The following is a 186,067-nucleotide window of genomic DNA, read 5'->3' on the forward strand; positions in this document are numbered from 1 at the left end:
TATGAACGTGTCTTCTTATTTCTTAATCACTTCCCAAACAACACCTCTCAGCGTTTGTCTCTCAAAGCGGCTGCAAAACTACAACTTCTTTTTAAACCTGCAAGCTTTTTTTAGAAAAAAATTTCTTTCATTTTAAAAACTTTAAACCGGTAAAAACATCAGTGATTTTCACTGTTTCGATCGCTCAAAACAGGAAGGCAAAGGTAATATCTTTTTCCCTTAACCTGCAAATCTTTTTGATTATTTTTTTTCGGTTGTTTTAAGTGATTTTCTTTATTCAATATATCACTCAAATGCCGGTCTCAATTTCTCAATGTACGTCGCTGTATTAGCGGGTGCAAAACTAGTAAAGTTTTTCTTTTCTGCAAATGTTTTCTGAACTTTTTTTTTCGAAGCCTTTTTAAAGCAACTCCCTTTATTTAAAAGGGTTTCAGAATATTTACACTACCAAAGAACCTTGCTGTTATTGCGGGTGCAAAAGTAGCCATCTTTTCCGCTTTCACAAACTTTTAATGCTATTTTTTTAATGTTTTTTTAACCTTATTCTATAACTAACTGAACAAGTGCACTTTGATAACTAAAAAAAATCACTTTTCACAAAGCTATAGTCAACTGATTTTAGAAAATTTTCATCCAGAAATTTTAAAAGGCTCTTTTTTATTAAAAAGAGCCTTTTAAAACACATATAGATTATTAATTTTTCAATCTGTTATTCGTAGCGAAGTACTTTTACCGGAGAAATTTTAGTTATTATATAGGAAGGAACCAGTAATAAAAGTAAACATATTAGTATAGTCCCTGCATTTACCGCTAAAATAAACGGCACGTTTATACTTACCGGCGCTACTGTTACATAATAATTTTCTGGCGGAAGCTTAATTATTCCGAAATATTTTTGAATTAAAAGCAAACCTATACTTATTATGTTACCCCAAATAAGTCCTTTTATCACAAGGTAAGCCGCATTGTACAAAAATATTTTCCTGATTGACCAGTTTGGTGCCCCTACAGCTTTGAGCATCCCTACCATTTGTGTACGCTCTAAAATAAGTACTAATAAAGCAACTATCATATTAATGGTAGAAACCACTATCATAATAGTTATTATAAGAAGAATATTAAAATCGAACAGTTTTAACCATTCGAAAATATTGATATACTTATTTTCTATAGTACGGCTATCAAGTGTGGATGATATAGCCGAAAAGACTTCTTCCCCTTTTTCCTCTATCTTATCAAAGTCATCAATAAAAACTTCAAAAGAGCCTACCTGATCTTTCTTCCATTTATTAATACGCTGTACGTGCCTTATATCACCTATCACTATTGAGGCATCAAATTCCTGGAAACCGGAATTGTAAATCCCTACCAGTTCAAACACCCTAAGGTTTGGGATGCTATTACCGTCTTCTTTCATAAAGTAGGTACTAAACCTATCACCTACTTTAAGCTGAAGTCGGTTAGCCATATATTCGGAAAGTATAACTTCTTCATTAAGCTTCTCTTTAAGGTTTGGAATTCTCCCCTCTTTTAGATACTCTTCCAGGTTATCCCATTTATAGTCCTGCCCTACTCCTTTAAATATTATTCCCTCAAAAGCTTTCTCGGTCCTTATGATACCTGCTTTAGAAGCTACAGCCTGAACATGGTTTATTCCCTGCACGGTTTTAAACTCAGGGTAAAAGTCCTGATTAATACTTATTGGCTCCACACTAACTTCCGACTGGTTGTCGTCAAAGTTGGATATAATTATATGCCCGTTAAAAGCAGATATCTTTTCACGTATTTTATCCTGTAATCCTACACCGGTAGCTATAGATACCACCATCATTATAATACCAATAGCTATTGCAATAATTGCTATTTTTATTATTGGTGCCGAAATACTACTTTTATGGTCTTTTGAAGTAATCAGCCTTTTGGCTATAAAATATTCTAAATTCAATTTGTATGGTATCTTTTTCTTTGCTCAAAAATACATTTTTATTCTCATTTATACTGATTGGTTCCTGCGGAAATTCGGTTTCGGTACAAAAAGCAAAACCGGAAGCCCAAAAGGAACAAACGGAGACATATTATAAGGAGGACCAATTACTAACCAAAATTAAAACCGGAGCAGAAAACTACAAGGCATACTTACCTTTACTTGAAGGAAAGAACATAGGTATTGTAACTAACCAGACAGGCACCATAATTAATAATGGAAACACAGGGCATGTTGTTGATTTTTTATTTGAAAAGAAGGTAGCCCTAAAAAAAATATATGCACCGGAACATGGTTTTCGCGGTACTGCCGATGCTGGCGAACATATTAAGGACGGAAAAGACACTAAAACCGGACTGCCTATTATATCCCTTTACGGAAACAATAAAAAACCCAAAGCAGAGCAACTTGCCGGAATCGATGTTATGCTTTTTGACCTACAGGATGTAGGTGCCCGTTTTTACACCTATATATCAACACTACATTATGTAATGGAGGCCTGTGCCGAAAATAATATACAATTAATAGTACTAGACAGACCTAACCCTAACGGCAGTATTGTTGACGGACCTGTTCTAGAAAAAGAATATAACAGTTTTGTGGGTATGCACCCTATACCTGTATTACACGGAATGACAATTGGCGAGTACGGACAAATGATTAATGGTGAAAAATGGCTAAACAATGGTATTCAATGCAATCTTACTGTAATACCATGTTTAAATTACAACAGAAATATGGAATATCATTTACCGGTAAAACCATCACCTAACCTTCCTAATGACCAATCGATAAGCTTATATCCCAGTCTTTGTTTTTTTGAAGGTACAAATGTGAGTGTAGGTCGTGGCACAAATAAACAATTCCAGATATATGGATCTCCTTACCTGCCAAAAAAAGACTTCAGTTTTACTCCGGCACCAAACGAAGGCGCTAAAGACCCAATGTATAATGGTAAAATTTGTTTTGGTGAAGATTTAACTAAAACAACCAAGCCAAAACAACTGGAGTTAAAATGGCTTATTGAAGCTTACAGCAAAACTGAAGACAAATCAAAATTCTTTATTTCATTTTTTACCAAACTTGCCGGGACTAAAAAGCTACAGGAACAAATCGAGAACGGTACTAGCGAAACTGATATAAGAAAAAGCTGGGAACAGGGACTTGACAGCTTTAAAAAAACAAGAAAAAAATATCTTATTTATAAGTAAGCTATAGCCAATTCTTAATGTTTTTACAAAGTACTTTTACTTACTATAATTGTTTTGTAACTTTCTGCTAAGTATTAACCTAAAAAAATAAGCCATGAATATAGCAGAAACAATAGACAACGTTATACAATACATAGTAGGTATGATTGATAAAGCAAAAGGTTATATAAATGAGGTAATTGAGTTTTTCACGATGTTAAAAGAAAACATAGATGCCCTATTAGAATATATAGATGAAAAAATACAGCACATTCAGGATATTATAAGCGAAATAAAATACCATGAAGAAGTTGCTGCTTAATAAAACAAAAGCCCTCCTATTTACCGGAGGGCTTTTTTATTTTATCTACTTTAATTGATTTTATAATTTTTACTATCAACCATACTATTGCGTGAAGTATTGCAAAAATTATAAAGAGTACCAATGACGCACTTAATACTTCAAACATTTTTGCAGTCCAGCTCGCATCAATCAAATCACTGTTTATAAAAAGCAGTGATAATGATATAAAAAAAGCCAGTACATATAGCAATAAAAGCCTTTGAGGTGTTTTCATACTTAATTAAACGATTTTCTTTTTCATTTCTTCTACAATATTATAAGCTGCAGGGCAAATGGCAACATTTTTAAGGGTAAGGTTGGCTATTTGCTGAAACTTTTTCCTGTCGGTATGCGGAAACTCCCTACAAGCCTTAGGTCTTACATCATATATCATACAATAATTCTCGGCATCCAGAAAAGTACACGGCACACTTTGCAACACATAATCATTATCCTCATCTATTCTTAAATACTTTTCTATAAATTGCTGAGGCTTCATTTTAAAGTGCTTCGCAATCCTTTCAATGTCGGCAGTTGTGAATAATGGCCCTGTAGTTTTACAGCAATTAGCACAGGTAAGGCAATCTGTTCTTTCAAATTCCCTGTCGTGTAAATCCTGCATAATGTAATCCATATTTTTTGGAGATTTCTTTTTCAGCTTATCAAAAAACTTTTTGTTCTCGTTATGCTTATCTTTGGCAAGTTTTGGAAGCTGTTGTAAAAATTTCTCCATCACACAAATCATATTATAGTAAGCAGCAAAAGTATAAAAAAATGAAAGACCTTTTTGGTAAAGCAATACTGGATTATCAAACCAATAATTCTCCTGAGGATATTATTACCGAAACATCAATATCTGAAGAAGATGAAATGAGCGTTGCTTATTTGTTTAGAAGCTATAAGCAAATGCCTAAAACAGAACAAAAGGCACTTTCATTGTGTAAAGGTCGCGTACTTGATGTAGGCTGCGGTGCCGGAAGCCATAGCTTATACCTTCAAAATGAAAAAAAACTTGATGTTACTGCTATTGATATATCTGCTAATGCAATTGAAGCCTGTAAACTTCGTGGCGTAAATGATTGCCGTACTATTAACGTACTTGAACTTGATAATGAAAAGTATGACACAATTATCCTATTAATGAATGGTACAGGTATTTTTGGGAAACTGAAAAATATAACTCAGTATCTTGAGAAGCTTAAGTCGCTACTTAATCCGGGTGGACAAATACTAATCGATTCATCTGACATTATTTATATGTTTGATGAAGATGAGGACGGAGGTAAATGGATCCCAACTGATACCGACTATTATGGAGAACTAACCTTCTCGATAGCATATAAAGGGGAAAAAGAAGAACAGTTTGACTGGCTTTATATTGATTATAATACAATGCAAAACGCAGCCCATGCCAATGGCCTGAACTGCGAACTTATATTAGAAGGAGAATATTTTGATTATTTAGCAAAACTCACCTTATAATACACATTACTCCTTATTCTTCAATTTTATATTTACCTACTCTAACATAATACTGTAAATCGCCCATTTTTTCATAAAAAAGACTTTTAGCCTCATCATAAGCAGTAATATAACTTTTGTTTTCAGCCGAAAACTTTTTACCTAAAGGCGAATTGTAAAACTTAATTATATCTTTTACTTCCTCATGAGTATACTTTTCTAAAAAGTGTTCTTCCACCTTCTTATTGTACACAACAAGCAAAGAGTCAAGTTTTTTAGTAAATTCTGCTTCATTTTCAGGACTAACAGAAAGTATCTTATCCTCACGGGTGTGCTCTGTTTGCTCAACAACTCCCATTAATTTAATCAACTCGTTTACGTCTTTTTTAAAACTATCATCCTGAGCCTTTACAGGTAAAACTGGCAATAACAATAATGCAATATAAAATATTCTTTTCATGGTATACTATTCTTCTTTTTTCTCCTTTTCTTTCTTTTTCATTTTATAGATCTCCATTCCCAAAGGATATTCATCCGGAAAATCATTTTCAACAAGAAGTCTTTTATCTGATAAAAACTTTTTCCCAACAGGTGTTTTATAAAATGCCAGAAGCTGTTGAATTTCATCATGGGTATATTTATCCATGTAATATTTTTCAATATCACTTGTAAACTCAGACACTATTACATCATAATCTTTGTTGAAATTCTCTTTTTCTTTAGCATTAAGTCTTACAGACAAAGCGCGTCTCATAAGTGACATGTCTTTAGTATCAACTGTGATTTCAACGAGTTTACTTACATCTTCTTTAAAAGAAGTATCCTGTGCAGATGTAACATGGTAAGAAAAGAGCAGTATACCGCTTAAAAATATTTTTTTCATTAGGTAAGATGTTATTATTAGTAGGTGCAATATAAAAAAAGTCCGGTAAAACCACCGGACTTTTTTTATATGTATGTTTTAATACAATGTTACTGAGCGTATTTCATTATCATACTTTGTAGCGACATACTCCAATCCTGAATAGACTGTAATGAAGCCTCTGTAAGTGCTCCTGCATTAGCTGTAATTTTTTTACCTACAGGAGTTTCATAAAACTTAATGATTTCCTTTACTTCCTGATGAGTATAGTTTTCAATATAGAAATCTTCCATAGTTTTAAATACAGGTTTTAAAGACTCGTCAAACTCTTTTAAAAACTCTTTTTGTTTATCTGCAGGAATCATACCTACTACTTGTTTTTTAGCCACTTCAATTTGAGAAGTTGACCCTGTCATTTCAATTAGTTTCTTTACATCGTTTCTAAAAGCATCATCCTGAGCAGAAACTAAGTTTGCCGAAAGGATAAAAACAAAAATTAAAAGCAATTTTTTCATTGGTTATTATTTAGTTGTTATAAATTAAGGAATATTCAAATATTTATGCGTTTGTAAAGATACTCTCCATTTAGGGTTGTTCATCACATAGTCTACAATAAGCGGGGTCATTTCCTCTTTCTTACTCCACTCCGGCTGTAAAAACAAAATTGCATCCTTGTTTACCTTTGCAGCCTGTTCTTCGGCAAAAATAAAATCGTGTTTATTGTAGATTATAACTTTAAGCTCCTGAGCTTTATTGTAAACTTCATCAACAGGAAGCTTTGTTTTTTTAGGCGAAAGACATATCCAGTCCCATGTACCTGTTAAGGGGTAAGCCCCCGAAGTTTCAATATGTATTTTTAACCCTTTTTCTTTCAAGCCTGCAGTTAATGGCCCCATGTCCCAAGTTAATGGTTCACCACCGGTTATTACAATAGTCTTAGCATACTTAGCTGCGTTTTCTACTATAGCCTCAATTTGGGTTGGCGGGTGTAAATCAGCATTCCAGCTTTCCTTAACATCACACCAGTGGCATCCCACATCACATCCACCTACACGAATAAAGTAAGCCGCAGTACCTGTATGGTAACCCTCTCCCTGAATGGTATAAAATTCTTCCATAAGCGGAAGCATTACCCCTTTCTCTACTGCTATTTGTATATCTTTCTTAAGCATTTTAATTTAAAATAGTTGGCAAAGATACATATAAAAAAATCAGTGCAATAAAATCCATAAAAAAAGCCGACAGTTAACTGTCGGCTTTTCAATATTAAAAGTTTATTACTTTAGTCTTTCTAATTCTCCTTTAGCATATCCGTCGTTTGGATCAAGCTCTAAAACTTTATTGTAGTACTCAATAGCTTTTTCTTTCTCTGTTACTGCATAGTAAGAAGCAGCGTTAGAGTAAGCCTCAATAAGGTTCGCTTTTTGTTTTGCTACTTCTGCATCACCTTTTTCAGTAACTATCCTGATGTACTCATTATAAGCCTCAACCATTTTTTGGTATGACTCATCTGTTTTTATTCTTTGATTAACTCTTGCTTTGTATAGGAAAGCATCCTGAGCATCCGGAGAAAGTTTAATTACATAATCAAGAGCAACATCAGCTTTTTGAAGTTGTTCTGCATTTTCTGCCTGAGCTTCAGGCGACTTGTTTAAGTGATCAAAATAAATTGAGTAAGCCAGGTAGAAATTATCATAGAACAGGTTTCTGTTATCCGGATTTGTAGTAGCTACTTCAAACACTACAGAAGCAGGACCGTATAATTTTTGTCCGAATAATTTCTTACCAATTGCGTTAAACTGGTTTGTAATCTCGATATCTTTTTCTGCAGAAGCTTTAATATCACTTATCGCTTTATCAAATACAGTTTGATCTGTAATAACTGTATTACCCTGCTCGTCTTCACTGATAACAGAAGCCATTTCAGCTAAACCTAAGTAAAGGTGATCTCTCGCAATAACACGCTTAGGATCTACCTGCGACATAAAATCTGTCATCGCTTTAATACTTTGCTCATAGTTACCATTCTCGTAAGCAGAGTAAGCCAGGTAACGTAAAATTCTAGGGTTAACCTTGTCTAACTGTTGCATTTTCTTAGCCTCCTCTTCAAGAGCTTTATAGTCTCCTGCAAGTACAAGGAAGTCAGCATGTCTCATACGTGAGTTAAGAGAGTAGTCAGTAAGCGTCATATACTTCTCGTAGTACTCTAAAGCTTTCTTTATATTCTCATTATATTTTTTTGGCTCATAAGCACCCCATAGGTAATATGTCTCTGCAAGCTCACGGTAAGCCGGACCATAGTTAGCATCTTTAGCTATCACTTTGTTAAATGCAGCAACTGCTTCAGGGAAAGCAGCTCCGGTATTTTTAGTAATTACACCAAGCTGTATATCTGCTCTTAGAAGATTTGAATCAAGATTAGATGCTGTACGGTAAGCTTTGTAAGCTTCGTTATAGTTTTTATCTCCTACATAAGCATCACCTAAACTAAGGTAAGCCTGTGCTGATTGTGAATCTTTTTCTATTGCCTGGTTTAATACAGCAATTGCTTTTTTATAATCAGGGTTATCAGATTCAATGTAAGCTCTACCTATATAAATAAGTTGCTCAACATCTTTTCTTCTTAACTCATCTTTAACCGCTTTGAATTTAGCTTCTGCAGCCGATGCGTTTCCTTTATTTAAATCAATTTGTCCAAGACCAATTGTATTGTACTCAGGGTCGTGTTTTACCTTAACACCTTTATTGAAGTACATAGCAGCAGAATCCTGCTCTGTTTGTTTAAGATATACGTCTCCTAAAAGAAAGTAGTTTCTACCCTCGTCAGAATCTGATGCAATTAAAGATTTTAAAATTGTTTTGGCCTTCTGATATTGTTCGGCATCGATCGCCTTCAAAGCCTGCTCTGCATCCTGCGCATTAGCTGTACCGAAAACCAATAATGACAAGCCAATGATTTTTAATTCTTTCATTTTAATTCTCCTTTTTAAATATATAATATTACTTTTCTTCTTTATTTATAACTTTTTACGAACAGATATCTCTCTCGTTGGTATATCAATTGGTAAAAGACCGGACTTTAAAATTATCCTTTGTCCTTCACGCGCACTTATATATGTGTCAAAACCCATGCCTAAACCCAAACGTCCCTGATAATTCACCACATAAAGGGTTCTTATTAACGGGTAATCGCCTGTGGCTATATTACTTTGGTTAGGTTTGTAATATTTTTCTTTACCCTTGTCAGCCTCAGCATTATCCACTGCTAAAACTGTAATTTCATTAATATATTGTGTAAGGTGTGGTGGTGCCTGTACAATCCAGTCAATACCAATAACTCCTATGGCACCATCATTATCATGAACATATTTAATAACGTCTTCATTTGTTTTAAACGCATAAATACCTTCTTGTGGTAATTTATCAATTCCGGCAAGTTGCTTCATATATTCAAGCGTACTTGAACCCGGATTATCAAAAACTAAACTTTTAATATTCCCTGTAGGCTTACCCTTAAGTACGTTTAAAACATCCTCAAGTTTAACTACAGTATCATTTCTTTTATTATTAGACAACAAAGCTATGGCATCTTTAGCAAACTCTGTCACTCTTGGTGTAATCTTTCTGTTAGTAAAGTGCTTTTCTTCCTCAGTAGTTAACTTACGGGACAAAACAGCAACCGAAATAGAGTCCTGTAAAAGCGCATTTATAATTTCCTGTTGCGGTTTATTTACCTGTGTAATTTCGGCTCTTGGATAAACGCTGTGAAAAACAGCCAATACATCTTCAATAATAGGGGTAACTGTATTATCTGTAACCAAAGTGGTTTTACCCGATGTAAGAGTTTCTTCAATTATCTCCTCACCATTTTCATTTTTTTCTTTACAGGAATAAACCACTGACACTACAACTAATGCAGCAGCAAAGAAAATGGATGTGTATTTGTTTCTAATTTTCATTGAAGTTCTTTTTTGGTTAACTGTATTTTTGCCTTAGTCTTATAAAACGTATAGCTGAATATACTATAAGTACAACTCCTAAAGCCATCCTTTGGTTATACGATAACGGCAAAGGTAAAGTTTTCCAAAAAATTATCATAAGGCCTAAGCCAAGATACATTAAGAAGAAGAATAAGCCAAAAACAAACAGAAATCGCTTGTGAAGCGATTTCTGTTTTTCTCTTTGAGAGTTTCTACGTTGTGAAAGCATCTCTTATATTTTAATTTATGATCTGATGTTAATTGTAATAGGCAGCGTAAATGAAGCCCTTACATTTTTACCATTCTGAACACCCGGAGACCATTTTTTCTTCATTGACTGAAGTACACGGATAGCTTCTTTACCCATACCGTATCCAGGATCTCTTAAAACTTTGATATTACTCATAGAACCATCTTTTTCAATTACAAAAGAAAGATAGATTTTAGCAGTCATATCTCTGTCAACATCAGGTATTCTGAAGTTGCTGTTTACATAGTCATAAAAAGCTTTCATACCACCAGGGTACTCTGGTTGTACCTGAAGACCGGCTGTACTATATACATTTGTATCTTCCGGTTCAACACCTTTATCAAGATCTCCTGCAGGAGTACCAATTACGATATCACCTGTTGGGCTGGCTTCAGCATTTCTTGAACTTGGATCAGCTTTTTCAAACTGCTCTGTTCTAGGCGGCTCTTCAACAACCTCTTCTTTTTTCTTAACCTCAAGTTCCTTGAATTTCACCTCTTCAACTACCGATTTAGGAGCTTGCTTCACTTCCTCTACCGGTGGCGGTGGCGGTGGTGGCGGTACATCTTCTACCGGTGGTGGTGGTAAATCAATCACCTCAATCACTTTATCGATAGTTTCCGGTTTATCTTTTTTACCAACTAAGTTATCAAAAGCTGCATAAATCTTAGGTAGTGAAATTAAGAAAACAAAAAGGGCTGCACCGATAAAGAAGGCTCTTATCGTTATCTTTGGATTTTCTGACCTTAGTTTGTAAGCACCATATTTTTTGTTACGGCCCTCAAAAACTATGTCAATCCATTCCTGTTTGAATATATTAAGTTTAGACATAATTTATATTTTTTGATTAGCTGAAATCAGGAATTAATACATTCCCTTTTCTTCTAATAATTCCACTTCCGGCTTAGATATATCACCAATAGCATAAAGCTGTACATTGGTAATTGCCATTTCATCAAGAATATCTATAAGATTCTTGTAATGTGTTTTATCACTTGGCTTAATGATTACTATAAGACCTTCACCTTCTTTTGTATAAAGTTTTTTTACTGCAGCAATACGCTGTAATAAAATCTGACGGATACCATCTTTCCCGTATTGGGTTTCAGTTGGAGCTACAAGAGGCTCATCAAACTTACCTAAATACCACAAAAGTGTATTATCCTTACCCATAAGGATTGTTATAGTTCTGTCATCCTGAACCTCGGTAGTACCGTCATCTATATCTTCTTTATTTTTATCTGGCATCGCCAAATTCATAGACTGTGGCTTTGATAACGATGTGGTAAGCATAAAGAAGGTAATCAAAAGGAATGCAAGGTCAACCATCGCTGTAAGGTCTACCCCCGGATTCGATTTCTTACTTCTTACTTTGCCACCCTTGCCGCCATCGCCGCCGGTATTTAATTCTGCCATTTTATATTATATTTTATAATATTAAAAATCTTCATCACGTAAACCTGTTACCAGGAAGAATCTGTTTTTCTTTTGATCCTGCAGGATATCTATAACTCTCTTAATAGTAGTATAGTCTTCATCGGCATCACCTTTAATGGCGATATCAAGATCAACATACTTAACATCTTTCTTACCACTATTAATCTCTTCGTTAAGAAACTCTCTTGAAGCTTCACGTGAAAACTTAATCCAGTCACTTAACTGGTCGTTAATAGTATCAAACGGTATACCTTTTTGATAGCCCGGCTCATTTCTTTTAGCCGGCTCCATAGCCAATAAACCCTTAAGTTGATTTACAGGAACACCAAACCCCTCCATTAAAGAAAAACTAGTATACTCCTCTTCTGTAAAAGGAACATTATATTTTTCTGAAATACGTTCTAGGGTTTTTCTTCTTACTTCTCTACCTAATACGTTAAAGAAAACTTCGTTATCACCTACAGTAATTGTTGCCAGGTTATCTTCAGGCAACTTTGTTTGTACGGTTGAAGCCGGTGCATCCACAGGGTGTGGATCAGGCATTTTTGCCGTAGCTGTAAGGATAAAGAAGGTAAGCAAAAGAAAGGATACATCACACATCGCGGTCATGTCAATCCTTGTACTTTTTCTAGAAACTTTTACTTTAGCCATTCTTAAATTTTTAGCTTACATGTAAAGGGCAAAAAAGTGTGCGCAGTCGCACACTTTTAAACCTTACACTATTATTAAAACTTAACTCTTTTTATCAATTATGCGTTGTTTGCACGCGCTCTAAACCTTCTGTAAGTTTGAACGATTGTGAAACCAGCCTCATCGATAGAGTAAGTTAGCTTGTCAATTTTAGAAGTAAATGAGTTATAAGCGATAATCGCCACTGTAGATGTAGAGATACCTGTTGCAGTGTTGATAAGCGCCTCAGAAATACCGTTTGCCAGCTGAGCTGAATCCGGAGTAGAACCTGCACCAAGAGCAGAGAACGCTTTAATCATACCTGTTACCGTACCTAGAAGACCTACTAACGTACCAATTGACACAAGAGTAGAGATTACAACTAAGTTTTTCTCTAACATTGGCATTTCAAGAGAAGTTGCCTCTTCGATTTCCTGCTGGATAGCAGCCTCAGCTCTTTCGCTGTCAAAACCTTCTCTTTTAACTTCTTCATATTTTAATAAACCTGCTTTTACAACATTTGCAACAGTACCTTGTTGCTTGTCGCACTCAGCCATAGCCTCAGAAATGTTACCATTGCTGATTTGTTTTTGTACTTTTTCAACAAAAGCGCCTACGTTACCTTTACCAGCAGCTTTTGATATTGAAATTAAACGCTCAATTGAGAATACAACTGACATAAGGAAAAGTCCCATAAGTACAGGTACTACATAACCTCCCTTATATACCATTCCAAGATAGTTACCCGGTTTTGGGTGACCAGCCTCAGCACCAAGCTTGATTATTTCTTCTTCATTTTCGAAGTTTGACGGAGCACCCATTATGTATCTCCATACAAGTATACCTATTACGATACACAATACAATTGTTAATGCAGCGAAAACATTTGACCCTTTAGATCCACCTTCTTTTTTTTCCTTCTGAATAGATGCGTTTGCCATTTCTTTTAAAAATTTAGTTTTTTTTGATTTTTAATAATAGTTCTTATTGTTATTTTTTTGCTTTTTAAAATAAGATTGGCAAATTTATATTATTAGGAGATAAAAAAAAATAAAATGATTTTTTTTCTCGTTTCTTAACATTAAATTATCACAATCTTAAAGATTCATAAACACCCAATTTAAGGGCTCAATTTAAACAATTTCTATTTTTTTACTTACAAATCTGTTTTTCATTAGTATTTCCTTTAAATTTATATAGATTACGTATAAATAACATAAATCCCCTGTTTTTATTGTGCACGCATTGTAAAATAGTTTTTTTTCACGAAATTAATGCTCAAACTAACACATTATTACCCTAAACAAAGAACGTTTTGTAGTACTTGTTTTATAAAATTACAACTAAAACGTCAAATCACCTAACAGTGCACTAAATTTTAATTAAAAAATAACTCATTATGAAACAATATTTTACACAAAAAAATCCGTTTATAGTACCTACAAACGATGGCAAACTTATAGAAGAACATTTTGGAAACGTCTCAAACGGAGACAGTAACATATCTATAGCCCACATGATAGCCCCTCCGCAGTGGAGCGAGCCTTTCCAAACTCCTGAGTTTGATGAATACACCTATATAATTAAGGGAAAGAAACAGTTTATTATCAATGACGAGAAAATAATACTGGAAGCAGGCCAGTCAATCAAAATAATGAAGAACACCAGAGTGCAATACTCTAACCCTTTTGATGAGCCCTGCGAATATATAGCCGTTTGTACACCTGCCTTTACAATAGAAGCCGCTAACCGCGAAGCATAAAAAAAGCTGCTTATTTAAGCAGCTCTATTATTTTTTGCTCCACTTCGGGGCTATTCCATTTGTTTTCTATACCATCTATTTGCATCACCTCGTCCATAATGGCTTTTTGCCTATCCCCTATCTCAAGAGCTTCAGAGTACGGCCTGTAACTAAATGTCACTCTACTATATAACGGAAGCCATTTATCAGGATGCCTGTCTGAAAACCATTTTTCTATCTTTTTCTGTAAAAGAAACTTATCATCTATGGTTTTAGAACTCATCTCCATAAAGTTACGGTAAGAAAGCTCAGCTATCGCATCGGCATTTGGTTTACGACTTTCCTGATACTCCTTGAATATAGCATCCCAGTCGTCACCATATTGCTCTATTAACTGACTGAGTATGGTTATATCTTCAAAACCGGCATTCATACCATGACCGTAAAAAGGAACAATTGCGTGGCAGGCATCTCCTATAAGAGCAACCTTATCAGAATACGTCCAGGGATAACATTTCATTGTCACCAGTGTACTGGTAGGATTTTTAAAGAAATCTTCAACCAGTTCCGGTATTACATCAATGGTAGACGGGAAATAATCTGCAAAGAATTTCTCCAGAGTCTCCCTGTCCTTTAACGCCTCAAACGAGTTTTCTCCTTCAAAAGGCATGAAAAGCGTACAGGTAAAACTACCGTCAAGGTTTGGCAATGCAATTAACATAAAATCGTTTCTTGGCCAAATGTGTAGTGAGTTTTTATCAAGCTTATGAGTACCGTCGGCATTTGCAGGTATATTTAGCTCTTTATAACCGGTATTTAAAAACTGCTGAGAGTAATTAAACATACTTTGCCTTTGCATCCTGTGACGGATTCTTGAAAAAGCACCATCGGCACCAAAAACCTTGTCATACTGAAGTTCTTTCCACTCCCCTCTTTCCGTCTCACCGGCATGAAGGGTCGCATCAGCAAGCGTTACATCCCATATTTTTGTTTCAAAGAAGAATTTAACACCTTCTTCCTCTGCCAGGGTAACCATCTTTCTGTTTAGCAGTCCGCGTGAAATAGAGTAAATACTTTCACCGTCTTTCCCGTAGTACTGAAAATTAAGCGGCTCTCCTATTGCATGGATAGCACGTTTTTCCATTGGGATTGCTATTTTCCTTATCTCCTCTCCCAACCCTACATAATCGAGCGCTCTCCATCCTCTGTGCGACATTGCCAGATTAATGGAACGTCCTGAAAACTCTACAGTTCGTATATCCGGGCTCCTGTCATAAACATGTACTGTGTGCCCTGCTCTTTTTAGGTATATTGCTAACAGAGATCCTACGAGTCCGGATCCCACTACAGCAATTTTTAAGGGAGTTTGCATGGAAAATAATCTAAAACACTGCAAAAATACTGATTTAATATCACAAGCCTTTGTTTTTAGGGATTTATTTCATGCTCAGTATTTTATTAAGAAAACTTTTGCACATAAAGGATTCTTAATTAATTAACAGATACGAATCACTATGTGTAATTTTACTTCACTAACTATAAAAAAATACTGTTATGAGAGATTTAATCTGGTTAATTATCGTTATCCTTATCATAGGCTGGTTAATAGGATTCTTTGGATTTGGTGAAGCAGTAGGTAGCCTAATTCACGTTTTGCTTGTACTGGCAATTATAGGAATACTTTACAGACTGGCTGTAGGCCGACGCCCGTAAACAGCTTTACTTAAAATACAAAAGCCCTGCAATTGCAGGGCTTTTTGTTTTGTAAATACAATATATAAGTTAGAACTTAACTTCATTACCTATTTCCATATTGTTGTTTTTTACCAAAACACCACACATATGGAAAAGCATTCTTGCTCCTACGTTACCATCCCAATCATCACCTTCTTCTCCCGGAGCTACCTCCACAAGATCGAAACCAATGATTTCTTTTCCGCTTTTCGCGAGAAGACTAAACAGATAAGCTGCCTGCTCAAAAGAGAAACCTCCCGGTACCGGAGTCCCTGTATTAGGACAATACCACGGATACATACCGTCTATATCAAAACTGATACAAACTTTTTGAGGTAATTGTGCAATAATAGTTTCACACTGCTGTTTCCATGTGACTCCTTCAAAAGTTTCGGCTTTCAGGTCACGGTCTGTAAATACCTTTACGCGTCCGGCTTCAGCCTGTACCACTTCTACTTCTTCTTTACAGAAATCACGAATACCTACCTGAACGATTTTTGATATTTGCGGAAGTTTAAGTGCATTATACATAATAGATGCATGCGAGTAAGTAAAACCTTCGTAAGCAATACGTAAATCCATGTGAGCATCCAGGTGAAGCAGCCCGAAATCGCTATGCTTTTCTGCCAAAGCTTCATAATATCCCAGTGGGGTACTGTGATCACCTCCTAAAAGCACCACTTTTTTACCCTGCTCCATCCAGTACTTAACTCTGGCTTTTACCTCATCTTTAAACTGACCACAAATAACATTAATCTCATCAAGGTTAGCTTTAAGCTCAGGGTTTCCCTCTATTTTCTCTCCGTTTTCAAGAGCCTCAATAATAGGCTGCGCCAGATTTTTGTATTTCCTGCTTTTATCAGACCATTCTTCGGTCTTATCATTCAGGTCAAGAAACATACCCAGTTTCCATAAATCAGGAAACTCCTGATGAAGCAAATCTACCTGAAACGAAGCCTCTAAAATAGCTTCGGGTCCCTGAGACGCACCCGCTCCATAACTCACGGTTACTTCCCACGGGGCAGGAACAATAATAATTTCACTTTCTTCAGCCGTAAACGGAAGTCCGAAAACACTCGCGTCTGCCAGTCCCGGCTGACTTGGATCGAATGTTGCTATTTTTTGCTCTTTTGTCATTTTATTATTTGTGTGACTGTATACCAGCCTTTAAAATCTGACCAAACTCATACATATCTTCAAACGAACAGTATAATGGCACCGGCGCCAGCCTGATTACGTTAGGCTCTCTCCAGTCTGTAATAACACCGTTCTCCATTAAATAGTCAAATAACGACCTTCCTTCACCATGAAGATAAACCGAAATCTGGCTTGCTCTCTCCTTTGGTTCAGAAGGGGTAATAACCTCAAAGTTACCGTTCACTTCCTTATCTATTTCATGAAGCACATATTCCAGGTATGACGTAATCAAATCACGCTTTTGTATAAGTGCCGGCATACCTACCTCATCAAACATCTCTACCGATGCTAAATATGGCGCTAAAGAAAGTACAGGCAAACAACTTACCTGCCATCCGTTTGCCCCACGAATAGGGTCAAACTGCGGCTCCATAAGGAATCTTCTTTCCTTGTTGTGACCCCACCATCCTGCAAAACGAGGAAGATCCATATCGTTGTGATGTCTTTCGTGAACAAATGCTCCCGATGCATTACCCGGACCCGAGTTCATATATTTATAACTACACCATGCTGCAAAGTCAACATCCCACTCGTGCAGTTCCAAATGGATATTACCTGCACCGTGAGCTAAATCCCAACCTACATAAGCACCTGCATCCTGACCGGCTTTTGTGATTGCCTTAATATCAAACACCTGACCTGTATAGTAGTTTACACCTCCCATTAAAACAAGGGCTAGTTCGTCACCTACTTCCTTAATGGTATTAATAACATCTTCATGTCTTATATTATGCTCGCCCGGTCTTCTTTTAATCTCTACAATTGCATCTTCCGGATCATAGCCATGGAATTTAACCTGACTTTTTATCATGTACTGATCGCTTGGAAATGCTTTCTCCTCACAAATTATCTTGAACCTTTTTTGTGTAGGCTGATAAAAAGTAACCATCATAAGATGAAGGTTTACCGTTAGGGTATTCATCACCGTTACCTCACTTGGTAAAGCACCAACTATTTTACTCAACGGAGCTGCAAAACGCTCATGGTAATCCCACCAAGGCTTATCGGCATAAAAGTGACCTTCTACCGCAAGTTTACCCCAGTCGTCCATTACTTCGTCAACATAGGCTTTAGTCCTTTTTGGCTGTAACCCAAGCGAGTTACCCGTAAAGTAAATTACCTGCTTACCGTTTACATGAGGAAAAATAAATTCGTCTCTGTATTTAGCAAGTTTATCGTTGGCATCAAGCTGCCTTGCAAATTCTCTTGTATTTTGAAATTCCATTGTTATTTGTTTGTTGGGCCGTAAAATTACATAATTAATAAAAAAACATGAAACAAAAAATCCTGCCGTTAAAAGCAGGATTAATTTTTTATGATTTTTCTAATTAAAGAATAAGCATTGCATCTCCGTAAGAGTAGAACTTATAACCTTCTTTCACCGCCTCTTCATAGGCTTTCTTCATTAAATCGTGCCCCATAAAAGCACTAATCATCATAAGAAGTGTAGACTTTGGCGTATGGAAATTAGTAATCATACAATCGGCAACACTAAAATCGTATGGAGGGAATATAAACTTGTTAGTCCACCCAACATAAGGATTTAATGTTTTTTGTGAAGAAACAGAACTTTCCATTGCTCTCATAGTAGTTGTACCTACAGCACACACTTTCCTTTTAGCAGCTTTAGCTTTGTTTACAATATCACAGGCATCCTGAGTAATGATTAACTCTTCAGAATCCATTTTATGTTTAGATAAATCTTCAACCTCAACCGGGTTAAAAGTACCTAAACCAACGTGAAGTGTAACCTCTGCAAAGTCGATACCTTTTATCTCAAGCCTTTTTAAAAGGTGCTTAGAGAAGTGAAGACCGGCAGTTGGTGCTGCAACAGCTCCTTCTTCTTTAGCATAAATAGTTTGGTAACGGTCTGCATCTTCAGGAACAACTTCCCTGTTTATGTATTTAGGTATTGGAGTTTCTCCAAGCTCATTAAGTTTAGCTCTGAACTCTTCGTATGAACCATCATATAAAAATCGTAAAGTCCTTCCTCTTGAAGTAGTGTTATCTATAACCTCAGCTACAAGAGAATCGTCATCTCCGAAATAAAGTTTATTACCTATCCTTATTTTTCTTGCAGGATCTACAAGCACATCCCAAAGACGTTGTTCTGAATTCAGTTCACGTAACAGGAAAACCTCAATTCTTGCTCCGGTTTTTTCTTTATTACCATATAAACGGGCAGGAAATACTTTAGTGTTATTAAGCACCATTACATCACCTTCGTCAAAATACTCAAGAATATCTTTAAAAAGCCTGTGCTCAATAGTATTTGTTTTTCTGTTAACCACCATTAAACGGGATTCATCCCTGTTTTCTGCAGGAAATTCAGCCAGCAATTCTTTTGGCAGATTGAAATTGAAGTTTGATAATTTCATCTTTGTATTTTTAATTGAGTGCAAATATACTACCGCAAAACAGGGGTTGTCAAGTATTTTGGGATATATTTATTTTTTAACTGACAAAAGCCTTTAATTTAAAGCGTTTTTACAGCTATACCTACCTGTTGCATATCGTCCCAAAATGACGGGTATGATTTAGAAACCACACCTGCATCATTTATTACAATGGATGTTTTTAATGCAAGCGGAGCAAATGCCATTGCCATACGGTGATCGTTGTAAGTATTTATAGCCACATCACTGTTTATATGTACCGATGGCTCTAATGTTAGAGAATCATTAGTCACGATAACTACAGCCCCCAGTTTGGTAAGTTCTGTTTTAAGAGCTTCAAGCCTGTCGGTCTCCTTAATTTTAAGAGTGTGGAGCCCTGTTAAATGGCATGCAGTTCCTAAACCGAAACAGGTTACAGCAATGGTTTGAGCAATATCGGGTGTATTTACTAAATTTAAACTGAGCTGTTTTTGTGCCTCACCTGTATTTTTTAGTGTGATTGTATTTTCACTAAAAATTGTTTCAACACCCAGTTCTTTATAAATCTCTGAAAGTGCACTATCACCCTGAAGGCTTTTTTGTACATAAGAGGAAAGGCTTACTTCAGTTCCTTTTTGTGCTAATGCTACTAATGAATAAAAATAAGAGGCACTACTCCAGTCACTCTCTACTATTAACTTGATTGGGCTAACCTGCTCTAAAGGCTTAACCCTAATTACATTATTCTCCAAGACTGCCGATATTCCAACCTGATTTAAAAGATTAAGTGTCATTTGCAGGTAAGGCAATGATGTTATTTCTCCGTCGAGAGAAATCTCAAGTCCGTTTTTAAGTTTAGCCGCAACAAGTAATAAAGCTGTTATATACTGGCTGCTTATGTTTGCCTTTAATGTAACCTTATCACAAATTATCTCTGTCCCTGTAATCTTTAACGGCGGATAACCTTCATTCTCTATATATTCTATTTTAGCTCCCAGGCTTTTTAAAGCCTCTACAAGTATACCTATAGGACGCTCCTTCATTCTGGCAGAACCTGTAAGCACTACTTCCTTACCCGGAGTCACAGCAAAATAAGCTGTAAGAAAACGCATGGCGGTACCGGCATGATGAATATCTATCACATTATCATCACTGTTTAATGCTTTAGTCATAACAGATGAATCATCTGAATCGGAAACATTTTCTACAGTGATTTGAGGATACAAAGCCTGCAATAACAAGAGTCTGTTAGACTCTGATTTACTTCCCGTTATCTGTATTGACGAAGAAAGCATCCCGGAGGATGCTTTTAGTAGAATATTCATTAATCTAAATATTTTTATTTTTCTTACTAAACCATTTCCCTTCCCTAATCTTTGACAAGATAAACATTTCGCACAATGTCATAAACAAAGTAAAGCTTGCCATAAAGCGCCATTTGTTCTCAAAGTCATTCCACCCGTCAATAAGGACAAGAATGACAGCAAGTGGAAAATAGATAACTATACCCCCTATAAAATGTGCTATTTTGTTTTTTATACTCATATTAGGTTTGTAACAACTCAAAAATAAGAAATTTTACTTTAGCTTTTCATTATTATGATGACGATCGTGATCGCGTTTGGTTTTAAGGTCCATTTTTTTATCAAAAGCAGCCTGTAGGTCTACTCCTGTTTGGTTTGCAAGGCACAGCACTACAAAAACAACATCGGCCAGCTCTTCACCTAAATCCTTATTTTTATCGCTCTCTTTTTCACTTTGCTCCCCATAACGTCGTGCAATAATCCTTGCTACCTCTCCTACCTCTTCGGTAAGCTGCGCCATATTGGTTAGTTCATTAAAATAACGAACACCGTGTTCCTTTATCCAGTTATCAACTTCCTGCTGTGCGTTTTTAATATCCATTTTATATTTTTTTAAGTACTATTTTTTCTGCCTGTTTACTAACAATATTAGCAGTATATTCTTTAAGGCCATTGTAATATTCTGCACCAACACTAGAATAGTTAATACTATTTACCATAACAACCTGTATTTGATTTTCTTCCTGAGCTATTCTAAAAGCGAAAGAACTAATATTATCTACCATTGTAAAACGGGCCGCTTTTGGCAGCGATTCCACTTGATAGCCTTCGGGAATTGTAAGTACAAAAGTAAACCTTACAGCTTTAGGATATGTAAAATTTACAGGATATAATCTTTTATCTTCCTTGAACGGATTTTCAGTATCAGCATAAAATAATAGCGGCGAAACATAAATCTTATCGCCAATCACCTCAGCATTTTTAGCTGTAAAACCAAAATTAACCTCAGCTTCTTTACCGTCTTTAAACTCAAAATCACTTATCTCAATATCTCCTATCCTTTTTTCTGTCTGTCTTATATGTTGCTCTTCATTAATATCGGCATATTTCTCTCTGTACTTTATTGCATTGTAGTCGTAATACCTAATACTGCTTTTACCTGTCACAGTACCATCTGCATTTATTTGAGCGGTTAGATAAACACTTTCTCTTGAGTTATCTGTAGGATTAAGCCTTACTTCTTTATCCGTCTTATCTTCCCTTAACAACCTACCATAACCATTTAAATCATTAAGAGGCAACAATCCCGGTTCAGCATATTTACTAGTCGCATCCATAAGCACTACTTCATCTCCAAACTCCACCCCTGCAATTACATAATTAAATGCATAAACACTAATATATGAGGCAACACCATTATCCCTCGTACTTATAATTACCGGACTCGCCTTAAGACCTGCATATTTTAACATTGCAGTAAGCATAAGATTAATCTCTCCTGAGTTACCCGAACGTTCATCATAGGCTTTTTTAACACTTTCCCAACTCGTTAAACCATACCTACCAGTCCAGGACATTCTGCTCTTTACATAATTAAAAACAGTTTCCATTTTTTTCCTTTCATCAGTAATGCCTGATATAAGAGCCTCAATATCATCCTTAAAATAAGACGTCTTTCTAAGTTCATCACCAAAATCATCTTCCATATATAACACTTTGGCTACCGACTCCCAATTTGAGGCAAATTTTGTTACCTTATCATTCATGTTTCTACTTTCGGAAAGTTCATGTTTCACAAAAAGCAGATAATTATCAACATTATCTATGTAGGCTTCTGTTTTAAAGGCAGGCAAATCTTTCACCACATACTCCTGGGCAACCTCATGCAAATTAATTTTAGCATGCCTGTCTATTATAGTACGCTTAACAATATCGGTTTTTTCCTCTACAGGATAATACGAATTAATTATACGATTATAGGAAAAAAACTGAGGGATATTTAGATTATATTGAACATAGTTTACCGGAATTCTGTCCTGAAAAAACCAGTCTGCAAGGCTATAAATATAAGGTGACTTAACGATATACCTATATTCAATTACAGAACCCGCCTTTACATCAGGAAGAATTATTTTTTTCTGTCTTCTGGTCTTACTAAGCTCATCTGTAAATTCTTCACCTTTCTTTAAAGATGTTTTTTGTATTTCTCCGTCAACAAGATTGTAAGTCACGGCATCCTTAAAAGTAACCGATTCTCCACTTACTCTTTTGTAATAATAAGGCACAGCAACATTTGCCCAATCGTACCCCTCTTTACTATAAATTTTAACCCTTACCTCTACTTCGGTAAAAACAACCCATTTTTCATTTTCTATATCAAAATAGGTTTTCCCTTTTTTATATAAGACAGCTGCTTCTGCAGAGGGATCCAGAGGATGCTCTTTCTCCATCAGTTCTTCTTTAGATACTTTACCTAACCTAAAATCGCCGGCAAAAACAGTACAGGCAAAACTCACAAACAGCAAGGTGAATATATTTCTCATAACTAATCTTTTATCAATACTATTTTCTCTGTTTGCTTTTTAACCAAATCACCATAAAATGCTTTTAAGTCCTTATAGTATTCAGGGTTAATCCTGGCATACTTAACATCTTCCTGAGCTATAATTTGTATTTGATTATTTTGATTTACAGCCACTACAAACTTATAAGAAACAAAATCGTCTTGTGTGCCTAACGCTATTGATTCGGGCAACGACTCTACTTTATACCCCTCAGGAATGTTTATGGTTATAGCATATCTTTCCTGATGCGGATATAAAATATCAATAGGATAAACCCTTTCTTCCTGTTTAAAAGGATTTTGGGTCATCCCCAGCATAAGCATAGGAGAAAAATACATTTTATCACCTGCTACATCTACGTCACTTGTAAACGACACCTCTTCTACTACTGCCTTATCAACCTCATTAACATTTGACGCACTATATTCTTCAACCCTGATACCATATCTGTTTTCCAGCCCTCTGATTTTATCATCCTCAGAGGTATTACCTTTTTCTTCTCTGTAAATTAAAGCTTCATAGTCAAAATACTGCTTTTTCATGTTACCAGCTATTTGCCCATCAGCATTAAGTGAAGCTATCAGCATAACATTTACTCTGGATTTTTTTTCGGGCATCAAACTGATTTCCTTTGCCTTCAAATCATCAGTAATCATCCTACCAAAAACATTAAGGGTTCTTACCGGAACCACATCAATACCTGCATTTTTACTTGTAGCATCCAGAAGCACTACTTTACCGGGTAATTGTGCCCCTGCAATAACATAGTTAAACTCGTTTCTGTTTACAAAAGCCACGTGCCCGTTATCTCTGGTGCTTAAAAGAATTGGATTAGCATTTACACGGGCATACTTAAGCATGGAAACCAGCATAAGGTTTATATCGGCAGAATTTCCTGTTCTGCTCTCATATGCTCTTTTTAAATTCCCTGTACACAAATACGATTTATCTCCGTTCCATGCCATTTTATTTTTTACATAATCAAAAATAATCTCTACTTTTTTTTCATCGTTAGTTACTCCTTTCAATAGAGCATCAATATCTTCACTGTAGTAAGACTGATTTTCAATTTGTTTTCCAAAACCCTCATCCTCATATATTTTGGCCGCAACAGTATCCCAGTCTGAAGCATATTTCTTTTCAGCTTCTCCAGGCATTTGTGAACTGGATAACTGATGCTTTACAAAAGACCTGTAGTTATTAATATTATCAACAAACACCTCATTCTTTAAAGCAGGAACATTTTCGGCTTTATAGATATACACATTTTCGATAAATGTTAATGATGCCTTTTCTGATTTGTTGGACCCGCTTGATGTTCCATAAACACCTTTCCCTACCGATGTGCTGTATTCTCTATAGGCATTTCTGGTTTTTTTATCCTGTTCTAAAGGAAAGTAAGGACTTAATATCCTGCTGTAAACAAAACATTGTGGCACTCCAAACTCAACCTCTGATTTTTTAACCGGAATATCACTTTGAAAGTACCAGTTTGGCAGACTCGCTATATAAGGTGTTTTTTTAATGTATCTATACTCAATAACACTACCTTCCTTAACATTAGGAAAAGCTACTTTTTTAACTCTCCATTTTTTATTTATCTCTTCGTCAAAAACGCCATCATCCTTAATTTTAGTTTTATCAACCTTTCCGTCTGTCAAATTATAAACAACAAGATCTGAAAATTCAACACTTTCACTGTTTACCCCATCAACATAATAACTCACACCTTCATTAGCATAACCATAGCCGTCTTTACTATAAACTTTGAGTCTCACAAAAACATCGGTTACTATAATCCATTTTCCCTGACTATTAAAATCAAAAGAAATCTCTCCTTTTTCATACAGTATAGCTGCAGGAGCATCAGTATCATAAGGACATGCTTTTTCTTCCAACTCTTTTTCAGACACCTTACCCGGCTTATAGTTTTGAGCAAATAAAGTAGCTGTAGTTAACAACAATAATAAAACACTTATTTGTTTTCCTATTTTCATTTATATCTTTTTTGTAAGTACAATTTTTTCGGCCTGCTTTTCTACCATTTTTTGGTAAAAACCTTTAAGCACAGTATAATATGCTGGTGAAACAGATGCATAATTTATATCAGAAATAGCCATAAGCTGTATTTGATTGTTTTGTGCCTGTATGGTAAATTTAAACGACCCTATATTATCTTCCATAGCCAAAGCAATAGACTCAGGTAATGACTCTACAATATATCCGTCAGGGATTTTTAAATTAATCATATATCTGTATTGTGTAGGAAAAACAAAATCTATTGGATACTCTCTTTTTTCCTGTTTAAAAGGATTTTCGTCATCAGTAAAAAACAGTAATGGGTTAATATAAATTTTATCTCCAATTACATCTGTAACATTATTGTGTGTAAAATTAAATTCTTCTGTTACCGGCTTACTAAATTCATCATACACTACAGTGTAGTCATTAATCTCAATACCGTTATATCTTTCTTCCAGTTTTTCAAGATAACTATCTTCATTTGTACCACTATATGCTTCCCTAAACAAGTAGGCATGATAATCATAATACTGATCTCTTGCTTTACCCGATATGACTCCGTCTTCTGCTATTTCTCCCATTATTGTAATATTCTCCTTGGAGTTAAACTGAGGCAGCATATTTATCGCAACCGAAGTCCCGTCTTTCTTTATCAGCCTTCCCTCCCAGTTAAGCGACCTTATAGGTCTTATATTAGGCAGTGCAGATTTTGAACTCGCATCAAGAAGCACAAAGCCTCCCTGTAGCTCAACAGATGCAATCACATAATTAAAAGCTGACCTGTTAGGGAATAGTGCTATTTTAGATGATCTGGTAGTTACCAATACCGGATTAGCTTCTAAACCGGCATAATTTAGCATTGCTGTAAGCATTAAGTTAATTTCTGCAATGTTACCGGTTTTACTTTTATAAGCCTGCTTAACCCCATCATGACAACTATATCCGTAATAGTCATTCCAGTTCATCCTGTCTCTTACATAAGTAAATATAATAGCTAATTTTTCTTCAGGCAAAGTAACACCTGCTATAAGAGCATCAACATCATCTTCAAAATAATTTGTTTTTTTAAGCTCTCCTCCAAAATTATCATTCTTATAAATAGTTTTAGCCAGGTCTTCCCATGTATGAGAGTATGACTTTACGGTCTCGTTAGGGTATTGTGTCATGGTAAGCTCATGCTCAATACTACTGGTATAATTATCTATATTATTAACAAAACGCTCTCCTTTTAACATTGGAGCATTCTCTATAATATAGGTTACAACATTTTCAAAATAGTTAATTTCATTGTTAGAAAAACCGGTTTTACTAGCGTTAAAACCCTGTCCTCCACTCCTGTTTTTTGATGTGTAAGTAAACTTTTTATTATTCTTTGTCCTGTTAACCTTAGGTACAAGGTACCCCCTAAACACAGGATTAAAAGTATAATATTCTGGTATCCTGGTTGTATATTCAGAATAGTTTACCGGGATAGACTCCTGAAATCTCCACTCAGGAAAAACACTGGTAAAAGGAGATCTTATTTCATAATGATACTCTACAATGCTTCCCTCTTTTACATCGGGCATCATTATTTTTTTCTGTCTGTAAAATTTACTTAGTTCTTCATCAAACTCACCTTCTCTTTTTAACTTCGTTTTTTCAACTTTACCGTCTATCAGGTTATATGTTGCCGCTTTATTAAAATCAACAGACTCATCTCCGTTATCAGAGTGATAATAACTTACAGCTTTATTTGCCCAATCATACCCATCTTTGGTGTAAATCTTTATTTTCATATCAACTTCAGTAACTAAAGTAAAACCTTCATTCTCTGAAAGCTCCATATAGGTTTCCCCTCTTGAAAATAATATTGCTGCCGGCGCTGTAGAGTCTGACGGATGTCTTTTTTGAGCCAGCTCTTCTTTAGTTACTTTTCCAAGCTCATATTTTTGAGCATAGGTACTATGGCCCGCTAAAAGCAGGAACATAAAAAATTTGAAAATCTTCATAGTTGTAAGGTTTGGTTTTGATTTGGTTCGGTTTGTGTTTTTATTGTTTTAGTAGTACTACTTTTGCATTATCATTACGGCTTATTTTTTCCCTAAACTGCCTGTACAGGTCGTAATCTGATTTTTCATACATACCTTTGTTAATTACAAGAGTTCTCTTATATACAAGTTTATTTCCCTCAACAAGATTACACTCTGCCTTGTATTCTCCAAATTTCTCTTTAATATCTACAGCATTAGGCATAGCCTCTATAGTATACCCTTCAGGCAGGGTTATAACAACCTCATCATTGTCACAATAACCACGCAAAATTTCAAAAGGATTATATCTCTTGCGGTAGCGTTGCGGCACATTATCATTTTGATTAAAAGCATTAACCGCAAATATTAACCTTTGCCCGCTAAGGCTTGCATAGCTATTTGCCTCAAGCTCTAACACTTCTGTAAACTCAGCATCATTACGATTATTGGAAAGCTGAATTTTATTGAGTTTAAGATTATTGATATTGCTAAAATAACTGGACTTATAAATTTTATCCAAATCATCCTGTGATTTTCCCTCAAGATGGTACTTATTATTGTATTGTATACCTTTTGAGACTACAGTAAGATTTCCTGTTATTTTTCCGTCATCAGAAAGTATATAGTTTCCTTTTAAAAACTGTGTATTCTCTTCCTTTTCATAGACATGAGTACGCATTAGCTCACCTTTTTCAGGTGTGATAACCAAAGCCATTCTGTCATCGGTAAAATTACCCTGAAACGCAAACGGAACAACCTGACTGGTACATTCCAGCCATATCATTTCGTCATTGTTTGGGATTGCAAGTATCATATGATTACCCTGCATAGAAACAAAATCATCTGTTATATCTTTTTTACCCGGGTCACCATATATAACTGTACAGTAAGACTCAACTCCAACTTCTTTTAATAAAGCTCTGGTATAATTTGAAAGCGCTTTACAATCACCATACCCCAGCCTGTCTACATCTTTAGCCAGCATAGGTCTCCACCCGCCAATACCAAGCTGAATACTAACATAACGGGTTTTATCCTGAACGTACTTATATACTATTCTTGCCTTTTTTAACCTGTCGGTCTCTGTACCAACTAATTCTTTTATTTTCACTTTAGTCTCATCAGGAAGCTCATCAGTCCCTACAAGCAAATTATTATAATACCATGATCCAAAAGAAGCCCAGTCTGAAAACTCACCGTCTACCCCTTCAAGGTGGATACTGGTTAATGAAAACATTACTTTTGGCATAACAGAAGAATATGGAGTATAGGCTTCCGATTTGATTGCAGGAACATTTCCACATGTTAGTTTAAGCAAACCTTCCTGCTCCTCTTTAGTTATTGTAATATCATTAGTGTTATATTCCTTATATCGAAACCCAAGACCGGGATCATAGGCAATACTATACTCTGACTTCTCTACCGAGGTAAAAAGTCCTTCAACAGGAACCCAAGGAGAGATAAAAACTGTATTTATGGTTTCTACTTCACTTTCATAAACCACAGTAAAAGGATATTGCACCGGAGTATAATCAAGATACAGTACTTTATTATCTGTAATCCCTGCACCCTGGGATACCGAAGTCATTTTAAAATCTTTTTTCTTAATTTTCTTTATCTCACTCCCTGCCGAATTATATATTACAGCCTGTAAGGATTTAATTTTTTCAGAATCGGAAAAATATTCATAAAAACCTGCGCTTTCAAATCCTGTTTCGTTTAAAAAAGTAATCGCTTTTTTCTTACTAACTTTCATGGATTTACGTGAAGAAATCTCAACATTTGTAGTGTTTAAACGCACAACGGCGTTTGCATGTTCTTTTAACTCTGAAGGAATAGAAAATGCAGATAGATTTTCCTGAGCTTTAATATTATAACAAAAGAACAGTAGTAGTAAAGGTGTGTAAATTCTTAAAAACATTTTGTTAAAACTTTTATCCAAAAATAACCGTTTTTAACAAAACAGAAAATTATTCTTTGTTTTTTGAATCAATCAAAATAGTTACAGGACCATCATTTACAAGAGCAACTTTCATATCGGCTCCAAATTCACCTGTTTGAATAACCTTACCTGTTTCCTGTTGTAACGTTTTAACAAAGTCTTCATATAGCGGAATTGCCACATCTGGCTTAGCTGCTTTTATATACGACGGACGATTTCCTTTTTTTGTTGCAGCATGTAACGTAAACTGACTTACAACTATAATATCCCCATCAGCTTCGGTAACACTTAGGTTCATCACTCCGTTATCATCGCCAAAAATCCTGAGCTTTGCTATTTTGGCACACAACCAGTTTATATCTTCATTAGTGTCTGCACCCTCAACACCTACAAGTATTAATAGCCCTTTTTGAATATCGGCAGTTATCCTGCCCTCTATGGTTACAGATGCTTCGCTTACTCTTTGTATTACTACTCTCATTATTCCTGATTATCACTGGCACGACCATCGCCATAAATATCGGTTCGGTAATTCTCGTCTTCTCCATCCAGCATTTGCAGATAACTCTTATAACGTGACCAGGATATCTCATCATTTTCCAGAGCATCTTTAACGGCACAATAAGGTTCATCCTTATGCAGGCAGTTGTTAAACTTACATTGATCCTTAAGAGCAAAAAACTCCGGAAAGTAATCACCCAGTTCATCCCTCTCCATGTCTACTATACCAAAACCTCTTATACCCGGAGTATCTATTATTTTGGCATCAAAATCAAGCTCAAACATTTCGGCAAAGGTAGTAGTGTGCTGCCCTTGGCTGTGTTGTTCGGATATTTCTTTTGTTTTAAGGTTTAGAGAAGGCTGTAACTTATTAATAAGTGTTGATTTACCAACTCCCGAATGACCGGAAAACATATTTACATTTCCTTTCATCATTTCCTTAAGTTCATCAATACCTTTATTCTCGGTAGCCGAAACTCTTAAACATTTATAACCTATACTGCTGTATATGTATTGCAGGTAAAGCTGTTCGTCTAACATCTCTTCGGTAAAAGTATCTATCTTATTAAAAACAATTACTGCTTCAATACCATAAGCTTCTGCCGTTACTAAAAAACGATCTATAAAACTGGTTGTGGTAACAGGGTTATTTACGGTTACCAGCAGAAAAAGCTTATCTATATTAGAAGCGATGATATGTACCTGCTTAGAAAGGTTTACCGATTTACGAATGATATAATTTTTTCGTTCGTGGATATTATGAATCAGTCCTGTAGTATCATCTGAAGTTTCATCAAGTTCAAAATCTACCAAATCACCTACTGCCACCGGATTGGTACTTTTAATTCCTTTAATACGGAATTTACCCTTAATACGGCATTCATAAAAGTCGCCGGCTTCCGTTTTAACGGTATACCAGCTTCCGGTAGATTTATAAACAAGTCCTGTCATTCGGCAAAGATAAATATTTTAACTCCATGAGTTTATTAATCCTTTCTATTTATCACATTTTGCTGATGACTAATACTTTCATCATGTATCGCCTTAAATATGCTCATAATAAAATCTTCACTTAATCCCTTCTCATTACCCTGTACAATCATCTTGTCAAGTATCTCTACCCAACGTTTATTTTGAAGTACGGCTACATTCCTGTCTTTTTTAAGCTGACCTATCTCATCGGCTATCTTCATTCTCTTTGCCAGCACATCTATTATTTTAGAATCCAGTTCATCAATATTAAGCCTAAACTTATTCATTTTCACTGTAAACTCATCTTCGGTATCGGTTTCCTTCCTAACTTTTAAATCCTTACATATTTGCTTAAGGGCAGTAGGGGTTACCTGCTGTGCCGCATCACTCCATGCATTATCCGGGTCAATATGAGTTTCAATTATAAGTCCGTCATAGTTAAGATCAAGTGCCTTTTGGGAAACATCCTGTATCATATCCCTTTTACCGGTAATATGTGACGGATCGCAAATAAGCGGCAGGTCGGGAAAACGGTTTTGAAGCTCAATTGCCAGTTGCCATTCGGGTATATTTCTGTATTTTGTTTTTTCGTAAGTAGAGAATCCTCTGTGAATAACACCCAGTTTTTTAATCCCTGCATTATGCAGTCGTTCTACCGCTCCTATCCATAAAGCCAAATCAGGATTTACCGGATTTTTAACCAACACAATCTTATCTGTATTTTTTAATGCATCGGCAATTTCCTGAACTGCAAACGGGTTAACTGTAGTACGTGCCCCAATCCATAGCACATCAATATTATGCTCTAAGGCTAACTGAACATGGGTAGCATTAGCAACCTCTACAGCCATGGGTAGCCCGGTTTCGGCTTTAGCCCTTTGCAGCCATTTAAGTCCTATGGCACCAACACCTTCAAATCCTCCGGGACGGGTTCTGGGTTTCCATATACCTGCCCTGAAAAAACTGGCGTCAGAATCTTTAAGTTCGTGTGCAATTTTAAGCACCTGTTCTTCTGTTTCGGCACTGCAGGGACCTGCTATTAAAAGTGGATGTGACAGGTTTAAATCATCGAGCCACGTTCTCATTAATATATCGTTTTCCATTATTACAACTCTGTACAGCACAAGGCTGTTTTAATATTTTACAAATTTAACTTATTACTTTTACTAAAGGCGCTGTATGGCCTCACTAATTTGGCTTTCGTTTACACACAGTGAGAACCTTATATAGCCTTCTCCAGCCGAGCCGAAAACCGTACCGGGTGTTATAAAGATATCCTTACCGTAAAGTACCTCATCAATATAGGCTTCTGCCGAAGCTACCTCTTCGGGTAATTTAGCCCAAACGAACAATCCTGCAGAATCGGTTTTATAGGTACATCCCAGCTTTTCGGCCATTTCATATATAAGCTCACGTCTTTTACCATAGGTTTCATTAAGCATGGAAAACCAGCCCGAATCACTGTTAAGCGCAGCTACCGCACCCTTTTGTATACCATAAAACATACCGCTATCCATGTTACTTTTAACTTTTAATACCGAGACTATCAAATCAGGATTGCCGGAAATCATTCCTACACGCCATCCGGCCATATTGAATGTTTTACTGAGAGAGTTTAACTCCAGTGCAACATCTTTTGCTCCCTCTACCTGAAAAACTGAAAGCGGACTATCATTAAGCACAAAGCTGTAAGGGTTATCGTTTACTATTAAGAAATCGTGCTTTTTAGCCAGTGCCACCAGTTTTTCAAACATGGTACGACTACCTTTAGCTCCTGTTGGCATATGCGGATAATTGGTCCACATAATTTTTACCCTGCTCCAGTCTGTCTCATCGAGAGCATCAAAGTCGGGTTCCCAATTATTCTGTTCACTTAACGTATAAAATACAGGCTGTGCTCCCACCAAGCGGGTTGCCGAAATATAAGTAGGATACCCCGGGTTTGGTATTAGCACCTTATCTCCTTCATTCAAAAAAGCCATGGAAACATGCATTATTCCTTCCTTCGACCCCATTAACGGTAAAATCTCTGTTGCCGGATTCAGTTCAACATCAAAATGCCTGCTGTAAAATCGCGCCATGCTTTCCCTTAGTTCAGGCAACCCCTGATAGCTTTGATATTCATGTGCAAAACTATCGTTCACTGCATTACTCATCGCTGTAATTACCTGTGGCGATGGCGGTAAATCAGGACTACCAATTCCCATATTAATAACCTTTTTCCCCTGGGCAACCATTTGTCTCACTTCTCTTAATTTGCCGGAAAAGTAATACTCCTGTATATGTTCCAGCCTTTGTGCCTGTGCTATCATACTTTTCCGTTTTTATATTCGCCTAATACTTTAAATTGTATGGTCATTATCTCTAATACCGATTTTGCCTTTTCATAATCTCCGTAATCGTTAAAAACCATATCGGCAAAAAACGAGTACTGAAAAGGCTTCTCGATTATCGGCATTGATTGTATTTTGGTTAGATTGAGTTTACAGTCGTTAATCACATTAAGTACCGTTGCAAGGCTGCCGGGAGTATCGTTTAACTCAAACTTCACCGACACCTTACTAACCTCATCCTTATTTACCGGATTGTATGCCGACTGTAAAACCACAAACCTTGTTTTATTATTTTTTATAGTGTGAATGGACTGTGCCAGTATATCCAAATCAAAAAATTGCGCAGCCATAGACCCCGCTACCGCTGCTATACCTTTTAACTGTTTTTCGTTTATGCGCTGGGCGGTTTCGGCGGTATCAACACTTTCCACCAGTTTTATATGCGGATACCTACTAAAAAAATCAGCACACTGCAGTAAAGCTATAGGGTGTGAATGCACCTCTTTAATATCTTTAATTGTCTGCCCCTTTAATGCCATGAGATTCATGTTAATATCAAGGTAATACTCTCCTGTAATGCATAGGTTATTCCTGTCTATAAGTGCATAGTTTGGAATAATGGAACCTGCTATGGAATTTTCGAGCGCCATTACAGCATGCCGGGACTTTTGGCTTACCACACTGGTAACCAAATCAGGAAACGTCATACACTCATCAAACAAAATATCGTTACCAAAATAAGCCATAGCGACCTGATGATGAAATGACCCTTTAATGCCTTGGATTGCGATTTTTCTTTTCATATATATCCAAAAAAAATCCCGACGGTTAGGTCGGGATCTGTATATCAATTTAAATTCTAAATGATTATTTTAATACAATACAATCCCGCCCCTCTCTGTTAAAGAAGAAATAAAAATAAGCGTTAAAGAAGTTTGTATTGAACATCTTTGGGATTGTTTCCTGCTAAAATAGGAAATTTTTCTTTTCAAAATACACATTAGTAAAAATTAATCATCATAAAATTGGAACCTGCGGCGTTATCATATTGTTTTCTTATTATTTTTGTTCCAAATACAGGTAAATTATGTCTATAGAAGTTAAGGATATCTCTAAGAGCTATGGTGCACAAAAGGCACTTAATAATGTTTCATTTTCTGTAAAGAAGGGAGAGATAGTAGGTTTCCTTGGCCCTAACGGTGCCGGAAAATCTACCCTTATGAAAATCCTTACCACTTTCCTTATTGCCGATGAAGGCACAGCAAGTGTAAACGGACATGATGTTACTGCCGAAGAGAAAGCGGTACAAAAATCGGTAGGTTACCTGCCGGAACATAACCCGCTTTACCTTGACCTGTATGTTAGGGAGTACCTGGCTTTTAATGCCGATGTTTATAAAGTTGCCAAATCCCGTATTGAGGACGTAATACAGCTTACCGGACTTACCCCTGAAGCACACAAAAAAATAGGTTCGCTTTCTAAAGGGTACCGTCAGCGTGTGGGGCTTGCTACCGCATTACTTCACGACCCTGAGGTACTGATACTGGATGAGCCTACTACAGGACTTGACCCTAACCAGCTTGTAGAAATACGCGACCTTATAAAGAATATAGGGAAAGACAAAACCGTTTTCCTATCTACACACATTATGCAGGAAGTGGAAGCTATTTGCGACCGCGTTATCATTATTAATAAGGGAGAGATTGTAACCGACAAAAAACTGAACAACCTTGTACAGGATTCTCAGCAGGTTATTGAAGTGGAATTTGATACTGCTGTAGAAGAAGCAAAGCTAAAAACGCTTGATAATCTTACAATCGCCAAAAACGTACAGGGACACATATGGGAACTTACGTTCTCTACGGATAAAGACATGCGCCCTGTAATTTTTGACTTTGCACAAAATAACGGCATCAAGACGTTACAACTTAATTTAAAGAACAGAAACTTAGAGTCTGTCTTCAGGGAAATGACTAAAAAGTAAGATTAAAAAACTTCCTTACCTATTGCTTTTATATTATCTGATTTACCCATAGAGTAATAATGTAATACAGGTATACCTGCTTTTACCAATTCTTTACTTTGGGCAATACACCATTCAATACCTATTTGTTTAACGGCATCGTTATCTTTTGCTTTTACCACTTCCATGATAAGCTCATCGGGAATATCTACCTTAAAGCGGTGTGGTACTTGGTTAAGCTGTTTTTTTGTAGACAGTGGCTTTAACCCCGGAATGATAGGCACGTTAATACCCTCTTTCCTGCATTTGTTTACAAAATCAAAGAACTTTTTATTATCAAAAAACATTTGGGTTATTATATATGATGCCCCGTTCTTTATTTTTTGCTTTAAGAAATAAATATCACTGTCAAGACTAGGTGCTTCCATGTGTTTTTCAGGATACCCAGCCACCCCGATACAAAAATCGGTCGCTGATGTATTTTGCAAATCATCATCCAAATAAATACCCTTATTAAGATTTACAATTTGTGATACCAGTTCGCTGGCATATTGATTACCTTCTTTTTCCGGCTTAAAATAGATTTCGCTTTTTACCGCATCTCCCCTTAGGGCTACCACATTGTCTATCCCTAAAAAGTCAAGATCGATCAAAAAGTTCTCGGTATCCTCTTTGGTAAACCCACCGCAAAGGATGTGCGGAATAGCATCTACCCCATACTTATTTTGTATGGCCGAACATATACCTACCGTACCGGGACGCTTTTTAACTACCTTTTTTTCCAAAAGTCCGTTTGCTAACTCTTTGTAAGTATACTCTTCCCTGTGGTAGGTAACATCTATAAAAGGCGGATTGAATTCCATTAACGGATCGATGCTGTCAAAAATAGACTGTATGTTTTGTCCCTTTAACGGTGGTAGTATCTCAAAAGAGAACAATGTTTTGCCATTTGCATTTTCTATATGCTCAGTAACTTTCATTTAATCTGCAATATTTGGGTTAAGCCATTTTACGGCTTCATCAATAGTTATATTTCTTCTTTTGGCATAATCCTTAACCTGGTCCAGTTTAATTTTACCAAGACCGAAGTACTTACTTTCAGGATTCCCGAAGTAGTACCCCGATACCGATGAGGCCGGCCACATGGCAAGGCTCTCGGTAAGTGTTACACCTGTATTTTTCTCTACATCCAACAATTCCCAGATGGTTGTTTTCTCTAAGTGATCAGGGCAGGCAGGATATCCCGGTGCCGGGCGTATACCTTTGTAGCTTTCTTTTATAAGCTCTTCGTTAGAAAGCTCTTCGTTTGCGGCATAACCCCAAAACTCCTTCCTTACCTTTTCGTGCAGGTATTCGGCAAAGGCCTCTGCAAAACGGTCACCCAGCGCCTTAACCATTATAGAGTTATAATCGTCATGGTTCTTTTCAAACTCGGTAGCTTTTTCATCCACACCAAAACCGGTAGTTACACAAAACGCACCCATGTAATCTGTTTTACCTGTTTCCTTAGGACAAACAAAATCTGAAAGTGCAATATTTGGTGCTCCTTTAGTTTTTTGTGACTGCTGCCTTAGTGTAAGGAAAGTAACCAGTTCATTTCCGTTTTCATCATATACGGCTACATCATCATCGTTCACCTGGTTTGCCGGAAATATTCCGTACACTCCTTTTGCTACCATCCAGTTTTCCTCAATAATAGAAGCCAACATTTTTTTAGCATCATCAAACAGGGCAACTGCCTGCTCTCCTACTACCTCATCAGTAAGTATATCAGGATATTTACCATGCAAATCCCATGTACGAAAAAATGGGGTCCAGTCTATATAAGGCACCAGTTCCTTTAACGATGGTGAAATGGTATGTATGCCTGTTTTTTTTGGCTTACAGGCAATGTAATTTTCCCAGTCCATCTGAAGCTTATTAGCCCTTGCATCGGCTATGGAAAGGAAATCCTTATCACGCGAACGGTTTAAGTAACCTTCCCTAAGCTTGTCGTATTCTTCCCTTATGGTTTTGGAATATTCGGTTTTTGTACCTGTATTAATAAGATTTCCCGCCACAGTTACCGCTCTCGAAGCATCGTTAACATGCACTACGGTTTCCCTGTATTCAGGTGCTATTTTAACCGCTGTATGTGCCCTTGAGGTTGTAGCTCCCCCTATCATGATAGGAATACTTATATTCAGTTTATCGAGTTCCTTTGCCAGATACACCATCTCATCAAGTGACGGCGTTATCAGTCCGCTCAAACCTATAATATCTACTTCTTCCTTAATAGCGGTTTCAATAATCCTTTCGGGCGGTACCATTACTCCAAGATCTATAATCTCAAAGTTGTTACACCCCAGTACTACCGACACGATATTTTTACCAATGTCGTGCACATCACCTTTTACGGTTGCCATCAAAACCTTACCTGCTGAAGTTCCCTTACCTTTACCTTCCTCAATAAAAGGCAACAGGTAAGCCACCGCTTTTTTCATTACACGTGCCGACTTAACCACCTGTGGCAGGAACATTTTACCACTACCAAACAGGTCGCCCACCACATTCATACCCGCCATTAGGTTTATCTCAATAACCTCAATAGGTTTCACGGCAGAAAGACGTGCTTCTTCCACATCGGCTTCTATAAATTCGTCAACCCCTTTTACAAGGGCATGCGTAATTCTTTCCTGTAACGGGAGTGAGCGCCACTCCTGCACCTGCTTCTCTCCCGACTTTGCATCGCCTTTTACATTTTCGGCAAAAGCCAAAAGACGTTCGGTAGCATCATCCCTGCGGTCAAGCAGTACATCTTCCACATGTTCTAAAAGGGCCGCATCAATCTCATCATATACTTCCAGCATTTCCGGATTTACAATACCCATATCCATACCGTGCTTAATAGCATGGTATAAAAATGCCGAGTGCATTGCTTCCCTTACCTTATCGTTACCCCTAAAAGAGAATGATACATTACTCACTCCTCCACTCACGTGGGCATAAGGCAGGTTTTGCCTTATCCACTGTGCTGCCCGGAAAAAGTCAATCGCATTTTTGCGATGTTCCTCCATACCGGTAGCTACTGGGAAAATGTTCGGGTCAAAAATGATATCTTCCGGAGGGAAGTTCACCTTATTAACCAGTATATCGTACGATCGTTTACAGATATCTATACGCCTTTGGTAATTATCAGCCTGACCTACCTCATCAAATGCCATTACAATTACAGCAGCACCATAGCGTTTTACTTTTTTAGCGTGTTCAATAAACAGTTCTTCACCCTCTTTAAGACTGATGGAGTTTACCACACTTTTACCCTGTACCACTTTAAGCCCTGCCTCTATAATCTCCCACTTGGAGCTGTCTATCATAATAGGCACACGTGCAATATCGGGTTCAGAGGCTATAAGGTTAAGAAATGTTGTCATAGCACTAACGCCGTCTAACATCCCTTCATCCATGTTAATATCTATAATCTGGGCACCACCCTCTACCTGTGCACGGGCAATGTCCAGCGCCTCTTCATATTTTTCTTCCTTTATAAGGCGCAAAAATTTTCGGGATCCCGTAACATTAGTACGTTCCCCTACATTTATAAAATTACTCTCGGGCGTAACGATTAACGGTTCAAGCCCCGACAGCTTTAAATATCTTTGTATATTCTCCTTCATGTTTCCTCTTAGCTAACAACGGGCAACTGTCTTGGCTTATAGTTAGCCGAAACTTCTGCAATTAATCTAATATGCTCTGGTGTTGTACCGCAGCACCCTCCTATAATATTAATCAGATTATCATCCAGATACTCCTTAATAAGCACCTGCATCTCCTCTGCTGTCTGGTCATACTGTCCAAATGCATTTGGCAGTCCCGCATTAGGGTGTGCCGATACATTAAATGATGTGTTATGTGCCAGTCTTTTCAGGTATGGTTTTAACTGATCGGCACCCAGTGCGCAATTGAAACCAACACTCAGCAGCGGTATATGGGAAATGGATATCAAAAAGGCCTCAACCGTTTGTCCTGAAAGTGTTCTGCCCGAAGCATCGGTAATGGTACCGCTTACCATTATAGGTATGTCCAAACCTAGTTCTTCCTTTACCTCCTCTATCGCAAAAAGGGCAGCTTTAGCATTAAGGGTATCAAAAATGGTTTCTACCAAAAGCAGGTCACTACCACCGTCAATAAGGGCACGTACCTGTTCTTTATAAGCGATTAAAAGTTGGTCGAAAGTAATAGCCCTGTATCCCGGATCGTTTACATCGGGCGACATGCTTGCCGTACGGTTTGTAGGACCTAAAGAGCCTGCCACAAAACGTGGTTTATCAGGATTCTTGGCAGTGTATTCATCGGCAACCTCACGGGCAATTTTAGCCGACTCATAGTTAAGTTCATATACTAAATGTTCCATGTGGTAATCGGCCATACCAATGGTAGTACCCGAGAAGGTATTGGTTTCCACGATATCAGCCCCTGCTTCAAAGTATAAGGCATGAATATCCCTTATAGCCTGTGGCTGGGTTAGTGATAAAAGGTCATTATTCCCTTTTAACGGATGCGGAAAATCTGCAAATCGTTCGCTCCTAAAATCTTCTTCCGTAAAATTATACCGCTGTAGCATGGTACCCATAGCACCATCCAGTATAAGTATCCTTTCGTTAAGAGCCTGATGTATTTTTGACATAACAGTTTATATTCGGATTAATGTTCCGTTATAATATCAATATGTCATCAAAAAAGTGGAGAGAGAAAATACGGGAGTATTTTCCTTGTGTTATCTATCCGCGCTTGCGGTAGAATTTAGCACCTTCTTTAAAGATTAAAGGGTTGCTAAGGCTTCATCGGGTCTATTCCCTCTGCCTTTCGTGATAACAAATCAATTTGTATAAGAACAGTGCAAAGTAATGTAATAAATTAATATTATGCAAATAAAAACAGCATACTGAATTACAAGTCTATAATTCTACAATAAATGCAACCTGTAAAAGCACATAGAAAAAGACAGGCCCTTAGACCTGCCCTTTAAACACACATGATAATGAATTATTAGTCCCTGTTTTATTAAGCTGCCAGTTTCTTTTGTTTTTCGGCAATCTCTACCAGAGCTTCAAATAACTTTTGTACTATTTCCCCTCTGCTGTCTTTAGGAGCACCTAAAAAGAGGGCTTCTAACCCGTGTACCGATGCTGCCAGTTTAACCTCATCTTTAAATGATGCAGGTAGTCCTGTTGCATTTTTATTTACCGACACTACATTAAACCCGCTTTTAAGCAACTTTGTATAATCTAACGGAAGACTGTCATCCCCCGAAGCGTCAACTGCAATGAGGTTGCTAATATTATTAGCACGCAGGTATTGTACCACATCTTCCATTTTGAACGGAATGCCAAACTGTATAAAGTTAGCCTCCCACGAGAAGTTTACCCCCTCCTTTTCAAAAAAGGCTACAGATGAGTTGGTAATCACCGGAAACCTCAGGTCTATTTTATTATCCAGCGCAAGGCCTTTTCTTTCTTTTAAAACTTTATTTATGAGTGCGCTCCCCACGTTTCCTATACCGAAGAGCACTATGTTTATCCTGTTATTCATTTTTTTTTACTTTTTTCTTTTTAAGAATGGACTCCCCCCTGTTATGGCGCAGGGGGAGAGACCAGTTCTTCACAAACAAACAAAAAACAACTTAAAATCTTTTTATATAAACCATTACGAAATTAGTAATGGTATTCTTTGTAGAGTATGAGGTCGACGGGGGTAGTATTGACCAGATTATCATACACAGGGCTGCGCGCCTGTATCTCTTTTACCCATCGCTGTAAAGCGGTTAAAGAAGCTTTTGTTGATGGCTTAAGGGTAATTTCCAGTTTACTGAAACCGGCTCTTTCTTTCGTGTTCTTTCCTTCATATTTTGCTGCATTAAAGTTTCCTGTAATTTCTACCTGTAATGAGTTAAGCTCAATACCCTGCTCTCCGGCCACCAGTTGTCCCAATGAATTAATGCATCCGGCAAATCCTGCTAAAATATATTCATAAGGATTAGGTCCCTGTAGTTCCGGAAACTTTTCGTTCTCACTTATCCTTAAATCAGTATTAAGTGTTTTAACTACAAATTGCTTATTGTTACCTGTGTACCCCAGTACGTTAATAGATGTTGTGTTCATAATATTGTTATTTTTAAATGAGAATGATTGAAATAAAAAAAGGTCCTCCTGGAGTTTACCAAAAGGACCTTACACTTGAATTATAAAACTAAATATTAAGTCGTTCGCTTTTGGCAATATACATAGGGCTTCCACATCCAGGTATACGAGATACAGATGAACTTATAAATGATTGCGGTAAACGATGTAAACGAATTAAAAACTTTCATGTCCCTATTACGGTTATTGCCAAATAATAATTTAAAATAAAAAAGCCCCTGCTGTCGGCAGGGGCTCTGTGTTTTATATAATTTTAATTTAAAATTAGTCAACAGTCACCCCTGCGGAAATCTTCCACGTAAAGTATGACATATTGCAAATAATAAATTTCATTTCTCTGATTTTGAATAACAAACATCCGAACAATTCCCGACATAAGCAACACAAAAAGTAAAAATTAACATTTTAAAAATACATAAACAGGTACTTAAATACTACGTATTTAAATAAACAGCGTTAAAAAACACTTTTGAAAATATTAAAATCCTAAGCAGTTTTTTTTATTCCAAATAGGTTTTATACCTTTGCAGGAGAAAAAATTAGAGGAAAGATTTGTACTGATTGCAACCTCAATAAAAAATGCTAAAGCAGGACCACTTCCCTTTAGCACTTGCCGCATTCAGCACTGTTTTTCATTACATAAATTAGTAAACATTTTATGGCATATTTATTTACGTCAGAATCAGTGAGCGAAGGGCACCCTGATAAAATTGCTGACCAGATTTCGGATGCGCTGATTGATAACTTCCTGGCTTTTGACGCCGATTCAAAAGTAGCCTGTGAAACTCTTGTTACAACAGGACAGGTAGTACTTGCAGGAGAAGTAAAATCAAAAACTTACCTTGACGTGCAGCAAATTGCACGCGATGTAATTAAGAAAATAGGCTACACAAAAAGCGAATATATGTTTGAGGCTAACTCATGTGGTGTTTTATCTGCCATACACGAGCAGTCTCAGGATATCAACCAGGGAGTAGACAGGCTTACTAAAGAAGAGCAGGGAGCCGGTGACCAGGGGATGATGTTTGGTTATGCTACAAACGAAACCGAAGATTATATGCCACTGGCACTTAACCTATCGCACAAACTACTACAGGAACTTGCAGCTTTACGTCGTGAGGATAAAGAGATTACTTACCTGCGCCCTGATGCTAAATCTCAGGTTACGCTTGAGTATGATGATGATAACAAGCCTGTAAAAATAAAAACCATAGTTATCTCAACTCAGCATGATGATTTTGCTGATGAGCCTACTATGCTTGCTAAAATTAAACAAGATATACTGGATATCCTTATACCAAGAATACTGGAAAAGAACCCACAGTATGCTTACCTGTTTAACGATGAGATTGAGTATCACATTAACCCTACCGGTAAATTTGTTATTGGCGGACCTCACGGGGATGCCGGACTTACAGGAAGGAAAATTATTGTAGATACTTATGGAGGTAAAGGTGCTCACGGCGGTGGTGCTTTCTCGGGTAAAGACCCTAGTAAAGTAGACCGTAGTGCTGCCTATGCTACACGTCACATTGCTAAAAACCTTGTTGCTGCAGGTGTTGCCGATGAGATTTTAGTACAGGTATCATATGCTATTGGGGTGGCTAAACCAATGGGTATTTACATCAATACTTACGGCACTAAAAAAGTTGACCTTAAGGATGGTGAAATCGCTAAAAAAGTAGAGGAAATTTTTGACATGAGACCTTACTTTATTGAGCAACGCCTTAAACTAAGAAACCCTATATACAGCGAAACAGCTGCATACGGACACATGGGCCGTAAGCCTGAAACGGTAACAAAAACTTTCACCTCTCCAAACGGAGAACAAAAAACACTGGAAGTAGAATTGTTTACATGGGAAAAATTAGACTATGTAGAAAAAGTAAAAGAAGCATTCGGGCTTTAATATCCCGATTGTTATACAAATAAAAAAGGCAGCCAGTTGGCTGCCTTTTTTATATTATATACCATACTTTATAGTAAGCATTAAATATCGTGGTTGAACCCTGTATCGAGATACACTTGTTCTAAACTGGTTAAAGCTGTCATCATTAAGCGAAGTGGTATTAAGCAGGTTGGTTCCGCCCACTTTAAACTCCCATTTGCTTCCCGGTTTCCTGTACATAACATAAGCATCCAGAAAATCGTATTTGTTATCTGATGTCCTTGCGTCATTATAGTAATGGTTAAACTGATAATCAGCAGTAACGGTAAACGAATCCCAGAAATAATAATCAAGTTTAGCAAATGGCCTGTGGTTATAGAATTTGTTATTAGCATAGTCATTAATACTTATGCTGTAACCAAGCTCTAAGTTAGGCATGGTTTTATAATTAGTAGAGAAACTAACCGAATAACTTTGTGTAAACTGTTCGTTGGTTTGCCTGATTGAGTTTTCCAGTGACGGCACTCCCTGTACCCCACTTTGCGGATCGAACCTGAAGTTGTTGTATTTATTCCAGTTTAAATTTGCCCCTACAGAAGCTTTGTAGTAACGCCAAAAACTCCTGTTATAACCTATTACTCCGCTTATAGATTCATCGGCAAAATTAGAGTTTTCCATAGTACTTATGCTGTTAGCCCCGTTATACCCTGCAAGGCTTTTAATAGCATCCATACGGTGATTATAGGTAATTGAACCAAACACCTGTGTAAAGTTGAACATATCAAACTTAAAGTAACGCAGATTATGGCTTTGATAAAGAGCATTTTCAAGATACGGGTTACCCCTGAAAAGCGAGTTATAGTTCGTGAATATAAGTCCCTGTGCAAAGTTGGTCACATCGGTAAACTGGGTAGTCATGTTGTAGGTATAGGTAAGGCTCTCCGATTTTTTAATCTGGTAAAGTGCATATACATCCGGCAATAGCCTGTAAAAATCGTTATTGACTTTCACATCCTTCTGCTCATTATACACATTATAACTATGCAGACTCACACCCGGATTAAAAGTAAACTTACCGGTTATAAATTTATAGTGCAGCCCAAGAAACACATCATTAAAACTGTAGTTCACATCGTTCTTACTGTTATCATCAAGATTGTCCTGAGAACCGTCGTCCAACATTTGGAAAATATCCGAATTAAAACTCTGGTATGAATACGTATCCCCCAGCGTCAGGTTGATGTTACTTCTTGGCGTAACCATATAGTAATAGTCAGCTTTAACATCAAGTTTATTGGTAGTCACAAAGCGTTCCTGCGAAATATCATAACGGGTAGCAGGCGATAAACCTAAGTTAAGAGATGTATCTCCGGTTCCCGAATCAGGAAACGGATTATTACCCAAGTTAGCATTATAAAACGGATCTTCATCCTGATACAGGTGCTGTGCTTCAAAAGCCAGTACATTTTTATCATCTAAAGTATAGTACAGGTTGAAGTTTTGATTGAATGAAAAAGGTTTTTGCTTTTTAACCGAATAGATTTCCTGATCCTGTTCTGTTTCCGGAAAAACCGACGAGAACAAACCGTTATCTTCCTGTTGGCTTGAAGCTTTTACGAAAGCATCATAATCAACATGAAGGTTTTTATTTGGAATATAACTTCCACTTAACTTAAACAGGGCAAAATCACTTTTTTGCAGTGACCTTTCATCTGTTTCCTGTGTGGTTTGTGTTTCTCCTGTTTCAGGGTCTAATATCTGGTTTCGGGTTTGTGTTTCGGTCTCCGTACGGCTGGAGTTATAGATCCCAAAACCGCTAATGGTTAACGATTCGGTTGGATTATAACTGAAGTTAGCTGCTCCAAATTTGGTTTCAATCTCCTTAGCCCTGTTATTTCTTAGCAGCGATATACCCAAATCGTTAGAACCGATATTAAAACTGGTACCACCTTTACGCATCATGTTACGGAAACCTCCCGAGAACTTCATATAATCCTGAATGGTAAGTGGCAGTTCACCGTTATTATTAAGGTTACCTATAACATTAATACTGTATTTAGGACTATAGTAAAACATCTTAGGGTTTACAAGGTAGCGTTCGCCCTCGCCTATACTGGCTCCGGCAGTAACATCTCCAAACCAAAAATTCTTTTTACCGTCCTTCAGTTTAATGTTCATTGCCACATTATCCTGATTGTTTTCAAGCCCTTTTAGCTGGCTAACCTCATTGTAATTACGAAGCACCTCGATCTTATCTAAGGCATCCGCAGGAATATTTTTAACCCCAAGCTTGGTATCTCCGTCAAAAAAATCCTTCCCTTCCACCATAAGCTTGGATACGGTTTTACCCTCTACAGTTACTTCTCCGTCGTCATTTACCTCAACCCCGGGAAGCTTTTTTAGTACATCTTCCAGTTTACGTTCACTACCGTTTGTGAAAGAATCAGAGTTATACACTATCGTATCTCCTTTTATGGTTACCGGCATTTCATAGGTAATTTCAAGTCCTGCCAGCTCTACACCCTGCTGAAGCACAAGGTCTTTCACCATATCATCGGTAGTTGTGGTTATTATCTCTTCTTTTGGTGTATATCCTATATAGCTTGATTTTAAAATATAACTCGTATTGGTTTTCAGGGTAAGTTGGTACTTACCTTTCTCATTGGTAATAGCATACGATTCCATCTCGTTGGTGGTTTTGTTAACCGCCATTATATTGGCCATTTCCAAACCTGTCCCGGTAGAATCTTTAATCGTACCCTGCACGTGAATGCTTTGTGCCTGCACAAAGGCCGAAACCAAAAGTACAACAGCAAATAAAAAATTTCTCATTTGGTTGGTTAGTGTAATTTTATTCTGTTTACCCTGAGTAATAATTAATAGGATTCCCCTCCCCATTATACCTAGGCTTATTATTTTTTCAATCAGGATTATGGTCTGCCCATACCACGATGACCTCCGCCTCTTGGCCCACCACGCATTTCCTGCATTTCCTGTATTTTTTTCATCAGGATTTCGGCAAATTCTTCCTGAGTTACTTTCTCTCCTTTTTTAAGCTCTTTAATCTCGGCCTTATCTTTAGGATTAAGTACTATTTTAGAACAAAGTATCATTGTTTTACCGTCGCTAACTTCCAGTATAAGTCCCGGAAGCCCCCAGTAATTACCCGGCCCCTGGCTAATAGGTATTTCGGGGGTATACCACGCAGTTATCTCAACCGCTTCCGGCATCTCTACCATATCCATAAAATTGGTTTTTCTCAACTCTTCTTCCTTGCCCTCTTCCTGTAATTTTTTGATTTTTTCTTCCGCTCCTTTTTTAGGTCGCATGTTCATCAGGTTGGTTTTATCTACCGGCATATTAGCAGTAGCTTTAAAACAAGTGTAGTTTCCTATTTTTTTGGTTTCGTTTACCATTTTCCATTTAATTGCCGGAAGCGAATCGTCTATTAAAAACTCTTTCCCAAAAATATCTTTCTCCATAAGTATACGCTTATCCTTAATATTTTTGTAGTGTTTTCCGCCGCCGCCCATCATGGATGACATCATTTTAAACATTCCTCCACCCTGTCCCGGTGCATCAAGTTTTTGCTCTTCCTCATAAACAGAAGCTGTTTTATCAAAATGAAGTATAAAGGTCTTTTCAAACATTGGACGCATTCTTTCCTCAATCATTTTCCTCATTTCCGGCGTAATATCCTTATTCCCGTCTAGTTGTTTTGTGGCATCTTCCATACTGGTTTTAGACTCATACACGGCCTCTCCCTGAAATTCCTGAGCGTTAGACACGAACACAGAAAAAAGTAATGTTATAACATAAAAAGTGAAGTTTTTCATATCGATTGGTTTTTGCATTTATTTGTTAGACTATCCAAAAGCCCATTCGTTACATGACTTTTTTAAAAAAAGATTAAGTTTTCTCTCATTCTAATTTTTTGTATTTTGGCTAAGTATGAAAAATCCCCTTGTTATACTCCTGTTTTTTGTTTGTACCTGTATATCAGCACAGGAACTCACCATACCTGTCAAATTTCTTTCTAACAGCAAGGCTGCACCCGAAAGATATATAGGCACCGATGCCTTTGGTTATGAGTATACCATAAGCGATAATGAGTTTAAGAAACAAAAAGACAATAAGGTTCTTAAATACAAAAGCCTTTCACTGGGCGATATTTATCAGGTAGACCTGCAAAACCCGTTACAGGTAGTTTTGTTCTACAAAAACTTCAATACCGTAGTGTTGCTGGACAGCCAACTTACCGAAACTGCCAGAGTAAATTTTTCTGACACTCCCCAAGCCATAATAGCTGAAGCCGTTAGCCTGGCTTCACAAAACCGTTTGTGGATTTATGATATTAACACACAACAGATAGGACTGTATGATATAGCCCAAAATAGCTATAAAACAATTACACCACAATTAAGTGGAGGCATGAAATATTATCAGTCTGACTACAATTACTTTTACTGGGTAAACAGCACCAATACCTGCTATAGGGTAAACCTGTTTGGTAAGGTAAATACACTGGGCACAACAGAGGACTTTGACCAACTGCAGTTTATAGCTCCACAAAAAGTACTGTACAAGAAAGACAATAATATGTACCTTTACGACTTGGAAACCCAGAGCCGTAAACTAATTGAGATAAAGGAAAAAAGCTTTAAGAGTTTTCACTACAAAGAGCAAATTTTATCTATTTTTACAGACAACGACATCATTCAATATAAAATAACAAGTACCTAATAATGCATATAGCAGTAGCCGGAAATATAGGGGCCGGAAAAACTACCCTAACAGAACTACTGGCCAAACATTTTAAATGGGAACCACATTTTGAAGACGTGGTAGACAACCCTTATCTGGACGATTTTTATCATCAGATGGAACGCTGGTCATTCAATCTGCAAATCTACTTTTTAAATACCCGACTAAGACAGGTATTACAGTTTAAGGAAAGCGGAAAGAACATCATTCAGGACAGGACAATATATGAGGATTCGCATATTTTTGCACCTAACCTTCATGCCATGGGCTTAATGAGCAACAGGGACTTTAACAACTACACTTCTCTTTTTGAGCTTATGGAAACTTTTGTGGGCGCTCCTGATTTGCTTATTTACCTAAGAAGTTCCATCCCTAACCTTGTAAAGCAAATACATAAGCGTGGACGCGACTACGAGAACTCCATATCCATAGACTACCTTAGCAGGCTAAACGAACGCTATGAGGCCTGGATTCAAAACTACGATAAAGGCAAACTGCTTATTATAGATGTAGACAAGAATGATTTTGTTGACAGCCCCGAAGATTTGGGTGACATTATAAACCGAATTAACGCTGAGTTAAACGGACTTTTCTAAAAAATAAAAAATGCCCCTGCAATTGTAGGGGCATTTTCTTTAAAGTGGATTAATTTACTTATTATTTTCCCGTAATTCGTTAATCTTTGCATCCACTTCTTCTTCTGTACCTTCAAAGGATTTCTGCTCCATTTTTATATCTTCGTTTGTGGTGTAGGTAGATATTACCACATTAGCAGTAACCTTACCATCTTCACCTCTTTCTTTTTCAACTGTTATTTCTGTACGTTTTTCAACCGCAGTATTTATAGGTTGTTCAATTACTGTAGCCGACTGCACATTCATACTGTGAGCATCATGTCCCCCTAAAATAGGAGCTACAACAAGACCTATAAGACAGGTTAATTTGATAAGGATATTCATAGACGGACCCGATGTATCTTTAAAAGGATCACCCACAGTATCACCTGTTACGGCTGCCTTGTGCGCGTCAGACCCCTTATAGGTCATCTCCCCGTTAATCATAACTCCGGCCTCAAATGATTTCTTTGCATTATCCCAAGCTCCTCCGGCATTATTCTGGAATACCGCCCAAAGTACCCCTGATACGGTTACACCTGCCATGTAGCCACCCAACATTTCGGCCACCAGCTGATGGTTATCAGGATAAACCAGCATCCCTATAAGTACAATTGCAATAGGAAAACCAATAGTTAGTAATCCAGGCAGCATCATTTCGCGTAAAGCGGCCTTTGTAGAGATTTCTACACATTTACCATACTCTGGCTTACCTGTACCTTCCATTATACCTGCAATCTCCTTAAACTGCCTTCTAACCTCATAAACCATATCCATTGCTGCTTTACCTACCGAATTCATAGCTAATGCTGAGAATACAACCGGAATCATACCACCTACAAAAAGCATAGCCAGTACAGGAGCTCTGAATATATTAATACCGTCTATACCCGTAAAGGTTACATAGGCTGCAAAAAGCCCTAACGATGTTAAAGCTGCTGATGCAATTGCAAACCCTTTACCGGTTGCTGCAGTAGTGTTACCTACAGAATCCAGAATATCGGTACGACCCCTTACTTCTTTAGGCAGTTCACTCATTTCGGCTATACCTCCTGCATTATCTGCAATAGGACCGAAAGCATCAATAGCCAACTGCATAGCAGTAGTTGCCATCATTGCCGATGCCGCCAGTGCAACACCATAAAAACCTGCAAAAGCATAAGCCCCCCAAATCGCACCTGCAAAAAGCAGTACTGTTGGGAAGGTAGAAACCATACCTGTTGCCAGTCCGGCTATAATATTGGTTCCTGCGCCTGTACTTGATTTTTGAACAATGGCCAAAACCGGTTTTTTACCAAGCCCTGTATAATATTCGGTCACAGATGATATAACACCTCCCACAAAAAGACCTACCAGTGTTGAGTAGAATACCCGTAGTGAAGAAATCTCTTTTGGCTCTTCTCCATAAAAATTCATCATCATAGTTTCCGGCAATAAATAAGTCACCAGAAAATAACATGAAACAGCCACAAGAGCTATAGAAACCCAGTTACCCACATTAAGTGCTCCCTGAACCTCTGCCTCCTTAGCATCGTTACTTTTTATTTTAACCAATAAAGTACCTATAATAGAAAACAGGATTCCGAATCCGGCGATCGCCATAGGTAACAATATAGGACCAATACCTCCAAAGGCAAGACTAACATCAGGGTTAGCAACCAGTATATCTCTTAAAACATAATTACCCAAAACCATTGCCGCCAAAACTGTTGCTACATACGACCCGAACAAATCGGCTCCCATACCGGCAACGTCTCCTACATTATCCCCTACATTATCGGCAATAGTAGCAGGGTTACGCGGATCGTCTTCCGGTATACCGGCTTCAACTTTACCTACTAAGTCGGCACCTACATCGGCTGCCTTAGTATAAATACCACCTCCTACGCGGGCAAAAAGAGCGATAGATTCGGCTCCAAGAGAAAATCCTGCAAGAGTTTCCAGTACTATAGTCATTAGTTCCTGAGCAGTTTTTGGATCACCTCCTAAGTCTCCCGGTGCCCAAACACCATTCATAAAGTAATGAAAGAAGAAGATAAAGAAACCTGTTAACCCTAATACGGCAAGCCCGGCAACACCAAGTCCCATAACCGTACCTCCGCCAAACGAAACTTTAAGTGCCTGAGGCAGGTTTGACCTTGCGGCCTGTGTAGTTCTAACATTAGATTTGGTAGCTATTTTCATTCCCATATTTCCTGCTAGCGCAGAAAAGAAGGCCCCAAAAATAAAAGCTACCACAATAAGTATATCTGTAGTGGGGACTATATAAGAAATAACCGCCAGGGCTATACTGGCGGCTATAACAAAAAATGCTAATAATTTATATTCTGCTTTTAGGAAAGCTAAAGCTCCTTCATAGATGTGATCTGAGATTTCTTTCATTTTCCCGTCACCGGCATCTTGCTTAAGGACCCATGATCTTTTGACTGCCATAAACAGCAATCCTACAACGGCCATTATTACAGGCACGTAAATCATTATTGATTCCATAAAAAAATTGTTTGGTTTGTTAATACATTAGTAAATGTAACAAAACAAAAACAAATAAAAAAGCAATATTCTATACAGAATATTGCTTTTTTCATATTTTTTTAGGAAATATTATTATCTGATGCTAAATAATTCAGCAGGTTTGTCTTGTAAAGACTCAAAACGATCAACACATTTCTCTATAATTTCACGAGCTTCCTTAACATCTCCCCATCCTTCTACATCAACTTTCTTGTTTTCAAGATCTTTGTATACTTTAAAGAAGTGCTCAATTTCTTTTAGAAGGTGCGGATTCATATCGCTTAGGTCTTCTAACTTATTCCAGATTGGATCTGACATGGGTACACAAACAATTTTCTCATCCGGACCTTTCTCATCTGCCATATGGAATACACCAATCGGCTTAACTTCCATAACACAACCAGGGAAAGTAGGTTCTGTAACAAGTACTAGTACATCAAGAGGATCACCGTCAAGAGCAAGAGTTTCAGGAATGAAACCGTAATCTGCAGGATACATCATAGATGAGAATAACATCCTGTCATAACGTATTTTCTTTAGTTCAAAGTCATACTCATATTTATTTCTGCTTCCTTTTGGTATCTCGATAAGTACATCGAACGAATTTGATTTTGCTGCGCTCATTTTATTTTGTTGTATTTATTTCATTTACAGTTTTTGCGGCTGCAAAATTAATGCAAAAAATACTGTTTACAAAGCAACACCCCTATTAAAAACACTGGTTAGTAGTGTATTTACATAAATTTAATAGGGAAACCATATTATTTTACACCTTGAGCAAAAATAAAAAGTATATGAAATAAAAAAGTCTTCTTAAAAAGAAGACTTTAAACTACTATACGTATTAACTATTAATAAAAACTACTTTCAGTATTTTAATTATTGATTTAAAGGATTACCCTCTTCAAATTGCTCACACCACCAAATAGTACAAGGCCCTTCATCACAATAAGGTATAAGCTGACCTTCATGTTTCAAAAACTTAATATGACATCCGCTTGGACAACCTTCACAAAAAGCAACAAATTGAAACGAATCATCTACAGAAAATTGAGGTGAAGATGGCTCTGACCTTAATATAACATTAGCCGAAAGGTTATCAGCTGTTGAGCCTATAAGAAAAAAACGTTCTATACTAGAATCGTTAGTTGCTACTTTTTTTACGACAGAAACAGATTGAACCTGCTCTACATGACCATTCTCTTTAAAATACTCATTGAAAGCCTGTAACAAATCACTTTCAGGCACTATTAAAACGACTTCACCATTTTGCATTTCAGCAATGGGAGCACTCCATATAGAAGACCTGCTTTTAAGACTCAAAGCTGTATCTCCATTATTCATCTCAACGTTAGATTTGTCATCACTACAGGATACAAAAGCTAGAGAAACAAATAAAAATAAAAGACCTAATAAAGTATTTTTTTTCATAATAAGGCAAGGTTTAATTATTTAAATGACACTATTTCAAACGAAAGTAATCTTTTTCGCTTATCAAAACTCCTAACTAAATGTTAAAAAACTATTGCTTACTCCTCTTAAGCCTGAAAACACCTTCACGCTTAATACAATCAGAACATCCTTCTGAACACGAAAGACTTGCTACCCCTCCATTATAAGCCACAACAACATCACAATCATCCACACACCCCTTACACATTATCATAATCACCATATCCTGCGCAGCATAATAATACAGCTTAGAGTCACGCACGGTAAGTAAAGTTCCGAATTTTGTTTTTTTATCAGCACTGGACGCCAGCACCATATAAAAATTACCATCTCCATCCTGAACATCAGTCTCCTTAATTTCTATGGTCGCTATATCTCCTTCTTTACCGGTAAATAACTTCCATTTCTCAAAAAAAGCATCATAGTCAGTATACTCAATCTCCCCATTTTTAATTACAGCAACAGGGGTATCTGTAAAATATCTTTCGGCTGGAGCTACATTTTGCTGTGACTCAACATGAGTTACTTTATCAATAACTTCCTCAGGTTTACTTTGCTCTTCTTTTTTTTGTTGTTTACACCCCAAAGACACTAAGGCAAACAAAGTAAAAATGCATATAACTATGCTTTTCATATAGTAAAAATTAATGGACAATTAGGTATTCGATACTAAAATACAATTTTTTTTATACCAACGAAGAATATTAAAAATGAAAACCAAAAGTTCCTTTAACAGCAAACGTGTTAATATCGGGTAAATCAAGGTAACTACCCCTCCATGCAAAATCGATACGGAACACTTTAAATATATTCCCCACACCCGCATGATACTCCCAATACACATCTTCAGGAGCACGATAAGTTATACTTGAAGCATTTAAATCGATGTTTCTTTGAGAAACTGTACCATATACCCCTTTAACACCAACTATCTCCCTTAGGTTAAGTTTCCTTAAAAGCGGGATTCTGGCAAAAAGCCTACCATTAAAGTTATGCTCTAAATGTAACGAAACATACTCATCGGCAGCAAACTCGTAGTAATTCATCAGGTTATAAGTGTTCTCTATAATAAAGTACGACTGGTTACCCGGCACAATACCCATTAATCCAAGCGGTACAGCTCCAAATATTTTACCAGCCTCCAGTGTGGTAAACAACCTACCGAATCCACCTATAAGTACAGGTTGCCTATAGTAGAACTGTAATTTTTGATATTCAAAATCACTATCAAACAGCTTTACTCCCTGTGTAAAATTTAAGTACAGTCGGGCATAATTTAAATCTACATCACTACGCTCTACACCATAACCTATTGTTCTTCTTCCGGGAGTATAATCTGCATGTAAACTGTACTCATACTGATTCACTCTACTCCTTACCCCCTGTGACGGATTGTTTGGATCTATATAATAATCCATATTAAAGGTTTGCGGCGAAGCCGACTTTAATGTCCTGTAAGAGAAGCTTGTTCTGAACAACAAATTCTTAACCGGCTCTATTTCTGCCGAAAAAGTAGTTAGTCTAATATTGGTTAGCTTACTGTTATCACCACTGGCAAAAAGAGAAGATGAGGCAAAACTACGACCTAAAACATCGTTAGTAGCGGTAAGGCTTACCCCGGTTTGCTCTATATCCCTGCGGTTACCTCCAGACAGGATAATCCTGTTCTTTTTGTTCACCATCCATTTACCGGAGATTCCATATTTAAACTTATTATCTTTAAAACCATAAGCAGTATAGCCCTCTACTCTCCACGGATCATTTTGACCAAAGTAGGTACGTCCTCCGGTTCTCACCCTTATTCCTTCAACATCATTATAACCGAAGGTGGAGAAAATAGGTCCGTAATCAAAATGATTTATCTGATAATAGCCGGACCCCAGCGTTGCGACGAGATTATACATTTGCTTAAACCTCGGTACGGTTTTAAGAGTATCCAGCATTTTATAAATAGCCTTCTCATCTTTATTGAGTGACTCAAAACGGTTTTCTGACCAGTAATCATCTGATTTGTTATTTACAGTCTCGTCATACTCATTGACTTCCTTATGATAAAAATCGGATGGCTTTTTAATATCAAATTCATAGTTTTGGAAAAGCGTGGTTCTTTTACCGTAAACCCCTTTAGAACCTTCTTTTTTCCTAAGTGCAAAATCAGACATCATATGATCTCGCGTTAACAGGAAGACTGAATCATTCATTACCTCAAACTCCTGCTCAATATAAATATCTTTTACCCAGTTAATGTTAGCACTTTTACTGGCCGACATTACAATTTTCTTTATAGCAAAAGTGGTATCATTTACCCAAAAATTACCTTTAAAGGTAAGTTCGTTTTTACGCCTTGGATAGAATACTATATTATAACACCATTTATTATCTACATACGAGCTGTCGTGCAATACATAATTATACACATTAATACCTGTACGAGATAACGGACTCACAAAGTCCTTATCAAAAAACTTAAGGTAATTATCGTAAATGTCATAATCAGCATACAGGTCTTTAATAAAAGCTATTATTTGCTGATTATCACTAAAGCCTGAGTTTTTATTAGCCTCAGTTATTTCTTTACGACTGTTTGTAGTATTGTCTCCATATACTTTACCAATATTCTCATTAATAAATATTGGCAAATACGTTTTACCGGTAACACTAGAGGTGTCTACATGATCAAATATAAACTCCATACCTTTAAAAAGCTTTCTCTTAGTAAAGGCACTATCTATATTATTCATATCAAACTCCACCTTTTCATACTTATCAAACTGGTACTGGTCAAACATTTTAAGTCCGTTTTTCCTTCTGCGTTCCCAAATTTTACGAAGTATATCTATGGCAGGGTTATTCTTTTTTGAGGTTTTACCCGAATAAAGCACAACCTCATTCAGCATTTGCCCTTCACCCAAAACTACCTTAAGATCGTAGGTAATTTGTTTTTGAAGCTGTATATCTTTTGATTCGTATCCTACAAAAGATATTTGTATTTCCGTGTAGGTATTTTGAGACTCCAGATAAAATTTCCCGTCCTCGTTAGTTATCACACCTTCGGCCGTCCCTTTAAAGTAAACATTAGCATACGGTATAGGCTCATTCACCTCATCCAGCACTATTCCGCTAACTTTAGTTTGTGCTGATAAACAGGCTGTAAACGCAATAAACGCTACCAGTAAAAAAAGTATTTTCTTTTTCATATATGCTATAAACAAAAAACTTCATCATATAGTATGATGAAGTTTCAAATATAATCAGATTTTGGCTGAATTCTTACTTATACATAACTTTCTTAACTGCTTTTACAACATCTTCAGAGTTTGGTAACCACTCTTTAAGCAGTACAGGAGAGTATGGTGCCGGAGTATCGGCAGTTGTAATTCTTTGTACAGGCGCATCAAGATAATCAAACGCTCTTTCCTGGACCATATATGTAATCTCAGAAGCTACACTCGCAAATGGCCAAGCCTCTTCAAGAACTACAAGTCTGTTTGTTTTTTTAACAGAGTTTAAAATTGCATCATAATCCATTGGACGAACTGTTCTAAGATCGATAATCTCACAGCTTATACCTTCTTTCTCTAATTCATCTGCAGCAATGAAAGCCTCTTTGATGATTTTACCGAAAGAAACAATGGTTACATCTTTACCTTCACGCTTAATATCGGCAACACCTAGCGGAATAGTGTACTCACCTTCAGGCACCTCTGCTTTATCACCATACATTTGCTCTGACTCCATGAAGATTACAGGGTCATTATCACGAATAGCCGATTTTAAAAGCCCTTTTGCATCATATGGATTTGAAGGAACTACAACTTTAAGACCCGGAGTATTAGCAAACCAATTCTCAAAAGCCTGTGAGTGAGTCGCAGCAAGCTGACCTGCAGATGCTGTAGGACCGCGGAAAACAATTGGCATAGAAAACTGCCCTGCAGACATCTGTCTCATTTTAGCAGCATTATTTATAATTTGATCAATACCCACTAACGAGAAGTTAAATGTCATGAACTCCACAATAGGGCGGTTACCGTTCATGGCAGAACCTACTGCAATACCGGCAAATCCAAGCTCGGCAATAGGAGTATCGATTACCCTTTTAGGACCAAACTCGTCCAGCATACCTTTAGATGCTTTATAAGCACCGTTGTATTCGGCAACTTCTTCACCCATTAAATATACTGACTCGTCGCGACGCATCTCTTCGCTCATTGCTTCGCAAACGGCCTCTCTAAACTGTATAGTTCTCATGTAATATTGTATTTCTTAATTTTATGATTGGCAAAAATAAAGATTTTATATTTATTTCTGTCTCAAAAAACATCAAATAAATCCCCCTGTTTTTCTTCTGTTTTAAGCAATTAAAATTCCGCAATTATCAAGCTAAAACGTATGCGTTTTTCGCAGTATCTTAAATTTTAACACCATTTATTTAAAAAAAGCATATTTATTATGCATGCATAGTTTTTTATTTAAATAAAATTATTAACTTCGTAACCGGAAAATAATCTTTATAACTTTATAAAAATGAAAATATTAGTTTGCATCAGCCACGTGCCTGATACTACTTCCAAAATCAACTTTACCAACGGGGACTCAGAATTTGATACTAACGGGGTACAGTTTGTTATAAATCCTAACGACGAATTTGGTTTAACCAGAGCAGTTTGGTTTAAAGAGCAACAGGGAGCAAACGTTACTGTTGTGAATGTTGGCGGACCTGACGCAGAGGCTACTCTTAGAAAAGCCCTTGCTATTGGTGCTGACGAAGCTATTCGTATAAACGCTAACCCAACCGACGGATTTTTTGTTGCAAAACAACTTGCTGAAGTTGTGAAAAACGGAAATTACGACCTAGTAATTGCAGGTAAGGAATCTCTTGATTATAACGGAGGAATGGTACCGGGTATGCTTGCAGCAAACTTAGGTTACGACTTTATTAACTCATGCATTGGTTTAGATGTAAACGGAACCGATGCTAAAGCTGTAAGAGAGATTGACGGCGGTAAAGAAACTCTTAGCGCTAAACTTCCTCTTGTAGTAGGCGGACAAAAAGGACTTGTAGAAGAAAAAGACCTTAAAATACCAAACATGAGAGGTATTATGCAGGCAAGACAAAAAACACTTACAGTACTTGAACCTGTAGCTGCTAGCAATGCTACACAGGCAGTGAAGTTTGAAAAACCGGCTCCAAAATCGGCTGTGAAACTTATTAGCCCTGATAACCTTGACGAACTGGTTAACCTACTACACAACGAAGCTAAAGTAATCTAATCAAATTTAAAATTATTACGACTATGTCTATCTTAATATATGCTGAATCAGCAGAAGGTAAATTCAAAAAAACAGCTTTCGAGCTTGCTTCTTACGCTAAGAAAGTAGCAGGCCAAACAGGAAGTACTGTAACCGCAGTAGCTGTTAATGCTGCCGATGCTTCTCAACTTGGAAAATACGGAGTTGATAAAGTATTAAACGTAAAGAACAACAAACTAAATTCTTTTAATGCTAAAGCTTATGCTGATGTAGTTAAGCAGGCAGCACAAAAAGAAGGTGCTAAAATAGTACTTCTTTCCTCTACTACAGACAGCCTTTACCTGGCTCCGCTTGTAGCTGTAGGTCTTGAAGCAGGTTATGCATCAAATGTAGTTGCACTACCGGAAAGCGTTTCACCTTTCCGCGTTAAAAGAAATGCTTTCTCTAACAAAGCTTTCAATGTAACAGAAATAAACACTGACGTAAAAGTATTAGCTATTGCTAAAAACTCTTTCGGACTTATTGAAGCAGCTGCTGCCGCTACAGAAGAAGAGTTTGCTCCGTCATTAAACGATAACGACTTTACTATTAAAGTAGAGTCTACAGAAAAAGTAACAGGAAAAGTAACCATTGCTGATGCTGAAATTGTAGTTTCGGGCGGACGCGGACTTAAAGGCCCTGAAAACTGGGGACTAATTGAAGATCTAGCCACTGCACTTGGTGCTGCAACGGCATGTTCTAAACCGGTATCAGATCTTGGATGGAGACCTCACTCTGAGCACGTAGGACAAACCGGTAAACCGGTAGCTTCTAACCTTTACATAGCAGTAGGTATATCGGGAGCTATACAGCACATTGCAGGTATCAACTCCTCTAAGGTAAAAGTAGTTATAAACACTGACCCGGATGCTCCTTTCTTTAAAGTTGCAGACTATGGTGTTGTAGGCGACGCTTTTGAAGTTGTTCCTAAGTTGACTGAAAAAATAAAAGAGTTTAAGGCTCAAAACTCATAATTTTATTATAAATTGTGCCCATTAAAGGGCTATCTGAAACAGATGGTTTTATATTTGTTCAGATAGCCCTTTTTATTTGAAAAGAGGAACGATTTTTATGAGCTTAGTTAAACTTACTATTAAAGGGATTTCGTACAGTCAAACACAAAACGGCGCGTATGCTCTTATCCTGAATGAGGTGGACGGTGAACGAAAATTACCAATTGTGATTGGTGCGTTTGAGGCCCAGTCTATCGCAATAGCGCTGGAAAAAGAGATTAAACCGCCAAGACCCCTTACCCACGATCTTTTTAAAAACTTTGCAGACCGTTTTGACATCGTAGTAAAGCAGGTAATTATACACAAACTTGTAGACGGTGTTTTCTTTTCGAGCATTATTTGTGAACGCGACCGCATTGAGGAAATTATTGACGCCAGAACTTCTGACGCTATTGCCCTTGCCCTGCGTTTCAATGCTCCTATTTTTACCTATAAAAACATTTTGGACAAAGCCGGGATTTACCTTAAAATAAACCCTGAGCCTGATAATCCTGAAAGTGAAGATGTACTTTCGGAACCACAAACTTTCGGAACCGAAGAGGTTTCGGGAGAAGGCTATTCACAATACTCCATTCAGGAACTGTATGATATGCTGGATGGTGCAGTGCAGAATGAGGACTATGAAAAGGCAGCTAAAATAAGAGACGAAATATCTAAGAGAGAGAGTTAATTTGGCAATTCGTTAATTCGGTTATTTGAGAGTTAAATCAACAAATAGCCACATAAACAAATCCACATAATAAGATGAAGCAGTATTTAGATTTAGTGAAGCATGTAATGGAGAACGGAAACCAAAAAGGTGACCGTACAGGAACGGGTACTAAAAGTGTTTTTGGTTACCAGATGCGTTTTGACCTTAGTGAAGGTTTTCCGCTTGTTACTACAAAAAAGCTACACCTTAAATCTATTATATATGAGCTGCTTTGGTTTTTACAAGGCAACACCAATATTGGTTATCTAAATGATAATGGCGTAAAGATTTGGGACGAATGGGCCGATGAGAATGGCGATTTGGGTCCGGTATACGGTCACCAATGGAGAAATTGGGACAGTCAGGAAATAGACCAGATCAAAGAACTTATAGAGACTCTTAAAAACAACCCTAACAGCCGCAGGATGCTTGTTAGTGCATGGAACCCTAAAGTACTGCCGGACACATCTAAATCATTTGCAGAGAATGTAGCCGAAGGTAAAGTAGCACTACCTCCCTGCCACGCTTTCTTCCAGTTTTATGTAGCCGACGGTAAATTATCATGCCAGTTATACCAAAGGAGTGCCGACATATTTTTAGGTGTTCCGTTTAACATTGCATCATACGCATTACTTACCATGATGATTGCTCAGGTATGCGACCTTAAACCGGGAGACTTTGTACATACTTTTGGCGATGCACATATTTACAACAACCACATGGAACAGCTTGAACTTCAGCTAACCCGTGAACCGAGACCGCTCCCTAAAATGATACTTAACCCTGAGGTTAAAGACATCTTTGACTTTAAATTTGAAGACTTCACATTAACAGACTACGATCCGCACCCACATATTAAAGGAGTTGTGGCCGTGTAATTATTTTTTTCCTATCTTTAAGTTATATAAAATTAACTTATGGAACCAAATCAACAGGAGTTGTATGAATATGCCCGTAAAAGGGTAAAGCAGAAGAAACGTGTTTACTTCCATTTTATACTGTTTTTTGTAGGCAGTATATTTTTATACATTATAAACAAATGGCTTAATGTAACCCCCGAAAAGGACTGGTACCTGTGGGCTATTACCGCATGGGCATTCCTGTTTATAATGCACTTTATAAAAGTATTTGTTACCGAGAGTTTTATAAACAAAAAATGGGAACAGGAACAAATTGACAAACTTGTAGCCAGACAGGAACGTAGGATAAGCCAGCTTGAAAAGAAACTGGAGAAAGACAGCGAAAACACACAAACCGAAACCGATAATACCACTACCCCAACAGAATAATGACTATTACCCTTATAGCTGCTGCAGCAGAAAACAATGCTTTAGGAAAAGACAACCAGATGATATGGCATCTGCCGGATGATTTTAAACGCTTTAAGCAGTTAACCTCCGGACATTATATAATAATGGGACGCAAAACTTTTGACAGCCTACCGGGAATGTTACCTAACCGCACCCATGTTATTATTACAAGACAACAGGACTACACTGCCGAAAACTGTATTATAGCCAACAGCCTTGAAGAAGCTTTAAAAGCCTGCCCGCAGGATGAGGAGGTATTTATAATAGGTGGCGGTGAGATTTACAAACAGTCGCTACCATTTGCTGATAAAATAGAACTTACCCGTGTGCACGGAACCTCTCCCGAAGCAGATGCTTTTTTCCCGGAGATAGACCTCAACAAATGGGAACTTACTGAAAAAGTGTATCATCCAAAAGACGAGAAGCATAAGTTTGACTTTACGTTTGAGACTTTTGTAAAGAACACTGGTGAAAATGAATGACAACTTATTTGAAACAGAAAAGAATCAAAATAGGAATTGGAATTTGTTCCTTTTTAATTTGTCCTTTTCCTTACTTGATAAAAATCAGATTATCCTCATAAATTATTCTGAAAAAAATTGTGGCTCATGGACAATTGAACACACTTTTATAAGAACACTATATGATGGCAGAGATGATATATTCTTAACACAGATAAAAAACAAAGATGAATGGGTTAACACCTATGCTTTTTTCAAAAAAGAATTAACTTATACATTATTAAAGCTAAGTATTAAATAATCAATCCGTATAGCTAATAATTAAAATCTGTTTTCCAAAAAACTATTTTTATCTTTGCGCCGTAAATATTTGTAATGTCACAAAACGTAACCCCTTATAAAGACTCCCAACTGGGAAAAAAAGAACAGGTAGCCCAAATGTTTGATACCATTTCAGGCAAGTATGACGGGCTTAACCGCGTAATCTCTTTTGGTATTGATGTTAAATGGAGAAAAAAAGTATTAAAACTGGTATCGGACACAAAACCCGAAACTGTTCTTGATATTGCCACAGGCACGGGCGACCTTGCCATTTTAATGACACAAACCGGAGCAAAAAAAATTACCGGACTTGACATTTCTGCAGGTATGCTTGAAGTAGGCCGTAAAAAAATAGCCGAAAGAAAGCTTGACAGTAAAATTGATATGGTACTGGGCGACAGTGAAAGCATTCCGTTTAAAGACAATAGCTTTGATGCAATCACCGTAGCTTTTGGGGTTCGTAACTTTGAAAACCTTGAAAAAGGACTTTCCGAAATTTTAAGAGTTCTAAAACCGGGTGGCATTTTTGTAATACTGGAAACATCAGTACCTACAAAAACACCTTTCAAACAGGGATATAAATTCTACACCAAATATATATTACCGTTAATAGGCAAACTGTTTTCTAAAGACAAATCGGCCTATGCCTACCTTAGCGAATCGGCCTCGGTTTTCCCTCATGGCGAAATGTTAAACAATATTTTGAGAAAAATTGGGTTTATAGAGGTGAAGAACAGACCACAAACAATGGGTGTGGCTACAATTTATTCCGCTTCAAAGTAATACAATGAAAAGATATTTAATATACCTTATCCTTATATGTGGTATGCAAGGCCATGCCCAGCTTAAAATATTTGGTAAAGACCCAATTATACACCTTGAGAACTTTGACAAGCAAAGAGTTCACTGGGGGTACTTTTTAGGCTTTAACAGCTATGGCTTTAAAATGGATTATATTGATGATCCGGTAACCGATATTGTAGTAAAACAAACCACCGGATTTAACGTAGGGCTTGTAGGAAACCTAAGGATTATGGAGCATCTGGACCTTCGTTTTGAACCGGGACTGTACTACACTCAAAGGGATCTTACTTATCCTGACATTGAACGCCAGAGCGACGCTTTAAGACAGGCAAAATCGACTTATATTCATTTCCCGTTATTACTTAAATTTTCTGCAAAAAGAACAGGTAACATAAAACCATACCTTGTGGGAGGTTTTTCAAGAACATTAAACCTTTCAAGTAACGCTTCGTCTCTTGACGACAACTACTCAGGAACTTTCAGGATGAAAAAATGGACCACCAACTATGAAGTAGGATTTGGTATTGATTTATACCTGGAGTACTTTAAGTTTTCACCATCCATTAGGGGAGTATTTGGGCTTAACGACGAGCTTATTCGCGACAACAACCCAGACAGCCCATGGACAGGAAACATAAACTCCATGAAAACAAGGGCCATTTTAATCAACTTTACTTTCCACTAAAAGAGCGCCTAAATTCGCTTAGTATTATCGCGGTAGCTGTAGCTACATTAAGGCTTTCGGTTTTTTGTATTGCACCAAAACGCGGTATGGCAATTTTATCGGTTACGGTTTGCTCAACAGCTGTTGATATTCCGTTTGCCTCGTTCCCAAAAACGACAATACCGTTTTCAGGAAGTTGCTGAGTATAAATATTTTCACCATCCATAAAAGTACCATATACCGGCAGTGACGTATTTTTAAGATATTCTTCTAAATCAGTATAAACAACTTTCACCCTGCTTATGGACCCCATTGTAGCCTGCACCACCTTTGGATTGTAGACATCCACACAACCTTTAGAGCATACTAAGTGGGTTACACCAAACCAGTCACACATCCTTATAATGGTACCTAAATTCCCCGGATCACGCACCTCATCTAGTGCAACTATAAGTCCGCCGTCAGGCAATATCTCATTTTCGTCAGGTATTAAAAAAACAGCCAAACAGGTGTTTTGTGTAGTAAGCGCACTAATTTTTTTCAGTTCGGCATCAGTCACCTCTATCCTTTTGGATTGAGGTATTGTATTAAAATCGTTTTGCGTAGTAAACAACTGATGTAATTCAAAATACGAGTTCAATAGCTCTTCCACCACTTTAACACCTTCGGCAATAAACATTTTATGCTCCTTTCGGTATTTTTTTTGCTGTAAACCCGTTATTGTCTTAATTTGGTTTTTACTAACCATAAAAAATGTATTTTTGAATTACGATTTAGAGCCCTGCCCTTGAGAAATAAGATAACAAAAATAGCACTTATTATATTAACCGCTTCTGTTTTATTTTCATGTTCCCTAACTAAAAGGGTTCCTGATGATAAACAGTTATTGCGTGAAACCGATATAACCGTAAACGACAAGAAAGTAAATGATGAGGATGTAACCAATCAGCTATATCAGTTACCCAACAGCGATGTACTTGGACTTAACATCAGGCTGCACATGTATAACTGGGCAACTCCTAACCCCGATTCATCATATCAGGCATGGCTGGACAGGAAACCTAACCGTCGCAAAAGATACACTGCCTTACTTTCAGACAAGCAGGTTCAACGCTTAGGACAGTCATTTTTGGTTGCCGGAATGAGTAGTTTTCTTAAAAATGTTGGTGAACCTCCTGTTATTGTAGATGAAAAACGCACACAAAGATCGGCTTCGAGATTAAGAGCCCACTATTTCAGACAAGGATATTTCCGCACCAAAGTAGATTACAAAATTGACAGCATAGGTGAGAAAAAAGCAAAAGTAAGCTACACAGTAGACACCGGAAAACCTTACATAGTAGACTCTATATCTACCCAAATCGCAACTCCGGTTCTGGACTCACTTTACCAAACCACAAAAGCAAAATCACTTATCAAAAAAGGGAAACAGTACAACCAAAATGATTTTTCGGGAGAACGCGACAGGATTACAAACTATTTCCTTAACCATGGGGTTTATAATTTCCAGCCTAACTATGTTTCCTATAATATAGACACAATCGGGACGGGATATAAAGCAAACGTAGAACTTTTAGTCACCGATGAGCTTATAAGAACACAGGATTCCACCTATACAAGACCATTTAAAATATACACCGTTAAGGAGGTTAATATATACACCGAAAACCCAAATGGTGAAGAAAACCCCGTTATAGATAGCACTACCTATAAAGGGTTTAACATATACAGTAACGGAAAACTTAACTACAGGCCAAAAGCTTTGACCGACCCTGTATTTATTACTCCGGGCAGTACCTATGCCGATTTTAGACGTACGCTTACTTACAGATACCTTTCTAACCTTAGTGTATTTTACTATCCTAAAATAATTTATGAGGTAGACCCAAATGATCCTAAAGGAACATCGCTTATTACAAACATATACCTTAAGCCTAAATCAAAGTTTGACCTTTCTACCAGTGTAGACTTTAATCACTCTAACATTCAGGATTTTGGTATACAGGGTAACATTACCTTATCTGCCAGAAATGTTTTTAGAGGAGCCGAGGTATTAAGTATCAGTACAAGAGGCAACATCGGTTCTTCAAGAGACCAGGCTATTAAAGACCGCTCATTCTTCAACATCCTTGAATATGGTGCCGATTTGAGACTGACCTTCCCGCGTATATTTTTCCCTATCAATACCGACAGGGTAATACGTAAGGAAATGATACCATCTACTACAATGAGTTTTGGTATAAGCAGGCAGCAAAACATCGGTTTAGATAAAGAGAGTTTTACAGGAATATTAAACTACAACTGGACACCTAAAAGAAACGTTACTGCAAAACTGGACCTTCTTAATATTCAATACATTCGTAATGTAAATCCGCAAAATTATTTTAACGTATACCAATCGTCTTACTCACGATTAAATGGTTACGCACTGCAATACCAGTCGCAAGTTGACCCTGATTATTTCACGACCAATCCGGACACAGGAGCAGAAGAGCTAATTATAGAATCTGGAACCAATGGTTTTATAAACGACGTTAAAAATGAAAGTGTAACCGTAAGTGAAGAAGACTACAAAAGCATTAACAGCCTTGAGGAAAGAAGACAAAGACTTACAGAGAACAACCTGATATTTGCTTCAAACTTTACTTATACCACAAGTACAAAAGAGAATCTTTTAGACAATACCTTTTTCATCTTTAAAACCAAACTGGAAACGGCAGGTAACTTCCTTACACTACTTTCCAGATTACAGGGTGATAAAAACATGAATGAAAACGGAAGAAGAACGTTTGTAAATGTGGAATACTCGCAATATGTAAAAACAGAATTCGACTTTATAAAACACTTTGACCTAAGGCGTGGAAAAGTACTTGCCATGAGAGCCTTTTTTGGTATCGCCATTCCTTACGGCAACTCCAACTCAATTCCGTTTACACGAAGTTACTTTGGTGGTGGGTCTAACGATAACAGAGCATGGCAATCCTACAGTCTTGGACCGGGACGAAGCGGAAGCCCTAACGACTTTAACGAAGCTAACTTCAAAATGGCTTACAGTGCCGAGTTGCGCTTTAATATATTCGGGCAGTTAAACGGCGCCGTGTTTGGCGATGTAGGTAACATTTGGAATGTTTTTGATAATGAGGAAGACGAAGACTACACCTTTAACGGTATTCAATCCTTCCGTGACCTGGCTTTTGGTTCGGGTTTTGGATTTAGATATGATTTTAATTTCTTTGTAGTCCGCCTTGACCTAGGTTTCAAAACATACAACCCGGGCAGGGAGGTAAACGACAGGTGGTTTAAAGAATATAATTTCTCCCACTCTGTTCTAAATGTCGGAATTAATTATCCGTTCTAAATTTAAAAATACTATTTTTGTAAATTAATTTTAAAAATCTATAAATAAATGGCTCATAATATTAAACCCGGGGTTGCAACCGGAGATCAGGTTCAGGAGATCTTTCAGTACGCTAAAGAAAAAGGATTTGCTCTACCGGCAGTAAACGTAACGGGATCAAGCACAATAAACGGAGTACTTGAAACAGCTGCAAAATTAAATGCACCGGTAATCATTCAGTTCTCTAACGGCGGTTCGTCTTACAATGCAGGTAAAGGATTATCTAACGACGGTCAGAAATCTGCTATTTTAGGTGCTATTGCAGGAGCAAAACATATACATACACTTGCAGAAGCTTATGGAGCTACTGTTATATTACACACAGACCACTGTGCTAAAAACTTACTACCTTGGATAGACGGTTTACTTGATGCTAGTGAAGAGCACTTCAAAGCTACAGGAAAACCACTTTTCAGCTCTCACATGATTGACTTATCAGAAGAGCCTCTTGAGGAAAACATAGAAATTTCTAAAAAATACCTTGAGAGAATGAGTAAAATGGGCATGACCCTTGAAATCGAATTAGGTATTACAGGAGGTGAAGAAGACGGAGTAGACAACTCTGACGTAGACAGCTCTAAACTATACACTCAGCCGGAAGAAGTAGCTTATGCTTATGAAGAACTAAGCAAAGTTTCTAACAGATTCACTGTAGCGGCTGCTTTTGGTAACGTACACGGTGTATACAAACCGGGCAACGTAAAACTTACACCAAAAATCCTTAAAAACTCTCAGGATTACATTCAGGAGAAATACAACACAGGTGTTAACCCTGTAGATTTTGTTTTCCACGGTGGTTCAGGTTCTACACTTGAAGAAATCAGGGAAGCAATTACTTATGGTGTAATCAAAATGAACATTGACACTGACCTTCAGTTTGCATTTACAGAAGGTATCCGTGATTATGTTTCTAAAAACATTGAATATCTTAAAACTCAAATAGGTAACCCTGAGGGAGCCGACTCTCCAAACAAAAAATACTACGATCCAAGAAAATGGATGCGTGAAGGAGAACTTACCTTTAACGCAAGGCTTGCAAAAGCTTTTGAAGACCTGAACAACGTTAATACCCTATAATAATTAGGGCCGTATAACTAACTAATATTTGTAAAATGGCTTGGTTTAAAAGAACGGAAAAAGGAATACAAACACCAACCGAGAACAAGAAGGATGTACCTAAAGGATTATGGTACAAATCACCAACCGGTAAAATTGTTGATGCCGAAGAACTGGCAAAAAACTTTTATGTAAGCCCTGAAGACGGATACCACGTTAGGATAGGCAGTAAGGAATATTTTGAAATACTGTTTGACAATAACGAGTATGAAGAACTTGATGCCGATATGACATCAAAGGATCCTCTTAAGTTTGTGGACACCAAAAAGTATGGCGATCGTTTAAAAGACGCGCAGGAAAAAACAAAACTTAAAGATGCCGTTAGAACCGGAGTAGGAAAATCTAAAGGAAAAGACATCGTTATAGCATGTATGGATTTCGCTTTCATCGGCGGATCTATGGGAGCTGTGGTAGGTGAAAAAATTGCACGTGCAATCGACCACTCTATCAAAAACAGGATTCCATTCCTTATGATATCTAAATCTGGTGGAGCAAGAATGATGGAGGCTGCTTATTCACTTATGCAGCTTGCTAAAACATCGGCTAAACTTGCTCAGCTTGCAGATGCTAAAATCCCTTACATCTCTCTATGTACTGACCCTACAACAGGTGGTACAACTGCATCATACGCGATGCTTGGAGATGTAAACATTTCAGAACCGGGAGCTCTTATCGGGTTTGCAGGTCCGCGTGTAGTAAAAGACACTACAGGTAAAGACCTACCTGAAGGATTCCAAACTGCAGAGTTTGTATTAGAACACGGTTTCCTTGACTTTATCACCCCTCGTAGAGAGCTTAAAGACAAGATTAACCTGTACCTTGACCTTATTCAAAATCAACCGGTACGATAAATAAACAAATAAAAAAAGCCCCTGCAATGCAGGGGCTTTTTTTATTTGTTTATACTTTAATTACATTCCACTTCTGATAGCCTCTACAGGATCTAACCTTGACGCCGAAACCGCAGGCATTATTCCCGAAACAAGACCAATAGCTACCGATATACCTACACCCCAAATAATATTGGCTGCACTTAAAACAAACTCAAAGTCAAACACCTTGGTTAAAACAGCCGCTATTACCCATACGAGCGCCATACCTACCAGTCCGCCAATTACGCAAAGTATAATAGCTTCAAACAAAAACTGAAGCAATATAAATTTCCTTTTTGCACCAAGCGCTTTTTGAATACCTATAAGATTAGTCCTTTCTTTAACTGAAACAAACATAATATTAGCAATACCAAATCCGCCAACAATAATGGAGAAAAAGGCTATTATACCGCCACCAAGGTTTAGGTTAAACACAATATCATCAATAAAATCAGTAAACCCCGAAAGGATATCAATCATAAAATTATCAATCTCACCAGCTTTTATACCCCTGTAACTTCTTAACTTATAAGCCACCTCTGCCTTTACTTCTTCCCCGGTATAACCAGCCTTTGGTTTTATGATAATTATAGGCGTCATAAAATCATTATGATCACCATATTTGCGACGTAAAAAGTTAACCGGAAGAAATACAGCCGTATCATTATTTTCGCCAAAGCTCCCCTGCCCCTGTTTGTTTAAAACACCTATCACGGTAAATTTCTGACCATACATTCTTATTTTCCTACCTACAGGATCAGCAGCTCCAAACAAAGCATCGGCCACTTCATAACCAATTACGATAACCGGCGTACCGGAAACCGATTCGGCCTCATTATAAAAACGCCCGTTAGATATATCCAGCTTCTGTATATCGGTAAACTCATACGACACCGGAACAACATTTATATCACTAACCGATTTGTCGTTGTATTTCACTACTTCCCTATTGGTAAAAATCTGGTACGCCAGCTTATCAGCCATTGTTACCGATTCTTTCAGGTACTGATACTCGGCATAAGTAACATCAGGAAACTGATCTCTTTTCCACCTTGGCACATTACTGGGCGCAAAAGAAAATCTTTTTAAATACATGGTATTCCTGTCCACACTGCTAAGCTGCTCTTTTATTTGCCTGTCCATAGAATCTACAGCCGCCCAAACAGCAATGATAGAAAATATACCTATAGTAACTCCCAGCAGCGATAAAAAGGTACGCAGCTTATTGTTTCTAAGTGCATTTAGGGCAAATCCGAGGCTTTCTCTAAGCAAACGCAGGTATAACAGCATAACATTTTTTATTGAGTTGTGTAAAATTCAATATTTTTTTCGCAAAATCCTAAAAACTAAAAACATTAAAATAAAAAAAACATAAAATTATATGTTATATCTCTTTGAATGTTAGCCATACAATAACTACTTTTGCACCTTTAGAACACGCATCAAAATGAGCACAGTAAAAAACATTTCATCGGCCCTTATCTCAGTATTCGATAAAGACGGCTTAGAACCTATTGTTAGGAAACTACACGAAAATTCAGTAACCATCTATTCTACCGGAGGAACAGAATCTTTTATCAAAGATTTAGGCATACCGGTTGTAGCTGTTGAAGACGTAACTTCTTACCCTTCAATACTTGGAGGACGAGTAAAAACATTACACCCAAAAGTATTTGGAGGTATTCTTAACCGTCAGGATAACGAGTCGGACGTACAGCAGATGAAAGAATTCGATATCCCGCAAATTGACCTGGTTATCGTTGACCTGTATCCTTTTGAAAAAACTGTAGCATCAGGAGCTCCTGAAGCCGACATTATAGAGAAAATCGATATTGGTGGTATTTCACTTATCCGTGCTGCTGCAAAAAACTTTAAAGACACAGTTATTGTTGCCTCTGTAGATGAGTACAGCCTGTTTTTAGATATGATTACTAAAAACAACTGCGGTACTACAATTGAGGAAAGAAGACTACTTGCTACAAAAGCATTCCATGTTTCTTCAAACTACGATACTGCTATATTTAATTACTTTAATACAGACGATACTTACTACAAAGAGAGTATTGCTAACGGACAGGTACTTCGTTATGGCGAAAACCCTCACCAAAAAGGTTTCTTCTTTGGCGAGTTTAACAAAATGTTCAGCAAACTTCACGGTAAGGAATTATCATACAACAACCTTCTTGATGTAGATGCTGCCGTTAACCTAATGCAGGAATTTAAAAACGACGACCCTACGTTTGCTATACTTAAACACAACAATGCTTGTGGTTTAGCAACAAGAAGCAATGTAAAAGACGCTTATCTTGACGCTCTTGCAGGCGACCCTACTTCTGCCTTTGGAGGTGTACTTATCTCTAATGCAAAAATAGACAAGGCTGCTGCCGATGAGATAAACCAGCTTTTCTGTGAGGTTGTTATCGCTCCGGCTTATGACAACGACGCTCTTGAGGTGCTTCAGGAAAAGAAAAACAGAATTATTTTAATTCAAAACGAAGTGGAACTACCTGCTAAACAGGTTAGAACATGCTTAAACGGATTATTAGTTCAGGATAAAGACAATATTACAGACAATAAAGAGCATTTAAATACCGTTACAGTAACTTCACCTACTGAGCAGGAAGTGGAAGACCTGCTGTTTGCTTCAAAAATCTGTAAGCATACAAAATCCAATACCATCGTTTTTGCTAAAAACAAACAGTTGTTTGCCAGCGGTACCGGACAAACGTCTCGTGTAGATGCTTTAAGACAGGCTGTAGAAAAAGCAAATTCATTTAACTTTGACCTTAACGGAGCTGTAATGGCAAGTGATGCGTTTTTCCCTTTCCCGGATTGCGTTGAACTAGCTAAGCAGGCAGGAATCACCGCTGTAATACAGCCTGGAGGTTCAATTAAAGACGAACTAAGTATAAACTACTGCAATGAAAACAATGTTGCAATGGTATTTACAGGAACACGTCATTTTAAACATTAATTTGTTATTTTTGTTTGTGCATCTAATTTTAAATAAACTAAACCCTGAGGAATTAAAGTATGGGATTTTTTGATTTCATGACCGAGGATATTGCGATTGACCTTGGTACCGCAAACACCCTGATTATACATAATGACAAAGTTGTTATTGACAGCCCGTCGATAGTAGCACGGAACCGTGTTACCGGTAAAATAATAGCCGTTGGTAAGGAAGCCAATATGATGCAGGGTAAAACCCATGAAAATATCAAAACCATACGTCCGCTTAAAGACGGGGTTATTGCAGACTTTGCTGCATCGGAAGAAATGATAAAAATGTTTATCAAAAGTATTCCGGCTTTAAAAAAGAAACTGTTTCAACCGGCCCTTCGCATGGTTATCTGTATCCCTTCGGGTATTACCGAAGTGGAGATGCGTGCAGTAAAAGAATCTGCCGAAAGGGTAAACGGTAAAGAAGTATACCTAATCCACGAACCTATGGCTGCGGCCATAGGTATTGGTGTGGACATCATGCAGCCTAAAGGTAACATGATTGTAGATATAGGTGGTGGTACTACCGAGATTGCTGTTATAGCACTGGGTGGTATTGTATGTGACAAATCGGTTAAGATTGCGGGTGACGTTTTCACTAACGATATTGTTTATTACATGAGAACCCAGCATAACCTTTTTGTTGGTGAGACAACTGCCGAAAAAATTAAAATCCAGATTGGTGCCGCCCTTGAAGACTTAGAGTCTCCACCGGAGGAAATGTCTGTTCAGGGTCGTGACCTTTTAACAGGTAAACCAAAACAGGTTGATGTTTCATACCGTGAAATCGCCAAAGCCCTTGATAAGTCTATTCAACGTATTGAGGACGCTGTTATGGAAACCTTATCACAAACCCCTCCGGAGCTTGCTGCCGATATTTACAATACCGGTATTTACCTTGCAGGTGGTGGTTCGATGTTAAGAGGACTTGACAAGCGTATATCACAAAAAACAGACCTACCGGTTTACATCGCCGAAGACCCTTTAAGAGCGGTTGTACGCGGTACCGGAATGGCACTTAAAAACATCGAGAAATTCAGGAGCATACTTATCAAATAAACAGCAATAGTTCATGCAGCAAATATTTAATTTTATATTTAAAAACAGTATCTTATTACTGTTTTTGCTGCTTTTAGGCATATCGTTATCGCTGGTATTTCAGTCTCACTACTACCACAGGAGCAGAGCTGTTACATCGGCTAACGCTATATCGGGCTATACCTACGAAAAAATAAATGACGTAGAGCAGTATTTTAGCCTTAAAGAACAAAATGATAAGCTTGCTACCGAAAATGCCACATTAAAACAATTGCTGTACAACAGTCAGGACACTATTAATATTCCTGCTGTACAGAAACCACAGGGACTGGATAATTTTACCGTTATACAGTCTAAAGTTATCTCCAACTCTTACAACAATCAAGAAAACTACCTTACGATTAATAGCGGTACTAACGACGGCGTTAAACCGGATATGGGCGTTGTAAGCAGCTTAGGTGTTGTAGGTATAATAGAGAATACATCAAAAAATTACGCTACGGTAATCAGTATACTAAACTTAAAGTTTAAACTGGATGCCAAGATTAAAGGCAGTAACTACTTTGGGACCCTGAAATGGGATGCAAAAAATGCAGGTTACGCCCTACTTACTGAAGTACCAAGACTGGCATCTGTAAAAAAAGGTGACACTATTGTAACCGGAGGACGATCGGTAATATTCCCGGAAAACATTCCGATAGGAAAAATTGAAAATATTTTCAGGGACACCAAAACAAATTATTACACCCTAAATGTTAGACTGTTTAACGACATGACTAACCTTGACCATGTATACATTATAGAAAATAAAGACTTACAGGAAATAAGAGACCTGGAAGCCCGTACCGGAGATGAATAGTACACTTATAGGCAACATATCACGATTTGTTCTTTTAATGGCAGCACAAATTCTTGTTTTTAACAAGATGGAACTGTTTGGCTATACCGCATTTCCGTATATATTATACATCCTTTTATACCCTGTTAACGGCAACAAAGCTTTATTACTTATCACTGCCTTCTTTTTAGGGCTAACTCAGGATATCTTTTTAAACACATCAGGACCACATGCCGCTGCCTGTGTTTGCTTAGCCTATTTCAGGCCTGCTTTTTTCAGATTCTCATTCGGTATCAGTTACGAATATCAAACTATACGGATAAATGACCGCCTTACGCCCGAACGTTTTTCATTTATTCTGATTTCAGTTGTAACACACCATTTAATTTTATATCTTTTGGAGTTATTAAGGTTTTCTCTTATCATAGACACCCTGATAAGAACGGTTGCAACTACTGCATTCACCTTGATTCTTAGTATTACCATAATTTATTTAATTAAGCCGGGCAAACAATGAGAAAGATTTTACTGCCAGCCATAATTATAGCTGCAGCGCTACTGATAACAGTCAGACTTTATTATCTACAAATACTTGACGACTCCTACATTGAGGCATCAGACAACAATGCCGTTAAAATAAAATACGAATACCCTGAGCGCGGTTACATATACGACCGTAACGGAGAGCTACTGGTAGCTAACCAACCTTCATACGACATTATGGTTACACCTAATGAAATGAAGGATACAGATACGCTTGAAATATGCAGTCTTTTAAGTATCACCAAAGAAGAATTTATACGAAAAGTTGAAAAGGCAAAAGTATACAGCCCAAGGCTACCCTCTATCTTTTTAGCTCAGCTGAACAAAAAAGAGTTTGCCGCTTTTCAGGAAAAAATACGTCGCTTTAAAGGTTTTGATATCGTTAAGCGTTCACTAAGAGATTATCAGGTAAACGAAGCAGCCAATGTTTTTGGCTACATCCAGCAGGTTAATGATTATATCATTCAAAAAAATCCATATTACAAGAGCGGTGACCTTATAGGCAGACAGGGAGTTGAAGAAATGTATGAGGATGTACTTAGAGGTGTAAAAGGTGTAAAACGCATACAGAGAGACCGTTTTGGAAGAGAAATAGGTCCTTTTAAGGAAGGCATGTATGACACTATTGCCGTAAAAGGAAAAGACATCACATTAACCCTTGATGCCGAACTACAAAAATATGGCGAATCACTAATGTTTGAAAAGCGGGGCGGTATTGTTGCTATCGAACCAAAAACCGGCGAAATACTGGCATTGGTTACCGCTCCCTCTTACGACCCTGCTATACTTGTAGGACGCAAACGTTCAGAGAACTACACCAAATTATCAAGAGACACAATAGGTGTACCCTTATTTGACCGCGGACTTTTAGCCGAGTATCCTCCCGGATCTCCGTTTAAAATTCTTACCGGACTTATAGGACTACAGGAAGAGGTAATTGACGAGAATACTACCTTTATTTGCCACCATGGTTTCTTTTATGGCCGCGGCGCTTTTATGAAATGTCACGATAGCGGTCCGTCAAAACTGCATAACGGTATATACAACTCCTGTAACACTTACTTTGCCAGCACTTACAAACTGACTATAGATAAATACGACAAACCTAAAGACGGTATGGATGCCTGGAGCAACCATTTAAAGAGTTTTGGGCTTGGTAACTTTTTAGGGTATGACCTGCCACCGGGAAGAAGAGGATTAATACCCGATGGTGATTACTACAACCGTTACTACCCTAATGGCGGTTGGAGAAGCACAACCACGATATCAAATGCTATTGGACAGGGTGAGATTAAAATGACGCCTATCCAGCTGGCAAACATGATGGCTACCGTTGCTAACGAGGGTTATTATTACACTCCTCATATCATCAAAAGCATTCAGGATGGTAAAATTGACGAGAAGTTTACCACCAAGCATGAAACCACTATCAACAAAGAGCATTTTAAACCGGTTATAGATGGGCTATATGATGTGTATAATTTAGGTACAGCAAAAAGCCTTCGTGTTGAAGGCATAGAGATTTGTGGTAAAACAGGTACAGCCGAGAACTATGCCAAAATAAACGGTAAAAGGGTAAAACTACAGGATCACTCGGTATTCGTAGCATTTGCTCCAAGGCATGATCCAAAAATCGCTATTGCCGTATTTATTGAAAACGGATATTGGGGAGCGCGTTGGGCAGGACCTATTGCCAGCCTTATGATAGAAAAATACCTTAAAGGCGAAATAACACGTAAGGATTTAGAAACAAAAATGCTTACACAGGGCCTTAAAGAGGAATATGATAAAGTTATAAACGGATATTATAATAACAAGTAATGAGAAATCAGAGTGTAATTAATAATGTTGACTGGCCTTTAATTTTCCTATATACCGCATTGGTATTACTGGGCTGGATGACTATATACTCTGCTTCCTTACCAACAAACCCGGGTTCTATTTTTGACCTGAGTGAGATTTATGGTAAGCAAATGCTTTTCATAATGATGTGTATCCCTTTGATAAGCGTGATACTTATGCTCGATGCTAAAGTTTACGAGAAGTACTCCCTCATATTTTACATTCTATCACTCATACTACTTGCCGGACTCTTTGTTGCCGGTAAAACCATAAAGGGGCAAACCAACTGGTATGCCTTTGGAGGCTTTAGCATACAACCTTCAGAATTTGCCAAGATAGCCACTTCGCTTATACTTTCTAAATACCTGAGTGATGTACAAATAAACCTAAAGACGACCAACAATCAAATGGTAGCCTTTGGTATCCTTGCAATGCCGGTACTACTTATCATGATGCAGCCAGATGCGGGTAGTGCCATGATATTTTTATCACTAGCTTTTGTACTGCACCGTGAAGGTTTACCGTCGTGGTATTTATGGACAGGCTTTTTTGCAATACTGTTATTCCTTCTAGCATTACTTATAAAACTACAGTTCCTGGTGGTTTATATTATTGCCGGAATTATTATCCACTATGTACTGAACAGAAAAAACAAAAGAAACATATTCATCTACGTTATCACATTAATAGCAATGATAGGTTTTACCTTCTCGGTAGATTATGTTTTTAACAACGTACTGGAAGAACACCAAAAGGATCGTATTAATGTACTTTTTGATAAAAATGTAAATATTCAGGCAGAGGGTTACAACCTAAACCAATCAATGATTGCTATTGGATCGGGTTCGTGGACAGGTAAAGGATACTTAGAAGGAACACAAACAAAAGGTAAGTTTGTACCCGAACAACATACTGATTATATTTTTACTACAGTAGGTGAAGAATGGGGCTTTGCAGGTTCAATGGTTGTAATAGTATTATTCGTAACTCTATTACTACGCATACTATATCTCGCAGAAAGGCAAAAATCGCGCTTTAGCCGAACGTATGGTTATTGTGTGGCAGCATTGCTGTTTACACACTTTTTCGTTAATATAGCGATGCTTATAAAGCTTTTCCCAACTATCGGGGTACCGCTTCCGTTTTTCTCTTATGGAGGATCAAGCCTGTTTGCTTTTACTACCCTGCTTTTTATTTTTATAAAACTGGATGCCAATAAGGTTAATGAGTGGTAGTTATTATTCTACTCTGCTTTAACATCGAGAGCATCCCTTAAGGCATTACCTACCATCATAAAGGCAAGTACCAATAATAACATGGCTATACCCGGCGCTAATGCCAAATAGGGTTTTCCTAAAATAATATAATTGTAGTGATCCTTAATCATACCTCCCCAGCTTGGCACGGGCGGCTGTGCTCCCAGTCCTAAAAAGCTAAGTCCGCTTTCCACCAGAATTGCCGAGGCAAAATTGGCCGCCGATATCACTATAACCGGAGCCATACTATTAGGCAGTATATGATTAAATATTATCCTGATATTGTTATACCCTAAAGCCCTTGCAGCCGTTACAAACTGCATTTGTTTGATACTCATAACCTGCCCCCTAACCACACGGGCAACCTCTACCCACATAGTGAGTCCTACAGCTACAAAAACCTGCCAGAATCCTTTTCCTAAAGCCAAAGTGATAGCTATTACTAAAAGTAGCGTAGGTATAGACCAGATTATATTTACCAGCCACATTACAAAAGCATCTACCTTACCGCCAAAAAACCCGGCAATGGCACCAAAAAATATCCCTACAATAAGTGAGATAAATACGGCTACGAAACCAATAGCAATAGAAACACGTGAGCCAACAATAAGCCTGCTTAATAAATCCCTTCCCTGACTATCAGTCCCCAGTATAAACTTTTGTTCCTTAATAAAGTCTGTCTTAATAGTTTCGGGATCAGTTGTACCAAATACCGTAAGCGGAACTGATTTAGTAACTGCTAAATCAGGGTCGTTAGCATATTCGGTATAAGTAAGGCTGTCACTGTTTATTTCATAACCAAGTATAGGCACTTTAGGCTGAACAAATTCTTTCCCTGTAAAATAATCAGACAGGTGTGTTTCCTCTGTTTTACCCGGCACAGGAAGCGTTAGCATTTCTACTTTAAACCCCGGCGACTTAGAATGAATAGACAAATCCCCCCAGTTAGCATTTTTGGTATTATCGGGCGCAAACACATAGGCAAACACAGCAATAAATACCAAAATCAAAATGAATGATAAACTTAAAACGCCCCAAAAGTTCTTTTTAAACTTTTGGAGCGCTAAGATTGTGAGGGATTGATTATTTCTACTCATTAAAACTATCTTGTTTTAATAGGTTTTTCTTTCTTGTTAAGTGTAACCGCTGTTTTAGCCGATTTATCCTGCATGTCACCAAGTACATTTATTGCTTCTTCAACATAAACATCTTTAGCCAGGCTCTCATACCATATTTCCTTTTTCTCTGCAAAGGCAGGGTCTTTATCAAAAATCGCCTGTTCGTATGGAAGCGGTTTAAATTCAAGTCCGTTTTTGTAATCAGAGATAGCTTTAAACTTCTTGGTAATATCTTCGGTCTTTTTAAGCTCTGCCTTAAACTTATCAATATTCAGGTCAAACTGATTGTCGTCTTTTTTAGCATCAATCCACTTTGCATTTTCGTCAATAAGTTTAAACTGGTCATTTTTAGAAATCCTGTCGTTACTTTTAGCAATAACTAAATCGTAGTTACTTTTAAACGGCTTAAATGAAGCTGCATCTATTTTATCCCAAGGCATAGCCGTTTCACTATCACGCTCACCCATTTGCAGATAAGCATACCTGTCCGGCATTACAATATCACTGTAAACACCTTCTCTTTGGGTAGAACCACCATTAATTCTGTAAAACTTCTGCGTAGTGGTTTTAAGCGCACCAAGATCGCCCATTGAGTTACCTCTTACAAACTGGTTAAGATCTATTACATTTTGTACTGTACCCTTACCATACGTATGTCTGCTACCCAGTATTAATCCGCGGTTATAATCCTGAATTGCTGCTGCAAAAATCTCTGAAGCAGAAGCTGAGAAATTGTTCACTAAAACTACAAGCGGTCCGTCCCACTCTACTTTAGTTCCTTTATCCTCTAATACTTCTTTATTCTTGTTAGATGATTTTACCTGAACAACAGGTCCTTCAGGCACAAATAAACCTGTCATATCTACAACAGTTCTAAGTGAACCTCCACCGTTATTTCTTAAATCGATAACAATACCGTCTACTCCATATTCTCTTAATCTGATAACCTCCTGCTTAACATCTTTAGCAGCATCACGGTTATCTTTATTTTCAAAATCAATGTAGAACTTAGGCAAGTTAATGATACCGTATTTTTTTCCGTCTTTCTCTACAACGCTCGATTTGGCATAGGTCTCTTCAATCTCTACAACCTCTCTCACTATAGGAATAACATCAATACTACCGTCTACTTTTTTAACGGTTAAGCGAACCTCAGTTCCTTTAGGACCTTTAATTTTCTTAACCACATCATCAAGGCGCATACCTGCAATATCAACAGGCTCTTCTTCACCCTGAGCTACTTTCATAATAAGATCACCCTGCTCAAGCTCTTTCCCTCTCCACGCAGGTCCGCCCGGAATAAGTTCAGATATTTCTACATAATCACTTTTCTTTTGCAGCCTGGCACCAATACCTTCAATAGAACCTCTCATACTGGTATCAAACTTCTCCTTATCATCGGGAGCAAAGTAGAATGTGTGCGGATCAAACCTCTCTACAATAGAGTTAAGATATATACTAAACCACTCATCACGGGTAAGATCGTCAATAAACTCAAAGTATTGGTCTAATGATTTACGACTTGATTCGCGCGCCTCTTTTTCCAGCTCTTCAAAAGATTTCATTTCAGGCTTATCAGCTTTCTCTTTTTCTTCAGCCGACTTCTTGTTGTAAGTCTCAAGATTTTTCTCCTGCACTTTTTGCTTATCTGTTATAGATGAAAGTACAGATAGCTTAAGTTGTTTTTCCCAACGTAACTTTAGTTCATCTTTAGATTTAGCATATGGCTTATGCTCATAATCGGCATCAAAAGTTTCATCAATACTGTAATCAAAAGGTTTATCCAATATATCTTTATAAATATCTTCAGACTCTTTTAATCGCTGGATCAATTTAGTGTACGTAAGATCAAAAAAGGTAAGATCCTGAGTATTGATCATATCATCTATCTGAGTTTCATATTTAGCAAACTCATCAATATCTGATTGTAAGAAAAAACGTTTTGAAGGATCAAGTCCTTCAATGTAGTCTTTGTATACTCCTTTAGAGAAATCGTCGTTAATAGCAGCCGGATCATAATGCCCTTTTTCAATAACAAACGTTATAAGTTCCAGTAAAAGTTTGTCCTTATCTGGGTCAGATTCTTTTTTTCCGGGGATAAAACTAAGTAGTGCCACCGCAAGCACGGCAACAAACATCAGTATTTTATAGTTTCTTTTCATAAATTCCAAAATAGCTTTCATTATATAATCTGTATAAAAAAGCGTGCCAAAAATTCAAACGGCATGAGTTAACATCAATAAAAATAAAGGGCACGAAAGCAAAAATGCTTATTTTAGCTAACGTAAAAGTACAATACTTATTTTGATTTTACTAAAGCATGAAGAAAAAACCGCTAATACTGGTTACCAACGATGACGGTATTTCCGCACCCGGAATAAGGGCATTAATATCGGTAATGAAAACCATAGGTGATGTTGTGGTAGTGGCACCCGACAGCCCACAATCTGCCACAGGTCACGCCATAACAATAAACAGCACACTGTCTATCAACAAAATAAACATTGATCCGGATGTTGACAGCGAATACAGCTGCTCTGGCACCCCGGTTGATTGTGTGAAGTTTGCCGTAAACGAAATACTGGACCGAAAACCAGACTTATGTGTATCGGGTATTAACCACGGATCTAATTCATCCATAAACGTAATATATTCAGGAACACTAAGTGCCGCGGTAGAAGCAGGTATTGAAGGCATTCCTGCCATAGGTTTTTCATTACTGGATTACAATTGGAACGCAGACTTTGAACCTGCTAAATCGTTTATTAAAAAAATAACCCTACAGGTACTTGCAAACGGATTACCGGACGGCGTTATTCTTAATGTAAATTTCCCTAAACTAAAGGAAAACGAAATTAAGGGTATCAAAATATGCCGACAGGCAAAAGCCATGTGGATGGAGGAGTTTGACAAAAGACAAAACCCTCAGGGGCGTGATTATTACTGGCTAACCGGAAAATTTGTAAATCTCGACAATGGTGAAGACACTGACGAATGGGCTTTAGAAAAAGGCTACATATCCATAGTACCGGTTCAGTTTGACCTAACTGCACACCATGCCATACAACAATTAAACTCGTGGAAATTAAATGAAAACAAGTAAATACATACAGGCAGCTATAGGTATAATTATTGGCTTTGCTATTGCCTCACTAGGTATATTTTTATACCTGAAATATGTGGAATCTACTACAGGGAGTAACCTAAACGATACTATCACTGCGATTAAGTCGCAGGGCGTAATGGGTAAAGTAATTACCATTGGCGCAATACCTAACCTGCTTATATTTTTCCTCTTGCTACGATTAAAAAGAGATATGATGGCATGGGGCATAATAATTGCTACAGCAATTTTAACTTTAATTACAGTATTTGTATAAAGAAGGCTGATTAAATTAAGTACTTTTGACCTATAAACACTAAGCATGAAATATTACATTATAGCCGGTGAAGCATCGGGAGACCTGCATGGTTCCAACCTTATGAAAGAACTGCACAAACAGGACCCGGAAGCAAACATACGCTTTTGGGGAGGTGACCTTATGCAGCAGGCAGGCGGAACGCTGGTTAAGCATTATCGTGAGCTGGCATTTATGGGGTTTGCAGAAGTTGTAGCCAACCTGCGTACTATTTTAGGTAATATTAAATTTTGCAAGGAAGACATACTGACTTTTAATCCTGATGTAATTATTTTTATAGACTATCCCGGTTTTAACATGCGCATAGCCAAATGGGCAAAAGAACTGGAAATTAAAACACATTATTACATTTCCCCACAAATATGGGCCTGGAAAGAAAACAGGATCAAAGCCATTAAGAGAGATGTAGACCATATGTATATCATACTTCCTTTTGAAAAGGATTTTTATGAAAACAAGCATCAGTTTGCCGTTGAGTTTGTAGGACACCCACTAATTGACGCCATACACAACCGCAAACCAACCGACATCGAAAGTTTTAAAAAAGAGCACAACCTTGATGAGAAACCTGTTATTGCACTTTTACCGGGTAGCCGTAAGCAGGAAATCTCAAAACTGCTTAGTGAAATGCTTTCCATAGTGAAGGATTTCCCCGACTATCAGTTTGTAATTGCCGGAGCTCCGTCTCAGGATTATGAGTTCTACCAGCAATTCCTTAAAAACAGTAATGTTCATTTTATAAGTAACAAAACTTACGATCTGTTAAGCATAGCCTATGCCGCTTTGGTAACATCGGGCACCGCTACACTGGAAACGGCCCTATTTAAAGTACCTGAAGTAGTATGTTATAAAGGCAGTTGGATATCTTACCAGATAGCCAAACGTATTATAACTCTTAAATTCATTTCACTGGTTAATCTTATTATGGATCGTGAGGTAGTCAAGGAGCTTATACAGGGAGAATGCAACCGTAAGAATATCAAAAAAGAGCTACAAAAAATATTAGACCCAAAACACCGAAAGAAAGTACTTGCTGACTACGACTTACTGGAACAGAAGCTGGGCGGTGAAGGTGCTAGCCAAAAAACAGCTCAACGAATAATTAAGCATTTGAACGAAGGAAAATAAAACACATATTTTTATTTTTATATTTGTGTATAGCACAACTGCAATAATAACAAAATAACCGATTTTGAAAAAATTAGTATCCATATCTGTTTTCCTGTTACTAGCGCTTTCCTGGAAAGCTTCGGGACAGATTATAACATCTAAGGAAGAGGCTGTGGAGAAAGGATTATATTCTTACAGTGAAGTACCCGGAAGCCTCGACATTACATCGGGCAACAGCGGAAACCAAAGTAGTGAGACTGAAGAAAAATCAAAGAAAAAGAGAAAGCGCAGGAACAAAAAAAATGAGTCGGCAAACGAACTGGCTACACAACCTGTATCCGTTACTAAAACAGAAATTGAACTGGACGAAAATGATTATGGTTTTGTTTCTGACTTCACCATGGATAATTATACCCAAATCCAGATTGTAAATAATGCCATGGATTTTGAAGGTGTACGTTACAGAACAGGCGGAACTACAAAAGACGGTATGGACTGCTCAGGACTAGTATTCACAACCTTTAAAATTTTTGACATTTCTCTACCCAGAAGCTCTTACGAACAGGCAAAAGTTGGCGAAGAAATTAAAATAACTGAAGTGAAACCAGGTGACCTGCTTTTCTTTAAAACTAACCGCCGTAAAAAAACTATTAATCACGTAGGACTGGTTACATCTGTAGAAAACGGCGAAATCCTGTTTATACATTCAACACTTAGTTTAGGTGTTACTGTTTCTTCCATGAGTGAAGAGTATTACACAAAAAGTTTTGCTCAGGCGAACAGAATACTAAACTAACATCTCCCTTTTACAAAACTAACTTTTACTATCTTTGGACAACACCTTACCTAAAGATATGATAATAGCATTACTAACCCTGTTTTTTGCAGTAGGCATTATTGCCGGCTATTACATAAACCCATATTTAGGTTTAGCATTATCTTTTTCGGCAGTTGCCTTATTACTTTTCCTTCTCATGTACAGGAAAAGTAAAAACAAATTAATACAAAAACCGTACTTTTCAATAAGTACATGGCTGTTAACTTTTAGCCTCGGGATACTTTCTTACACTATACACAACGCTCCCAATCAAAAATCTCATTACTCTCACTATTTAACCGACAATGCAATTATTGAAGGCACTATAACCCATCGATTGAAACCTACCGAATTTTCTGAAAGGTATTATTTTGACGTAAGCAGAGTAAATCACTATAAAACCAAAGGCAGAATATTAATTAGCTCAAAAAATAAAAAATTCAGACCGGGAGATAAACTAATCATTACAGAATCACCAAAACCTATAAACAAACCTCTTAACCCCTATCAGTTTGATTATACCGCTTACATGGAAAAACAGAATGTTTTCCATCAATTAAACCTGAATAAGAATTATATACTCACCGGTCAAATCAAGAGCTTCAATTATTATCTTGACTACACAAGAAACAAACTGACAGAAAGTTTCAACGAAAACACTTTCGCCCCAAAAGAAATTTCTCTACTAAAGGCTTTACTACTGGGACAACGGCAGGACCTGAGTAAAGAAACAACAGAGACATTTGCTTCGGCAGGAGCTATACATATACTGGCTATATCAGGACTACATATTGCAATTTTGTTTTTCCTGCTTAATCTGTTACTAAAACCGTTAGACCGATTATCAAAAAGAGGCAAAACAATAAAGTTGATATTATTACTACTATTACTTTCGGGGTTCGCCATACTTTCGGGTTTATCACCATCGGTAGTAAGGGCTGTCATCATGTTTAGTTTTATAAGTATTGGTCAATATCTAAACCGAAACAGTAGCATGATGAATTCAGTCGCCATATCTATGCTACTTATACTCCTGTTCAGCCCCAAACAGCTTTTTGATGTAGGTTTTCAGTTAAGTTATACAGCAGTTATTGCCATTATTGCCTTAAGACCTGTTTACAAAAACATAAGGCTTTCCAAATACAGAGTTATAAACTATTTTACCGATATAGCCATTATATCAGTCATAGCACAAATAAGCACCCTCCCGCTATGCCTTTATTATTTTAAACAAATCCCATTACTATCTGTCGTTACCAATATTATTGTTGTTCCGCTAACCGGATTACTATTAACCTTTGGGGTACTGACATTACTATTCAACTTTATTAGTCCATACTTAGCGCATGTAACAGGAACAATCTTAAAATGGCTTATACAAATCCTTAATCGTTATACCGAATGGATTGCCGGATTTGAGGTTTTTAATATTAAAGACATTACATTCCCTTTGTTACTTTCAATTACCCTAACATTAGTAATCACTGTATTTGGTATATGGTTAAGAAAGCCAACTTTTAAAACCACAATAGTTGTATTAAGTTGTTTTTCTCTCTTTCAAATTAGCTATTTGAGTTATAAAACCTACATGAATGACAAAAGTGAACTGATTGTATTTAACAACTATAATGAATCGGTTATCACTATAAAAGACCGTAACAGATTAACTATTTACTGTAAAGACACTGTCGCATACCCTACAAAAACAATTAAACCCTACCTAACAGCCACTTTTAACCCCAAACTTACACTTACCCAACTCAACGCATTATTATGGTTTAAAGGGCAAAAAATAGCTGTTTTAGACCCCAACACTATTTATCCCGAAAATCTGAATCCGGATATAATACTATTGAGCCACTCACCTAAAGTAAATCTTGAAAAAATAATTATTGAAATGAAGCCGAAAGTAATAATTGCCGACGGTACCAATTACAGGAATTTAATACAACACTGGAAAGCTACCTGCCATAAACAAAATATCCTTTTCCATGCTACTGCAGAAAAAGGATATTATAAACTTGAATAAATAATTAATCACTAAAAAAATCCCTTTTCACCAAAACGGGAAAGGGGATAATATCTTTAATTTTATTTTTTTTGTGTTTTACCGTGGTCTAATATTGCATTAGCACCTTCAAGCCAAGCTGAAGCTCCGCCTCTAACATAGCCTGTTTTACCAAGCTGTTTCAGCACAGGTTTTTTATCTTCACCCTTTTGCACATCTACAAACCATACGGTAGGATATCCCTGCACAGCAAACGATCTTGCCAGTGAAGCATTTTGTTGCTTCAGTTCGGCAGACTGCGCTGTTCTTTTAGGAAAGTCAAGCTCTACAAGAATAACATTGTCTTTAGCCCATTTTGCAAAATCTTCTGTTTTAAGCACTTCTTTTTGCAAACGCATACACCAACCGCACCAATCACTTCCGGTAAAAAACAACAATAAAGGCTTCTTGTTTTTTTGTGAAAGCTCCATAGCTTTATTCATATCAGTATGCCATTCAAGCTCCTGAGCCTGCATGGTAATTGAACCCAGTACAATAAAAAGCGTTAAGAGTATTTTTTTCATGAGCTATATATTATCCGGTAACAACCGGAGTTAATTATTCTTCTTTTAAAGCAGTAAGCAATTGATCGGGAGTTTGTAAACCAACAATGGTGTTTATAATCTCCCCTTTTTTATCAAAAACCATCATAGTAGGATATGCCCTTATACTTAAAAGCTTTGCGAATTCATGATTGGAATTTCTTCCTTTACGTCCTTCTACAAAACCAGGGTTAGCATATTTTTTACCTTTATAGTTCACCTCAGAGTTACCTTCGGCATTAAACTTAACTGCATAATAATTTTTACTTATGTAATCTACTACTGCAGGGTCATGAAAAGTGTGTTTATCCAGTATTTTACATGGACCGCACCAATCAGTATACACATCCATAAAAATAGGCTTAGCTTCCTTTTTCTGAGCCGCCAGTGCCTCATCCATAGACATCCATTTTATTTCCTGAGCCTGTACAGCTACAGCACTTAAAGCCACAAATAGTATTAAAAGTATTTTTTTCATAAGTATTTATTTTTACGATTGGGTCCCAAAAACAGTGCCGAAGTTATTTAACCCCGTGCATAAGTTTTTTGATAGGCTTATTTAACAAAATTGCCACAACACCTACAATAATAGCAAGTACCATAATTATCATAAAGAATGTACCTATACCTTTTTCATTAGCTATATCAGTAGAGTTTTCACCTATTATACCCGCAACTTTATTTGCAATGGCAATAGCTAAATACCAAACACCAAACATAAAAGCAATCATACGTCCAGGCACTAATTTACTAACATAGGAAAGTCCTACAGGAGAAATACAAAGTTCACCCATAGTATGGAACAAGTACACAAAAACTAACCAGTACATTCCTACTGAAGCAGATGCAGCGCCTGGTTCAATATTCCTACCTCCATATGCAATAAAGCCCATACCAAGACCTAATAAAATCATACCTATACCAAACTTGGCATTAGCAGAAGGATTAAATTTACTTTCCCACCATTTTGAGAATAACGGAGCCAAAGTAATAATAAACAATGAGTTTAATACATTAAACCATGTAGCAGGTATCTCAGTTAATTTTTCGGTTACCTTATCAATTTTTAATGCTTCAAGTGTCCTATCTGAAAGATGAAGATAACCAGCTGAATAGAAATCTTTTGTAAGCATCCATATTGTAATAATCCAAATGATAACAAAACTTAGGCTTAAGAAAATATTTGCTAAAGCATAATTTTTAAATGTTTGTTTAAACAACTTAAACAACACCCAAGTTATGATAGCCAAAGGAACAACCGCAATTAGCGTATTAACAACTAAAAATACAAGACTAGCCCCTCCTGTTAAAATACGATCAGTATAATCTCTTGCAAAAATTGTTAAAGTACCCGGCGCCTGTTCAAAAACCACAAAAAAGCAAAAGGTTAATGCTGCAAAAAACGTTACAGCAAGTAACTTCTGACGGGTAATAGTTGAGTACTGACTTAATCTGTAAGCAAGTAAACCAAAAAACAATAATAAAGCGGTAATAATAGCTATATTAGATAAATCGTGACCCCCTATACTTAAAAAATTAACCGAGCCCTCAGATATTTTAGATGCAGGATCATTTATTACCCACACCAAGCCCAAAATACTACAAATTGCAATTACAGCTAACTGCCACCCTGTAAACGGAACTTTTTTATCCTCATTATTCTTATTTACTTCTTTTTCTTCTAATACCGTTGTATTAATTTCTGAAGCATCAGAGTTAGCAAGAGCAATTTCATCAGCCTTTTTTGGCTTCAGCCCAATATCTCCAAATATTCTTTGAGAAAAATAAAACTGTAAAAGTCCAAAAAGCATAAAAATACCTGCAAGACCAAAACCTATACTCCATCCAACTTTTTCTCCTAAATACCCACACAAAAGGATACCAAAGAAAGCACCAGCATTAACACCCATATAGAAAATAGTGTATGCACCATCTTTTTTCTCAGGCTTATCTTTATACATTTCAGAGATTATAGATGTCATATTAGGTTTAAAAAATCCAGTACCAAAAATAAGTAATGTTAAACCTAAGTAGATAAAAAACGGCGTTTCTATAGCCATACTGGCATGACCCAAAGTCATTAAAAAAGCCCCAACAACTACAGCCCATCTGTAACCTATTAATTTATCAGCAAAATAACCTCCCAACATTGTTGAAAGGTAAACTAGAGCTGTATATGAACCAAACAAAGCATATGCATGCTCCTGTGGCCAACCCCATCCAGGATGAGATCCTGTTATTGAAGCTGTTAAAAACATTACTAATAATGCTCGCATACCGTAATATGAAAAACGTTCCCACATTTCGGTAAAAAACAATACAAATAATCCTGCCGGGTGGCCTAATACATTTGTTTTAAAAAAGTCATTCGTTGTTGTCGTAGACATATTAAATATATTAATTCCTAAATAAATTCTATTTTACATCCTGCATTAGCTTTCTTACAATTGGTGATATTGCGATTAATACCACACCTGCTATTGCTGCATAAATTGCTAACTGTAAATAACCGTCGGTATAAGTTACCAGTTTTTGCTGTAGTGAATCTCCTTCACCAGCCTGAGAAAGACCGGCTCCAAGGATACCTGCCACATATTGACCATATGCACTTGCAAGGAACCACATACCCATCATTACACCCTGTAGCCTTTGTGGAGACAGTTTTGTCATGATAGATAAACCTATAGGCGATAAACAAAGCTCGCCAAAGGTAATTACAAAATAAGCTAAAACAAAAACATCTAAGCTTGCAATTCCTGAGCCTGCAACTACTTCAAAGAATCTTGTAGTATAAAACGTATAAAAACCGCCTGCAAGGAAAAGGAAACCTAAGCCAAACTTAATAACTGTATTAGGCTCTATTTTCTTTTTAGCCATAGCAATCCATACAAGACCTACTATTGGTGCAAATACAATTACAAATATTGAGTTGGCTGCATTATTCACCCCGTTTGGATCAAGGGTAAATAAGCCCAGCACTTCATTATTAAGGTTTTTAGCAGCAAAAATACTTAACGACCCTCCACTCTGCTCAAAAAATGCCCAAAAGACAATAGAGAACAAAATGAATACAAGTGCAGCTATAAGCTTTTTACTCTCTTCCCAAGAGTGTTTTGTCATTTCGTAAATAAGATATACTAATGTACATGGCCCTATTATATACATAAACCAGTCAGTATACTCGGTCTTGGCAACCATAGTCATAATAACAGGGATAAGAGCAAGTGTACCTAAGTACACCACATACTCATACCACGCTTTACCTGATTTAACTGTAGTTTTTACTGTAGTAGCCTCAGGCTGTACTGTACCTACACCATCAATTTCAGGAATATCTTCAATCGTATCATTATTCTTTCTTAAAGGAGAAAGACCGATAGGGCCTAATGTTTTCTGAGTAAAAATAAATGTTACTAAACTAATAGTCATTACAACACCTGCAAGACCAAAAGCCACATTCCAGGTTTTATCGGCAGGAATAAGGCTTGTAAACAATTGCCCTTTACCTATTGCAATACATGCATACCCTCCTAAAAGGGCACCAATGTTAATACCCGAATAAAATAATGAGAAACCAGCATCCCTTCTAGGGTCACCTTTTTTATAAAGCGAACCTACCATAGTAGAAATATTTGGTTTAAAGAAACCGGTACCAATTACAGTAAAACTAATACCTAAAAAGAAGTTCTTCTCCGGAAACGGGTCAAATGCCAAAATAAGGCTACCAATAATCATTAAGATACCACCCCAGAAAAGCGATTTACGAAAACCTAAAATCTTATCGGCAAACAATCCGCCTATAAAGGTAAAGGCGTAAACAAAGGCCTGTGTTGCCCCATACTGAAGGTTAGCCTGACTTTCCTGCATGTGCTCTCCGTTTTCCAGTATAAGATGGGTAATCATAAAGTAGGTTAAAACCCCTCTCATCCCGTAGAAGCAAAAACGCTCCCACATTTCAGAGAAAAATAAGCCCCATAGTTGTTTTGGATATTTCCCTTCAAAACCCTGAATATCTTCCAGAGTTGCCGTTTTAGTAATAGTACTCATTATAGTTTCTCTTTAATAAAGTTGGTCATTTTTGTAAATAACTGAAGGCGGGTTGCGCCTCCGTAAATCCCGTGATTCTTATCAGGATAAATAGCCCAGTCAAACTGTTTGTTAGCCTGAATTAAAGCCTCTACCATAAGCATGGTATTCTGTACATGCACATTATCATCGGCAGTACCATGAATAAGCAGGTAAGAACCTTCCAGCTTGCCTACATGACTTATCGGAGAATTATCATCATACCCAGATGCGTTTTCCTGTGGTGTTTGCATATATCTTTCGGTATATACCGAGTCATAAAGACGCCAGTTTGTTACCGGGGCAACAGCTATTGCCATTTTAAACACATCATTTCCTTTCAAAATACAGTTAGACGACATGAAGCCCCCAAAACTCCAGCCAAATATACCTATTCTTGACGCATCTACATAATCATAGCGCCCTAATACTTTTGCAGCATCAATTTGATCTTCCACTTCATACTTTCCAAGTTCCTTATAAGTTACCTTTTTAAAGTCGGCACCTTTAAAGCCTGTTCCCCTACCATCAACACAAGCTACAATATAACCTTGTTGTGCAAGCATTAAGAACCAATAGTCATTATAACTATTCCATTTGTTAGCCACTTCCTGAGAACCCGGACCGCTATATTGATACATGAACAGCGGATATTTTTTTGAAGAATCAAAGTTTGCCGGTTTAATCATCCAGGCATTAAGCTCATGCCCTTTATCTGTTTTAATGGTAGTAAACTCTTTTGTTGGAAGATTATAATTTACCAATCTGTCCTTAAGCGCATTATTATTAGCTATTTCTTTCACCTCTTTACCATTCTTGGCATTCAATAAAGCATAAGAAGTTGGCTCCTGAGCACTTGAAAAACTATTAATAAAGTATTCGAAATTAGGACTGAATGTAGCATTGTTAGTCCCTGTTTTTTGTGTAAGTCTTGTTTTGTTCTTCCCTGTTAATGCGATTCTGTACACATCACGGTTAACGGAACCGTTTTCTACCGATTGGTAAAAAATATTCCCTGTTTTTTTATCAAAACCATAGTAAGCTGTTACTTCCCAATCACCCTTTGTTACCTGACGGATAAGCTTACCCGATTTATCGTAGTGGTAAATATGATTAAATCCGTCTTTCTCACTGGTCCATATAAAACTGTTATCGTTAAGGAAAGTTAGATTATCAGTAATATCAACATAAGCCTTATCTGTTTCATGAAGCACTGGTGTAACCTTACCCGAATTTCCGTTTACAAAAACAAGGTTAAGGTCATTTTGATGCCTGTTGATTAACTGAACGCTTAGCGTTTGCTCATCATTAGTCCATTTAATTCTTGGAATATAGTAAGCATCTATATTAGTAAAAGCTATTTTTTGTGTAGTATTATTTTTTACATCATAAATATGAAGAGACACTTTAGAGTTGTTCTCCCCTGCTTTAGGATATTTAAATGAATATTGCTGAGGATAAAGTCCGCCCTGGTAAATATCCATCGAGAATTCCGGCACTTCGCTTTCATCAAAACGGATGTAAGCAATTTTATCTCCGGCAGCATTCCAGTCATAAGCTCTTACAAAAGCAAACTCCTCTTCATAAACCCAGTCGGTAATACCGTTTATCACAGCATTTTTTACTCCGTCGGTCGTGATTTGTTTTGTAGCTCCTGTAGCCATATCATAAACATACAGGTTATTATTGTAGCCATAGGCTATTTTAGAATTATCGGCAGAGAAGGTAGGCTCCTGAACTTTATTATCACTAAGCCTTACCAGTTTTTTGGAAGCAATGTCATAAATAAAGTAATCGGCTACAAATGAATGCCTGAAAATTTGTTCTGAATTAACTGCTATCAGCACTTTTTTCTCATCCGGACTAAAAGTATAACTATCTATACCATCAAGCTCACTAAAATCTTTTGAGCTGATAATAGTAGTCACTTTTTCCAGTGTAGCAAAATCATACAAATCGATTTGCCCGCTACCCCAACCACCGTTTAATACAGTATATTGGTTAGTGTTTTTCATGGCTTCCAGCGAATACATTCCCTGTGTTCTGAATGCTCCGCCCCAAATCTCTTCGAGGGTTATTTTTTGCTGACCGAGAACCGGCAGGCTTAACAGTAAAAATAAGTAAAGTGAGTTTTTGATATTTTTCATTTCATACTTGGTAAAAAACTTCCAATTTTAGTAAAATTTTATGAGATAACCCTGCTTTTTTTTGTTAAATGAAATTTTACCGCATATTCACTAACAATATCGCACCTATACTTTTTTAGTATTTACACATGTTAAAACGTATCTTTGCAACCTGTAATTACTTTAAGACACTGAAAATGAGCAAGGCTATAGCTGGTTTTTCAAAACTGACTAAACAAGAAAAAATTAACTGGATTGCAAATGAATATTTTACCAATCCAGCGGTGGCAGTTTCACTATTAAAAAAATACTGGAACAATGACGAAAACCTGCAAAAACTACACGACGAGTTTATAGAAAACACTATTACCAATTTCTATCTTCCGTTAGGGGTTTGCCCAAACTTCAATATCAATGGCAGGGAATATACCATACCAATGGCTATTGAAGAAAGTTCGGTAGTAGCAGCGGCATCAAAGGCTGCAAAATTTTGGGCACAGCGTGGTGGTTTTAAAACCATGATACTGGGTACTGAAAAAATAGGCCAGGTTCATTTTATATATAAAGGAGACAAACAAAAGTTAATAGCCTTTTTCAATACAATAAAACCTAAGTTCTTTAGCGAAACCGAAAGTATTACCAAAAACATGCAAAAGCGTGGCGGCGGTATTACAGATATCGAACTAAGAGATAAAACCGAATCGTTAGACAATTACTACCAGCTTCATGCTACTTTTGAGACTAAAGACAGTATGGGGGCTAACTTTATAAACTCCTGCCTGGAGCAGTTTTCTAAAACACTTAAAAGCGAAGCATTACAGTATACCGATTTTACCGAAGAAGAAAAAAATATCGAAACGGTAATGAGCATACTTTCCAACTATGTTCCTAACTGCGTTGTAAGAGCAGAGGTTTCATGCCCGGTAGCCGATTTAAACGAAGGAAACAATATAGACCCTCAGGAATTTGCCGAAAAATTTGTTACAGCTGTTAAAATAGCCGAGATAGAACCTTTTAGAGCCGTTACCCACAACAAAGGGGTAATGAACGGTATTGACGCTGTAGTTGTAGCAACTGGTAATGACTTTAGAGCTGTTGAAGCAGGAGTTCATGCTTATGCATCAAAAAACGGCACATATAGCAGCCTATCACACGCTAAAATAGAAAACGGTATTTTCACTTTTTGGATGGATGTACCTTTAGCTTTAGGAACCGTAGGCGGACTTACAACACTACACCCGTTGGTTAAGTTTTCACTGGAGATGCTGGGCAACCCAACAGCAAAAGAACTGATGCAAATTGTAGCTGCAGCCGGACTCGCACAAAACTTTGCTGCCCTGCGATCGCTTACAACTACCGGAATTCAGCAGGGTCATATGAAAATGCACCTGATGAACATACTAAACCAACTGGAAGCTAACGAAAGTGAAAAACTACAAACCGTTAAACATTTTGAACAGAACACCGTGACTCATGCCGCAGTGGTAGACTTTATAAAAGATTTACGTAAAGCAACAGCAAGCAACATTGAAACAGACATTTTATAGTAACGGAAAACTTTTAATAACCGGCGAATATACCGTACTTGATGGCGCAGATGCTTTCGCCCTGCCTACCAAATACGGTCAGTACCTCCATGTGAATGAAGCGGAAACCCAATTGGTTAACTGGACAAGTTTTGATGCTGATAAAAGCATATGGTTTGAAGACACTTTATCCTTCAGCGATATAAAAGCAGGTAAAACAGAAAGTATTAATCCTGTTACTCAAACACTGGTAAAAATACTGCACACGGCAAACAGTATGAATCCGGAAATGCTATCGGACTCAAAAGGGTTTAATGTAGTTACAGAATTAACTTTCCCAAGACACTGGGGACTTGGAACGTCATCTACACTTATAAACAACATTGCACAATGGTTTACCATTGACGCTTTTATTTTGCTAAAAAATAGTTTTAGTGGTAGTGGATATGATATTGCCTGCGCTCAAAATAACGCCCCTATAATTTACAACATAGGCAGCCCGACACCAACTGTAAAGAGCGTAAGTTTTAACCCGGAGTTCTCTAACAGTATTTATTTTGTTTACCTAAACCAAAAACAAAACAGCCGTAGTGCTATTGCAGCTTACAATGAAAAGAAAAGCAATATAGCCACCACTACAGTTAGCCAAATAAACAGCATTACACAGGAACTACTAAACACAAACAACATTGAGCGATTTATGGAGCTACTGGACAAACATACAGCCATAATGAGTGATGTACTGGAAACAACTCCTGTTAAAGAAGAATTATTTCCCGACTTTACAGGAAGTGTAAAGAGCCTAGGAGCATGGGGAGGTGACTTTGTATTAGCCGTATCTAAAAACAGCGACACAGCCGCTTATTTTAAACAGAAAGGCTATCCTGTAGTCATACCTTACAAAGACATGATATTATAAATAAAAAATCCCGCTTTAATAGCGGGATTTTTTATTTATATATGTTTGTGAAATTACATTTTCACTCTGTTGTCTTCGATATCAGCATTCTCTTTAAGAGCAGTGCTTATTCTTGAAGCAGCAGCAGTTTTCTCCTGCTTTTCAACCCTTGCTAAATAAGAGTTATAGTTAGGAAGCTCAGCCGCTTTCTCTACAGTTTTTGTAGCAATTTTAAATACACCTGACTTACCTACTATAAGACCTGATGTTTTACCAGCCTCAAGAGCAAAAGCAGAACCTACTATTTTTGGCTCAACTCCAACTGTTGGAACCATAGCAGAACCCATTGTTACATTTTCTGCAGTACTAACCTTAGAACCTGACGCTTGTGAAACGGCCTCAAGAGTATCACCAGTCATTTTTCCTTTTATTTGTTCAGCTTTTTTCTCATTTCTGATTATCGGAGCAATAACAAGTCTAGCCTCTTCAACCGGCATTAACCCAGATTCGTTTACATCTTTAAGTCTTGCAATCACATACCCGTCAGACACATCAAATCTCTTAACAGCTCCAGCTTCAGAATCTTTAGAGAAAGCCCAAAGAACAATACCTCTTTGCGAACCTAATCCCTGAATACTCTCATCACTTGGAAGTAGTTTAGCAACATTAACAACATTTAGATTAGCCGCTTTAGCAACTTCTTCAAATGGTTTTTCTGTTGCATCAAGTTCAAACTGAGAAGCTTTAGCATAAGTTTGGTCTCCTGTTTTATCACTTGGAAGAATCTCTAAAGCTATAGTAGCAACTCTTACAGCCTCATATTTCGCATCTACTTTAATAACGTGGTAACCAAAATCAGTTTCTACAACTGCAGTTTTACCTACAGGATTATTAAAAATGAACTCATCAAAAGCAGGAACCATTTGTCCCGGAGTGATGTTATCATAAGTACCACCGTTATTTTTAGATCCCGGATCATCACTGTTTTGAGCAGCAAGCACTCCGAATTTAGATGCATCAGCATTTATTTGTTTTAATAAATCATCAGCTTTTGCTTTTGCTTCCTCTTTTGTAAGCTCTACAGTTGGGGCAGCTCTCATAGCACCTTTGTATGCAATAAGTATATGGCTTGCTTTAACGCTACCTCCATCTTTCTTATCTAGCATTCTGGTTACTTTATAATAACCACCTTCTACATAAGGACCAAAAACTTCACCTTTAGCTAAGTCAAAAATATCATCTGCATGATCTTTAGGAAGGTTCTTTTTAACTACATAAGTAGAATCATATTTGATATCTGAATTTGCATTAACAAAATCAGGAACCTCTTCAAGTTTCATATCTTTAAAACCTGGAAGGGTATCATTTTTACCGTCTCTGTATTCTACTCTTGAATTTAGAAGAGAGTTTATTCTTTCTCTAATCTCAAGCTCATCTTCAGCAGAAGCTTTATCTTCTATCTTAACATATTCAATAGAACGTGTAGGCTGAGATTTATATTTTTTCTCGTTCTTTTTCATGTAAGCAATGATTTCATCATCTGAGACTGTAATCTCATCATCATTGATACTTGAGAAAGGAACATAAACATAATCAAAAGTAACTTTGTTATTTTCTGCCTCATATCTGGCTTTAGCATCATTGTTTGTTGCTACATAACCCGACTTAACCATGGCAGTATATATTTGCCTCATAGCAGTAGTCTCTGCAACAGGTGTATTAGCCTCCATTAATCCCCACATTTGTGGATCTGTGGTTTTGATGTTCACAAGAAACTCATTGAACTTAGCTTTATCAAACTGACCTGCAGCATTAAGAAACTGAGGGTTTTGAGCAAACTGAGGAGCTTGAGCAAATATGTTAATAACATGATCTTTACCTACTCTTAATCCCGCCTGTTCAAATCTTTCACCAAAAAGGATTCTGTCTACTTCTTCGCTCCAAACCGCATTAGATGCCTGAGTTGGAGATATCCCCGGCTGTCTTCTTTCCAGATTATTTACTTTCTCTAAAAATTCCTGTACAGGTATATCGGTACCATTAACACTACCTATGTTTCTGGTAACTCCAAACCCGCCGCTTTTGATAACATCACCTATCACAAAAGCGAAAAGACAAAAGCCAATAACAAGTATCAGTATAAGCGAACGCTCCCTAATTTTTGATAAAACTGCCATTTTTAATGTTGTTAAATTTTATTTCAGTGGGCGAAAATACAATTATCTATTTAATAATAAAAGTCGTTAAGTTATATTTTCGGATTAAAATGTTAATTTTTTTATTTCTGCTGCAACGGAACAAACTTAATAAGCTCAATCTTCTTATTTGACGCCATTTCTATAAGAATTTCGAAATCATCAAACTTTACACGTTCCCCGGTTTTAGGAATCTCTTTAGTGTTATAAACCACAAAGCCTCCCAGTGTGGAATAGGAATCACTCTCCGGAATTTCCAACCCATACTCTTCATTAACATACTCTACATCAAGCCTTGCCGAGAAAAGATAAACTCCATCCCCCAGTTCTTTTTCTATTAACTCTTCCTCATCATCATGCTCATCCTCTATCTCACCAAAAAGCTCTTCAATAATATCCTCAATGGTAACAATACCCGATGTACCTCCGTACTCATCTATCACCACAGCCAGACTTTTTCTTTTCTTGGTAAGTATATTTAAAAGCTCTTTTATATAAATTGTACCGGGAACATATTCGGCAGCTATCATCATTTGCCCTACAGTTTTCGGCTTCTTAAAAAGCTCAAACGAATGTATATAGCCTATGATATTATCCAAAGACTCACGATATACTATCATTTTAGAATACCCGGTATCTACAAACAGATCTTTAAGTTCCTGCACAGTATCGTTTATCTCTACCGCTACAATTTCGGTTCGTGGCGTCATGATATCCCTGGCTTTGAGATCAGAAAATTCGAGAGCATTTTGGAATATCTGAATTTCAGAATCAACCTCTTCCTGCTCTTCCACACCGTTCATTTGCTCAGTAATATAATGCCCAAGCTCACCACGACTAAAGTACCCCTGCTGTTTATCACCACTTGTACGAAATACTTTTATCAGAATAAAGTCAGACACATGAATAACAAATTTTGAAGCCCACGAAAAGACACAGTAAAAAGCATAGGCAGGTAATGCAAAAAGCTTAATTAGCTTATTGGCATACACCTGAAAAAATACTTTTGGAATAAACTCGGCCGTAAGAAGTATTATAAAAGCCGATATAATGATTTGAAGTAATATAGCCGAAGCCAGTGAAAAGTGCATTGGAGCAAGCCACCCCATTACAACTCCCCCCATGTAGTAACCGTAAACCACAAGACAAATACTGTTACCCACCAACATAGAGGTAATAAAACGTGCCGGTTTTTCGGTAAGTTTGGTAAGTATCCTAGAGAGAAAAGAAGTTTGCTTTCTCTCTACACCAAGGTAAATTTTATTTGACGACACATAGGCTATCTCCATTCCCGAAAAAAAAGCGGAAAGCAATAGGCATACTATGATAATTGTCGCTTCCATAAGCGTTTACTGTTTATCTCCTGTTTTGAAACTTTTTGATTTGGCTTTTCCTGAAGAAAAACATAAAAATACAAACGGCAACAATCGCAAATGACATATATGGCGCCTCACCTGCCTGTATTCTCATAATACCATCATACACAAAAAAAGCGGCCACTACAAGATAAAGATATGCTGTAAACTTAAAAATTCCCATTTGTTATAATTATTCAATATTATCTACATTTCCTTCACCGGAGTTCTGTTGTGCATTAATAATGCTGAAATCCTTATTGAAGTCTATACCCGGACCTTCATAATAACGTCCGTCCTCATCTGTAAATTTAAAATTTTTCTCGGTATAAAACCACTCATTTTTCTGATCGTAGTAAAGCTGCTGTGTTTCCAGCCTTTTCCCGTCATGCGAAGTAATCTTTACATTACCCTGCAAATCTATCAGCTGTGTTTTATTGTAACTAATAGCATAGTCTGACTCAATAAAGGTTTTATTCCCGTTTTCATCCAGCATAGTTACATGAACCCCCTTGGGAAACTCATTGAAACCATAATCAAGATTAGAAAAATCAAGCATTAACGGACTCTCAAGTATTGCCTTAAGCTCTCCTGAATCGGTATATTTTAAATTTATATCTTCAGATTGACCTGCCGGCGAAAAAGCCACAGCATTCATCATCTGAACATCTTTCAGATTACTTTCGCAGGAAGCAAGCACTACCGCTAAAAGACCCATACAAATAAAAGCTTTACTTTTTAAAAGCATCATTATTTCACTTTTGGAATAGTAACTGTTTCATTAATCCAGCAACCATAAACAATTTCGTCGCCTTTTCTTTTTCCGGCTTCTTTCACCTCATCACGAGTAGGCAGTCTTTTCTCATAATTCTCAATCATGGAAGCAACAGTGCCTTTATACTTAACATCAGCCTCTTCAGCCTTCTTTACAGTATCAATAGCAAGCCAAAGCAAAGCTTTCCTTTCAAAATCAGTAATATTACACTCTTTTGTTACCGAAGCATACATCTCAGCAAGGAAAATATAAGCTCGGGCTTTTTTAGGATTAGCCTTAACCGTTTTCAAAATATATTCTTTGGCTCTTGCCTTATCTGAATTTCTTAATATTCCGGCAACTTTATAATACACCTCAGCCTTTTGATCAACATCAGTTTCAAGTTGTGCCGACTTATCAAAGTATTCTGCAGCACCGTCAACGTTATTTTTCCTAAGCTCAATAGTACCCATATTAAAAGCCGATTGAGCAGAAGGTTTTAACTTATATAAAGCTGTAGCGCCTTTTGTTAATACTTCCGACTCATAACATCTGTTTAGAAACATCACATTAACAAGAGCCTCAAGCCAGTCGCTGTTTTCTTTGTTCTTTTCAAAATTAGCAGTGTAATATTCTTCCAGCCCTTTGCAACTAAAATGCTTTGACGATTGCCTGTCTACATTCTCCCCCACAGCGGTAAGCACGTCAATATCTTTATTTGCCCTTCCCAAAAAGTCTTTCTCTTCCTGAGTAAGTGGCTCGGTCTCTTCTTTTAGCTTTAACTGATTTTGCCTATCGGCAATTCTGTTTTTTGCATACATTACCTGAGTGGAAATAGCCCCAAATTTTTCGGTAAAATCAGTTAGCGTAATTTCCTGTCCGGCTTCAAAACGTTTAAGATAAGTATTATAATAAGCCTCTATAGCTTTGTAATCAGTATAATCATGCGGTTGCAATACAAAAGCAGCATCAAGCGCTTTAAAAACCTCCTTCTCATCTGCCAGCCTGTAATCGCTTTGTATTAAAGCCTTATTGATATCATTGCTGTTCTTAGCTTTCGGGAAGTTTTTATTATGCAACTGATACACTCCAAAAATACTATCGGCAAATTGCTGTCTTAACTCTTTAGTTTGAGCCGATTCAATCTTATACACTAAAGCAGTTTCCGCCAGTATGTATAGTTTTTCGTCAACATTAGGGCATTTTTTCACAAGCCCTTTAAACTCCTGCAATGCATCATCATATTTTTCAGCTTTTACAGTTTGCTCAAAAGCAGCAATTTGCTCTTCACATTTTGAAGTTTGCTGCGCTACAGCTGTAAAAACCGAAGCGATAAATAAAAAAGCTGTTAGATTTTTCTTTATCATAAATGACACATTTTTAAGGATTAGTTAAACTTACGCTTAACAAACCATTTTTCGTTAAACGATAACCCAACATGCAGGTTAAAATAATTTTCCTGTATTAGTCCGGCGTTAGTAGTACCACGCTTGCCATACTCAAAACCTATGTTAAGGTTAGACCCGCCAATACCACTTCCAAGCGGCAAACCTAAACCGAAGCTTACACCAAGATCGGTTATATCTTCACCATTTAAAACAAGACCGGTATTTTCATACCTCACACCTGCCCTGTAAGTAACCCTGCTCAAATAACTGGTAAACGAATTGTACTTAGGAATAAAATACCCTCCTAACGACATTCTGTATGAACTTTGGAATGAAGCATCAGATACGTTATCAAACCTATTACCAAGTTCGTTACTTTCCTGAGCAGTATATTCTGCACCTACAAACCATTTTCTCTCTACACCAAATCCTGTACCAATACTATATGCTGAAGGTAATTTTACCTTTTCATCAAAGCTAGATTCATCAAGCGCATCCATAATCGTTTCTGCCCCACTATTAGCATAAGAAACTACCGCTATATTACGTGTTACCGAACTATTTAACGTAGCAGAAGGCGCGTAAGTCGCAGCAGCATACCATGTAAGACCATTTTCAAAACGGGTTTGATATGTAGCACCTAAATTAAATGATGCACCACCATAGTGGGAATCGTTACTCTCTCTTGTAGGATATTGCACATCTGAAACAGCTATTATAGATTTTGTTTCAATATTACCAAAGTTGTACTGGATTTCTGCACCAACACTAAGCTTTGGAGTAATAGCATAAGAAGCCGCTCCATACACACGGTTCAATCCGCCCTTACCGTTAAACCTTCTGTATCTCTCTAAACCATCACCGTCTACAGATGAATTATCCAGCTTATACCCTACCGAAGTAAGCGGCATTAAACCAAAGCCCACCCCAAATTTATTATTTACAGGAACCCCTATTGCAATATAATTAAACGTAGTTCTATTAGCTTTTTCACTAGCTTCATCTGTTTTTAAAGTGGTAGCCGAAGTATTGGCCCCAACTGTAAAAGTGGTGAATTTTAAAGCTGCATAACCCGAAGGGTTTTGAAGATTAACGTGAATACTATCTCTTAGTATCCCTACGCCTCCCATACTTATATTCTCTACAGTACCTTTAAACTTTCTGTCACCCAGGCCGTAGTATGAATATGGTGACGAATTACTCTCTTGTGAAAATATTACCCCCGAAGAAAGAAGGAATATACCTGCGATTATCTTTTTAATCATTGTTGGTTTTATATATATACAAATTGTTCAAACTTTCCAGTAGAAAATTTGAATTGGCAAATATGGTGTTTTTTAATCTTTTAGCCAAAAATTCAGCATCTCCTCCTGTTAATATAACCGTTAAATCTTCATAGTCCCTACTATAGTCTTTTATAAACCCCTCAATTTCATGCAAAAAACCATTCACAGCTCCCGAATGCATTGAGCCCGAAGTAGAGTTTCCAATATAGTTTATCGGCTCTTCAGGATATAACAACGGAAGTTTAGCGGTAAAATTATGCATGGCATCATAGCGCATTTGTAATCCGGGAGCAATAGCACCTCCAAGGTAGTGATTGTTCCTGTCTATAAAATCGTAGGTTATACAGGTTCCGGCATCGAGCACCAGTCTGTTTTTATCAGGATATTGCAGTACGGCACCTGTTGCTAGCACCATCCTGTCTATACCTAAAGTAGCCGGAGTGGCATATTTATTTATAAACGGAAACAAAAAAGTATGATTCACTACCTCAACACGGGTATGTTTTTGAAGTAGGCTTATTACTTCTTTTTCCTTTTCTCCTACCGAAGAGAGGATGGAAACCTCAATTTTTTCATATTGATGAAAAATTTTTTTAATTTTTTTTTCGGCCTCGTTTTTCTCAAAAACAAATTTCTCTTTTAAGGCATTTACCTCAAACACAGCGGCTTTAATTTTTGTATTTCCTATATCTACGGCTAAAAGCATTTTCCTTTTGTTAGTGCAGCAAAGATACAAATTGATTTTTTTTGATTTTTGTTTTGGATAATATAAAAATGGTTCTATATTTGCACCCGCAATGACAACGGTACCTTAGCTCAGTTGGTAGAGCAATGGACTGAAAATCCATGTGTCCCTGGTTCGATTCCTGGAGGTACCACAAACAAAAAAGCCGATTTACAAAATGTAAATCGGCTTTTGTTTTTTATGTAAAACCTGTACTGATTATTTGTATTTCTTGTTAAAAGCATCACTACGCTTTTCATTTTTCACTTCAGGCTGTTTTTGTACCGGTGGTGTAGAGGTTAACTGCCCGTTCTTATCAACATAGACAAACATATCTTCCAGGCTTTTCCCTTTATTGTTGTTTGTTTTCCTGTCCTCCCTCTTTAATTCTTTTTCTTTTTTCTTTTTAATCTTCTTTTTGATATTCTCTTTTTTTGTAAATGAGTCTGGCATAAATGTTATTTAGTTTTTAATTTATATTTACTTGTTTGTATTTGGCTATAAAAGCCAATGTAATATTCTAAGCACGCCTTGAAACAGAAAAACTAAGGATAATACATAAAATGTGCTACCCTTAGTTTTTTTTTAGTCAGGTTAGCTCTAGTAACTTCTTTTATTGAACTTAAAGTTCCCTCCTCCCGAATGGGAAGGCTTTTTACGGGCTTCGTTAACAACTATCGTACTGGATTCAAAAACAGTTGCATTAAGCTCATCAATAGCTTTCTCTCCTTCTTTTTTACTACTCATTTCAACAAAACCAAATCCTTTGGAAAAACCGGTAAGACTGTCTGTTATAATTTTCGCTGTTTCGACCTCGCCATAAGTTGCGAATAGGTCGCGTAATTTGGTTTCTGAAGTCTCCTGACTCAGATTCCCTACATAAATGTTCATGATAAAATTTGTTTAGATTAGAAAAGTGGCAACTGAAACGCCGGGCTGAAGAGAAAGTGTAAACAAATTGCAGATCAGAAAAAGCTCAGGCAGAAAACCAATATCGGTAAAGGTAAGCATAATAATTTCATTTACACCATTTTATTGTAAAAATCACACAAAACAGCACTTATATATCACTACATAAGAGTTAAGAAAAAACATAATAATAAATACTTCATTTTTTAAGACTAAAACCAAAGAAAAAGCCTACAACATTTTTAAACCGATTGCGTTATTCATTACACAATCAAACCAACAGTAATGAATAATTCAAACACCTTATCTCAAGCGCCATGGAATGGCTTCACTAAATTTCTTTTCAGGTTTTTCTTTGCTTATTGCACCTTTTCAATACTACCCATAATAGGGAACACCCTGTTTAACATCACTAACGAATTAATTAGTCCGCTACTGGACATTGAAATTGTTAGACACCTCAGCGGTAGTGGAGACACCCTGTATGACTATTCCAAACTAGCCTTCATACTTATCCTTGCACTAATAGTAGCATTAATTTGGACACTTATTGACCGTAAAAGCAAAGAATACAAACTTACACTTTACTGGCAGGAAACCTACATCCGTTATTACTTAGGTGCTTTTATGCTGGTGTACGGATTCTCTAAAGTTATCAAAACCCAGTTTGGATATCCTTCACTTAGTGCCCTGCTATCACCTTTAGGTAATAAATCACCTATGGGGCTGGCATGGACATTCATGGGATATTCTGACACCTACACTATATTTTCAGGTTTATGTGAAGTAGCAGGCGGCTTACTTTTAATGTACCGTAAAACACGAACACTGGGAGCCGTTGTATGTTTTGGCGTAATGCTAAACGTGTTTCTAATGAACATGTCTTATGATATACCGGTAAAACTATTCTCTTTTGAATTGCTACTCCTTTCCGCTTTCCTTATAGGGCTCGATTATAAAAGACTTGTAAATGTATTTATCCTGAATAAACCCGTAAGTGCACAACTTAACCGAAACCCATTTAAACCAAAATGGGCAAATCTTACTACACAGATATTAAAAGGGATAGCTATTATAGCAGCAGTGTCGCTTATGATTTACAGAGGGGTAGAATCGCAAGTACAATATGGAGATATCGCCCCTAAACCACCCATGTATGGAATTTATGAGGTAGAAAACTTTATCATAAACAACGACACCCTTCCACCTATGCTTACTGACACCATAAGGTGGCGCTATGTTGTTTTAGACAAATGGGATTCAGGTAATATTTTTAAAATGCATACAAAAGGATACAACAGCAGGATATATTTCAGATCAAAAGCCGATACCATTAACAAACATATTTCATTTTTAAGCTATAAAGATTCTATAGAAATAGGTAAGTTTAAATACTACAAAACCGATAGTATTCATTATGCCTTTGAGGGCATTTATAAAAATGACACTATAAAATTAAATACTCTGCGTACAGATGAGAACGACTACCTGCTTATGAACAGAGGGTTCCATTGGATAAACGAATATCCGTATAACAGATAAATAATCATTATCGATATTAAAACACAAAAGCCTCTGAAAATCAGAGGCTTTTTTTTTGTAAATTAGTTATACCCAACTGAAGACCAACCCAATGAACAAAATATTACCTTACCTGCTTTTGCTCCTCCATTTATCGGTATTTTCACAAACCGAGAAAGATTCCTCTTCCGTTGTAAAAGTACATTACGGACACAAAGGTTTTGAACTCACTACAGCAAACGACCGTTTTGAGATGCAGATAAGGGCGCGACTACAATTTAGAGCAGCTACACCGGGTGACCAGAATCCGTTAACCTATGATGATTTTCAAACCGACAACAAAACGGTTTTTAAAATAAACAGGGCGCGACTCAAGGTAGGCGGGCATGCTTATGAATCATGGCTTAAATATTATTTTGAATACGAACTCTCACAAAGCAACCTGCTTGACTTTAGGGTAATGTTAGAAAAGTGGGACTTTTTAAGTTTTAAGGCTGGGCAATGGAAAGTGGAGTTTTCCCGTGAACGATTTATTAGTAGTGGTGAACAGCAAATGGTAGACCGCTCCCTTATAAACCGCGAATTCACAATGGACAGACAGCAGGGTATTGAGGTTTACGGACACCTGAAAGGCAAAGGTATAATTGACTTTAATTACTGGGTCGCTGCACTTACCGGAACAGGGCGCGGTAATACTGCTAACGATGATAATAACCTTATGTATTTCGGGCGATTGCAATGGAATTTTTTAGGGCGTGAGGTAGGATTCGAAAGCAGTGATTTGGAGTTTCATGAAAAACCTGCTGCTATAATCGCTTTTTCAGCAGCCACAAACCGTAGTCCTTACACGCGTTTCTCACAGGCAGGTGGTGGTTACATAACCGGATTTGAAGACGGTCTTGACGGACAGTACAGGGTAAACCAAAACAATTTAGAAACAGCTTTTGTATACCGCGGATTTTCGGGACAGGCCGAATGGCATCATAAAAATATTTTTGACAAACTTAATGGAGACCAAAAAACCCAAATGAGGGGATATTACTTTCAGGGCGGGTACTTTTTTCATTACCTGCTGGACTGGTTTCCTAAAAAAATGGAGATTGCCGCCCGATATGCCGAATATAAACCAAACATTGATTTAGCGCAAAACCTGGAGACAGAAACCTCTATTGCGTGTAACTGGTTTTTCCATGGGCACGCGTGCAAACTCACAGGCGAAGGATCGTATTTCAGTTATCATGACAAAAGTCTTCCTTATGAAGGCGGATGGCGCTTTAGGCTTCAGCTAGATATTTCTTTTTAATATTTCTGTCCGTTTATATTTTCTGTAACTAGGCTATACTTTACTTTTGCAAAGTATCGAGCTAAAAAACAATTATGGATAATTTTGAGTTTAAAGATTTATGGACACAAACCATAAAAGAACATGCAGCACAATCAGAACAAAACGGTAAACTGCATCATGAAATCCTTAACCTCATCCATTCCCAAAACTGGTTTAACATTTATGCACCGAAAGTATATGGCGGACTGGAAAAACCATTACCCGAAATACTGCGACTGGAAGAACAGATTGCAAAAGCCGACGGCAGTACCGGATGGACCGTTACCCTATGCAGCGGAGCAGCATGGTTTGCTGCATTTTTAGACCCTGATTTAGCAAAAGAGGTATTCAGTAACCCAAAAGCCTGCCTGGCAGGAAGCGGTGCTGCAACAGGAACAGCAACCGTTACCCCAAACGGATATAGCATTAACGGTAGCTGGAAACATGCCAGCGGAGCATTGCACGCCACTCATTTCACCATGAACTGCATGATTAAAAACAATGATGGATCTGCAGTTTTTAATAATGATAATGAAGAACTCGTACTTTCCTTCCTTCTTAAAAAAGAAGAAGTGACCATAGTACCTAACTGGCCTTCTATGGGAATGGTAGCATCGGGCAGTCATAGCTTTACGGTAAATAATATTGAAGTCCCTGCAAACCGAAGCTTTACTATAAACGGAAGCCCTAAAACAGCTGCTCCCTACCTCAACTATCCTTTCCTGCAATTAGCCGAAGCCACACTGGCTGTAAACTTTTTAGGAATGGCATCACATTTTATTGAATTGGTTAAAGATTTGTTTTACAACAGGTCGGGTATGGAACGTTTCACCCCTGAACAGAAATCTTATTTTGAAAACGAATTCATAAAAGCAAAATCACAACTTCAAAATGATTCACAGCAATTTTATGAAGTAGTAGACCTATCATGGGAGAACTACATAAAACAAGATACTATCCCTAACGATATACTGAAGCAGGTATCACATTACAGCAGAACTTTAGCACATACTGCCCGAAAAGTAACCGATACCCTTTACCCTTACTGCGGACTGGAAGCTGCCAAAACCGAATCGGAACTTAATCGTGTATGGAGGGACTTACATACGGCAAGTCAGCATTCGTTACTCACTTTCCCGTTTTAAAACCGTCTAAAACCTCATCAATTTAAACATTATATAACACAAACTTAAAATAAATCTCTGGTAGGTTTTACAGGATTGTCATTCATTTGCCTATGCTGTTTTTACCATGAGAGAAAAGCTTACTTCATTACCAGACAATGAATTACAAAACCTTTTAAAACAAGGGAATGAGGCGGCTTTTGGTGTTATTTTTGACCGCTACTGGAAAAAACTCTACAACTACGCCCACAAGATTTATCGTGACGAAGAAATTTGCCAGGATATCGTTCAGGAAATTTTCATCAGTCTTTGGAACAATGCTTCTTCCTCAAACATATTAAATCTTGAAGCCTACCTTATGCGTTCGGTAAAATACAGGGTAGCAAACCATATCAGAGGATTAAAATTCACTCAGGAACATATTGATGTGTTACAGGATATTCCGACTCCGGCAAAAACAACTGCCGATATCGAGTATCAGGAATTTGAAAAAGGCATCCTTACCGAGATTGAAAAACTTTCACCAAAATGTCGTGAAGTTTTCCTTTTAAGCCGTTTTGAAAACTACACCAATAGCGAAATTGCAAAAAAACTTGATTTATCGGTACATACCGTAGAAAAGCACATAAGCAACGCTATTAAACACTTACGCAACAACTTAGACAATTACCAGCTGGCTATAGTTGTTATCTCATTGTTTCTTTAATGTTACGGCTTAGCCTCATTTTTTAAGAAAACATTAAACGTAATTTTCTTACTACTTGTTTGGGTCAAAAAATGTGACTTAAAGGTAAAAGCAAGTATTTTGAAAGAAGAAGATTTTATCGTTTTAACCCAAAAGTATGCATCAGGCAACTGTACTGAAGAAGAAAAGACTGCCGTTGAAGCTTACTTTGAAAAAATGCAAAAAACCACTAATGATATCCCTGAGCATATTCTTGACTCAAAAAGGGATAATATTTACAACTCTATAAGCAAAGCTATAAAACCTGTAAAGGTTATTCCTTTATGGAAAAAGGCCATGAGGGTTGCCGCTGCCCTGTTTATAGTAGCCGGACTTGCTTTTTGCTACACGCTTATTAATAAAGAGATACCTACTGTTACCGAGTTTGCCGCTAAAGGGGAGAAGAAAGAAGTTCTGCTGAATGATGGCAGCGTGGTAGTACTTAACTCCAACAGTAGCATAAGCTACCCTGAAGAATTTGGAAAAACCAGAGAAGTTACTCTGGAAGGTGAAGCTTACTTTAAAGTATTCCGTAACCCGCAACAGCCTTTTATAGTTCAAACTCACAAGGTAGACATAAAAGTACTGGGAACCTCATTCAACATTAATGCTTACGACACCCTAAACACTAAAGTAAGTGTACTTACCGGAAAAGTACAGGTAACCGATGGTGCCGGAAAAAAAGTATTCCTTATTAAAAACGAACAGGCAGAATATACCACCCATAATGAATTTGTGCTTTTTAAAGAGAACAGCAGCGATGGTATTGCCTGGACTAAAAACATAATAATACTTAAAGACAATACGCTTGCCGAAACTGCCAGAATACTTGAAAACTGGTACAATGTGACTATAAAATTTGAAGACAGCAGCCTTGAAAACCTTACCATAACCGGTAAGTATAAAAACGAGAAGCTGGAAAATATACTTGAAAGTATCGCCTTCCTTAAAGAAGTAAAAATCGATTATTTAACTAAAAACCAAATTATTATAAGAAGAAATACTCACCATTAACCAAAACAAAAAAACCCGCGTCTGCTGCAACAGAAACGGGCCACTTACTTAAAACAAAGACTACAAACAAAATCAAATTTATAGCCTATAGTAATGGATACTAAACTACAATTTTTTTTGAATCGAATATCAAACAAATTATTTTATTTGTTTTGCACCATCCTCATGGCTGCAACCACTTTTGCTGCTCCGGTAAAAGGACAGCCAACAGGTAAGCAAATTAACCTAGACCTTAAAAATGCCTCAATTACAGAAGTTTTTTCTGCTATTGAAAACGAAACGGAATTCACTTTCGTTTTTGACGAAAAAATATCTCAAGCTAACCAGCGCCTAACCATCAAAGCAGTTAACGAAAGTGTTGAAGATGTTTTAAATAAAATCACCATTAAAACAGGTTTCCTGTTCAAAAAAATAAACAACACCATCACTGTTACTAAAAACCAGCAGGAAATAATCCGTGGTAAGGTAATAGATGAAGACGGACTTTCATTACCGGGTGCTTCGGTACTGGAAAAAGGAACCAACAACAGTGTAGTAACCGATATGGACGGTAACTTTACCATTACCACTTCGGCAGGTGCTACCCTTGCAGTGTCATTCATCGGTTTTGAAACCGTAGAAGTAAAAGCAAACCCTTCTAAAGAACTTATTATTACACTTTCCCTAAAATCAAACGAGCTTAATGAGGTAGTAGTAACAGCTCTTGGTATTAAAAGGGAAGAAAAACGTTTAGGTTTCGCACAACAAACCATTAAAACAGATCAGCTTGAAACTACAACTCCAAACAACTGGTCATCTGCCTTAAAAGGTAAAGTAGCCGGTTTAAATATAGTATCATCAGGATCAGGACCACTTAACTCACAACAAATTGTATTAAGAGGAAACAGATCGCTTGTTACCGAAAACAACTATGCTCTTATAGTAGTAGACGGTGTGCCGATGAATCAGGAGATGACAACATCTGGATCATCATCAGCCTATATGGGTCAGGACTCCCCTATTGACTATGGTAACGGTATATCTGAACTTAACCTTGACGATATAGAAACCGTAACCGTACTTAAAGGCGCAGGTGCAACAGCACTTTATGGTAGCCGTGCAGCAAACGGTGCATTAATCATTACAACAAAATCGGGTAAAAAGAACAAAGGTTTAGGTATTACTTATACGACAGGCGCTACTTTTGATGTAATACAAAGATGGCCGGACTGGCAGTATAAATACGGCCAGGGCACAGGAAACTCTTTTGGCGCAGACGGAAACCCATATTACTCTTACGGAAGCTCTGAAGACGGAGGTAGTACCGGTGGTACAAGTAGTGCATGGGGACCTGAGTTTAACGGTCAGTTATTTTACCAGTACGACCCAACACTTGAAGGCCAGTCGGCAGAAAGACAATTATGGCAGCCATACAAAGATAACCGTAAAGATTTCTGGAGAACAGGTGTAACGTACAACAACAACCTTTCTATTCAGGGAGGTGACGAGAAAGGTTCTATGCGATTCTCTTTAGGTCACCAAAAAAATGAGTGGATTATGCCTAACACAGGTTTCGAAAGAATATCTGCTGCCGTGAATGCCAATTATCAGGTTTCAGAAAGAATTAAACTGGGAACATCTGTTAACTTTAATAACAGAACCAGTGACAACCTCCCTTCTACAGGGTACAATAACGGATCTATCGCCTACTTCATGATTTTCCAAAACCCTAACGTAGACCTTGACTGGTACCGTAGCATATGGCAACAGGGACAGGAAAATATCCAGCAGGTACACCCTTTCAGTTCGTACATAGACAACCCATATCTTATAGCTTATGAAGCTACTAACTCACTGGATAATGACCAGATAGTAGGTAACATTTTTGCTAACATTAACCTGGCTACTAATCTTGACTTAATGCTTAGATCGGCTATTAATACTTACAGTCAGCACAGGGAGCAAAGAAGACCTTACAGCATTAACCGTTATGCAAAAGGTTTCTTTAAAACACAAAATGTATATAAGCAGGAAGTTAATACTGATTTCTTACTATCATACAAAAACAACATAAGCAGCTCTATTGCTTTCTCAGGTTCTGTAGGTGGTAACCTTAAAAATTATAAATACAGAAATACTGAAGCAGAGGTTGAAGGCCTTGTGGTACCGGATGTTTACAAATTAACTAACGGTATTAATGCCCCTCTAATCAGGGCAAGAGATGCTTTTGAAAAAGTAAATTCACTTTACGGTTTAATGTCTTTTTCTTACAAAGACCAGATATTTATTGACCTTACAGGACGTAACGACTGGTCAAGCACCCTTCCGGCTGCTAACAACTCGTTCTTCTATCCTTCAGCTAACTCGAGCTTTATACTGTCGGAAATGTTCAACATGCCTAAAACTATCGATTACTTAAAATACCGTTTCTCTTTTGCTCAGGTAGGTAACGATACCGGACCTTACAAAACGCAGAAATACTACGACCAGAGTGATTTTGCGAGTTCGGCTGTAGCTCCTGTATTATTATTTAACGACCACTTTAAACCGGAAATTACCACCAGCTTTGAAACCGGTTTTGAGTTGTATATGCTTAAAAAGCGTATTAATCTTGATGCTACTGTTTATGAGAGCAACACCAAAAACCAGATTATTGAAGTACCTATGGATTACAGTACAGGTTACAACAGAGCCGTACTTAATGCAGGTAAAGTAAGAAACCGTGGTATAGAGTTACTATTAGGCGGTAAAATATTTGACAATCCAAAATTCAAATGGGCTGCTAACCTTAACTGGTCCCGCAACTGGAACAAAGTACTTTCGTTAGCCGAAGGCATTCAGGATCAGCAGGTAATTGGTGAAGGTGGTACTGCATCTGTAATTGCTCGTGTAGGCGGTACAACTACTGCAATTTACGGTTATGGTTTTGTACGTTCTGACGACGGACAGATTGTTTATGACAATGCTGGTTTGCCTGCTTACCCGGATGAGATACAATACATAGGCGATGCAAGCCCTAAATGGAAAGCCGGTTTAACAAACGTATTCACTGTTGGTGATTTCACTGCCAGTGTAACGGTTGACGGACAGTATGGTGGTATTATTTACTCTCAAACGCACCACAAGTCTATGGAGCAGGGTAAACTTACCTCAACATATTATGGTAGAGAAGAAGGGTTTATTGTAGGTGACGGTGTTGTTCAAAACGGCGACGGTACTTACTCTCCAAACACTACACAGGTTAAACCTGCCGACTGGTATAAGAGATACTACCGCAGGGCTAATATTGAGTCAAACTCATTTGACGCTTCATACCTGAAACTTCGTGAGGTGAGCCTTGGATATAACTTCCCAAAAACGTGGTTAAAAAATACAGGACTTAACTCAGTTCAGCTTTCAGTATTCGGTAGGGACCTGGCAGTAGTTTCAGACTTCCCAATATATGATCCGGAAACTGCAGCACTTAACGGTAACGTAATGCTACAGGGTATAGAAATGGGGCAAATGCCTTCGCCTGCAACTTATGGTTTTAACTTAAAAGTGAATTTTTAATCTGATTTGAAAATGAAAAAGATAACTTATATAGCCGCCTGCTTATCGCTGTTTATGCTTAACACAGCCTGTACAGGTGATTTTGAAGAAATAAACGAAGATCCAAACCGAATAGCACAAATTAGTCCGGGTACACTTATTAACCCTATCATTTATGGTATGGCAAGTCACAATGCATCACGCAGTGCCAGTACTAATTTTGACCTTATGCAGGTTACCCTGCCTTTCCCAAGTGTATCGGGAGGCTTACATCGTTATGACGTTAGTCCTAATATAGGTAACTCGTCATGGAATACATCCTACAAGTGGCTGGCAAACATACGTGAAATGCGTATGGCTGCCGAAGCTTCGGGAGACAACAACTACCTGGCAGCTGCCTTAACGCTTAATGCATGGGTATACTCAAACCTAACAGACCAGTTTGGACCTGTACCTATGACTGAGGCAGTAAGAGCCGAAGACGGTATACTTTACCCTGCATACGACAGTCAGGAACTTATTTATGAAACCATACTTAGCGACCTGGAAACGGCAAACCAACTATATGATACCGATATGGGTATGATATATGCAAGCGACATCCTTTTTAATAATGATGTTGAGAAATGGAAAAAATTCACCAACTCATTACACATGAGACTTTTATTAAGAATCTCAAACCGTACTGAAACGAATGCTTTCCAAAAGCTTACAACAATGATAAACAACCCTGAAGAATATCCTGTATTTGAAAGCAATGCTGAGTCGGCTATACTACAGGTAACAGGCGTAGGTGCAAACGTATCGCCTTGGGGAAGACCTCAGGATTTTAGGCTTAACGTAAAAATGGCATCATTCTTTATTGACAATCTTAACGACTGGAACGACCCAAGAAGACCGCTTATCGCTACAACAGGTACTGATCTTGACAATAACAACATTGGCTATATAGGTATCCCCAGCGGTTATGACGGACCGGATTCTCAGTTTGAATATAATGCCTCTACCTTACAGATACTACAGGTTACTAACCCAATGCAAATTTTTATTCTTCCTTATTCTGAAGTAGAATTCATTAAGGCAGAAGTTGCGCAAAGAGGATTTACAGGTGATGCCGAAGAGCATTATAACAAAGGTGTTAAAGCAGCTATAGAGCAGGTTAAAGCCACTATGCCCGAAGATTACTTTGATAATACAGCAGTACAGTATGACGGCACACTGGAACAGATAATGCTTCAAAAATACTATGCCCTGTATTTTGTAGACTACCAGCAATGGTTTGAGTTTAGAAGAACCGGCTTACCAGAGCTTCCTACCACTCCTGCAATGCTTAACAACGGTATAATGCCATCAAGGTTCCCTTATCCTTCAGACCAGCAGGTATACAACCTTTCAAACTACCAGGCTGCTGTACAAATGATAGGTGAAGACGACATCAACACCAAAGTTTGGTGGGATAATTAATAGATTCAACTAAAAATGAAAAAACACATTATTACAACAGGTATGCTGCTTTTTGCAGCATACCTTTCTGCCCAAACCGTTACAGGGACAGTATATAACGATATTAACCAAAACGGTAAAAAAGAAAGAAAAGAAAAAGGCGTTGCCAATGTTGCCGTTACTAACGGACGTGATGTAGTACTTACCGATAAAAAGGGTAATTATGAACTTAGCATTAGCGATGATGCTATAATATCGGTAATAAAACCGGCAGGGTATAATGTTCCTGTTAACAATGACAACCTTCCTCAGTTTTTTTACATCCACAAACCACAGGGTTCTCCTAAAGCAAAATTTGATGGTGTTACACCAACAGGAAAACTACCTAAATCGGTAGATTTTGCACTAACGACTGCTAAGGAAACCGAAGATTTCACTGCGCTTGTTTTTGGCGATCCGCAACCATACAATCTTGAAGAGATTGACTTTTATGCAAGAGGTATTGTTGCCGATGTCCAGGACACAAAAGGTGTTGTTTTCGGACTTAGTATGGGTGACCTTGTAGGTAACGACCTTAGCCTTTTTAATCCATACATTCAGGCTACAAAAAAAGTAGGATTACCTTGGTACAATGTACTGGGTAATCACGATTTGAATTTTGACGCCGAAAATGATAACCTTGCCGACGAGACCTATGAGGCTCACTTTGGCCCTGCCAACTATGCATTCAACTATGGTAAGGTTCACTTTATAGTGCTGGATAACGTTATGTACCCTGATCCAAGAGATGCAAAAGGTTACTGGGGTGGTTTTAGGGAAGACCAACTTGAATTCCTTGAAAACGACCTGAAGTTTGTACCTAAAGACCATCTTATTGTACTGGCATTCCATATCCCAATTAGCGAACCGGAAGCAAATGATGATTCTTTCCGCGATGAAGACCGTAACAGGATGTTCCGTGCGTTAAAAGATTATCCTTATACCCTTTCCCTTTCGGCTCACACGCATTTACAGCGTCAGGATTTCTTCAATAAAGAAGACGGATGGTTACAGGACAAACCTCATCACCATTATAATATCGGTACAACTTCGGGCGACTGGTATTCGGGTAAACTGGATGAAAAAGGAATCCCTATTTCTGTAATGAGAGATGGTACACCAAAAGGTTATGCTTTTATCCACTTTAACGGTAACCAATACAGCATTGAATATAAAGCTGCCGGAAAAGCCAAAGAACATCAAATGGAGGTATTTGCCCCTAAGGTTATTGCTAAAGGAAAAAGAACAAAAGCAGGTGTTTTTGTAAACTTCTTTATGGGTGGTAAAAATGACAAAATTGAATACCGTGTAGACAATGGTAAGTGGGAGCAAATGCATCACGTTGAAGCGCAGGATCCGTCGTATGTGGAACTGGTTTACGAATGGGACCTAGCGGAAGAACTCATGGCAGGAAGACGTTCGTCAGATCCGGTTATCAGTACGCACGTATGGAGAGGTAGTCTTCCGGCTAACCTTGAAACCGGTGAGCATAAAATTGAAATAAAAGCTACCGATATGTTTGGTAAGGTACACACAGCCGTAAAAAGCTACCGAATAGAAATGCCTAAATAATTATGAAATATAATAAAGCCTATTTAGTTTTCGCAATGGCAGGAGCAATAATTTCCTGTAAAAACGAAAGCAAGAAAGTACAGGAAACTGTTGAGCAACCTAATATCACTATAGAGGTACAGGGACACAGGGGTGACAGGGGTAATTTCCCCGAAAACACCATACCTGCCTTTTTAAGTGCCGTTAAAAAAGGAGCAGATGTGGTAGAGCTTGATGTGGTAATCTCTAAAGATGGTAAAGTAGTGGTTTCACACGAACCTTTTATGTCGTCATTATATGTTACCACTCCGGCAGGAGATTCTATTGCAAAGGAAACCGAACGCAGTTATAACCTGCATGAAATGACCTACGACAGCATTAAGAAGTTTGACACGGGCTCTAAAGGAAATAAAAACTTTACCCAACAACAAAAAATGCATACCTACAAGCCATTACTTGAAGAAGTGATAGACAGCGTAGAAAACTATGTAAAGGCAAATAATAGTAAACCTGTATATTATAATATCGAAATCAAGTCGGAGGAAAAAGAGTATGGTATCAGTCAACCACATCCAGCTGTTTTTGTAGATATGGTAATGCAGATACTTACTAAAAAAGCGATAATAGGCAAAATGAACATTCAGTCATTTGACCCTGCTATCCTTAATGAAATGCATAAAAAATATCCTCAGGTAACCCTAGCTTACCTTACCGCAAAACCGGGCATAGAGAGCAACCTGTTGCAAATGGATTTTACACCATCTATTTACAGCCCTAACTATAAGTTGGTAAACGAGGCTTTCATAGACTCTTTAAGACAGAAAAACATGCGCGTTATTCCGTGGACGGTGAATAACGATGAAGACATAAACCGCATGATACAGCTTAAAGTAGACGGTATTATTACCGATTATCCTGAGAGAGTACTTAGCAAGTTATAAAAATCGTTTCGTTGTGTTTAATTGAAAAAACCCTCAAAGGCATTGCCGGCGAGGGTTTTTTACTATATATAAAATTAGGTTGATACTTATGGCAAATGGTCCACAATTTCCTCAACACTTGCTCTTTCTCTATAGTTAGGATTAAAGTGTCTATACACTATTTTACCGCCTTTATCAATAACAAACGTTGCCGGAACCGGTAACACAGCCTCACCTGTAGCATTAGTTTCCGCTACCGATGCGCTTAATTTTTCCTTAATCATATCCTGATAGCTGTCGGTTACTTTAAAATCTACATCAAAAGCACGCATTATGCTTCCGTCAGCGTCAGATATGGTAGTGAAATCAGTTTTCGTTTGTTCTTTGGTTTTGGCTACATTCTCATAGGTTTCGGGTGTAATAATAACCAGCTTAGCACCTTTATCTTCAATCTCCTTAGCTCTTTCGGCAAACTCAGTTAAGTGCCTGCTGCATACCGGGCACCAGTAAGCACGGTAAAACAATACCACAACAGGTTGTTTTTCATACAGGCTTTGCAGTGTAACCGTTTTATTATCGGCAGTAGTCATGGCAATTTCCGGAGCCATATCCCCTACTTTAAGCCCTTTTGGCAAATCGGTAGTATCCATTCCAAAATCGGCATAAGCAATAGTGTCTTTTACAGGTTCAGCCTGTTCTGTTGCTACAGTAGGTTCATCAACTGTTTCTTTGTTTTCATTTTTACAGGCAGTTACCGCGCTAAGCAGTAATAAGGATGCCACAATTTTTTTCATAATGTTTTTAGGTTTCTTAATACAGTTTAATAATTATGCCTACTTGCGAAAACAAATTAGATGCAGTTAGACAGATAAAACATTTCACAAAAAATTTGCCACTTTACTCTTCTCATTAAAATCTTTTAACTGAAAGCAAAAAAGTAACTGGTAGAAAAACATATGATTTTACCTCTCAACAAGTGTTTGAGTTTTCTTAAAACACATTGTCTCCCGTTCAAAAATCCTTAATTTTACAGCTTTTACAAGCAGCCTATGAACGAACTTCACTTTGAAACAAGTCCGTATTTACTACAACACGCCAATAACCCTATACATTGGAAAGCATGGAACGACCATGCTCTGGCAAAAGCCCGAGATGAAAATAAGCTCATCATACTAAGTGTAGGATATTCGGCCTGTCACTGGTGCCATGTAATGGAACATGAAAGTTTTGAGGACAGCGAAGTGGCCAAAGTAATGAACAGCCATTTTGTATCGATTAAAGTGGACCGTGAAGAAAGACCAGATGTTGATGCCGTTTACATGAAAGCCGTACAGGTAATGACCGGGCAGGGAGGCTGGCCCATGAATGTGGTTTTACTACCCGATGGCAGGCCGGTTTGGGGAGGTACCTATTTCAAAAAAGAAAACTGGATTGCATCACTGGAGCAACTGCATCAACTCTATGCAACCGATCCTAACAGAGTAACCGAATATGCCGGAAAGCTGATTGAAGGCTTACAGGCTATGAGCCTTATTAATACAAATGAAGAGGAGCACATACCTGAACCCAATGCAATAAGACCACTGGTAGAAAAATGGTCTAAAAGTTTTGATTGGGATTTTGGCGGTTATGCCCGTGCTCCTAAATTTATGATGCCTAACAATTACCTGTTCCTGCAACGCTATGGGTATCAGGCACAATCAGAAGACCTGCTTAATTTTACCGACCTTACCCTTACCCGCATGGCATATGGCGGATTGTTTGACACTATAGGCGGTGGATTTTCAAGATACTCGGTAGACATGAAATGGCATGTACCCCATTTCGAAAAAATGCTTTATGACAACGGACAATTAATGAGCCTGTATGCCGAAGCCTACAAACGTACCAAAAATCCTTTATATAAAGAAGTTATAGAGAAAACCCATCGTTTTATTAGCGACGAACTTACTACAGCAAACGGTGCCTTTTACAGCGCACTGGATGCCGACAGTCCCGATAACGACGGACATAGTGAAGAAGGTGCTTTTTATGTATGGGAACAACAGGAACTTCAGCAATTACTAAAAGATGATTTTACTGCCTTTGCAAAGGTTTTCAATATAAACGATTTCGGGCACTGGGAAGAAGGAAAGTATGTACTTATACAAAAGGAGCCTCTTGAAAAACTGGCAAAAGAACTAGGCTATACCCAAGAAGAGCTTAGCAGTAAAAAGAAGAAATGGGAAAATATATTATTCCACCAGAGGGAGAAAAGAACCAAACCCGGACTTGACGACAAGATACTTACCTCATGGAATGCCATTATGCTAAAAGGATATGCAGATGCTTATAAAGCACTGGGAGAAGAACAATATCTGGATGCCGCACGTAAAAATGCATTATTTATAACCGAGTACCTTTGGGATCCTGACGGATTTTTATGGCGTACTTACAAAGACGGGAAAGCAAAAATTGAAGCCTTTTTAGAAGATTATGCCCATGTGGCAGATGCTTTTATAAGTCTGTACCAGGCTACGCTTGATGAGAAATGGCTGCTTTATGCCAAACAACTAACCGACTATACACTGGAGAATTTTTATGACGAACAGAAAATGTTCTTCGCCTATAATTCACAAAAGGCAGAACAGCTTATAACACCGCATTATGAAACCGAAGATAATGTAATCCCGGCATCAAATTCGGTTATGGCAAATGTGCTGTATAAACTAAGTGTAATTTTCGACAACAATTACTACGAAAAAACAGCACTGCAAATGCTGCACAACATGATCCCTAATATGGATTATCCTTCTGCTTTTTCTAACTGGCTTAACCTGTGGCTGGATCTTTCGGCAGATAATAAGGAACTGGCGGTATGCGGTACAGAGGCAACAACGTCAATTAAAACTATAAACAGTGAATACCTGCCACATGTACTGATAGCAGGAAGTACTGGCGAAAGTAGTATACCTATACTCAAAAACCGCTTTGTGAAAGACAAACAGCTCTTTTATATTTGCAAAAATAAAACCTGCGAACTCCCGCATACCTCAATAAGTGAAACTCTAAATAATTTAAAAATAAAATAGAAATGAAAAATTTTGAATCATATTATGACTGGTTTGTAAACTTAGTACTAGAGTATACTCCTAAAATCCTCGTAGCATTAGGTATACTTATAGGTGGTTTAATAGCCATTAAACTTATTAGAGCTATTATAGTAAAAGTAATGAAGAAAAGGGATATGGACCCCACTGCGGTACGCTTCCTTTTAGATATTCTTACCTGGGCATTAAGAGTAATGCTTTTTATTACAGTAATTGGCGAGCTCGGCGTACAAACTTCTTCATTTGTAGCCATACTGGGTGCTGCCGGTTTAGCCATAGGTTTATCACTACAGGGATCACTATCCAACTTTGCAGGCGGATTACTTATTATAATATTCAAGCCTTTTAGGGTTGGAGATTATATAGAGGCACAGGGTGAAGGTGGTACCGTGAACGAAATCCAGATTTTTGCAACCAAACTTACTACCCCAAGCAATCAGGTTATTTACATTCCAAACGGATCACTTTCTAACGGTAACATTAAAAACTATTCAAAAGAATTAACACGTCGTGGTGAAATTATAGTTGGTGCCGGATATGGCAGTAACATGAAACACGTAAAAGATGTACTGACTAAAATTGTTGCCGAAGAACCTAAAATATTAGAGGAACCAGCTCCTATTATCAGGGTAAAAGAACTTGCAGACAATTCGGTTAACTTCCAGATACTGGCTTGGGCCAAAAATGAGGATTACTGGCAAATGCTTTCTGATGTTCAGGAAAATGTAAAATTAATGTTCGATCAGGAGAAGATAGAAATACCTTTCCCTCAAAGAGATATTGTTATAAGAAACCTGGATACAAAAAATCTGCCTTCTTAAATAATATATTAAAACATAATGCGTTAAAAAAACGCAGGGTTTGTAAAACGGCACATTTGTTGCCGTTTTTTAACATAAAAACCTAGCTATATTACCTATTTTTGAGCATAAAAAAACTATAAAAATGAAATTAACTAAATTACTTGTAATCCCATTCCTATTTTCATGTGCTTTGTTAAGTGCCCAACAAACCACATATAATTACAACGACGGACAGATTGGTGCTATTTACACCAAAAAAACTGAAGCTGAGACTGCACAGGGGTCTCAATATTATAATGAGAAATTCATGCCTGCAAGTGTTGACAGCTCTAAAGATATTTCTATGGTAAGATACAACGCTTACAATGATGAAATTGAAGTAGAGATTAATGATGAAGTGATGGTTCTTAAACCAGCAAACAACCAGATTGTACAGCTAAAAGGAAATGGTCTTAGTTACGAATATCTTCAGTACACAGATAAAGAAGGCACAAGTAAACAACGCTACCTTATCACTGTAAATAAAAGCGACAAAGTAAGTATTTACAAAGAAGAAAGCATTTACCTACAGCCGGAAGAACATCCTACAAGCGGATACGGAAGATATAAAGCTCCACAGTTCAGAAAAAATGACATTGAGTACTACATTCAGTTTAACAACGGAGAAATAGTACACATGTCTACTAAGAAAAAAGATGTTTTAAGCCTTGTACCAGGTAAAGAAAAAGAGATCAAAGCCTTTATTAAGGAAAATAAAATCTCTACTGATGAGGACGAAGACCTAAAGCAACTTGCAAACTATCTTGGCACTCTTATCTAAGATTATTATTTATTTACAATAAAGTCTTTTAAATAAAAAGGCTCGAAATAAGCGACATCTACAGTGTCGCTTATTTTGTATTTATTATACGCTATACTGCACATTTGTTTAGCCGAGGGAAACAATGCCTCGTCATGATAAACAAATTTATCATCTGTTAGTACTTCTTTACACTTAGCAGCCCCATCACCTAAAAGATGAACTTTTCCGCTAAGCTCAGTAAATAATTCTTCAGTTATTATTTCAGCTTTGGTCTCCCTTAGCTTATTGTAGTTACTGTCAAAAATGGCTGTATAAGCTTCCATTCTTCTGGCATCAATCATAGGTAAGAGATATTCACCTTCTCCAACCTCAATATTCCTCGCCAACACCTCCAGAGTATCTACCGCTATTAACGGAATACCTAAAGCATAACAAAACCCTTTAGCTGCCGAAACACCTATACGTAATCCGGTATAAGACCCCGGCCCCATACTTATGGCTATTGCATTTAAGTCTTTAATTTCCTTATTGGCCTCAGCCATACACTCTTCAATAAAAACATGCAATTTTTCGGCGTGCAGGTATCCCTGGGCCGCTATTTCTCTTACTGCAATCACCTCTCCGTTTAAAGACAAAGCTACAGAACAGTTTCTGGTAGCTGTTTCAATATTAAGTATTAAAGCCATTTCTATCTCCTGCCTTCTGTATAAAATTACTTTTTAGATGTATCCTGTTTAACCCTTACCATGTCATTTGGGTTAAGTTCTTTAGAAACTAACGTATAAGGCCCTGTAATCACTTCATCACCTTTTTCAAGCCCACTTACTACCTCTATGTTAGTATCGTCCTGTATACCCGTTTTAATAGGCTTAAGAACAGCTTTACCTCCCTGGTTTATAAATACACATTCAAAACGTTCATCCAGTTTACCTGTTTTTTGCTCTTTTTCCTTGCGCTCCATTTCGGCAATAACATCTTTTTTAGCCGATGTGGTATCTGTTTTTATCACTACGGCACTAATAGGCACTGCAAGTATATTTTCCTTACGCTGGGTAATAATTTCAACTGTAGCGGTCATTCCAGGCCTGAAAGGTGAGTAATTAGATGCCTTACCTTCAGTCATATCTTCATACGACTCTTTAAGTATCCTTACTTTTACTTTAAAGTTAGTAACCTGATCGGCAGTAAGATCACTACTTGCCGAATTTGATATACTGGTTACAACACCTTTAAATTTTCTTTTTAAGTAAGCATCTACCTCAATATCTGCTTCATCTCCTATTTCAACCTTAACAATATCATTCTCGTTAACATCAACTTCCACCTCCATGTTATTAAGGTTTGCTACCCTTAAAATTTCGGTACCTGCCATTTGCTGAGTCCCTACAACACGCTCACCCAGTTCGGCATCCAGTTTAGATATGGTACCGTCTACAGGTGAATATATGGTTGTTCTGTTTAAGTTATCGCGTGCTTCGCTAACTGTAGCATTAGCACTTTGTACATTAAAGTAAGCCGATTGCTTTGCAGCAACTGCCACCTCATAAGCCGAAACGATTTTATCCCACTCTGATTTAGATATTACTCCCTTATCATAAAGTGACCTGTTTCTGTTATAATTTGCCTCTGCTTCCTTTAACTGTGCTTCAGACTGGCTTAGCCCTGCCTTAGCGGTAGATAATGCAGCTGCACTCCTGTTAACACCCGACTCATATAAATCAGGATTAATCCTAACCAGTAAATCACCTTTTTTTATGGCCTGCCCTTCTTTTATAGGCAGTTCAATTATCTCACCCGAAACCTCAGAAGATATTTTAACTTCCACCTCTGGCTGTACTTTTCCTGTAGCCGAAACTGTTTCGGTAAGTGTTATAGCTTCCACTTTTGCAGTTTCAACCTCTTTACCTTCTTCTCCTTTACCTATAACTCCTTTTTGCTTTAAAACAATAAGTAGTACTACAACAGCAGCAGCAGCTCCTAATAAATAATATAATGACTTTTTAGACATAAGGTTTTAGTTTTGAGTAATTGGTATACCGAAATAGAATTCTAATATCTTAACTTTAAATATATAATCGTACTTAGTTCTAAGCACTTCACTTTGTGCGTTAGCCGAAAGTGTTTGAGCCTGATTAAGATCAAAAACATTAATAAGTCCCACTTCATAGCGTTCTTTAGCATAAATAAGCGCTTCCTTTCTGGCATTTGCCGCCGATACGGCTGCCTCATACGCTTTTTGCGCTCCCTGTACATCTGTATAAGCCGTGTACACGTTACGCTGTAAATCCAGCTCTTCCCTTTCAAAAGCCAATTTAGAACGCTCTAGGGCTATTTTAGATTTCCTCACACTATTACGGGTAGAAAAACCATTGAATATTGGAATGTTCAACTGAAAACCGAAAGAATGCCCTTTATTATCCCAAAACTGATTCCAGAATGGCGGTGGTGTAATACTCACTACCTGTCCGTTTTCAAAAGAGGAATAATCAGCATAGGTAACCCTTGTATTCAGGTTATAAAAGCCGGTAAGTGTAGGCTGGTATGCAGCACGGGCAATTTTCACATCCTGCTCGGCCACTCCAAGGTTCGCCTGGGCTATTTTGATTTCCGTACGCAGTTCTCTTGCCTTATCATATACCTGCATAGGGGTATTAAGCATTACCTCACTTTCAGTTAGGTCATACTCCTCATCTGCTATATCAAATTTCCAAAACTCCTCCAGTTGTAACAGCTGTGCAAGGCTAAGTTTAGAAATAAGCAATTGGTTTTCTGACTGTATTACCTTTTGTCTGTCGGCTGCAACAGTAGCCTCAATATCTAAAAGATCACCTCTTGGCACCATACCTCCTTCAACAAGATCGGCAGTACGGTTTTTCTGTTCCAAATCAACTTTTAGCTGTTCCTGCTGTACTTTTAAATTCTCTTTATTAAACAGTATCTCAAGAAATGCATTAGCTACATTCAGCGAAATATCTTCTTTCATTTTAACCAATTGATACTGGCTTGCTACCAGTGCCATTTTTTGCCTGCGGTACTGTTTTTGGTTTAAAAGTCCTTTGTACAGGTCAATACTGGCACTCGCACCGGCATTAGTAAACTGGGTAGTTTGCTGTTCAAGTATACCGGTAATACTTTGAGTTAAACCTATATTCCAAAAATGGCTGGCATTAACATTAACACTCGGCATAAAGTTCCCTGAAGCATCACTTTTATTAACTGCTGCTAACTGGACATCAAGACCGGCTTCCCTTATCGAAATGTTTTTTTCCAAAGCATAATTCACACACTCCTCAAGCGTCCATTTCTTTTCCTGAGAAAAGGAAACGAAAGCCGAAAATAAAAAAAACAATAAAAAAGTTATTCGTAGGTTGGTTTTCATAGCGTAAAAATACGGGTTTGACAAAGGTATTTATTTTATTTAAAGTAAATAGCCTTATACTCTATACTTTTAGTCGACAAGATATTGTAAATGTTACAAATTAACTCTTAAATTAGCCAAAAAAAAGCCGCACACTTAATGAAAAAGTTACTCGTGTTTAGCCTGTTAGCCTTTATACTCACAGCCTGTTCCACAACAAAACACATACAGGCATTAAAGCCCGAACCTTCAAAAAACACTCCAACGGTTTATGAAACCACAACATCATTTATAAACCTGCCCGTAACTATATCCCTGAGCGACATTGAAAGTCAGCTCAACAAATTTTTCACCGGACTTATTTATGAAGACAATGATATTAACGATGATGATATCGCCCTGAAAATATGGAAAACCGCTCCCATAAAATTTACCGATGAAAACGGAAAACTAAAATCCAGAGTACCCATAAAAATAAATGCCAAAGTAAAATATGGCACATCGGCACTTGGTATAAACATTGAAGACACCAGAGAGTTTGATCTTAACGCCATTGTAACAATGGAGAGTAGAGTAGGATTAACCAATTGGGAGCTTAAAACCGATACCAGCCTGGAAAAAATTAAATGGCAGGAAAGTCCAACCACAACTATTGCCGGACAAAAAGTAGCTATAACCTACCTTATAAACCCTGCGGTAAAACTCTTTAAATCTAAAATTGAAGAGATGCTGGACAATGCTATTAAAGAAGCTACCAATTTTAAACCGAACGTGCTGGATGCACTGGATAAAATAAGCACCCCGTTCCTCTCTAACGAACAATATGAAGCATGGTTTAAACTCAACCCAATAGAACTTTATGTGACCGATGCTGTTTTGAAAAACAAACAAATCACTATGGACATGGGACTTAAATGTACCATGCAAACCATGATAGGACAAAAGCCGGTCAATACTTTTAACAAAGATAAGGTTGCACTGAAGGCGGTAAGCAAAATGCCTGATAAGGTTAATGTGGTAGTAGCCGGAATATCAACCTATGAGAGCGCTTCAAAAATTATAACTAAAAACTTTAAAGGACAGGAATTTGGCTCAGGCAGCCAGAAGGTAACCGTAAATAATGTTGACCTATGGCATAAGGACGGAAAAATGATAATAGCCCTAAACATGTCGGGGAGTATTAACGGAACTATTTACCTTTCTGGATATCCAAGTTATAATGCCACAACACAGGAAATTTATTTTGACAGGCTGGATTATGTTTTGGACACAAAAAGTGTTTTAATAAAAACCGCAAACTGGCTAGCGGAAAAAACAGTATTATTGAAAATACAGGAGAACTGCCGATACACTATAACCGAAAACCTAAATGAAGGCGAACGAAGCCTTGCCCCATACCTGGACAATTATTCACCGATGCCGGGAATTTTTGTAAACGGAAAACTAAACGGTTTTGAGTTTGATAAAATCGTGCTTACAGACAGTGCCATTATAGCCTTTATCAAAACTTCGGGCAATATGAATATAAAAATAGACGGCATGAAGTAGCCGTCTATTTTATTATTACTCTGCCTTAGCAACTTTCTTTTTCCTGAGTTTATAAACTGCAAATCCTACAAGACCTACAAGTATGTAGGGAAATGCCATGAGGTATACTATACCGTCGTTAACCGCTTCGGGCTTTATACCACTGTCACTACTTTCTAAAGCTGCCCTACACATTGCACATTGTGCCTGCACATCAACAGAAAGAAACACCACCACAAGTAGCAGCACATATTTTTTAAGTCCGTTATTCATAACGTTCTTTATTTAATAGTTATAATAAGGCGATATCATCAAATAAACCACCACTCCTGTAACTGCAACATACAACCATAACGGATAGGTGATACGAGCCAGTTTTCTGTGCCTTACAAAGCTTTTTGACAAAGCCCTTACATAAGTCAACAACACAAGCGGAATAATGATTACAGAAAGCGCTATATGAAATAAAAGGATAAACAAGTATATGTACCTTGAAAAGCCTACTTCATTTTGCTCAGAAAGCTCTAACACACCGTTATGGTTAAAGTCACCAAATATGGTAGAGTCAGCAGTCATATGGTAAGCCACGTACATTACAAGGAACATACAGGAAAGAGTTATAGCAAACTTCATAAGGTTTTCATGCAACTTTTGTTTACCTCTCCTAATCGCCATAACTGCCACTACAAGCACCACAGCTGTAAGACCGTTAATCCCTGCATATATAGGCGGAAGGAAATACAAAGGTTCTACATCAAAACCAAAATCCTTAAGCTTAACACTAAAAAGTACTGCAACGGCAATAGGTATAACAACTGATAACAGTATTATCCAAACCCTGTACTTTTTTTCAACACTTTGAGCTGCTGTATCCATATTATTCTGCTAATAATTTTCGTATATCTTCTTTGATTGCCTTAACACCCTCTTCCTCCAGTCCGTCATAATACAAAATAGGATTACCATATTGATCTTCCCTGCATCTTATATTACCATCCTTATCTACAAGAGCAAACAAACCCGAATGTTCAAAACCTCCCGGCACTTTATCGTTTTGTCCTGCATAAAGATTAAAACCTTTTTCGGCAAGGTTAAAAATATAATCCTTATCTCCCGTTAAAAAATGCCAGTTATAATGTTTAACTCCTAAATCTTCGGCGTGTTGCTTTAATACTTTTGGAGTATCATACTCCGGATTAATAGTAATAGACGCTATACCAAACTCAGGGTTTCCATAATATTCATTTTGTATCTCAAGCATATTCTGGTTCATCACAGGGCAAATAGTAGGACAGGTAGAGAAAAAGAATTCTACCACATACACCTTACCCAAGTAATCTTTATCAGTAATAGTTTTGTTATTCTGATCTGTCAATTCGAAAGAAGGAACAGGCCCTATCTCTACCAAATCAGATTTACTAAAGCGTTCACCTATCTCTTTTACCGCCCAAATACCAAAAACCAGGACAATAAACGATATACCTATATATGATTTATTTTTCATTGTAATTAGATTTCTCTTTTAACTCCTTTACCCGTATTCTTTTTCAGGGCAAGTCTGTATTCCCTTAAAATGATTTTTATATCATCGGTCATCTCATTATGAAGTTCAGCAGCAGAAAAGGTATTATAACCATCCATAACATTATTACCTTTTTCACTTTCAACTTCCCCGTTTCTACCTCTAAGATTTCTCTCTTTATCGATTATATAAACATAAAACGACCCATAATCTTTATCAAGGGGTTGTTTGGTTTGTAATGACCTGTGAAATGCCTCTATATTTTCTGGCTCAGTAAAAAGAAATCTCCACCCCGATAAGTCACTCATTCGTTTCAAATCAGAAATAACCTGTTTCACCTCTTCGTCACTACCTTTAGGAAGCAACATTACCATTTGAAAGTCATCAAACTCGGCACATTTATTATAAATCTTCTGATTCAGGTTAAAAAGGCTCTCTTTTCTCTTTGTAAGGTCATCTCCGGGAAAACCAACTACGGTTATCTTATCCAGTAAATGTACCTTCATTCCATTGAGAGTGGTCCCTTCAGGCAATTCATCTACATTCTTCACAAGTGTAGACAAATAAATAGAGTTATGCTTTACCATTGAGAAGTAAACATAAGCTGTTATAGGGAATATAAGCAGCAGTATAAGGACAAACTTTTTTTTCATAATATTGAGGGGAAGTTTCCGGGTACAAAAATAAAAAAAGGCGGTTGAAAAACCGCCTTTTTTATCGTTAATATGTGCTCTTTAGAATATCCATTTATATTGAGAAACCTGGAACACATCAAATACATAATTACCTTCTATAAGTAAGATGAACACTAAATAGATAATTAGGAATACCAGTGGAGCTACAATAGACCATCTTAAATTAGCCTTCTCACCTTCAAGGTGCATGAAAGCCCACATGATATAATAAGCCTTTACTACTGTAAGGATAATAAATATCCAGTTAAGTAGGTGCATTTTAAACAAGTCAGTTTTGAAAAGGAAATCAGGTTTTACAATACCTAATGCTACCTCCACAATTGTAATTACTGACAGTAGTCCGAAAACGGTCCAGATTCTTTTTGTATTGGATTCGTGAGTATGTGCCATGACATTAATACTTTTAACAATTAAACAAGATAGAAGAATGTAAATACAAACACCCAAACTAAGTCTACAAAGTGCCAGTAAAGACCAACTTTCTCTACCATTTCATAGCTCTTTCTTCTTTCGTAAGTTCCTAATAACACGTTAAGGAAAATAATGATATTGATCATTACACCAGAGAATACGTGGAAACCGTGGAAACCTGTAATAAAGAAGAAGAAGTTTGCAAACAATTTGTGACCGTATTCGTTTCTAACAAGGTTAGCACCCTCAACTACATATTGAGCATCTTTAATCCTTACCAGAGATTCTTCTCTTGAAAGTACTGTCTTATGTTTATCTTTAATTACTTCTGTTCTGATTAAAACTTCAGGATGTGCCTCAAGTCCTTTAGCAACCTCTTCAACAGTAAAGCTTGGTAAAGCTGCAGCATCTTCAAACCAAATACCATGACTTCTGGTATTATTTATACGGTCTGTTTCAATGTGAGCAGCAAAATCAGCAAGTTTTACTCTTTCGTAGCCACCATCTTCACCTTGTTTAACAAACTGAAGAATTGCTCCACCTTTAGTTTCAATTGCTCCATATTCACCTTTAATGAAGTTTTTCCACTCCCAAGCCTGAGAACCTAAGAATATAAAACCTCCTACAATGGTAAGAGCCATATAAACAGCAACCTTTGTTTTTTTCAACTGGTGCCCCGCATCTACGGCAAGTACCATGGTTACTGATGAAAAGATCAGGATAAATGTCATGAACGCTACATAGTACATAGGTGCATCAACACCATGCATAAACGGGAAGTGATTAAACACCTCATCCGCAATAGGCCATGTTTCTATAAATTTAAATCTTGAAAAACCGTAAGCTGCAAGGAATCCTGAGAAAGTTAGAGCATCTGATACGATGAAGAACCACATCATCATCTTGCCGTAACTCGCGCCCATAGGTTCATTACCGCCGTCCCATGTTTTACCTGTAGTAGCTGAAGAAGTAACTGTCGCTGCCATAAAAGTTAGTTAATTATAAAAAGTTTCCAAATTTACATTTTTTTTTATTAATAGAAATACAAAAACAAAAACAAGTAAACCCACAAAACATCGAGAAAGTGCCAAAACATCGCACCTAACTCTATACCAAGCGTTTGAGAAGAGTTGTATTTTTGTTTAAAATGATTATAAATTACCACCAAAAGCACAATAAGCCCGGCAAAAAGGTGAGCCATGTGTACCACAATAACAATGTAAGCAAAAGATGTTGTCACAGTACTCTCGCTACCGGTGAAAAAATAACCACTTTCTATAATCTCATTAAAGCCGTTAAACTGACAAAAAACAAAAGCAATACCTAACGCCAATGTAGCCAAAAGCATTGTACCGGCCATACTATTGTTCCCTTTTTTTACAAAGGTTTTAGCCATATGAAACGTAATACTACTTAAAACAATAACTACAGTACTGATTAAAAAAGCCTGCGGAAGTTTAAAATCATTCAACCAGTCAGGCCTTGATGCGCTCACAACATAAGCACTCGTTAAACCGGCAAAAGTCATAAACATACTAATCATAGCAAACCAAAGCAGCATTTTCTTTGATTTCGCATTTCTTTCCATATGCTCCTGGGCAGTCATTTTCTCTACCATAATTATCTAATAAATTTATCTATTACATATATCACCTGTAACAGGGAAATATATGATACACTTACCAACATAAGTTTTCGGGCAGCAGGCCCATCCATTTTTTTATAAAGTTTAATTGCATAAATAAGCATCCACACTCCTACAAGCAACACAACTGCCGCAGAAACATAACTTAGTTTAAGCTCACCTGTAAACCCTGTAACAGGAAGCAATGATGCTAATATTAACCAAACGGTATACAATATGGTATATAAAGCCGTTTTCTTATCTTTTTTCCTTGTAGGAAGCATAAAGAAACCTGCTTTTTTATAATCGTCATATAAAAACCAGCCAATAGCCCAAAAATGAGGAAATTGCCAGAAAAACTGAATCATAAACAGTGTACCTGCCTCAATACCGAAATTATTTGTTGCAGCTACCCATCCTAACATATAAGGTATAGCCCCGGGGAAAGCCCCAACAAATACAGCAAGAGGTGTTTTGGTTTTTAAAGGAGTATAAACACTGGTGTAAAGAAAAATTGAGATTGCCCCAAACATAGCTGTTTTAGGATTAATCGCATAAAGTATCCCTATCCCTAACACAGTAAGCAGACAACCTAACCAAAAAGCATTTTTTACAGATATTTTTCCGGAAGGAACAGGTCTGTTTTTTGTCCTGTCCATAAGGGAATCCAAGTCTTTTTCTATTATCTGGTTAAAAACATTTGATGCTCCAACCATGCAGTAACCGCCTATTCCAAGTAAAATAAATGTAACCCAGCTAAACGGATTTGCATCAGAAAAGCCTAACAGATATCCTGCCATAGACGAAAAAACAACACTCACCGCAAGCCTTGCCTTGGTAATTGCTGTAAAATCTGCAAATAAAGACTTAACGGAAATAGTTTTTTCAGTAGTATCCAAAGTAATTTTCATTGTTTTCAAAAACTGGCGCAAAGATACTTGAAAAATTGCTTTTCATCAAAGCATTAGCTTTTTAAAAAGGGATTTTATAAAAAAAATATTTTTTTTCACTACCCAACGCAACCTTTTGCGATAAATATGCATCTATATATATACAGCTGCTATGGTAGTGCAGGTGTAACGAAAAAGAAAAATTGGGAAAAATTGCTATGAAAAAGAAACCTTCCTCCATACCGGGAAGGTTTTTTTGTTTTTAATACCCACCTGAAGCCTGCTCTCCGGCAATTATTTCACTGGCAGAAGATGTACCAATACGCTTTACACCAAGTCTAATCATCTGCACAGCTTCATTGTAATCACGTATCCCTCCGGCAGCTTTAACCGGCAACGGAAAAGAATTTTCAAGCATCAGCTTAACTGAATGAATAGTGGCTCCGTTAGGCTTACCCCCCTCCGTTTTATAAAACCCTGTTGATGACTTTACGAATACATTGAAATAATCCGACTCTGAAAAATGAGTCAGCACTACATTTTTAATCAATGCAGTAATGGAAATAATCTCTTTATCTGACAAAGCCGCTACCTCAATAATCCATTTCACTACCTTTTTATGATCTAAACACAAACGGGTACACTCAATCACATCAGCTTTTACCTTCTCTATATCTCCTCTTTTAAAAGCTTTGTAATCGATTACAAAATCGAGCTCATCAGCACCATCCTGTATACTCTTATTGGCTTCATCGAGCTTTTTAAACAACATACCCTCACCTTCAGGAAAATCAATCACGGTTCCAATCAAAACTTTACTCTTTTCAACAGAAAGCAACTCCTTAACAAATGGAACCATTTCAGGCCTTACCATAACTAATTTGCAACCATTAACAACAGCATCCTTAACAAGGTTATTCAAAATCCCTTTGTTTTCCTTAATGGTAATACCTGCCATAGCAGGAGTTTTTAAATAGGTAGAATCTATGTATTGCCTTATATCCATACTATAAAAATAAAAAATCCCGCATTATGCGGGATTTTATTATTGCTTATTTTTATTTAAAAGCCAAAAAAGTATCGTTCCTAACAGTGCTCCGAAAGTATTAACTAAAGCATCTGTAATATCTGGACTTCGTGTTACCGTAAACAGTTTTTGACATAGCTCAATTACAACTCCGTAAAAAACTGCACCTGTAAAAATTAAAAGTCTGACTTTTATATTTTGCTTCATTTTAAATGCGTAGTTCCACAACAGAACCAGCACAAAGTAAAAAGTAAAATGAACTATCTTGTCTTTATAAGGGATTGGAAATTCTTCAAACTCATTAAAGTTACTAGCAGGCATAAGACACATAACTGTGATTACAACCAGCCAGATAACCGCACCCCAAAAAGATTTATTATGCGCCAATTAGTTCTTTATATTGGTCACTAGTTAAAAGTTCACTTTCCTCTGCAGGGTTAGAAATTTTCACTTTAACCATCCAACCGTCTCCATAAGGATCAGAGTTAACTGTTTCCGGTGTAGTCTCAAGAGATTCATTAAATTCAATTATCTCTCCCGATAGTGGTAAGAAAAGATCAGATACCGTTTTCACTGCCTCAACAGTACCAAAAACTTCATCTCTGTCTAGAGTCTGGTCAAGAGTATCAACCTCTACATAAACAATATCACCTAGTTCTTTTTGAGCGAAGTCTGTAATACCTACAATAGCTACATCTCCATCAATTTTAACCCACTCGTGGTCTTTCGTGTACTTTAAATCTGCCGGAATATTCATGTTAGTTTATATTTTTAGCAAATGTATGCTGAATAAAAATAATTATAAAATGTTTTTTTTATTAATTTCCAAAATTATACCTCAAAGTAAAGCCTGATCGAATATTTGTTAACGGATAGGCTGTTGAAATAACCGCTTTAGAGAACGAATGATCATAATAGAATATAGCCGTTAGGTTTTTACTGAACGAATAACTTGCTGTAAACTTAACCGACCATATGTTTTGACCACCACCTAACTGGTTGTTATCATAATCCAAATAACGTACTATGGTTTCATTTTTCCTCAGTGTAAAATCGGCTTTTAAATCAATATCACTCTTAATGACATTTGTAGGGTTATCCGCCAGGCTTGAATTAATTGTAACATCTTTAATACGGTAACCTAACCCCACAGTATATTCATTACCCTTAACCTCCGTTAAAAGGTTATTATCAAAACTCATATTAAGCGTACGGTCTTTTTTAATCTCTGCCAATATCTTAATAGAGTTTTTCATCTCCATATCAACACGTATAAGCGGATTAAACTGCTCTGCAAGGTTAATATTAGATATAATGTACTTATTAGCAAAGTTACCGTTAGCATCTACAGGTGTTGATTCATACTCCAAATTAGTTCTGTAAGAGTTAATATTGTATGAAGCCCTATATCCATGTTGTAACGAAAATCGTTTAAACCTCTCTTTAAAGTATTTGTAACGCATTAAACCGGTATACTTAATTACCCAGTTAGGAAGCGGAACATCTCTAAACGGACTCGTTTTTACCTTAGATGCATCCTGCCCCGAATAAGCTGAAAGAAAAGCAGGAAGTAATACTGCCTGAGAGTTTTTACCATAACCTAAAGGATAACCTGCATTGGCAACACTATATTCACTACCTGCATTAATATCACCTGGACCATTATATACAGGGAAGTTTGTAGTACCATAACGCTGTTCAGCCAATCTGTTAGCTACAACCAACCTGTTTGTACGGAACTGATCAAAAGCTGCAGATGAATTTACATCACTCTTACTGAATGCTGTTGAAATAAGTATGGTACTCATTTGAAGGCTACCTGTTGTATAAGGAGATTCTGCTATGTACAAGCCATCCTCTACGTGATATTGTTCTGAATCGTTTTTAGAGTAAGTCCTATCAGCGCTTAATTCGATTTTTAAATCAGGGAATAAATCTATTGAAGCTGTCATGTTCAATATTTGGGTTTTAACCCTGGTAAAGTTCTGATTGTAATCCTCATAGTTAGTAAGATAACCATTGCGTGCCATTTCATACCTAATATCACCCTGACTACCCAAAACGAAATCAAGACCGGGCTTAGTTGTACCAAAGAAACCTATACCCGGTATATAACCTGGCAATACAGTACCCCTATTCTCTACATATTTAACACTTATGTTTTTTACACTGGTAACAACACCTACAAGTCCGTTTAATAATACATTACCATCGCCACCTGTTTTTTGATCGTTAGTAACCTTTTGACCCGGCTTAGGCGCCTGTGGTTTAGGCTTAGCATTTTTAGCTACTTTTTTACCGGTAAGCCCAATATACTTATAGAATACATCCATATTAAACTGAGTATTCAAATTATGTGAACTCGAGTTTTGAATAAGGTTACCTAAATCGTATGTAGTAGTTACATCATTAACATCTGTCACATCAAAATAGCGCAATCCATCAGTAGACCTTTGCCAGTTAAAGGTTGTATTATAAGTATATGTTGGCTTAATAAAAGCAAACATAGGCAACTTACTAATAGGAATTTCATAATTCACGGTAAGCTGCTGCGTATGCTGATTAGCCGAACCTACACTCCAAAAGTCATCCCATATGGTAAAATCTTCAATAGGGACATTATTTTCATCAAGGTAATTTCTAACAATATTACTGGTAGAAACACTATAATTAAACTTAAGCCCTTTTGACAGCACATAGTTAAAACCATACTGATAGTTAAAGAAATAATTCCTTCTGTAAAGCGGATCAATAGGAATACCTTCTACATCTACATTTCTAAACTGCTGTCTGTTATATTGCCTTAATATATTAGAACTAAAAGAAATACTGGTAGGCAGATAATTAAAGTTAAAATCCCTTAACAGCTTCCAGTATTGGCTCTTACTCATAAACTTTGTTTTAGCAAGAGGCTCAATAGGCTTACTGTTAAACGAATAACTATAATCTACAGATGCCCTTACCTGCTGATCAACCAAATCTTCCACCTCATAATCATGGTGATTGGTTTGATTGTACGAATATGAAAGTGTAAAGTTTTCAGGATCGTATACATGAGGTTTTTGCTCTGGCGATCTGTTCTTTTTAACGCCAATGAAGTTGATACTTTTTGTCTTGGTATAATCTATTGCCCTATCCTTAAGATTGTCTTTTTCAGCCTGTGTCTCTGCTAAATCTATTAACTGATCCAACCTGACATCCTGTTGGAACGGATCGTATTCCGGTGTAATTATCTCTTCACCCACACCATAGTTGAACGGAAGATTAATACCCCATTTTTTAGGAAGTAACTGCCCAAGGTTAAGATTAGTTACCACATTATACTGCTTAGCATCTTCCCTGCTTCTCTCATTTGGTCCCTGCTCAATAGTACCAAAACCTATAGTACTTACTCTACCGGTTGCCGAAAAGTTTGCAAAATCAGCAAAGTTAGTATCCATACTGGCAAGTGCAGCCATACCTCCATTACTGTCCATATCTGACAGGCGTAACTCATTAAACCAAACTTCACCTCTAAGGTTTCTGGCTCCGGGATCTCCTACTTCATATCCGTTTTTAACACCTACCATTAAAGTACGCACCAAACCAAAGTTAGGATTACCTTTAATCCTTACCGTCATCCTGTCGCCAAGTGAAGGATCTAAATCAATCACATCAGCATATCTTGCCCCTTCCTGGTCAATAGGAAGGTTATCCTGCATTGCTAAAATTTTTATTTGGGTAAGCAATTCCAGCGGTAAGTTAATTTCATTTTCCTCAGGCCATATCGCTTCAGCCGTAGTTGCATTTAACGAAGTTTGATCAAGCTTAATTTCCACCTGATAATAGTTATCAGTAAAGTCATTACCAAAACGGATAAATGCTTTTAGTTCTCCACTCTGTACAGCACCGTTTTCTTCTAATGCTCCACCTCCGCCGGCAGACAATGGTTCTGCATGCAGGAACATTCTCAGCTTTTTAAACTGGCGCATGTCTACATTTACATTTTTAAATACAGCACGAGAATCGCCTGGCTCTAAACCACCATCTGTACCCGATCCGCTGGTAGAATAAACCCTTAACGATAACGCCTGCTCATTTTGATTAATAACAGCAGTACCACTATATAATTGTTCACGAACAACTCCCGGTGGTGATACATAATTAATAGGTGAGCGCGCTCCGTTTTCCTGTACGTTAAGCGATGTTACATCAAAGCCGGTTTGAGTATCACTGGTATTCCCGTCAGGATCTGTATCTTCATCAAATAACCCTGTATATCTTCTCCATTCACCCCTTACAAGGTCTAAGGCACCAAACCTTAGGGTTATTTCCTCTTTAAATCCGGAAACAAACATCCTCATAAAACGTATAGAACGGGTATTCGTTATACCTCCTACCGCATATTGTTCATCATCCTCATCCGGCACTTCAATAGGCACTTTATATAATAACCATCTACCTGTAGCCTGATTACTTCCTGCATCGCCATTATTACCCGGCACATCTACAGTAAAAGGTCTTGCATCTATAACATAGCCCTGCCCCGGCTGAACTCCCGGTTCAATAGGAATTCTATACCTGTAGTAAGCATCAATGGTATTCATGGTATTATCTCTATTGATGTCTTCTACATCAGGCAGGGAAGTAGACCCTCTACTATTACTCGTAACATCTACAGGAGAGTTCCCCTCTGTACCATTATAATTTTTATATCTGTTGATTACATCGCCATCGGCATCCAGGAAAAACTGATAGTTATCTCCCGAAGGATCTTCATAACCACCATATCCCTGAGCAGCAAATTTTGCTGCTTCTTCCTGATCGCTTAAACCATCAAGACCTACATCCTGTAAAGCTCTGTTACCTGTATCAGTATCAAAAGCATAAATAAGCGATTGAGAAACCGGAACCCTACTCCATGAAGATGTAAATGTTGGCTGAGTTCCTCCCGCTGCCGGAAGTCCGTTCTCATACTGCTTACGGTTATCTTTTAATATATCTTCAGATATTTCCCCAAGGTTAATTTCAAGCATACCTGTATTAGTAGGGTCTGCTACATCTCCGGCATTACCTGAATACGGGTCAAGAACCCAAAACTGAATATATTCAACATTGGTTTGCTCAAAGTTAGTAGAGGTTATAGATCTCATTATACCTCCCCAGTTTTGTTCTGCCTGTACCTGGTCAAAAACACCCCCTGTACCTGCTACTGTAGGGTTATAGTTGTATGGACCTCTTTCCTGCGGAAAATAAGTAAGGTCTAAAGTATTAACTACTGTAGTTTGACCCGGTGCAACATCTGTCACAGGATAAAGCTCACTGTAATACACACGTCTTGTTCTGTTTGAAGACAGATCATCATCACTAATACCGGTAGGACGCTGGTTTGTAAAGAATGTAGGATCTATGGTATACCATGCAAGTTTAGCTCTCTGGTAACCATAAGAGAGATCATCTACAGGTGGCGCATTACCCGGAAACAGGGTGATTGGCGCACTGGCAAGCGACCACGATAGCGGCGAACGCATATCAATAGTAGTTTGTGAACCCTCAAAGTCATCTACATAAGTAGTAGGCTCACTGTTAAACTGGTCTGCCTTTGAGGCTCCCGGTTGTAAGTATGCTATTTCCCCTCTAAATGATAAGTTAGAAGGAACATCTGTATCTATGTTTGGAAGTTTATTTACCAGTCGGGTAAAGAAAGGCACTTCTGTAGAATAAGTCGTATTAAGTCCGAAAATAGTATTGTTAACTGATTCCTGCCCGTAATTTGTTTTTTGGGTAAACGGCCTTTCTGCCATATTCAATAAGGTAGCCCCTACCAAGAATTTATCGGTAAACTTATGCTCAACATACACTCCGGCAAAACGACGGGTTTGTTGCCCGAATACTGCATTGTTCTCTACAGAAACCTCAATAGGCGTATTGGAGTTTTGAAGGGAAGCATCTAAAATTTGTACCCTACCTAACTGATAGTTCACCGTATAATCTACACCTTCAACAAGTGTACGACCACCGGCTGTTACCACAACCGAACCCTGAGGAATATTAAACGCTCCCAGAGATATACCGTCACCTCCGGTGGATTTAAACTTACCTCTTAACTGGAATTTATTTTTTGCACTTTCCTGCGATGCATCTGCCTGTGTACTCATGTACAGCCTGCGGTATACATATTTTTCCTGGTTAGCATTATAGGTGGTTTCATTTTCGTCACCATAATTCTCTAAGTTATCTAACCTTAATTTTTCAAACAGGTATTGACCAAATGGCTCTACAGTAGTAAATATTAAATTACCGTTTTGAGTGTTTACGGTAATCCCCGGATAAAAGTCAAAAAAACCGTCACCTCCCGGCTGCGGGTCATTAGCATAGCTTAACCTATCTACATTAAACACCCTTAAAAGAGGTGTTTCTGCAACCTGCTTATCAAATTCTGCAGGTCCGGCTGTAGGGAATGGATCTATAATGTTACCATTAACATCGGTAGCCGGTGTAATATAGTTTAGCGGAGAAGGATCGGTATAAAGGATATTCATTTTGAAATCCTCCTGCTCTAACTGGTAAGCTCCCGGGATAGAATAGATGTTTTTCATCATCAAATTCCAAACCGGCTCATCTACATTTACCAAACTACTCTTAAGCATTTTCAATATAAGACTCTTGGTACTGATAGAGGCGTCTTCATTTGGGTTATCTGATTCTGTTACCGAAGTAGCATCGGTACCGTCTGTTGCAAATTCACCTACCTGATACACTTCGCCACCAATGGTGTACTGATAAGCCACAGCAAGAATTTCATCGTTAGAAAGTCTTTGGTTTAAGGAAATATAACCTAACTGCGGATGGAATGTAAATTCATTTGAAGTAAGTTTCCTTGCATTTTCAAGTTTAGCATAATCACGCCCTTCGTTAGCATCAAGACCACCAATAAAGCTATTGTTACTTAACGTTACAATTTCCCTTACCGACGGACTTAAAAACGGGCTATTCCCATTATCAACAAGAGAAGGATCAAGTCCGTTATTACTATTATCAGAAGGCGAGTTAGGGCTCGAAGTAAAGAAACCTCCCGGCGCACCACCACTGGCAAAACCTACAGCATCACCCGTAATATCGGCATTACTATAATAACCGGTTAATTGCGATTCACCTAAATCCTGTAGTGCAAGAATGTTACGGGAGTTATTTTCCTGAGAATTGATTCTGTTTTGCCTGTTTGTAACCCATACTTCCACACGGGTAATTTGTACACGGCTATCTATTAAAGGATATTGTTTTAATGCTTTATCATAGTTATTTCTAAACCATTGTGAAAGGAAGAAGTGTTTGTCACTGTCATACTCAGCAGCAAAGAAACTAAACTCCTGCACTGTACCACCACCCTGAGCGGTTATGGTTTTGGTTTGTGACTTTTGTTCTGAGAAAATCCCCGTTACAGTAGTTTTACCAAACTGGAACTGTGCCTTAACACCAAAAAGGCTTTGCGCCCCTCTAACCAATGAGTTAGAAAGCGGAAAGCTCACATTACCTACTTCAATTTTCTGGATAATATCATCCTCATCGGGAGTATACTCTAACTTGATAAGGTTTTGGAATGCAAAGGTCGACTCGGTATCATAATTAGCGGTTACCCCTAATTTAGTACCTACCTGCCCCTGGAGACTCATACTGATCCTTTGGTCAAAATCAAAGGTAAAAGTACTTCTGTTTCTTGGTGAAAGTGACGGATTATCCTGCTTGGTGTACCGAACCCCCAAATCAAGCTCTACCGAACCCTGAGGCTTAATATCAATGGTATTACCACCAAATATGGTTTCAAAGAATTTGGAATTTACATAATACCGCGGGAGCAGGTTTTTCTGTTCCTCTTCTGTTCCTTTACCGTCAAGTGCCTTTGATTTTTGCTGGTAGTATTCGCGAATGGATTCACGCAAAACCAGCTCCTCATACTCCTCGGGAGTAAGGATAAGCGGATAGTTGATATTAAAATCATCTACACTTTCCGTGTAAATATATTTATTTGTAATTGGATCATAAGTATAGCCCTGTACTATACTCCTGGGATTTTCGAGCTCTACCCTTGCAGTACTGTAACCGGTAAGAGTGTCCTGTTTTTCGTTATCATCTTCATCATCCTGTGCCTGTGCGGTTAAATTGAAAAATAAGAACAATAGCGAAACAGCCAGCCTTAACTTTATATAAAAATCTTTAGAGTATTCTGTTTTCAAGGACTATAAATTTTTTAATGCTTGTTTGATAATTGTTTCAACAGTAACATCCGGATTTTCCCTAACAATCTTATCTACAACTTTTTCTGCAGATTTTTTGTTAAATCCTAAAACCTCTAACGCAGATAACGCCTCATCTTTATTTGTATTGTAACCCGATACCGAAACTTCACCCAAATCGTACACTTTTAACACTTTATCCTTAAGGTCCAGTATTACCCTTTGTGCCGTTTTTGCACCAATCCCTTTTATAGACTGAATTGTTGCCACATCTCCCGATGCAATGGCGTTTATAATTTGTTTCGGTTCAAGCGAAGAGAGCATTGTACGTGCCGTACCAGCCCCCACTCCTGAAACAGAAATAAGAAACTTAAATAGTTCCCTTTCGGCTTTTTCCATAAAACCAAAAAGGGTATGTGCGTCTTCCTTAACCTGTAAAAAGGTATACAACCTTATGTTTTCAGAATCAGGTAAAAGAGAAAAGGTGTGCAGGGAAATATTAACCTGGTAACCAACCCCATTACAGTCTATTACTACTTCTGTTGGTGTTTTCTCAACAAGTCTTCCCTGAAGATGTGCTATCATAACATTTTTTTATCCGTTCCCAAAAATAATAAAATTCTCTAACGATTAGCTATGTATTAATTTTTTGCCATTTTTAAACGTTTTTCCTTCTCCTGAGCATCTACAACAGCTACTGCTGCCATATTTACCATCTCCTCTACACTGGCTCCTAACTGGAAAACGTGAACAGGCTTGTTCATACCAAGCATTATAGGCCCGATAGAGACTACCTTATTCAGCTCTTTTAACAACTTATAAGTAATGTTAGCTGCATCCAAGTTAGGAAAAATTAATGTATTAACCTTTTTTCCTGCAATTTTTGAAAAAGGAAACTTATCTTTTGACATTTCTGCATTTAAGGCAAAATCGGCCTGAACTTCTCCATCTACCAGTAAATCAGGATAATCACGATGAAGTATCTGTACCGCCTCTCTTACTTTCACTGCTTCAGGATCGGGCGATGAACCATAGTTTGAGAACGATACCATTGCCAGTACAGGCTCCATACCAAACATTCTTACCGTTCTTGCAGTCATAATAGCAATTTTAGCAAGTTCTTCAGCATTTGGATTCGGGTTAATTGCCGTGTCAGAAAGGAACATCGGTCCGCGTTTGGTAAGCATAAGGTTTGTAGTAGCTATTTTAGTTACACTTGGCGCTTTACCTATAAGCTGGATAATAGGCTTAACCGTTGCCGGATAACTCCTTGAATATCCAGTAACCATAGCATCGGCATCTCCTTCGTTCACCATCATTGCCGCAAAGTAGTTACGCTCACGCATCCACTTTTGTGCGTCTAAAAGGCTTACGCCTCTGCGGTTCCTCGAACTCCAAAATACATCAGCATAACGGTTTCTTCTTTCCTCTTCCTCATCGGTCTTCGGATCAATAATAGCCACTTCGGCCTCAAAACCTATTTCTTCCTTAAGTTCATTTATAATTTCGCTGTTACCTAACAGGATCGGAATACCAATTTTCTCCTCATGAACAATTTGTGCAGCTTTAAGCACATCAAGATGATCTGCCTCGGCAAATACAATTCGTTTAGGATCGGTTTTAGCCCTATTGGTAAGCAGTCTTACCATTTTGTTATCGTTACCCAGCCTGTCTAAAAGCTCCTCGGCATACTTATCCCAATCGGTTATAGGGTTTAACGCCACACCCGACTCCATTGCTGCCTGAGCCACTGCCGGCGGCACCACTGCAATAAGCCTTGGATCAAAAGGTTTTGGAATAATATAGTCACGACCAAAGTTAAGTTTGGTTTCACCATAAGCGATATTTACCTGCTCGGGCACCGGTGCTTTAGCCAGTTCAGCAAGCGCTTTAACGGCAGCCATTTTCATAGCCTCGTTAATTTTTGTAGCCCTAACATCCATCGCACCCCTAAATATATAAGGGAAACCAAGTACATTATTTACCTGGTTAGGATGGTCAGACCTACCTGTTGCCATGATAATATCGTCACGTGTTGCGACAGCAAGATCATAATCAATTTCCGGAATTGGGTTTGCCATTGCAAACACAATTGGATCATGATTCATGGTAAGCAGCATTTCGGGTGTAAGCACATTACCTACCGAAAGTCCTAAGAAAACATCGCTCCCCTTAACCGCTTCAGATAAAGTAACAGGCTCAGCATCCTTAGCATATTTCATTTGAAGATCTAATAAATCGGTACGGCTTTTTACAAGCATACCATCTTTATCAAACATGGTTATATTTTCGGCCTTTACCCCTAAAAGCAGATAAAGGTTAGCACATGCCAAAGCAGCCGATCCGGCACCCGAAACCACTACCTTAACATCTTCTATTTTCTTATCAGCAAGCTCCAACGCATTTAAAAGTGCAGCCGAAGAAATTATGGCCGTACCGTGCTGGTCATCGTGCATTACAGGTATATTAAGCTCTTCAACAAGCCTTCTTTCTATTTCAAAAGACTCAGGCGCTTTAATATCCTCAAGGTTAATCCCTCCAAAGGTAGGAGCAATATTTTTTACCGTTTCGATAAACTTATCTATATCCTTGGTATCTACTTCGATATCAAAAACATCAATATCAGCAAAAATCTTAAACAAAAGACCTTTACCTTCCATCACCGGCTTAGATGCTTCAGGACCTATGTCCCCCAAACCTAAAACCGCCGTGCCGTTTGATATTACAGCTACAAGGTTACCTTTTGCAGTATATTTATAAACGTTATTTACATCTTTGGCTATTTCAAGACATGGCTCTGCCACTCCCGGAGAATAAGCTAACGACAAATCCCTTTGTGTAGCATATTTCTTTGTAGGCACCACCTGTATTTTACCCGGATGGGGTTTGGCGTGGTATAAAAGTGCTTCTCTGCGCTTACTGTACTTGTTCATTCTATTTACTTTTATTACAGAACTTACAAAGGTAAGCGTATCGCCGAAATTGAGAAATTTTTAAGAACTTTCTTTTTATTTAATTAATGAATAGTCAACAAATGAGCTTGTAGCCAAAACCCCGAACATTTACAATCTCTACTGATGCATCTTCCCTTAGCTTTTTCCTGAGCTTTGTTATGTACACATCCATATTACGGGTAGTAAAAAAATTGTCATCTCCCCAAAGTTGCATAAGGGCAGATTTTCTTTCCAATACCTGATTTTTATTTTGCAGCAGCAATTCTAAAAGTCGGGCTTCTTTATAAGAAAGCTTTACCTTTTTTTTAATCCCGTTTATCAACTCCTGCCTTTTAGGGTAAAAAATATATTGACCAATCATTAATTCATCGGTCTCCTGTTTTTCGCTCTTACTTCGCTTAAGCAGTTCGGCTACTCTTAAAAACAATTCTTCCAAACTAAAGGGCTTCCTTAAATAATCGTTACCACCACTGGCATACCCCTGAGCAACATCTTTAATATCTGATTTTGCCGTTAAAAACATTAACGGAATATTTTTACTGAACTCCCTCATCTGGGCAGCCAGTGTGAATCCGTCTTTATAAGGCATCATCACATCCAGTATACAAAGGGAAAACTCCTGTTCATTAAACAGGTTCCACGCCTCTTTACCGTTTGAAGCCAATATTACCTCATAATTATTTTTCTCAAGGCTTTCTTTTATCACCTTTCCTAAAAAAGGCTCGTCTTCGGCTAACAGTATTTTATACTTCATACGGAATCCTGATTATAAAGACACTCCCCTTAGGGTGATTATCTTTCACTTCGACACTTCCCTTATGGGCTTTCACTACTTTTTTCACATAACTTAACCCCAGTCCGTAACCTTTTACGGTATGTACATTGCCGGTAGGTATGCGGTAAAATTCGTCAAATACTTTTTGTTTGTACTCATTAGGTATGCCCGGGCCGTTATCTGAAACTGTAATGACAACTTCTTTACCTTTAACCTCACCTTTTATATCGACAACCGAATCATCCTCCAGATTATACTTAACTGCATTTTCCACCAAATTAGACAATACTGCAATTATATGTTTCTTATCTCCCCTAAACACTACATCATTGCCGATGTATTGTATATTAGCCTTAGCACTACAATCACGAATTATAGTAAAGGCAATATCTTTTAAAGATATTTCATCATTAGCCAACTGCCCTTTGCGTTCAAGTTTTACTCCCGTTAATATATCATCAGTAAGCGCTGTTAGTTTAGCCGACTGGTATAAAATTATATCAATATAATTATCACGTTCCTCTTTAGTCATCTCAAAACCTTTTAAAGCTTCGGCTGTAATTATAACCGATGCCAACGGAGAATGTATCTCATGGGTCATGTTACTAATAAAATCGTCCTTTAGTTCACTCAGTTTTTGCTGGCTAAGCAACACCTTTGCCGTATACCAAAAACAAAACAGTGTAATAATTATAAGCAACAGCGAACTGATTATTATCCATTTTAATTGTTTAAGTAAATACAGTTCGGCATTATTAAAGCATGCCCACACCTGCCTGTCTTCAGGATTTTTAACCCCTATATTATAACTATTTGAACAAAAACCAGATTGGCTATCTCCCTTTACACCTAACAAAAACGGCAATTCAATTCCTTTTCTTTTTAATGCAAGGGTATATTCACTTTCCAAAACATTAATATCTATCTGCATTTCATCTTTACGTTTTGAAAGTCGTTCTCCTATTCCCTGAGTATAATACCACACCATTCCTTTTTTCAGTCCGCTCCTTACCATATCTCCCATTTTTGTCACAAACTTATCCTTTACCAGTGGGGTTAACGAATCGACCCTGTCCTGAATTTCCATCACATTCATACTTAACTCATTTTGTCCACCGGGTCCGGCAAGCTTACGCTCCTTTATAGTAAATACTGGCATCTGTTTAATTTCGTCCCATTTACAGCTAAGGGTAACAAAGGTTGTATCTCTCAACCAACCTTCAAACTCCTTAACAATATTTTCATTCCTTACCACAAAGGCACTATCAATAGCCTCACTAAATGCCTTTTCTACATCTTTCTCAAAAGATGCCTGCTTAACAGTATAATTAGTATAGCTATAATAAAGCTGAAGCAGGGTTATTCCCGCCACACAAACAGACATTAGTATAAAAATGAAGCGAATATTTTTTTTCATAGGTTATCAAAAATAAAATTTAAAAACAGCAACACCCATTTTTATTAACGCTAATTAACGCTAATTAACCCCCTTTCACTCCCTTGTGTTACAATCCAAAATACCTTTGTACTATAAAATCAACCCAGTTATGAAAACAAAAAACCTGCTTTTATGCATAATGACTTTTATGTTATGCGTAATCAAACTTAATGCACAAAACACTCCTGATGTAAAAATGATTTACCCACAACCTACCACCGATGAAGAGGTACTCAATTTATTATCGTGGCAAAAAATTGAGTATTATGATGTTATGTTTACCGGAAGTGATTTAAATAAGAAAGACTACTATTTGGTATCTAAAGAAATATGGAACAGTAAAATCAAAAAGGTGGACACCTTGCTTAACTCGGCTACATTTAACCTGGCAAGAGTTACTAAAGACACCCTTAAGATTACTTTAATGAGTGGTAAAAGTTCAAAGAAAGAACTGAGAACATCTTTTGATTTTGGAAGATTCAGCATAGACCATAAATACAAAAGCCTAGCTACCGATGATTATAGCATGAGGGTATACGGAACTCAGCTAAACATAAAATACAACGAACCTTTTTATGCTTTTGCCTATATACTACCTTATGAAAAAGACCAGGCAAAATATTACTGTGCTGTAGAAAGTAGCGGGAAAGATATTGAAAGCTGGGGGAAAGTGTTCAATATAAAACACTATATACTTTATGAAATGTGCTTTTTTGACGGTACGGAAGAACAGGAATCACAAAACGAAAGTTTCACAATTACCACAAATTAATTTTGAGTTGTTTATAAGGGCTTAAGGAAATTTATATTTCTTGTAAGCCCTTCAAATTTTGTGCGCTTAACCGCCGAGTTTTTAAACACCGCCCTAAAAGTTTCTTCGGTAATTTCATCCCAGTCCTTTTTTGTCATGGATAATAAATCAGGATGCGGATTAAATAACGGTTCACGATGTGGTTTGGAAAAACGGTTCCACGGACATACATCCTGGCAAACATCACAACCAAAAGCCCAGTCGTCAAACTTACCCCTCATATCTGCCGGAATGTTTTCCTTAAGCTCAATGGTAAAATAAGAAATACACTTACTGCCATCAACAACATAAGGCTCTATTATTGCCTGTGTAGGGCAAGCATCAATACAGGCTGTGCAGCTTCCGCAATGATCTGTAGTTACACCATCATATTCTAAATCTATATCAACAATAAGCTCGGCAATAAAAAAGAAAGAACCCACCTGCTTACTTAACAGGTTACTGTTTTTACCTATCCAACCCAAACCACTTTTTGCCGCCCAAGCCTTATCGAGCACCGGAGCCGAATCTACAAAAGCCCTACCTTCTACCTCACCTATGATTTCCTGAATGGATTGCAGTAGCTCCTTTAACTTGGATTTAATTACAAAGTGGTAGTCCTGCCCATAGGCATATTTTGATATTTTATAACTCCCCTCCGTTTGGGTTTGCTCAGGATAGTAATTCAGCAAAAGAGAAATCACACTTTTGGCTCCGTCAACAAGCAGGGTTGGATCTAACCTTTTATCAAAGTGGTTTTCCATGTACTGCATTTTACCGTGCCTATTATCATTAAGCCATTTTTCCAAACGGGGTGCTTCCTCTTCCAGAAACCCTGCTTTAGATATACCGCATGACAAAAACCCGAGGCGTTTGGCTTCGGCTTTAATAAAGTCGGAATATCGTTTTCTGTTATCCAAAGTAAGCTATAATTACGCAGGCAAAGTTACCAAAAGCAAGTTCACCCTCAAAACAATAAAAAAGCCGCTGTTAGCGGCTTTTTTATTGTTTTATATTATCTACGTTTACATAGAAGTATTGTATACTGTCTTTATACCGTTTCATACTTTTTTTGATAAGCTTATCCTTAAACTTAGCATACCTCGCAAAATAATAAAAGGCATAATACTTTTTAGAAGCATCAAGTTTAAGCGTTTCACCTCCCTGAATGGTTTCAAAAACTTTGTTTACATCTCCGTCAAACTTCATATCATACATGCTAAGAGTATCCTTAACCTGAGACTTCATTTCAAAAAAAACATCCATATAGTACGGAAACTCCATATAACAGGTTCCGGCTTTAAGTTTTTGCATCTGCCTGTTTAAAACAATAAGATTAGGCTGACCTGTTTCAAGATACTGAGCCTGTAAGTCGCTTTTTATAAAATACAAATCTTCCTGAGGTATACCTACACTCTTTGCATACAATTTGATTTCGTCTTTAGTATATGCATCGGCTATACCTTTGTAAGAAAGAAGCGCAACAACTCCTACCAATAGTAAGGATGGAATTAAAAATCTTTTCATTAATAATTATATTGGTTGATTAATAGTTAAATGCTAAAACAATCCTCCCTGCGTCATTCTAATCTTACCCAGATGCTTGTATGCTTTCTCGGTAACTTCCCTGCCTCTTGGCGTTCTTACTATAAATCCTTCCTGAATAAGGAAAGGTTCATATACTTCTTCAATTGTCTCTCCGCTTTCAGACACTGCTGTTGCCAGTGTAGATAAACCAACAGGTCCACCTTTAAACTTATCGATTATAGTATTAAGTATCTTATTGTCCATTTCATCAAGACCATGAGCATCTACATTAAGAGCCTTAAGTGAATATCTGGCTATCTCAATATCAATTTTACCGTTACCTTTTATCTGAGCAAAGTCACGAACCCGTCGTAAAAGTGCATTGGCAATACGGGGTGTACCACGGCTACGACCTGCTATTTCAATAGCAGCTTCCATAGTAATAGGCATTTTAAGTATGGCAGAACTACGCTCCACTATACTCGTTAAAAGTTCGGTAGTATAATACTGAAGTCGGCTTGAAATACCAAAACGGGCACGCATAGGCGCCGTTAATAAACCCGAACGGGTTGTAGCCCCAACCAATGTAAACGGGTTAAGACCTATTTGAACGGAACGGGCATTAGGCCCCGACTCAATCATTATATCTATTTTAAAATCCTCCATAGCCGAGTAGAGATACTCCTCCACAACCGGACTAAGACGGTGAATCTCGTCAATAAAAAGTATATCCCTTTCATCAAGGTTGGTAAGCAATCCGGCTAAATCGCCCGGTTTGTCTAAAACAGGTCCTGAGGTGATTTTAATACCCACTCCCAGCTCATTTGCCAGTATGTTTGCCAAAGTGGTCTTACCAAGCCCCGGGGGACCGTGAAACAGGGTATGATCTAAAGCCTCATCACGAAAGTTTGCCGCTTCCACAAATACCTTCAGGTTTTCCAATACCTGATCCTGACCTGTAAAATCATCAAACGACAGGGGTCTCAGCTTTTTCTCTAAATCAAGCTCTTCGGGATTAAAGTTTTTATTAGTAGGATCTAAATTCTCATTCATACGGCAAATATAATTTAATTAGGCTCACATTTGATAACCTTCAGACAACACATCATTCCACTGCGGATTATCATCAATAAAATGCGCCACATAAGAACAGGCCGGCACAACAATTAAATTGTTTTCCCTGCAATACGCCAGGCTCTTCTCAACAAGCTTTGCCGCAATGCCTCTTCCTCTTAAATCAACAGGAACTTCGGTATGGTTTAAAAACATTTTTTTGCCGTCGGTATAGAATTCCAAAAAAGCAATATTATCCTCATCCACAACCAGTTCAAACTGATTCATGTTTTTATTAACACTAAAAGTATAATCGTCTGCCATCATATCATTTCTTATTTTATATAAAAATAAGCATTTAAACAAAAAGCCTCCCTGTTAGGAGAGGCTTTTATTATGATATGTACCATTTATTAATGGTGTAACTGTTCTTCGTTTGGTTTCATCGGTACAGTTTGAGGTACGAAGTCTTCATCGTGACCTGGTTTACTGTAGTCATATGGCCATCTGTAAACTTCAGGAATTTCACCTGGCCAGTTACCGTGAATGTGCTCAACCGGAGTAGTCCACTCAAGAGTGTTAGATCTCCATGGGTTTTGAGGAGCTTTTTTACCTTTAAAGATGCTGTAGAAGAAGTTCCAAAGGAACACTAACTGGAATGCAGCACCAATAATAGCAAACATTGTGATGATAACGTTAACATCTGCAAGGTCATCAAACAATGGGAAAGCAGAGTTAGTATAGTAACGTCTTGGAAGACCCGCCATACCTATAAAGTGCATTGGGAAGAATACTCCGTAAGCACATACTGCTGTTACCCAGAAGTGAATATAACCAAGGTTCTTGTTCATCATAGTACCGAACATTTTAGGGAACCAGTGGTAAATACCGGCAAACATACCGTATAGAGCAGAGATACCCATTACTAAGTGGAAGTGAGCCACAACGAAGTAAGTATCGTGAACGTTAATATCAAGTGTACTGTCACCAAGGATGATACCTGTAAGACCACCAGTGATGAAAGTAGATACAAGACCAATAGAGAATAGCATTGCAGGGTTCATTTGCAGATTACCTCTCCATAGTGTTGTAATATAGTTGAATGCCTTAACAGCCGACGGAATCGCAATAAGAAGTGTTGTAAAGGTAAACACAGAACCTAAGAACGGGTTCATACCTGATACGAACATGTGGTGACCCCAAACGATTGTTGAAAGGAATGCAATTGCAAGAATAGAAGCAATCATCGCACGGTAACCAAAGATTGGCTTACGTGAGTTAGTTGCAATAATTTCAGATGTAATACCTAATGCAGGTAGTAATACAATATATACCTCAGGGTGACCTAAGAACCAGAATAGGTGCTCAAATAATACCGGAGAACCTCCCTGGTAATGAAGAACGTCACCAGCAATAAAGATATCTGAAAGGAAGAATGAAGTACCGAAACTTCTATCGAATATTAATAGTAATGCAGCAGAAAGTAATACAGGGAACGAAACTATACCGATAACAGCAGTAATAAAGAACGCCCAGATTGTAAGAGGTAGTCTTGTCATAGACATACCTTTTGTTCTAAGGTTAATTACAGTTACCACATAGTTAAGTGATCCCATAAGTGACGAAGCAATGAATATTGCCATAGATACTAACCAAAGTGTCATACCTGCACCAGAACCACCAATTGCCTGCGGAAGTGCACTTAAAGGAGGGTATATTGTCCAACCTGCTGAAGCCGGTCCAGCCTCTACGAATAGAGAGATAACCATGATTACAGAAGAAAGGAAGAATAACCAGTATGATATCATGTTCATGAAACCTGATGCCATATCCCTTGCACCAATTTGTAACGGAATAAGAAGGTTACTGAAAGTACCACTCAAACCTGCAGTCAATACAAAGAATACCATGATGGTACCGTGAATGGTTACAAGCGCCAGATATATATCGTTACGCATTACTCCACCCGGAGCAAATTTATCTCCTAAAAGAACTTTAAAAATTGTGAAAGACTCTTCCGGCCATGCAATTTGCATACGGAATAATAATGACATCACAATACCAATAATACCCATAACTACACCGGTAAGCAGGTATTGCTTAGCGATCATTTTGTGATCTATACTAAAGATATACTTCGTGATGAAGGTCTCTTTGTGATGCCCATGATCATCGTGACCGTGTATTTCGTGTCCTACTGCTGACATATTTCTTTAATTTGAATATTTAAAAAGAATTATTTTATTATTTATGGTCTACTACTGTAGAATCGATTACAGTTGCTGCCTCTTGCTCTTCAGTAGCAGGAGCAGGAGCCGCCTCAGCCGGAGCTTCACTAGCCTGAGATTCTTTTACAGCTGCACCAAGTGTTTTTTTCTCACCTAACCATTTATTAAAGTCGGCTTCATCCTCAACAACAATCTTCATTTGCATGTTGTAGTGAGAAGCACCACAAATTTTGTTACAAAGAAGTAAGTAGTCAAATGTATAAGGAGAAAGCGCTTCACCACCATCAGCAATTAAATCAGCACTTTTCTCAGATCTGATTTTGTTAATGTTAGCTACTTTATCCATGATTTTTGGATCTAAACGCATCTCTTCAGTTGTGATTGTAGGAGTAAAGGCAAACTGTGTTACCATACCAGGTACTACGTTCATTTGAGCTCTGAAGTGAGGCATGTAAGCAGAGTGAAGTACGTCCTGAGAACGGAACTTAAATATAACCTGCTTACCTTTTGGTAGGTGAAGTTCTGTAGACTGGATATCATCCTGAGCATTTGGATCAGACATATCCACACCTAAAGTATTAACACCTTCAATATATCTTACGTTAGCTTTACCAAGCACACCGTCTTCACCGGCATATCTTGCTTCCCAGCTAAATTGTTTAGCATAAAGCTCAACAACAATAGTATCTTCTTTATTTTCATCAACAAACATGATGTTTGTCCAGGCATAAAGACCGTAAAGAATAAGACCTGCAAGTACAATTACCGGGATAATTGTCCAAACAAACTCCAGTTTGTCGTTATCTGCATAATAAAAAGCAACCTGTCCTTTTTTACCTCTGTATTTAAATGCAAAGTAGTGTAAAAGGAACTGAGTAATCGTTTGTACAATAAAAATTAATACTAACGAAATAGTCATAAGGTTATCATACTGCGGACCATGCTCTGATGCAGGAGTACCTAATGCAAGGTGACCCCATTTTACAAGAGAGTATATAGTGAACACATAGATGAAGCCAAGAAAGGCAAACATCAGGTAACCATTTACATTATTATCTCTATCATTAGCAACTTCTGAATCGCCGTTAACAGCTGTGCCGATTTGAGTTAAATCAAATATTTTAGTTAATTGCCATATTGCAATGCCTAATAAAACTAAAACTATAACTATCAATAAACTTGTCATCTGTTTATTCTTTAAATATTAATAATGAAAATGCTTACTTTCTTCAATCAGCGGGTTACGCTTAGCTAGTAACGGCGCTTTTGAAATGGCACTGAACACAACAAAGATAAACAATCCCATAAAGAATAGTATAGAACCTATCTCACCAGCTCCAATGAACCACTGGTCACCAACTGTTGCAGGCATAATCATATTGAAGAAATCAATATAGTGACCGCAAAGGATGATTGTACCTGCAAGAACTACAATCCATGTAAGACGTTTAAAGTCGGTATTAACAAGGATAAGTACAGGCAGAACAAAGTTCATAACAACCATACCAAAGAAAGGAAGATTATAGTGTTCAATTCTTGTTACGAAGTAAGTAATCTCTTCCGGTATATCAGCATACCATATAAGCATGAACTGAGAGAACCATAGGTAAGTCCAGAATACACTGAAACCAAACATGAATTTAGCTAAATCGTGTATGTGGCTTGTATTAACATACTCTAAATAACCCTGAGATTTTAGGTAAAGAGTAACCATTGCGATAACAGTAACTGCACTTACAACAAAACTTGCAAACACATACCATCCGAATAGCGTACTAAACCAGTGTGGGTCTACAGACATGATCCAGTCCCAAGACATGATAGACTCTGATACGATAAAGAATACAAGGAATGAAGCCGCAGCTTTAAAACTCTTCTTAAAGTTCAGGTTATCTGATGCCTCATCCTGAGCTAAAGAAACTTTTCTTGCATACTGACGGTAGAAAATCCATCCACCCATGAAAAGTGCAGCTCTTATAAGGAAGAAAGGACCGTTAAGGTAGCCCGATTTACCCTGAATTAAGTGATCGTGAGCAACCACATCTTTGTCCATCCATACGAACAGGTGGTGTGATCCCATAACACCTAATACAAGTAATAAAAATACTATAACAGCACCTGGGATAAGGTAAGCAGATATACCTTCCATAACTCTAAACAGTACAGGAGACCATCCTGCAGATGCAGCGTTTTGGATAGCATAGAAAGCTAATGCCCCAAGTGAAATTAACATAAAGAATAAAGCCGCTACATAAACACCAGCCCAAGGCTTGTTTTGTAATTGCTGTAAAACGTGTTTTAAATGATGAGTGTGTTCATCATCATGTGCTTCATGAGCATCTGCTCCGTGAGCATCATGTGCATCGTGACCCGCTGCTGCATGAGCATCTTCAGAGTGAGCTGTATTAACATGAGCATCTTTAGCATCATGGTGCTCTGCGCCTTCAGCGTGAGCATCACCGTGATGGCCGTGTTGACTGGCTAATATTGCCTCAACATCATTGATATCTTTTGGCGCAGTAAAAAAACTATAACCGATCCCCAGAACACCTACGATCATAAGGATGAAAGAAAAAGTTTTTAATTTACTTGAAAATGTATACATATTTTATGCTTTCAGTGTTCTACAATTATAATTCACTCCTAAGTTTCATTACATAGTGAGCTACCTGCCAACGTTCTTCCTGACTTAACTGGTTAGCATGAGACCCCATACTATTAAGACCGCAAGTAACTACATGAAACACACTTCCTTCAGTAATTTGCCTGTCTTTGTAGTTAGGCACACCAAGGAATTTTTCTCTTTTTACCAGATTTCCTTTACCATCACCTTTATCACCGTGACAAACTGCACAGTAAATTGTGAAAAGCTGTTCAGCTCTTGGTAAGTCAACTTCAGCACTGTCAAGAGGAGATACTAAGTTAGCTTTAGCTAATTCGTAACCTTCAGTACTATTTTCATATTCGTATGGAGTAAATCCTCTTGGTATAGATCCTTCAGCAGGGAGCTGACCTTCTTTACCGTTAGCGAAAGTTGGAACCTCAGAATAAGTTTCATAAGGAACCGGCTCATACATATTTGGAAAATACTGGTAGTTTGGACGTGATTTATCGAAGCAGGAAGTAGCTACTGCCGACACACATGCCAATAATGCTATTTTATATAATGCTTTCATATCTCTCTTAATGCTTTTCAATTACTTTTACTTCCACAGCTCCTGTGTTCTCAAAGAATGAAACCATCTGGTCTACATCACCGTGAACAGAAACTTCCATTAAAAAATGGTCATCTGTAGTTCTTACATCCGGGTTCTCTGCTTCTTTAAATGGCCATAATTTACTTCTCATATAGAAAGTAATTACCATTAAGTGAGCTGCGAAGAATACTGTCATCTCAAACATTACCGGTACGAATGCAGGCATGTTTTGAATGAAACTGAAACTTGGCTTACCACCAATATCCTGTGGCCAGTCTACAATCATAATGTAGTATAACATAGATGTAGCAACAGATAAACCTACTAAACCATATAAGAAAGAGCAAATAGCTAATCTTGTAGGAGCAAGACCCATGGCCTTATCTAACCCGTGAACCGGGAAAGGTGTATAAACTTCTTCAATGTGATGATGAGCAGCACGCGTTTGCTTAACGGCATCCATCAGGATATCATCATCATTGTATAGTACATGTATAACTTTATTACTCATGATTCTTAATGATTATCTGAATGTGAATGATTGTTGTGTCCTTCCTGATCTCTTAATTTCTTGTACTTCTCACTTGAAGACTTCATGATAGATTTCACCTCTGCCTGTGCAATTACAGGGAAGCTTCTTGAATAAAGTAAGAATAATACAAAGAAGAAACCAATTGTACCAATGAAGAAACCTGCATCTACAAATGTAGGCTGGAACATAGTCCATGATGATGGCAGGTAATCTCTGTGCAGTGAGGTAACGATAATTACGAAACGCTCAAACCACATACCGATGTTTACCACGATAGAGATAATAAACGATGCCATGATACTAGTTCTGATCTTTTTAGACCACATAACCTGTGGAGAAACAACGTTACAAGTCATCATTAATAGGTATGACCACCAGTAAGGACCTGTTGCTCTGTTAAGGAATGCATATTGCTCGTATTCAACTCCTGAATACCATGCAATAAATAACTCAGTAATATAAGCTGTACCAACAATCGAACCTGTAATCATGATAATGATGTTCATAAGCTCAATGTGCTGTATTGTAATGTAAGCTTCAAGGTTTGATACCTTCCTCATAATGATAAGAAGCGTGTTTACCATCGCGAATCCTGAGAAGATCGCACCGGCAACGAAGTATGGAGGAAGAATTGTAGTGTGCCATCCCGGTATAACCGAAGTAGCAAAGTCAAACGATACGATAGTGTGTACAGAAAGTACAAGAGGAGTTGCTAAACCAGCAAGTACAAGAGAAACCTCTTCAAAACGCTGCCAGTCTTTTGCTCTACCACTCCATCCAAAACTAACGATCGAGTATACTCTTTTTGTGAAAGGAGTTACAGCTCTGTCACGAAGCATTGCAAAGTCAGGTAATAAACCTGTCCACCAGAAAACAAGTGATACAGACAGGTAAGTAGAAATTGCAAATACGTCCCAAAGTAGAGGTGAGTTAAAGTTAACCCAAAGTGAACCGAACTGGTTAGGAACCGGCATTACCCAGTAAGCTAACCAAGGGCGACCCATGTGGAATACAGGGAACATTGCTGCCTGAATTACCGAGAAAATGGTCATCGCCTCTGCAGAACGGTTAATCGCCATTCTCCACTTTTGACGGAATAATAATAATACTGCTGAAATTAGTGTTCCGGCGTGACCGATACCAACCCACCAAACGAAGTTAGTAATATCCCAGGCCCAGCCAACTGTTTTATTTGAACCCCAAGTACCGATACCTGTTCCAACTGTGTAAGCCACACAACCTACACCCCATAGGAAAGCTGCCAAAGCGATCGAGAATACAATCCACCATTGCTTATTTGCCCTGCCTTCCACCGGTGCTGCAACATCTACTGTTACATCGTGAAAATTTTTATCACCTATAACTAAAGGTTTTCTAATGGGTGCTTCGTAATGAGACGACATAATCCTTTATATTGTTTCTTATTAATACTTATTTGATTTTAGGTGTTTCTTACTTTAACCTGGAAGAATACGTTAGGCTGAGTACCTACATGCTCCAGTAGGTGATACATCCTGTCATCTTCTTTAAGTTTAGTAACTGTATCCTCCGGATTGTTGATATCCCCAAATACAAGTGCTCCAGATCCACAAGCTTCTGAACAAGCTGTTGAGAATTCATCCTTAGCAACCGGACGACCTTCTCTCTTAGCTTTTAAGATTGTTGCCTGAGTCATTTGTAAACATAGAGAACATTTCTCCATTACACCTCTAGAACGTACGTTAACATCAGGGTTAAGAACCATACGTCCTAAATCGTCATTCATATGGTAATCAAACTCACTGTTCTTGTTGTAAAGGAACCAGTTGAAACGACGCACTTTGTAAGGACAGTTGTTAGCACAGTAACGAGTACCCACACAACGGTTATAAGCCATGTGGTTTTGACCCTGACGACCGTGTGATGTAGCCGCTACCGGACATACAGTTTCACATGGTGCGTGGTTACAGTGCTGACAGAATACCGGTTGGAATGCAACCTGTGGATTTTCTGCCGGATCTTCCATAGCATTAAATGTACTGATAGAGTTCATTAAGCCGGAAGTATTCTCTTTAAGCTCTACATCCTCTGCAAAAGTCTCTTCAGAAGAGTAGTATCTGTCGATACGTAACCAGTGCATATCACGGCTTCTTCTAACTTCAGACTTACCTACAACCGGAACGTTGTTTTCAGAGTGACAAGCTATAACACAAGCTCCACAACCTGTACACGCATTAAGGTCAATTGATAAGTTAAAGTGGTGACCTACTGTTCTGTCAAAAGACTCCCATAAGTCAACCGAAGTAGAAGCTACTTCACTGTGATCTAAAGAAACCTGAGGAACTTCATTCCATTCAGAAGCATCTTTAGTATTGAATATCTCAAGGGTAGTTTCTTTTACGATATCCCCTCTACCCATTAATGTTTTTTGTAACTGTAAACAAGCAAACTCGTGGTCACCGTTTCCTTTAGAGATTTTAGCCGACTGGAATGAGTTGAAGTTTTTGTACACAGGATAAGCATTGATACCCACCTGCATTTCCTGCTTCATTGCCGCTGTACGACCATAACCTAAAGAAAGACCTAATGTACCTACTGCCTGACCCGGTTGGATCATAACAGGAACTTTTTCAAGTTTTATTCCGTTTACCTCAAGAGTCGCATAGCTACCGTTAAGACCACCATTAGCAACATGGTAGTTTTCAAGCCCAAGCTTTTCAGCATCAGCTTTAGCAACTGTTACATAGTTATCCCAAGATGCTCTTGTGATTGGATCAGGGAACTCCTGTAACCATGGGTTGTTAGCCTGTTGACCATCACCCATACCTGTTTTAGTATAAAGTACAAGCTCAAAATCTCCTGTAGCTTTAGCACCTGCTAATGCGCTTGCAGCACCACCAAAATCGGCAGCACCTGCAGTAAGAGCAGGAACGTTTTCTGAAACAGAAATACCATCATGAACTAATTGGTTCCATGATTTTCCTGTAAAGAACTCAGAAGAAGAAGCTTTTAAATATTCGTAGTAAGATTGTGAGTTACCACTCCAGCTTAATAAAGCATCCTGAAGTTGTCTTGTATCAAACAAAGGACGGATAGTTGGCTGAGTAACACTGTAAGTACCTTTTGTGATAACCACATCACCCCAAGACTCAAGATAGTGAGGGGCAGCAGCAGCTACAGTAGTATGAGCTGCGGTTTCATCCTCTTTCATAGAGAATGCAACAGAAAGTTTTACCTTACCTAGAGCCTCTTTAAATTCAGCTCCGTTTGGTAAAGTATACACAGGGTTAACACCGCTCATGATAAGCGCACTAACACTTCCTGCTTTAATATCATTGATAAGCGCCTGTACCTGTTTAGCATCACCTTTACGGGTGTAACGAGCCTCTTCCGGCTTGAATGCCTCACTTTGAAGCGCCTGGTTAATTGCAATTACAAGAAGCTGAGCATTAACATCATCTAAACCTGTCATAACAACACCTTTAGATCCGGCATCTTTTAACTGCTTAGCAGCCTTCTTAACCTCTGCAGCATATTTCTCACCTACAGCAGGAACGCTTACAGAAGAACCTGTAACTTCATTATATAAATGAACTAATGCGTGTTTTTGTTGAGTAACAGTTAAAGGTATACGCTTATCTGCATTAGAACCTGACAGAGTAAGATTTGCCTCCATCTGGATATGCTTAGACATTTTACCCTGTTTCGGGATACGCTTACCGGCATAACCAGTATCATACCCTCCACCTTGCCAGTCACCCAGGAAATCTGCTCCAACAGCAACAATAACATCAGCACTTGAAAGATCGTAATTAGCTAAAGCCCTCTCACCATAAACAGCTTGATAAGCATCAAGAGCTTCAGACGAAGAAACTGAATCATAAACAACATGCTTAAAGTTCGCATATTTAGCACCAAATTCAGCAATAAGCTTATCTGTAGACGGGCTAGCCATAGTGTTAGTTAATAAAACTACCTGACCACCGCTTGCAGCAGCTTCTGCTAAACCAGCTTTAACCCTGGTATCAACCTCTTCCCATGAAGCCGGCTTACCAGCAACCATAGGCTGCTTTAAACGCATGCTGTCATAAAGAGAAAGAACAGAGGCATAAACCCTTGCGTTAGCACTAATGCCCGAACCAGGCATCCTGTTATTCTCAACCTTAATTGGCCTACCCTCACGGGTTTTGATTAATATGTTTGCAAAATCAAAACCATCCGCTATTGTAGTTGCATAGTAATCTGCAACACCCGGAATGATTTCCTCTGGTTGAACCACATAAGGAATCGACTTAATTACTGGTCCTTCACACGCTGCAAGAGAAGCTGCAGCAGTACTGAACCCGACATATTTCAAAAAGTCACGACGGCTTGTTGAAGAAGAAGACATAGCCTCTTCATTACCAAGAAATTCATCAGTAGGAATCTCCTCAACAAACTCATTGTTTCTTAGCGTCTCAACAATAGAACTGTTTTCGTTCAGCTCCTCAACACTTTGCCAGTATTTTTTGTTTGATGCCATGTTGTATATAGATATTAGCTTCTTAAAAATTGATTAATAGTGACATTTTCCACACTCTGTACCTCCCATGTTGGCAGCTGTAAGTTTCTGCACACCATATTTCTTAGCAAGTTCGTCGTGGATTTTTTTGTAGTAGTCATTACCTTCTACTTTCACATTTGTCTCACGGTGACAGTTAATACACCAACCCATTGTTAATGGAGCGTTTTGTTTCATAATCTCAAACGTCTCAACAGGACCGTGACATGTTTGACATTCAACACCAGCTACAGAAACGTGCTGAGAGTGGTTGAAGTAAACAAAATCAGGAAGATTATGAATCCTAACCCATTTAACCGGTTTAGTTTTACCTGTGTATTGTTGTGCAGATTTATCCCAACCTACAGCGTCGTATAGTTTTTGGATTTCTGCAGTATAGAATTCTTTCGAATATTCAACATAAGTAGAATCTTTGCTACCTGTAAACTCAGAGATGTTTTTATGACAGTTCATACAAACATTAAGAGACGGTATACCTGAAGTTTTACTTACTCTTGCAGAAGAGTGACAGTATTTACAGTCGATACCGTTTTCACCTGCGTGAATTTTATGAGAGAAATGTATTGGTTGAATTGGTTCGTAACCCTGATCAACACCAATTTGCATTAAGTAACCATAAAGGAAGTAAGCACCCGATAATAATAAAAGGATTGAAGTAACCAATACAAGGAACTGGTTTCTTGCATAAGCCTGCCAGAAAGATATTGTATTTCCTTTTTTAGAAACATCAACTCCGTTTGCAGCAGCAACTTTTCTTAATGTAGTGTTCACAAGAACAAGCATAACAATAAGAACTAAAAGAACAAGAACAAGCGCCCCAAGAATTAGATTATTAGAAGCTCCACCTTCTTGAGCGACAGGTTCACCTCCAGGAGTCTTTTTCTCAACAACAGGAGCAGGCTCAGACGTATAAGCAAGGATATTATCTATATCCTCATTAGAAAGCTGCGGAAACGCAGTCATCACCTGATTATTGTTTTCTGCAAACAGCTTTACAGCCGCCGCATCACCTGATTTAATCAGCTCACTACTGTTACGAACCCATTTGTAAAGCCACTCACGGTCATGCTTCTCAGAAACACCCCTTAGAGCAGGACCTGTCATTTTAGCATCAAGCTTGTGACATGCAGCACATAATGAATTGAACAATTCTTTACCTTTTGCCGGATCTCCGGCACCTGCCGAAGCCGCAGCTTCCTGACCTGCATCAGCCGCCGGAGCAGCATCTTGCGCGTAAGAAGCAAATGAGAATGAGAGCGATAAAGCTAAACAGAAAAATAAAATTCTCGAAAACGAAGTATGGTTACCCACTTTTTTCATATTAAAAAATGATTATCGACTTAAATTGGTATAGTTTTTAAGGGTATATTTGAATGAATCTATATACTTTTTTAAAAACTCCCACAAAAATACGACTTATGTACTATTCTCAAACCTTAATTAAATCTTAAAGCATAATTTATAACAATTCTAAATAAATATATTCTAAAGAGATTTTGTAATAAATTGTAATTTTGCATCCAAACCCTATTCATTATGAGAATTTTAAAAATAAACGCCCTAAAAATAGCTACAGTTTTTCTTACTTTTTATTCTTTAGAAAGTACTGCCCAACAACAGGAAAATCCTATTTCTCAGGACCCCAAATTTGAGCAATTACTAAATGAAAAAAGAAAACTGAATTCAAACATCGATATTAACGACCGATACAAGATTCAGATTTATTATGGCGAGAACAGCAATGCCAGAAAAACATTAGCTGAATTTAAAAAAGAATACCAAGATTTAGACGGTACAATAATATTTGAAAGCCCAACCTACAAAGTATGGGTAGGCAGCTTTAAATCACGTATAGAAGCAGAAAGACAGCTTGTAAAGGTAAAGGAGAAGTACCCTTACGCTCTTTTAATAAAACCAAGTAAATAACAGCTCACAAATAATAAAAAAGCCCTGACAATGTCAGGGCTTTTTTATTATATAGGGAAGTAGTCCCCAAACAATGTGTCAAAACAAAAAAGTCCGGCCATTGGCCGGACTTTTTGTCATATATAAACTCTTATTATTTAAGTGTCTTCTTAACTTCAACCTCTTGGAATGCCTCAATAACATCACCAATTTGGATATCGTTATAGTTTTTAACCTGCATACCACAGTCGTAACCTTTAGACACCTCTTTAACGTCATCTTTAAATCGCTTAAGGGTAGCAAGCTCTCCGGTATAGATAACCACACCATCCCTGATAAGACGGATTTTAGAACTTCTGTATATCTTACCATCGGTAACCATACATCCGGCAATAGTACCCACTTTAGAGATTTTGAATGTTTCACGGATTTCTGCAGTACCAGTAACTTCTTCTTTAAGTTCCGGAGAAAGCATACCTTCCATAGCATCCTTAACATCATCAATAGCATCATAGATGATAGAGTAGTTTCTGATATCGATTTCCTCTTTCTCTGCAAGTTGCTTAGCACTACCCATCGGTCTTACGTTAAATCCGATGATAATCGCATCTGAAGCCGAAGCTAACAACACGTCAGACTCTGTAATAGCACCTACACCTTTATGTATGATATTGATTTGAATTTCTTCTGTAGACAGTTTAGAGAACGAGTCAGATAATGCCTCAACCGAACCATCCACGTCACCTTTAAGGATAATGTTAAGTTCTTTGAACTGACCTAAAGCAATCCTACGTCCAATTTCAGCAAGCGTAATGTGACGTTGAGTACGTACTGCCTGCTCACGTAGTAACTGAGTACGTTTTGCAGCAATTTGCTTAGCCTCTTTCTCATCTTCAAACACGTTGAACTTGTCACCCGCTGTTGGCGCACCATCAAGACCAAGTAACGATACCGGTGTTGACGGACCTGCCTCCTGAAGACTGTTTCCGCGCTCATCATGCATTGCCTTAACCTTACCGTGGTGTTTACCTGCAAGCACATAATCACCTACTTTTAGAGTACCACCCTGTACAAGTACAGTAGCTACATAACCCCTACCTTTATCAAGGAAAGCCTCAACTACAGTACCAACTGCAGGCTTATCAGGGTTAGCTTTAAGATCAAGTATCTCTGCCTCAAGCAATACTTTTTCAAGTAATTCTTTCACACCTAAACCTGTTTTTGCAGATATATCGTGTGACTGAATTTTACCACCCCAGTCTTCCACTAACAGGTTCATACCTGCTAAGCGTTCTTTAATTTTATCCGGGTTAGCTGTTGGTTTATCAACTTTGTTGATTGCAAATATAATTGGCACACCTGCCGCCTGAGCGTGGTTGATTGCCTCTTTTGTTTGTGGCATGATATCGTCATCCGCAGCAATCACGATAATAGCGATATCTGTTACCTGAGCACCACGTGCACGCATCGCGGTAAACGCTTCGTGACCAGGTGTATCTAGGAATGCGATTTTCTGTCCGCTTTCAAGAGTTACCCCATAAGCACCAATGTGCTGTGTAATACCTCCCGACTCACCTGCAATTACATTTTCCTTACGGATGTAGTCAAGTAACGACGTTTTACCGTGGTCAACGTGACCCATTACTGTAACGATAGGAGCCCTGAACTGTAAATCTTCTTCTTTATCTTCTACAACCTCTATTGATTCTTCAATATCAGCTGTTGTAATTTTAACTTCATAACCAAACTCATCAGCAACAATAGTAAGTGTTTCTGCATCTAAACGCTGGTTCATACTTACCATGATACCTAACGACATACATACAGAGATTACCTTAGTAATAGGCACATCCATCATACTTGCAATTTCACCTACAGTAACAAACTCTGTTACTTTAAGCACTTTGCTTCCTTCTTCAAGCTGTTTTTGCTCGTCATCAGTACGCTGACGGTGTGTTTCACGTTTATCTCTTCTGTACTTAGCCGCTTTAGACTTGCTACCTTTACCCTGAAGTTTTTCAAGGGTTTCCCTAATTTGGTTTTTAACTTCTTCATCGGTAGGCTCCACCTTGTTAACAATAGCCTGACGTTTGTTGTTGCCTCTGTTATTATTGTTACCAAATCTGTTACCGCCACCTTGTCTGTTACCACCCTGGTTATTTCCTCCCTGGTTGTTATTGTTACCACCCTGACCGCCACCTTGAGGTTTGGTAGTTATTCTTTTTCTCTTATTCTTGTTATTGTTATTTCCGCCGCCTTGGTTGTTATTTCCGCCTTTATTATCTTTTTTAGGCTCTTCTTTTTTCTTCTTAGCTTTTTCGAACTGGGAAAGATCTATGGTTTTACCCGTAAAGGTAGTACCGCTAAGTTTTTGATATTGTGTTTTAATAACATCCTCTACAGGCGTTGCCCCTTCACCTTCTTTAGGCGTTTCCTGCTTAGGTGCCTGTTGTTTTGGAGCTTCCTGTTTTGGCGCATGTTGCGGCTTATCCTGTTTTTTATGCTTAACAGGCTGCTCCTGCTGTTTTGCAGGCTGCTGCTGTTTTGCTTTTGGAGCTTCCTGCTTTGGCGCAGGTGTCTCCTCAGGTTTTTTAACCTCTTCTTGTGCTTTCACAGGTTCCGGTTGTTTTACAGGCTCCTCTTTAGCTTTTGGAGTATCCTCTTTAGGTGCAGTTTCCTGCACAGGTTCCTCCACAGTGTCTGAAGATTGCTGCTGAGCCTTTTTATCAGAATTAAGATCTATTTTACCCACTGCTACCGGACCGGATATACTCGCTCTTGCACGGATTACTTCCTGCCTTTGCTTTTCTTCCTCTTCCTGCTGCTTACGTTTCTCTTCTAACTCACGCTCCCTCTCCAGCCTTAGAGCCTCCTTCTCCTTCCTTTTCTCTTCACTCACTTCAAGAGAAGCCTCTTTCTTACCTTTATCGGCAGAAAACTGGTTAATAAGAGCTTTATATTCCTCATTGGATATTTTAGCGTTAGGGGTAGCATCAATATTATGCCCCTTATCCTTAAGAAACTCAACAGCCCTGTCCAGCGAAATGTTTAATTCTCTTAAAACTTTATTTAATCTTATTACTCTTTCTTCAGACATAAAATCTTTTTAATATTATCTTTCCCGGTTGTATGTTATATTTATACAATAGTATTATTAGTCTTCAAACTCTTCCTTAAGTATCCTTACAACTTCAAGAATCGTTTCTTCTTCCAGGTCTGTTCTTCTTACTAGGTCTGCCACATCCTGATTAAGCACGCTTCTGGCTGTATCTAAACCTATTTTAGCAAACTCCTGGATAATCCAATCTTCGATTTCGTCTGAGAATTCTGTTAATTCAACATCCTCATCCTCCTCTAGATTACCTTCACGTATTACATCAAGCTCATATCCTGTAAGCAACCCAGCAAGCTTAATGTTGTGTCCGCCACGGCCAATAGCCTTAGACACTTCTTCCAGCTTTAAGAACACTTCTGCCCTTTTAGCCTCTTCATCAATTTTGATAGAAGAAACTTTTGCAGGACTCAATGCTCTTGTAATATAAAGCTGAGTATTAGACGTATAGTTTATTACATCTATATTTTCATTTCCTAATTCACGTACAATTCCGTGAATTCTTGATCCTTTCATACCCACACAGGCACCAACAGGATCAATTCTGTCATCATAAGAATCAACAGCAACTTTTGCCTTTTCGCCCGGTATTCTCACTACTTTTTTGATAGTGATAAGTCCGTCAAACACCTCTGGTATTTCCTGCTCGAAAAGTTTCTCAAGGAATTTCTCAGAAGTTCTTGACATTATAATTTGCGGCTTATTTCCTTTAAGCTCAACATTTTCTATTATACCGCGAACGTTATCTCCTTTTCTAAAAAAGTCTGAAGGGATTTGTTTTTCTTTTGGCAAAACAATCTCATTACCTTCATCATCCACCAAAATTACAGCTTTTGGCCGAACATGGTGCACTTCTGCAGTATAAATATCACCTATAAGCTCTTTAAACTGCTTGTAAAGGTTTGTATTATCGTGTTCGTGAATTTTAGATATAAGGTTTTGGCGTAACGCAAGTATGGCACGACGACCTAACTGTATTAGCTTCACCTCTTCAGAAACATCTTCACCCACCTCAAAGTCAGGCTCAATTTTTCTGGCTTCAGAAAGAGAAATTTCCTGGTTAGGATCTTCTACCTCACCATCGGCTACAACCACACGGTTCCTCCAAATCTCCATATCCCCTTTATCAGGGTTTATAATGATATCAAAATTATCATCAGAACCATATTTCTTCTTTAATGCATTTCTAAATACATCTTCCAGAATCGCCATCAGCGTAACGCGATCTATCAGCTTATCGTCCTTAAACTCTGAAAACGAATCAATTAATGCAAGATTTTCCATGCCAACTCTCTTTATTTTTTAAAATTTTATAACAACAACTGCTTCTTTAATTTCTGCATAAGGGATTTCCGCTCTTTTTTGTACGGTTTCTTTCCCTTTACCTATCTTTTTAGGCTCCCTTGCCTTCCACTCCAGCACTATGAACTCCTCAGTAGCATCTGTAAGGTTAGCCTCAGTCTCACCACTCTCAGTCTTTACCTTAAGTGTTCGTCCAATATTTTTTTTATACTGCCTGATGTTTTTTAAAGGGCTTGTCGCTCCTGCCGAAGCTACTTCAAGGGAAAAATCCTGCTCTTCCCTATCCAAGTTATGTTCTACAGCCCTGCTTACATCTATACAGTCCTGTAAATTTATCCCGTTATCGCCATCCAGCGTAACATTAATTTTATTGGAGTCACTTATGGAAAGATCTATAAGAAACAACGAAGGGCGCTCTTCCAGCGCTGCATTCACCAGTTCTGCAACTTTCTCTCTAAATGTCATATCAAGTATAAAAAGAGGGGACTCCTGTCCCCTCATTATTTAGTTTTTTAGTAAATAACTGTGCAAATATACTAATTTTTTTATATATTGAAAATCATTACATAATGTAAAATTTATTCACTACTTTTATTGTATTATTTTTCCAACCAAATTTTTGTTAATAATTTACACATATGAAAAGAATTTTAGTACCTACCGATTTCTCAGACCACGCTGAGTATGCACTTAAAGTAGCAGCTCAGATTGCCCGCAAAAACAACGGCGAAATATACCTGCTTCACATGCTGGAACTGCCAAACCACATAAGCGATGACGGTATAGGAGAAAGTAATGCCGTAGGACGAAGTGCAGGAGTACCTGAAGTTATGTTCTTTATGGAAAAAACACGCGAACGCTTCCAGGACCTGCTTAACGAACCATACCTTGAAGGCGTAACTGTTATTGAAGCCATTCAGTTTGACAAAGCCTTTGACGGTATTATTGCTCACAGCAAGAAACATGATATCGACTTAGTAGTTATGGGATCTCACGGAGCAAGCGGATTTAGAGAAATGTTCATTGGCTCTAACACTGAAAAAGTGGTTCGTACTTCAGACATCCCTGTTCTTGTAATCAAGAAAGAGGAAGGCGAGTTCGCTCCGCAAAACTTTGTTTTTGCTTCTGACTTCTCAGACGAAATCAAAAAACCATTTAAAGACGTAGTAAGCTTTGCAAATCTGTTTAACGCAAACCTACACCTTGTTTTTGTTAACACACCAAACGACTTCAAGTCTACACACGCTGCAGAGAAACTTATCCATGATTTTGCTGCAAATGCAAACCTAACAGGAGGCTACTCTACACACATATACAACGACATTAATGTAGAAAAAGGCATACTTCACTTTGCAAACAGTGTAAACGCCGACCTTATTGGTATGTGTACTCACGGAAGAAAAGGACTTGCACACTTCTTTAACGGAAGTATTAGCGAAGACCTGGTTAACCATGCCGTAAGACCGGTTGTAACTTTCAAAATCTAACCCGAAAGAAAAAACATAAAGCTGCCCTTGGGCAGCTTTTTTTATATAATTAACCTAAAAATAACGCAATAAAAAAAGCCTCACAGTTTCCCGAGAGGCTTTTGTTGGTCTACTAGGACTCGAACCTAGAATGACTGAACCAAAATCAGTAGTGTTACCATTACACCATAGACCATTGTTTTGGTGCGTGATTGCGGGTGCAAATGTAGCACATAAATTCATTTTTGCAAATTTTTATTTCAAAAAATATTAAAAAAAATTTTTCTGCGTTACTACTCTAATATTGCCTGTAAAGCAAACAAACTGATAACCAATAAAAAGACCCATTATGCACGATCATTACTTTAAAAGATGGAACCTTATTTTAGGATGGACTTCTTTTGCTGTTGCTCTTATTACCTATTCGCTCACTGTAGAACCCACTGTTAGTTTTTGGGACTCGGGTGAATACATATCTACTGCCGCCAAGCTACAGGTAGGCCATCCGCCAGGCGCTCCGCTCTACCAGTTAATAGGATCGGTCTTTGCACTTTTTGCATTCTCTAAAGAAAAAGTTGCTCTAATGGTAAATATGGTATCGGTATTTTCGGCAGCATTTGCCATACTTTTTATGTACTGGTCGGTTTCATTACTATTAAAAAACATTGTTGTAAAGTTTGGAGAACTAACAAAAGGCAACACCATAATGATACTGGGAAGCTCATTTATAGGCTGTTTGTGCCTTACCTTTTCAGACAGTTTTTGGTTTAACGCTACCGAAGCCGAGGTGTACGCCATGGCATCTTTATTTATATCGTTATTAATGTGGGCAGGATTACGCTGGGGCGAAGAAATGCATTTACCAAACGGTAACCGTTGGCTATTATTAATCTCACTCTTGGTAGGATTATCATTTGGAGTGCATTTTTTAGCACTATTAACCATACCGTCAATTGGCCTTATTTATTACTTTAAAAATTATAAAACAGTAACTACTAAAAATTTTATACTAGCCAATATCGCTATAGTAGGTGTATTGCTTTTTGTATTTAAGTTTTTAATGCCATACACAATGGCACTGTTTGGCAAAACCGAAATATTTGCCGTAAACACGTTAAGACTACCTTTTAATTCGGGCACTATAATAATGGGGCTATTGGTTGTGAGCTTCTTTTATTACGGACTACGATACACAAAACAAAAGGGACTACCTCTTTACAACACAGCAATACTTTGCACCCTTTTTATGTTTATTGGTTTTTCCAGTTGGCTGGTTTTACCGGTACGATCTAACGCCGGAGTAGTAATTAATGAAGTGCCTCCTACCGATGCTGCCGAACTATTGGCATATTATAACCGCGAAAATTATGGCGAGCAAAAAGTATTTTACGGTCCGCTTTATACCGAAACCTATGCAGGCTTAGACCCGGACAATCCGTTTTCAGACGCAAAACCAAACTATGAGCGCGATTACAAAACCCGTAAATATGTAGCCGTAAACAATTATAAAAACGCAGTACATAACACCCACAAAGACCACAACGGTATATTACCCCGTATGATTAGCGAAAAACACGCCGCTAATTACATGGCATACACTGCCCCACCAAAATTTAAGATAAATCCGCAATACGATTTTTCTCAGGATCTTGGCAAATATGGCATTGATATAAATAATATTAGTCAGGATGAAGCCTATACCGCCATGAGCGAGATAAAATCACAGCTTACCGATGTGATAAACGAATTCAAATCGGCCTACAATAGAGGGGAAATCGATTATGAAGGTTATGACAGATTCCTTAAAACTTACAAAAGCTACCTTATTGTAGAAAAACCAACATTAATGCAAAACATGCAGTTTATGGCCGAATATCAGTTTGGCTATATGTTTTGGCGTTACCTAATGTGGAACTTTGCAGGAAAACAAAACGATGTGCAGGGAGAAGGCGACCACCTTAACGGGAACTGGCTTAGCGGCTTTAAAGCCATAGATGAAGCCCGACTGGGAGCGCAAAGCCATCTTACCTCAGACATGTTAAATAACAAAGGACGCAACATATACTTTTTTATACCTTTTATACTAGGCCTAATAGGATTTATTTTCCATGCCCGTAAGGACACTAAAAGTTTTTACACTTTATTAGTACTATTTGTATTTATGAGTTTAGCCATAAAGGTATTCCTTAATGAAAAGCCTTTTGAAGTACGCGAAAGGGACTATGTAATGGTTGGTGCTTTTTATGTTTTTGCTATTTGGATAGCTATGGGAGTTTATGCCTTATATAACAGTATACAAAAACATATAAACCAAAAAGTAGCCGTTCCGGTTATATTAGGAGCAACATTACTGGCCGCTCCTACCCTTATGGCTTTTGAAAACTGGGATGACCATAACAGATCAGGCAGGGATACTGCGCTTGTTATGGCAAAAACCTATCTTGATTCATGCGATCCTAATGCTATACTATTTACTATAGGAGACAACGATACTTTCCCGTTATGGTATGCACAGGAAATAGAAAACTTCAGGACTGATATTAAAGTTGCCTGCTCTACCTACCTACCTGCCGACTGGTATATTGACCAGCTGAAACAAAAAACTTATGAAGCCGAAGGTGCGCCTGTTTCAATGAATCACAGTCAATATGTAGACGGAACCCGCGACTTTATACTATATGTACCAAGAACAGAAGAACGTTTGGACATAGATGACTTTATGGATTTTGTTTTAATGGATGACGAGCGCGCAAAGGTAGAACTCAATAACGGACATTGGGCCAATTATTACCCGAGTAATAAAATACGCATACCGGTAGACAAAGAAGCTGTTATTAAAAATAAGGTTGTATCGCCAGATTTATATGACTCTATTGTACCGTACATAGAAATAGACCTACCTAAAGAGGCTATTTTTAAACATCAGCTGGTTATGCTGGATATTATACGCAACAACAACTGGGAGCGCCCTATCTATTTTACAGGCGGAAGCCCTAAAGCCGAAGATTATCTTTGGTTAAAAGACTACCTTCAGTTAGACGGCATGACCTACAAACTGGTACCAATAAAAACAGAAGTACCAAAAGACAGCCCAATTGACATTGGCCATATTGATTCACAAAAAATGTATGATACCGTTATGCGATGGAACTGGGGTAGCAGTAATAAAAAAATATACCTTGACCCCGAAACAAGACGTAACAGCATTACCTACCGTAAAAACCTTGCACGATTAAGCGACACTTTAATTCAGGAAGGCAAAACCGAAATGGCTAAAACCATAATTGACCTTGCCGTAACAAAACTCCCTACGCAAGATTATGGCTACCACTTCATGTCTGAACCTTTTGCAGAAGGATATTATAAAGTAGGTGAAACCGAAAAGGCCCGTGAACTGGCAGCGCTGTTAATAAAGAAATATCAGGAAAACATCGCCTTTTTCAATTCGGTTAACTCACCGGGTGACATAGGAGGTTATTACAGATTATTACAAATGATCAAAAAGCAGGGTGACAATGAATTTTATGACAAACAGCTCCCTGAATTTGACCGATATTACAAAATGATGGAGCGGTTTATGGAAGACAATAGCTGACAGAAATATTTTACAGGGCGGGAATTACAATAATTCCCGCCTTTTTACTTTATATTAAACATTAAAAATAAGTTTGCTTAATTACCTTTAAATAAAAAATAGTTTCTTTGCATATATAAATCCGGAATTTTCAAAACCGCATGATAACATTCAACTTTAAAAAATGGAACACCATCACCGGATGGTTTGTTTTTGCCATTGCATTTATTGTTTATTCGCTAACCGTAGAGCCAACCATGAGTTTTTGGGATTGTGGCGAGTACATCACCACAGCCGCAAAGCTTGAGGTAGGTCACCCGCCGGGAGCTCCTTTATTCCAAATGGTAGGTGCTTTCTTTGCCATGTTTGCATCGGGTCCTGACAAGGAAGCTCTTATGGTTAATATGGTATCGGTAGCCTCCAGTGCATTCACCATACTTTTTATGTTTTGGTCATTAACCATGATAATACGATCACTGGTTGAGAAATTTTCCGAATTTAATAACAACAATGCCTTTATGGTATTAGGGAGTTCTGCCGTTGGCGCACTTGCCTTTACCTTTACAGACAGCTTTTGGTTTAATGCGGTTGAAGCCGAGGTGTATGCCATGGCATCGTTATTTATAGCATTATTACTTTGGCTTGGATTACGCTGGGAGCAGGACATGAACACTCCGCGAGGCAACAAATGGTTACTTATCATATCACTGGTAGTAGGTTTATCATTTGGTGTTCACTTTATGGCACTGCTTACCATCCCTGCAATCGGATTTATATACTTCTTTAAGAACTACGAAAAAGTTACAGTAAAAAGCTTCATCATAGCAAATATTGTTATTGTAGCCATACTCCTTTTCATTTTCAAATTACTATTACCATACACACTTGCTCTTTTTGGTAAGACCGAAATATTTATGGTCAACAAAATGGGACTTCCGTTTAACTCAGGAACCATATTTGTAGCCATACTACTGGTAGCCTTCTTTTACTTCGGGCTTAGCTATACCCGTAAAAAAGGATATGCACTTGCCAATACACTTACTCTTTGTATACTATTTATCTTTATAGGTTTCTCTACCTGGATGATGTTACCTATACGTGCTAACGCAAACGTGGTTATTAATGAGAACAGACCATCGGATGCTGCCGAGGTACTTGCTTACTATAATCGTGAGCAGTATGGTGAGCAAAAACTGTTTTATGGCCCTATGTATTCTGATATTTATGCCGGACTTGATGCCGACAAACCATATGAGGATGAAAAACCAAACTACCAAAGGGATTATAAAACCGGAAAATATGTTATTGTAAACAATTACATAAACGCAAAACAGAATACCGATGACAACCACAAAGGCTTTATGCCGAGAATGTGGAGTACAGACAACGGTCATCCGGTAAACTATATGAATTTCACAAAACCTCTTGACTTTAGGATAGACCCTAATTATGATTTTTCAAGAGACCTTGTACAATATGGCCTTCCTTTAGATCAGATGAGTGATGAGGAAATAGGGAAAGCTATGGCACAGGTGCGTGATGAACTTCAAAACATAATCAATCAGTTCAAAGCCTCTTACCAAAAAGGAGAACTGGATCTTGACGATTACGACAAATTCCTTAGAAACTACAGCAGTTACCTTATAATAGAGAAACCATCGTTTACTGACAACATGAAGTTCATGTTCCAATACCAGTTTGGTTATATGTATTTCAGGTACTTTATGTGGAACTTTACCGGTAGGCAAAACGACATACAGGGACGTTATGATAATTATGACGGCAACTGGATGAGTGGTATCAAATTTATTGATGAGAACCACGTGGGTCCACAAAGCAATCTGACAGAAGATCAGCTTAACAACAAGGCAAGGAACTTTTACTACTTCTTACCTCTATTATTAGGATTTATAGGATTATGCTACCATGCATCAAGAGACCCTAAGAGTTTCTATGTATTACTTATACTATTCCTGTTTACAGGACTTGCCCTTAAGGTGTACCTAAACGAAAGACCTTTCGAGCCAAGGGAGAGAGACTATGCCCTTGTAGGATCATTCTATGTATTTGCCATGTGGATAGGTATAGGTGTATATGCTATTTATGAAGCTATACAAAGATACTTAGCTCCAAAAATTGCAGGACCGGTTGTACTGGCTGCTACATTACTGGCAGGACCTGTATTACTTGCTTCTCAAAACTGGGACGACCACGATCGTTCAGGTCGTTATACTGCACTTGCTATGGCTAAGGCTTACCTTGAGTCGTGTGACGAAAATGCCATTTTATTCACCATTGGGGATAACGACACCTTCCCGCTTTGGTATGCACAGGAAATTGAAGGCATACGTACAGACATCAGGATTGTAAACACCAGCCTTTTCATGACCGACTGGTATATAGACCAGATGAAAGCGAAAGCATACACATCTGAACCGTTACCTATATCCTTTACGCACGATCAGTATGTACAGGGAACCAGAGACTACATGTTCTTTGATAAGCAAACTGAAAACCGTTGGGACATAAACGACTTTATATCATTTATCGCTTCAGATGACCAAAGAACAAAAGTTGAGCTTAAAAACGGACATAGCATTAACTACTTCCCTACTAATAAAATCAGGCTTAAAGTAGACCGTGAATCGGTTATAAAACACAAAGTAGTAGAGCCTGAGCTTTACGACTCTATTGTTCCTTATATCGATATTGACATTAAAGGTGATGCTATATACAAAAACCGTCTGTTAATGCTTGACATTGTTAACAACAATAACTGGGAACGCCCTATTTACTTTACCGGAGGAAGCTTTGGTGATGACGATTACATTTGGATGAAAGACTACCTTCAGTTAGATGGTATGGTATTCAAACTTGTTCCTGTAAGAACTCCGGTTCCTAAAGAAGGAAGCCTGCTTGATATGGGACATATTGATACCGAAAAAATGTACAATATTGTTATGAAATGGGATTGGGGTAACAGCGAAAGCCCTAACATTTATCATGACCCGGAAACCCGCAAAAACAGTATTACATACCGCACCAACCTGGCGCGACTTATGGAAAAACTAATCGAGGAAGGCAAAAAGGATAAAGCTAAAGATATTGCTGATCTTGCCATGACTAAGATGCCTGTAGATTACTTTGGTTACTACACCTTACTGGAGCCTTTTGCAACAGCATACTATCAGCTTGGCGAAAAAGAAAAAGCACGTGACCTGCTTACTCAACTTATCAAAAAGTACCAGGAGAAGCTTACCTTCTACAACAGTGTTGATGTAAGGGAACAAAACAACATTATTGTTGATATTATAACCGATATTGAACGCTACAGAAGCCTTTTACTAATTATGAAAGACGAAGGTGATACCGAGCTTTACAACAAGGAAAAACCTACCTTTAATAAGTACAACGAAATGTTTAAAAGGTTTAAACGTGAAAACGAATAATAACTAAATTATATTAGTAACTTTATAAGCAGCTTTGAGTAAAGCTGCTTATTTTTTTAGCATGAAAGCATACTGGGTCAAAACAGGAAAACTGATTAAAAAGTTGTTTAACGGTTTTGTTTGGGACATCCCTAACAACAGTAATACCGTGTACCTTACTTTTGATGACGGCCCTACTCCCGAGATTACCGAGTGGGTACTTGGTGTACTGAAAAAACATGACATTAAAGCCACTTTTTTCTGTATAGGCAATAACATCAAAAAGCATCCGGATATTTTTAAAAAGGTAGCAGACGATGGTCACACTATTGCTAACCATACCTACAATCACTTAAACGGATGGAAAACCAAAAAGGAAACCTATCTGGAAAACACATTTGCCTGCGAAGAGGTAATTAAAGGCTTTACACACGAAGAATACACTACAAAACTATTCAGACCACCTTACGGAAAAATAAAATCATCTCAAGCTAAAGCAATAAGGGATGAGGGGTACAAAATAATAATGTGGGATGTATTGAGTGCTGATTTTGATAAAACCATAACTCCCGAAAAGTGTCTTGAAAACGTTACAGAAAACACAACAGAAGGTAGCGTGATTATTTTTCACGACAGTGTAAAAGCATTCCCTAATCTGGAATATGCCCTACCAAGAGCAATAGAATACTTAAAGAAGAAAAAGTTTAGGTTTGAGGCTATGCACTAGTACTGGTAAATTCCTGTACCAGCCCGATAATAGTATTAGCATCCAGTTCGCCTGACTGCCTCCACACCATTTGTCCTCCCTTGTAAATCATTAACGTAGGAAGTCCTTTTATTCTTAAAGCATCGGCCAGTTCCTGATTTTTATCCACATCGATTTTTATCACCTTTGCCCTGTCTCCCAGTGCAGCAGCTACATCTCTAATTACAGGATGCATTGACACAGAAGGCTCGTTCCACTCTGTGTAAAAATCGATTAGTACAGGTACCGGGGAGTTTATAAGTTCTCCAAATTTTGACATAAAAAAAGATTTAAACTTACTTAAAAACCTTTAGTTCCAAATAATCTATATACAAATATAACATTTTTAAGCAATCACGCTACTTTTGGGCCTTTTTTTAGTTCTAATACTGTTATTTCTGGCCAAATACCTACCCTACCTGGATAAGCGTGGAAGCCAAAGCCTCTGTTTACATATATATAGCGCCCTACATTTTCATACAGTCCGCCCCATTGTTTGTAACGATATTGTATTGGACTCCACTTTACAAAGCCCGGTATTTCTATACCAAACTGAGATCCGTGAGTATGTCCGCTAAGGGTTAAATGATAATTATCTCTGTGGGTTTTTACCTCATGCTCCCAGTGTGATGGGTCATGACTCATAAGTATTTTAAAATCGGTTTGTTTAATACCTTCGGATGCTTTTACCAAATCACCTGCCTGCTTAAACCCAATTCCCCAGTTCTCAACACCTATAAGGGCAATTTCATCATCCCCTTTTTTAAGCTTCACATTCTCGTTAAGCAACAGCTTGAAATCAATTTGCCTGTGCAGGTCTTTTATAGCCTCAAAGTTTTCGTTCTTGTCCTTTTGCGAAGGCCAGGTAACATATTCACCATAATCATGATTCCCCAAAACCGAAAACTTACCGAACTGAGGTGTTTCAATAGACCTAAAAGTCTCAATCCACGGATTCATCTCATCAGCATGGGTGTTTACAATATCACCGGTAAACAATATAATGTCTGACTTCTGCTCATTAATCATATTAATGGCATGTTCAATTTCATGGTGATTATCAAAACTGCCACTATGCACATCAGATATCTGGGTAATGGTAAACCCGTCAAAGCTATCCGGAAGGTCGGGATAGTAAATCGTTTTTTTATGCACCTTAAAATTATACTTCCCTTTTGTCATACCATATAACAGGGAAAGAAAAGGTATTGCAGCAGCACCAAGTGCGATCTGGCTTACAAACTTTCGCCTGCTGGTAAGAAACGACTCGTTTGTAGTACCCGAGAATTCTTTAAGGAATCCGCCAATAACACGAATAATATCTTCACCAAACATAAATGCCATAAGCAGCATTTTGGGAATATAAGTTATCAGCAACAGCCCTATAGTGAACAGGGTATGTTTATTTTGCCCCACGCTTCGGTCAAACTGAGTGGCAAACGAGTAAAATATATAAACTACAATTAAAAGGGAAATCACCTGATAAGCAATAAGCACCCATTTTATTCGGGTTAATGTTTTTACAGCCTGAAAAGCATACAGCTCTACCAAAACCACAAAAACAAAAAGTATAATCCAACGTAACATCTAATTATTTTTAAGTAAGTGGGAATAAAGGTATTTCAAAAAAACACCCGATATTCAAATTTAACAAAGTTTCGCATGGCTCGCCTCAAAAAACGCACCATAAAACAATAAACGACACAGTAGCAGTTATGTAACACAAAAGCCTGACATATTATTCTTATTCTGCACCAGTTTGTTTATTTTTACGCCAAATAGATTTTATCATGTCACAGCAAAAACGACTTTTCCTACTCGACGCATATGCATTAATTTTCCGTGGTTATTATGCTTTTATCAAAAACCCGAGGATAAACTCCAAGGGGATGGATACATCGGCCATTATGGGATTCATGAACTCCCTGCTGGATGTAATAAAACGTGAAAAACCAGATCATTTAGCCGTTGCTTTTGACAAAGGAGGAAGTGCTGTGCGTACTGAAATGTTTACCGAATACAAGGCCAATAGAGATGAAACTCCTGAGGCTATAAAACTGGCAGTACCTTACATACATGAAATCCTTAAAGCAATGCACATCCCAATTGTGGAGCTTGAAGGCTGTGAGGCCGATGACCTTATAGGAACCATTGCAAAGCAGGCCGAAAAACAGGGCTACCAAACTTTTATGGTAACACCCGATAAAGATTTTGCTCAGCTGGTTAGCGAAAACATTTTTATGTACCGCCCTGCCAGAATGGGTAACGGTATTGAGATATGGGGCGTACCCGAAGTACTGGAGCGTTTTGAGATAGAAAGGCCGGAACAGGTAATTGATTTTCTGGGTATGATGGGCGATGCTGTAGACAACATCCCTGGGCTACCTGGTGTAGGTGAGAAAACTGCCAAAAAACTACTTAAAGAATACGGCTCTATGGAAAATCTTTTAGCCAACACACACGAGCTAAAAGGTAAAATGAAGGAGAAGATTGAACAGAATGCCGAACAGGGGCGTTTATCTAAAGTACTGGCCACAATTATTACCGACTGTGATGTGACCTTTAATGAGAAAGACTACGAGCTTTCCAAACCGGATACCGAAAAAGTGGAAGCCATTTTTAATGACCTTGAGTTTAGAAGAATGGCTGACCAGTTCCATAAACTGTTTGCCGATGGTGAGGAGTACAGTGAAATTTCAAATAACAGTACTGCCCCTACCAAAAAGGTAGCCAAAAGCGATGACCAGCAGTTTTCACTGTTTGGAGGCGGAGAAGAAACTCCGTCGGCCAATACTGCAACCGAGAGTTTTTACAAAAACCTGGAGACCACAAACCATTTTTACCAGTTGGTTCAGGGGAATCTGGCAACAGGGTTGCTAATTAAAGATATGCTGAAACAGCCAAGTGTTTGTTTTGATACCGAAACCACAGGGGTAAACACACTTACCGCCGAACTGGTGGGTATGTCGTTCTCATGGGAAACCGGAAAAGCCTTTTATATACCGTTCCCGGAAAACAGAGATGAAGCTCAGGAACTAATCAATAAATTCATTCCGTTTTTTGAAGATGAGAACATAGAAAAAATAGGTCAGAATCTTAAATACGACCTACAGGTGCTTTCCAATTACGGCATTACTGTAAAAGGAAAGATATTTGATACCATGATTGCCCATTACCTGATTAACCCTGATATGAGGCACGGTATGGATATACTGGCAGAAACCTACCTGCAGTATTCGCCTAAACCTATTGAGGAACTTATTGGTAAAAAAGGTAAAAACCAAAAGTCAATGCGCGATGTGGAACTGGAGCTTATTAAGGAATATGCCTCTGAAGATGCAGATATTACACTACAGCTAAAAGAGCTTTTTGCCCCGCAACTGGAAGCTACCGGGACACGTAAACTGTTTGATGAAATAGAAATTCCGCTGATGCCTGTACTGGCCGATATGGAACACGAAGGCATAAGGCTTGACTGCGATTACCTAAAACAGCTTTCTACAGTACTTTCTAACGATGCTAAAACTTTAGAACAACGCATTTATGAAGTTGCCGGAGAGACATTTAATCTTGCTTCCCCAAAACAATTGGGTGACATTTTATTTGACAAACTAAAGATAGGCGGAGCTAAACAGAAGAAAACCAAAACCGGACAGTATGCTACCGGTGAGGAAGTACTTTCTTACCTGGCAAAAGACAACCCTATTGTACAGGATATTTTAGACTGGCGCCAGTTGGTTAAACTGCAAAACACTTATGTAGATGCGCTACCGCTACAAGTACAGGAAACTACAGGCCGTGTGCATACCGATTATATGCAGACAGTTGCAGCTACCGGACGCCTAAGTTCCAACAACCCTAACCTGCAAAACATTCCTATCCGTACCGAAAGGGGAAGACAGATACGTAAGGCCTTTATAGCAAGAGATGAAAATCATACCCTTGTTTCTGCCGATTATTCGCAGATAGAGCTTCGTATTATTGCTGCCCTTAGCGGTGACCCCGAAATGGTAAAATCATTCCAAAACGGAGAGGACATTCACGCCTCTACCGCAGCAAAAGTGTTTAATGTACCGCTTAATGAGGTAACCCGCGAACAGCGTAGCCATGCAAAAACGGTAAACTTCGGTATTATATATGGTGTTTCGGCATTTGGGTTAAGTAACCAAACATCGCTGAGCCGCTCGGAATCAAAAGAGCTTATCGATACTTATTACAAAACCTACCCTACCCTTAAAAAATACATTAACGACCAGATAGAGTGGGCACGTGAGCATGGTTATGTTCAAACCATATCAGGACGCCGCCGTTACCTTAAGGATATCAATTCGCAAAACGCGGTAGTACGCGGAGCTGCCGAACGTAATGCCGTTAACGCGCCAATACAGGGTAGCGCTGCCGATATTATTAAGATTGCGATGATAAACATCCATAAAAAACTAACCAACGAGAACTGGAAGAGTAAGATGTTGCTACAGGTACATGATGAGCTTGTGTTTGATGTTCACAACAGTGAGCTGGATAAAATAAAACCTATGATTAAGCATGAAATGGAAAATGCCTTTAAAATGGCAGTTCCGCTTGATGTGGAAATTGGCGAAGGTCACAACTGGCTTGAGGCACATTAAAAATCACAAAGAGCGCTATTATAGCGCTCTTGTTATTATATCTTTTATTAGACCAAAACTTGAATCTGACATATATCTATCTTCAATAAAAACATCAATATTCTCTACGATGTAATCATAAAAAAGTATCTCAATACTGTTTTCCTCTGACAAAAACTTTTTGCCAGAAAGAGGAGATCCTTCACTTACCATAGTATGGAAATTAGAAGGACTCAACATTATAAAAAAGTCATCTAAATCTAATAAATTATCATCTTTAGAAAAATTCTTATAAGGTATATCCAGTTTTTCTTCTTCGGATAAAAGCTTTAAATAGCTTGGTAAAGGAAAAGAGGAACTATTAGACTTTTCTTCCTCATTAAACTTAACAAAAGTTAATCTTTTTTTACCAAAATTTAAAAAACTCTGAAAACTGTCATGGTAAAACTCATGTAAAATAATTAGATAAACAACCAATAAAACTTCAAAAACACTAACTTTCTTATTTCTTTTAGTACTACCTATATTAGGAAAACCAAAAAACAGACCTAGACCACTTATATTTCTTAAAATCAAAAACTTATTAAAAACCTTTTTTACTCGACGAGGATTTGTAAAATCCAATCCAATCAAAAAATGCTCTACCCACTCACTTAATGTCCATAATGTTCCAGATATATTATAACGCGTGGAGTTGTTAAAGTAGTTATTCAATAAAAGCCGTAAATCATCATGAAAAGGCATAGTAAAAGACACGTCAAAAATTTTCTCTAAATATTCATTCGCTTTTATCACCTCTCCATATTTTGTTTTTACCGCCTCTTCAACTGCTTTTTTATCAACTCCGCAAAAGAAAATTGTTTTCTTTCCGTAAGTAAAAAACAGTTTAATAGCCGACAAAAGATTTAGCACCTGTTCTGGCTCACACCTGTCTAAATCATCAATAAATATTATATTATAATTATTATTCTTTTCCGAAGATGTCATTCTACCTTCAAGACGTTTAAATTCATTTTTAAACTCTTTCAATGCTTTATAAAAAGTCAACTCTTCTTCTTTTGTAACCTCTTCAACAAAAGCAGCTGGATCTAGTTCAATCCCAGGACCATTAGTAAATAAAGGAATATTCATCTTAATAGATTTGCCTAATCCTCTTAAAATTCTACCTCCAAATTTTAATATTTCATCACAGGTTTCTTCTAATATATCTTCATTCTTGGAAGCTAAAAATTCTATAAGAGAATAGGCTAGATTTTCATCCTTTTCATATTCCCAAGCCTCAAAAAAGAAAGTATTAAATTCATCTTGTAACTCACTTTCAAGATATTTCATCAAACTACTCTTCCCACTTCCCCATTCTCCATACAATGAAAACATTTTTATTTCATTAAACTGTTCTTTGTTATTTGTCAGAATCAGTTTAATGATATCACCTTTATCTCTTAAACCCAAATAGTCAGTATCATCAGTAAGTTTTTTAACAGGTAAATTTGAAAATAGCTTTGGTGTGGTCATTTATTTATGTTTTAGGTCAATAAATTTAACTAAATAAAAATTATAATTTAGTGTTATGAATTTCAATCAACAAACAGCTATGAAAAAAACCGCTTTATTTCTATTTTTCTTAATGGCTTCGGCGCAGGGTATTGCCCAAACCGAGCCTAAATTTGAAAAAATAGACCAGCTTTTAAACCACTTTTATACCAACGACCGCTTTATGGGATCAGTCTCCATAAGAGAAGGTAACGATGTGGTTTTTGAAAACGCTTACGGCTATACCGATGCAGAAAACGGCATTAAAGCCAACACCCATACCAAATACAAAATTGGGTCAATAACCAAAATGTTTACTGCTGCTATTGTGCTTCAGCTAATTGAAGATAAAAAGCTTACACTGAACACCAAACTATCACAGTTTTATCCGGAGATAAAAAATGCCGACAGTATAACCATAGACCACCTGCTTAGCCATAAAAGCGGTATTTATAATTATACCAATGCAGATGATTTTATGGAGTACACCAAAAATGCCCAAACTAAAATGGAGATGCTAAAAAGGATTGCCGGATTTGATCCTGTGTTCAAACCGGGAGAAAAAGCCGAATACAGCAACTCTAACTATGTACTACTGGGCTATATTATTGAAGATGTAACCAAAAAAACATACAAGGCAAACATTAACGACAGAATCACCAGACCATTAAAACTAACCGACACCTATTACTACTCTAAAACCAACCCAAAAAGAAACGAGGCGTACTCCTATACTTTTGAAGGAGACAAATGGGTACAGTCGGATGAGTGGGACAGCTCTGTAGCCTATGCTGCCGGCGCATTGGTTTCTACACCAAACGACCTTACCAAGTTCATAAAGGCTCTGTTTGACGGAAAAATAATCAAAAAGGAATCCCTTGAAACAATGAAAACCATGGATATGGGTTACGGCAGAGGAATGTTTATTTTCCCTTTTAACAGCCGTAATTTTTACGGTCACAATGGCGGTATCGAATCGTTCACTTCTGTTTTAGGTTACTACCCAAAAGAACAGATGTCAATATCGGTTATTCAAAATGGTAGTAACTACGACCTAAACGAAATTTTAGTAGGTATTTTAAGCTGTTATTATAAAATACCTTACCCATTACCTAACCTGACTATTGCAGAGGTAGCTCCCGAAGTTTTAAAGGGTTATGAGGGTAATTACAATTCATCTGAGATTCCGTTAGAGATAACCGTTAAATACACCGAAAACGGATTGACAGCTCAGGCCACAGGGCAAAGCGCTTTCCCGCTAACACCTACCAGCGACACCCAGTTTATATTTAATCAGGCGAATATTGAAATAACATTTAAGGATAACAACAGCTTTATACTCAAACAGGGGCAAATGCAGTTTAATTATACCAGGAAAGAACAATAAAAAAAGCCTCCGTTTAGGAGGCTTTTTTTGTTTTATAACTTACGGGTCGATTCCCTTTGTCTTAATTCGGTTTTAATTACTCGGGTTTCATAATCAGGTTCTTCTCCTTCTTTGGCTTCCAGCCTGTTGATAAGCATTTCTGCCGCTGCCGACCCAATCTCTGGTCCGTGCTGACTTACTGTGCTTAGGCTTGGCGTTAATCTTCTGGACCAAACCCCGTCGGCAAAACCTATTATGGAAAGCTCTTCCGGAATTTTAAGACCTTTCTTAATAGCCACTTTCATAGCCATTACTGATGCGTGCTCGTCGAGAGCAAAAACCCCGTCCAGTTTATTATTATCAAATAAATCCTGAAGCTTAGCATCAAACTCCTCGGTACTTTCCGTTCTCAGTATTATTTTATCATTTACTTTAATATCGTTTACTGCAAGGGCTTTTAAATATCCCTCTGCCCTAAGTTTACCAACACTAAGGTTATCAATTGTAGAAAGCAGCGCTATATTCTTGCAGTTGGATTTTATAAAGTGATCCATAGAGTAGACTGCCGAATCAAAATCATCTACAATAACCTTATCACAATTTACATCGTCAGATATCCTGTCAAACATCACTATAGGCAAATCATCTGCCATAGCTTCCTTAAAGTGTTTAAACTCGCCTTCCTTCTGTGTCTCTTCGGATATCGAAAGGATAAACCCGTCTATAGTACCATTACTAAGCATGTCCATAGCGTGGATTTCCTTTTCAAGCGATTCGTTAGAGATACAGGTAATTACATTGTAACCCTTTTCGTTAGCAGTTTTCTCTATACCGCTAAAAACCTTGGCAAAAAACGGGTTCAGGATATTTGGAATAATAACCCCAATGGTTTTAGACCTTTTGTTTTTAAGGTTCACCGCCATGTGGTTAGGCTTATAGTTTTTAAGCTTGGCAAACTCCTGTACTTTAATTTTTGTAGGCTCACTAATTTCAGGACTGTTGCTTAAAGCTTTAGACACTGTGGACACAGAGACATTTAGCTCTTTTGCGATCTGTTTTAATGTAGCTTTTGGTTTCATATACTGCGGATAAATTCTTAATGTAAAGAAACGAAAAAAAATGAATTTATAACGGTTATTACACCAATAAAATGGACATAAAACACTAAAAACTCATTATTTCTCATCCTTTTTATTAAAAAAGAAAAATTAAAACCTCCTTTTAAACACTCATAACTCACATACAGCTAATCCTTTGAAACAAAAGACTTAAACACTGAAAAGTATTCAGAAACAAGACATTAAATACTACATATTAAAATTAAAAAATGTTAAAAAAATACAAAAATGGGAATATACCAAAAACCAATATTGAAAATAAGGCGTAAATAAAAACATCAACCGTACACTAAACCTACATCGGTAGAAAAGCAATTATTATTAACCTCAAAATCTTTAATTATGAAAAAAGTAAAAGTTGAGGAAGTAAAATCAAACCTGACCAACAGGCGAAGCTTCCTTAGAATCAGCGGGCTTGCCATTGCGGGAACCGGTCTTGTTATAGCAGGATGCAGTAACGATGATGATGGTGGTATGACAGACCCTCCGGTAGATAACCAGCTTCCCGGCGTAAGAAACGGCGTATTTGACCTTGGCGGCGGAGATGCCGGTATTCTTACTTATGCTTATGCTTTAGAACAGCTTGAGGCTGATTTTTATACACGAGTAGTTAACGGAAACAATTTCGGATCGGTTTTCAGCAGTGAAGAACAGTCGGTTCTTACTGACCTGTACAGGCATGAAGTAATACACCGCGAGTTTTTCAGGACAGCACTAACAGGCGTACTAAATGACCCAGACCGCGTGTTACCTGACTTGAATTTTGATTATGGAGACCTGAACTTCAGTAACAGGCTGCAGGTACTGAATACTGCAAAAACACTTGAAGACACAGGTGTAGCTGCTTATAACGGTGCCGGACGATACATTACAACACCTGATTACCTTGTAATAGCAGGTAAAATTGTATCGGTAGAGGCTAGACACGCATCGGCTATCAGGAGTTTATTAAACCCGGGATCGGCAGATTTTGCAGGAAACGATGTGATTGATGCAAACGGATTAGACCTTGCACAAATGCCTTCAGAGATTTTAGCAGCGGTAGGTTCGCTGGGTGTGGTACAAACACCTTTCACAGCACAGTTCTTACCATAATCAACTAACATTTAAACTTCAGCAATATGAATATTTTAAAATTTATAGAGTCGTTTACTGATGATAATTTACTAAACAGTAAAAGCTCCAGAAGAGATAGTTTTAACCAGTTTAAAACATTAGGAAAAAATGCAGCTTTGGCATCCCTGCCACTGGGTATTGCATCGCTTGTACTGGCTCCTACAAAAGCTAATGCAGCAGCTACCGCATTTATGACTACTCAGGATACTCCAACCACCGCCCTGCAACTGGCACTGATACTGGAATACCTTGAAGACGAATTTTACCAGATAGCACTGGACACTAACGGACTTATCCCGGCTGCCGATCAGGCAATAATAGCACAGATATCACAGCACGAAGCGGCACACGTACAGTTCCTTTCTAGCGCGTTAGGAGATATGGCTCCCGAAAAGCCAGACTTTGACTTTACCGTAGGCGGAGCCTTTAATACCTTTAGTGACTACCCTACTTTCATGGCTTTAGCGCAGGCTTTTGAAGATACCGGAGTTCGTGCCTATAAAGGACAGGCAGGCAACCTGATGTCTAACGGAGATTTGCTTACCGCCGGATTACAAATCCACTCGGTTGAGGCACGCCATGCTTCACAGATAAGAAGACTGAGAGGACAAAAAGGATGGATTGTAGGCAGTGACCGCGGAGGGTTACCGGAAGCTGCACAGGCAGTGTATGACGGAGAAGAAAATGCAATGCAGGCCGGCTTCAATACCGCATCGGTAATGGCTACAAACGGACCGGATATCCCAGCAGCAGCAGGACCGGAATCGTTTGATGAAATTCTTACCGGACAACAGGCAAGCGACATCGCTTCCCTATTCTTTGCACAATAAACATAAACATAATTTTAGTATATAGAGTTGGTTTTTAAAAGCCATAAGAGATAATCTTATGGCTTTTTTATATGTTCCCACGGTCTGCCCGAAGCACCAAAGCTATTTAGTGCACTCATGGCTACATGCATGGAAATAGGTTCGTATTCACATGTTGCCTTTTCTACAAAGCGTATTTCCCCTCCTCCCATATTTGGGGCATCGGGTATAAATACACTCATAAATTTATCATCCCCCTCATCAGTAATAAAAGCGAGCAGATAAAAATCGCCATCTTTTAGCAATATAGCTTTCCACGCTCCTTCTACCCCTGTCCGGTTTTCATCAATAAGCCTGTATTTAAGCACCTGCAAACTGGGCACTACCAAAAAAAGCTGCTGTTCCATTTTTTTACCCCATTGCCTTACGAGTCCTATTTGAATTAGCATCCCGGCTACATAACACAAAAAGACAATGAGCAAAACACATATAACAGTTAAAGTGGCTGCTCCAAAAACAGAATGAATATTTAAGAGATCGGAGATTTTTTGACCTAACGGAATTAAAATCTGAATGGCATGATTAATAATAATAAGGATAAGCACTAAGGGAATTACCAAAAAAAGCCCTCCTAATATTACTGCCCTGGTTGGTTTTTTAATGATTGACATAGGCAAAAAAGGTTAAGTTAGTTATTGAGAATAAGACAATTACACTAACTAATTTACGCACTTTTTTGATTAGCTGATAAATAAATATCTGAAAATGAGATTATTTGGAATAAAAAAAGCCTCTGATTTCTCAGAGGCTTTGTGCGGGTGATAGGACTCGAACCTACAC

154 protein-coding genes, 2 tRNA genes, 1 pseudogene and 1 riboswitch are annotated in these 186,067 nt (G+C 37.8%); of the genes and pseudogenes, 57 read left to right on the forward strand and 100 right to left on the reverse strand.

Annotation, left to right across the window (positions count from 1 at the left end):
• Positions 1-709: 709 nt before the first annotated feature.
• Positions 710-1,945: an ABC transporter permease gene (locus tag Q763_RS10055; RefSeq protein ID WP_035133833.1), complete on the reverse strand. Its 1,236-nt coding sequence runs from the start codon at positions 1,943-1,945 to the stop codon at positions 710-712.
• Positions 1,946-1,950: 5 nt separating this feature from the next.
• Between Q763_RS10055 and Q763_RS10060 the strand changes: the two genes are divergently transcribed.
• Positions 1,951-3,195, forward strand: coding sequence for an exo-beta-N-acetylmuramidase NamZ family protein (locus Q763_RS10060; RefSeq protein WP_035133836.1), 1,245 nt, complete (start codon positions 1,951-1,953; stop codon positions 3,193-3,195).
• Between the two features lie 94 nt (positions 3,196-3,289).
• Positions 3,290-3,496: a hypothetical protein gene (locus Q763_RS10065; RefSeq protein ID WP_035133838.1), complete on the forward strand. Its 207-nt coding sequence runs from the start codon at positions 3,290-3,292 to the stop codon at positions 3,494-3,496.
• A 16-nt stretch (positions 3,497-3,512) separates the two neighbouring features.
• On the opposite strand, the gene Q763_RS10070 is transcribed toward Q763_RS10065, so the two are convergent.
• Both Q763_RS10070 and Q763_RS10075 read right to left on the reverse strand, forming a co-directional pair.
• Positions 3,513-3,752 (reverse strand): hypothetical protein, encoded by a 240-nt coding sequence (locus tag Q763_RS10070; protein ID WP_035133840.1) that lies wholly within the window; start codon positions 3,750-3,752, stop codon positions 3,513-3,515.
• 6 nt (positions 3,753-3,758) lie between these two features.
• Positions 3,759-4,250 carry a YkgJ family cysteine cluster protein gene (locus tag Q763_RS10075; protein ID WP_035133842.1) on the reverse strand — a complete coding sequence of 164 codons (492 nt, stop codon included), beginning with the start codon at positions 4,248-4,250 and terminating at the stop codon, positions 3,759-3,761.
• 41 nt (positions 4,251-4,291) lie between these two features.
• Here Q763_RS10075 and Q763_RS10080 point away from each other — a divergent pair, with 41 nt between their 5' ends.
• Complete coding sequence (locus Q763_RS10080) at positions 4,292-4,999, forward strand: class I SAM-dependent methyltransferase (protein WP_035134137.1); 708 nt, start codon at positions 4,292-4,294, stop codon at positions 4,997-4,999.
• Positions 5,000-5,012: 13 nt separating this feature from the next.
• On the opposite strand, the gene Q763_RS10085 is transcribed toward Q763_RS10080, so the two are convergent.
• The 10 genes from Q763_RS10085 to Q763_RS10135 form a co-directional block, all read right to left on the reverse strand.
• On the reverse strand, positions 5,013-5,438 hold the full coding sequence (locus Q763_RS10085) for a DUF2059 domain-containing protein (RefSeq protein WP_084596055.1): 426 nt from the start codon (positions 5,436-5,438) through the stop codon (positions 5,013-5,015).
• Positions 5,439-5,444: 6 nt separating this feature from the next.
• Positions 5,445-5,861 (reverse strand): DUF2059 domain-containing protein, encoded by a 417-nt coding sequence (locus tag Q763_RS10090; RefSeq protein WP_035133846.1) that lies wholly within the window; start codon positions 5,859-5,861, stop codon positions 5,445-5,447.
• 89 nt (positions 5,862-5,950) lie between these two features.
• Entirely contained in the window at positions 5,951-6,355 is a 405-nt protein-coding gene (locus tag Q763_RS10095; RefSeq protein WP_035133847.1) for a DUF2059 domain-containing protein, read from the reverse strand.
• A 24-nt stretch (positions 6,356-6,379) separates the two neighbouring features.
• Positions 6,380-7,012: a 7-carboxy-7-deazaguanine synthase QueE gene (locus Q763_RS10100; protein ID WP_035133849.1), complete on the reverse strand. Its 633-nt coding sequence runs from the start codon at positions 7,010-7,012 to the stop codon at positions 6,380-6,382.
• A 105-nt stretch (positions 7,013-7,117) separates the two neighbouring features.
• Positions 7,118-8,812: a tetratricopeptide repeat protein gene (locus tag Q763_RS10105; RefSeq protein ID WP_035133851.1), complete on the reverse strand. Its 1,695-nt coding sequence runs from the start codon at positions 8,810-8,812 to the stop codon at positions 7,118-7,120.
• A 45-nt stretch (positions 8,813-8,857) separates the two neighbouring features.
• On the reverse strand, positions 8,858-9,799 hold the full coding sequence (locus Q763_RS10110) for a PstS family phosphate ABC transporter substrate-binding protein (protein ID WP_035133853.1): 942 nt from the start codon (positions 9,797-9,799) through the stop codon (positions 8,858-8,860).
• A 265-nt stretch (positions 9,800-10,064) separates the two neighbouring features.
• The gene (locus Q763_RS10120) at positions 10,065-10,901 is read right to left on the reverse strand and encodes an energy transducer TonB (RefSeq protein ID WP_035133857.1); all 837 of its coding nucleotides are present in this window, start codon (positions 10,899-10,901) and stop codon (positions 10,065-10,067) included.
• A gap of 33 nt (positions 10,902-10,934) precedes the next feature.
• On the reverse strand, positions 10,935-11,486 hold the full coding sequence (locus Q763_RS10125) for an ExbD/TolR family protein (protein WP_035133859.1): 552 nt from the start codon (positions 11,484-11,486) through the stop codon (positions 10,935-10,937).
• 21 nt (positions 11,487-11,507) lie between these two features.
• Positions 11,508-12,158 (reverse strand): ExbD/TolR family protein, encoded by a 651-nt coding sequence (locus Q763_RS10130; protein WP_035133861.1) that lies wholly within the window; start codon positions 12,156-12,158, stop codon positions 11,508-11,510.
• A gap of 98 nt (positions 12,159-12,256) precedes the next feature.
• Positions 12,257-13,117, reverse strand: a complete 861-nt coding sequence (locus Q763_RS10135) for a MotA/TolQ/ExbB proton channel family protein (RefSeq protein WP_035133862.1) — start codon at positions 13,115-13,117, stop codon at positions 12,257-12,259.
• A 458-nt stretch (positions 13,118-13,575) separates the two neighbouring features.
• Here Q763_RS10135 and Q763_RS10140 point away from each other — a divergent pair, with 458 nt between their 5' ends.
• Positions 13,576-13,938 (forward strand): cupin domain-containing protein, encoded by a 363-nt coding sequence (locus tag Q763_RS10140; RefSeq protein WP_035133865.1) that lies wholly within the window; start codon positions 13,576-13,578, stop codon positions 13,936-13,938.
• Between the two features lie 10 nt (positions 13,939-13,948).
• On the opposite strand, the gene Q763_RS10145 is transcribed toward Q763_RS10140, so the two are convergent.
• The gene (locus tag Q763_RS10145) at positions 13,949-15,289 is read right to left on the reverse strand and encodes an FAD-dependent oxidoreductase (protein ID WP_035133867.1); all 1,341 of its coding nucleotides are present in this window, start codon (positions 15,287-15,289) and stop codon (positions 13,949-13,951) included.
• 182 nt (positions 15,290-15,471) lie between these two features.
• On the opposite strand from Q763_RS10145, the gene Q763_RS17825 reads away from it, so the two are divergent.
• A complete protein-coding gene (locus Q763_RS17825) occupies positions 15,472-15,630 on the forward strand; it encodes a lmo0937 family membrane protein (protein WP_035133869.1) in 159 nt (52 codons plus the stop codon).
• Positions 15,631-15,699: 69 nt separating this feature from the next.
• Here Q763_RS17825 and Q763_RS10155 read toward each other — a convergent pair whose 3' ends face one another.
• From Q763_RS10155 to Q763_RS10225, 14 genes are all read right to left on the reverse strand, one after another.
• Positions 15,700-16,788, reverse strand: coding sequence for an agmatinase family protein (locus Q763_RS10155; protein ID WP_035133876.1), 1,089 nt, complete (start codon positions 16,786-16,788; stop codon positions 15,700-15,702).
• A gap of 4 nt (positions 16,789-16,792) precedes the next feature.
• Positions 16,793-18,073, reverse strand: a complete 1,281-nt coding sequence (kynU, locus tag Q763_RS10160) for a kynureninase (protein ID WP_035133877.1) — start codon at positions 18,071-18,073, stop codon at positions 16,793-16,795.
• 103 nt (positions 18,074-18,176) lie between these two features.
• Entirely contained in the window at positions 18,177-19,226 is a 1,050-nt protein-coding gene (gene queA / locus Q763_RS10165; RefSeq protein WP_035133879.1) for a tRNA preQ1(34) S-adenosylmethionine ribosyltransferase-isomerase QueA, read from the reverse strand.
• Positions 19,227-19,324: 98 nt separating this feature from the next.
• Complete coding sequence (locus tag Q763_RS10170) at positions 19,325-20,548, reverse strand: 3-phosphoshikimate 1-carboxyvinyltransferase (RefSeq protein ID WP_035133881.1); 1,224 nt, start codon at positions 20,546-20,548, stop codon at positions 19,325-19,327.
• Between the two features lie 253 nt (positions 20,549-20,801).
• A complete protein-coding gene (locus Q763_RS10180; RefSeq protein WP_035133884.1) occupies positions 20,802-21,128 on the reverse strand; it encodes a nucleotide pyrophosphohydrolase in 327 nt (108 codons plus the stop codon).
• A 1-nt stretch (position 21,129) separates the two neighbouring features.
• Positions 21,130-23,070: a DUF3857 domain-containing protein gene (locus Q763_RS10185; protein WP_035133887.1), complete on the reverse strand. Its 1,941-nt coding sequence runs from the start codon at positions 23,068-23,070 to the stop codon at positions 21,130-21,132.
• Between the two features lie 2 nt (positions 23,071-23,072).
• Positions 23,073-25,088 carry a DUF3857 domain-containing protein gene (locus Q763_RS10190; protein WP_035133889.1) on the reverse strand — a complete coding sequence of 672 codons (2,016 nt, stop codon included), beginning with the start codon at positions 25,086-25,088 and terminating at the stop codon, positions 23,073-23,075.
• Entirely contained in the window at positions 25,089-27,104 is a 2,016-nt protein-coding gene (locus Q763_RS10195; RefSeq protein ID WP_035133891.1) for a DUF3857 domain-containing protein, read from the reverse strand.
• A 40-nt stretch (positions 27,105-27,144) separates the two neighbouring features.
• The gene (locus Q763_RS10200; protein WP_035134138.1) at positions 27,145-29,046 is read right to left on the reverse strand and encodes a DUF3857 domain-containing protein; all 1,902 of its coding nucleotides are present in this window, start codon (positions 29,044-29,046) and stop codon (positions 27,145-27,147) included.
• Between the two features lie 49 nt (positions 29,047-29,095).
• On the reverse strand, positions 29,096-29,548 hold the full coding sequence (gene dtd, locus Q763_RS10205) for a D-aminoacyl-tRNA deacylase (protein WP_035133893.1): 453 nt from the start codon (positions 29,546-29,548) through the stop codon (positions 29,096-29,098).
• Complete coding sequence (rsgA, locus tag Q763_RS10210; protein ID WP_035133895.1) at positions 29,548-30,519, reverse strand: ribosome small subunit-dependent GTPase A; 972 nt, start codon at positions 30,517-30,519, stop codon at positions 29,548-29,550. Before rsgA ends, dtd begins: the two co-directional genes overlap by 1 nt.
• Positions 30,520-30,554: 35 nt before the next feature.
• Positions 30,555-31,643 carry a bifunctional 3-deoxy-7-phosphoheptulonate synthase/chorismate mutase type II gene (locus Q763_RS10215; RefSeq protein WP_035134139.1) on the reverse strand — a complete coding sequence of 363 codons (1,089 nt, stop codon included), beginning with the start codon at positions 31,641-31,643 and terminating at the stop codon, positions 30,555-30,557.
• Between the two features lie 63 nt (positions 31,644-31,706).
• Entirely contained in the window at positions 31,707-32,852 is a 1,146-nt protein-coding gene (locus Q763_RS10220; protein WP_035133897.1) for a pyridoxal phosphate-dependent aminotransferase, read from the reverse strand.
• Positions 32,849-33,676 (reverse strand): prephenate dehydratase, encoded by an 828-nt coding sequence (locus Q763_RS10225; protein WP_035133899.1) that lies wholly within the window; start codon positions 33,674-33,676, stop codon positions 32,849-32,851. The genes Q763_RS10220 and Q763_RS10225 overlap by 4 nt, the downstream gene beginning before the upstream one ends.
• Positions 33,677-33,960: 284 nt before the next feature.
• Here Q763_RS10225 and gldA point away from each other — a divergent pair, with 284 nt between their 5' ends.
• Entirely contained in the window at positions 33,961-34,857 is an 897-nt protein-coding gene (gene gldA / locus Q763_RS10230; RefSeq protein WP_035133900.1) for a gliding motility-associated ABC transporter ATP-binding subunit GldA, read from the forward strand.
• Between the two features lie 2 nt (positions 34,858-34,859).
• Here the strand turns inward: gldA and metF are convergent, their stop codons facing one another.
• The 5 genes from metF to Q763_RS10255 all read right to left on the reverse strand — a co-directional run bounded on the left by metF (position 34,860) and on the right by Q763_RS10255 (position 40,976).
• Positions 34,860-35,816: a methylenetetrahydrofolate reductase [NAD(P)H] gene (metF, locus tag Q763_RS10235; RefSeq protein WP_035133902.1), complete on the reverse strand. Its 957-nt coding sequence runs from the start codon at positions 35,814-35,816 to the stop codon at positions 34,860-34,862.
• Complete coding sequence (gene metH, locus Q763_RS10240) at positions 35,817-38,492, reverse strand: methionine synthase (RefSeq protein WP_035133904.1); 2,676 nt, start codon at positions 38,490-38,492, stop codon at positions 35,817-35,819.
• 8 nt (positions 38,493-38,500) lie between these two features.
• On the reverse strand, positions 38,501-39,502 hold the full coding sequence (locus Q763_RS10245; RefSeq protein ID WP_035133905.1) for a homocysteine S-methyltransferase family protein: 1,002 nt from the start codon (positions 39,500-39,502) through the stop codon (positions 38,501-38,503).
• Positions 39,503-39,589: 87 nt separating this feature from the next.
• A riboswitch (SAM riboswitch) is annotated at positions 39,590-39,693 on the reverse strand.
• 186 nt (positions 39,694-39,879) lie between these two features.
• Positions 39,880-40,407: a hypothetical protein gene (locus Q763_RS10250; RefSeq protein ID WP_052123378.1), complete on the reverse strand. Its 528-nt coding sequence runs from the start codon at positions 40,405-40,407 to the stop codon at positions 39,880-39,882.
• Between the two features lie 122 nt (positions 40,408-40,529).
• Positions 40,530-40,976, reverse strand: coding sequence for an OsmC family protein (locus Q763_RS10255; RefSeq protein WP_035133907.1), 447 nt, complete (start codon positions 40,974-40,976; stop codon positions 40,530-40,532).
• Positions 40,977-41,673: 697 nt separating this feature from the next.
• On the opposite strand from Q763_RS10255, the gene metK reads away from it, so the two are divergent.
• Positions 41,674-42,924 carry a methionine adenosyltransferase gene (gene metK, locus Q763_RS10260; protein ID WP_035133909.1) on the forward strand — a complete coding sequence of 417 codons (1,251 nt, stop codon included), beginning with the start codon at positions 41,674-41,676 and terminating at the stop codon, positions 42,922-42,924.
• Between the two features lie 54 nt (positions 42,925-42,978).
• Here the strand turns inward: metK and Q763_RS10265 are convergent, their stop codons facing one another.
• Positions 42,979-45,735 carry a carboxypeptidase regulatory-like domain-containing protein gene (locus Q763_RS10265; protein WP_035134141.1) on the reverse strand — a complete coding sequence of 919 codons (2,757 nt, stop codon included), beginning with the start codon at positions 45,733-45,735 and terminating at the stop codon, positions 42,979-42,981.
• Positions 45,736-45,833: 98 nt separating this feature from the next.
• Complete coding sequence (locus Q763_RS10270) at positions 45,834-46,739, reverse strand: GLPGLI family protein (RefSeq protein ID WP_035133911.1); 906 nt, start codon at positions 46,737-46,739, stop codon at positions 45,834-45,836.
• Between the two features lie 115 nt (positions 46,740-46,854).
• Here Q763_RS10270 and Q763_RS10275 point away from each other — a divergent pair, with 115 nt between their 5' ends.
• Both Q763_RS10275 and Q763_RS10280 read left to right on the forward strand, forming a co-directional pair.
• Complete coding sequence (locus Q763_RS10275; protein ID WP_035133914.1) at positions 46,855-47,646, forward strand: hypothetical protein; 792 nt, start codon at positions 46,855-46,857, stop codon at positions 47,644-47,646.
• A 2-nt stretch (positions 47,647-47,648) separates the two neighbouring features.
• Positions 47,649-48,263, forward strand: a complete 615-nt coding sequence (locus Q763_RS10280) for a deoxynucleoside kinase (RefSeq protein WP_035133916.1) — start codon at positions 47,649-47,651, stop codon at positions 48,261-48,263.
• Positions 48,264-48,317: 54 nt separating this feature from the next.
• Here the strand turns inward: Q763_RS10280 and Q763_RS10285 are convergent, their stop codons facing one another.
• The 6 genes from Q763_RS10285 to Q763_RS10310 form a co-directional block, all read right to left on the reverse strand.
• Positions 48,318-50,771: a sodium-translocating pyrophosphatase gene (locus tag Q763_RS10285; RefSeq protein ID WP_035133918.1), complete on the reverse strand. Its 2,454-nt coding sequence runs from the start codon at positions 50,769-50,771 to the stop codon at positions 48,318-48,320.
• Between the two features lie 114 nt (positions 50,772-50,885).
• Positions 50,886-51,416 (reverse strand): inorganic diphosphatase, encoded by a 531-nt coding sequence (locus tag Q763_RS10290; protein ID WP_035133920.1) that lies wholly within the window; start codon positions 51,414-51,416, stop codon positions 50,886-50,888.
• A gap of 255 nt (positions 51,417-51,671) precedes the next feature.
• Positions 51,672-52,223 (reverse strand): hypothetical protein, encoded by a 552-nt coding sequence (locus tag Q763_RS10295; protein WP_035133922.1) that lies wholly within the window; start codon positions 52,221-52,223, stop codon positions 51,672-51,674.
• Positions 52,224-52,314: 91 nt separating this feature from the next.
• The gene (locus tag Q763_RS10300; protein ID WP_035133925.1) at positions 52,315-52,878 is read right to left on the reverse strand and encodes a hypothetical protein; all 564 of its coding nucleotides are present in this window, start codon (positions 52,876-52,878) and stop codon (positions 52,315-52,317) included.
• A 70-nt stretch (positions 52,879-52,948) separates the two neighbouring features.
• A complete protein-coding gene (locus Q763_RS10305; protein ID WP_035133927.1) occupies positions 52,949-55,441 on the reverse strand; it encodes a DUF5686 and carboxypeptidase-like regulatory domain-containing protein in 2,493 nt (830 codons plus the stop codon).
• Between the two features lie 73 nt (positions 55,442-55,514).
• Positions 55,515-56,492: a pyruvate dehydrogenase complex E1 component subunit beta gene (locus tag Q763_RS10310; protein ID WP_035133929.1), complete on the reverse strand. Its 978-nt coding sequence runs from the start codon at positions 56,490-56,492 to the stop codon at positions 55,515-55,517.
• 276 nt (positions 56,493-56,768) lie between these two features.
• Here Q763_RS10310 and Q763_RS10315 point away from each other — a divergent pair, with 276 nt between their 5' ends.
• From Q763_RS10315 to porT, 8 genes are all read left to right on the forward strand, one after another.
• The gene (locus tag Q763_RS10315) at positions 56,769-57,515 is read left to right on the forward strand and encodes an electron transfer flavoprotein subunit beta/FixA family protein (RefSeq protein ID WP_035133932.1); all 747 of its coding nucleotides are present in this window, start codon (positions 56,769-56,771) and stop codon (positions 57,513-57,515) included.
• 23 nt (positions 57,516-57,538) lie between these two features.
• Positions 57,539-58,507, forward strand: a complete 969-nt coding sequence (locus tag Q763_RS10320; protein WP_035133934.1) for an electron transfer flavoprotein subunit alpha/FixB family protein — start codon at positions 57,539-57,541, stop codon at positions 58,505-58,507.
• Positions 58,508-58,604: 97 nt separating this feature from the next.
• Positions 58,605-59,216, forward strand: a complete 612-nt coding sequence (locus Q763_RS10325; protein ID WP_035133936.1) for a bifunctional nuclease family protein — start codon at positions 58,605-58,607, stop codon at positions 59,214-59,216.
• Positions 59,217-59,290: 74 nt separating this feature from the next.
• The gene (locus tag Q763_RS10330) at positions 59,291-60,115 is read left to right on the forward strand and encodes a thymidylate synthase (protein ID WP_035133938.1); all 825 of its coding nucleotides are present in this window, start codon (positions 59,291-59,293) and stop codon (positions 60,113-60,115) included.
• Positions 60,116-60,154: 39 nt separating this feature from the next.
• Positions 60,155-60,526, forward strand: coding sequence for a 2TM domain-containing protein (locus Q763_RS10335; protein ID WP_035133940.1), 372 nt, complete (start codon positions 60,155-60,157; stop codon positions 60,524-60,526).
• On the forward strand, positions 60,526-61,029 hold the full coding sequence (locus tag Q763_RS10340; RefSeq protein ID WP_035133941.1) for a dihydrofolate reductase: 504 nt from the start codon (positions 60,526-60,528) through the stop codon (positions 61,027-61,029). The genes Q763_RS10335 and Q763_RS10340 overlap by 1 nt, the downstream gene beginning before the upstream one ends.
• 354 nt (positions 61,030-61,383) lie before the next feature.
• Entirely contained in the window at positions 61,384-62,112 is a 729-nt protein-coding gene (gene ubiE / locus Q763_RS10350; RefSeq protein ID WP_035133945.1) for a bifunctional demethylmenaquinone methyltransferase/2-methoxy-6-polyprenyl-1,4-benzoquinol methylase UbiE, read from the forward strand.
• A gap of 4 nt (positions 62,113-62,116) precedes the next feature.
• Entirely contained in the window at positions 62,117-62,818 is a 702-nt protein-coding gene (porT, locus tag Q763_RS10355; protein ID WP_035133946.1) for a type IX secretion/gliding motility protein PorT/SprT, read from the forward strand.
• Here porT and Q763_RS10360 read toward each other — a convergent pair.
• Positions 62,805-63,545 carry a TrmH family RNA methyltransferase gene (locus Q763_RS10360; RefSeq protein ID WP_035133948.1) on the reverse strand — a complete coding sequence of 247 codons (741 nt, stop codon included), beginning with the start codon at positions 63,543-63,545 and terminating at the stop codon, positions 62,805-62,807. The two genes, porT and Q763_RS10360, sit on opposite strands and share 14 nt — an antisense overlap.
• A gap of 39 nt (positions 63,546-63,584) precedes the next feature.
• Between Q763_RS10360 and tamL the strand changes: the two genes are divergently transcribed.
• The 3 genes from tamL to accD are packed head-to-tail and all read left to right on the forward strand — an operon-like array spanning position 63,585 to position 68,161.
• Entirely contained in the window at positions 63,585-66,155 is a 2,571-nt protein-coding gene (tamL, locus tag Q763_RS10365; protein ID WP_052123389.1) for a translocation and assembly module lipoprotein TamL, read from the forward strand.
• 48 nt (positions 66,156-66,203) lie between these two features.
• Positions 66,204-67,271, forward strand: a complete 1,068-nt coding sequence (gene fbaA, locus Q763_RS10370) for a class II fructose-bisphosphate aldolase (RefSeq protein ID WP_035133950.1) — start codon at positions 66,204-66,206, stop codon at positions 67,269-67,271.
• 35 nt (positions 67,272-67,306) lie between these two features.
• Positions 67,307-68,161, forward strand: coding sequence for an acetyl-CoA carboxylase, carboxyltransferase subunit beta (accD, locus tag Q763_RS10375; protein WP_035133952.1), 855 nt, complete (start codon positions 67,307-67,309; stop codon positions 68,159-68,161).
• Positions 68,162-68,221: 60 nt separating this feature from the next.
• On the opposite strand, the gene Q763_RS10380 is transcribed toward accD, so the two are convergent.
• Positions 68,222-69,472: an ABC transporter permease gene (locus tag Q763_RS10380; RefSeq protein WP_035133954.1), complete on the reverse strand. Its 1,251-nt coding sequence runs from the start codon at positions 69,470-69,472 to the stop codon at positions 68,222-68,224.
• A gap of 157 nt (positions 69,473-69,629) precedes the next feature.
• Here Q763_RS10380 and purH point away from each other — a divergent pair, with 157 nt between their 5' ends.
• The 6 genes from purH to rodA are packed head-to-tail and all read left to right on the forward strand — an operon-like array spanning position 69,630 to position 76,681.
• Entirely contained in the window at positions 69,630-71,156 is a 1,527-nt protein-coding gene (gene purH / locus Q763_RS10385; RefSeq protein ID WP_035133959.1) for a bifunctional phosphoribosylaminoimidazolecarboxamide formyltransferase/IMP cyclohydrolase, read from the forward strand.
• A gap of 59 nt (positions 71,157-71,215) precedes the next feature.
• On the forward strand, positions 71,216-72,244 hold the full coding sequence (locus Q763_RS10390; RefSeq protein ID WP_035133962.1) for a rod shape-determining protein: 1,029 nt from the start codon (positions 71,216-71,218) through the stop codon (positions 72,242-72,244).
• Positions 72,245-72,257: 13 nt separating this feature from the next.
• Complete coding sequence (gene mreC / locus Q763_RS10395) at positions 72,258-73,082, forward strand: rod shape-determining protein MreC (protein ID WP_035133964.1); 825 nt, start codon at positions 72,258-72,260, stop codon at positions 73,080-73,082.
• On the forward strand, positions 73,075-73,578 hold the full coding sequence (locus tag Q763_RS10400; protein WP_035133966.1) for a rod shape-determining protein MreD: 504 nt from the start codon (positions 73,075-73,077) through the stop codon (positions 73,576-73,578). Before mreC ends, Q763_RS10400 begins: the two co-directional genes overlap by 8 nt.
• The gene (gene mrdA, locus Q763_RS10405) at positions 73,575-75,425 is read left to right on the forward strand and encodes a penicillin-binding protein 2 (protein ID WP_035133968.1); all 1,851 of its coding nucleotides are present in this window, start codon (positions 73,575-73,577) and stop codon (positions 75,423-75,425) included. The genes Q763_RS10400 and mrdA overlap by 4 nt, the downstream gene beginning before the upstream one ends.
• Positions 75,425-76,681, forward strand: coding sequence for a rod shape-determining protein RodA (rodA, locus tag Q763_RS10410; RefSeq protein WP_035133970.1), 1,257 nt, complete (start codon positions 75,425-75,427; stop codon positions 76,679-76,681). Before mrdA ends, rodA begins: the two co-directional genes overlap by 1 nt.
• Positions 76,682-76,689: 8 nt before the next feature.
• Here rodA and Q763_RS10415 read toward each other — a convergent pair whose 3' ends face one another.
• On the reverse strand, positions 76,690-77,799 hold the full coding sequence (locus Q763_RS10415; protein WP_035133971.1) for an ABC transporter permease: 1,110 nt from the start codon (positions 77,797-77,799) through the stop codon (positions 76,690-76,692).
• A 5-nt stretch (positions 77,800-77,804) separates the two neighbouring features.
• Positions 77,805-80,003 (reverse strand): carboxy terminal-processing peptidase, encoded by a 2,199-nt coding sequence (locus tag Q763_RS10420; protein ID WP_035133973.1) that lies wholly within the window; start codon positions 80,001-80,003, stop codon positions 77,805-77,807.
• A gap of 137 nt (positions 80,004-80,140) precedes the next feature.
• Between Q763_RS10420 and surE the strand changes: the two genes are divergently transcribed.
• From surE to Q763_RS10445, 5 genes are all read left to right on the forward strand, one after another.
• The gene (gene surE / locus Q763_RS10425; RefSeq protein ID WP_035133975.1) at positions 80,141-80,923 is read left to right on the forward strand and encodes a 5'/3'-nucleotidase SurE; all 783 of its coding nucleotides are present in this window, start codon (positions 80,141-80,143) and stop codon (positions 80,921-80,923) included.
• On the forward strand, positions 80,910-81,200 hold the full coding sequence (locus tag Q763_RS10430; RefSeq protein ID WP_035133976.1) for a hypothetical protein: 291 nt from the start codon (positions 80,910-80,912) through the stop codon (positions 81,198-81,200). Before surE ends, Q763_RS10430 begins: the two co-directional genes overlap by 14 nt.
• Before the next feature lie 45 nt (positions 81,201-81,245).
• A complete protein-coding gene (gene lpxB, locus Q763_RS10435) occupies positions 81,246-82,367 on the forward strand; it encodes a lipid-A-disaccharide synthase (protein ID WP_035133978.1) in 1,122 nt (373 codons plus the stop codon).
• 64 nt (positions 82,368-82,431) lie between these two features.
• Positions 82,432-83,145: a C40 family peptidase gene (locus Q763_RS17485; RefSeq protein WP_052123379.1), complete on the forward strand. Its 714-nt coding sequence runs from the start codon at positions 82,432-82,434 to the stop codon at positions 83,143-83,145.
• Between the two features lie 34 nt (positions 83,146-83,179).
• Complete coding sequence (locus tag Q763_RS10445; RefSeq protein WP_035133980.1) at positions 83,180-85,195, forward strand: ComEC/Rec2 family competence protein; 2,016 nt, start codon at positions 83,180-83,182, stop codon at positions 85,193-85,195.
• Between the two features lie 62 nt (positions 85,196-85,257).
• Here Q763_RS10445 and Q763_RS10450 read toward each other — a convergent pair whose 3' ends face one another.
• Genes Q763_RS10450 through Q763_RS10470 form a run of 5 tightly spaced genes read right to left on the reverse strand, consistent with a single transcriptional unit; the run spans position 85,258 to position 91,967 of the window.
• Positions 85,258-85,737: a thioredoxin family protein gene (locus Q763_RS10450; protein ID WP_035133981.1), complete on the reverse strand. Its 480-nt coding sequence runs from the start codon at positions 85,735-85,737 to the stop codon at positions 85,258-85,260.
• A 34-nt stretch (positions 85,738-85,771) separates the two neighbouring features.
• Positions 85,772-86,233: a thioredoxin family protein gene (locus tag Q763_RS10455; RefSeq protein WP_035133983.1), complete on the reverse strand. Its 462-nt coding sequence runs from the start codon at positions 86,231-86,233 to the stop codon at positions 85,772-85,774.
• A gap of 43 nt (positions 86,234-86,276) precedes the next feature.
• Positions 86,277-88,142, reverse strand: coding sequence for a peptide MFS transporter (locus tag Q763_RS10460; protein WP_035133985.1), 1,866 nt, complete (start codon positions 88,140-88,142; stop codon positions 86,277-86,279).
• A 28-nt stretch (positions 88,143-88,170) separates the two neighbouring features.
• Positions 88,171-89,802 carry a peptide MFS transporter gene (locus tag Q763_RS10465; protein WP_035133987.1) on the reverse strand — a complete coding sequence of 544 codons (1,632 nt, stop codon included), beginning with the start codon at positions 89,800-89,802 and terminating at the stop codon, positions 88,171-88,173.
• Positions 89,802-91,967, reverse strand: a complete 2,166-nt coding sequence (locus Q763_RS10470; RefSeq protein WP_035133994.1) for a S9 family peptidase — start codon at positions 91,965-91,967, stop codon at positions 89,802-89,804. Before Q763_RS10470 ends, Q763_RS10465 begins: the two co-directional genes overlap by 1 nt.
• Before the next feature lie 176 nt (positions 91,968-92,143).
• Between Q763_RS10470 and Q763_RS10475 the strand changes: the two genes are divergently transcribed.
• On the forward strand, positions 92,144-93,493 hold the full coding sequence (locus Q763_RS10475) for a hydroxymethylglutaryl-CoA reductase, degradative (protein WP_035133996.1): 1,350 nt from the start codon (positions 92,144-92,146) through the stop codon (positions 93,491-93,493).
• Complete coding sequence (locus Q763_RS10480) at positions 93,474-94,391, forward strand: GYDIA family GHMP kinase (RefSeq protein ID WP_035133998.1); 918 nt, start codon at positions 93,474-93,476, stop codon at positions 94,389-94,391. The genes Q763_RS10475 and Q763_RS10480 overlap by 20 nt, the downstream gene beginning before the upstream one ends.
• A 53-nt stretch (positions 94,392-94,444) precedes the next feature.
• On the opposite strand, the gene Q763_RS18075 is transcribed toward Q763_RS10480, so the two are convergent.
• From Q763_RS18075 to Q763_RS10515, 7 genes are all read right to left on the reverse strand, one after another.
• Complete coding sequence (locus tag Q763_RS18075; RefSeq protein ID WP_035134000.1) at positions 94,445-96,547, reverse strand: peptidylprolyl isomerase; 2,103 nt, start codon at positions 96,545-96,547, stop codon at positions 94,445-94,447.
• 101 nt (positions 96,548-96,648) lie between these two features.
• Entirely contained in the window at positions 96,649-97,908 is a 1,260-nt protein-coding gene (locus Q763_RS10490; RefSeq protein WP_035134002.1) for a hemolysin family protein, read from the reverse strand.
• Between the two features lie 13 nt (positions 97,909-97,921).
• Positions 97,922-98,104: a hypothetical protein gene (locus Q763_RS10495; RefSeq protein ID WP_035134004.1), complete on the reverse strand. Its 183-nt coding sequence runs from the start codon at positions 98,102-98,104 to the stop codon at positions 97,922-97,924.
• 9 nt (positions 98,105-98,113) lie between these two features.
• A complete protein-coding gene (lptC, locus tag Q763_RS10500) occupies positions 98,114-98,671 on the reverse strand; it encodes an LPS export ABC transporter periplasmic protein LptC (RefSeq protein ID WP_035134006.1) in 558 nt (185 codons plus the stop codon).
• Entirely contained in the window at positions 98,671-100,041 is a 1,371-nt protein-coding gene (locus Q763_RS10505; RefSeq protein ID WP_035134008.1) for a tetratricopeptide repeat protein, read from the reverse strand. The genes lptC and Q763_RS10505 overlap by 1 nt, the downstream gene beginning before the upstream one ends.
• A gap of 20 nt (positions 100,042-100,061) precedes the next feature.
• Positions 100,062-101,327, reverse strand: a complete 1,266-nt coding sequence (locus tag Q763_RS10510) for a membrane protein (RefSeq protein WP_035134010.1) — start codon at positions 101,325-101,327, stop codon at positions 100,062-100,064.
• Positions 101,320-102,054, reverse strand: coding sequence for a type III pantothenate kinase (locus Q763_RS10515; RefSeq protein ID WP_035134012.1), 735 nt, complete (start codon positions 102,052-102,054; stop codon positions 101,320-101,322). The genes Q763_RS10510 and Q763_RS10515 overlap by 8 nt, the downstream gene beginning before the upstream one ends.
• A gap of 99 nt (positions 102,055-102,153) precedes the next feature.
• Between Q763_RS10515 and Q763_RS10520 the strand changes: the two genes are divergently transcribed.
• Positions 102,154-102,226 (forward strand) — tRNA-Phe (locus Q763_RS10520).
• Positions 102,227-102,342: 116 nt separating this feature from the next.
• Here the strand turns inward: Q763_RS10520 and Q763_RS10525 are convergent.
• Positions 102,343-102,525, reverse strand: a pseudogene (locus tag Q763_RS10525) (cold shock domain-containing protein); the annotation flags it as partial.
• 147 nt (positions 102,526-102,672) lie between these two features.
• Positions 102,673-102,963: an RNA recognition motif domain-containing protein gene (locus Q763_RS10530; RefSeq protein WP_035134014.1), complete on the reverse strand. Its 291-nt coding sequence runs from the start codon at positions 102,961-102,963 to the stop codon at positions 102,673-102,675.
• Between the two features lie 303 nt (positions 102,964-103,266).
• Here Q763_RS10530 and Q763_RS10535 point away from each other — a divergent pair, with 303 nt between their 5' ends.
• The 9 genes from Q763_RS10535 (at position 103,267) to Q763_RS10575 (ending at position 116,172) form a co-directional block, all read left to right on the forward strand.
• Positions 103,267-104,523 (forward strand): DoxX family protein, encoded by a 1,257-nt coding sequence (locus Q763_RS10535; RefSeq protein WP_035134017.1) that lies wholly within the window; start codon positions 103,267-103,269, stop codon positions 104,521-104,523.
• A 91-nt stretch (positions 104,524-104,614) separates the two neighbouring features.
• The gene (locus Q763_RS10540; protein ID WP_035134019.1) at positions 104,615-105,805 is read left to right on the forward strand and encodes a porin; all 1,191 of its coding nucleotides are present in this window, start codon (positions 104,615-104,617) and stop codon (positions 105,803-105,805) included.
• A gap of 74 nt (positions 105,806-105,879) precedes the next feature.
• Positions 105,880-106,971, forward strand: coding sequence for an acyl-CoA dehydrogenase family protein (locus Q763_RS10545; RefSeq protein WP_035134021.1), 1,092 nt, complete (start codon positions 105,880-105,882; stop codon positions 106,969-106,971).
• Positions 106,972-107,077: 106 nt separating this feature from the next.
• Positions 107,078-107,656: an RNA polymerase sigma factor gene (locus Q763_RS10550; RefSeq protein WP_035134023.1), complete on the forward strand. Its 579-nt coding sequence runs from the start codon at positions 107,078-107,080 to the stop codon at positions 107,654-107,656.
• A 99-nt stretch (positions 107,657-107,755) separates the two neighbouring features.
• Complete coding sequence (locus Q763_RS10555; RefSeq protein ID WP_035134025.1) at positions 107,756-108,688, forward strand: FecR family protein; 933 nt, start codon at positions 107,756-107,758, stop codon at positions 108,686-108,688.
• A 93-nt stretch (positions 108,689-108,781) separates the two neighbouring features.
• Complete coding sequence (locus Q763_RS10560; protein WP_035134027.1) at positions 108,782-112,219, forward strand: SusC/RagA family TonB-linked outer membrane protein; 3,438 nt, start codon at positions 108,782-108,784, stop codon at positions 112,217-112,219.
• Positions 112,220-112,231: 12 nt separating this feature from the next.
• A complete protein-coding gene (locus tag Q763_RS10565) occupies positions 112,232-113,662 on the forward strand; it encodes a SusD/RagB family nutrient-binding outer membrane lipoprotein (protein ID WP_052123381.1) in 1,431 nt (476 codons plus the stop codon).
• A 15-nt stretch (positions 113,663-113,677) separates the two neighbouring features.
• A complete protein-coding gene (locus Q763_RS10570; protein ID WP_035134029.1) occupies positions 113,678-115,252 on the forward strand; it encodes a calcineurin-like phosphoesterase C-terminal domain-containing protein in 1,575 nt (524 codons plus the stop codon).
• A 2-nt stretch (positions 115,253-115,254) separates the two neighbouring features.
• Positions 115,255-116,172: a glycerophosphodiester phosphodiesterase family protein gene (locus Q763_RS10575; RefSeq protein WP_052123383.1), complete on the forward strand. Its 918-nt coding sequence runs from the start codon at positions 115,255-115,257 to the stop codon at positions 116,170-116,172.
• Positions 116,173-116,258: 86 nt separating this feature from the next.
• Here the strand turns inward: Q763_RS10575 and Q763_RS17490 are convergent, their stop codons facing one another.
• Complete coding sequence (locus tag Q763_RS17490; RefSeq protein ID WP_052123384.1) at positions 116,259-116,945, reverse strand: peroxiredoxin-like family protein; 687 nt, start codon at positions 116,943-116,945, stop codon at positions 116,259-116,261.
• A gap of 255 nt (positions 116,946-117,200) precedes the next feature.
• On the opposite strand from Q763_RS17490, the gene Q763_RS10585 reads away from it, so the two are divergent.
• From Q763_RS10585 to Q763_RS10595, 3 genes are all read left to right on the forward strand, one after another.
• Complete coding sequence (locus Q763_RS10585) at positions 117,201-119,222, forward strand: thioredoxin domain-containing protein (protein WP_035134031.1); 2,022 nt, start codon at positions 117,201-117,203, stop codon at positions 119,220-119,222.
• Positions 119,223-119,224: 2 nt separating this feature from the next.
• Positions 119,225-120,061, forward strand: coding sequence for a mechanosensitive ion channel family protein (locus Q763_RS10590; protein ID WP_035134033.1), 837 nt, complete (start codon positions 119,225-119,227; stop codon positions 120,059-120,061).
• A 124-nt stretch (positions 120,062-120,185) separates the two neighbouring features.
• Positions 120,186-120,863, forward strand: coding sequence for a hypothetical protein (locus Q763_RS10595; RefSeq protein ID WP_035134034.1), 678 nt, complete (start codon positions 120,186-120,188; stop codon positions 120,861-120,863).
• Between the two features lie 5 nt (positions 120,864-120,868).
• Here the strand turns inward: Q763_RS10595 and tsaB are convergent, their stop codons facing one another.
• The 3 genes from tsaB to Q763_RS10610 are packed head-to-tail and all read right to left on the reverse strand — an operon-like array spanning position 120,869 to position 124,224.
• Complete coding sequence (tsaB, locus tag Q763_RS10600; protein ID WP_035134036.1) at positions 120,869-121,531, reverse strand: tRNA (adenosine(37)-N6)-threonylcarbamoyltransferase complex dimerization subunit type 1 TsaB; 663 nt, start codon at positions 121,529-121,531, stop codon at positions 120,869-120,871.
• A gap of 26 nt (positions 121,532-121,557) precedes the next feature.
• Entirely contained in the window at positions 121,558-122,853 is a 1,296-nt protein-coding gene (locus Q763_RS10605) for an efflux RND transporter periplasmic adaptor subunit (RefSeq protein ID WP_035134038.1), read from the reverse strand.
• Positions 122,854-122,859: 6 nt separating this feature from the next.
• Positions 122,860-124,224: a TolC family protein gene (locus Q763_RS10610; RefSeq protein ID WP_035134040.1), complete on the reverse strand. Its 1,365-nt coding sequence runs from the start codon at positions 124,222-124,224 to the stop codon at positions 122,860-122,862.
• Between the two features lie 138 nt (positions 124,225-124,362).
• On the opposite strand from Q763_RS10610, the gene Q763_RS10615 reads away from it, so the two are divergent.
• A complete protein-coding gene (locus tag Q763_RS10615) occupies positions 124,363-125,751 on the forward strand; it encodes a DUF4403 family protein (RefSeq protein ID WP_035134042.1) in 1,389 nt (462 codons plus the stop codon).
• 15 nt (positions 125,752-125,766) lie between these two features.
• On the opposite strand, the gene Q763_RS10620 is transcribed toward Q763_RS10615, so the two are convergent.
• The 16 genes from Q763_RS10620 to Q763_RS10695 form a co-directional block, all read right to left on the reverse strand.
• On the reverse strand, positions 125,767-126,003 hold the full coding sequence (locus tag Q763_RS10620; protein ID WP_035134044.1) for a hypothetical protein: 237 nt from the start codon (positions 126,001-126,003) through the stop codon (positions 125,767-125,769).
• Between the two features lie 12 nt (positions 126,004-126,015).
• Entirely contained in the window at positions 126,016-126,606 is a 591-nt protein-coding gene (locus Q763_RS10625) for a DUF420 domain-containing protein (protein WP_035134046.1), read from the reverse strand.
• 1 nt (position 126,607) lies between these two features.
• The gene (locus Q763_RS10630; RefSeq protein WP_035134049.1) at positions 126,608-127,234 is read right to left on the reverse strand and encodes an SCO family protein; all 627 of its coding nucleotides are present in this window, start codon (positions 127,232-127,234) and stop codon (positions 126,608-126,610) included.
• Positions 127,235-127,239: 5 nt separating this feature from the next.
• Positions 127,240-127,905, reverse strand: coding sequence for a hypothetical protein (locus Q763_RS10635; RefSeq protein WP_035134051.1), 666 nt, complete (start codon positions 127,903-127,905; stop codon positions 127,240-127,242).
• 81 nt (positions 127,906-127,986) lie between these two features.
• Complete coding sequence (locus Q763_RS10640) at positions 127,987-128,337, reverse strand: cytochrome C oxidase subunit IV family protein (RefSeq protein ID WP_035134053.1); 351 nt, start codon at positions 128,335-128,337, stop codon at positions 127,987-127,989.
• 20 nt (positions 128,338-128,357) lie between these two features.
• Positions 128,358-129,344: a cytochrome c oxidase subunit 3 gene (locus tag Q763_RS10645; RefSeq protein ID WP_035134054.1), complete on the reverse strand. Its 987-nt coding sequence runs from the start codon at positions 129,342-129,344 to the stop codon at positions 128,358-128,360.
• Positions 129,345-129,391: 47 nt separating this feature from the next.
• The gene (locus Q763_RS10650) at positions 129,392-129,976 is read right to left on the reverse strand and encodes a cytochrome c oxidase subunit 3 (protein WP_035134056.1); all 585 of its coding nucleotides are present in this window, start codon (positions 129,974-129,976) and stop codon (positions 129,392-129,394) included.
• A gap of 2 nt (positions 129,977-129,978) precedes the next feature.
• On the reverse strand, positions 129,979-130,881 hold the full coding sequence (gene cyoE / locus Q763_RS10655) for a heme o synthase (RefSeq protein ID WP_198133462.1): 903 nt from the start codon (positions 130,879-130,881) through the stop codon (positions 129,979-129,981).
• A gap of 253 nt (positions 130,882-131,134) precedes the next feature.
• The gene (gene deoC, locus Q763_RS10660; RefSeq protein WP_035134060.1) at positions 131,135-131,878 is read right to left on the reverse strand and encodes a deoxyribose-phosphate aldolase; all 744 of its coding nucleotides are present in this window, start codon (positions 131,876-131,878) and stop codon (positions 131,135-131,137) included.
• A 39-nt stretch (positions 131,879-131,917) separates the two neighbouring features.
• Positions 131,918-132,286: a VanZ family protein gene (locus Q763_RS10665; RefSeq protein ID WP_035134062.1), complete on the reverse strand. Its 369-nt coding sequence runs from the start codon at positions 132,284-132,286 to the stop codon at positions 131,918-131,920.
• Positions 132,276-132,656: a glycine cleavage system protein GcvH gene (gcvH, locus tag Q763_RS10670; protein WP_035134064.1), complete on the reverse strand. Its 381-nt coding sequence runs from the start codon at positions 132,654-132,656 to the stop codon at positions 132,276-132,278. Before gcvH ends, Q763_RS10665 begins: the two co-directional genes overlap by 11 nt.
• Positions 132,657-132,717: 61 nt before the next feature.
• The gene (gene sov / locus Q763_RS10675; protein ID WP_052123386.1) at positions 132,718-140,112 is read right to left on the reverse strand and encodes a T9SS outer membrane translocon Sov/SprA; all 7,395 of its coding nucleotides are present in this window, start codon (positions 140,110-140,112) and stop codon (positions 132,718-132,720) included.
• A gap of 3 nt (positions 140,113-140,115) precedes the next feature.
• Positions 140,116-140,697 carry a Holliday junction branch migration protein RuvA gene (ruvA, locus tag Q763_RS10680; protein WP_035134067.1) on the reverse strand — a complete coding sequence of 194 codons (582 nt, stop codon included), beginning with the start codon at positions 140,695-140,697 and terminating at the stop codon, positions 140,116-140,118.
• 56 nt (positions 140,698-140,753) lie between these two features.
• The gene (locus tag Q763_RS10685) at positions 140,754-143,045 is read right to left on the reverse strand and encodes an NADP-dependent malic enzyme (protein WP_035134069.1); all 2,292 of its coding nucleotides are present in this window, start codon (positions 143,043-143,045) and stop codon (positions 140,754-140,756) included.
• A gap of 94 nt (positions 143,046-143,139) precedes the next feature.
• The gene (locus tag Q763_RS10690; protein WP_035134071.1) at positions 143,140-143,820 is read right to left on the reverse strand and encodes a response regulator transcription factor; all 681 of its coding nucleotides are present in this window, start codon (positions 143,818-143,820) and stop codon (positions 143,140-143,142) included.
• Entirely contained in the window at positions 143,810-145,258 is a 1,449-nt protein-coding gene (locus Q763_RS10695) for a sensor histidine kinase (RefSeq protein ID WP_035134073.1), read from the reverse strand. The genes Q763_RS10690 and Q763_RS10695 overlap by 11 nt, the downstream gene beginning before the upstream one ends.
• Positions 145,259-145,388: 130 nt before the next feature.
• Between Q763_RS10695 and Q763_RS10700 the strand changes: the two genes are divergently transcribed.
• Entirely contained in the window at positions 145,389-146,051 is a 663-nt protein-coding gene (locus Q763_RS10700; protein ID WP_035134075.1) for a hypothetical protein, read from the forward strand.
• Positions 146,052-146,062: 11 nt separating this feature from the next.
• Here the strand turns inward: Q763_RS10700 and queG are convergent, their stop codons facing one another.
• The 12 genes from queG to Q763_RS10760 all read right to left on the reverse strand — a co-directional run bounded on the left by queG (position 146,063) and on the right by Q763_RS10760 (position 160,466).
• Positions 146,063-146,989 (reverse strand): tRNA epoxyqueuosine(34) reductase QueG, encoded by a 927-nt coding sequence (gene queG / locus Q763_RS10705; protein ID WP_035134077.1) that lies wholly within the window; start codon positions 146,987-146,989, stop codon positions 146,063-146,065.
• 82 nt (positions 146,990-147,071) lie between these two features.
• Positions 147,072-147,596, reverse strand: a complete 525-nt coding sequence (locus tag Q763_RS10710; protein ID WP_035134079.1) for a hypothetical protein — start codon at positions 147,594-147,596, stop codon at positions 147,072-147,074.
• Between the two features lie 33 nt (positions 147,597-147,629).
• Positions 147,630-148,649, reverse strand: a complete 1,020-nt coding sequence (gene ruvB / locus Q763_RS10715; RefSeq protein ID WP_035134081.1) for a Holliday junction branch migration DNA helicase RuvB — start codon at positions 148,647-148,649, stop codon at positions 147,630-147,632.
• A gap of 24 nt (positions 148,650-148,673) precedes the next feature.
• Complete coding sequence (locus Q763_RS10720) at positions 148,674-148,976, reverse strand: GNAT family N-acetyltransferase (protein ID WP_035134083.1); 303 nt, start codon at positions 148,974-148,976, stop codon at positions 148,674-148,676.
• Positions 148,977-149,062: 86 nt separating this feature from the next.
• On the reverse strand, positions 149,063-150,856 hold the full coding sequence (locus Q763_RS10725; RefSeq protein WP_035134085.1) for a cytochrome c oxidase subunit I: 1,794 nt from the start codon (positions 150,854-150,856) through the stop codon (positions 149,063-149,065).
• A 37-nt stretch (positions 150,857-150,893) separates the two neighbouring features.
• Positions 150,894-152,063, reverse strand: a complete 1,170-nt coding sequence (locus tag Q763_RS10730) for a cytochrome c oxidase subunit II (RefSeq protein ID WP_035134087.1) — start codon at positions 152,061-152,063, stop codon at positions 150,894-150,896.
• Positions 152,064-152,081: 18 nt separating this feature from the next.
• The gene (locus Q763_RS10735; protein WP_035134089.1) at positions 152,082-153,482 is read right to left on the reverse strand and encodes a hypothetical protein; all 1,401 of its coding nucleotides are present in this window, start codon (positions 153,480-153,482) and stop codon (positions 152,082-152,084) included.
• Between the two features lie 25 nt (positions 153,483-153,507).
• Positions 153,508-154,053: a c-type cytochrome gene (locus Q763_RS10740; RefSeq protein WP_035134150.1), complete on the reverse strand. Its 546-nt coding sequence runs from the start codon at positions 154,051-154,053 to the stop codon at positions 153,508-153,510.
• Positions 154,054-154,060: 7 nt separating this feature from the next.
• Positions 154,061-154,585 (reverse strand): DUF3341 domain-containing protein, encoded by a 525-nt coding sequence (locus Q763_RS10745; protein ID WP_035134090.1) that lies wholly within the window; start codon positions 154,583-154,585, stop codon positions 154,061-154,063.
• 5 nt (positions 154,586-154,590) lie between these two features.
• The gene (gene nrfD / locus Q763_RS10750; protein ID WP_035134092.1) at positions 154,591-156,009 is read right to left on the reverse strand and encodes an NrfD/PsrC family molybdoenzyme membrane anchor subunit; all 1,419 of its coding nucleotides are present in this window, start codon (positions 156,007-156,009) and stop codon (positions 154,591-154,593) included.
• A gap of 38 nt (positions 156,010-156,047) precedes the next feature.
• A complete protein-coding gene (locus Q763_RS10755) occupies positions 156,048-159,107 on the reverse strand; it encodes a TAT-variant-translocated molybdopterin oxidoreductase (protein WP_035134094.1) in 3,060 nt (1,019 codons plus the stop codon).
• 33 nt (positions 159,108-159,140) lie between these two features.
• Positions 159,141-160,466: a cytochrome c3 family protein gene (locus Q763_RS10760; RefSeq protein WP_035134096.1), complete on the reverse strand. Its 1,326-nt coding sequence runs from the start codon at positions 160,464-160,466 to the stop codon at positions 159,141-159,143.
• A gap of 216 nt (positions 160,467-160,682) precedes the next feature.
• Here Q763_RS10760 and Q763_RS10765 point away from each other — a divergent pair, with 216 nt between their 5' ends.
• Positions 160,683-161,072, forward strand: coding sequence for an SPOR domain-containing protein (locus Q763_RS10765; RefSeq protein ID WP_035134098.1), 390 nt, complete (start codon positions 160,683-160,685; stop codon positions 161,070-161,072).
• A gap of 133 nt (positions 161,073-161,205) precedes the next feature.
• Here the strand turns inward: Q763_RS10765 and infB are convergent, their stop codons facing one another.
• The 3 genes from infB to rimP are packed head-to-tail and all read right to left on the reverse strand — an operon-like array spanning position 161,206 to position 165,930.
• The gene (infB, locus tag Q763_RS10770; protein WP_035134100.1) at positions 161,206-164,148 is read right to left on the reverse strand and encodes a translation initiation factor IF-2; all 2,943 of its coding nucleotides are present in this window, start codon (positions 164,146-164,148) and stop codon (positions 161,206-161,208) included.
• A gap of 57 nt (positions 164,149-164,205) precedes the next feature.
• On the reverse strand, positions 164,206-165,447 hold the full coding sequence (nusA, locus tag Q763_RS10775) for a transcription termination factor NusA (protein ID WP_035134109.1): 1,242 nt from the start codon (positions 165,445-165,447) through the stop codon (positions 164,206-164,208).
• A gap of 18 nt (positions 165,448-165,465) precedes the next feature.
• Entirely contained in the window at positions 165,466-165,930 is a 465-nt protein-coding gene (gene rimP, locus Q763_RS10780) for a ribosome assembly cofactor RimP (protein ID WP_035134151.1), read from the reverse strand.
• 173 nt (positions 165,931-166,103) lie between these two features.
• Between rimP and Q763_RS10785 the strand changes: the two genes are divergently transcribed.
• Complete coding sequence (locus Q763_RS10785; protein ID WP_035134112.1) at positions 166,104-166,952, forward strand: universal stress protein; 849 nt, start codon at positions 166,104-166,106, stop codon at positions 166,950-166,952.
• 104 nt (positions 166,953-167,056) lie between these two features.
• On the opposite strand, the gene Q763_RS10790 is transcribed toward Q763_RS10785, so the two are convergent.
• A tRNA-Gln gene (locus tag Q763_RS10790) sits at positions 167,057-167,127 on the reverse strand.
• Between the two features lie 153 nt (positions 167,128-167,280).
• Between Q763_RS10790 and Q763_RS10795 the strand changes: the two genes are divergently transcribed.
• The 3 genes from Q763_RS10795 (at position 167,281) to Q763_RS10805 (ending at position 174,660) form a co-directional block, all read left to right on the forward strand.
• Positions 167,281-170,526: a glycosyltransferase family 117 protein gene (locus Q763_RS10795; RefSeq protein ID WP_035134114.1), complete on the forward strand. Its 3,246-nt coding sequence runs from the start codon at positions 167,281-167,283 to the stop codon at positions 170,524-170,526.
• 140 nt (positions 170,527-170,666) lie between these two features.
• On the forward strand, positions 170,667-173,954 hold the full coding sequence (locus Q763_RS10800) for a glycosyltransferase family 117 protein (RefSeq protein WP_035134116.1): 3,288 nt from the start codon (positions 170,667-170,669) through the stop codon (positions 173,952-173,954).
• A gap of 61 nt (positions 173,955-174,015) precedes the next feature.
• A complete protein-coding gene (locus Q763_RS10805; protein ID WP_035134118.1) occupies positions 174,016-174,660 on the forward strand; it encodes a polysaccharide deacetylase family protein in 645 nt (214 codons plus the stop codon).
• Here the strand turns inward: Q763_RS10805 and Q763_RS10810 are convergent.
• Positions 174,650-174,958: a thioredoxin family protein gene (locus tag Q763_RS10810; protein WP_035134121.1), complete on the reverse strand. Its 309-nt coding sequence runs from the start codon at positions 174,956-174,958 to the stop codon at positions 174,650-174,652. The genes Q763_RS10805 and Q763_RS10810 overlap by 11 nt on opposite strands.
• A 74-nt stretch (positions 174,959-175,032) precedes the next feature.
• The gene (locus Q763_RS10815; RefSeq protein WP_035134123.1) at positions 175,033-176,265 is read right to left on the reverse strand and encodes a metallophosphoesterase; all 1,233 of its coding nucleotides are present in this window, start codon (positions 176,263-176,265) and stop codon (positions 175,033-175,035) included.
• A 203-nt stretch (positions 176,266-176,468) separates the two neighbouring features.
• On the opposite strand from Q763_RS10815, the gene polA reads away from it, so the two are divergent.
• Positions 176,469-179,306 (forward strand): DNA polymerase I, encoded by a 2,838-nt coding sequence (gene polA / locus Q763_RS10820; protein WP_035134125.1) that lies wholly within the window; start codon positions 176,469-176,471, stop codon positions 179,304-179,306.
• Positions 179,307-179,324: 18 nt separating this feature from the next.
• Here the strand turns inward: polA and Q763_RS10825 are convergent, their stop codons facing one another.
• Positions 179,325-180,800 carry a KAP family P-loop NTPase fold protein gene (locus Q763_RS10825; protein WP_035134126.1) on the reverse strand — a complete coding sequence of 492 codons (1,476 nt, stop codon included), beginning with the start codon at positions 180,798-180,800 and terminating at the stop codon, positions 179,325-179,327.
• 79 nt (positions 180,801-180,879) lie between these two features.
• On the opposite strand from Q763_RS10825, the gene Q763_RS10830 reads away from it, so the two are divergent.
• Complete coding sequence (locus Q763_RS10830; RefSeq protein WP_035134152.1) at positions 180,880-182,205, forward strand: serine hydrolase domain-containing protein; 1,326 nt, start codon at positions 180,880-180,882, stop codon at positions 182,203-182,205.
• A 32-nt stretch (positions 182,206-182,237) separates the two neighbouring features.
• Here the strand turns inward: Q763_RS10830 and Q763_RS10835 are convergent, their stop codons facing one another.
• Positions 182,238-183,263, reverse strand: coding sequence for a LacI family DNA-binding transcriptional regulator (locus Q763_RS10835; RefSeq protein ID WP_035134129.1), 1,026 nt, complete (start codon positions 183,261-183,263; stop codon positions 182,238-182,240).
• Positions 183,264-183,641: 378 nt separating this feature from the next.
• Between Q763_RS10835 and Q763_RS10840 the strand changes: the two genes are divergently transcribed.
• Together Q763_RS10840 and Q763_RS10845 are read left to right on the forward strand one after the other, a co-directional pair.
• Complete coding sequence (locus tag Q763_RS10840; RefSeq protein ID WP_157499410.1) at positions 183,642-184,397, forward strand: ferritin-like domain-containing protein; 756 nt, start codon at positions 183,642-183,644, stop codon at positions 184,395-184,397.
• A gap of 26 nt (positions 184,398-184,423) precedes the next feature.
• Positions 184,424-185,248, forward strand: coding sequence for a ferritin-like domain-containing protein (locus Q763_RS10845; RefSeq protein ID WP_035134133.1), 825 nt, complete (start codon positions 184,424-184,426; stop codon positions 185,246-185,248).
• Between the two features lie 56 nt (positions 185,249-185,304).
• Here Q763_RS10845 and Q763_RS17830 read toward each other — a convergent pair whose 3' ends face one another.
• Positions 185,305-185,634, reverse strand: coding sequence for a DUF502 domain-containing protein (locus Q763_RS17830; RefSeq protein ID WP_157499411.1), 330 nt, complete (start codon positions 185,632-185,634; stop codon positions 185,305-185,307).
• Between the last annotated feature and the right edge of the window lie 433 nt (positions 185,635-186,067).

Origin of the sequence: Flavobacterium beibuense F44-8, assembly GCF_000769915.1 — a bacterium.
Classification (GTDB): domain Bacteria; phylum Bacteroidota; class Bacteroidia; order Flavobacteriales; family Flavobacteriaceae; genus Flavobacterium; species Flavobacterium beibuense.

Excerpts from the sequence above, each read along its gene's own strand:
- dtd (WP_035133893.1), bottom strand. The coding sequence starts at position 29,548 with ATGAGAGTAGTAATACAAAGAGTAAGCGAAGCATCTGTAACCATAGAG.
- Q763_RS10800 (WP_035134116.1), top strand. The coding sequence starts at position 170,667 with ATGATAACATTCAACTTTAAAAAATGGAACACCATCACCGGATGGTTT.
- Q763_RS10475 (WP_035133996.1), top strand. The coding sequence starts at position 92,144 with ATGAGCAAGGCTATAGCTGGTTTTTCAAAACTGACTAAACAAGAAAAA.
- Q763_RS10110 (WP_035133853.1), bottom strand. The coding sequence starts at position 9,799 with ATGAAAATTAGAAACAAATACACATCCATTTTCTTTGCTGCTGCATTA.
- Q763_RS10695 (WP_035134073.1), bottom strand. The coding sequence starts at position 145,258 with ATGAAAAAAAATATTCGCTTCATTTTTATACTAATGTCTGTTTGTGTG.
- porT (WP_035133946.1), top strand. The coding sequence starts at position 62,117 with ATGAAAAGATATTTAATATACCTTATCCTTATATGTGGTATGCAAGGC.
- Q763_RS10615 (WP_035134042.1), top strand. The coding sequence starts at position 124,363 with ATGAAAAAGTTACTCGTGTTTAGCCTGTTAGCCTTTATACTCACAGCC.
- Q763_RS10155 (WP_035133876.1), bottom strand. The coding sequence starts at position 16,788 with ATGACAAAAGAGCAAAAAATAGCAACATTCGATCCAAGTCAGCCGGGA.
- Q763_RS10845 (WP_035134133.1), top strand. The coding sequence starts at position 184,424 with ATGAATATTTTAAAATTTATAGAGTCGTTTACTGATGATAATTTACTA.
- Q763_RS10390 (WP_035133962.1), top strand. The coding sequence starts at position 71,216 with ATGGGATTTTTTGATTTCATGACCGAGGATATTGCGATTGACCTTGGT.
- rimP (WP_035134151.1), bottom strand. The coding sequence starts at position 165,930 with ATGACATTTAGAGAGAAAGTTGCAGAACTGGTGAATGCAGCGCTGGAA.
- Q763_RS10760 (WP_035134096.1), bottom strand. The coding sequence starts at position 160,466 with ATGAAAAAAGTGGGTAACCATACTTCGTTTTCGAGAATTTTATTTTTC.
- Q763_RS10295 (WP_035133922.1), bottom strand. The coding sequence starts at position 52,223 with ATGAAAAAAAATACTTTATTAGGTCTTTTATTTTTATTTGTTTCTCTA.
- Q763_RS10505 (WP_035134008.1), bottom strand. The coding sequence starts at position 100,041 with ATGATAAAGAAAAATCTAACAGCTTTTTTATTTATCGCTTCGGTTTTT.
- Q763_RS17490 (WP_052123384.1), bottom strand. The coding sequence starts at position 116,945 with ATGAAAAAAATTGTGGCATCCTTATTACTGCTTAGCGCGGTAACTGCC.
- deoC (WP_035134060.1), bottom strand. The coding sequence starts at position 131,878 with ATGGATATAAGGCAATACATAGATTCTACCTATTTAAAAACTCCTGCT.
- Q763_RS10420 (WP_035133973.1), bottom strand. The coding sequence starts at position 80,003 with ATGAAAGCTATTTTGGAATTTATGAAAAGAAACTATAAAATACTGATG.
- Q763_RS10765 (WP_035134098.1), top strand. The coding sequence starts at position 160,683 with ATGAGAATTTTAAAAATAAACGCCCTAAAAATAGCTACAGTTTTTCTT.
- Q763_RS10465 (WP_035133987.1), bottom strand. The coding sequence starts at position 89,802 with ATGAGTACTATTACTAAAACGGCAACTCTGGAAGATATTCAGGGTTTT.
- ubiE (WP_035133945.1), top strand. The coding sequence starts at position 61,384 with ATGTCACAAAACGTAACCCCTTATAAAGACTCCCAACTGGGAAAAAAA.
- Q763_RS10495 (WP_035134004.1), bottom strand. The coding sequence starts at position 98,104 with ATGGGAATTTTTAAGTTTACAGCATATCTTTATCTTGTAGTGGCCGCT.
- Q763_RS10745 (WP_035134090.1), bottom strand. The coding sequence starts at position 154,585 with ATGAGTAATAAAGTTATACATGTACTATACAATGATGATGATATCCTG.
- Q763_RS10130 (WP_035133861.1), bottom strand. The coding sequence starts at position 12,158 with ATGGCTAAAGTAAAAGTTTCTAGAAAAAGTACAAGGATTGACATGACC.
- Q763_RS10245 (WP_035133905.1), bottom strand. The coding sequence starts at position 39,502 with ATGTCAAAAATACATCAGGCTCTTAACGAAAGGATACTTATACTGGAT.
- Q763_RS10065 (WP_035133838.1), top strand. The coding sequence starts at position 3,290 with ATGAATATAGCAGAAACAATAGACAACGTTATACAATACATAGTAGGT.
- Q763_RS10620 (WP_035134044.1), bottom strand. The coding sequence starts at position 126,003 with ATGAATAACGGACTTAAAAAATATGTGCTGCTACTTGTGGTGGTGTTT.
- nusA (WP_035134109.1), bottom strand. The coding sequence starts at position 165,447 with ATGGAAAATCTTGCATTAATTGATTCGTTTTCAGAGTTTAAGGACGAT.
- Q763_RS10280 (WP_035133916.1), top strand. The coding sequence starts at position 47,649 with ATGCATATAGCAGTAGCCGGAAATATAGGGGCCGGAAAAACTACCCTA.
- Q763_RS10400 (WP_035133966.1), top strand. The coding sequence starts at position 73,075 with ATGAATAGTACACTTATAGGCAACATATCACGATTTGTTCTTTTAATG.
- Q763_RS10330 (WP_035133938.1), top strand. The coding sequence starts at position 59,291 with ATGAAGCAGTATTTAGATTTAGTGAAGCATGTAATGGAGAACGGAAAC.
- Q763_RS10610 (WP_035134040.1), bottom strand. The coding sequence starts at position 124,224 with ATGAAAACCAACCTACGAATAACTTTTTTATTGTTTTTTTTATTTTCG.
- Q763_RS10430 (WP_035133976.1), top strand. The coding sequence starts at position 80,910 with ATGAAAACAAGTAAATACATACAGGCAGCTATAGGTATAATTATTGGC.
- Q763_RS10825 (WP_035134126.1), bottom strand. The coding sequence starts at position 180,800 with ATGACCACACCAAAGCTATTTTCAAATTTACCTGTTAAAAAACTTACT.
- Q763_RS10560 (WP_035134027.1), top strand. The coding sequence starts at position 108,782 with ATGGATACTAAACTACAATTTTTTTTGAATCGAATATCAAACAAATTA.
- Q763_RS10090 (WP_035133846.1), bottom strand. The coding sequence starts at position 5,861 with ATGAAAAAAATATTTTTAAGCGGTATACTGCTCTTTTCTTACCATGTT.
- rsgA (WP_035133895.1), bottom strand. The coding sequence starts at position 30,519 with ATGACAGGACTTGTTTATAAATCTACCGGAAGCTGGTATACCGTTAAA.
- Q763_RS10490 (WP_035134002.1), bottom strand. The coding sequence starts at position 97,908 with ATGGAAGCGACAATTATCATAGTATGCCTATTGCTTTCCGCTTTTTTT.
- Q763_RS10565 (WP_052123381.1), top strand. The coding sequence starts at position 112,232 with ATGAAAAAGATAACTTATATAGCCGCCTGCTTATCGCTGTTTATGCTT.
- Q763_RS10380 (WP_035133954.1), bottom strand. The coding sequence starts at position 69,472 with ATGCTGTTATACCTGCGTTTGCTTAGAGAAAGCCTCGGATTTGCCCTA.
- metH (WP_035133904.1), bottom strand. The coding sequence starts at position 38,492 with ATGAAGGAGAATATACAAAGATATTTAAAGCTGTCGGGGCTTGAACCG.
- Q763_RS10320 (WP_035133934.1), top strand. The coding sequence starts at position 57,539 with ATGTCTATCTTAATATATGCTGAATCAGCAGAAGGTAAATTCAAAAAA.
- Q763_RS10340 (WP_035133941.1), top strand. The coding sequence starts at position 60,526 with ATGACTATTACCCTTATAGCTGCTGCAGCAGAAAACAATGCTTTAGGA.
- Q763_RS10590 (WP_035134033.1), top strand. The coding sequence starts at position 119,225 with ATGAAAAATTTTGAATCATATTATGACTGGTTTGTAAACTTAGTACTA.
- Q763_RS10575 (WP_052123383.1), top strand. The coding sequence starts at position 115,255 with ATGAAATATAATAAAGCCTATTTAGTTTTCGCAATGGCAGGAGCAATA.
- Q763_RS10180 (WP_035133884.1), bottom strand. The coding sequence starts at position 21,128 with ATGGATATTAAAAACGCACAGCAGGAAGTTGATAACTGGATAAAGGAA.
- Q763_RS10335 (WP_035133940.1), top strand. The coding sequence starts at position 60,155 with ATGGAACCAAATCAACAGGAGTTGTATGAATATGCCCGTAAAAGGGTA.
- Q763_RS10460 (WP_035133985.1), bottom strand. The coding sequence starts at position 88,142 with ATGTCTACGACAACAACGAATGACTTTTTTAAAACAAATGTATTAGGC.
- Q763_RS10785 (WP_035134112.1), top strand. The coding sequence starts at position 166,104 with ATGAAAAGAATTTTAGTACCTACCGATTTCTCAGACCACGCTGAGTAT.
- Q763_RS10730 (WP_035134087.1), bottom strand. The coding sequence starts at position 152,063 with ATGACAAGTTTATTGATAGTTATAGTTTTAGTTTTATTAGGCATTGCA.
- Q763_RS10290 (WP_035133920.1), bottom strand. The coding sequence starts at position 51,416 with ATGAGCGCAGCAAAATCAAATTCGTTCGATGTACTTATCGAGATACCA.
- Q763_RS10220 (WP_035133897.1), bottom strand. The coding sequence starts at position 32,852 with ATGATAGCACAGGCACAAAGGCTGGAACATATACAGGAGTATTACTTT.
- Q763_RS10170 (WP_035133881.1), bottom strand. The coding sequence starts at position 20,548 with ATGAATATTCTACTAAAAGCATCCTCCGGGATGCTTTCTTCGTCAATA.
- ruvA (WP_035134067.1), bottom strand. The coding sequence starts at position 140,697 with ATGATAGCACATCTTCAGGGAAGACTTGTTGAGAAAACACCAACAGAA.
- Q763_RS18075 (WP_035134000.1), bottom strand. The coding sequence starts at position 96,547 with ATGGCAGTTTTATCAAAAATTAGGGAGCGTTCGCTTATACTGATACTT.
- Q763_RS10510 (WP_035134010.1), bottom strand. The coding sequence starts at position 101,327 with ATGATTAAAAAGATAATCGCAGGTATATTCCTTCTTTCTTCGGGGGTA.
- Q763_RS10275 (WP_035133914.1), top strand. The coding sequence starts at position 46,855 with ATGAAAAATCCCCTTGTTATACTCCTGTTTTTTGTTTGTACCTGTATA.
- Q763_RS10310 (WP_035133929.1), bottom strand. The coding sequence starts at position 56,492 with ATGAGAACTATACAGTTTAGAGAGGCCGTTTGCGAAGCAATGAGCGAA.
- Q763_RS10255 (WP_035133907.1), bottom strand. The coding sequence starts at position 40,976 with ATGAACACAACATCTATTAACGTACTGGGGTACACAGGTAACAATAAG.
- Q763_RS10735 (WP_035134089.1), bottom strand. The coding sequence starts at position 153,482 with ATGTATACATTTTCAAGTAAATTAAAAACTTTTTCTTTCATCCTTATG.
- Q763_RS10685 (WP_035134069.1), bottom strand. The coding sequence starts at position 143,045 with ATGAACAAGTACAGTAAGCGCAGAGAAGCACTTTTATACCACGCCAAA.
- Q763_RS10810 (WP_035134121.1), bottom strand. The coding sequence starts at position 174,958 with ATGTCAAAATTTGGAGAACTTATAAACTCCCCGGTACCTGTACTAATC.
- Q763_RS10710 (WP_035134079.1), bottom strand. The coding sequence starts at position 147,596 with ATGAAAAGATTTTTAATTCCATCCTTACTATTGGTAGGAGTTGTTGCG.
- Q763_RS10630 (WP_035134049.1), bottom strand. The coding sequence starts at position 127,234 with ATGAAAAATAAATCATATATAGGTATATCGTTTATTGTCCTGGTTTTT.
- Q763_RS10740 (WP_035134150.1), bottom strand. The coding sequence starts at position 154,053 with ATGAAAGCATTATATAAAATAGCATTATTGGCATGTGTGTCGGCAGTA.
- Q763_RS10215 (WP_035134139.1), bottom strand. The coding sequence starts at position 31,643 with ATGGAAAACGATATATTAATGAGAACGTGGCTCGATGATTTAAACCTG.
- Q763_RS10755 (WP_035134094.1), bottom strand. The coding sequence starts at position 159,107 with ATGGCATCAAACAAAAAATACTGGCAAAGTGTTGAGGAGCTGAACGAA.
- Q763_RS10120 (WP_035133857.1), bottom strand. The coding sequence starts at position 10,901 with ATGTCTAAACTTAATATATTCAAACAGGAATGGATTGACATAGTTTTT.
- polA (WP_035134125.1), top strand. The coding sequence starts at position 176,469 with ATGTCACAGCAAAAACGACTTTTCCTACTCGACGCATATGCATTAATT.
- Q763_RS10145 (WP_035133867.1), bottom strand. The coding sequence starts at position 15,289 with ATGCAAACTCCCTTAAAAATTGCTGTAGTGGGATCCGGACTCGTAGGA.
- Q763_RS10105 (WP_035133851.1), bottom strand. The coding sequence starts at position 8,812 with ATGAAAGAATTAAAAATCATTGGCTTGTCATTATTGGTTTTCGGTACA.
- Q763_RS10360 (WP_035133948.1), bottom strand. The coding sequence starts at position 63,545 with ATGGTTAGTAAAAACCAAATTAAGACAATAACGGGTTTACAGCAAAAA.
- nrfD (WP_035134092.1), bottom strand. The coding sequence starts at position 156,009 with ATGTCGTCTCATTACGAAGCACCCATTAGAAAACCTTTAGTTATAGGT.
- Q763_RS10725 (WP_035134085.1), bottom strand. The coding sequence starts at position 150,856 with ATGTCAGCAGTAGGACACGAAATACACGGTCACGATGATCATGGGCAT.
- Q763_RS10815 (WP_035134123.1), bottom strand. The coding sequence starts at position 176,265 with ATGTTACGTTGGATTATACTTTTTGTTTTTGTGGTTTTGGTAGAGCTG.
- Q763_RS10650 (WP_035134056.1), bottom strand. The coding sequence starts at position 129,976 with ATGGTAGAGAAAATGACTGCCCAGGAGCATATGGAAAGAAATGCGAAA.
- gldA (WP_035133900.1), top strand. The coding sequence starts at position 33,961 with ATGTCTATAGAAGTTAAGGATATCTCTAAGAGCTATGGTGCACAAAAG.
- Q763_RS10645 (WP_035134054.1), bottom strand. The coding sequence starts at position 129,344 with ATGGCAGCGACAGTTACTTCTTCAGCTACTACAGGTAAAACATGGGAC.
- Q763_RS17825 (WP_035133869.1), top strand. The coding sequence starts at position 15,472 with ATGAGAGATTTAATCTGGTTAATTATCGTTATCCTTATCATAGGCTGG.
- Q763_RS10250 (WP_052123378.1), bottom strand. The coding sequence starts at position 40,407 with ATGAATAACAGGATAAACATAGTGCTCTTCGGTATAGGAAACGTGGGG.
- Q763_RS10085 (WP_084596055.1), bottom strand. The coding sequence starts at position 5,438 with ATGAAAAGAATATTTTATATTGCATTATTGTTATTGCCAGTTTTACCT.
- tsaB (WP_035134036.1), bottom strand. The coding sequence starts at position 121,531 with ATGGCTTTAATACTTAATATTGAAACAGCTACCAGAAACTGTTCTGTA.
- metK (WP_035133909.1), top strand. The coding sequence starts at position 41,674 with ATGGCATATTTATTTACGTCAGAATCAGTGAGCGAAGGGCACCCTGAT.
- Q763_RS10585 (WP_035134031.1), top strand. The coding sequence starts at position 117,201 with ATGAACGAACTTCACTTTGAAACAAGTCCGTATTTACTACAACACGCC.
- Q763_RS10805 (WP_035134118.1), top strand. The coding sequence starts at position 174,016 with ATGAAAGCATACTGGGTCAAAACAGGAAAACTGATTAAAAAGTTGTTT.
- Q763_RS10690 (WP_035134071.1), bottom strand. The coding sequence starts at position 143,820 with ATGAAGTATAAAATACTGTTAGCCGAAGACGAGCCTTTTTTAGGAAAG.
- Q763_RS10190 (WP_035133889.1), bottom strand. The coding sequence starts at position 25,088 with ATGAAAATAGGAAAACAAATAAGTGTTTTATTATTGTTGTTAACTACA.
- Q763_RS10605 (WP_035134038.1), bottom strand. The coding sequence starts at position 122,853 with ATGTCTAAAAAGTCATTATATTATTTATTAGGAGCTGCTGCTGCTGTT.
- Q763_RS10265 (WP_035134141.1), bottom strand. The coding sequence starts at position 45,735 with ATGAGAAATTTTTTATTTGCTGTTGTACTTTTGGTTTCGGCCTTTGTG.
- Q763_RS10300 (WP_035133925.1), bottom strand. The coding sequence starts at position 52,878 with ATGAAAAGCATAGTTATATGCATTTTTACTTTGTTTGCCTTAGTGTCT.
- Q763_RS10195 (WP_035133891.1), bottom strand. The coding sequence starts at position 27,104 with ATGAAGATTTTCAAATTTTTTATGTTCCTGCTTTTAGCGGGCCATAGT.
- Q763_RS10100 (WP_035133849.1), bottom strand. The coding sequence starts at position 7,012 with ATGCTTAAGAAAGATATACAAATAGCAGTAGAGAAAGGGGTAATGCTT.
- queA (WP_035133879.1), bottom strand. The coding sequence starts at position 19,226 with ATGAAATTATCAAACTTCAATTTCAATCTGCCAAAAGAATTGCTGGCT.
- Q763_RS10095 (WP_035133847.1), bottom strand. The coding sequence starts at position 6,355 with ATGAAAAAATTGCTTTTAATTTTTGTTTTTATCCTTTCGGCAAACTTA.
- Q763_RS10515 (WP_035134012.1), bottom strand. The coding sequence starts at position 102,054 with ATGCTTTTAGCCGTAGATATAGGAAATACAAAAATTAAAGCCGCTGTG.
- kynU (WP_035133877.1), bottom strand. The coding sequence starts at position 18,073 with ATGGAATTTCAAAATACAAGAGAATTTGCAAGGCAGCTTGATGCCAAC.
- Q763_RS10835 (WP_035134129.1), bottom strand. The coding sequence starts at position 183,263 with ATGAAACCAAAAGCTACATTAAAACAGATCGCAAAAGAGCTAAATGTC.
- Q763_RS10470 (WP_035133994.1), bottom strand. The coding sequence starts at position 91,967 with ATGAAAAATATCAAAAACTCACTTTACTTATTTTTACTGTTAAGCCTG.
- Q763_RS10185 (WP_035133887.1), bottom strand. The coding sequence starts at position 23,070 with ATGAGAAATATATTCACCTTGCTGTTTGTGAGTTTTGCCTGTACTGTT.
- Q763_RS10830 (WP_035134152.1), top strand. The coding sequence starts at position 180,880 with ATGAAAAAAACCGCTTTATTTCTATTTTTCTTAATGGCTTCGGCGCAG.
- Q763_RS10535 (WP_035134017.1), top strand. The coding sequence starts at position 103,267 with ATGAATAATTCAAACACCTTATCTCAAGCGCCATGGAATGGCTTCACT.
- Q763_RS10140 (WP_035133865.1), top strand. The coding sequence starts at position 13,576 with ATGAAACAATATTTTACACAAAAAAATCCGTTTATAGTACCTACAAAC.
- accD (WP_035133952.1), top strand. The coding sequence starts at position 67,307 with ATGGCTTGGTTTAAAAGAACGGAAAAAGGAATACAAACACCAACCGAG.
- Q763_RS10450 (WP_035133981.1), bottom strand. The coding sequence starts at position 85,737 with ATGAAAAAAATACTCTTAACGCTTTTTATTGTACTGGGTTCAATTACC.
- Q763_RS10080 (WP_035134137.1), top strand. The coding sequence starts at position 4,292 with ATGAAAGACCTTTTTGGTAAAGCAATACTGGATTATCAAACCAATAAT.
- Q763_RS10530 (WP_035134014.1), bottom strand. The coding sequence starts at position 102,963 with ATGAACATTTATGTAGGGAATCTGAGTCAGGAGACTTCAGAAACCAAA.
- Q763_RS10070 (WP_035133840.1), bottom strand. The coding sequence starts at position 3,752 with ATGAAAACACCTCAAAGGCTTTTATTGCTATATGTACTGGCTTTTTTT.
- Q763_RS10285 (WP_035133918.1), bottom strand. The coding sequence starts at position 50,771 with ATGGAATCAATAATGATTTACGTGCCTGTAATAATGGCCGTTGTAGGA.
- Q763_RS10720 (WP_035134083.1), bottom strand. The coding sequence starts at position 148,976 with ATGATGGCAGACGATTATACTTTTAGTGTTAATAAAAACATGAATCAG.
- Q763_RS10200 (WP_035134138.1), bottom strand. The coding sequence starts at position 29,046 with ATGTTTTTAAGAATTTACACACCTTTACTACTACTGTTCTTTTGTTAT.
- Q763_RS10325 (WP_035133936.1), top strand. The coding sequence starts at position 58,605 with ATGAGCTTAGTTAAACTTACTATTAAAGGGATTTCGTACAGTCAAACA.
- Q763_RS10060 (WP_035133836.1), top strand. The coding sequence starts at position 1,951 with ATGGTATCTTTTTCTTTGCTCAAAAATACATTTTTATTCTCATTTATA.
- Q763_RS10415 (WP_035133971.1), bottom strand. The coding sequence starts at position 77,799 with ATGAGTAGAAATAATCAATCCCTCACAATCTTAGCGCTCCAAAAGTTT.
- mrdA (WP_035133968.1), top strand. The coding sequence starts at position 73,575 with ATGAGAAAGATTTTACTGCCAGCCATAATTATAGCTGCAGCGCTACTG.
- lptC (WP_035134006.1), bottom strand. The coding sequence starts at position 98,671 with ATGATGCTTTTAAAAAGTAAAGCTTTTATTTGTATGGGTCTTTTAGCG.
- mreC (WP_035133964.1), top strand. The coding sequence starts at position 72,258 with ATGCAGCAAATATTTAATTTTATATTTAAAAACAGTATCTTATTACTG.
- Q763_RS10270 (WP_035133911.1), bottom strand. The coding sequence starts at position 46,739 with ATGAAAAACTTCACTTTTTATGTTATAACATTACTTTTTTCTGTGTTC.
- lpxB (WP_035133978.1), top strand. The coding sequence starts at position 81,246 with ATGAAATATTACATTATAGCCGGTGAAGCATCGGGAGACCTGCATGGT.
- Q763_RS10570 (WP_035134029.1), top strand. The coding sequence starts at position 113,678 with ATGAAAAAACACATTATTACAACAGGTATGCTGCTTTTTGCAGCATAC.
- gcvH (WP_035134064.1), bottom strand. The coding sequence starts at position 132,656 with ATGAATATTCCGGCAGATTTAAAGTACACGAAAGACCACGAGTGGGTT.
- Q763_RS10075 (WP_035133842.1), bottom strand. The coding sequence starts at position 4,250 with ATGGAGAAATTTTTACAACAGCTTCCAAAACTTGCCAAAGATAAGCAT.
- Q763_RS10635 (WP_035134051.1), bottom strand. The coding sequence starts at position 127,905 with ATGAAAAAAAAGTTTGTCCTTATACTGCTGCTTATATTCCCTATAACA.
- Q763_RS10545 (WP_035134021.1), top strand. The coding sequence starts at position 105,880 with ATGGATAATTTTGAGTTTAAAGATTTATGGACACAAACCATAAAAGAA.
- fbaA (WP_035133950.1), top strand. The coding sequence starts at position 66,204 with ATGGCTCATAATATTAAACCCGGGGTTGCAACCGGAGATCAGGTTCAG.
- Q763_RS10455 (WP_035133983.1), bottom strand. The coding sequence starts at position 86,233 with ATGAAAAAAATACTTTTAATACTATTTGTGGCTTTAAGTGCTGTAGCT.
- Q763_RS10640 (WP_035134053.1), bottom strand. The coding sequence starts at position 128,337 with ATGGCACATACTCACGAATCCAATACAAAAAGAATCTGGACCGTTTTC.
- metF (WP_035133902.1), bottom strand. The coding sequence starts at position 35,816 with ATGAAAGTTACTGAGCATATAGAAAATGCAAATGGCAAAACATTGTTC.
- Q763_RS10540 (WP_035134019.1), top strand. The coding sequence starts at position 104,615 with ATGAACAAAATATTACCTTACCTGCTTTTGCTCCTCCATTTATCGGTA.
- purH (WP_035133959.1), top strand. The coding sequence starts at position 69,630 with ATGAGCACAGTAAAAAACATTTCATCGGCCCTTATCTCAGTATTCGAT.
- Q763_RS17830 (WP_157499411.1), bottom strand. The coding sequence starts at position 185,634 with ATGGAACAGCAGCTTTTTTTGGTAGTGCCCAGTTTGCAGGTGCTTAAA.
- Q763_RS10315 (WP_035133932.1), top strand. The coding sequence starts at position 56,769 with ATGAAAATATTAGTTTGCATCAGCCACGTGCCTGATACTACTTCCAAA.
- Q763_RS10795 (WP_035134114.1), top strand. The coding sequence starts at position 167,281 with ATGCACGATCATTACTTTAAAAGATGGAACCTTATTTTAGGATGGACT.
- Q763_RS10595 (WP_035134034.1), top strand. The coding sequence starts at position 120,186 with ATGAAATTAACTAAATTACTTGTAATCCCATTCCTATTTTCATGTGCT.
- Q763_RS10305 (WP_035133927.1), bottom strand. The coding sequence starts at position 55,441 with ATGAAAAAGAAAATACTTTTTTTACTGGTAGCGTTTATTGCGTTTACA.
- Q763_RS10225 (WP_035133899.1), bottom strand. The coding sequence starts at position 33,676 with ATGAAAAGAAAAATCGCAATCCAAGGCATTAAAGGGTCATTTCATCAT.
- Q763_RS10550 (WP_035134023.1), top strand. The coding sequence starts at position 107,078 with ATGAGAGAAAAGCTTACTTCATTACCAGACAATGAATTACAAAACCTT.
- ruvB (WP_035134081.1), bottom strand. The coding sequence starts at position 148,649 with ATGAATGAGAATTTAGATCCTACTAATAAAAACTTTAATCCCGAAGAG.
- surE (WP_035133975.1), top strand. The coding sequence starts at position 80,141 with ATGAAGAAAAAACCGCTAATACTGGTTACCAACGATGACGGTATTTCC.
- Q763_RS10625 (WP_035134046.1), bottom strand. The coding sequence starts at position 126,606 with ATGGATACAGCAGCTCAAAGTGTTGAAAAAAAGTACAGGGTTTGGATA.
- Q763_RS10700 (WP_035134075.1), top strand. The coding sequence starts at position 145,389 with ATGAAAACAAAAAACCTGCTTTTATGCATAATGACTTTTATGTTATGC.
- Q763_RS10135 (WP_035133862.1), bottom strand. The coding sequence starts at position 13,117 with ATGGCAAACGCATCTATTCAGAAGGAAAAAAAAGAAGGTGGATCTAAA.
- rodA (WP_035133970.1), top strand. The coding sequence starts at position 75,425 with ATGAGAAATCAGAGTGTAATTAATAATGTTGACTGGCCTTTAATTTTC.
- Q763_RS10125 (WP_035133859.1), bottom strand. The coding sequence starts at position 11,486 with ATGGCAGAATTAAATACCGGCGGCGATGGCGGCAAGGGTGGCAAAGTA.
- infB (WP_035134100.1), bottom strand. The coding sequence starts at position 164,148 with ATGTCTGAAGAAAGAGTAATAAGATTAAATAAAGTTTTAAGAGAATTA.